The following is a 229426-nucleotide window of genomic DNA, read 5'->3' as shown; positions in this document are numbered from 1 at the left end:
GGGCCAGCCTGAGCTGCCCGTATCCCTGGCCGCCCAGCTCGGGACCGAGGTGGCAGGCCCACAGCCCCTGCGCCTTCACCTGCTCCTTCAGCGGGTCCACGATCTTGCGGAGCCGGTCGTCCAGCCGCTGGTAGGCGCGGCCGGGGAAGGCCAGGTCGAGCGGCTCCACCTCGTCGCGGATGAACGCGTCCATCCAGTCCAGCTTGGCCTGGAACTCCGGTTCTACTGAGAAATCCATGTCTGCGCCCTTGCGAAGAGGTCCAGCGTGGTCTGGTGGAGCAGATCGCCGATGTCCTTGGGCGCCTTGCCCGCGCAGGCGCGCGCGTGGCTGCCCTCCAGGATGATGCCGAGCTTGAAGCAGGCCAGCACCGCGTACCAGTCGACGGCCGACAGGTCCCGGTCGGACAGTTCGGCGTAGTAGGCCACCAGCTCCTCGGGGGAGGGCAGCCCGGGCACGTGCCCGTTGTTCGACGGCCAGGTGGCCAGCAGCCAGCCGAGGTCGAGCAGCGGGTCGCCGATCGTGCACATCTCCCAGTCGACGATCGCCGCCACCCTAGGCCCGTCGTGGGCGAACATCAGGTTGGCGAAGTGGTAGTCGCCGTGCATGATCCCCGGCGTGAAGCCGGCCGGGCGGTTGGCCTCCAGCCAGGCGGCGGTCCCGTCCAGGTGCGGGATGTCGGGACCCGGGTATCCGTCGAGCCTGCCGTACGAGTCCAGCTCGCCCAGCCAGCGCGGGACCTGCCGCTCCAGGAAACCCTCGGGGTGCCCGAAGCCCGGCAGCCTGCCGGGATCGACGCGTCCGAGCTCGGCCAGCGCGGCGGCCGCCTCCAGGCCCATCCGGTGCCTGATCGCCGGGTCGCCCGCGTGCAGGGCGGGCAGCCCCGTCGAGGGGTTGAAGCCGTCGACCGGCTCCATCAGGTAGAAGACCGGCTCCTGCGCGGTCTGCGCCGCGATCAGCCGCGGCGCGGGCACCCGCGTGTCACGCAGCACGCCGAGCAGGCGTGCCTCCCGCCGCAGCACCTCGTTGCTCTTCTGCCGCGCGTGCAGCGGCGGCCTGCGCAGGATGTACGGCCTGCCGCCCCGCTCGAAGCGCACCATGACGTTCTGCGTGCCGCCGAGCACCGGCGCGACCTCGGTGATCGGCCCGCCGGGCAGGCCCTGCCCGTCCATCCAGCCGCCCAGCGCCGCGAAGTCGATGGCGCCGACGTCGATGTGGGTGGAGGTCATGGCCGCCCTTCAACCGAATCTTATTCTGGAGGCGAATCTATCAAAGGAGTCACCCCAGGGCCACCATGAACGGCGTGAACAGCCGGCTCCTGTCGCCGGGCAGCCTGCCGCCGCGGACCATGAGCGCGTTGGGGAAGCCCTGGTCGACGCCGTTGGCCCTGGCCCAGGCGGTGAGCTCCTCCTGCCGGGTGTCGAGGTCGAGCCTGACGGGCACGCCCCAGCCGGTGGCCAGGTCGCCGATCAGCGCCCTGGCCTGGTCGACGTCCTGGGCCACGACGGGGCCGATGACCAGGTAGTCGCCGTTGCGCCAGGCCCCGCCGTACCCGGCGATGCGGCCGTCACGCTCCAGGACGCGCAGGCGCTCATGGAAGGCGGGCATGCGGCGCAGCAGCGGCGCACGGTCGGTCTGGAAGACCTCGGCGTCGAGCTCGACGATCGGGTCGAGGTCGGCGTCGGTGGCGGCGCGGGTGGCGCCGGACGGCTCGCCGCGGAACAGGCCGCGGCAGGAGTCGACCCGGCCGACGGTCTCGAAGCCCAGCCGCTCGTAGAGGGGCCGGCCCAGGGCGGTGGCGTGCAGCGAGACGATCCGGTCGCCGGCCTGGTCGAGGACGTGGCGCATGACGCGGCCGGCCAGGCCCTGGCGCTCGTAGCGGCGGGCGGTGAGCACCATGCTCGCCACGGCGGAGTCCAGCCCGTAGCGGACCAGGACGGTGGTGGAGGCCAGTCCGTCGCCGTCGGGCGCGTCCAGGCCGTAGACCTCGCCGACGGCGAACAGCAGGCGCCACTTGTGCTCCTCGGCGCCCCAGTCGCGGCTGATCGCCAGGTCGGTGCAGGCGGGCAGGTCATCGAGGCTCAGGCGGCGTACGTCCACGCCGCACATGATGGTGCGGGCCGCTCCAGTCCCGCAAAGGATTATCGGGGAGTATGGGGCGTCATGGACTGTGTGGTGGCGATCGACGTGGGTGGCACCTCCATGAAGGGCGGGCTCGTGGCCCGCGACGGCACGATCCTGCACGAGCAGCGCCGCCCCACGCCGCGCGCCGAGGGCCCGGAGCGGGTGATCGCGACGATCCGCGCCTTCGTCGCCGAGCTCGCCGCGGCCGGGGAACCCCTGGCGGTGGGGCTCGCGGTGCCCGGGCTGGTGACGCCCGAGCGGGCGGTGTTCGCCGCGGCGTTCGGGTGGCGGGACGTGCCCGCCGCGGCGTTCGCCGACGTGGACCTGCCCGTGGCGCTCGGGCACGACGTGCGCTCGGCGGGCGAGGCCGAACTGGCGCACGGCGCCGGCCACGACGGCGGCCACGTGCTGTTCCTGCCCATCGGCACGGGCATCGCGGGCGCGGCGGTCCTGTCCGGCACCCTGTACGGCGGGGCCGCCGGGTGGGCCGGGCAGATCGGCCACATCCCCGTGTGGCCCGACGGGCGGGCGTGCGGGTGCGGCCAGCGCGGCTGCCTCGGCCAGTACGCCTCCGCCTCGGCGATCGCCGCCCGGTGCGGCGAGACCTCCGCAGCCGACGTGGTGCGCCGCATGCAGTCGGGCGACCCCGAGGCCGTCCTGGTGTGGGCCGAGGCCGTGGAGGCGCTGGCCATCGCGCTGGCCACCTACACGCTGATTGCGGACCCCGCCGTGATCGTGATCGGCGGCGGCCTGTCGTTGGCGGGCGAGGCGCTCCTCACGCCGCTGCGCGGCCGCCTCGCCGCCCGCCTCGCCTTCCGTGCCGCGCCCGAACTCCGCGTGTCACGCCTCGGCACCCGCGCGGGGATGCTCGGCGCCGCACTCCTCGGCTGGCAGGCGGTCGATCGTTGACCATAGCTAATCGGGAAGCTCGGATCTTCCTGCCAGGTGCCGTGGAACATCGGCCGTCGCCGCCCTGAGTTCTTCGCCGAGGGCTTTGGCCTGCGGGTCGAGGCGCGGGCTCGCGGCGACGCCCCTGCCCAGGAGGCCGTGGATCACGAAGTTCAGCGCGTGCAGGTTGGGTAGCTCGTACCGGTCGACCGCGAAGGGATCCAGGTGGGGGAGGAGCTCCTTGAGCCGGTCCACCGTGAGGTAGCCGGCCAGCCAGGCGTACGCCTCGGCCCCTGCCACCCACACGCCCAGGTTGGCGTTGCCACCCTTGTCACCCGAGCGGGCACCGGCGACGCGGCCCATGGGAAGGCGGGTGGTGGGGTGCTCGCCGTACGGGGGCGCCGGGGGCCGCGGTACCTCTGCTCGCCGGTCCGGTGCCGAAGGAGTCTCCTCGTAGGGGATGCGAACGCCGTCCAGGTGGACCTCGGGATCCACCTCGCGGGCCGGGACCAGGACGGGCCAGTAGACGCCGTACGGCGAGGCGTTGCCCGGGGGAGTGAGGCCGTAGAAGCCCGGATAGCTGGCCAGGCCCGTCTCCACCACGGCCGAGGAGAAGCGGCGCCCTGCCACCTCCTGCTGCGGCGACATCACGGTGATCCGCAGCAGCGGCGGGTCGAAGGAGACGTCCACCTGGTCGAAGGAGTCGCGCGGGACGCGCGCCCAGATCGCCTCCTCCGCGACGCGGGCCTTGTCCGCCACGTCCAGGCCCGTCAGCACCAGCGTCATCGTGTTGCGGTAGCCGCCCAGGTAGTTGACCGCCACCTTGAGCGTGTCCGGCGGCGCCTCGCCCCGCACCCCGGAGATCCGCACCCGGTCGGGACCCTCGTCCGACAGCGCGATCGTGTCGAAGCGGGCCACCACGTCGGGACCGAGGTAGCGCGGCGAGCCGATCTCGTACAGCAGTTGGGCCGTGACCGTGCCGATCGACACCAGCCCCCCGGTGCCCGGATGCTTGGTGATCACCGCGGACCCGTCGGCCTCCAGCTCGGCGATCGGGAACCCGCAGTGCGCCAGGTCGGGAACCTCCTGGAAGAAGGCGTAGTTGCCGCCCGTGGCCTGGCAGCCGCACTCGATGACGTGGCCGGCGACCACCGAACCGGCCAGCGCGTCCAGGTCGTCAGGGCGCCAGCCGTACCGCCAGATGCCCGGGCCCGTCACCAGGGCGGCGTCCGTGACGCGGCCCGTCACGACCACGTCGGCGCCGGCCGACAGCGCGGCGGCGATCGGGCGGCCGCCCAGGTAGGCGTTGGCCGTCAGCGGCGTGGCCTCGAGCTTCTCGCCGGTGTCGGCGTTGACCAGGTCCAGCTCGCGGCCGGTCAGGTCGTCGCCGGTGACGTGGGCGACCCTGGGCGACAGGCCGAGCCGCGCGGCCAGTTCGTGCACGGCCGCCGCGCATCCGGCCGGGTCCAGCCCGCCGGCGTTAGTCACGATCTTTATGCCCCTGTCGAGGCAGGTCCCGAGCACGTCCTCCAGTTGGCGCAGGAACGTGGGCGCGTAGCCGGGGCGGCCCTTGAGCCGGTTGCCCGCCAGGATGAGCATGGTCAGCTCGGCCAGCCAGTCGCCGGTCAGCACGTCGATCGGCCCGCCCTCGACCTGCTCGCGGGCCGCCGAGAGCCGGTCGCCGTAGAAGCCGCTGCAGTTGGCGATGCGCAGCGTCACGACAGCCGCTCCTTGAGCACCGACTTCTGGATCTTGCCCGCGGGAGTCAGCGGCAGGTCGTCCACGATCTCCAGCCGTTTGGGCACCTTGTAGTCGGCCATCCGGGCGGCGCAGTACTCCAGCAGCTCCTGCGCCGTCGCCGAGGCGCCGGGCCGCAGCACCACCGAGTAGTGGCCGATCTCGCCCAGCCACGGATCCGGCAGCCCGACCCCTGCCGCCATCGCCACCGCGGGATGGGTGACCAGCACGTTCTCCACCTCGACCGGGTAGACGTTGTAGCCGCCCTGGATGTACATCTCCTTCTTGCGGCCCTTGAGCGAGATCCGCCCGTCGCCGTCCATCGAGCCCAGGTCGCCGGTCGCCAGCCAGCCGCCGGACAGGAATGTGTCGGGCGCGTCCTGGCCCCAGTATCCGGCCGCCACGCACGCGCCCCTGACCTGCAGCTCGCCGATCCCGTCCACGGCGTCCTCGATCCTGGCCTCGAAGTCGCCGACCACCACGCCGATCGACGACGACACCGCCGCCACGTCGTCGTCAGGACGTGACAGCACGCAGGCGCCGGAACTCTCCGACAGCCCGTACAGGTTCAGCACGCGGCCCTTCGGGAAGCCCGCCATGATCCGCTCGCACAGGGCGGGCTCCACGTTCGAGCCTCCGGCGATGCACATGCGGAGCGACTCCACGTCGTAGGTGGAGAAGCCGGGGTGGTTGAGCATCATGACGTACATCGTGGGGACGCCGCCGAAGATCGTCGCCCGGTGCCGCGAGATGGCCGACAGTGCCGCCTCCGCGCTGAACGCGGGCAGCAGCACCACCGCGCTCCCGGTCAGCAGGGCGGTGGCGATCGTGCAGGTCAGCCCGCCCACGTGGTTGAAGGGCATGTTGCCGACGATCACCTCGGTGCCGTAGCCGAAGTGCGTGGCCTGCGCGGCGGCCGAAGCCAGGATGCTGCGGTTGGTCAGCACCGCCCCCTTCGGGCGGCCCGTGGTGCCCGAGGTGTACAGGATCACGGCGGGATCGTCGGGTCCGGCCTCGGCGTCGGGCACGGCGGCCGTGCCGTACGGGAGCTCGGTGCAGACCTCGACGCCCATGTCCCGGTAGTGGACGCCCGTCTCGGCGTCGGTCACCGCGAGCGCGGTGCCGGAGTGGCCGAGCATGTACCGCAGCTCGGCCTCGCGATAGCGGGGATTCAGCGTGACCACGATCGCGCCCAGCTTCATCGCGCCGAAGAACAGCTCCAGCCACGCGGGCCCGTTCGGCAGCGCGACCGAGACGCGGTCGCCCTTGCCCACGCCCCGCTCGGCCAGCCCGGCGGCGACCCGGTCGCTGCGCTCGTCGAGCTCGCCGAAGCTGATCGTATCCTCACCGCAATACAGGAACGGCGCCGTGCGCGGCGCCATCCGCAAGGCCGCAGCGATCGTGGACACGGGATCCTCCTTACATGTCGGGAACCCACTTCGGGGGACGTTTCTCCATGAAGGCCGCGATGCCCTCCTGCCCCTCGGCGGAGGTGAAGCGCTGGGCCGACAGGGCGGTCATGCGCCGCAGGCCCTCCTCGAAAGACACCTCGGGGATCTCCCTGACCAGCCGCTTGGTGATCGCCAGCGCCTCGGGGCCGCCCTTGATCAGCATCTCGGCGTAACGAGCCACGGTCGCGTCCAGTTCCTGCGCCGGTACGGCCCGCGTCACCAGGCCGATCTGCTCGGCCTTGGCCGCGTCGAAGACCTCGCCGGTCAGGAAGTACTCGGCGGCCGCCCGCGCCTCCAGCCTGCGCAGCACGGGCACGGAGATCATGGCCGGCACGACGCCCAGCCGTACCTCGGTGAAGGCGAACGACGCCGACAGCGGCGCGATCGCGAAGTCGCAGGCCGCGACCAGGCCGAGGCCGCCCGCGCGGGCGGTGCCGTTCAGCCGGCAGATGACCGGCTTGGGGCTCTCCCAGATCAGCGAGAGGATCTCGGGGAAGGAGGCCGTCACCGGCGCGTCGCCCGCGCCCTGGGCGGGCTCCACCCGCTGCTCCTTCAGGTCGGCGCCCGAGCAGAACACCGGACCCGTGCCGGTCAGCACGATCACCCGGACCTCCGGCTCGCCGAGCGCCCAGTTCAGCCGGTCCTCCAGATCGCCGAGCAGCCGCACCGACAGTGCGTTGCGGTTCGGCGGCGAGTCCAGCGTGATCGTGGCGATGCCGCCGGCGAGCTCCTTGTGGACCAGCCGCGTCATGCGTCCCCCTCCTGGTTGATGATCACCAGTACCGTCCCCGCCTCGACCTGCGTGCCCTTCTCGACGCGCACGTCGGAGACCACACCGCGGGCGGGCGCGACGATCCGATGCTCCATCTTCATCGCTTCCAGCACCAGCACCTCCTGGCCGCCGGACACGATCTCGCCCGGCTCGACGGCCACGCGCAGCACGGTACCGGGCATGGGCGCGGTCAGTGAGCCCGGGGCGACACGTTCGACGGGTTCGGGCAGGCGGGGGATGGGGGTGAGCCTGACCTGGCCGTGCGCGGAGTTCACGTAGACCCTGCCGTCGTGCTCGGCGACGTCGAAGCGATGCTGCAGGCCGTGCCGCTCCAGAACCACCTCGCCCGGTGTCGCGCTGACCAGCGTGTATCCGTCGGGGAGCGGGTCGTAGGCGGTCTCCGCCTCCTCGAAGCGGGCGAGTGAGGGCTGGGAGCGGACGTTGCGCCAGCCTCCCGGGATCGTGGACAGGACCGTGGCCTCGGCCCTGTTGCGGGCGGCGATGGCCAGTGCCGCCGCCAGCGCCGCGGTTTCCAGGTCGGTGGGCTGGTGGGTGAGGTCGTGCTCGTCCAGGAAGGCCGTGTGCGTGTCACCGGCCCGGAAGTCCGGATTCTTCAGGATGTTGACTAGAAGATCGCGATTTGTCGTGATGCCGTGGAGCTTGGCGCGGGTCAGCGCGTCGGTGAGCTTCCTGACGGCCTCGGTACGGCTCCCGCCGTACGCGATGACCTTGGCCAGCATCGGGTCGTAGTAGGGGGAGACGTGTGAACCGGACTCCACGCCCGAGTCCACCCTGACCTGGCCGCCGATCTCGAAGTGGTGGATCACGCCAGACTGCGGGAGATGCCGGTGGTCCTCGGCGTAGAGCCGGACCTCGATCGCGTGCCCGCCGGGCGGCGGGGCCTCGCCGAGCCGGGCTCCCTCGGCGATCTCCAGTTGGAGGCGGACCAGGTCGACGCCGTGGACCAGCTCGGTGACCGGGTGCTCGACCTGCAGCCGGGTGTTCATCTCCAGGAACGCCACCGTGTCGCCCTTGACCAGGAACTCGACCGTGCCCGCGCCCTCGTAGCCGATCTTCCTGGCGGCCCTGGCCGCCGCGTCGAGCAGGATCCGCCTGGTCTGCTCGGAGATCCCGGGGGAGGGGCACTCCTCGACGACCTTCTGGTGTCTGCGCTGGATGCTGCACTCGCGCTCGCCCAGCGTCCACACGGTGCCGTGCTGGTCGGCCACGACCTGGACCTCGACGTGCCGTGCCCGCTCGAGCAGCGGCTCCACGAAGACGGTGCCGTCGCCGAAGGCGGCCTCGGCCTCGCGCCTGGCGGCCTCCACCTCGCGGTCGAAGTCCCGCGCCGCGCGGACCACGCGCATGCCGCGACCGCCGCCGCCCGCGGCGGCCTTCACCAGCGCGGGGTAGCCCTGTTCTTCCGTCCACGACGGCAGCACCGGGACTCCGGCCTCGGCCATCAGGCGCTTGGCCTCGATCTTCCAGCCCATCGCCGCGATCGCCTCCGGTGACGGGCCGACCCAGGTGAGCCCGGCCTCGATCACGGCCCTGGCGAAGTCCGCGTTCTCCGACAGGAAGCCGTATCCGGGGTGCACGGCGTCGGCGCCGGCCACCGTACAGGCCTGGAGGATCCGCGCGATGTCCAGGTAGGTCTCGCCGGAGCGCACCCCGCTCAGCCGTACGGCGAGATCCGCCTCCGCCACGTGCGGCGAGGAGGCGTCGGCGTCGGAGAAGACCGCGACCGTCGAGATGCCGAGCTCGCGGCAGGTGCGGAAGATCCGCCGGGCGATCTCCCCGCGGTTGGCGACCAGCAGGCGCGTGATCATGGCCGGAACACCCCGAACCTGCCCTCGGCCGGCTCCGCGGCGCTGTTGACGGCCGACAGGCAGATGCCGAGCACCGTCCTGGTGTCGCGCGGATCGATCACCCCGTCGTCGTAGAGCCGGCCGGACAGGAAGAACGGCAGCGACTCCGCCTCGATCTGCGCCTCCACCATCGCCCGCATCGCCGCGTCGCCCTCCTCGTCGTACACCTGGCCGCGCGCCTGCGCGGCCGCCCTGCCCACGATCGACAGCACCCCGGCCAGCTGCGCGGGACCCATCACCGCCGACTTCGCGCTCGGCCAGGTGAACAGGAACCTGGGGTCGTAGGCACGCCCGCACATGCCGTAGTTGCCCGCCCCGTACGAGGCGCCCATCGTGACGGTCAGGTGCGGCACCGTCGAGTTCGACACCGCGTTGATCATCATGGCGCCGTGCTTGATGATGCCGCCCTGCTCGTAGTCCTTGCCGACCATGTAACCGGTCGTGTTCTGCAGGAACAGCAGCGGCGTGCGCGACTGGTTGGCCAGCTGGATGAACTGGGTGGCCTTCTGCGACTCCTCGCTGAACAGCACGCCGCGCGCGTTGGCCAGGATCCCGATCGGGTATCCGTGCAGCCGCGCCCACCCCGTGACCAGGGAGGAGCCGTAGAGGGGCTTGAACTCCTCGAACTCGCTGGCGTCCACGATCCGCGCGATCACCTCACGCGGGTCGAAGGGCACCTTCAGGTCCTCCGGGATGATCCCCAGCAGCTCGTCGGCCGGATAGCGCGGCTCCCGCACGGCGAGCGGCGCGTTGCCCAGCTTCCGCCACCGCAGCGACCTCACGATGCTCCTGCCCAGGCGGAGGGCGTCGTGCTCGTCCTCGGCCAGGTAGTCGGCCAGCCCGCTGGTCCTGGCGTGCATCTCGGCCCCGCCCAGCGACTCGTCGTCCGACTCCTCCCCGGTGGCCATCTTCACCAGCGGCGGCCCGCCCAGGAACACCTTCGCCCGTTCCCGCACCATCACCACGTAGTCGCTCATCCCGGGCACGTAGGCACCGCCGGCCGTCGAGTTGCCGAAGACCAGCGCGATCGTCGGGATCCCCGCGGCTGACAGCCGCGTCAGGTCGCGGAAGATGCGGCCGCCGGGGATGAAGATCTCCTTCTGCGTCGGCAGGTCGGCGCCGCCGGACTCGACCAGGTTGACGTACGGCAGGCGGTTCTTGAGCGCGATGTCGGCGGCGCGCAGCGTCTTGCGCAGGGTCCACGGGTTCGACGAGCCGCCGCGCACGGTCGGGTCGTTCGCGGTGATCACGCACTCGACGCCCTCGATCACGCCGATCCCGGTCACGACGCTCGCGCCCACGGGGAACTCGCTGCCCCACGCGGCCAGCGGTGACAGCTCCAGGAACGGCGAGTCGGGGTCGATCAGCAGCTCGATCCGCTCGCGGGCGAGCAGCTTGCCGCGCTTCCTGTGCCGCTCGACGTACTTCTCCCCGCCGCCCGCCACGGCCTTGGCGTGCTCGTCCGCCAGCTCTTCCAGCTTGGCCAGCATCGACTCGCGCCGCCGCAGGTACTCCTCGCCGACGGTGTCCATCACCCCACCTCTTCCCGCTCTGTTGACGTGGGTGTCAATCCGATGGCCCGGGCCCAGAGCTTGGTGAGGAGAGCGACGGCCGTCTCCTCGTCCGCTTGCTCGCCCAGATCCAGCCAGACGTGGGCGAAGTGCTCCACCATCCCGCCCAGCATGATGGCCGTCAGCCTGGGATCCAGCGCGGGATCGGCCAGCCCCTGCTCCTGCAGCCGCCGCAGCCCGTCGGCGCCCCGCCGGACGAAGACCTCCCGCAGCTCAAGCAGCAGCCGCCCGAACCGGTCGTCGTCGGAGGCGGCGTGCTCCAGCATCCGCACCAGCCGCGAGTTCGCCGCCCAGGCCCGCAGGTAGAGCCGGTTGGCCGCCTCGATGCGCGCGTACGGCTCGTCCGGCGCGGGCCCGACCACGGAGGCGGCGAACATCGCTCCCACCACGGCCCCCGCCACCTCGCCGAACAGCGCCTCCTTGGAGTCGAAGTAGGTGTAGAACGTCCCGTGAGACACCCCGGCCCGCGCGCACACGTCGTCGATCCGCACGGCGTCGTACCCCTGCGTCTCGAACGCCTCCCGGCCGGCCTCGACCAGCGCGGCCCGTGTCCTACGGCCACGCCCGGTCAGCACCTCAGACCTGACGATCACGTCAACTACGTTAACCCGTCGATCTCCGCTCCGGAAGGGGCAAACGGCTGGTGACCGTCCTGTAACCGGGTGATAATGACGATCACCACGAAGGGGGGTGCCGGTGGCGGGTCCCGACGTGCCATGGCTTGCCCGGTTACTCGATGCCGAGGGCTTCGTGACGGGGCTGGGCTTCCTCATCAGCGACCAGATGGTGCTGACCTGCACCCACATCGTGGCCGGCGCCGCCGGCACGCGGAGCACCGCCGAGCGTCCCGCCGGCAGCGTGCGGGTCCAGTTCCCCGCTCTGGACACGGAACGGCAGGCGGAGGTGCTGGCGGGCGGCTGGGTCCCGGCCGGATCCGGCAGCGGGGACCTGGCCGTGCTCACCCTGCTCGGCCCCGCCATCCGCTGCGACCCGCTGCCCAGGCTCGGGCGCGGCGCCGCTCCCGGGATGAGAGTGACAAGCCCGCCCGTACTCCCTGTGGTGTCGGTGCTGGACGCCCCGCAGGGCGGGGAGGACTGGGAATGGCTCCGGATGCCTGCCACCTCGGACTTCCCCGGAAGGATCGGCGGGCCCGTGATCGACACCGCCACCGGAGCGGTGGTCGGGATGATCACCGCGCGCGGGCTGTCGGAAGCGTGGATGCTTCCCGTCGAGCGCATGGCCGAATACTGGCCGCCGCTGCTCGACCACCTCGAAGAACGGCCCGCGGCCGAGCCGGGCCGGGCGCGGGAACTGGGCAGGCTGGTCGACGCGCTGCTCGAGCTGCCCGACATCCGCTCGCCCGAGGTGAGATCCCTGTACGTGCGGCTGCTCGGCGAGGCGATCGGCACGCCGCCGCTGATCGCCCGGCACGCCAGTCCCCGGGCGGACCTCTGGTCGCTGGTGACGTGGTGCAGGAGCCAACCGGGCGGGCTGCACGAGCTGCTCGACGTGGCCAGGTTCATGGTCGCCGACAGCGTGGACGTCGAGGCGCTGGCCGCCCGCGTCGAGCAGCTCGAGGCGCCGCCGCTGCTCACCGTCAGTGAACGGCGCGAGCTGCTCGCCCTGCTCGCGCCCGTGCCGCAGGCCGAACTCCGCAAGGCCTACGAGCAGGCATCCGGACGTCCGGCCCCGTCGGACGGCGGGCCGCGGGCGCTCGTGGCCGCGCTCGAGGAGCTCGTGGCCGATCCCGGCACGGCCCCGCCGCTGGCCGCCTTCGCCGGGCCGCTCGCCGCCCGCGACGACCGGCTGCGTGCCTGGCAGGACGCCTTCACCTCGCGGCTGGCCGTACCTGCCGTGCCGGAAGAGCCGCGGCGGCGGGTGGCGCGGCCTTCGCACCTGACGATCCAGGTGGACGGCGATCTGCTGGACCCCGGTCTGTTCCGGGTGTCGGCGTGGCTGAGCGGCGAGGAGGCGGAGCCGGTGGTCACCCTCGTGCGTGGCGACGATGCGCTGCCGCTCGAGGGGGTAGCCGAGGCGGCCGGACGGCTGGTCGAAGAGGTTCACGCGGAGGGTGAGCTGGTGATCGAGTTCATCGTGCCGAGGCGGTTGCTGACCTGGCACGTCGAGGAGCTGAGCACCCCGGACGGGGAGAGGCTGGGGCACAGGTATCCGGTCGTCAGGCGCAGCGGCCGAGGCTGGACGGACCGCCGGTCGGCAACGGCTTCCCCCGAGGTGCGGCTCGTGGAGGGGGACGAGACGGAACTGCGTCGGGCCGTCTCCTCGGGAGTCCCCGTCGTGGTCTGGGCCCGTGAGGCCGACCAGGATGTCCGGGACCTGGTGGCGCATACGGACCCGGCCGAGCTGCCGCGCGCCGTACGGGACCTGCGCAGGTCCTCGCCGCCGGACAGGCGGATCGCGGTGCTGTGGGACGACCCGGAGCGCCCGCCCGTCCAACCGCCGCTGCTGATGGCGCCCGACTCGCAGGAGGCAACGCCATGACGTCGATCTACCGGGGCACGGGCGTACCGCACGACGGGATCGAGAAACTGCCCCCGCCGCCGCCCTGGCGCACGTTCGGCGAACCGGCGGAGGCGGCGGCCGCGCCCGCGGAGCTGGATCCGGTCGACAGGCGCCGGGCGATCGCCTACCGTCCCAGCCCTCAGGCGGTCAGCATGGTCAACGCCGCGCTCATGCTGCGGCGTCCGCTGCTGGTGACCGGGCCGCCCGGCAGCGGGAAGTCGACGCTGGCCCACCACGTGGCGTATGAGCTGAACCTCGGCCCGGTGCTCCACTGGCCGGTCAACCGGAGCACGACGCTGGGTGACGGCCTCTTCCAGCCCGACGGCTTCTACGAGACCGATGAGCTCGGCCTTGGTCCGCTTGGGACCGCGCTGCTTCCCACAGCGCGGCCTCGCGTCCTGCTGATCGACGATCTCGACAACGGTGACGTGGATCTGCCCAACGATCTGCTGCACGTGATCGAGACGGGCTCCTTCACGATCTCGAGATCACGGGCTATGGAGAGGAGCTACCTCCACACATCGGAGGGGCGACAAACGGTGGTGTCCTTCGGGCGGGTCCTCTGCGCGGCGTTCCCGTTGATGGTGATCACCAGCAACGGTGAGCGCGAGTTCCCCGCCCGGTTCCGGCGCCGGTGCCTGCCGCTGGACATCACGCCGCCGAGCACCGGCGAGCTGGTGTCGATCCTCCAGGCGCACCTGGGCGCCGTCGACGGGCGGCTGGTCGAGGAGTTCCTGGACGCGGGGCGCGACGGCGGTCCGGCCGTGGACCAGCTGCTGAACGCCGTGTTCCTGGCCGCGGCCTGGGCCGACCAGCCGGTGCCCGAAGCCCGGCAGGTGATCGACACGCTGATGCGGCGGGTGGAGGCGGACGACTACCTATGATCCGCAGGCTGATCGGGGCGTTGGGCGAGCTCGGCGTGAATCTCACCGCCGAGGAGCTCGCCGACGCCCTGTGGCTCACGGATCGCCTCTCCGCCGCCGACATTCCCGCTGTACGGCGTGCCCCCACCGAGCCGTTCGAGGCCACGGCGGGCCCGCTGCCCGGCTCGGCCGCGGTGGCGGGCGCGCTGCGTCCCCTGCGTAAGTCCGGTCACCTGGCGAGCGTGGACCTGGCGCTCGTGGTCGACACCGGCGGCTCGATGGACGTGTGGCGGCCGAGGGTGCGGCAGGCGCGGGCGACGTTCGAGCGCCTGGGGGTCTTCCGGTCGGTGCGGACCTGGCGGCTGGACACCGACCAGCCGGTCGTGACGATCAGGTCTGGTGACGGCGGCCCCGCACGCCATCCGCGCGAGGTGGTGGAGCCCGCGCGCGGCCAGCTGATCCTGGTGATCTCCGACTGCGTGGGACAGGCGTGGCGGTCAGGAGCCGTGCGGCCGCTGCTGTCGGCCTGGGGCCGCCGGCAACCGGTCGCCATCCTCCAGGTGCTGCCCCAGCGGCTGTGGCCGCACACCGGGCTCCGGCTGACGCCCGTCCGCTGGCGCTGCGAGCCCCAGGCCTGCACGCCCAACTCGCGGCTCGGCTGGCGGCCACGCGACGAGGAGGCGCCGCGGCCCCGTCGTGGCGTCGTGCCCGTGCCGGTGCTCGAGCTGGACGCGCGCTGGCTGACCGCCTGGAGCCAGGTCGTGTCCGGGGCGGGCAGCGGCTGGGTGAACGGCGTCGCCTACCTGGGCGAGCAGGTGGGGGAGCTGCCCGCGCCCGAGCCGATGACGGCGATCGAGCGGGTCATGCGCTTCAACGCCCTGGCCTCCCGGAACGCGATGCGCCTTGCGGGCTACCTCGCCGCGGTGCCGCTGTCGCTGACCGTCATGTCGCTGGTGCAGGGGGAGATGCTGCCCCAGTCGGAGCCCGTCCACCTGGCCGAGGTCTACCTGGGCGGACTGCTGCGGCGATCCGGCGCCGAGCGGTACGACTTCCATCCGGGAGTCAGGGAAGTGCTGCTGTCGCGGATCACCCGGAGCGAGGCCGCGCACGTGCTGGGCTTCACCGCCGAGCTGGCGCAGCGGCTGCCGTTCGAGGACGGCGACGAGCCGGCCGTGATCGCCGGGGTGCGGGAGCAGGTGCTGCTGCCGCCGCTCGGCGGCACGGCCTCCCCGCGCCCAGAGTCCCCTGGCGAACGGCCGCCGGAACCCGAGCCCTCAGCGGAACCTTCGACCGGACCGGAGGCTCCGGCTGAGCTCGAGAAGCCGCCGGAGGCGGTGTGGGGGGACATCCCCGCCAGGAACCCGCGCTTCACCGGCAGGCAGGACATCCTGGCCGGCCTGCGCGCCAGGCTCGAGAACGGCGAACCCGCGCTGCTCACGTGCACGCTCCACGGCATGGGCGGCGTCGGCAAGTCCCAGATCGCCATCGAGTACGCCCACCGCTACCGGTCCTGCTACGACCTGGTCTGGTGGGTGCCCGCCCAGCAACCGGCCACGATCCGCACCTCGCTCACGGAGCTGGCAGACCGCCTCGACCTGCCCGGCGCGGCCGGCGGTCAGCCCTGGTCCCGGGCGCTGCAGGCGTTGCGGGACGGCCGGCCGTACGGCAACTGGCTGGTGATCTATGACAACGCGGTGCCGACGGCGGACATCGCGCAGCTGCTCCCCGACGGCCGCGGGCACCTCCTGCTCACCTCGCGCGACCCGTTCTGGGGGCCGGACAAGAGCGTCGTCGACGTGGGCGTTCTCCCCGTCGAGGACAGCATCGAGCTGCTCAACCGGCACCTCCCGGCCAGGCAGCGCCTCTCGCGCGGGGACGCGGAGCTGATGGTGGAGCGGTCGGGCGGCCTGCCCATCGCGCTCGTGCTGGCGGCCGAATGGCAGGCCTCCAGCGGGATGAGCGTGGAGGAGCACCTGCAGTGGTTCGACGAGGTGCTGCAGGACCAGCTGCGCAGGGACATGCCGCTGGGCTACCCGGCCCCCGTCATGGCCTCCTGGCAGCTGGCCATCGACCGGCTGCGCGAGGCCAACCCGGCGGCCGTGGAGCTGCTCGAGCTGTGCTCGATGTTCGCGCCGGAACCGCTTCCGCGCGCCTTCCTGGCCCCGGTCGACGACGACGTGGCGCAGGGAGAGCTGGCGGCTCTGCTGGGCGAGCCGGTCCAGCTGATGCGCGCCGTGCGCGACCTGAGGAAGTTCGCGCTGCTCGACATGGACGTCGGCCGGCGGACCATCCAGCTGCACCGGCTCATCCAGCTGGCCGTACGCCGCAAGGCCGCCATGCCGGAGGCGCGCCGGGTCCGGCTCGGGCACGTGGCGCACTGCCTGCTGCTGCGGGCCAGGGGCCGCGATCCGCGTGACAGGGCCGGCTGGGGCAGGTACGCCGACATCCAGCGGCACCTGCTGGCCTGCGACGCGCTGGGCTGCGAGCTGCCCGAGATGCGCGGGCTGGTGCTCGACCAGCTGGAGTACCTCACCGCCGTGGGCGACCTCAGCGGGGCGTCGGAGCTGGCCACCCGCGCCGTCGTCCGGTGGGGCGTCATGCTGGGCGGCGACGACCGCGACGTGCGGGCCGCCCGCCGCTATGTCATGGAGGTCGCCAAGTGACGGGCATGGGCAAGCAGGACCTCGAGGACTTCGCCGCCGAGCTGCGCAGGCTGCGCGACCTGGCGGGCAGCCCGGCGTACAAGGAGCTGGAGCGGCTCTCAGCGACCAGTGGCCCGGTACGGCTGGCCGAGATCACCGTGAGCGAAAAGCTCGCCGGGCAGTCCGCACCGTCGTGGGAGTTCGTGGTCGCCTTCCTGGAGGCCTGCGGCGCCTTCGCCAGGGAGCACGGGATCCCCTTCGAGGACGAGCTGGCCGACCTGGACCGCTGGCGCGCACGCCACGAAGCCCTGCTGGCAGACCTGTCCGAGCAGCCCTCGGCCCCGTTGGGCTCGCGGTCGGTCGAAGCCGCCCCGCCGGTCGAGTCCAGCGCGATCCCGGTCGAGTCCAGCGCGATCCCGGTCGAGGGGCCGGCCGGGACGGAACGTGACGTGGTCGCCCCCACTCGCGATGTCGTCGAGCGGGCCTACGGGACGCTCGAACCTCTCGCCGCCACGCTCCTGCGCAGGCTGGCGGTCGCCGAGGAGGTCGACCTGCCCAGGGCGCTGATGAGCGCGCTGATCGAGGACGCGTCGGAGGCGGAGCTCGGCGCGGCGGCGAACCACCTCGTGGCCGCGTCTCTGGCCGACGCCTCCGCCGACGGGCTGCGGCTGCCCGATGTGGTCCGCGGGTTCGCGAGGGAGCAGGCCGAGCGGGAGGATTCCGCGGAGGCGATCGCGCTGGCCCGAGATCGGGCCCGCCGGTACTTCCTCCTGGCCAGGGGGCACCGGCCGCGCCCGGAGCCGATGATCACCAGCGACTACTGGACGCTGCGCGACCGGCTCGACCACGCGCACTACGCGGACGCGATCGCGCAGTTCATCCGGCACCGCCAGACGCGCCCGCCGCTCACGATCGGGCTGAAGGCGCCCTGGGGCGCGGGCAAGACCTCGCTCATGCGGATGATCCAGAACAACCTGGACCCGCAGGACGACGACCGGCCCCCATGTCCCATCCGCCTGGACGACGACCCCGTGGACAAGGACCGCCGGCGCAGATTCCGCGACCGGGTGACCAACCTGGAGATCCTGCACCAGGCCGATGCCCAGGACGCCTCTCCCGGCAGGCTGCGGGCCGTGCTGGCGGAGGGGGCGCCCATCCTGGCCGACGACTGGCGCCCCACGGTGTGGTTCAACCCGTGGATGTACCAGAGCGGCGAGCAGGTCTGGGCCGGGCTCGCCCACGAGATCATCACCCAGGTCACCGACAGGCTCGTCCTCGCCGACAGGGAGCTGTTCTGGCTGCGGCTCAACCTGGCCAGGATCGACCGCAGCGCGCTGCGCCGCCGCTGGTACCGCCTGCTGGCCGAGCGGCTGCTGCCCGTCCTTGCGGTGTGGGCGGTGGCGGTCCTGATCACGCTCGCCGTACAGGCCTTCGCGCCGCTGCGTGAGGCGCTGTCGGGGGTCCTCACCGCGATCTTCGGTGGCGGGACCCTGGCGACGCTGGCCGTCCTCGCCGGGCAGGCCTGGTCCTTCCTGGCGAGGACCGCGACAGGCCCGCTCGCCGCGCTGGTCCGCAAGCCCGACATCCTCGGCGGCAGCCGCAATCTGCTGGCCGATCAGGCCAAGGCGGGATTCGACCAGATCCTCCCCGATCCCGGATACGCGAGCAGGCTGGGCTTCCTGCACCTGGTGCAGACCGACATGAAGCGGGTGCTCGAGCTCATCGCCACCAAGCGGCGGCCGCTCGTCGTCTTCGTCGACGACCTCGACAGATGCTCGCCCGGTACGGTCACCCAGGTCATCGAGGCGGTCAACCTGTTCCTTGCGGGGGAGTTCCACAACTGCGTCTTCGTGCTCGGGATGGAGCCCGGCGCGGTCGCGGCGCACGTGGAGGTCGCCTACGACAAGCTGGTGCAGGCCCAGAAGCCCGTCGGCGAGGGCTCCTCGCTGGGGTGGCGCTTCATGGAGAAGCTGATCCAGCTCCCCGTGACCATCCCCGCGCCGCGCCACGACCTCGCCGACTACCTGAGCTCGCTGGTCGAGCAGGCGACCCCGGGCACCTCCCTGGCGACTCCAGCGCCCTCGGGCGGCGCCGCTCCAGCGAGCCCGGGCCCGTCGCGGGATCCGGCGGTCACAGGCGGTACGGCCACGCCGTCCGGGCAGGGACGGCCCTCACCCGAGGAGGTCGCGGCCATCGAGCAGGAGATCAGAGACAGGCACCCCACCCCCGACACGCTCCGCGAGGTGGCCCTGGAGGTCCAGCTGGAACGGCTCGGCCTGCCCGCACCCCTGCGGCCCGTCACGCTGGCCGCCGCTGACCGGGTCGTCTCCGACCTCTACAGCGACCTCGACGCCCTCGCCACGCTGAAGCAGACGATGCCCATGCTCTCCTCGCGCAACCCGCGCGAGGTCAAGCGCCTGGTGAACCTCTACCGCTTCTACACCTTCATCGCCGAGCGGCAGCGCCTCATCGGCGAGGAGTCACCGGACCCGGCGCAGATCGCCAAGCTCGCCATCCTGGCCATCCGGTGGCCGCACCTGACGGGCACCCTCGCCCCGGCCGACGGCGAGCACCCTCTGGCGCGGCTGGAACGCTGCGCCAGGGAGAACAGGCAGGACGACTGGCCGCGGGCGTTCCAGGCCGATACCATGGCGCCGCCCCGGTGCGGGGGCGAGCTGTGGCAGTTCCTCCGCGAGGGCGCCGAACTCGGCGCCTGCGCGTCGTGGCTCGCCTGAACCCGCAGGTCAGGTGCAGTGGGACCAGCCGGAGGTCCAGCTGAGGTTGCTCCAGGAGCCGCCCCACTGGACGCACTTCTTGACCGCGGCCAGGCGGATCGGGCCCGCGTAGGCGGTGAAGCTGCCGGGGTTGCCGCCGCTGCCGCCGTTCTGGACCTTCAGGGTGGCGTTCATCGACACCTTGTTGGGGTAGACGAAGCGCGACATCGTCACCACGCAGTTCTTGCCGTTGCCGTACAGCAGGTAGATGGTGGCGCTGCTGCCCAGCGCGTGCGAGTCGATGACCTTGAAACCGGCGCCGCACACCTGGGTGGCGGAGTACGGGTTCGGCTTGGGGGCGGTCGTCGGCTTCGTCGTCGGCTTGACGGTGGTGGTTGGCTTGACCGTGGGCCTGGTGGTCGGCCTCTTGGTCGGGCTGGTGGGCTGGGGGGCGTCGGTGACCGTCGGCGGGGTCTCCGTGTTGGGGTCGGTCGAGTCGGTGTTCTTCGGCTTCTGACTCGGCTTGTGCGTGGGCTTGTGCGTCGGCTTCGCCGTCGTGGGAGCCGTCGTCGGCGGGGCCGTGGTCGGAACCGGGGCCTGGGTGACGGTGACCTGGATCGGCGGCTGCTTGAGGTGCTTTTCCTTGGTCTTGGTGGGGTCCGGCTGCTCGATCGTCAGCGTCGGCACCGGCTGCGGGTCGCCCGTGGGCACGGTGGTGGGCTGATCGACGGGCGGGTCCGCGGGCTGGCCGGCGCCCGAGCCGTCCGTGGGGGTCGCCTGCGAGGCGTCGCCCACGGCCACGACCTGGGTGGGGCGGGAGTTGGCGTTCACCACCACGGCGCCAGCCACGACCAGCAGGGCGGCCGCCGCGGCGCCGGACAGCGCCAGGGTGAGGACGCGGCGCTGCTTGACCGCCGCGCCGTCCGCCGGCGGCTTCGGCTGCTGGGGCGGGACTCCTGAGCCGGGCTGGAACAGGTTCGGCCCGCCACCCGGCTGCCCGGGCGCACCGGCGTACGGGGGCTGACCCGCACCCTTCGCCTGCGGTCCCTGCGGGTTCGCGCCCTGGGCGTTCGGTCCCGGGGTGTTGGGGCCGGGAGCGTTCGGAGATTGGCCGGGACCGGTCGGGGCTCCGGGGGCATGCGCGCCGGGGCCCGAGGCGTTCGGAGCCTGGCCTGCGGGGGCGTTCGCGGGCCGGCCAGGGGACGCGGCGGCAGCGGCGGCGGGCATGCCCAGAGGGCCGGTGACCGGCGGCTGACCGTGCCACGGCCCCGGTGCGGCCTGGGGACCGGGCTGAGGGCCGCCGAAGGCCGGCTGCGGGCCGGAAGCGCCCTGCGGAGCCGGGGTGGTCCGGGGGCCGGGAGCGGGCTGGGGGATGGGGTTGGGGCCCGAGATGGTGGGGGCCGGCTGGCCGGTCAGGTGGAGGATGAGTTCGTCGGCCGTGGGGCGCTGGGCGGGGTCCTTCGACAGGCAGGCCGCCACCAGGTCGCTCAGCACGCCGTCCATGCCGCCGAGCTGCGGCTCCTCGTGGAGGATGCGGTTCATCACCACGGGGATCGAGTCGGCGCCGAACGCGGGCTTGCCCGTGGCCGCGAAGACCATCGTGACGCCCCAGGCGAACACGTCGGCCGCCTCCGTCACCGGGTCCCCGCTGAGCTGCTCGGGAGCCAGGTAGGACGGGGTGCCCATGGCCATCCCCGTGGCCGTGGCGCCGGGCGCGTCCAGGGCGCGCGCGATACCGAAGTCGATCACGACGGGACCCTCGGGCCCCATCAGCACGTTCGCGGGCTTGAAGTCGCGGTGCAGGATGCCGGCCCGGTGGATGGCCGCCAGCGCGGTAGCCGTACTGATCGCGATCCGCTCGAGCGCGGCGCCGCGGCGCGGACCCTCCTTGACCACCAGCTCGCGCAGCGACGGCCCGGGGACGAACTCGCTGACGATGTACGGCCGGCTGCCCTCGAGGTCGGCGTGGAGCACCGGGGCGGTGCTGAACCTGGCCACCCGCTGGGCGACGGCGACCTCGCGCAGGAACCTGCTCCTGGCCTCGGCGTCGGCCACCAGCGCCTGGTGCAGCAGCTTGATCGCGACCTGGTCCCCTGTCTCGCCGCGGCCCAGGTAAACGACGCCCTGACCACCCTCGCCGAGCCGGGCGACGATGTCGTAGGCGCCCAGCCGCCGCGGGTCGTCCGCCGCCAGCGGCTGGTTCTGATCCACGTCTGACTCCCCTTTGTCATGAACAAGCGGGGCAAAACGCTACCAGTGTGGCCATTGTTACGTCTTCCGGACCTGACAGATCTTTCATGTTCTGGACAAACCGGTCACGTGACATCGCAGGTCAGGAGCCAGGTCACGTCTTGGTCAACCGAGTCCCTCAGATCGCCTTTCCGGGGTTGAGGATGCCCAGCGGATCGAAAACGGCCTTGATCCCGTGCTCGATCTCCTGGACGACCGGACCCGACTCCAGCGCCAGCCAGCGCTTCTTGAGCAGGCCCACCCCGTGCTCGCCCGTCAGGGTGCCGCCGAGCTCCAGCGCGTGGCGGAACACCTCGTCCGCGGCGGCCCAGACCTCGGCCGGGGGCTCGACCGTGCCGTGGTCGAAGATGAACACGGGATGCAGGTTGCCGTCGCCGGCGTGGGCCACTGTGCAGATCTTGACCGAGTGCCTGCGGGCGGCCTCCTCGACCGCGGTGATCATCTCGGGCAGCTTGGAGCGCGGCACGCAGACGTCCTCGACCAGGCAGGCGCCCAGGCGCTCCTTGGCCTGGTAGGCCATCCGCCGGATGCCGATCAGCTCCTCCGTCTCCTGCGGCGAGGAGGACACCGCGACGAAGCTCGCTCCGTTGGCCTCGCACAGCTCCTGCATGCGCTGTGCCACCTCGGGCGCGTCGGAGGCGTCGGATTGGCCGATCAGCATCGCCATGGTGTCCGGCTCGAGCCCGATGTTGCGCCAGTCGTCGATGGCCTCGAGCGTGGCGCGATCGAGCAGCTCCATCAGCGAGGGCTGGCAGCCGGCGGCCATGATGGCGGCCACGGCGGCGCCCGCGTCGCGCAGCGAGCCGAACTCGGCCGCGAACGTGGCGGGCTCCACGGCGGGCACGCGGCGCAGCCGTACCGTCGCCGACGTGATCACCCCGAGCGTGCCCTCGGACCCGATGAACAGCCCGGTCAGGTCGTAACCCGTCACGCCCTTGACCGTGCGCCGCCCGGTCTGCAGCACGCGGCCGTCGGCCAGCACGACCTCCAGGCCCAGCGCCGAGTCGCGGGTCACGCCGTACTTCACGCAGCGCAGCCCGCCCGCGTTGGTGGCCAGGTTGCCGCCGATCGTGGAGATCTCGTAGGAGGACGGGTCCGGCGCGTACATCAGGCCGTACTCGCGGGCCGCCTTGTCCAGGTCGGCGTTGATGACGCCGGGCTCGACCACGGCGAGCTCGTCGTCGGGGGAGATCTCCTTGATCGCCGTCATCTTGGCCAGCGACAGGATGATCGCCCCGTCGCTCGCGGTGGCGGCGCCGGCCAGGCCGGTGCCCGCGCCGCGCGGCACGACGGGCACCCGGTGCTCGCTGGCCCACTTCAGCGTCGTCACGACATCGTCTCGGCTGGTCGCGAGCACGACGCCGAGCGGTTTGCCGGGCTCGAGAAAGGTCCTGTCACGGGCGTAGGAGTCGATGACGTCGGGGTCGGTCACGACGCGGCCTTCAGGCAAGGCGTTCACCAAGGCATCAATCACAGGTAAACACTACGGTTTGCACCGCTTGTTACTTAAGGCCAGACTGCCTAAGTGGATGTGACGTGCCCGGTCTGTAAGCAAGATGACCAGGTTGCCTCTGTGCCGGGAGTTGTCGCAGCGGGGACCACGTACCGCATCGGACGCGTCAGGCCTCCCGGCGAGCGCGAGATCGCCGACCTGCCGACGTCCCTGTCGCTCGGCGGAGCCACCAAACAGGTGATGCACCGCACGCAGCTGGCGGTGTGGTTGTCGTTCCCCTCCCGCCACTACGCGGCCTCGACCAGGAACGCCGGGTACCTGATGCTGTTAGGCGCCGCCCTGGTACACCTGGTGTCGTCGCTGGTCATCGCGATGGGCAAGCAGACGACCTGGACGGAGGTGCTGCTCGCGCCGCTGTGCCTGACGGGCCTGTTCTGGGGGCTCGGCCTGCTGTTCGTGCTCAGCTCGTACGGCGCCCGCAAGCGTGACGCGGCCGAGGGCCCCGCCAGGGACAAGGCGCTACTGGTCTGGGAAGGCCTGTACTACTGCACCCGCGACAACCAAGTTTTCGAGCCCGGCATCGGCATGGCTTTCCCGCCGGCGGAAATGCGCGAGTACATCTTCGGCTTCAGACCCCACTGACAACTTTCTGCTGTACGGCAGGCCGCCGCCACCCGCCGCCCGCCGCACTTCGGCTCAGGGCCCGCGACCGGCGCTTGCGGCGAGTCGGTGCCGCTTGCCCGCCGTCACGCCGCTTCGGGACGCGGGCACCACGGTCTCCCTGGCCCGCCGTACCTGCGCCGGACAACCGCCGTCCCACGACTCGCCGACCCCGGCGCGGGAAAGCGCCGGGGAGGGCGTCGTGGGTTGGGGACCCGTCCAGGCGGGTTCCGTGCGTCGTAACGGCGGCCAGCCCCGCATCGCCGGAGGATCGTCCCCCTGGACAGGGCCCGGCCGGAGTGCGGCGGGTGGCGATGGGGCGGCCTCGCCGTACCTAAGAAAGCTCTTCTGCGACGACCCGAACACAGGTGATGAGGCCGCGGATGGCCTGCTCGAGCTCCTCGAGGTCCGGGTAGGTGGGCGCCAGGCGGATCGTGCGGTCGGCCGGGTCGTCGCCGTAGGGGTGGGTGGCGCCGGCCGGGGTGACCGCGATGCCCGCGGCCTTGGCCTTGGCCACCACCTCGCGGGCGTTCGGCACCTCCAGGCTGATGAAGTAGCCGCCGCGCGGGCTCGTCCAGGTGGCCAGGTCGCCCAGCTCCTTGGTCAGCAGCCGGTCCACGGTCTCGAACTTGGGCCAGATCAGCTCGGCGTGCCTGCGCATGTGCGCGGCCACGCCGTCGGCGTCGCGCAGGAACTCCACGTGCCGCAGCTGGTTGATCTTGTCGGGCCCGATCGACTGCTTGGCGGTGTTGGCCAGGAACCACTCGACGTTGGCCGGCGAGGAGCCGAAGAACGACACGCCGCTGCCCGCCATCGTGACCTTCGAGGTCGAGCCGTAGACGAACGTCCGGTCGGCGTTGCCGTACTGCTCGCACAGGGCCAGCAGGTCGGCGAGCTGGTCGGGCGTGTCGGTCAGGTGGTGCACCGCGTAGGCGTTGTCCCAGAAGATCCGGAAGTCGGGGGCGGCGGCCGGCATCGAGGCCAGGCGGCGGACGACCTCGTCGCTGTAGGAGACGCCGGACGGGTTGCTGTACTTCGGCACGGACCAGATGCCCTTGACCGAGGCGTCCTCGGCGACGAGCCGCTCGACGACGTCCATGTCGGGCCCGTCGGCCCCCATCGGCACGGGCACCATCTTGATCCCGAACCGCTCGCAGATCGTGAAATGCCGGTCATAGCCGGGCACCGGGCACAGGAACGTCACGTCCTGCTCCACCCAGCGCCGCTCGGCCCCCGGCACCTTGGTCAGCAGCGCGTGCACGATCGTGTCGTGCATCATCGCCAGCGAGGAGTTTCCCCCCACCACCAGCTGCCCGGCCGGCACCTGCAGCAGCGGCCCGAACAGCTCCCGCAGCTCGGCCAGTCCCTGCAGGTTTCCGTAGTTGCGCCCATCGGTGCCGTCGGAGCAGGTGTAAGACGCCGGAAGTTTGAGCATGTCATTGGAGAGGTCGAGCTGGCGTGACGAAGGCTTGCCCCGAGTCAGGTCAAGCTTGAGTCCCTGCTGGACGAGGGCGGCGTAGTCACGCTGAGCACTCACGAAATCTCCTCCGATCGGTGAAACACCGAGGATAGGAGACGGGGGTGGCCGCCCGGGCCGATGTCCACCATGTGGACAAGGGAGATTTTCCGTTATACGGCTTCACGTAGGGCGATCGGAGCTGTGCAATGGTGGGATCGAGGCACGCAACACTCCGGGGTGGAGGGGAGCAGCCGTGACGACCGTTCGCGAGACGTCGTTCGAGCAGGTCAGGCGCCGCAGGACCGGCACCATCATCGTGTCCTGGATGTCGACGACCGACCACAAGGTCATCGGATACCTGTACCTGATCACTTCGTTCGTGTTCTTCCTGATCGCGGGCGTCATGGCCATGGTCATCCGGGCCGAACTAGCCCAGCCGGGGCTGCAGCTGGTCTCCCAGCAGGAGTACAACCAGCTGTTCACCATCCACGGCACCGTGATGCTGCTGCTGTTCGCCACGCCGCTGTTCGCCGGGTTCGCCAACGTCGTCATGCCGCTGCAGATCGGCGCGCCCGACGTGGCCTTCCCGCGGCTGAACGCGGTGGCGTACTGGCTGTTCCTGTTCGGCGGGATGATCGTGCTGTTCGGGTTCGCCACGCCGGGCGGCGCCGCCGACTTCGGCTGGTTCGCCTACGCGCCGCTGAACTCGCCCGTCTACAGCCCGGGCATCGGCGGCGATCTGTGGATCATGGGGCTGGCGCTGTCAGGTCTCGGCACGATCCTGGGCTCGGTGAACTTCATCACCACGATCATCTGCATGCGCTGCCCCGGCATGACGATGTTCCGGATGCCGCTGTTCACCTGGAACACGCTGCTGACCAGCATGCTCGTGCTGATGGCCTTCCCGGTGCTCGCGGCGGCGCTGCTGGTGCTGGAGATCGACCGCAAGCTGGGCACGCAGGTGTTCGAGTCGACCAACGGCGGGGCGATGCTCTGGCAGCACCTGTTCTGGTTCTTCGGCCATCCCGAGGTCTACATCATCGCGTTGCCGTTCTTCGGGATCATCACCGAGGTGATCCCGGTCTTCAGCCGCAAGCCCATCTTCGGCTACATGGGGCTGGTCGGCGCGACGATCTCCATCGCGGGGCTGTCGATGACCGTGTGGGCGCACCACATGTTCGCCACCGGTCAGGTGCTGCTGCCGTTCTTCTCGTTCATGACGTTCCTGATCGCGGTGCCGACCGGGGTGAAGTTCTTCAACTGGGTCGGCACGATGTGGCGCGGCCACCTCAGCTTCGAGACGCCGATGCTGTTCGCGATCGGGTTCCTGATCACCTTCCTGCTCGGCGGGCTCACCGGCGTCATCCTGGCCTCGCCGCCGCTGGACTTCCACATCAGCGACAGCTACTTCGTGGTGGCGCACTTCCACTACGTGGTGTTCGGCACCGTGGTGTTCGCCATGTTCTCCGGGTTCTACTTCTGGTGGCCCAAGATGACCGGGCGGATGCTCGACGACCGGCTGGGCAAGCTGCACTTCTGGACGCTGTTCATCGGCTTCCACACCACGTTCCTGGTGCAGCACTGGCTGGGGATGCTGGGCATGCCCCGGCGGTACGCCGACTACAGCCCGGCCGACGGGTTCACCTCGCTGAACGAGCTCTCCTCCGCGGGGGCGTTCCTGCTCGGCCTGTCCACGCTGCCGTTCCTCTACAACGTCTGGAAGACCGCCCGCAAGGCGCCCAAGGTCACGCTCGACGACCCCTGGGGATACTGCAACTCGCTGGAGTGGGCGACCTCCTGCCCGCCGCCGCGGCACAACTTCCTGACCATCCCGCCCATCCGCTCCGAACGGCCGGCCTTCGACCTGCACTACCCGCGTGAGGTGCCGGCGATCGAGGAGCCGGAGGAGGCGCAGAAGTCCGACTGAGCCCGCCTGCGCGAGGCGCCGTGCTCCTTCGTACACTGAGGGTTGGTAAGTATTCACTCACCCTTGGGAGGGGCCATGAAGCTCTCCGTTCTGGGCGCCAGCGGCGGCATCGGCAGGCACGTCGTCACCCTCGCGCTGGCCGACGGGCACCAGGTCACCGCGGCCGTGCGGGATCCGGCGCGGCTGGCCGTACGGCATGACAACCTGACGGTCGTGCGGGCGGACGCGCTGGACGCCGTCTCGGTCAAGGAGGTCATCGCGGGCAGCCAGGCCGTGCTGTCGGGGATCGGGGCCGCGGGGCGCAAGGATCCGCTCAGGCCCGCCTCCACCTCCGCCAGGGCCGCGCTCGAGGCGATGGCGTCGACGGGCGTGCGGCGCATCCTGACGGTGAGCGCGGGCCCCCTCAACAGGACCGGCGCGGGACAGCCGTTCGCCTCGCGGAGCGTCTTCGGGCCGCTGCTGTGGGCGGTGCTCAGGGACGTCTACACCGATCTGGCGCGGATGGAGCGGATCCTGCGCGACAGCGACGTGGACTGGACCGTGGTGCGCCCGCCGCGGCTGCTGAACTCTCCCGGCACGGGCACCTACCGCCACCTGGTCGAGGCGGGGCCGGTGGGCGCGTCCATCACCAGGGCGGATGCGGCGCGGGCGATGCTGGACTTCGTGACGATGCCGGAGACCTTCCGCCACGCGGTCGGCATCAGCGCGTAAAGCCATGGTCATGGAAGCTCTTCCGTGATTACCAGTGCGGTACGGTCTGACCCCCTTTTCAGAGGTGGCCTCCGGTGCTTGTGTGGAAATGGCGTTCGCCTATCTAAGGAGATCGGCGATGACAGGCACCAAGACGCAGTTCGATCCCGAGACGGCCCCCTGCGGGAAGAAGTCCGGCGGACATCGCCTCGTCGATGACGACGGCTACGGCCTGGTGATCCGTGACCAGTTCTTCGACTGTGGCTGCCGCAGGATCCGGCACGAGTACCACGACGGGAGCATCCATCTGTCCGCCATCCGCCACGACGGGAAACGGGTGAAGGACAGGTCCCAGGCTGATCACGGGAGCTGATGCGCATGATCGACGTGCTCATCGTCGGCGGAGGCGGCGCGGGTCTCCGCGCCGCGATCGCCGTGGTGGAGACCGACCCCGCGCTCGAGGTGGCCGTCGTGTCGAAGGTCTACCCGATGCGCAGCCACACCGTCTCCGCCGAGGGCGGCGCCGCGGGGGTGATAGCCGACGGCGACACGCTCGACGAGCACTGCTACGACACGATCTCGGGCGGCGACTGGCTGTGCGACCAGGACGCGGTCGAGGCGTTCGTGGCCGAGGCGCCCAGGGAGCTGATCCAGCTCGAACACTGGGGCTGCCCGTGGAGCCGCGAACCCGACGGCAATGTCGCCGTCCGCCCGTTCGGCGGCATGAAACGGGAACGCACCTGGTACGCCGCCGACAAGACCGGCTTCCACCTCCTGCACACCCTGTTCCAGACCACCCTGAAATATCAGGAGATCAAGCGGTACGACGAGTGGTACGTCACCAAGCTCCTCGTCGACGACGGCCGCGTTCACGGCGTCGTGGCGGTCGAGATCCGCACCGGCCGCATCGAGACGATCGCCGCCAGGACCGTCATCCTGGCCACCGGCGGCTGCGGCCGCGTCTTCCCCTTCACCACCAACGCCGCGATCAAGACCGGCGACGGCATGGCGCTGGCCTACCGGGCCGGCGCGCCGCTGAAGGACATGGAGTTCGTCCAGTACCACCCGACCGGCCTGCCCTTCACCGGCATCCTCATCACCGAGGCCGCCAGGGCGGAGGGCGGCTGGCTCATCAACAAGGACGGCTACCGCTACCTGCAGGACTACGACCTCGGCAAGCCCACCCCCACGCCGAAGCTGCGCAGCATGGAGCTGGGCCCGCGCGACCGGGTCTCGCAGGCCTTCGTGCACGAGCAGGAGAAGGGCCGCACGGTCGACACCCCCTACGGGCCGGTCGTCTACCTGGACCTGCGCCACCTGGGCGAGGCGAAGATCGACGCCAGGATCCCGTTCGTGCGCGAGCTGTGCCGCAGCTACCAGAACCTCGACCCGGCGACCGACCTGATCCCGGTGCGCCCGGTCGTGCACTACATGATGGGCGGCGTCCACACCGACCTCGACGGCGCCACGCCCATCGCCGGCCTGTACGCGGCGGGGGAGACGGCCTGCGTGAGCATCAACGGCGCCAACCGGCTGGGGTCGAACTCGCTGCCGGAGATCCTGGTCTTCGGCCGCCGGGCGGGCCTGGCCGCCGCCGAGTTCGCCCGCGGGCACCGGCAGTCCGAGCCGCCCGCCGTGAGCACGCAGGGGGCCGACGAACAGCGGCGGCTCGAGCGCGTGCGGGGCGGCAACCCCAACGGCGAGCGGATCGCCGACCTGCGCGAGCAGATGCAGCACACGCTCGAGAGCGCCGCCGGCATCTACCGGACGGGCGCCGAACTGGCCAAGGCCGTCGACACGCTCGCCGAGCTCAACCACCGGGCCCAGGACGCCAGGCTCGACGACACCAGCACCGCTTTCAACACCGAGCTGATCAACCTGCAGGAGCTGCAGTCCATGCTCGACATCGCGCAGACGATCGCCGCCTGCGCGTTCAACCGTCGCGAGTCGCGCGGTGCCCACCAGCGCACCGACCATCCGGCCCGCGACGACGAGACCTACCTCGCGCACTCGCTCGTGCACCGCGCGCCCGACGGCTCGCCCTCCGTCGGGCTCCTGCCCGTCACGATCACCCGCTGGCCACCGGGGGAAAGGGTTTACGGCCGTGACTGAAGCCAAGCAGCAGGTACGGCAGGCAGTACGGACCATCACGCTGGAGGTCGCGCGCTACCGGCCCGGGCAGGACGCCGAGCCGGTCGTCGAGAGCTACGACGTGCCCAGGATGGAGGACTGGGCGGTGCTCGACGGGCTCACCTACATCAAGGACCAGCTCGACGGGTCGCTGTCGTTCCGCTGGTCGTGCCGGATGGGGATCTGCGGCTCGTGCGGCATGACCGTCAACGGCGAGCCCAGGCTCACCTGCGGCACGTTCTTCACCGAGTACGGCGACGGGCCGATCAGGATCGAGCCGCTGAAGGGGTTCCCGGTGATCAGGGACCTGGTGGTGGACATCGACGACTTCCTGGCCAAGCTGTCGTCGGTGCGCCCCTGGCTGGTCCGCGAGGGCGAGGAACTGCCGCTGACCAGCGAGTACGCGCAGACGCCCGAGCAGCTCGAGGCGTTCAAGCAGTACAGCATGTGCATCAACTGCATGCTGTGCTACTCGGCCTGCCCGGTCTACGTGCTCAACCCGGACTTCCTGGGGCCCGCGGCGATCGCGCTGGCGCAGCGCTACAACCTGGACTCGCGGGACATGGGCGACCGCTTCGACGTGCTCAACCTGGACGAGGCGGTGTGGGGCTGCACGTTCGTGGGCGAGTGCACCAGGGTCTGCCCCAAGCACGTGGATCCGGCCGAGGCCATCCAGCGCTACAAGGTGACCGCCGCGCTACGGTCGGTGCTGCCCTTCTCCGCGAGGAGGAGCAAGCGATGACGACCTACCGCGCGCCGCGCGACTTCGCCTGGTTCCTGCGCAGGCGCACCTACACGGTGTTCGTGCTGCGGGAGCTGACCAGCGTCTTCGTGGCCTGGACCGTGGTGTTCCTGCTGCTGCTCGCCGACGCGGTCCTCGGCGGGACGCTCGCGGACTTCGCGGCCTTCGCCCGGCAGCCGTGGGTGATCGCGCTGAACCTCGTCGCCCTGGTCGCCACCGCCTTCCACTCGGTCACCTTCCTCAACCTGGCGCCCAAGGCCACCGTCGTCCGGCTCGACGGCTACCGGCTGCCCTCCTGGATGATCCAGGGCGGCAACCACACGGCCTGGCTGGTCATCTCCGCGATCATCGCCTTCTTCGTGCTGCGGGGGTTCCGATGAGACGCACGCTCGAGCCCTACCTCTGGCTGCTGTTCAGCGGCGGGGGAGTGGTGGCCGCGCTCGTGCTGCCCGTGCTGGTGCTTCTGTTCGGGGTGCTCATGCCGCTCGGCGTGCTCGACTGGCCCTCCGCCGGGCACCTGCAGGCCCTGCTCGGCAACGTCGTCGTACGGCTGGCGCTGCTCGTGGTCGTCGTGCTCTGCCTGTTTCACGCAGCGCATCGGATCCGATTCACCAGCGAGGAAGTGCTCGGGATCGCCAGGTTCGACCTGGTCATCGCGATCCTCTGTTACGGCGCCGCGATTTTCGGCACGGTGGCGGCCGTCCTCGTCCTGTTCTGAAAATGGGGCAGCACGTCACATTTCAACAACGTTCTTTACTGTTACTTTACCTAACGTCTAACGTCCGGGTTTGTGCCCAAAAGACTGCGAATGTTAGCGGCGTTACCCGCAGCCGCACTCCTCGCCGCCGCACTGACGGCGCCCACCCCCGCCTCGGCCTCCGGCTACCAGCCCGGCCCCGCCGACTACTACATCAACTTCGCCCCGCCGCGGGTCGACAACGACCCGGCGGAACCCGGCCTTCCGGGGCAGGCCGCCCGGTCTCTGACGCCGGCGCAGAAGGCCGACAGGAAGTTCGTCAGCGGCAACCCGGCTGCCGCCCGGGTGCTCGCGGCCCGCGAGAACGAGGCCATCAGGACGGGACTCAACCCCGCCGACTTCATCTTCAAGAAGGCCAAGCAGACCAAGACCGCCAAGCTGCTCACCCTCCTCGTCGAATTCAACGACCAGGCGAATGACGATTTTTCGGGCTATAAGCGGTTGCGTACCACGAACAGCGCCCCCAACGACTGCGTGACCGAGCCGGCGGGCACGATCAAGAACGGCCCGCTGCACAACAAGCTCCCCGACCCGGCGGCCCTGCCGCACAAGGACAACAACACCTTCTGGGTCAAGGACTTCAGCACGCAGCACTTCAACACGATGCTCTACACCGACAAGGGCATCACCGAGCGCGTCCGCACCGACCTGAAGGACCCCCGCGACGGCAAGCCCGGCATCGACATCTCCGGCTACACGATGAAGAAGATGTACGAGGAGATGTCCAAGGGCGCCTACTCCGTCACCGGCTCGGCCGTCGGCTGGGTCAAGGCGCCGCACTCCGAGGCCTGGTACGGCGCGGCCGCCTGCGGCGGCGTTCCGCAGGACATGAGCGGCCACCCCGACAACCCGCGCGGCGCGGGGCAGCTGGCCATCGACGCGGTCGACGCGCTGGCCAAGGCGCAGCCGAACTTCCCCTGGGCCGACTACGACCAGGAGGACGTCTCCGACTTCGACGGCGACGGCAACTACGCCGAGCCCGACGGCGTCATCGACCACCTGGTGCTGATCCACGCGGGCAAGGACAAGTCCGCCGACGGCGGCGCCGAGGGCACGTACGCCATCTGGGCGCACTCCAGCGCGGTCGCCGGCGGCTACAAGATCCCCGGCGCCGACAAGAAGATCTCCAACTACATCGTGCAGCCCGAGGACGCCGGCGTCGGCGTGTTCGCCCACGAGTACGGCCACGACCTGGGCCTGCCCGATCTCTACGACACCTCGGGCGCGGCCAGTTCCGACGTGGACTTCTGGGACCTGATGTCCAGCGGCTCCCACTCCGGGCCGATCTACCAGTCGATGCCCTCCCACATGGGCCTGTGGGACAAGTGGGTGCTGGGCTGGGCCAACCCGAAGGTGTTCAACCCGGGCGACTCCGCCCGCGTGGTCACCGTCGGGCAGTCCTCGCGCACGCCCCGCTTCACCGCTGACGGCGTCCGCGTCAACCTGGCCAGCACGCCGCAGAAGATGCTCGACCCGCACAGCGGCGCCAAGGCCTGGTGGACGGGCCAGGACCAGGAGTGGGCCGACGTCAAGCTGGCCCGCGACGTCCAGGTGCCCGCCGGGACCGACCTGAAGTTCTGGATGTGGAACAACTACGAGACCGAGCAGGACTGGGACTACGGCTTCGTCGAGGCCTCCGCCGACGGCGGCAACTCCTGGACCCAGCTCAAGGTCCGTGACGAGGCCGGCAACGAGGTCTCCACCCCGGACGACTACCCGGACCCGAACAAGAACCTTCAGGCGTTCGGCGGCAAGAAGCACGGCCTGACAGGCGCGACCAACGGCTGGCGGCACGACTACGTCGACCTGACGCCGTACGCGGGCAAGACGATCAAACTGCGCCTGGACTACGACACCGACGCCGCCACCACGCTGCGCGGCTGGCACGCCGACGACTTCCAGCTCACCAACGGCGGCGCCGCCGTGTGGAGCGACGACGTGGAGGGCGGCGACAACGGCTGGAAGGCCACCGGCGGCTCGTTCACCAACACCAGCGGCCAGGGCTGGACGCAGAACGACGGATCCCGCGAGATCTCCCGCTTCTACCTGGCCGAGTGGCGCAACTTCGACGGCTTCGACAAGGGCCTGCAGTACGCCTACGACACCTCCTACTCACGCGACGGCTCGTGGAAGGTGGAGAAGGTCAAGTACGACGCTCCCGGCCTCCTGGTCTGGTACCGCGACTCGACCTACACCAACAACGTGCTGCTGCCGAACCTGGAGAACCCGCCGAGCGTGGGCACCAAGGGCACCCTGCTGATCGTGGACTCGCACTACGAGCCGCTGCGCCGTACCGGCACCGCGGCCGACAAGGACCCGACGCTGCGCAAGAACATGGAGTCGCGCACGCAGTCCTCCAACGCGGCCTTCACCTTCGGCAAGACCTATCCGCTCAAGGAGTGCCTGGAGGCGCCGAACGAGCCGTTCAGCGAGTACTGCACGGACGTCGCCGCGCTGAAGGGCGTCTCCGCCTTCACCGACGCCAAGACCTGGTACCCCGGCATGGAGGTGCGCGACGGCGCGCTCGGCTACCGCGACTTCGACGCCTCGATGGTCGTGCCGTCCAAGGGCGACCAGTCCTACAGCACACGCGTCGTGCACGCCGACGGCACCCCCGCCACCGAGCTGTACGGCCAGCAGTTGCCCAACGGCTCGGTCCTGGGCACCGGCAACCCGGGTGACGAGGGCAAGGCGCTGGGCGTGCAGTTCAAGCTGATCGCTCCGCTTCCGGGGAATCTGGGGGCACTCGTGAAGGTCGTTCCACCTCTACGATGAAGGGTCATGAGTGACCTGCGGAGCAAGGCCGACCACACCGCGGCCATCCGGCGCGACCGCCGGATGGCCGTGGTGGTCAACACGCGCTCGCGCCGCGGCCGCCGGCACTACTTCGAGGCGCTCGACCTGATCCACCAGCAGGGGTTCGAGCCGCTCGGGGAGTTCTCCGTGGTCAACCCCAAGCGGCTGCGCGACCACCTCGACAAGGCCCTGGCGCTGGAGCCGGACGTGCTGGTGGTCGGCGGCGGCGACGGCACGCTGTCGTCGGCGGTACGCCACATCGCCCACAGGGACGTGGCGCTGGGCGTGCTGCCGCTCGGCACCACCAACAACTTCGCCCGCAGCCTGGGCCTGCCGCTGGACCTGCCGGGCGCCATCCGGGTGTTCTCCGAGGGCAAGGTCGCCGACATCGACCTGGGTATGGCCGACGACCGGCCCTTCGCCAACCTGGCCAGCTTCGGCGTCTCCGTCGAGGTGGCCGGCACCGTCAAGCCGTGGCTCAAGCGCCTGCTCGGCCGCCCTGCCTACCCGCTGACCGCGCTGCGGGTCCTGCCGGGGCACCAGCCGTTCCGCGCCTACATCACCGTCGACGGCAGGCGGCACGAGCTGCTCACCCACCAGCTCAACATCGCCAACGGCCGCTTCCACGGCGGCTGGCAGGTGGCCAAGGACATCAGCATCGACAACGGGCAGCTGGTGGCCTACCAGCTCGGCTCGGGCAAAAGGCTGCGGCTGCTGCTCGAGACCCTGGCCAGGGCCACCACCGGCCGCTGGCGCAGCCTGGCGGGCGGCCCGTTCGTGGTGGGGCGCGAGATGCTGCTCGAGACCGACCCGCCGATGGCCGCCGACGTCGACGGCGAGGTACGGCTGCGCACCCCGATCCGGCTGCGCGTCGTGCCCAACGGCGTGCGCGTGATGGTGCCCGAGGACTTCGTCGACACCTAGAGCCTGGCGATGATCTCCGCCGCCAGCTCCTGAGGCGACCGCCCGTCGGTGGTGACCTCCAGGTCCGCGTCCCCCTTCTGCGCCTGCTCGGCGGCTCGCTCGGCCACCCGCGTCTGCTCCGCAGGCGACAGGCCTCTCAGCCCGTCGCCCGGGATGGCGGGCCCGCGCCCCGCCGCACGGTCCTTGATCCGTACGGCGAGCGTCCCCGGCTCGGCGCCGAGCCTGCACACGGTCAGCCGGGCACCGGGGATCGGGGTGGGCCTGTCCCCCGAGACGACCAGGCGTTCCGCACCGTGCGCCCGGTGCACCGCCAGGAGGGCGGCCAGGTTCCCGGCCTCGAAGGCGGGGCTCGGCGCGGGGCGGACCGCGGTGATCTGCTTGGTGTCGATGTAGGAGGTGCGGGTGCCCGAGCGGAACAGGCGGGTGAAGACCTCGTAGCCGACGGTCGACTTCCCGACCGCCGTCGCCCCCGAGATCCACAACACCGGGAAGCCGTCCGCGTGCCCGTCGTGGGCGTGCGCCCCGGCCGCCGCGGTGGTCCGTCCCGCGGGCGCCCGGCGGCGGACCTCACGGGCCACCTCCTGGACCGTCAGCCCGGTGGTGTCGAGCGTCAGGTCGGCGAAGCCGCTGCGGTCCAGGTCCCTGGCGTTGGCCACGGCCTCGGCCGCCAGCTCGGGGCGCCGGCCGCGGGCCTTGAACCGGGCTTCGAGCTCTGCGGGATCCGCGCGCAGGCGGCAGACCGTCATCGACGCGTCCGGCAGCAGCCTGCCGTACTCGGCGATCTCCTCGGCGCTGTCGACGAAGCCGGACATGACCATGCAGCGCACGCCCTCGGCACGGAAACTCGGCCACAGCGCGGCCAGCGCCCGAGCCCTGAGGCGGTGGGTCTCCTCGGCCGGAAAGGGGTACATCAGGCTGATCTGGTCGGTGTCGAGAAAGCCCGTCCTGACGCCGTCGCGGCCGAGTTGGGTGAACAGCTCCCAGCCCGCCGACGACTTCCCGACCCCCGAAGGGCCGCACAGCCACAGCAGTCTCATCGTCGCGACGCTAGCGGGCGGCCTCGCGGCCCGGCCATCGAATATCCGGTTGGCAGGGCGGCGTCCCAGGCCCTAGCGTGCGGTGCTGTGCTGGAAGCTGACGTGCACGCCTATCTCAGGTCGGTGGCAGGGCCGCGCGCCCACCGGGTGGGGCCGTTCGTGATCCGGTTCGACGATCACGACGACGCTCTTCCCTTCAACTACGCCATCCCCGACGACGATGCCGCGCCCACGGCGGACGACATCGGCGAGCTGGTCGCGGCGTTCCGCTCGCGGGCACGGACGCCGCGGCTCGAGTACGTCCCCAGCGCCGCCCCGAAGGTGGAGCAGGCGCTGGCCGGGTTCACCCCCGAGGGTCGCTTCCCGCTCATGGTGTGCGGGCCCGGCGAGGTGACGGACGCCCCCGTCGCCGGCGTGGAGGTCTCCCTCGTGACCGCGGACGCCGACCTGTGGCAGGTCGCCCGGGTGATGAACGCGGCCTTCGACGCGCCCGCCGCCACCGAGCACGACGTCGCCCGGATGCGCCGCGTCCTGGACGGCGGCGGCCTCGTCGCGCGCGCCACCGACACCGCGACGGGCGAGCCGGCCGGGGCCGGACAGCTCGGCAGCCCGCACCAGGGGGTCGCGGAGGTGGCCGGGATCGCGGTCCTCCCCTCGTTCCGCAGGCGCGGCATCGCCGGCGCCGTCACGGCCCTGCTCACCCGCGCGGGCGGGGCAGCCGGGATCACCACGCCCTTCCTCACACCCGGCAGCGACGAGGCCGGCCGGGTCTACGCCCGGGTGGGCTACCGCAAGGTGGGCGAGATGCTGCACACCTCCCTCCGCTAGCCGAGGCCCGAGTTCCCTCTCAGGTATGACATGGTTCGGCTCCTGGGGTGATGAAAGCGCGGGCGCGGGCGGGCACCCTTGATCGCATGAGACCGACAGGGTGGATGGGCGGGGCCGTACTGGTCCTGGCGGGCGCACTGGTCGTGACGTCGTGCGGGCAGCAGGGGGCGCAGCACGGTCATCAGGCGGCCGCTCCCGCCGCGACGACTCAGCAGGCTCATGCGGGACACGGGATGAAGGCCGAGGCGCCGCCGCCGGCCGCGCCGTTACGGGCGGGGGAGCGGTTCGTCACGCTGAAGCTGCCCCAGCCCTACACCCCGGCCGCCCCCGCGGGCGCGACCGACGAGTACCGGTGCTTCCTGCTCGACCCTAATCTCCAGAGCGCGGCCTACCTGACCGGCAACCAGTTCCTGCCGCAGAACACCGACCTGGTCCACCACGCGATCGTCTACGCCGTCGACCAGGCCGCCGCCGGCAAGGCGCAGGCGCTGGACGTGAGCACCCCCGGCGAGGGCTGGACCTGCTTCGGCGACGCGGGGATCGAAGGCGGCAACTGGATCGGCCACTGGGCGCCCGGCGCCAACGAGACGCTGCTCACCCAGCGCGTCGGCCACCCCGTCGCCGCGGGCAGCCGGCTGATCCTGCAGATCCACTACAACCTGCTCGCCAGCGAGGGCAAGCCCGCCGGCAGCGACCAGTCCGGCATCCGGCTCAGGTTCGCCGACGGGGCGCAGAAGCTCACGCCGCTCCAGACGACCACGCTGCCCGCTCCTGTCGAGCTGCCCTGCACCAAGCAGGAGTCCGGGCCGCTGTGCGTGCGCACCGCCGCCGTCAACGACCTGGCGCACCGCTTCGGCGAGCAGGCACGCGAGACCGCGAACTTCCTCGACAAGGCCTGCGGCCGGGGCAAGGCGCTCACGCCCGGCGACACGCAGAGCTGCACCAGGAAGCTGCCGGTCGCCGGCACCGTCTACGCCACCGCCGGGCACATGCACCTGCTCGGCCGCTCGATCAAGCTCGAGCTCAACCCCGGCAAGCCCGGGGCGCGGACGCTGCTCGACATCCCTGAGTACAACTTCGACGACCAGGCCATCCGGCCGCTGCCCCAGCCGGTCGCGGTCAAGAAGGGCGACACCGTCCGCGTCACCTGCACCCACGACGCGGGCCTGCGCAAGCTGCTGCCCGCGCTGAGCAGCCAGCCCGCCCGCTACGTCGTCTGGGGCGAGGGCACCAGCGACGAGATGTGCCTCGGCCTCCTCATCTGGTCCCCCGGCCACTGAGCTACGGCCCCCCGCCCACCCCCAGGCACCCCCTCGACCCCTCGCCCAGGGGGTGCCGTTGGCGGGCACCCGCGTCCGGGCGGCAGCGTCCGGGCGGCAGCGTCCGGGCACCCGAGTCCGGGCGTCAGCATCGGCACCTGCGTTCGGGCACTCGTGTCCGGGCACGTGCGTTCGGGTGTCCGCGTTTGGGTGTTCGGGCACGGGCTTTGCGGGTTCGGGGGTCTTGGGCGGGTGCTCAAGAGCGTGCGGGGTGGTGTGGTCAGGGGAGGCGGTTCAGGGAGCGGGCGAGGATTGTGGCGGTTTGGGCGATGGTCTTCTCGTCGGGGGCGGCGGTGGGGGAGCGGCGGGTGGTGTAGATCGTCATGATGATGGGCGCCGCCTTCTTGGCAGGCCAGATGACGGCGATGTCGTTGGCCCCGCCGTACACGCCCGCGGTGCCGGTCTTGTCGCCCACGGTCCAGGTCTTGGGGAGCCCGGCCCGGATGCGGGCGTCGCCGGTCTTGGTGGCCACCAGCCAGCCGATCAGGCGGGTCCTGTCCTTGGGCGTGAGCGCCGACCCGGTGGTGAGGGCGCGCAGGTCGGCGGCGACCGCGGCGGGCGTGGTGGTGTCGCGGCGCTCGCCCGGCTTCCAGTCGTTGAGCTCGGTCTCCCAACGGTCAAGGCGCGAGACCGGGTCGCCGAGCGAGCGCAGGTAGCGGGTCAGGCCGGCGGGACCCCCGACCTGCTTGAGCAGCAGGTTGCCCGCGGTGTTGTCGCTCAGCGTGATGGCCGCCTCGCAGAGCTGCGCCACGGTGAGCCCGTCCGCGACGTGCTGGGACGTGGTCGGCGAGTTGGGCTTCAGGTCGGCTGAGGTCCAGTGCAGGACCCGGTCCATCAGCCCGGGATCGGAGGTGCGGGCCTTGTGCAGCACCGCGGCCGCCACCAGCGCCTTGAACGTGGACAGGAGCGGGAAGCTCTCCGCCGCCCGGTAGCCGACCGTCTTCCCTGTGGCCGTGTCCAGCGCGAACGCTCCGATCCTGCCGTGGAAGGACGCCTCGAGGGCGCGCAGTTCCTCGCGCACGCCCGTGGCCCGCGCGGGCGAGGTGGCACCCGCCAGGATAGTGATCGTCAACGTGGCCAGCGCGAGGGCGCGGCGGTTTCGCATGTGGAGATCCTTGCTGTCGTCCGTCGGTGGGCAGGAGCAAAGCAGACGCGATCACGGGATGTCTAATATCGATATCGCTCCGGCATCCATGGCGATATGGATATATGGGCAGGTCGGCGCCGCACTGTTGACGTTGGGGAGAGGGTGGACGTATACCTTCTGGAAAACGCTTACCGGCCGTTCGCAGGGGAGTTTCTTCGGATGGAGTTATCCAGGCATGGGTACGCGGACGCTCCGGTAGGGGAGGCCGTGCCGTACTCGTCGAGTGCCGAGCAGGACGCGCTGGTGTTCACCGTGAACGGGCGCGAGGAGAGGCTGCGGGTTGATCCGCGCGTCACGCTGCTGGACGCGCTGCGGGAGCGGCTCGGGCTGACCGGGACCAAGAAGGGGTGCGACCGCGGGCAGTGCGGCGCCTGTACGGTGCACGTGGACGGGCGGCGGGTGCTGGCGTGCCTGACGCTGGCCGTGGCGGTGCGCGGCAGGAGCGTCACCACGATCGAGGGCGTCTCCGGGCATCCGGCGCAGCGGGCGTTCGTGGAGTGTGACGGGTTCCAGTGCGGGTTCTGTACGCCTGGGCAGATCATGTCGGCCGTGGCGGTGATCGAGGACGGTCGGGCCAGGACGGACGAAGAGATTCGCGAGGCCATGTCGGGAAATATCTGCCGCTGCGGCGCATACCCCAACATCGTGGATGCAGTGCAGACCGCCATGAACCAGGACGAGCGCGCGGCCTCCACGGGCGACGAGGTGGTGCGCGATGCGGTCGTTTGAGTATGTCGCGCCCGTGAGCACGCACGAGGCTCTTGAGCTGCGGGGCACGTATCTGGCGGGCGGCACGACGCTCGTGGACCTGATGAAGCTCGAGGTGATGACGCCCGGCCACGTGGTGGACATCACCCGGCTGCCGTTGCGCGGCATCCGCCCGGGGCCCGAGGGTCTGCGCATCGGGGCGCTCGAGCTCATGGAGGACGTCGCCCACCATGACGCGATCTATCCGGTCATCCGGCAGGCCCTGCTCCAGAGCGCCTCACCCCAGCTGCGCAACATGGCCACGATCGGCGGCAACCTGCTGCAACGCACCCGCTGCGGCTTCTTCCGCGACGTCGCCACCCCGTGCAACAAGCGCACCCCCGGCACGGGCTGCCCCGCCCAGGAGGGCGGCAACCGCTCCCACGCCGTCCTCGGCACGTCCTCCTCCTGCGTCGCCACCCATCCGAGCGATCTGGCCGTGGCGCTGGTCGCCCTGGACGCATCCGTACGGCTGGCCACCCCCACCGGCGAGCGCACCGTCGACCTGGCCGATCTGTACGCCCTGCCGGGCGACACCCCGCACCTCGAGCACCAGATGAGGCCCGGCGAGCTCATCACCGAGGTGATCGTCCCGCCGCTGCCCTGGGCCCGCAGGTCCGGGTACGTGAAGGTACGCGACCGCCGGTCGTACGAGTTCGCCCTCACCTCGGCCGCAGTGGCGCTCGACCTGGCCGGCGGCACGGTCCGAGACGCCAGGATCGCCGCAGGCGGCGTGGGCACGGTGCCGTGGCGGCTGCCCGAGGTCGAGGCGGCACTGCGCGGCGCCCCCGCGACGGTCGAGGCGTTCGAGGCGGCCGCCGAGCTGTCCGCGCGCGGCGCCCGTCCGCTCACGGACAACGCCTTCAAGATCCCGCTGCTGCAACGTACGATCGTGCGAGCCCTTGTGGAGGCCACCCGATGACCGACAGGGAAGACGGGCACCTCAAGGTCACCGGCGCCGCCCGCTACGCCGCCGACCAGCACCTCGACGGCCTCGCCTACGGCTACCTGATCACCGCCACGGTCGCGAAGGGCACGATCCGCCGCATGGACGTCCCTGACGCGCCCGGCGTGCTGGCCGTCTACACGCCGTTCAACCCGCTCGAGCTGCACCCGTTCGCCAAGGAGGACAACGCCGAGCTGACGCCGCCGATCCAGAGCCCAGCCGTCCGCTACTACGGCCAGGCCATCGGACTGGTCGTGGCCGAGACGTTCGAGCAGGCCAGGGACGCCGCCGCGCTGGTCCGCTGCGAGTACGACGCCGAGCCGCCGCAGGCCTCCTTCGCCGACGGGACCCCGGTGACCGAGGGGACGAGCCAGGTGCTCGCCCCCGGCGTGGGCTCCATCGACGAGGCCCTGGCCTCCGCCGCGGTGCGGATCACCGCCATGTACACCAGCCCGGCCGAGACCCACGCCGCGATGGAGCCGCACCCCACCGTCGCCGAGTGGGACGGTGACCACGTCACGGTCTACACCGCCACGCAGGGTGTACTGCTGGCCGTGGAGCGGCTGTCGGAGGCGCTGGGCATCGACCCCGCCAAGATCCGGGTGATCAACCCCTACATCGGCGGCGGTTTCGGCAACAAGTGGGACACCTGGGCCCACACGCCCCTCACCGTGGCCGCCGCACGCGCCCTGGGCAGGCCGGTCAAGACCGTGCTGACCCGCGAGCAGGTCTTCACCGTCGTCGGCCACCGCCCGCCGACCAGGCAGACCGTCACGCTCGGCGCCGACCAGGACGGCACGCTCGTCGCGATCAAGAACGACGGCGTCTCGGCCAAGGCGGTCTCCAACGGCTTCTTCGAGTCCGCCGCCAACCTGTCCATGGTCATGTACGGCGCGCGGAACCTGTACGTGAGCCGGTCCTACGTGCCGCTCGACACCCCGGTCACCACGATCATGCGGGCTCCGGGGGAGTCCAACGGGTCGTTCGCGCTGGAGAGCGCCCTCGACGAGCTGGCCGAGGCGCTGGGGATGGACCCCCTTGACCTGCGCCGCAGGAACGACTCCCCGGTCAACCCGGCCAACGGGCTGCCCTGGTCGAGCAAGCACCTCGCGGAGTGCTACGACCTGGGCGCCGAGCGGTTCGGCTGGTCGCAGCGGGCCAAGGAGCCGGGCACCGTGGCGGACGGCGACTGGCTGGTCGGGATGGGCATGGCCACGGCCACCTACGGCGCGTTCAGGGGCCAGGCGTCGATCAAGGTGCGGCTGCTGTCCGACGGGCGTGCCACGGTCTCAGGGACCGCGGCCGACCTGGGTACCGGGCAGTCGACCGTGTTCGCGCTGCTCGCGGCCGAGGGGCTGGGCATCCCGGTCGGGCGGGTCGTGCCGGAGCTGGGCGACTCCAGCGCGCCCCCGGCGGCGAGCGCGGGCGGGTCGGGATCCACGTCCACGAACGGGCCCGCCGTACAGCTGGCGACGTCCGCGGCGATCGAGGCGCTGCTCGAGCTCGCGACCGGGAACCCCGGCTCGCCCTTCCACGGCGCGCAGGCCCGCTTCGAGAAGGGCGAGGTGGTGGCCGACGGGCTGGCGATGCCGTTCGGCGAGTTGCTGAGCGCGCTGGACCTGCCCGCGGTCGAGGCCACCGCCACCTCGCCGCGCAACCGGGTCAAGGACCACGCCTTCCGGTCCTTCGGCGCGCACTTCTGCGAGGTGCGGGTGAACCGGTGGACGATGGAGACGCGGGTCACGCGGTGGGTGTGCGTCGCCGACGCGGGCACGATCGTCAACGAGAAGACCGCGCGGAGCCAGGTCATCGGCGGCATCGTGATGGGGATCGGGCAGGCGCTGCTGGAGGACCTGCGGCTCGACGCCGCGACCGGCCGCTTCACCAACGCCAACCTCGGCGACTACCTCGTCCCGGTCAACGCCGACATCCCACACATGGACATCCACTTCCTGGACTATCCGGATACCTTGCTGAGCCCGCTGGGGGCGCGCGGGATCGGCGAGTTCGGCATCGTCGGCGCGGCGGCCGCGATCGCCAACGCGGTCCACAACGCGACGGGCCACCGCATCCGCGACCTCCCGCTCACGCCGGAGAAGCTGCTCGCCTGACGATCACTCCCTGCCAGCCGCTGGGCTGTCGGCCAGGTCGAGGAACCCGGCCAGGACCCGCCGCCCTGCCCGTGGCACGCCAGGGGCGGCGGGACCTCACTGGAACCACGTTTCCAGCGCCTGGTCCAGGGCCTTGTCCTGATCGTTGCCTGCCCAGGCGACCACACCGTCGGGTCTGATGAGCATCGCCAGGAAGCCGGGGTCCTTGGCGGGCTCGGCCTTGAGCAGGGGGACGCGGGGGTCGGCGGGCAGGGAGAGGCCGAGGTCCAGCAGGAGGCCCTGACCTGCGTGCAGGTGGTCGCCCACCCGGGTGCCGTCGGCCAGCTCCAGGTCGGGAGCGCTGCGCCCGATGAGCGGGTGGTCGCCGGGCAGGTCGTAACGCTGCCACACGCCGGAGATCTTCTTGACGAAGTAGGTCGTACCCGTGACGGTGTCCACCAGGTCGGAGACGATCGCGCGCATGGCCCTGGCCTTCGGATCCGGGCGCATGAGCAGCACCTGGGCCCGCGTCCAGTCGAGCACCCAGGCGCCGATCGGGTGGCGTTCGGCGGTGTAGGTGTCGAGCAGCGACTCGGGGGCGCTGCCCTTGACCACGCGGGCCAGCTTCCACCCCAGGTTGACGGCGTCGCCGATGCCGAGGTTGAGTCCCTGGCCGCCGAACGGCGAGTGGACGTGGGCGGCGTCCCCGGCCAGCAGGACGCGGCCCAGGCGGTAGGTCGTCGCCTGGCGGGCGTTGTCGGTGAATCGGGTCGCCGACCGCACACCGGTGATCGTGACGTCGACCCCGGAGGCCTTGCGCAGGCTGGCCTGGAGCTCCTCGGCCGTGACGGGCGCCTCGCGGTACTCCGGCGGGCCGTCGAACTCCACGGTGAGGATGCGCCCGGGAACGGGCCCGTTGACGTAGATGCCGGTGTCGGTGTGGTTCCAGCCCAACCCGAGCTCCTCGCCGCCCTCCATCGTCACCAGCGCCTGGTGGCCGGTGATCTCCGGCGGCGTGCCGGGGAAGTCGAACCCGGCGATCCGCCGGACCGCGCTGCGCCCGCCGTCGCAGCCCACCAGCCACGCCGACCGCAGCACCCGATCGCCGGCCTCGACCGTCACCCCGTCCGCCGAGGTCTCGAAACCGGTCAGTTCGGCGCCGCGCAGCACGTCCACGCCGAGCTCGGCCGCCCTCGCCCCCAGCACGTGCTCGATGTCCTGCTGCCTGACCCCGGTCAGGAGCGCGGCGGGACCGCGGTCGGCGAAGTCGGGGTCGTCCTCGTCCACCAGCTCCCCGAGCAGCCACAGCGCCGCGAAGTGCCCGGCGAAGCTCTTCCCCTTGGGCGGAGGGGTGCTGCCCTTGCCCGCCATGAAGGCGCGGAACTGCGCCATCGTCCGTTCCTGCGCCTCGGCCAGCCGCCCGTGCAGCCCCCGGCGGTAGAACGCCTCCGCCGTGGGCGTGTTGATCGCGCCCGCCTTGATCGTCTCGTCCACCTCGTTGAGCCGTTCGAGCACGGCCACCCGCACCCCGTGCATCCCCAGCTCGCATGCGAGCATCAGCCCCACGGGCCCGCCACCGGCAATGATCACGTCGTAGTCCATATCAAAACCATACCCGACTCAACTTTGAGTGCGATAAACTTTTCTCATGAGTCTGCGCGAACGCAAGAAGGCCGAGACGAGGCAGCGCATCTCCGATCACGGCTCGATGCTGTTCTACGAGCGCGGCTTCGACAACGTGACCATCAGCGAGATCGCCGAGGCGGCGGACGTGTCCAAGGTGACCGTCTTCAACTACTTCCCGCGCAAGGAGGACATCTTCCTCGACCGCATCCCTGAGCTGATCGACATCCTGACCAGCACGGTCACGGACAGGCCGGCGGGCGAGACGGTCTTGGGCGCGCTGCGCCGGATGATCCTCGACCACGTCGCCACCGGCCACCCCCTGGCCGGGATCGAGGACCGATTTCGCCACTTCTGGCGCGTGGTGCTCGACTCGCCCGCGCTGCGCGCCCGAGCCAGGGAGGTGGCCGAGGAGGTGGAGGCGGTGCTGACCCGCCTGTTCACCGAGTCAGGCGAGGCGCACGACCCCCACCTGATGGCCGCCTTCGTCGTCGCGGCCTTCCGCACCACCTACCAGACCACCGCCGCCCGCATCCTCGCCGGCGAAACCACCGCCGCCGTCCACGACGACCACGTAACCGCCGTCAACAACGCCTTCGACACCCTGGAACGCGCCTTCCCCTAGCCCCCGGTACGGCCGGCCACGTCCTGCGGCGGGCGTAAGGGTCCGCGCATGAAACCGCGAGGCGCGCCAAGCCGCGGCGTTGAGGCGCCCGCGCGATGCCGGGAGGTGGGCGCGCGATGCCGCGGGACGCGGGACGGCGAGGCGCAGGGCGCGGGGCGCGGGACGGCGGGGCGCGGGGCTGCGAGGCGCGGGGCGCGGGGCTGCGAGGCGGTGGGACGCGGGACGGCGAGGCGCAGGGCGCAGGGTGTGAGGAGCCCCCGAATCGCCACGAGACATAAGGGCGTCGGCGGACGGTGACGGGTGGAGGTGCCGGGTCGGTGAGGAGTGGGGGCGGTGGTGGGCGGCGCCCTTGTGCGGCGGGGGTGGTGGGCGGCGCCTTTGTACGGCGGGTGCGGGGGCGGGGGAAGGCGGTGCCTGGGGCACGGGCGCCGTGACGGTGGGTACGTGGCGCCGACTCGCCAGAAGCGCCGGTCAGGGGTCCTCAGCCGAAGTGCGGTGGGCGGCCGGTGGCGGTGGCTTGCCGTACAAGAAATGTGCCGTACAAGAAGCGTGCGAGGCAAGAAGCGTGCGGGGCAGAACCGCTGTCAGGAGTCGGGGAGTTGGTTGTAGGCGGGGTCGGGGAGTTGGTTGTAGGCGGGGCGGAGGGGGTGGGTGAGGTTCTGGGGTGGGGGGAAGAGGCGGAGGAGGAGGTCGGGGGCGGCCGGAGTGGGGCGGCGTTCCCGGCGGTGGAGGGTGGCGCCGGGGGTGAAGAAGTCGGTGAGGCGGTCGGCGAAGGGGACGTCGTCCACGGTCAGGGCGCTCTCCGCCGAGGGAGCCTCGAGGGAGCCGAGGAGCTGGTCGCGGGTGCGGCCGCGCCAGGCGAGCACGAGGAAGGGGTCGTCGTCGAAGGACTCCGCGAGCAGGTACAGGACGGCCGACAGGTGTTTGCACGGCCAGCCCCAGTCGGGGCACGAGCACTCCATGTCCAGCGACCGCGGGAACAGGTCGAGGCCCAGCGAGGAGAAGACCTCCTCGATCTCCGGCGGCATCTCCCCGGCCAGCAGCTTGGCCTTGTGGACGGCCTGTGCGGCGATGGCCTCCTCGATCGCCGCCCACTGCGCATCGCCGTACGCGGCGATCTCGATGGTGATCTCGTAGGGCGCGGGACGTGAACCCTGGACGGCGGCCTGGACGAGGCCGGCGGACAGATCGATGGACAGGACCTGGCCCTTGCGGGCGTAGGTGCGGCCGCGCGAGAGGCGGCCGCTGTCGCAGATCCGCTCCAGGATGTCGATGAAGCGCCGCGACCACCACGACGACCCGATCGAGCCGCGCTGGTTGCGCGCCCTGATGCCGCCCTCGACCTTGATGGGCGCGCCCTTGTCGAAGAACGGCATCACGCCACCGCCTCGGCGGTGAGCCGGAAGACCTCGCGCAGCTCATCGGTCGACAGGTCGCTCAGCCAGTCTTCCCCGGTGCCGACGACGCGCTCGGCCAGCGCCTTCTTGCGCTCGATCATCTCGTCGATGCGCTCCTCCAGGGTGCCGGCGCAGATGAGCTTGCGCACCTGCACGTTCTTGCGCTGCCCGATGCGGAAGGCACGGTCGGTGGCCTGGTCCTCGACGGCCGGGTTCCACCAGCGGTCGATGTGGACGACGTGGTTGGCGGCGGTCAGGTTGAGCCCGACCCCGGCCGCCTTGAGCGACAGCAGGAACACCATCGGCTCGTCCTCCTGCTGGAACCGGTCGACCAGCCGGTCGCGCGCCTTCTTCGGCAGCCCGCCGTGCAGCCACAGCACCGGCCGGTCGAGGCGCTGGGCCAGGTAGGGCTGGAGCATGGTGCCGAACTCGGAATACTGCGTGAAGAACAGCGCCTTCTCGCCCTCGGCCGTGATCTCCTCGGCCAGCTCCTCCAGCCGGGCGAGCTTGCCCGATCTGCCCGACAGCAGCGAGCCGTCCTTGAGCAGGTGGGCGGGGTGGTTGCAGACCTGCTTGAGCTTGGCCATGGCGGCCAGCACCATGCCGCGCCGTTCGATGCCCTCGCTGTCGTCGATCTTGCCGATCATGTCGTCGACGACCGCCTGGTAGAGCGAGGCCTGCTCGGGGGTGAGCGTGCACCACTCCTTGACCTCCAGCTTCTCCGGCAGGTCGGAGATGATGGACTTGTCGGTCTTGACACGGCGCAGCACGAACGGCCCGGTGGCCCGCTTCAGCGCGCGGGCGGCCTGCTCGTCGCCGCGCGCCTCGATCGGCTCCTGGAAGCGGGTCTTGAACCGGGAGCGCGAGCCGAGCAGCCCGGGGTTGCAGAACTCCATGATCGACCAGAGCTCGGCCAGATGGTTCTCGACGGGAGTGCCGGTGAGGGCCAGCCGGGTGCGCGTCGGGATCGCACGCACCGCCTGGGACTGCAGCGTGCCGCTGTTCTTGATCGCCTGTGCCTCGTCGCACACCACGCGCCGCCACTCGACCTCGCGCAGGGCCTCGAGGTCGCGCTGGGCCGTGCCGTACGTGGTGATCACCAGGTCGGCGGCGGAGATGTTCGCGGCGTCTCGGCCGGCGCCGTGGTGCACGTAGACCCGCAGCGACGGGGCGAACCTGGCGGCCTCGCGCTGCCAGTTGCCGACCAGCGACATCGGGCACACCAGCAGCGTCGGCAGCTCGGCCCGCTCGTGCAGCAGCAGCGACAGCGTCTGGATCGTCTTGCCCAGCCCCATGTCGTCGGCCAGCACGCCGCCGAGCCCCAGCTCGGACAGGAAGCTCAGCCAGGCCAGCCCGCGCTCCTGGTAGGGCCGCAGCCGGGCGTCGAGCCCGGCGGGCGTGACCAGCGGCACGAGGCGGTGCTCGGCCTGCCCGGACAGCAGATCGCCAAGGACGCCGTCGGCGTCGATCTCGAGCAGCGGCAGCTCGTCTTCGTCCTGGATCACCGTGCGTAGCAGGTCGGCGGCGGGCAGCTCGCCGGAGCGGGCGCCCTCGACGGCCCGCAGCGCGGCCTTGAGCTGGCGGTCGTCGAGCTCCACCCACTGGCCGCGGACCCGCACCAGCGGCACCTTGAGCCGCGCCAGCTCGGCCAGCTCCGCCTCGCTGATCGTCTGGTCGCCGACGGCCAGGTCGATGCGGAAGTCGACCAGCTGCGCCAGCCCGAACCCCTGGCTGGTGGCCGCGCTCTGCGGCTTGGCGCGGGTGGTCAGCTTCAGCCCCAGCCGCGTACGGCCGGCCCAGCGGGGCAGCTGGACCCCGAACCCGGCCGCCTGGAGCAGCGGCGCCGCCTGCCGCAGGAACCCGAACGCGCCCGCCGTGTCGAGATCGAGCTCGGCCGGCTCGGCGACCCGCAGCGCCCTGTGGAGCTCGGGATAGAGCCGTACGGCACGGCCGAGCCCGGCGAGCAGCTCCCGCTCCGGCCGGGCGGGAAGCCCGACGACGGGCTCGCCGCTCCACACCCGCCGGGCGGGCACGTACAGGCTGGGGTCGTCGGCGGCCTGCAGCGCAAGCTCCACCCGCCAAGGGTCGTCGGTCTCGGGCGGCTCGACGAGGCGGAAACAGACCCGGGCGGCGCCGTCGCCCGCCGAGACCGCGGCATGCCAGCCGGCCAGGTCTTCGCGCAGCTCGGGCAGGTCGACGCAGGCGGGATCGGGCCCGCTGAGCGCGGCCAGCCAGCGGTCGAGCAGGGTCTTGGGCCTGGCCACCAGGGGCTCGGTGAGCCGCTCGCGGACCAGCGCGTCGGTGAAGGCGTCGAGCGCCTCCCGCAGCACCTCCGCCGAGGGGCGCTCCACGCGGGAAGTGCGGCAGGCGGGCGGCATGGCCAGCGCCAGCTGCCTGAAGCAGGCCGCGTCAGGCCCGGTCAGCACCGGCCGCCACACCGCGACCGCGTTGTCCTGCGGGATCGACCACATGTCGGCCTCGGCGGGCGCGCCGAGCGAGACGAGGCCGGGCACGACGCGGCCCCGCCGGACCAGATCGCGGGCCAGGTCGGCGACGGCGGCCCAGTGGCGGACAGTGGCGCTGCCCGGGTGGTCATCGAGCAGGCGCAGGGCGACGGCGACCGGCGGCACGGCGGCGGGCACCCGCCACAGCCGCAGCCGAGGCCGGATGATCCGCGTCATCCGCCCGGTCTCGGGCGAGGGCAGCGGCTCCCGCGCGGACCCGGGCAGCAGCAGCTCCAGCTCGCGACGCGGGAAGTCGTCACCGGGGAACGGCGCCGCGGCGAACGGGTGCGCCCCGTCGTCGGCGGGGGCGGCCACGGAGTCCTCCGACCAGAAGGCGAGGGCGTCTCCCGCCCAGACTCCGTGTACGACCAGCACCCCGGAAGGCTACCGCCAGGCACCGACAGGTCGGCTCGGGTCTGCTAGCCTGCTCGGCAATTTGGCCTCAGACAGGAAGGACACCATGGGATTCGCGCCCGGAGAGAGCGGCTGGCGGAGCCTGCTCGGCAACCTGCGCAACGTCGTCCGCCAGGAGCTCGTCACCCGGCAGCTCGCGCGGCACCTGCCCGAGGAGTCGGTCCGCGTGCTCGACGCCGGCTGCGGCCAGGGCACCCAGGCCCTGCGCCTGGCAGCGCGCGGACACCGCGTCACCGCGCTCGACTCCTCGGCCGACCTGCTCGGCCTGCTGCGCCGGGAGATCGAGCCGGGCATGGACGTGCGGGTCGTCCACGCCGACCTCGATCGGATGGGCGAGCTGTTCGAACCGGGCTCCTTCGACGTGGTGCTGTGCCACGGCGTGCTGATGTACTTCGACGACCCGGATCCCCTGATCGCCGCCCTGGCCAGGGTGCTCGCGCCCGGCGGGATGCTGTCGCTGCTCGTGCGCAACGGCGACGCGCTCGCCATGCGGCCGGGACTGCTCGGCGACTGGGCCGCGGCAGGCCAGGCGTTCGGGGCCGGCGGGTACACCAACAGGATCGGCGTGCGGGCCCGCGCCGACCGCCTGGAGGAGCTGGTGGGGCGGCTCGCCGTACACGATCTGCGCGTGGAGGAGTGGTACGGCGTGCGGGTGTTCACCGACGCGGCGGCCAACGACGCCCCCGTGCCCGGGGACCTGGAGGCGCTGCTGGAGTGCGAGGAGCAGGCCGGTCGGACAGACCCCTACAGAAGGGTCGCCGCTCTCACGCATCTGGTCGTACGCTGAAGGCATGAATCCTCCCGGATCGTGGTGCGAGCGGCCCAAGCCGCCGGCTCCTTCGTGCGAGCTGCCCTCCCCGTGGAGCAAGCCGGAGAAGCCGGACAACTGGTGCGAGGTCGAGTCCCCTCTCGGCGACATGGTGGGCCTGCTGCTGCGTCTCGCCAGGCGCTGACGGAGGCTTTGCCTGCCCTTGCCATCCCTCCCCGACCTGGAAGGCGACAATCGGGTCAAAGGGGGCTGAGCCATGACTGACCATGACCCTGGCTACGGCTACGTCGACGAGCACGCGGGCGACGTGGGATCGCGGCGCGCCACGATCGGAACCCCGACCGACGAGGGGTCCATCAACATGCCGCAGGTGAGGCCGGGAGCCACGGAGAACGCCGAGGAGTGGGAGAAGTCCCACGAGCGGCACGATGTGTTCGTTCCCGCCACCCACGTCACGGGCGGCGACGTCCTGGACACGACTGGCGAGGCGGAGTCCGAGGCGGTACGCCTGGAAGAGGAACGCGAGAATCCGTTGATCGCGGCCAGGGACGCGATGGAGGCCGATCTGGAAGGCCGGTGAGAAAGCCTTTCCGCTGGGTAGTCGTATGTGCGCCTGCCGCAATCGTGGAAGGAGCTTTGCCGGTGCTTGCCGCAGTACACGTGCTGATCGGTAAGAACCAGGTGAGGCGGGCGGCAGCGCTCGAAGGGGGAGACCGAGGAGGATCACGTGGCCAAGAAGACCGACACCCAGGTGAAGGGCAAGGCCGATGTCGTCAAGGCCAAGGCGGCCGAGGTCGCCGACAAGATGCCCGACCAGGTCAAGGACGCCGCCGACAAGGTGACCACGGAGGCCAGGAAGCGCCCCGTGCTGCTCATCGTGGGCGTGGGAATCGTCCTCGCGCTCATCGCGCGCAGACTCATGAAGCGCGGCAAGACCAAGTAAGCGCCCCGGCATCGGGGCCCGATACGCTGCCGGAGTGATGCGTCGTACGGCACTGGGAGCCCTGCTCGCCCTGCTCGTCGCGGGGTGCGGCGCGGGCTCCGCGGTGAACAACCTCGGCACGGTGGTCAAGGGCGCCAAGGGCGCGACCACCCAGGTCTCCGCCACGGGCGGCGAGCGCTTCTCGCTGGCCGTCGCCGACAATCCCTCGGTCGGCGACTCGTGGACGCTGGTCGCCGTGCCCGACGCGAACGTGGCCTCCTTCATCAGCAAGGAGCGCCGCACCGAAGGCGACGGCCCAGGCGCGGGCGGCACCAGCTACTTCGTCTTCAACGCCAAGCACCCCGGCGCCACCGAGATCAAGCTCTACAACTGCTGGCGCTGCGGCCAGAGCAAGACGCCCACCACCGAGGAGAGCAAGCAGCAGTCCGGCGAGGCGATCTTCGAGCTGACCGTCAAGTGAGGACGGCGCGGCACAGCGTGTCGATCGTGACCGCGGTGACCACCTCGGCGTCCGCGCCCGCAGCGATCTGACGCTGCCCCTCGCCCAGGATGCTCCACCCCAGGTGGGCCACGAGATCGGGATGGTCGTGCCCCGCCTGCGCCGCGATGGCGCGCATCGGCTCGATCATCGTCTCGTGCAGCTGGCCGAGCCGCGCCTGGCACTCGGCGGGCAGGTCGATCGCGGCGAAGGTGGGCAGCAGCACGTAGTCGCGGCTGTGCACGAACGTCAGCGTGGCCGCGCCGTACCCGCGCAGCCGCTCGCGCAGGTCGCCAGACCCGTCGGCCGCCGCGGCGAGCACCCCGGCCCAGCGCGGGATGGCGTCCTCGACCAGCTGGGCCAGGATGTCGGCGGTGGAGGAGAAGTACCGGTAGACGCTGGAGCGAGCCAGGCCGACCCGGGCGCCCACCGCGGCGGGGGTCAGCGCGGCCGCGCCCTCACCGGCCAGGATCTCCAGCGCGGCCTCGAGCAGCGCGGCGTGCTGGCTGGCCCGATGATCGGCCACCGTCGCCGCGGTGATCCTGGGCACGGCTCACTCCTCCTCGCGTCGTCTCCCCCCAGTATCGGGCAGCAGCAGTGCCGCGCCGACCCCGGCGAGCAGCACCGCGCCGGTGACGAGCGACACCCGCCGGGTGGCCTCCGCCGAGGCCTCGACGGCGGCCGCGCGGGTGGCGGGCTCGCGGATGCCGGCGATCGCCGCGCCTGCGGAATCCCTGACGGCGCGGGCCAGGTCCGGCCGGTCCGGCAGGTGGCGTTCCATCGCCCCGCCGAGCCCGGTGACCAGCACCCCGCCCAGCGCGGCCACGCCGATGGCGGCCCCGACCTGGCGCATCGTGCTCTGCAGCCCGGAGGCCTGGCCCGACTGGCGCGACGGCACCTGGGCCAGCATCACGCTGGTCAGCTGCGCGGAGGCGAAGCCGACGCCGAGGCCGTAGAGCGCCAGCCACGGCACGAACGTCCACGGCCCGAGGCCAGGGGAGACCACCAGGCCGATCGCGGCAGCGCCGGCCGCCTCGCACAGGAGGCCGAGCTGGACGATCCGGCGCGCCGGCATCAGCTTGGCCAGCCGCGGCACGATCCCGCCCGACAGGAACGCCCCCGCGGCCAGCGAGGCGATGATGAGCCCGGTCTGGAAGGCGGTGAACCCGATGGCCGTCTGCAGGAACAGCGGCAGCACCAGGATCATGCCGAACTCGCCGAGCGCGACCACGGTCGCGGCGGCCCCGCCGTACCGGAACGAACTGATCGAGAACAGCGACAGGTCGAGCATCACCGGGCGGCCCCGGCGCGCGCGGGAACGCTCGACCAGCACCAGCCCCGTCAGTGCCAGTACGGCCAGCGCGAACGCGTAAGGCACGGGGGAGGAGCCGCCCCAGCCGTAGCGCTGGCTCTCGATCAGGCTGAACACCAGCGACGACGTGCCCACCGTGGACAGCAGCACGCCGGGCACGTCGTGGCCGCCGGCCGACGGGTCGCGCGTCTCGGGCACCCGGGTCGCGCCGGCCAGCACGAGCAGGCCGATCGGCAGGTTCACCCAGAACGCCCACCGCCAGCCGTGGTCGGTCACCAGCCAGCCGCCGAGCAGCGGCCCGACCGCCGCCATGCCGCCGATCACCGAACCCCACACCGCGAAGGCGATCACCCGCCGCGAGCCGGTGTAGACCGCGTTGATCGTGGCCAGCGTCATCGGCACGACCATGGCCGCGCCGACGCCCTGGATCACGCGGGCGCCGATCAGCATCGGCCCGCTCACCGACGCGGCCGCCAGCGCGCTTGCGGCCAGGAAGACCACCAGGCCGAGCACGAACATCCGCCGCCTGCCCCGCACGTCGCCGGTGCGGCCCAGCGGGATGAGCAGGGCGGCGAACATCAGCGAGTAGATCGAGTTGATCCACTCCACGTCCGTGGCCGACAACCGCAGGTCGGCCAGGATCGCGGGGACGGCCACGTTCACGATGGTGGCGTCGATGATGATCATCGACATGCCGACGGCGAGTACGAAGAGGGGGAGCCAGCCCTGACGGGTTCGCTCAGTTAGCGACACCATGTCGCCAAGGATAGCAACACAGTGTCGAGAAAAATATGGGAGGCTTCCGGCCATGGACTTCATTCGCGTGCGCGCGTCGGCCGACGGCGCGGAGACGATCTCGTGGTGGACCGGCGACGTCTACGGCTGGCAGGACGACGACGGCCCGCACCACCTGTTCGGCTTCGAGGGGATCAACGTGGCCAGGGCCGTCGAGACCGACGAGGGGTGGCAGCTGCTGACCCGCGAGGCCGCCGCCTACCTCGATCCGCGCAGCCGCGAGATCCTCTCCGACTGGGAGAACCCGATCACCGGCAAGACCGTCGAGGTCCAGCACGTCTTCAACGACCCGGTCAACCAGCGCCTGGGCAACTACCCGGTCCCCACGACCGCGCTGGGCGACCAGGTGGTCTTCAACGTGGACATCCGGCTCGCCTACCCCTCGCCCCTTCCGGTCGCGAAGTTCCCGGAGAACTCGGCCAACGACACCTACCGGGCTCTCGAGCTCTTCCAGTTCTTCGTGGCCGAGTCCGATCTGAAGTCGGACATGCCGGATGTGCCGGCGGTGTTCTCGTGGTGCCGCGTCTCGCCCTGGCTGCCGTGGATGGCCATGGGGCAGCGCGGCGGCGGCCTGGTCTACCACTGCCGGGGCGCCAAGGTCGCCACGGTTCCCGAACGGCTGAGGTCCTTCGCCGGCGAGCGCTTCCTGCACGCCCCCACCGAGTTCGGCGGGAGGAACATGACGAGCTGGACGGCTTTCGCGGATAAAGTCGGGCGGTGAGCACCGACCTGTTCTGCGAGATCATCGCGGGAGAGCGGCCTGCCTTCGTCGTCCACTCCGACGAGGTGGCCGTCTCCTTCCTCGACGCGCGCCCGGTCTTCAAGGGCCACGTGCTGGTCGTGCCGCGGATCCACGTCGAGACGCTCACGGACCTGGCCGACGTCGGCCCCTTCTTCGAGCGGGTGAAGCTCGTCACGGGCGCGGTCGAGGAGGCGCTGGAGGCGGCGGGCACGTTCGTGGCCCTCAACAACCGCGTCAGCCAGAGCGTGCCGCACCTGCACGTGCACGTGGTGCCGCGCAACCGCAAGGACGGGCTGCGCGGCTTCTTCTGGCCGCGCACCAAGTACGAGTCGGACGAGGAGGCCAGGTCCTACGCCGACCGCATCACCAAGGCCATCGGCGGCCGGCCGGTCTCCTGAGGGTCAGGAGCGCGGCGCGGCGGGTTCGACCGTCACGACCGCGTTGAAGTCGGGGATGCCGGCCTGCGGCGAGTGCTTCGTGCGGTCGATCAGCACCTCGCCTTCTGGCCAGTGCACCTGCAGGTTGCCGGGCGCGACCGGCGCGCGGGAGACGCGGCACGACAGTTCGCCGCGTGCGCTCCTGAGCGTGACCCGGTCGCCGTCGGACAGGCCGAGCCGGTCGGCGTCGAGCGGGTTCATCAGGACGGCCTCGCGGGTGGCGCCGGTCAGGGAGTCCCGCTGCTCGTGGACCATCGAGTTGAACTGCTTGCCCCTGCGGGTGGACACCACGAACGTCCCGTCGGGACGGTCCATGGCGGGCACCTCGACCAGGGAGAAGTGGGCCTTGCCGTCCGGGGTGGGGAAGTTCCAGCCACGGCAGAGCAGCGGCCCGCCGTACTGGAGGTTGTCGCCCTTGGCCGTGAGTGTCTCGATGCCCTGGTAGGCGGGGACGGCGCGGGCGATGTCCTCGCGGATCTGCGGTGTGCCGGTGTAGCGGACCAGCGCCGCGATCTCGGGCCTGGCGCGGGCGGCCAGCTCGGTGGTGATCTTCCACTCGGGCCAGGCCTCGGGCACGCGCGGGCCGGGGATCTCCGGGGAGAAGATGATGCGGCGCTCGGTCGAGGTGGCGGTGACGCCGCCGATCATCTCGTAGCGGGTCTGCGCGGGCAGCAGCAGGACCGTCTCGCCCGGTTCGACCAGCATCTGGCTGGACAGGCAGATGTCGATGTGCACCCGCAGCGGGATGCGGGCCAGGCGTTCCCTGCTGTGTGCCGGGTCCGGCAGCACCTCCAGGAAGTTGCCGCCGCTGGAGATCAGCACGTCCAGGTCGCCGTCGAGCATCTGCGGCGCCGTCAGGCCCGGCTCGGCGGGCACCTCGAATCCCCACAGGTCACGGAACTTCGCGGCGTTCTCCGGCGTGACCGCGAGGCCGCCGGGCAGCGCCGTGCTGTAGGCGCCCATCTCGGCGCCGCCCTGCACGCCGCTGTGGCCGCGGATCGGCATAAGTCCGGATTTTTCGTGACCTACGAAGCCCTTGCTCAGGCCGAGGTTGACGATCGCCCGGACGTTGTCCTCGCCGAACTCGTGCTGCGTGACCCCCATCGACCACACCAGCACTGCCGTGCGCGCCTCGCCGAGCATCCTGGCCAGCTCGAGCATGTCCTGGCTCGAGGCGCCCGAGACCGCGGCGAGCTCCTCGAACGAGCGCTCGGCCAGAGCGGCCTCGAGCTCGGGGAACCCGACGGTGTGCGCGTCGACGAAGTCCCTGTCCACCCACTTGTTGTCGATCATGTGCTTGAGCGCGCCACTCAGGAACGCGATGTCGCCACCCACGTTGACCAGGAAGAACCGGTCGGTGATCTGGGTGCCGAAGACGGCGGACTCCAGGTTGGACGGCACCCAGTACCGGTCCATGCCCGGCTCGCGGTAGGTGTTGACGACCGCGACCTTCGTGCCCTTCTTCTTGGCGTGGTACAGGTACTTCATCGCGACGGGCTGGTTGTTGGCCACGTTCGAGCCGATGAAGACGATCAGGTCGCTGCCGATCCAGTCGGTATAGGAGCACGTGGTCGCCGCCACACCGAGCGCGCCCTTGAGCGCGAACGTGGACGGCGAGTGGCACACGCGCGCGGCGTTGTCGATGGAGTTGCCGCCGAGCGCGCGCACCGCCTTCTGTGCGGCGAAGTAGTTCTCGTTGGGCTCGCCCCGGCTCGTCATGTACATGCCGAACCTGTCGGACCCGGCCCGCCGCAGCCTGTCGGCCGCCAGGTCGAGCGCCTCGTCCCAGCCGATCCTGGTGAAGCCGGGCTCTCCCGCGCGCCTGATCATCGGGTACGGCAGGCGTCCCAGATCCCGCAGCTCCGCGCTCGACTTACCGGAAATCTCCGAAACATCGGCCAGAAGGCGGATGTCGAGCGCCGGCATCGTGTTCAGCCGCAACAGCCTGAGCCGGACGTTGCACAGGTGGATCTCGTCCATCGTCCAGTCGTGCATGCCGCTCGTGCCGAGCGCGCAGCCGTCGCACGCGCCGTCGCGCAGGATCCGCCAGGCGAAGCGGCGTTGACCTCGGTTCTCGCGGAAAGCCTTCCAGATCTCGAGGTAGTTGTTGGGCTTCTGCTCGCCGAGCCCGAACGGCTTCAGGCTGGCCCAGTTCCTCATGACATCGCTCCTTGCCCCCTACTCGGAACGTAGAACCGGGCAGGGAAAGGCGTCAAGGTAGGCTCCGCCCGTGGAGTACCTGGTCGGCGTCGTGGTCGTGGCGGTGCTCGTGGGCGTGCCCGCGATCGTGCTGTGGCGGGTCGTACGGGGCAGAAGGGACCTGGGCACCAGCCCGGCCGAGCGGGCCACGTTCGAGACGCTGCACACCGCGTCGCTGGCCGCGCCGCCGCTGCGGGCGGGGCTGACGGCGGAGGGCGCCCTGAAGGCCTCCCGTCACCTGCGCGAACTGCTCGGCTCGCCCGCGCTGGCGATCACGGACGGCGAGCAACTGCTGGTCTACGACGGCGCCGGCGAGCACCACGCCCGCGAGGCGTTCGAGCACGCCGCCGCCACCCTGCGCGACGGCCGCACCCAGGTGCTGGCCATCGAGTGCGAGCTGCTCGAATGCCCGATCAGGCACGCGGTCGTGGTCCCGCTCACCACCGACGACCGGGTGATCGGCTCGCTGGCCGCCTACGGGCCGCACTCCTCGGCCGGGCTGGTGCGGGCCGCGCAGGAGGTGGCCGGGTGGGTGGACTCCCAGCTGGAGCTGGCCGAGCTGGACCGCTCGCGGACGATGCTGATGGAGGCCGAGGTGCGGGCGCTGCGGGCGCAGATCTCGCCGCACTTCATCTACAACTCGCTGACCACGATCGCCTCGTTCGTCCGCACCGATCCCGAGCGGGCCCGCGAGCTGCTGCTCGAGTTCGCCGACTTCACCCGCTACAGCTTCCGCCGCCACGGCGAGTTCACCACGCTGGCCGAGGAGCTGCGCTCGATCGACCGCTACCTGATACTCGAACGCGCCCGCTTCGGCGACCAGCTGCAGGTCACGCTGCGCATCGCGCCCGAGGTGCTGCCGGTGGCCGTGCCGTTCCTGTGCCTGCAGCCGCTGGTGGAGAACGCGGTACGGCACGGCCTCGAGAGCAAGGACGGGGTCGGGCGCATCACGATCATCGCCGAGGACGCCGGGGCGGAGTGCCGCATCAGCGTCGAGGACGACGGACTGGGCATGGCGCCGGAACGCCTGCGCCGCGTGCTGGCGGGAGCCGAGGGCAACGGGGTCGGGCTGGCCAACGTCGACGAACGCCTGCGCCAGGTCTACGGCGACGAGTACGGGCTCGTCGTCGAGACCGAGGAGGGCGCTGGCACCAAGGTGAACATCCGCCTGCCCAAGTACCGCCCGGGCGTCTCGGTCCGCTAGGCGAGCAGGTCCGACAGGCGCAGCCGCTTGAGCTCGGGATCGTCGCGGGCCGGCAGCCGGGCGACGAGCCGTTCGGTGGGCACGACGCCCAGGGGCCTGGCCGTGTCGATCTCGTCGTGGATGAGCTTGGCGACCCGGCGGGCGTCCTTGGGCACCAGGTCGGCACAGTTCCACGCCTTGATGACGGCCTCCTTTCTGAGTGCGTCCATGGACTCCACCTCGCCGCGCAGCCCGGCCTCGATGGCCCGGCGCATCAGCTGCGCCAGCTCGGGCGTGATGGGGGAGTCGTGCTCGGCCCTGGTCTCCAGCCGGATCACCAGGTAGTCCAGCTCGACCGGCCTGCCTCCCGCGCGCAGCCTCCCGTCGACGATCTCCAGCGGCCCCGGCGGCTCCGGCGCGTCCAGCACCACCACGTGGCCCGCCTGCACCGGGCGGCCCGCGCCGCCCGGCGCCACCATGCTCCAGTGCACGCCCAGCGTGGGCTGGTCGCCGGTGGCCTCGAGCACGGTGTCCATGCCTTCCGACATCTTCTCCGCGATCGTGGCGGCCGTGGACAGCGGCGGCCCGACCAGCGCCGCGAGCTTGCCGAGGACCTGCACCGCCGCGGCCAGCGGGCCGCGCTGCGACACCTGGAACAGGCCCGCCTCGACGCTGACCACGCCGCCGTTGTACGGCAGCAGCGGCGAGATCGGCAGGTCCAGGTGGACGCCAGGGGTCGACCAGGCGGGCGTCGTCACGGCGGTGAAGGCGCTGGGCTGCGCGCCCAGGAAGGTCAGCGTGACGCCGCCGTGCAGGGCGGGGTAGTGGTCGTTTCCCCAGGTCCTGCGCTGCGCCAGGTACCCCTCGACGAGCCAGGCCCGCAGGTAGCCCTCGCGGGGCAGCAGCGGCCTCGAGCCGGGCTCCGGCAGGAACGCCAGATGCGTGTGCTCTGCCCGCGCGCTGAACCACTGGGAAATACGGCTCATCGAGCCTCCTTGCTTTCCGTCGGGAGGAACAGGATCACATCGCACATCGCCCGGACATCGCCCCCGGCCTCGGCGACGATCTCGCGCAGCCGCCGCTGCAGCTTGAGCATCCGGCGCCCGTCGACCACCTCCTGCCTGGCGATCCTCCAGGTCGCACAGATCTCCACGGCCTTGCTCGCGGCCTGGTCGGGCAACGGCGGGGTGATCAGTACGGCCGGCGTCCCCGCGCGGCAGAGCGCCCGCGCGAAGGCCAGGAACCCGTCGCGCTCCTTCTCGTCGAACGGCCGGGGCGGCCCGTCCACGGGCTCCGCCTGGAGGACGTAGAGCCTGGCCAGGCCCTCCGGAGCCCGGAGCCGTTCGCGCCTGGCGGACACGACCGTGGGCTCGACGTCGATCATGACGCGCAGCCGTATGCCGTCCCTGGTGTCGACCGGAGTGCCGATCAGATGCGTCCGCCGGCCGCGAAGCTTGACGCCCTGGAACCGCGGCACATGGTCGGGCCCCTGGTAGTCGTAGCCGTTGTCCGCCTCGAGCCGGGCCGCGGAGTGCATCGACCGGAACACGGCGGGCAGGTCGGGGAGGTGCCCCAAGACCCGGTGCTCAACCGGGGCGGTATGCAGGTCCACGTCGGCATGGATCAGGACTGCATGGGCCAGACGGCTCACCTTGGAACCTGCAGCACGGGGGCGCGGCGGGGAGATGCCGAACCCGAACCTGCGCCAGGCCGGGCCGCCCCAACGCGCGTAGGTGTGTCTGGTGAGCGAGACTGCACCGTCCGGGTGCACCGCGGCGGTCATGCCGCGTGCCAGCAGGTTGGACCGCCACACGGCGACCCCGGTGCCGATGGCCAGCACGGCGATGGGTGGGCCCAGGTAGAAGGCGTAGATCGGCAACATGTCCACATCGCCCCGGCCCCAAATGGGGGGGAACGCGAAGAACATGGCCACGAGCAGAGCGACCGCCGCCACCGCGGAGCCGATCGTCCATCCGGCCACGATGATCCAGCCCGGCACCCGCTGCTGAGGCGGCTTCCACCCGGAAAGCTGTCCCGGGCTCTCCTGCGGGAGGTCTGGGTATGTCGGGCGGGGCTCCGCGTCGGGAGGCGGGAGCTCGTGCATCTGCTGGTCGCCGACCTCGGCGGCGTTCGCCAGCCGGATGGCCTGCCTCCCGAGTTCCGTCTTGACGCCGAGGTCCTCGGCCGCCTGGTGGAGCAGTTCGGCGGCCCTGCCGGGGAGGTGGAGGGCGAGCACCTCGGCGTACTCCAGGGTGCGCAGCCCGCGCAGCCACCGGAAGCGGGTGGCGGCGAACGGCAGCGGCGGTTCCAGGCGGGACGATGGCGCCAAGCCCTGGTCGACCTCGTGCTCCAACCGCGCCTGCCGGGTCCAGGCGGGCGGGATGCCGTCCTCGTCCTCGATCATGTAGCCGGGCCAGAGGTTCAGCCCGCACCGCCAGGCGGCGTAGACCGAGCCGGTCTCGATGTTGTCCTCGGGCCGCTGGCCCGTCACGAGGGTGAGCGTGATCCAGGCCTCCGACCGGCACACCGGTGAGCCGGTGCGGGCCAGCTCCCTGACGGCCGGGTAGTGGTCGAGCGAGCGGGCCCGCCGGCACACCATGAGCAGCCCGAGCTGGCAGGCCTCGACCGTGTCAGGGTCGTCGCCCGCGGTCAGCGCCTCCTCGAGCCGTTCCCGCAGCAGTTCGGCCGCCCTGGCGTGCTCGCCGATGGACACGTACGCCTCGGCCAGCGCGACGACGAAGGGCTTGACCTGCCGCGCCGCCCACGAGGTCACCGGCCCGGGAAGGTAGCGGTCGACCCGGGCGAAGGAGTCGAGCAGCTGGCGGGACGCCTTCCAGGACAGCAGTTCCAGCGCGCGCAGGCGATCGGCCTCGGGAGACCCGGCCTCGCTCATCCTGGGCCGCTCCTCCTGCCTGTCGCCGATGGCCAGCCGCCGCACCAGCTCCACCCTGGCCCACGCGTCCCCTGCCGGAGGATGGTCGGCGGCCACCGGGTATCCCACGACGTCCAGCGCGATCAGGCGCGCTTCCTCCGCCAGGTCGAGCGCCGTGAACTCGGCGTCGGCCATCAAGGCGAGCGCCGCCGCCTGGTCCAGCGCGAACGAGCGTGTCGCAGGATCGTCCGTCAACGCCGTCACCGCCCGGAGCTCCGCCCACGGAGCGGTACTACCATCCGCCATCCACCCGTCCACGGCCGCCACGATCGACGCGGCGGGAGCCGTACCGTGCGAGACGATCCTGCGCAGCTCGGCAGGGAAGTCGATCCCCTCGATGTCGCCCGCGGCCACCCGGCCGAGCAGCGCGCGGTCGCGCTGCCCGGGGGAGCCGATCCGCTCGACGTGCCGCCACAGCGGCGCGACCCCGCCGGCGCCGGTGTGAATGCGGCAGGCGGCCTGGGTCGACAGCACGGCCGCCAGGACCGTTCCCGAGCAGGCGGCGGCCGCGCGGGCGGCGACCTGCTCGGCCCACCCCCACGCGCCCTCGGCCACGACCCGGTCCTCGACGCGCTGCCACAGCGCGACCGCCTCCCGCTCGGCGAGGAACCGTACGGCCGGCAGCACGGTCCCCGTGGTCACCTCCGCCACCGACGGCGCCGCGTCGATGGCGTGCGCGGCGGCCGAGCCCAGCACGGTCTCGTGCACGGGGAACCGGCCGGGATCGGTCGCGGTCTCGGCCCGCAGCCGCTCGCACAGGTTCGGCTCCAGCTCGACCAGCGCGGGCCGCCCGTCGGCGGTGTAGGCGCGGACCCTGGCCCACTCCTGCGCGGCCAGCTCGGCCAGCACCGCCTCCGCCTCGACGCCCAGCTCGCCGAAGACCTCGCCGACCAGGGACCGGTCGATCGTGCCCAGCTCGGCGGCCACGCCCAGGCAGCGCGCCACGGCCGGGTCCTTGATGCGGCCGATGATCCGCTGCCTGACGTACGGGTCGCCCGGCGCGGACAGCAGCTCCCGCGCGTCCAGGTCCGGCTCGGCGAGCAGCCAGTCGGCGTAGGCGGCCAGGTCGAACGGGTTGTACTCGTCGCCGGACCTGGCACGTGCCAGCACCACGTCGGCGTCGCGGACCTCGCGGGCCGCCAGGTAACGCTCGGCCTCGGCCGGCGAGAACCCGCCGACCTGGATCACCCGCAGGTACGGCCGCGGCCGCAGCCGCGGACCGGCGGGCGCGTCGCCGGAGGCCGGCGGCACCAGCCAGCGCCGGCCCGCCAGCAGCACCTTCAGCGACGGCAACTGCTCGTGCAGCAGCTCGAGCAGCTCGAAGGTGACGTCGATGCCGGGCGCGGGCTCACCGAGCGGGTACAGCTTGGCCAGCTCCTCGCAGGTGTCCAGGACGAGCACCACATCCTCAGGGATGAAACGCAGGAACGTCGCGAACGCCCTGACCATCTCCTCCCTCAGCTCCCCAACGCGCGCCTCGACGCGGGTGGTGGCGTCCAACTCCTCGTGCAGGTCGTTCACGGCGTCAAGAAAACGGGTGTACCGCCTGTCGCTCAGCCGATCGCCCACCCAGCCGAGCAGGTCGACCGCGAGCGCCAGGAACATCTCACCTGGCCGGTTCTCCGGGTAGCGCGGGTCAAGGTGGTCGAAGTCCACCCGCGCCGTCCGCAGCCCCAGGTGCCTGATGAGCATGGTCTTGCCGGAACCGCCCGGCCCGAGCAGGTGGACGGCCCAGGAATCGGCTCCGTTGACCGCGGCCTCGATCTCCTCGCGCGGCTGGTAGTGCCGTAGATAGTGCGCGTCCTCCGCCTCCCTGGCGGCCCTGGCCAGCCGCCACTCGGCGCGCCGCGCGGAACCGACCCGGTATCCGCCGACGACCTCCGCGACCGCCTTGGCGGTGGCCACCAGCCGCGCCGCCTCGGGCACCGCGCCGCCTTCGACCAGCCGCTCCACCTCGAACAGCAGCCGCAGTCCCGACGGGTCGTCCTCGAGTGCCAGGAGCGAGTGACGCAGCTTCGGGATCAGCCCGCTGAGAGCCTCGGCCGTCTCCACCGCCATGCGCAGCACCTCGGGAACCATGGCACGCAAGTAGGCGCCCAGCTCGGGACGGACGCTCTCGCGGATCCAGAACACCCGCTCCTCGGAGCCGTCCTCGCGCAGCACGGTGGTGCTCTCCACCAGCTCCGAGTCGGGCATGGGCGCCAGGCCGGCCACCTCGGCGAGCTCGTCGTCCCACAGCGGGATCAACGCCAGCAAGGCCAGGTGGTGGGACGGGTAGCCGGCGAAGCGGCGCTGTCGCAGCCGCTCCTCCAGGGTCTGCTCCGGCATGCTCATGGCGCCAGCCGGTTCAGCTCGGCGTACACGCGCCAGGCCGCCTCGTCGTCGTGGGCGACGAAGTGCTTCCACTCGGCCAGCACGTCGACCAGGAAGTACAGCGTGTCGGCCACCCCGGCAGGGTGCCCGCGCAGGTGCCTGCTGAAGGTGGCCCGCAACGCCTCCCTGTCGTGCCCGGGCGCCGCCACCCACACCTTCCTGTAGCGGTCGTCGGGATGCCAGGCCTGCAGCAGGACCCACTGGTAGCCGAGCATCGCCTCGTCGTCGGGCAGCGCGGTGAGCGGCTCGAAGCGGTAGGCGCCCATCCCGGGTCGCTGTGCCTTGAAGGTGCTCAACGGCACGCACTGGTCCAGCGCCGCCGTGGCCACCACCGGCACGGGGCTGGCCGCGCCGCCCAGCCCGTTCGGCGTGACCAGGTCGAGCAGGCCAGGCGGCTCCGACTCGATCCACCCCAGCGCGCCCAGCCACAGGTGCAGCCCTTCCGCCAGCACCACGACCCGCGTGTGGTCACCGTACGGCAGGCCGAGCCGTTCCCCGGCGACCGCGGCCAGCGCGGCGAGGTCGGCGGCCAGCGCCTCCCCGACGACGTCGAGGTCGAGCGCGCCGGGAGCGTCGCGGAAGGCGACCACCCCGCGCCGCGGGCTGCCCGGCGGGCTCGCCGCGCCGGGCGGGAGACCCACGGCGACGGTGCCGAGGGGAGGGGCGGGCAGGCCGAGCCGGTCGCAGGCGTCCAGCGCCGCCTTCAGCACGGCGGCCACGGCCTGCCGTAACGTCCTGGGCGCGGTGTGCTGCGTGTGCGGGGCCAGCAGCAGCGGGACGTGACCCGCGTGCAGCAGCCGGAAGCCGATCTCGCGCAGCAGCCGGGTCGCGCCCAGCTTGGCGAACCCGCCCTCGGTGTAGGCCACCAGAAGCCCCGGCCCGGCAGGCAGCAGCCGGTCCACCTGGTCGAAGATGGCGCGCCGCCCGATGTAGACCGGTTGCTGCGCCAGGTCGAGCTGCCTGGCCTGCTCCAGCACCCGGCGCGCGGGCGCCGGGTCGACCGGGCGGAAGGAGGCGGGCAGCGACGCCGCCGTGTAGACGGTCGGCCTGGCCCAGTCGTCGCGGGTGCCGGGGTCCGGCTCGCCCACCAGCGCCGCGCGGCGGCCGTGCGCGGCGGCCTCGGCCACGCCGTCGCCGTTCAGCAGCGCTCTGACCAGGCGTTTGGAGAACAGGCGGCAGGCGGGCTCGGCCACCTCGCCGTCCATCGCGACCACGATCGGCACGCCCGCGCCGATCAGCTTCGCCGCCAGCGAGGCCGGGCTCAGCCGCGCCGTGTGGCAGACGCTCAGCACCACGGCGAGCGGCCTGCGCGCGCCCGGCAGCAGCGCGGCCACCAGCTGGTCGGCGGTGACGGGCGTGCCGGACAGTTCGACGAGCAGCTCGCCGTCCTCGTCCAGCCTGCCGTGCGCCACCAGGTGGATCAGATCAGGACGGAACGCCTCACACCGGGCGGCCAGCCTGTCGGCGTCGAGGTCGTCCGCCACCCGGGCCAGTGCCAGGCCGTCCGACTCGCACTCGCGCAGCAGTCCCAGGAACATCGCGCCCGGCAGGATCACCGGCTCGGTCAGCTTGGCCCCCGACGCGAACAGCACCCGCGGCGCGCCCGCCACCGGGCCGGGCAGCGGCGCGTCCGAGTCCACCCGCCGGGTGATCGCCACCAGCAGGCCCGGGTTGGCGCCCAACGGCCGATCGCCGTCGTGCATCGCCTCCCACGGATGCCCCTGGAGCGACATCGGCAGCTCCAGCGCCAGCTCCACGCCCCGGCTCGCGCGCACCTCCGGCAGCCCCAGTATCCGCTCCCACAGCTCGGGCCCGAGCAGCGCGTCGAAGAGCTGCTGCCCGTCCACCTGGCCGGGTGGTGGAAGCTGCCGGAGCAGCTGTCCTCCGGCAGGGGTGATCACGATGCGGGGAAGGCTCATCGCAGCACCCGCCTCGTCAGGCGGTCGGCCAGGGCGCGGACGTCGCCCGCGGGCGGCGCCGAGCCCATCGTCCCCGGCGGTCCGCACTTCGGCAGGTAGGTCAGGAGATTGCGCCGTACGGCAGGCCCGGGCGGCGCGGCCACCCCGGCGGCGATCATCGCCCGGGCGGCGTCCCGCGACCGGACCTTGGTGATCGTCGGATCGTCGGAGGCCAGCGCCGACGTCCAGGCCGTCACCAGGCGCCCGTCCAGGGCCCCCGCCAGCGACGCCAGCCGATGCCCGTCCACCGTCAGCTCCAGCATCGCCGAGGCCAGCGGATCGGACAGCCCGATGATCGCCAGCCGCCGGTCGAGCGGCGGGTAGTACAGGCCGTCCACCGGCAGCCCGTGCATGAGCTCGTCCACCAGCCAGGCCGCCGCCGGGCCCACCATCAGCGCCGAGTACACGTCGGCGAACACCTCGTCCGCCCAGTCGCCCGCCGCCGCCGTGGCCTCGTAGGCCAGGTCCAGGTCGTGCATGACCAGGTGACCCGTCTCGTGCGCGGCCACGACCAGCCACCAGGGTTCGCGCACGGCCCAGGCGGGCAGCGAGATCACCGGGATCAGTTTGTCGGCCAGCTCGGCCACCAGCGCGTCGTCGGGAGCCCGCAGCGCCCTGGGCACCTCGCGGCGCGGCGTGGTGAACGCGTCGAACAGCGGATCCAGGTACGGGAGCGGTCCAGGGGGAGGCCGCCTGCCCAGCACGTCGAACGGCTGCCACCAGCAGCTGCGCACGATCTCGTCGGCCGCCGCCAGCACGGGGCCGCGCACCGGGTCGAGCCGCTGGTCGTACTTGGGCGCGTACCAGTCGAACAGCCGCTTGACCGTCAGCAGGCTCCGGTCGAGCTCGTGGCATCGGGCGTAGGCGGCGCCGGAGTCGGTCCCGGTCACGGCCGTGAGCCCGGCGCGGATCCCGGACAGCATGCTGTACATGACCGTCTCGATGACCTCGAAGTGGTGGCCGAAGCGGGCGAATCCGGGATCGGGGGCGCGGGCAGCGAGCCAGGCGGCGAGCTCCCCGCGCAGCAGATCGGCGGCAGCGACAGAGCGTTCCACCCTCGCCTGGACACGCACGTACTGGACGATACAGCGGGAAGGTGGCACATGCCGTAGCTGTGATCGGGCTGTGACGGCCATGACGTCTCATGTCTGTTTTCATGTGTGTGTATGGGACTGCGTGTTCTCGCCGTGGACGACGAGCTTCCCGCGCTGGAAGACCTCGCCTACCTGTTGCGCGCCGACCCGCGCATCGGCGAGATCGTCACGGCCAGGGACGGCGCGGCCGCGCTGCGGCTGCTGGACCGCGCCATCGCCGACGGCCGCCCCATCGACGCGGTCTTCCTCGACATCCGCATGCGCGGCCTGGACGGGGTCGTGCTCGGGCGGCTGCTGTCGCAGTTCGCCAACCCGCCACGGGTCGTGTTCGTCACCGCCTACGAGGAGCACGCGGTCGACGCCTTCGAGATCAAGGCCGAGGACTACCTGCTCAAGCCGGTCCGCCCAGAACGGCTGGCCGAGGCGATCCGCCGGGTGGCCGTCTCGGCCGACGTGCCCGTGGAGGGCGACGAGACCACCACGATCCCCGTCGAGCTGGGCGGCGTGACCCGCTTCGTGTCCACGGCCGACGTGGTGTACGTCGAGGCGCACGGCGACTACGCCCGCCTGCACACCGCCGCGGGCAGCCACCTGGTCCGCATCCCGCTGGCGACGCTGGAGGAACGCTGGGCCTCGGCCGGGTTCGTCCGCGTGCACCGCAGCCACCTGGTCGCGGTCAAGCACATCGACGAGTTGCACATCGATTCGGGCAGGTGCACGGTCAGGGTGGGCGACACCGAGATCCCCGTCAGCCGCAGGCACACCCGCGAGCTGCGCGACCTGCTGGTCAGGCGGGCGCGCAAGGGGAGAACAGAATGAGCGCCGAGCCCCGTCCATCCCGCCGCGTGCCGTACCCGCGCGCCGAGACGCCCCGCCGCGTCGCCGTCACCAGCCCGCGCACCGCCGCCGCGCGCCGCCCCCGCTACCCGGCCACCCGCGAGATCGACGAGCAGACCCACCTCGGCGAGGTGTACATGCGCTCGCTGCTGCGCACCCAGTTCCGCCTCGCGCTGTTCATCTGCACGGTGCTGGCCTGCGTGGTCGGCGGGTTACCGCTGCTGTTCCTGCTCATCCCGCACCTGCGCGACATCGACCTGCTCGGCGTGCCGCTGCCGTGGGCGATACTCGCCGGGCTGATCTACCCGCTGTTCATCACCGGCGCCTGGCTCTACGTACGGCAGGCCGAACGCAACGAGCGCCACTTCGCCGACCTGGTCGACCGCCGATGAGCCTCGCCGCCGTGGTCGTCGTCGTGGTGGCGGCCGTGCTGATCGGGGCGTTCGGGATCCGCTTCTCGCGCACCACCTCCGACTTCTACGTGGCCTCCCGCACGGTCAGCCCGCTGTGGAACGCCTCCGCGATCGGCGGGGAGTACCTGTCGGCCGCCTCCTTCCTCGGCGTGGCCGGGCTGGTGCTGTCGTTCGGCGCCGACATGCTGTGGCTGCCCGTCGGATGGACCGGCGGCTACCTGGTGCTGCTGGTGCTGGTGTCCGCGCCGCTGCGCCGCTCCGGCGCCTACACGCTGCCCGACTTCGCCGAGGCGCGTCTGGAGTCGATGACCGTGCGGCGCACCGCCAGCGTGCTCGTCGTGCTCATCGGCTGGCTCTACCTGATGCCGCAGTTCCAGAGCGCCGGGCTGGTGCTGCGCACCGTCACGGGGGCGCCGGTCTGGGCGGGCGGGCTGCTGGTGGCCGTGGTCGTGGCGGTCAACGTGCTGTCGGGCGGGATGCGGTCGATCACGTTCGTGCAGGCCTTCCAGTACTGGCTGAAGCTGACCGCGCTGGCCGTGCCGCTGGTCTTCCTGCTGATGGCGTGGAAGGCCGACGGGTCGCCCGCGCTGAGCCCCGACGACACCGCCATCTGGCAGGTGCCGCTGGGCGGCGGCAAGGAGTACGGGCTGTACTCCACCTACTCGCTGATCCTGGCCACGTTCCTGGGCACGATGGGGCTGCCCCACGTGCTCGTGCGCTTCTACACCAACCCCGACGGGCGGGCGGCCCGCCGTACCACCCTCGTGGTGCTGTCGCTGCTCGGGGCCTTCTACCTGCTGCCGCCGCTGTACGGCTGGCTGGGCCGGCTGTACGCGCCCGACCTGGTGCGGACCGACGCGGTGGTGCTGACGCTGCCCGAGCGGATGATCGGCGGGACGCTCGGCGACGTGCTGACCGCGCTGGTCACGGCGGGGGCGTTCGCGGCGTTCCTGTCGACCTCGTCGGGGCTGACCGTGTCGGTGGCGGGCGTCATCGCGCAGGACCTGATGAAGGGCGGCGTGGGCGCGTTCAGGAAGGCCACGCTGCTGGCCGTCGCGGTGCCGCTGGCGCTGGCGCTGTGGGCGCGGGAGCTGCCGGTGGCCGACGTGGTGGGGCTGGCGTTCGCGGTGGCCGCCTCCTCCTTCTGCCCGCTGCTCGTGCTCGGCATCTGGTGGCGGCGGCTCAGCACCACGGGCGCGCTGGCCGGGCTGTTCGTCGGCGGCGGGCTGGCCTGCGCCGCGGTGCTGCTGACGATCACCGGCGGGCCCTACGACGGGCCGGCGGGCGCGCTGCTGGCCCAGCCCGCGGCCTGGACGGTGCCGATCGCGTTCACCGTGATGGTGTCGGTGTCGTTCCTGACGCCGCACCGGGTGCCGGCCGGGGTCGCCAGGACCATGGTGCGCCTGCACACGCCGGAGAACCTCGACCTCGACCGCGGCGACTGGCGTCCCAGGTCATCCTGAAGTTCACCCGCCGGATCGTGCGGCGTAAGGCGTACCTGCCCTGGTCATCACTGGTGGCGCGGACCGTGGCGAGCATGATGCGTACCACCACCCTGGCCGTTCTCGGCGCGCTCGCGCTGGCCGGCTGCTCCTCCGCCAGTGGCGGCACCGGCAGCGGCGACACGCTGCGCTTCGCCGCCATCCCCGCCGAGCAGAACATCGACCCCACCGCCGAGTACAAGGACGTCATCGCGCTGCTGGAGAAGAACACCGGCAAGAAGGTGGAGTTCGTCCGCTCCACCGACTACAACGCCGTCATCGAGGGCATGGTGTCGGGAAAGATCGACCTGGCCGAGTTCGGCCCGCTGTCCTACGTGCTCGCCAGGAGCAACGGCGCCAAGATCACCCCCATCGCGTCGATGGTGGAGAAGGGCGGCAAGCCCACCTACCAGAGCTACGGATTCGTCCCCGCAGGCAGCCCGATCACCGGCATCGAAGGCTTCAAGGGCAAGAAGGTGTGCTTCGTCGACCCGGGCTCCACCTCTGGCTACCTCTTCCCCAGCCAGGGCCTGATGGCCGCGGGGATCGACCCGAAGACCGGCGTCAACCCGGTCATGGCGGGCGGTCACGACAACTCGGTCCTGTCGGTCGCCGGCGGCAAGTGCGACGCCGGGTTCGCCGAGAACGCGATGGTCGACACCATCCTCATCGACAAGGGCAAGCTCAAGCCTGGCCAGGTCAAGGTGGTGTGGAAGTCCGACGGCATCCCGATGTCGCCGGTCGCGATGCGCGACGACCTGCCCGCCGACCTCAAGGCCAAGATCACCCAGACCTACGTCAAGGACGCCAACAAGGACCGCATGGTGCAGCTCGGCATCTGCAAGGACGCCGGCGCCTGCAAGGTCACCGCCGACGCCACCATCTGGGGCTTCGTCCCCGTCACCGACGCCGCCTTCGACCCGGTGCGCAAGGTGTGCGCGGCCACGCACAACGCGAAGTGCGCCAAGGCATGATCATTGAGGTGCGCGGCCTGGTGAAGGCGTTCGGCACGGTGTCGGCGCTGGCCGGGGTCGACCTGGCCGTGCGGCAGGGCGAGACCGTGGCGCTGCTCGGGCCGTCGGGGTCGGGCAAGTCCACGCTGCTGCGCCACCTCAACGGGCTGACGCGCCCCGACGGCGGCTCGGTCCGGGTGCTCGGCGTGGACGTGGCCGCCGCCAGGGGAGGCGACCTGCGGTCCCTGCGGCGGCGCATCGGGGTGGTGTTCCAGCAGTTCAACCTGATCGGGCGGCTGACCGTGCTGGAGAACGTGCTCAGCGGGGCGCTCGGCCGCGTCCGCGGGCCCCGGTACGGCATCCTCACCTGGCCGCGCGCCATCCGCCGCGAGGCGCTCGAGCACCTGGACCGGGTCGGGCTGGCCGAACGCGCCTACACGCGCGCCGACGGGCTGTCGGGCGGGCAGCAGCAGCGGGTGGCCATCGCCAGGATGCTGCTGCAGCGGCCCGAGCTGGTGCTCGCCGATGAGCCGGTGGCCTCGCTCGACCCCGAGACGGCGGCCTCCGTGATGGACCTGCTCGTGCGGGTCTGCCGCGAGGACGGGCTGACCATGGTGTGCACCCTGCACCAGGTCGAGCTCGCCCTGCGCTGGACGGAACGGGTCGTCGGCCTGCGCGAGGGCAGGGTCCGCCTCGACGAGGCGACCAGCCTGCTCGACGAGGTACGGCTGCGCGGCCTCTACACCGCCGCCCAGGTGACGGTCGGCGCCCGCACCGCGACCGGCCCGTCATGACCACCACCGACCTGCTCCGCCCGCCCAGGACCGCCCGCCGTACCGCTGCCTGGGCCTTTCCCCTGGTCTTCGGGCTCCTCGGGGTGGCGGCGCTCAGCGTGCTGGGGGTGAACCTGGCAGGGTTCGGCGAGGTGGGCGGGCTGCTGGCACGCGCGTGGCCGCCCACGCTGTCCGACCCCGCCACCACGTTCGCCCACGTCCTGGACACGCTCTGGATGGCGATCGCCGGCACCGCGCTGGCCGCCCTGCTGGCGGCGGTGCTGGCCGTGTGCGTCGGCACCAGGGCCAGACCGGTGGCGCTCGCGGTGATCGTGGCCTGCCGGGCCGTGCCCGACATCGTGTTCGCCGTGTTCTTCGTGGCCGCGCTGGGCATCGGGCCGCTGCCCGGGGTGCTCGCGCTCGGCCTGCACTCGGTCGGCATGCTGGGCAAGCTGTTCGCCGAGGCCGTGGAGCGGGCCGACACCGGCGTCCGCGAGGCCGTCGCGGGCACCGGGGCGAGCCCGCTGCAGCGGCTCACCGCGGGCGTGCTCCCGCAGGTCGCGCCCGCCTGGGTGGCCGCCGTGCTCTACCGGCTCGACATCAACTTCCGCGGCTCCGTCCTGCTCGGCGCCGTCGGCGCGGGCGGCATCGGGCTCGACCTGAAGACCGCGTTCGGCTTCACCGACTACCCAGAGGCCACCGGCATCGCCCTGGTCACCGTCGCCGTCGTGCTGCTGGTCGAGGCCGTGTCCGTCGGGCTGCGCGGCCAGCTCCTCGGTGCGGGCCGCGCCGTCGCCGCGCCGTCGTTCACCGGCACCCGGGTGCCGTGGACGCGCGCCAGGACCATCGTGCACCTCGCGGGGTGGGGCGGCCTGCTGCTGGCCGCCGCGGCGTTGTGGCAGGTCGGGTTCTCGCCCGCGCAGCTCCTGCGCTCCGTCACCGCGATCGGCGAGTTCCTGCCGCCCGACTTCGGCCCCATCCTCGGCCTGCTCGGCCCCGGCCTGGCCGAGACCTGCGCGATCGCGCTGGGCGCCACCTTCCTCGGCGTGCTGTCCGGGGTCCCGCTCGGGCTGCTCGCCGCCCGCGCCGTCGCCCCCCATCCAGTGGTACGGCTGGCCGCCCGCGCCGCCCTGGTCGGCCTGCGCTCGATCCCCGACCTGCTGCTCGTGCTGATCTTCGTGGCCGCGTTCGGGCTGATGCAGGGCGCGGTGGCCGGGACGCTGGCGCTGGCCGTCTTCACCGCCGCGCTGGTGGCCAAGCTCGTCGCCGACGAGGCGGAGGAACTGCGGCGCGGCCCGCGCGAGGCGCTGCTGTCGGCCGGGGCAGGACCCGCGCAGGAGCTGACCGTCTCGCTGTTCGGGCAGCTCACGCCCCGCCTGGTGGCCACCACGCTGTACGCGCTCGACGTCAACCTGCGGGCCTTCTTCGTGCTGGGCATCGTGGGCGCGGGCGGGCTGGGGTTCGCGCTCAGCCAGCACATCAGGGCGCTCGACTACGACGTGGTGACCGCCATCGTGCTGCCCGTCTTCGCGATCGTGCTGTTCGTTGAGGGGATATCGACGGTTTTGCGGAGTTTGTTGCGTTGATGGGGTATTCGCTCGTGCGGCGTCGCCCGCCGTTCACCGGCGGGACACCTGCGCTGGCGATGGTGCTTGTCATGACAAGTACGCAGCGCTATCTGGAGATGGCCGACGTGCTGGAGGCGGAACTGCTGCACGTGCCCGTGGGCGCGCAGGTGCCCAGCGAGCACGTGCTGGCCGACCGCTTCCGGGTCAGCAGGCCCGCCGCGCGCGCCGCCCTGCAGGAACTCGAACGCCGGCTGCTGGTGCGGCGGGTCCAGGGAGTCGGCACGTTCCGCAGGGGACGGGTCGAGTACGTGGTCTCCGCCTCCGTGCCGCCCTCCTTCAGCGACACCGTGCGCATGGCGGGCGCCGAGCCCGGCTCCCGGCTGCTGTCGTGCGGCGTGCGCCGCGCCGTCGAGCAGGAGCGCGCCCGGCTCTGCCTGCCCACCGGCGCCGCCGTCTGGTCGGTCGAGCGCGTCTTCTCCGTCAACGGCGAGGTCGCCGCCTACGCCACCAGCGTGCTGCCCCGCAAGCCCCTGCTGAACCTCGACAGGGAGCTCGGCGACGAGGTGTCGCTGCACCGGGTGCTCCGCCGCCGCTACGGCCTGACCGTCACCCGCTCCCGATACCGCATCAGCCTCGACGTGCCGCCGCCCGGCATCGCCGACCACCTCACCGGCGGCAACCGCTCGGCCCTGTGGCTGGCAGAGAGCGTCAACCGCACGGCCGGCGGCCCGCCCGTCGAGTACGCCCGCACCTACCTCCGCCCCGACGTCCTCGACGTCGCCTTCGAGATCGCCGAGGACCCCTCGTGACCGCCGTGCTGTCGCGTGCCATGCGGACGGAGCTGCTGGCCGCCGCCACGTCCGACGAACTGCTTCCCCTGGCCGAGCGGCTGATCGACGAGGTCGGCGAACCGTCGGTCGTGCACCCGCCCGAGGTCGGCATGGTCATGCTCACCGTCAGGGAGCCCGTCGCCGAGGACCGTTTCCACCTGGGCGAGGTGCTCGTGACCCGGTGCACGGTCGAGCTCGCCGGCGCCACCGGCTGGTCCATGCGCGGCGGCGACGACCGCGTGGCCGCGCTGGCCGCCGCGATCCTGGACGCCGCGGCCGCCGCGGACCTGCCCGCCGCCGCCGAGGTCGAGGCCCTGTGCCGGGCGGTGGCCGAGCGCCGCGCCCGCGAGGACGCCGCCGAATGGGCCGAGGTCGCCACCACCCGCGTCGCCTTCGAGGAGCTCTCATGATCGCTGCGGCCGGCCGTACCGCGGATCAGGCCCAGGCCGACTTCAGGGCCCTCATCAACGCGCTGGCCAGGCCCGGCACGCTCGAACGGATCGCGCCCTGCGCGGGCCCGCCCGCGCTGGCCGTGGCGGGAGGGCTGGCCGACGTCGAGGTGCCCACGGCCGTGCTGGGGGAGGAGCACCTGGCCCGCGCCCTGCACCTGGCCACGTCCGCGCCCGTCGCCACGCTCGGCACGGCCCGCATGGTCGTCGCCCTGCGCCCGCCCACCCCGGAGGAGATCGCCGCGATGCCCCGCGGCGACGCGCTCCACCCCGAGCTCGGGACCCGCCTCATCCTCGCCGTCGCCACGCTGTCCGAGTCTTCGGCGACGGTACGGCTGTCGCTCAGCGGCCCCGGCGTCCCCGGGAGCCGGAGCCTCGGCGTCACCGGCATGCCTACCGAAGTCTTCACCGCGCTGGCCACGGCCAACGGGGACTTTCCCGCGGGGATCGACACCTTCCTCGTCGCCGCCGACGGGACCGTCGCCGGACTGCCCAGAAGCATCCAGATCGGAGTCCACTGAATGGGGTACTCAGGAGCCAGCGGCGGCCACGAGGCCATCCTCGCCGCCGAGGAGCTGGTCAGGCGCCACCGCTACGGCGGTGACAGCGCCCGGCTCGGCATCGACCAGATCACCGGCCGCCTCCGGCTCGCCGTCGACCGGGTCATGGGCGAGGGCGGCCTCTGGGCTCCCGACCTGGCCGCCCGCGCGCTGCGGCAGGCCGAGGGCGACGTTCAGGAGGCCGCCCAGCTCATCAGGGCCCACCGCTCCACCCTGCCGAGGCTGGCCTACTCCGAACCCGTCCACGCCGACGAGCTCCGCGTCGTCCGCCGCATCTCTCCCGCCTTCCGCAACCCGCCGGGCGACCAGCTCCTCGGCCGCACCCTCGACTACGTCGGCCGCCTCCTCGACCTGCTCCCCGACGACCAGCCCCCTGTCCCCGCGGACCCCGCCCCCGCGGACCCGCCCCCCACAGACGGCGAGCACGATCCGCGACGGCCGCCGCGGCTGCTCGGGCTGCTCCGCGAGATGGGCATGGTGGTGGAGCGCCGCGGGGAAGGCGACGCGGAGCCGTACGACATCACGCGGCAGCCGATCCGCCCGGGAGTGCCGCGGTCGGCGCGGCTGACCGCGATGGCGCGCGCCGAGACGGGCGCGCTCGTGCATCTGTGGTACTCGCACACGTTCCGCCCGGGCAGGCACAACCACGAATTCCCAGGCGAGGTTCGCCACGGCCGCCTGCCGGTGCGGGTGCGGCATCCGCTGACCGGAGAGCCCGTGACGGTGGCCGAGGTGCGGGTGACGGAGGTGGAGACCATCGACGACCTCGACCGGCCCGAGGAGGACAGGACCATGCTGGACCTCGGCTACGGCATGTGCTTCGGGCACAACGAGCGCAAGGCCATCGCCATGGCCGGCCTCGACCTGCTCGTCCACCGCGACGACGGCCGCACCGAGCTGGAGCAGGAGGTGCTGCTGACCCTCGACGGCATCGAGGCGGGCGGCTTCCTCGAGCATCTCAAGCTGCCGCACTACGTCGACTTCCGCTCGGTGCTCGACCGCAAGCGCGCCGTCCGCGAGGCGGTGGCGGCCCGATGAGGCTCCAGGCCCTCGCCGGCGACGGCGGCCCCCGCGGCATCTTCGACGAGCTGTCCAAACGAGAGGTACGGCGGGCCGCGCTGACCGCCGTGGCCGTGCCCGGCTACCAGGTCCCGTTCGGGTCCAGGGAGATGCCGGTGGCACGCGGCTGGGGCTCGGGCGGGCTCCAGGTGACGCTCGCCCTGGTCGGGCCCGAGGACCGGCTGAAGGTGATCGACCAGGGCGAGGACGGCGGGGTCAACGCCGCCAACCTGCGCCGCCTGATCACCGGTCACGTCGGCTGCGCCGAGGTGACCGACACGGGCAAGGCCAGCGTGATCCAGTCGCGGCACCGCATCCCCGAGACCAGGCTGCGCGCCGACCAGGTGCTGGTGCTGCAGGTGCCGGTGCCCGAGCCGCTGCGCGCGGTCGAGCACGACGCGCGCGAGCAGCGGCGCATGCACGCCGAGGCCGACTACTCGCGGATGTGGGTGGGCCTTTACGAGGACCTGGTCCGCAACGGCGTGGTCACCAGGTCGGCGGGCTACCCCTGCCTGGTCGACGGCAGGTACCTGATCTCGCCCACGCCGATTCCCCGCTTCGACGTGCCCAAGCTGGACATGGCCGACCACCTGACCCTGTTCGGCGCCGGGCGGGAGAAGCGGATCTACGCGGTGCCGCCGCACACCAGAGTGGAGCCGCTGGTCTTCGAGGACGTCCCGTTCCAGGTGGAGCACACGCCCGGGGCCGCGTGCCGCCACTGCGGCTCGGCCGGGTCGTACCTGGTCGAGGTGCCCAGGACCGACGGGTCCGTCGAGTGGGTGTGCAGCGACACCGACCACTGCGCGCGCAGCCGTACGGAGGAGACATGAACGCGGCACTCACCGTCGAGGGGCTCGGCCGCATCTACGGGCCCACCGGCGACACAGCCGGAACGGGGCCGGAGTTCGGGACCTCGGTGTCGCCGGCGACCGGCGCGGTGGTGGCGGCCTGGGACGTCAGCTTCGACGTGGCCCGCGGCGAGGCCCTGGGCATCGTCGGCGAGTCGGGATCAGGCAAGTCCACCGTCATGCGCTGCGTCGCCGGCGACGAACGGCCCACCGCGGGCAGCGCCCACCTGGACGGCGTCGACGTCTTCCTGCTCGACGACGCGGCCAGGCGCAGGCTCAGGATCGACCGGATCGCCGTCGTCTACCAGGACCCGGCCGCCGGGCTCGACCTCGACATCTCCGCGGGCGGCAACGTGGCCGAGCGCCTGACCGCCGCGGGAGCGCGCAACTTCCGCCGCATCCGCGACCGCGCCGCCGAACTGCTCGAACTGACCGAGGTCCCGCTCAACCGCATGGACGACCCGGTCAGGACGTTCTCCGGCGGCATGCGCCAGCGCGTCCAGATCGCCAAGGCGCTGGCCAACGACCCGCCCGTGCTGCTGCTCGACGAGCCCACCACCGGCCTGGACGCCTCCGTCGCCGCCGGGGTGCTCGACCTGCTGCGCGGGCTGCTCGAACGGCTCGGGGTGGCCGCCGTGGTCGTCTCCCACGACTTCGGCGTCATCGAGATGCTGACCAGAAGGGTGATGGTGATGCAGCACGGCAGGGTCGTCGAGACCGGCCTCACCGACCAGCTCCTCGAGGACCCCCAGCACCCCTACAGCCAGCGGCTCGTCGCGGCGGCCCGCGGATGAACGTCCTCAGCGTCAGGAACCTGACCAAGTCCTTCACCCTGCACACCATCGACGGACGGACCGTCGGCGCCCTGCACGGCGTCGACCTGGACGTGGCCGCCGGCGAGCACGTCGCCCTCGCCGGAGCCTCCGGCGCGGGCAAGTCCTCCCTGCTGCGCTGCGTCTACCGCACCTACCTGCCCTCGTCGGGGCACATCTGGCTCGACACCGCAGAAGGGCGCCTCGACCTCGCGACGCTGCCCGACGCCGACGTGGCCCACCTGCGCGGCCGCGAGCTCGGCTACGTCTCCCAGTTCCTGCGCGCGGAACCCCGCCGGTCCGTGCTGGACGTCGTCGCCAGATCAGGTACGGCCCGCGGCATGGATCCCGCCGAGGCGCGCGAGGCGGCGGCCGTCGCGCTGCGCAGGCTCGGGATCGACGAACGGCTGTGGGCCATGCACGCCACCGTGCTGTCCGGCGGCCAGAAGCAGCGCGTCAACCTGGCCGCGGGCACCATCTCCCCGCCCCGGCTGCTCCTGCTCGACGAACCGGTATCCGCGCTCGACCCGGTCAACAGGGAGGCCGTGCTCGCGATGATCGCCGAGCTCACCTCGCTGGGCGTGGCCGTGCTCTCCGTTTTCCACGATTTCGAGGCGATCGAGCGCCTGGCCACCCGGGTGGTCGTGCTCGACGCGGGGCGGGTGGCCGCCGACGGCGACCCCGCCAAGGTGCTCTCCCTGGAGGTGGCTCGTTGACGGTGTACGCGCACGCCATGGCGGTCCTGCCGGACCGCGTCGTCGAGGACGCGCTCGTGGCGGTCGAGGACGGACTCATCACCCACGTGGGCGAGGCGGCGGGAGCCGTCCCGGCCGGGGCGGTCGACCTGCGCGGCGCGCTGCTGCTGCCCGGCGTCGTGGACACCCACAGCGACGGGCTGGAGAACGAGCGGCGGCCCCGCCCGGGAGCGGAGTTCGACACGGCCTTCGCCGTGGCCAGCTTCGAGGGGCGGGTACGGGCGGCCGGGGTGACCACGGTCTTCCACGGGGTGGCCTTCGAGTCGCACAACCGCAAGGGGCGCACCGTGGACCGCGCCCGCGAGCTCGACACGGCCATCAGGGAACGCGGCCTGTCCGGGCACGCGCTGGTCGACCACCGGGTGCTCTACCGGCTCGACGCCCGCGACCCCGACGGGCTGGCCGCGCTGGAGGAGTGCCTGGAGGCGCCGGGGTCGCTGGTGTCCTTCGAGGACCACACGCCCGGCCAGGGGCAGTACCGCGACACGGCCTACTACCGGCGCTGGCTCGAGGGCACCGAGGGCCTGTCCGCCGAGGAGGCGCAGGTCAGGACGGAGAACCTGGTCACCGAGCGCGACACGCGCAGGTGGCACCGCCAGGTCGCGCTCGCCCGGCTGGCCTCCTGGGCCGCCGAAGGCAGGGCCCGGCTGCTGGCGCACGACCCGGTGACCGCCGACGAGATCGACGTGGCGGCTGCCAACGGGGTGTCGGTCGCCGAGTTCCCCACCACGGTCGAGGCCGCACGCGCCGCCAGGTCCCGCGGGCTCAGGATCGTGGCGGGCGCGCCGAACGTGCTGCGCGGCGGATCCCATTCGGGGAACGTGGCCGCCGCGGAACTCGTCTCGCTCGGCCTGGTGGACGGGCTGTCCAGCGACTACCTGCCCTCCACCCCGCTGGCGGCGGTCCTGCTGCTCGCCTCCCAGGGAGTGGTTTCCCTGCCCGCGGCGATCTCGCTCGTCACCTTGGGACCTGCCGCCGTCGCCGGGCTGACCGACCGTGGCGCGCTCGTCCCCGGGCTCCGCGCCGACCTGGCCGTGGCCACCGTCGACCGCGGCTGGCCCACCGTCCGCCACACCATCACCGCCGACTCGGCCCACCTGGCAGGAGTAGCACGATGACCGCACACCCCGAGCTCTTCCCGCACGCCCAGGTGTTCCTGCCGCCCGGCGTCCACCCGGCGCCCCCCGGGGACGCCCATCCCGCGCTGCTCGCCGCCGCCCGGGCGGCGCTCGACGCCTACGCCGGAGCCGGGCACGACAGGGACGCGCTGTCGGCCATCGTCGCCGACGGCGCCGACGGGACGCCGACCATGCGCATCGACGAGCTCGTCGAGGACGCCGTGCTGGCCGCCCTGCCCGCCGAGGCCAACGTGCTCACCGAGGAGACCGGCTGGGTCGACCGCGGCTCCGCGCTGACCCTGGTCATGGACCCCGTCGACGGCTCCGCCAACGCCGCCGCCGGGGTGCCGCTGGCCGCCTTCTCCGCCGCGCTGGCCGAGGACGGGGAGTTCACCGAGGCGCTCACCGTCTGGCTCGACACCGGCCGCAGCTGGTGGGCCCGCCGTACCACGCGCGGGCTGCGCACCACGGGACGCCGCGAGCTCGACGGGGCCGCGGTGTCGCTGCTGCGCCCGCACCCGCGCAACCCGGGCGCGCTGGCGGCGTGGATGGCGGTGGCCGAGCGGGCCGCGCGGGTGCGGATCCTGTCGTCAAGCTGCCTGGAGGCCGCGCTGGTCGCCCAGGGCGCGACCGACGCGTTCGCCGACGCCGCCTCCGACACGCACCGCCTGGTCGACATCGCCGCCGCCGTGGTGCTCGCCGAGTCGGCCGGGGGAGCGGTCCGCGACGTCTTCGGCCGCCCGATCGAGCTGGACACCGACCTCACCCGCCGCTGGAGCGGCGTCGTCGCCGCCACCCCCGACCTGGCCCACGATCTCGCCGAAGTCCTCCGCGCCGCCGCCACCCGCCCCCGCTGACCGGTACCGCCGGACCGCCGTCGGTCAGCGCTGTTCTCCCGAACCGCGGACGATCAGTTCGACGGGGACCCGGACGCGGCGGGGCGTGTCGGAGGGGGTGAGCAGCAGGTCGACGGCGGAGCGGGCCAGGCGGGCCGTGTCGTAGCGGACCACCGTCACGCCCGGATTGAAGACGTCCGCCAGGGCGAAGTCGTCGAAACCCACGAACGCGGGCCGCTCGGTACGGTCGCGCAGCGCATGCAGGATGCCGATCGCGGCCCGGTTGTTGGTGGCGAAGAACGCCGTCGGCGGGTCGGCCAGGTCGAGCAGGCGCCCCACCTCGTGCGACACCCGCCACGGATCGAACACCCCGCTCACCACCAGAGACTCGTCCACCTCGCCCAGCGCCTCCCGGTAACCGAGCGCCCTGTTGTGCACCGAGCTCAGCCCGCTGTCGTCGGAGATCAGCGCGATCCTGCGGTGCCCGTGCGCCATCAGGTGCTCGGTGGCCATCCGCCCGCCCGTCACGTCGTCGAGCTGCACCACGTCCGCCGCGGGCAGCCCCTCGGGAACCCGGTCCACGAACACCGCCCGCGGCCCCTCGGCCAGCCACCCGTGGTCCCCCGCGGACGGGACGACGATCAGCGAGTCGACGCCCCTGGCGTACATGGACTCGACCAGCATCCGCTCGCGCTCGGGCCGCTCCTCGTAGGAGCCGAACACCACCAGCGCGTCGTGCTCGGCCGCCGCGGCCTCCACCGCCTTGGCCAGCCGGGCGTAGAACTCGTTGGAGATGTTCTCCATGATCAGGCCGATCGTGAGCATGGTCGCGCCCCTGGCCAGCCGCGCCGCGGCCTCGTTGCGGCGGAAGCCCAGCGCCGAGATCGCGTCCAGCACCCGCCGCTGCACGTCGGAGCTGACGTGCGGCTCCTGGTTGACGACCCGCGAGACGGTCTTCAGGCTCACCCCCGCATGCCGCGCCACGTCCGCCATCGTCGGCTTACGCTCCATCACCCCAGCCTCCCCACCGGTACGGCACGCCCCACGACCACCCGCTCCCTCGCTCCAGGAGGCGACCCCGCGGTGATCACCGCAGGGACCCTATCCCGCCCCGGCACCCGGCCAGCACCACCCCGCCCGGAAAGACGGCGTCCGCCGCGCACGGAACGCCGGTCCCTGCTTCCCAAGCGGCGTCTCGGCGAGCAACCGTCCCACCCATGCGTGCCGTCGGGCACGGCCGGAAAGCTGGGTCGGCGGTGCGCGGTGGGCGGGGCTTTGCCGTACAGGACCATGAAGCTCTTCAGGACGAGAAGGCCGTACAGGACCAGGAAGGCCGAAAAAGAAATCCTCACGATATGGTCCACGGCATGGATGATGACTGGATTTGTGGGCGTCTCGGCGAGGACGAGCCCTGGCTGTTGGGGGCGGTCCATCCGCCGATCTTCGAGAACTCGATCTTCACCTTCGAGACCGTCGGCGACCTGGCCGAGGCGATCAAGGACGAGGACGAGAAATTCGTCTACTGGCGGGGCACCAACCCCACCGTCGACCTGGCCCAGCGCAAGCTGGCCGCGCTGGAGCGGGCCGAGCGGGCCAAGTGCTTCGCCTCCGGCATGGGCGCGATCTCCGCGACGATCTCGTCGCTGGTCTCGGCCGGTGACCACGTGCTCGTGCTGGGCGCCGTCTACGGCCCGACGACGCAGTTCCTGCGTTACCTGGAGAAGTACGGCGTCACGCATACGCACATCAGCGATCTCGCGGCGGGTGACAGCGCTATCAACGCATCCACGCGCCTACTGTACTTCGAGTCCCCGTCCTACATGCGCTACGAGTTGTTCGACATCCCCCAGGTGACCGCGTGGGCGCGCGAGCACGGACTGGTCACCGTGATGGACAACACCTGGTCGACCCCGATCTTCCAGAAGCCGATCACCATGGGCGTGGACCTGGTGCTGCACTCGCTGTCGAAGTACATCGGCGGCCACAGCGACCTGGTCGGCGGCGTGGTCTGCGGCTCGGCCGAGCTGATCAGGCCGCTGGCCAGGACCGAGTACATGCTGTACGGCGCGGCCATGTCGCCGCACGACGCCGGCAAGGTCGTCAAGGGCCTGCGCACCCTCCCGGTCCGGATGGCGGCACACCAGGAGCGCGGCCTGGCTATGGCCCGCTTCCTGGAGTCCCACCCGGCGGTCAGGGCGGTCAATCACCCCGGCCTGGAGTCCCACCCGGGTCACGAGCTCGCCAAACGGCAGATGTCGGGATTCTCTGGGCTGCTGTCTCTTGAGCTCGACACGGACTCCCGTCCGCAAGTCGCGAAATTTCTGGACACGCTGCGGCACTTTCGGATCGGGGTGTCGTGGGGCGGGTTCGAGAGCCTGGCCAGCGCCCCCGCGCTCACCATTGAGGAGAGCGTCAGGGAGACGATGGGGGTCCCCGTCGGGCTGGTCAGGTTGTCGGTGGGCCTGGAGTCGGCGGAAGCGCTCATCGAGGACCTCGGCCAGGCACTCGAGACGATCTGAGGTCTAGCGCGGAGAGGGGTCGGTGGCCTAGCCTGCTGACAGCGCTGTCATAACGGGGCTGTCCTAAGGGAGTACCGATGAGATCACCTGTCCTCGCGGCGGTCACCGCCCTGACCCTCACGCTCGCTGCCTGCGGCTCCGGCTCGTCGGACGGCAAGGTCAAGCTCCGCATGATCGAGAGCCTGACCAGCCCCGAGCGGACCAAGCTGATCAAGAGCCTGATCGCGGACTTCGAGAAGGCGAACCCGAAGATCGACGTGGAGCTCATCTCCCCGCCCCTCGAGAGCGCCGACCAGAAGATCACCCAGATCCTGCAGACCAAGAAGGACCTGGACGTGCTCGAGGTCCGCGACCTGACCGCCAAGTCCTTCTCCAACAACGGCTGGCTCGGCGAACTGCCCACCACCGACTGGGCCGGCTGGGACGACCTCACGGCGCTCACCCAGAAGAAGGCCGCGGAGGTGGGCGGCAAGCCGTACCTGATCCCGTACGGCTTCTACATGAAGACCATGTTCTACCGCACCGACCTGGGCGTCACGACCCCGCCGAAGACCTGGCCCGAGCTGTACGAGGCGGCCAGGAAGATGACCACGGGCGGCAAGTTCGGCTACTCCTTCCGCGGCGGCAAGGGCGGCGCGGGCTACGCCGTGCTCATGATCAGCGCCTACAACGGCGACAAGGTCAACCCGGACAAGTCCTTCTTCCTCAAGGACAAGCGGACCATCTTCTCCACACCCGAGGCCGCCCAGGCGCTCGACCTGTACGTCAAGCTGTTCAAGGACGTCTCCCCGCCCGACTCGGTCGCCTGGAGCTACCCGGAGATGGTCCAGGGCTTCACCTCGGGTGTCACCGGCATCCTCATCCAGGACCCCGAGGTGATCAAGACGGTCACGGAGAGCGGGCTGAAGAACTGGACCACCGCCCCCATCCCCAAGGGCCCCAGCGGCTACGCGCTGCAGAACGTGGGCTACGCCGGCTGGGGCATCACCTCCTTCACCCAGCACAAGGCGGAGGCGGTCAAGCTGGTGCAGTTCCTGTCGGAGGCCAAGCAGAGCACCGCCTTCGCCAAGGGCAACTCGCTGATGCCGATCTCCAAGCAGGCGCAGAGCGACCCGCAGTTCTCGCAGGGCGCCTGGAAGGCCTACATCGAGGCCCAGCAGGACCCCAACCAGGTGATCACGATCAGCCCGACGGACTACCCCGGCTACAGCCAGTTCCAGGTGGACGCCGACCGTGACATCCAGGCGCTGATCACCGGCAAGAAGACCGCGGCCGACGTGCTGAAGTCCTGGGACGCCTTCTGGGCCGACCAGGCGAAGAAAGTCTCGTGACCGCGGTCGGCGGGCGGGGCAAACCCGCATTCACCGGGCGGCGGGCCGCCTTCATCGGCCTGTGCCTGCTGCCCGGCGTGGTCTTCGTGCTGGTGTTCACCTACTGGCCGATGGTGCGCGGCAGCGTGATGGCCTTCCAGCGCTACAACCTGTTCGACCTGACCGAGACGCCGTTCGTGGGCCTGGAGAACTTCAGGGGCGTGCTGGCCGAGGACCGGTTCTGGACGGCGCTCCGCAACACGGGCACCTGGGTGTTCGTGTCACTGGTCTTCCAGTTCTTCCTCGGCTTCGGGCTGGCCCTGCTGCTGCGCAGGCACTTCCGCGGCCGGGGGCTGTACCAGGCGTGGGTGTTCTTCCCGTGGGCCATGTCGGGCTTCCTGATCGGGCTGCTGTGGCGGTGGATGTTCAACGGCCAGTTCGGCGTGATCAACGACCTGCTGCTCAAGGTGGGGATCATCGACCGGCCCATCGCCTTCCTCGGCACCCCCGGGTGGGCGATGACCTCGGTGATCGTGGCCAACGTCTGGTACGGCGTGACGTTCTTCGCCATCATGATCATGGCCGCGCTGCAGTCGGTGCCCAAGGAGCTGTACGAGGCGGCCTCCGTGGACGGCGCCTCGCGCCTAGGCCAGTTCTGGAACGTCACCGTGCCGCACATCAGGCCGACCCTGGCGCTGATCGTGCTGCTGCGGATCATCTGGATCCTGAACTTCCCCGACCTGATCTACTCGATGACCGGGGGAGGCCCGGCAGGCTCCACCGACATCATCACCACGTTCCTGATCCAGCAGGTGATAGGCGGCGACTACGGCAGGGCGGGCGCGGTCGGCCTGCTCGCTCTGGCGCTGCTGCTGGCCTTCAGCATCTTCTATCTCAACGTGACGAGGTCCGATGAGACGGCTCGCTAAGTCGGTGGTGCTCGGCGCCTGGCTGCTGATCACCATCTTCCCGCTCTACTGGATCCTCATCACCTCGCTCAAACCCAAGTCCGAGATCTTCCAGGTCCCGCTGCGCTACTGGCCCGCCGACCTCACCTTCGAGCACTACCAGGACCTGTTCTCCTTCGCCGAGTTCGGCACCTACCTGCTGAACAGCTTCTTCGTCTCGATGATCTCCGCCGCGGTGGTCACCGTGATCGGCATCCTCGGCGGCTACACGCTGGCCCGCTTCAGCTTCACCGGGCGCGGGCCGCTGATGCTGGCGTTCCTGGTCACCCAGATGGTGCCGCTGTTCATCGCGCTGGGCCCGCTCTACCTGCTGATGTCGGACCTGGACCTGCTCAACCACCTGGCCGGGCTGATGCTGGTGTACGTGGCGATGCTGGTGCCCTTCTCCACGATCATCATGCGCGGCTTCTACGATCGGATCCCCGTTGCGCTGGAGGAGGCCGCGCAGGTCGACGGCGCCTCCCGGATCACCGCGATGGTGCGGGTGGTGATCCCGGTCATGCTGCCGGGCATCGCCGCCACCTTCATCTTCGCGTTCGTGCAGTGCTGGAACGAGCTGTTCCTGGCGATCACCTTCATCGACAGCGAGGACGCCAAGACCATCCCCGTCGCGATGAACTCCTTCATCACCCAGTACGACATCGACTGGGGCTCGATGGCCGCCGCGACCGTGGTGTCGGTGATCCCGACGCTCGTGCTGTTCGCCGTGATCCGCCGCTACATCGTCGAGGGCCTGACCGCCGGGGCCGTCAAGGGTTGACGCATCATTTAACGTCCCGGCGTCGACGGGAGGCGGGGCCAGGGGTATGGCCTGATGCATGATCGCCGCCCGCCGCCTCGCCGTGGCTGCCCTGCCGGCGTGCGCGCTGGCCGTGGCGGCCTGCGGGTCAGGCGGCGAGAGCGGCGTGCCGGTGATCAACCTGTACAACTCCCCGCAGGAGCACATCCAGGCCATCGCCGACCGGTGCAACAAGCTGGCCGGCGGGCGCTACAAGATCGTCGTGAACATCCTGCCGCGCGACGCCGACGGCCAGCGTGAGCAGCTCGTGCGCCGCCTGGCCGCCGCCGACACCGGCCTCGATGTGCTGGCGCTTGACGTCACCTGGACGGCCGAGCTGGCCGAGGCAGGCTGGATCAGGGAGTGGACCGGCCGCGACGCCGCCCAGGCCCGGCAGGGCACGCTGGCCAAGCCGCTCGACACCGCGATCTGGCACGGCAAGCTGTACGCCGCGCCGTACACCACCAACGTGCAGCTGCTCTGGTACCGGTCCGACCTGGTGCGGCGGCCGCCGGCCACCTGGCGGGCCATCATGGCCGAGGCCGCCCGGCTGGCCGCCGAGGGCAACCCGCACTACGGCGAGGTGACCGGGGCCCAGTACGAGGGGCTGGTCGTCTGGTTCAACAGCGTGGTCGCCTCGGCCGGCGGCAGGATCCTGACGCCCGGCGGCAACGCCGTCGCTCTCGGCCCGCCCGCGCTCAAGGCGCTGCAGGTGATGCGGGCCTACGCCACCTCGCAGGCGGCCGACCCGTCGCTGTCCAACACCCACGAGGACGAGGCCCGCCTGGCGGTCGAGGCGGGCAGTGCCGCTTTCGAGGTCAACTGGCCGTACGTGTACGCGGCGATGGCCGCCAACCAGCCCAGCATGCTGCCCCACTTCAAGTGGGCGCCCTACCCCGGCATCGACGGGCCAGGCACCTCGCCGCTGGGCGGGGCCAACTTCGCCGTCAGTGCCTACTCGCCGCATCCGGAGGCGTCCTTCCAGGCCGCGCTGTGCCTGCGCGACGCGCAGAGCCAGAAGACCGCCGCCACGCTCGACGGCCTGCCGCCCACGATCGAGGCGGTCTACCACGATCCCGCCATGGCCAGGCCGTACCCGATGCGGCAGGCCATCCTGGACGCGCTCGAGACCGCGGCGCCGCGCCCCAAGACGCCCGTCTACCAGAACGTCTCCACGGTCACCTCCGCCATCCTGTCGCCGCCGGCCGCGATCGACCCGCCCGCGACCCTGGCGCGGTTGCGCGAGCAGATCGGCGACGCGCTGCAGAGCAAGGGAGTGCTGCCGTGAGCGGGCGGCAGCTCACCGAAGGGCAGCGGGCCGAGCGGAGGCTGGCGCTGTGGCTGTGCGCGCCCGCCACGATCATCATGCTGGCCGTGACCGGCTGGCCCATCCTCTACTCGGTGCTGCTGTCGCTGCAGCGGGCCGACCTGCGCTTCCCGCAGGACCAGGAGTGGATCGGGCTGGAGAACTACGCCACCGTGCTCGGCAGCCCCTACTGGTGGACCGCGTTCTGGGTGACCCTGCTGATCACCGTGGTCAGCGTCGCCTTCGAGCTGGTGCTCGGCATGCTGCTCGCGCTGGCCATGTACCGCACGCTGGTCGGCAGGGGAGTGGTCCGCACGGTCGCGCTGATCCCGTACGGCATCGTCACGGTCGTGGCCGCCTACGGCTGGAAGTACGCCTGGACGCCGGGCACCGGCTGGCTGGCCAACTTCCTGCCCGAGGGCTCGGCGCCGCTCACCCAGCAGTGGCCGGCCATCGCGATCATCATCCTGGCCGAGGTGTGGAAGACCACGCCGTTCATGGCGCTGCTGCTGATGGCGGGGCTGGCCGTCGTGCCCGAGGAACTGCTGCGGGCCGCCTCGGTCGACGGCGCCACGACCTGGCAGCGCTTCACCCGCGTCACGCTGCCGCTGATCAAGCCGGCGATCCTGGTGGCGCTGCTGTTCAGGACGCTGGACGCCTTCCGCATCTTCGACAACATCTACGTGCTGACCAACGGCGCGCAGAACACCTCCTCGGTGTCGATCATCGCCTACCACAACCTGATCGGCGGGCTGAACCTCGGCATCGGCTCGACCATGTCCGTGCTGATCCTGATCACCGTGGCGATCATCGCGTTCGTGTTCGTCAGGCTCTTCGGAGCCTCCGCACCCGGCGGCGGAGCCGGGTGAAGGCCAAATGGGCGGGCGTCGACGTGCTCGTGTTGGTGTACGCGCTGATCCCGGTGGTGTGGATCGCCTCGCTGTCGTTCAAGGACCCCAGCACGATCGCCGACGGCTCGTTCATCCCGCGGAAGTGGACGCTGGAGAACTACCGCGGCATCTTCCAGAACGACGACTTCGTCCGCGGGCTGGTGAACTCGATCGGGATCGGGCTGATCTCCACGTTCGTGGCGCTCGTGTTCGGGACCATGGCCGCCTACGCCATCGCGCGCCTGACCTTCCCCGGCAAGCGGCTGCTGGTCGGCTTCTCGCTGCTGATCGCCATGTTCCCGCAGATCTCGCTGGTCACGCCGCTGTTCCAGATCGAGCGGGCGCTCGGGCTGTTCAACACCTGGATGGGGCTGATCCTGCCGTACATCACCTTCGCGCTGCCGCTGACCATCTACACCCTGTCGGCCTTCTTCAGGGAGATCCCGTGGGAGCTGGAGAAGGCGGCCAAGATGGACGGCGCAACCCCGTTCCAGGCGTTCTGGCGGGTGATCGCGCCGCTGGCGGCGCCGGGCATGGTCACGACGGCCATCCTGGCGTTCATCCTGTGCTGGAACGACTTCCTGTTCGCCATCTCGCTCACCTCCTCCGACGCCGCCCGCACCGCGCCCGCCACGATCTCGTTCTTCACCGGCAGCTCCCAGTTCGAGGACCCGACGGGCTCGATCTGCGCGGCGGCCGTGGTCATCACGATCCCCATCGTGATCTTCGTGCTGTTCTTCCAGCGCCGCATCGTGGCGGGCCTGACCTCGGGAGCGGTGAAGGGGTGAACGATGGCTGAGATCGTGCTCGACGGGGTGACCAAGAAGTACGCCGACGGAACGCTCGCGGTGGACCATCTCGACCTGGACATCAAGGACCACGAGTTCGTCATCCTGGTGGGGCCCTCCGGGTGCGGGAAGTCGACCACGCTGAACATGATCGCCGGGCTCGAGGACATCACCGAGGGCGAGCTGCGCATCGACGGGCAGCGCATGAACGACAAGGCGCCCCGCGACAGGGACATCGCCATGGTCTTCCAGTCCTACGCGCTCTATCCGCACATGACCGTCAGGGAGAACATCGCCTTCCCGCTGAAGCTGGCCAAGGTGGACAAGGCCGAGACCGGCAGGAAGGTGGAAGAGGCGGCCGAGCTGCTCGACCTGACCCCGTACCTGGACCGCAAGCCCGCCAACCTGTCGGGCGGGCAGCGGCAGCGGGTGGCGATGGGCCGGGCCATCGTGCGCAACCCCAAGGCCTTCCTCATGGACGAGCCGTTGTCCAACCTGGACGCCAAGCTCCGGGTCCAGATGCGGACCACGATCGCGCGCCTGCAGAAGAACCTGGGCACCACCACGGTCTACGTCACCCACGACCAGACCGAGGCCATGACGCTGGGCGACAGGATCGTGCTCATGCGGGCCGGTCTGGTGCAGCAGGTGGACTCGCCGCAGGAGATGTACGACCACCCGCACAACCTGTTCGTGGCCGGGTTCATCGGCTCGCCGTCGATGAACTTCCTGCCCGCCGAGGTCCTGCCGGACGGCCTGCGCACCGTGATCGGCACGATCCCGTCCGGCCCCCGGCTGCGCCGCGCGCTGGCCGAGCGGAGGGTACCCAAGCAGGTCATCGTCGGCATCAGGCCGGAGTCCTTCCAGGACGCCGCGCTCGTGCACGAGCGGCACCACGGCGGCACGTTCACCGGCGCGGTCGACATCCTGGAGTCGATGGGCTCGGAGAAGCTGGCCTACTTCACGCTCGAGGCGGGCGCCGTCGAATCCGAGCACCTGGCCGACACCCTCGCCTTCGAGGCCGGCGGCGTCGCTCAGCTCGTCGCCCGGCTCGACCCCAGGACCACCGCCCAGGAGGGGCAGCCGCTCGAGCTCTGGTACGACGCCGAGGCCATCCACCTCTTCGATCCCAAGAGCGGCATCAACCTCACCGAGGCATGAAATCTCAGTGTCAATCCGCCGTTTATGCCACTCGCCGACGATCGTGCCGTTCATCTGCGGCGAACAGGTCCAGGAACCGCTTATCGCGCTGAAAGGACCTTTCACCGCATGCCCCATCCAACTAAGCGCCGGGCGGCGGCGGCTCGCCGAACAGCCCCTCCGACCCCCTCCACGAGGGGTAGGTTGCGCTCTTACCTTGTGCGTGATCCGCATCACAGTGGAGGTCTCGTGACGACTAAAGAACATGACGCATCGGTCTACGAACAGGTGCAGGCAAGCAGTGACTTCCAGGAGCTGAAGCGGCGCTTCCGCCGGTGGACGTTCCCGATGACCGCGGCGTTCCTGGCGTGGTACCTGCTCTACGTGGTGCTGTCGGGGTGGGCGCGCCCGTTCATGAGCACCAAGGTGTTCGGCGACATCAACGTCGGGCTCATCTTCGGCTTGCTGCAGTTCGTGTCCACCTTCCTGATCGCCTGGGCCTACGCCCGCCACGCGGGCAGGAAGCTCGACCCGCTCGCCGAGAAGCTTCGCCACCAGGTCGAGGACACTCAGGAGGTCGCCAAGTGAGCTCCCACAACCTCGCGACGATCCTCTTCCTCACCTTCGTCGCCGCCACGCTCGGCATCACGTTCTGGGCCAGCCGCCAGACGAAGACCGCCGCCGACTACTACGCCGGCGGCCGTTCCTTCAGCGGCCTGCAGAACGGCCTGGCCATCGGCGGCGACTACATGTCGGCCGCCTCCTTCCTCGGCATCGCCGGCCTCATCGCGCTGTCAGGCTACGACGGCTTCCTGTACTCCATCGGCTTCCTGGTGGCCTGGCTCGTCGCGCTGCTGCTCGTCGCCGAGCTCATGCGCAACTCCGGCAAGTTCACCATGGCCGACGTGCTCGCTTTCCGGATGAGCCCGCGCCCGGTGCGCACCGCCGCAGGCGTCTCCACGATCATCGTCAGCATCTTCTACCTGCTGGCCCAGATGGTCGGCGCGGGCGCGCTGGTCGGCCTGCTGCTCGGCATCACCAGCGACTCGGGCAAGGCCTGGACGATCGTGGGCGTCGGCGCCCTCATGGTCATCTACGTGGTGTTCGGCGGCATGAAGGGCACCACCTGGGTCCAGATCGTCAAGGCGGTCCTGCTCATGGGCGGCGCCGCGCTGATCACGGTCCTGGTGCTGGCCAAGTACAACTTCAACCTCTCCACCCTGCTCGGCGCGGCCCAGGAGGCCAGCGGCAAGCCGGGCCTGCTCGGCCCCGGCCTCAAGTACGGCACCGCGGCGCAGGGCGTCATGGGCAAGATCGACCTGATCAGCCTCGGCCTGGCCCTCGTCCTCGGTACGGCGGGCCTGCCGCACATCCTGATCCGCTTCTACACCGTCCCCACCGCCAGGGACGCCCGCAAGTCCGTGCTCTGGGGCATCGGCATCATCGGCGTCTTCTACCTGTTCACCCTGGTGATCGGCTTCGGCGCCGCCGCCCTGGTGAAGATCCCGCCGACCGACACCTCGGGCAACACCGCGGCCCCGCAGTTGGCCAACGCCATCGGGGCGAACTTCTTCGGCGAGACGGGCGGCACGATCCTGCTGTCCCTGATCGGCGCGGTCGCCTTCGCCACGATCCTGGCCGTGGTGGCCGGGCTCACGCTCGCCTCCTCCTCCAGCTTCGCCCACGACCTGTACGCCCACGTGTTCAGGCGCGGCCAGGCCAGCGAGCGGCAGGAGGTCGTGGTGGCCCGCATCTCCGCCCTGGTCATCGGCGCGATCGCGATCGCGCTCGGCATCCTGGCCCAGGGGCAGAACGTCGCCTTCCTGGTGGCGCTCGCCTTCGCCCTGGCCGCCTCCGGCAACCTGCCCGCGATCCTCTACAGCCTGTTCTGGAAGAGGTTCAACACCACGGGCGCGGTCTGCGCCATCTACGGCGGCCTGATCTCAGCCCTGATCATCGTGTTCTTCTCACCGGTCGTCTCCGGCGCCAAGACCGCGCTGTTCAAGAACTCCGACTGGCACCTGCACTCCCTGTCGAACCCGGGCATCATCTCCATCCCGCTCGGCTTCCTGCTCGGCTGGCTCGGCACCGTGCTCAGCAAGGAGTACAACGCCGCCAAGTACTCCGAGATGGAGGTCCGCTCCCTCACCGGCGTCGGCGCGGAACAGGCCGTCAAGCACTAGTCGTGGCACGGCGGGCGCCCTGGAGCAGGTAGATCAGGGCGCCCACCACCAGCGAGGCCAGCGCGATCCCGCCCACCAGCCAGAACCAGGTGCCGTAGGAGATCTCGGCGCCGAACAGTCTGACCTTCCCCGCGTCGTTGGAGATCAGCGGCGTCCACGACCCCGACAGCGTGGAGATCACGCCCACCAGCGAGGCCAGCGCCCCGACGATCGAGGCCACCCAGAACACCGCAGGATGGGCGAGCTTGCGCGCCTCGAACTGCTCGCGGTAGCGCCGCAGGATGATCAGGACGTCGACGAACAGCACCACGATCGACAGGCACCAGATGACCGTGACGGCCGCCTGCAGCACGTTGTAGACCTCGGTCTGTGCGTCGGCCGGCTTGGCCGAGGCGAACGGCACCACGACGAACGCGAGCAGCGTGAACACGCCCGCCAGCACGGTCTGGATCCACACCGCCACGTCCGGCACCTTGTGCGCGTTGACGTGGCTGACCACCTTGGGCAGCTTCCTGTCCAGCCCGGAGACGAAGATCAGCCGGGCGAAGGAGTAGTTGTAGACCACGGTGATGATGAAGAACATCGCCGCCAGCACCAGCGCCACCAGCTTGCCCGCCCAGTCGCCGATGCCGAGGCTCACCGCCGCGGCCACCCCGGTGATCGTGGCGGCGTCCTTGGCCGGCACCGTCACCATCACGCCCCAGGTCGCGATCAGGTAGGCGACCATGACCGCGAGCGAGCCCCACAGCAGGTAGCGGGTGACCGCCTTCTCCTCGCGGATCTCCACGCCCATGTTCAGCGGCACCTCGACGCCCAGCAGCGCCAGCACGGCCAGGCCGAAGAAGCTCCAGTTGGCGAAGTTGATCCCGTGCTCGGCCGACGGGCTCCAGGCCGCGAAGTCCCACGGGTTGGTCGCCGACGCGTTGCCCTCGAGCAGGTGCACCACTCCGGCCACAAACATGGCCAGGATGGCCAGGCCGTACGCGACGAAGACGACGTTGACCACGTTCTGCGTCAGCCGGAAGCGCAGCACGGCCAGCAGCGCGGCGACCACCAGGATCACCACGATCAGCCCGCCCTGGGCCTGCACGGGCAGCGCGCCGACCGGCGGGAAGACGAACCCGAGGAACGAGATGGTCAGCGTGCCGGTGGCGACCATGACCAGCACGCCCGGCCACCACGCGCAGAATCCGGCGAAGAAGCCCCAGAAGGGGCCGAACGCCTTACTCGTCCACAGGTAGATCGAGCCCTCGCCGGGGAACATCACGCCCAGCTGCCCGGTCACGATCGCGCACGGGATGAGGAACAACGCGAACGCGATGATCCACCAGCCGAACGCGGCCGGGCCCGCGCTCTGGATGACGGCCGCGTTCGTGATGAACAGGACGATCGCCACGAAGATGGCGACCATGTCGAACGTGGTGAGCACGCGTGGCAGGATTCCGCCGGCCACCCTCTCGGAAAGCAGCTGAGGCTCGCTCATACTCCTGACGATGCGCCTCGCCGATCACGCTCGTCAAGAAACTGGTTGCGCGCGCAATTTCATCGAGTGCTCAACCAGCGTGACCAGCACTTCCCTGCTCGAATCCCGCTTGCGCGCGTCGCACATGATGATCGGGATCGACGGGTTCAGCTGGAGCGCCAGCCGTACCTCCGCCAGCTCGAACGACGGCGAGCCCTCGAAGCAGTTGACCGCCACCACGAACGGCGTGCCGCGCCGCTCGAAGTAGTCCACCGAGGGGAAGCAGTCGGCCAGGCGCCGGGTGTCGGCCAGGATGACCGCGCCGAGCGAGCCCTCGGCCAGCTCGTCCCAGACGAACCAGAACCGCTCCTGGCCCGGCGTGCCGAACAGGTACAGCACGTAGTCCGAGCCGAGAGTGATGCGGCCGAAGTCCATGGCGACCGTGGTGGTCTTCTTCTGCGTCACATCGGAGAGATCGTCGATGCCGACGCTGCGATCGGTGAGGACCTCCTCGGTGCGCAGCGGCCTGGTCTCCGAGACCGCGCCGACCATGGTGGTCTTGCCCGCGCCGAAGCCGCCGGCGACCAGAATCTTGATCGCGGTCGGCAGACGCCGCTCAGAGCGAGCGAAGACCATCGAGCACCGCCTTGTACATCCTCATGTCATGCATGTCCACCTCGGATTGCGGTTCTTGGGCCTCGACGAGTTGCCGGTCGAACAGGTCGCCGAGCAGCACCCGGATCGTGCCCGCGGGCAGGTTCAGGTGCGCGGCGATCTCGGCGACGGACTTGGGTTCCCTGCACAGCCGCAGGATCGCCAGGTGCTCGGGATCGAGCCCGGCATCGGGACCTGGGGTGGGTCCCACGGCCAGGGCCATGGAGATCAGGTCGAACCTGCCGTGCGCCGGCTGGGTCCTGCCCCTGGTCACCACATACGGCCGGATGATCTCCGGGTCGATCCAGCGATCGTCCTCGGTCACCGGTCGCTCCCCACCCGCGGGCCCGAGGTCAGATACTGGCCGACGCGGGCCACGAGCATGGCCATCTCATAGGCGATCAGGCCGATGTCGGCGTTCTGCGCGCACAGCACGGCCAGGCAGGCCCGCTCGCCCGCCACGGTGACGATGAGGAACTGCGACTTCCACTCCACCACCGTCTGGCGTACCGCACCGCCCTTGACGTGCTCTGACACACCCTTGGCCAGGCTCTGCAGGCCGGATGCGACCGCCGACAGGTGCTCGCCGTCGGTACGCTCCAATCCCGCCGACGAGGCCATCAGCAGGCCGTCGGAGGACAGCACGATCGCGTGCTGCGCCTCCTGCACACGCCCCACCAGGTCGTCGAGCAGCCAGTTCAGATCCGTGCCGCTCACTGCTGGTCCTCCAGGAGTTTGGCGGCTTCCGACCTACCCAGTCGGGTGCCTGACTGCAGGGATCCCATCATCGCGCGGATCTCCTCCGGCGAACGCTCGTCATCATCCTCCTCGGTCGCGGGTGGCGGCTCCTCGCGCAGCGCGGGAGCCAGGTTGGCCTGCGGTACGCGCATCGGCAGGCCTCCCGGGGTCAGTTCGGTCTCGGCCTGTGCCACTGGGGTCTCCGGGCTCGCGGGCTGTTCCTCTGCGGACACCGGACTGACGGGGAACTCGTCCGTGTCGTCGGGACGGCCCGCCGTACCGGCAGACATGGGGATGTCACGCGGCCTGGCCGAGCGCAGCGTGCGCACGTTCTCGCGGGCGGCGGTGGCCACGGGGGACTTCCTGCGCGGCAGGATCGTCTCCGGCTGGCCGCCGTCGGCCGGCCGCGGGGCGTCGCCCAGCTCCACCAGCTCCTGCGGCAGCAGCACCACGACGGTCGTGCCCCCGTACGGCGAGGCCTTCAGCACCACCTGGATCCCATGCCGATCGGCCAGGCGGCTGACGACGTACAGGCCCAGGCGCGCGGTGCCGGAGATGCGGAACTCGGGCGGGTCGGCGATGCGCTCGTTGGCCGCCTCCAGGTCCTCCGGCTTCATGCCGAGCCCGCGGTCCTCGATCTCCACGACGTACCCGTTGGCCACGAGCTGGCCGCTGACCTGCACGTTGGTGTAGGGCGGGGAGAAGGAGACGGCGTTCTCGATCACCTCGGCCAGCAGGTGGATGACGTCACCCACAGCCCGGCCGACGAGCACCACCTCGCCCATCGGCATCAGCGTGACGCGGGTGTAGTCCTCCACCTCGGCCAGCGCGCCGCGGACCACGTCCACCATGGGCACCGAGCGGCGCCAGGTACGCGCGGGGGAGGAGCCGGACAGCACGATCAGGTTCTCGGCGTTGCGCCGCATCCGGATCGCCAGGTGGTCCAGCCGGAACAGCTCCTTCAGCTCCTCCGGATCGGTCTCGCGCCGCTCCATCACGTCCAGCACGGTCAGCTGCCTGTGCACCAGACCCTGGGTGCGGCGGGCCAGGCTCAGCAGGATGTCGCGGATGCCACGGCGCAGCTCGGCCTGCTCGGCGGCCACGGCCACGGCGGTGCGCTGCACGGTGTTGAACGCCTGGCCCACCTGGCCGATCTCGTCGTCACCGAACTCCAGCTCGGGCACCTCCCGCGCCAGATCCACCTCTTCCCCACGCCCGATCCGCTCAACCACCCCAGGCAGCCGCTCATCCGACAACTCATGCGCCGCGTCCCGCAGCTTCTTCAGCTGGGCGACGATGGCGCGGGCCGTGGTGACGGACAGGATGATCGAGGAGATGACGGCGATCAGGCCGAGGCCTCCGGCCAGGACGAGCCGGATGACGACGCCGATGGCAACGGGCGCGGCCCGGCCGACGACGCGGTCGCCGGCGCCGAGCACCAGGTTGCTGAGCTGGCTGAGCGACTGGTCGATGGTGGGGCGCCACTCTTCGGCGGTGAAGGGGATGCCGACGACGTTGTCGCGCTCGGCCAGTTGCTTCTCCAGGTTGTCCAGCCGGACGAACGCCGGTCCGGACAGCAGCTTGTCGTAGGCGGTCTTGTCCGTGTCGGGCAGGTCGACGGCGGCCTGGTCAGCGAGGGTGCGCCAGGCGCCGACGGTCTCGATGAACTGGCCGCGCTCGGCCGTGGTCATGCGTCCCTCGGCCAGCGCGCCGGACAGCAGCGCGTCCTCCTTCGACAGGATCTCGCGTGCCCGGTTCATGGCGATGAGGGTGCGGGCATCCTTGGCGACGGACTTGTCGTCAAGAGTGGCGAGCGAGCCGTACAGGCCGAAGAAGGAGTCGATGATCTCGCTGTAGGCCTCGGTGGCCGGGATGCGGCCAAGGCGACCGCCGTCGATGGACTGGCGCAGGGGCTTGAGGTTGTCCAGGCCCTTGAATGTGGTGGCCAGGCGGCGCTGGCCTTCGTCGTCGGTCGCCCAGCTGACCAGCGAGTTCGTCGCCGATTCGCGGAAGTCGGCCAGTAACCGGTCGGTGCGCTGGCGCTGCGACTGCAGGTTCCTGCGGGCCAGGGCGGAGTCGTCGCTCAGGCGGACCATGGACAGCCGGCGCTCCTGCTGGAGCTCGATGAGCAGCGGCTCACTCGGCGACACCACGCTGCTGTCGAGCTGGGACACCCAGAGCAGGTTGACCCCTTCGCGGAGGGTGACCCAGGCCGCGAACACCCACAAGGCCGCCAGGGAGACAATCAGAGCCGTAACCTTGGTCCGCAGCCGTGTGTTGCGGAGTCGCATCATACCTACCTGGGATGTGAAGTTTTGGGGTGGCTGGAGGCCCGCTCGAACAGCCTCCGCACCCTAGCAAGGGTAACGATCTTCACTCAAGCAACATGCACATTTTGCGATCAGTAATGCCGACTTGTCAGCCATTTCGGCAAACAGTGGTGGGCATCGATAAGATCATCCGGTGAACGAGCCCGGGTACTTCGACATCCGTAACGAGCTCGCCGACACTCTGCTGGCCGGATCGCACCAGCTCGCCGGGGTGCCGGAGCGGGATCGGGGCAAGGTGTTGCGGGCGGCGGTGGAGGCGGTGCCGAAGGCGGCCGAGATGTTGCGGTCCTATCCCGCCCTTTACGCCGACGGGACGGGCTCGGCGAGCAGGCTGGCTTTCAGCTGCCTGTCGGCCGCGGCGACCTTTCCCGACGGCACCCGCGACGAGATCGCCGATCTGGGGGCGTTGACGGTGATCCTGTTCGGCGTGGACGACATCGCCGACAGCGTCGTCGGGCGGCGTTCCGCGGCGGACTTCGCGGACCTGTTCGGGGCGCTCGTCTCCATCCTCCGGGGAGAAGAGGGACAGGAGTCAGGCGAGCAGGTCGTACGCGCCTGGGCACAGTGGTGCGAGCGCCTGCGCGCCCGCCCCGGCGCGCCCGTGCACGTGCCGGCCATGGCCGACCAACTCGCCCTGGCAGGGGAGGCCATGGCACGGGAGCGGGCCTGGGCCTCCGGCGCCGACCCCTGGCCCTCCTACGACGACTACGTCGCCAACGGCATGCTCACGATCCTCTACCACACCTGGTGGGCGGCGGCTCTGGCCATCCTCGGCCCCCTGCCCGCCGGCGCCGGGCACTGGGCGGCCATCGAGGAGGCCACCCATCTGGGCGCCACCTGCCTGCGGCTGGCCAACGACATCAGAAGCTTCGAGCGCGAGCGGGCCGAGGGCAAGCCCAACTCCATCGCCATCCTCCAACGCCAGGGACTCGCCGTTCATGAGGCGGTCCGCCGCGTCTCGGCGCACATCGACGTGCTGGACGCCCGCTTCACCGAGCGGCTCGCCGAACTGCCTGCCGAGCTGAAGCCGGTGGCGGTCGGGCAGCGCAGGAGCGTGGCCTTCAACGGCCGCTGGTACCTGGCCAGGGACACGCACGACTACACCGTCGACGACCTCGAGAGCGACCTGCGCTCACTGCAGGGCGAGGTGTGAGGAGGAGATGATGGCCGCGCGGACCACCGCCAGCGGGGTGTAGAGGTCCTTGTCGTGCCACAGCGGCGGGTGGTCGCTCGCCTGCACCAGGTGGACCAGGCCGCGCGCGACCGCCTGCGCCCGCCTGGGCTCATCCCCGCCGCGGACCAGCCGCAACACCATCACCGCGTAGGCGGTCTCCTCGGCGGTGCCGCCCCAGCGGCCCCACGAGCCGTCGGCGCGCTGGGTCGACAGCACCCACTCCACCGCCGCGTCCACCGCAGGGGCGGACTCCGGCCCGCCGTACTCGTCGAGCGCCAGCGCGCAGGCGACCGTCGCGTAGTAGCCGGAGGCGTGCCAGCGGTCGCTCCACGAGCCGTCGGGCTGCTGCCTGGCGCGGATCCAGGCCGACAGATCCCGTATGGCCTGGCCATAGCGGGCCGCGGCGGCCGGCCGCTGGGCGACGTAGGCGCCGAACGCGTCGAGCACGTGCGCGTTGACGCTGACCGACGCGCCGTCCTCGCCGAGCCAGGTGGAGAAGTGCGTCCCGGCGTGGAAGGCCCACAGGCACTCGGGGTCGTACGGCGTCCCGAGCAGCGCCAGCGCGTACAGCGCCACGGAAGTGGTGTCGGCGTCGGCCGGCAGCCCGGCGCCCGCCGACGTGCCCGCGGGGCCGATCGCGGCCCGCAGGTCGGCCACCATCTCCGGCGGCACGTCCACCGGCACGCCCGCGCGCATCAACCAGCTCAGCACCCAGCCCCGCTCGAACACCGTGATCGGCACCCCGACGGGCATCGGCCCGCCGTGGCGGCGGGCCAGCGCCTCCAGGTGGCCGCGGGCGTTGCTGAACGATCCCGGCTCGGCGTCGTCCCCGAGCCAGGCGGCGGTGGCCGCGGGGGAGGCCCCGACCGTCCCGATCGGCGTCGGCCGTACGGCGGGCGCGCCGCTGGCCGCGGGCCCGGCGATCTCCAGCGCGTGCAGCAACTTCACCGGCACGTCGGCACCGGTCTCGATCCACGAGCGCACCAGGTGCAGCCGCTCGTAGCTCATCCCGGCGGGCAGCGGGAGCGGGTCCGGCAGATGGCCGTTGATCTGGGCGAGCATCGCGGGCACCAGGTACTCGATCGCCGGCGTGTCCGGCAGCGAGCCGGCCTCGGCCAGCAGGCTGTCCAGCACCCGCAGCCCCCGGTCGGCGGCCGGACGCAGCCGGGACTCGGCCGGGTGGGTGTCGCCGCGGACCTGCACGCGCAGCAGAGCCTCCGTCGCGCTCAGCGTGGGCACCAGTCCGTAACCGCCCGGCGCGCCCCACGATCCGTCGCTCCGCTGGGCATCCAGCAGATAGTCGATCCGCTCGCGGTGACCCTCCAGCCAGGGGGCCAGTGTCACCAGCCTGCCGGTCTCGTACACCGAGGCGGACACCTGGCCCCACGGCATGAGCATGAGGCCGTTCACCAGCTCCTCGGCGGCCTTGCCGATCTCCACGGTACGGCTACCGCGTCTGGTGGATCGGGCGCAGCGTCAGCAGGATCTGCTCCTTGGGCCGCACGGAGGCTCCCGGAGCCGGGGTCAGCGGCTGCGGGTTTGCCACCTCCGTGTGGTACCTGCTGAGGATGTTCGCGATCACGAGCGGTGCCTCCATGTAGAACAGGTGCTGGCCCAGGCAGACGTGCGGGCCGCCGCCGAAGGGGAAGTAGGCGTAGCGGTGCCGGCGCTCGGCCTTGTCCGGATCCCATCGGCCCGGGTCGAAGTCCAGCGGACGCTCCCAGAACTCCTCCAGCCGATGGGTGGTGTAGGGGCTGATGAGCAGCTGGGATCCGCTCCCGATGCGCACGCCGCCGAGCTCCGTGTCCTGCTTGACCTGCCGGGGGACCAGCCAGGCGGCCGGGTACACGCGCAACAGCTCCTGCAGCACCGTATGCAGGTAGGTGAGCCGGGGAATGTGCTCCGGCTGCACGGGTCCGGCGCCGACCACCTCGTCGATCTCGGCGCGCAGCCTGGTCATCACCTGAGGGTGGTCGTGCAGAACGCTCCAGAGCCAGGTCAGCGACATCGCGGTGGTCTCGGAGGCGGTGCCGTAGATGCTGACCACGTCGTCGCGCAGTTGCCTGCGCAGGTCGGCGCCGAGGCCGCCGGCCGTACGCGCGCGCAGCACGTGCGAGAGCACGTCGTCGCCCTCGACGGAGCTCTCGCGCATGGCGGCGTCGATCAGCGGATAGATGATGTCGTCGATCTGCTTCAGTGCCCTCAGGAATGCGCGGTCGCCGGGGATCCTGACCGAGTAGGGGACGGTCGGCAGCAGCAGGCGGAAGGCGATCGAGCTCGCGCAGGTGGTGAACTCCGGGGCCAGCCGCTCGCCCAACTCGGCGGGGATCCGCCCGCCGAACAGGACCTGGATGATGACCCGGTTGACGATCCTGTTCATGTGGAGCGCGCTGTCGACCGGCTGCCCGGCGCGGGCGGGCTCGTCCAGTTCGGCGACGCCGGCGGCGATGACGTCGGCCATCTGGCGGCCGAGCGAGGCGATGTAGCGCGTGGTGAACAGCGGCTGCAGGATGCGCCTGCTGGTCTCCCAGTCCAGGCCCTCGCCGACGATGCCCCGGCCGGTCACGCGCCAGACGGGCCTCCAGAACATGCCTGCTCTGACGAAGTTCTCCCAGTCGGTCTTGATCACCTTCTGGACGTCGTCGGGGTGGGACACCAGGTAAGGGCGGAACGGTCCCACATTGAGGCGGACGATGCGGCCGTCGTTCTCGCAGCCCATCTTCGCCAGCTCGGTCACCGGATCCTTGAGCAGGCGGGGTACGACCCGGTGGAAGGGTAACTCTCGTGAGGTCCTGGTCTCGATGGGTTCGATGTCAAGAGACAAGGTCGCGATCTCCCCACCCTGTGCGGCCTCGGCAGCGCAAAGTCCCGGTCTCATATGCCGGATATTTCAGGACAAAAGTAGTTTCTCTGGGTAAGTATCACATGATCGTCTGTGGTATCTCAAGATCGGACAAGGTAGGAGCACCCGATGGATCCTGGGCACTCGCGTACATCTTGGTCCGGGGAGGACGAACTGCTGAGGGTGCGGCGGCTGGCCGAGCCCGCGCTGCGGGAGGCGATCGCTGGGCTGCATCCGTGGGGGGAGCGGATGGCCTCGTTCACGTTGGGGTGGGCTGACGTGGACGGACGGCCGTATGAGGGGGACGGGGGGAAGAGTCTGCGGCCGGCGATCGCGATGCTGGCGGCCGAGGCTGTGGGCGCGACGGCGGAGGCGGCGTTGCCGGGGGCCGTGGCGGTGGAGTTGGTGCACGCGTTCTCGCTGGTGCACGACGACATCATCGACCGGGACGAGCGGCGCCGGCACCGGCCGGCGCTGTGGAAGGCCTACGGGGTGGGGCCGGCGATCCTGGCGGGCGACGCGCTGCTGGCGCTGGCGATCGGGCGGCTGGCGCGGGAGGGGGATCCGCTGGCGGGGCGGTACCTGTCCAGCGCGCTGATCGACCTGGTGCACGGGCAGACGCTGGACATGGCCTTCGAGGACCGGCCTTGGATCGGTCCCGAGGCGGTGACGGTGGCCGAGTACACCGAGATGGCGGCGGGCAAGACCGGTTCGCTGCTGGCGGCCGCCGCGTCGTTGGGCGTGATCCTGGGCGGGGCGCCGTCGCTGGCGGAGCCGATGTGGCAGATGGGGCGCGACCTGGGTGTCGCGTTCCAGATCGCCGACGACCTGCTGGGCATCTGGGGCGATCCCTCGCAGACGGGCAAACCTGTCTACAGCGATCTACGGCGTGCCAAGAAGACCCTTCCCGTGCTGGCCGCTCTGCCGGTGAGCCCGGAGCTGGCCGCCCTGCTCGGTGTGGAGACCTCGGACGAGGATCACCGCGAAGCGGCCGAGCTCATCGAGCGCGCCGGCGGGCGCGCCACGGCCCTGGACCTGGCCGAGTCCCACCTGACCGCCGCGCTCACCACCCTGCGCGACACGCTGCCCGAGGCCGACTCCCTGCACGCCTTGTGCGCGGCCCTGGTCCACCGCACCCACTAGCCCTCAAGGCCGACACCGAACCACCGGCCCTACCCGACGACGCCCGCGCTGCGGCCGTTCGTCCTGCTCGACAACGCCCGCGCTCGGACCGTCGGCCCTCTGCGGGAACGCCCGCGCTGCGGCCGCTCGTCCTGCTCGATAGTGCCCGCGCTGCGGCCGTTCGTCCTGCTGGACAACATCCACGCTCAGTCGACCCTCCGCGGGAACGCCCGCGCTCCGGCTCGGGGGTCTCCTGGAATGGTGCCCCCGGGATCCACGCCCAGAAGGCGTCGTAGCGGCGGGTAAGTGGCCTCGACTCGCCGGAAGCGCCGGGCGCGGGTCCTGAGCCGAAGTGCGGCGGGCGGCCGGTGGTGCGGCTCGCCGTACAAGAAAGAAGGCTCGCTGCAAAAGAAGAAGGAGGCTCGCTGCAAGAGAAGAGGTGGTGGTCAGTGGGGGAGGTGGTCGCGCCAGGAGTGGGCGGGGGTGAAGCCGAGCGACTCGCGGGCCCTGGCGATCGACAGCAGTGTGCCGTACTCGGGAAGGTCGCCCCTGATCGGCACGCCGGGATAGACCTCGGCCATGAGGTCGGCCGACGGCCGGTTCATGATCGTGTCGGCGGCGGCGATGATGAAGCTGCTCGCGCCGGTGAGCGGCGCCTCCAGCGCGAGCCGGCACGAGGTCGCCACGTCCCTGTGGTCGATGTACCCCCACAGGTTCCAGCGCCGCGAGCGCGCGTCGGACCAGAAGGCGGGCACGTGGACGTAGTCGTCCTCGGTGAAGATGTTGGAGAAGCGCAGCCCCACGAACGGGATCCCGGACCACTCGGCGACGTGCGCGGCCGTGGTCTCGCCGACGACCTTGGACAGGGCGTAGGTCGAGGTCGGGTACGGGTAGTGGTCCTCGTCCACGGGCGCGTAGCGGGGCGGGGTGTCGAACGGCAGGCCGAGCGTCGTCTCGCTGGAGGCCCACACCACCCGGCTCAGCCCGAGCTGCGCGGCCGCCAGGAACACGTTGGCGTTCATCGTGGTGTTGTCGGCGTAGGTGGTGGCCGGGGTGCGCAGCCCGGGGGCGGGGATGTTGGCCATGTGGACCACGGCGTCCACCCCCGTCAGGACCTCGACCGCCGCGCCGTACTGGGTGAGGTCGGCCTGCATGACGTCCTCGCCGCCCGCGGTCCTCAGGTCCGTGGCGACGACCTCGTGGCCGTGGGCCAGCAGGTCGAGGACGATGGCGCGGCCCGCCGTTCCCGCGGCGCCGGTCACGCAGACTCTGGACATTCGCCCTCCTCGCCGCCGAGACTTCCCTGCGAACCGTAGCAACCTACGGGCGAGGACTGGGAGACAGCAGGCAGAGATTGATCAGCGAGGTCCTGCGCAGCGCCAGCCCGCACTCACCGGAAGGCGTCGGGCTAGGAGTCAACGACGGCGTCGGCGTCGGCGTCGGTACCACCCTGGCGGCAGGCGGAACCGTCCCCGGCGGTACGGCAGGCGGACTCGCACCGCACCGCCACCCCGCCCCCGCGGACCCCGGCACGCAGTAGACCGCGGGCCCCGGCGGCCCGGGCGGCCCGGCGGGTCCGGGGGACCCCGAAGGTCCTGGCGACCCGGTGGGCCCGGGCGATCCGGCCGGTCCAGGTGAGCCGGGTGAGCCGGGCAACCCCTGAGGCCCGGCCGGACCCTGGAACCCGCGCAATCCGGGCAGGCCGGGAAGCCCCCGGCTGCCCCGCTCGCCCACCTTGGGGACGCCGCCGAGCTGCCGCACCTGCTGGAAGAGGATCTCGCGGTCATGCTGCGCGGCCTGCAACTGCGCGCCGAGCTCGCGGATGGCGGCCGACACCCACAGGGCCAGGGCCATCAGGATGGCGATGGTCACGAAGAGCGCCAGGTCGCGGCGCGTCAGGCGGAACCTGCTGGTACTCACGCGGTGCCCTTCGCGGTCAGCCAGATCTGGACCAACAGGGACACCAGCAGCAGCGCCGCCGGGATCACCCCGGCGTAGACGCTCTGCCGCCAGTTGGCGCCGCGGTCGCGTTCGCGCGCCTCCAGGCGCGCCAGCAGCGACTTGATCTCGCCACCGAGGCGATCCTCGAGGTCCTCGAGGTCGCGCTCGACGGTGGTGAAGCGGCGCTCGACAGCTCGCTGCTCGGCCACGAATAACTCCTGAGACATCAGCCTCGGGAGCGCGCGCTGGAGGTCGGCCAGGCGGCGCGCGAGCTCGCCCGTCGATGGCTCTTCGGCCATGGTGGACTCCGGGACAGGGGGAACGGCCAGGATCGCTAATAGTAATCCATCGGTAACGTTCCGCAACTACACTATGTCGAGGCCGTGTCCAGGAGCGCGAGTTCGTCCCGGCCGAGCGTGACCGTGGTGGCGGCGAGCAGCGCCTGGAGCTGGGTGACGTTCCTGGCGCTCGCGATGGGCGCGGTGACCGTCGGCTGGGCGGCCAGCCACGCCAGGGCGACGGCCGCAGGCTCGGTGCCGCGCTCGGCGGCCACCTTGGCCAGCGTGTCGAGCACCTTCGGGCCGCGCTCGGTCCGCAGGTACTCAGAGGCCTGCCCGGCCCGCGGGCTGTCCACGGGCACGCCCGGCGCGTACTTGCCCGTCAGGAAGCCGCGGGCCAGCCCGAAGTACGGCGTGCTCGACAGGCCCTCGCGGGAGGCCACCTCGCGCAGCGCGCCCTCGTAGCCGCGCTCGACCAGGTTGTAGGGCTGCTGGAGCGCCACGTACCTGGCCAGGCCCTCCTCGTCGGAGATCCGCAGCGCCTCGGCCAGGCGGACGGCGTCGTAGTTGGAGGCGCCGATGTAACGGACCTTGCCCTCGCGGATCAGCGCGTCGAAGGCGGCCAGCGACTCGGCCAGCGGCGTGTCGCGGTCGTCGACGTGCGCCCAGTACAGGTCGATGCGGTCGGTGCGCAGGCGCCGCAGCGAGTTCTCCACCGCGGTGCGGATCGTCCTGGGCGCCAGCCCCTGCAGGCCCTGGAGCATGCCCACCTTCGTGGCCAGCACGATCTTGTCGCGGTTGCCGCGCTTGACCATCCACTCGCCGATGATCGTCTCGGACGTGGACTCGCCCGTGGCCCAGGCCGGGTAGACGTCGGCGGTGTCGATGAAGTTGCCGCCGCCGGCCACGTAGGCGTCCAGGACGGCGAAGGCGGCCTCCTTGTCCGCGGTCCAGCCGAAGACGTTGGTGCCGAGGCATATCGGAAAAACGGACAGAGCCGTGGTGCCAATCGATCTCATCCCGCTATTATCCGCGCATCCAACAGGGAGGCTCGATGGAGCCCCGGTCTCGTGGCTGCCTCATCGGCGTGATAGCGGCCGTCGCCGCGCTCGGCCTCGCCGTCGCGGGTCTGCTCGCCCGCCGTACGGGTCCGGAAACATCCCCCAAGCCTGTGCCGTCGAAGGCGGTCGTGGTGGACGAGCAGCGGCCCGATGGGCGCCGTATGGAGCTCACGATCCGGTCGGAGGCGCTCGGGACCACCACGAAAGTGCGCCTCCTGCTGCCGGACCGCTGGGAGTCCCGCCGCGACTGGCCGGTGCTGTGGCTGCTGCACGGCGGGCTCGACGATTACGCCACCTGGACCGCCAAGACAGACGTCGACCGCCTGACAAGGGGGCTGGGCGTGATGGTCGTGATGCCCGACGGCGGCAGGTGCGGCAGCTACTCCGACTGGTGGAACCGCGGCCGCGGCGGCCCGCCGCGCTGGGCCGACTATCACCTGCGGGAACTGCTGCCCCTGCTGGAGTCCCGCTATCGGGCGGGCCAGCGGCGGGCCGTGGCCGGATACTCGATGGGCGGCCAGGGCGCCATGCTCTACGCCGCCCGCGGCTACTTCAAGGCCGCCGCCTCCTTCAGCGGCGCCGTCGACATCCTGCAGCCCGGCGTCCCGCAGGCCGTCATGGCGGGCACCACGCTCGGCTGCCTCGGCACGGACTGGAAGCGCATCTGGGGCGACCCGGACGAGCAGCGCGCGATCTGGCGCGCCCACAACCCCTACGACCAGGCGGCGAAGCTGCGCGGCGTGCGCCTCTACGTCGCCGCCGGCCGGGGAGACCTCGTCGAGGACCTCGCCAACCGCGCCGCCCGCGCCTTCACCGCCCGCCTGCGGACCCTGCACATCCCCGTCGAGACCCACTTCTCCAGCGGCGGCCACAACCACACCACGTGGCAGGCAGAACTCCACCGCGCCCTGCCCACGCTCCTCGCCGCCATCGGCGTCCCCCCGCGGCCGTGACGGATGTACGGCTACCGCCGCCCGCCGACGCCCCGTCCCGCCGCACCCAGCGGCACGCATGCATCCGCCGGGTTGCTCGCCGCCACGACCCGAGGAAGCCGTCCAAGCGGGAACCCGAGCCACGACCGGTCAGTGGTGCGAGGACGACAGATCCAGATCCCGGGGCGTGAGCAGCCAGACCGCGACCGCCGCCACCAGCACGAGCCCGGCACCTGCCGCACACGTCACCGCGAGCGACTCCGTGAAGGCCTGCCGAGCCAGAGCCGCGAGCCCGGACCCCGCCTGGGAGGCGACGGACAGGGCGCCGCCGATCGACTCCCTGACCGTCGAGACCGCCGCCCCCGTGACGCCCTGGGCCGCGAGCGCGTCCACCGGCAGCCCGGACCGGTACACGGCGGCCGCGATGCTGCCGAGGACCGCGACGCCGAGCGCCCCGCCCACCTCGTAGCTGGTCTCCTCGATGGCCGCCGCGCTGCCCGCCTTCTCCGGCGGCGCCCCGGCCATGATGACCGCCGACGCGATCGCCAGCGACCCCATCCCGAGCCCGATGAACACCAGCGACACCGCGACCGCCGGGTAGCCGAGCGGGCCGAGGGCCACCACGGCGAGCCCGAGCCCGACGATCACGAGCCCGCCCGCCAGCACCACCCTGGCCCCCACCCGCGTGGCGATCGAGGGTGCCAGCGGCGAGACGACCAGCGCGGCCAGCGCGGCGGGCAGCAGCCGCACCCCGGTCTCCAGCGGCGAGTATCCCTGCACCAGCTGCATCCACTGGGCCAGCAGCAGCATCATCCCGGCCATCGCGATCTCGGTGGTCAGCGCCGTGATGGTGCCCGCGCTGAAGGAGGGGCGCCGGAACAGCCGGATCTCCAGCAGCGGATCGGGCCGCCGCAGGCACCGGGCGACGAACCAGCTGAGTCCCGCCACGGCCACCGCGGCCGAGACGAGCGAGATCGTGTCGGCCAGGCCGTACTCGCTGATGCGTTTGATCGCGTAGACCAGCGCGACCATGCCGGCCATCGACAGCAGCGTGCCGAGGGCGTCCCAGCGGCCGGGCCGCGGGTTGCGCGACTCGGGCAGCAGGAACACGCCCGCGACGATCGCCACGACCATGACGGGCACGTTGACCAGGAACGCCGCCTGCCAGCTGAAGTGCTCGAGCAGCAGCCCGCCCAGGATCGGCCCGAGCGCGCTGCCGACGGCGGCCATGGCCGCCCAGACGCCGAGCGCGGTGGCCCGTTCGCGGGCGTCGGTGAACAGGGTCCTGATCATCGACAGCGTCGACGGCATGATCATCGCGCCGCCCACGCCGAGCAGCGCCCTGACCGCGATCACCGCGCCCGGGCTGTGCGCCCACAGGATCGCCGTCGAGGCCGCGCCGAACACGGCGAACCCGGTGATCAGCATTTTCTTGCGACCCCACCGGTCGCCGAGCGCGCTGACGGTGACCAGCAGCCCGGCCACCACCAGCGCGTAGACGTCGACCATCCACAGCAGCGCGACGGCGCCGGGCCGCAGGTCCGCGGAGATCGCGGGCAGCGCCACGTTCAGCAGCGTGATGTCGATGACGACCAGTAACAGGCTCGCGGACAGTACGGCGAGCCCGGCCCACCGCCGCCGGACGGGCGTGGCGACGACGGTCATGAGGTCCCTCGCAGGAAGGTGTCGATGAGCAGCCGTGGCACGTCCCGCCTGGCGACGTCGCCGCGGCGCAGGCTCTCGCGCACGGCCACGAGCAGGCCGTAGACGGTGTTGCTGACCCAGCGCGGCGGCAGGTCGGCCCTGATCACCCCGGCCCGCTGGGCGGCGACGTAGAAGGCGATCTCCCGTTCCTCCAGCTCGTCGGAACGGCGCAGCAGCTCTGGGTCGGTGCCCATGGCGTGGTCGGTGAGCCCGAAGCCGTACTCGTCCGCGCAGCCGATCAGGCCGAGCAGCAGGGCACGCAGCGCGGCTTCCGGATCGGCGGCGTCGGTGATGCAGGCCTCGTCCTGCACGCGTTCCCAGTGGTCGAGCGCGCAGTGGCCGAGCGCGATCATCAGCTCCTCCCGGCTGCTGAAGTGCCGGTGGAGCGTGGCGCGGCTGACCCCGACCGCCTCGGCCAGCTCGGCCATCGAGGCCGTGGGGTCCTTGTTGAGATGCTGGATCGCCGCGCTCATGATCTGTTCACGGCTCGCCGTCATCACACAGCCCCGTCTCGTTTGCGACAATTTCGTCTCAGACGATACATCACTGCCATCTCGCCCGCGCGGGATGGTCCTGGTGGGGCCGGGGGCGTTATGGTTCGGCTGTGGTCATCGGTGACGCGCGCACGCGCATCCTGGACGCCGCCGAGGAGCTGTTCGCCGGCGGTGGTTACGAGGCCACGCCCACCGCCGTCATCGCCAAGCTCGCCCGGGTGCCCAAGGGCCTGGTCTTCCACTACTTCCCGAAGAAGATCGACGTGCTGGTGGCGCTCATCGACGAGCGGACGCTGGTCGAGGAGAGCAGGGAGGTCGACGCCGTGCCCGGCGACCCGGCGGGCACGCTGTCCAAGCTGGCGCGCAAGCTTCCGCTGCGCGCCTCACCGGCGATGCGGCGCATCCTGTTCCGCGAGGCCGACACGCACGGCTCGGTCAAGGAGCGGCTCGGCCGGCTCAACGGCGAGCTGATCAGACGGGCCCGCTTCGCCCTGGAACTGGCGCTGCCCGGCAGCAGGGGCGACGCGGCGCGGCTGGAGGTGGCCGCGGCCACGTTCGCCGCCGTCCTGCTCTACCAGGAGAACCTCTGCCTGCTAACGGGCCACCAGATCGACCCCGACGCGGTCGCCGAGCTCATCGCCCACTCGCTCGTCTAGCAGCTCGTCCAGCGCCTTGCGCAGGAACCCGATCAGGCTCCACACGTCGTCGACCCGTTCGGGGCAGGCCACGATGCCGAAGTCGAGCATGCCGTCGTAGGAGAAGCAGGTGATGTTGATCCCGCCGCTCAGGTCGGTCAGCACCGACATCGGGTAGTACGACAGCACCCGCCCGCCGCACAGGTAGAGCGGGAACTGCGGTCCAGGCACGTTGCTGATGATCAGGTTGATCGGCGGGAACGCCACCGAGGCCAGCCGGAACACCGCCGGGGTGGCCATGGAGGTGACCGGGGCGGGCAGGATCGAGCACAGCTCGCCGAGCCAGTCCGCCGGGGCCTGCGCGAAGCGGCGCTTGGCCGCGCGCATCGTGGCGCCCATCGTGCGCAGCCGCTCGTGCGGATCGGCGATGTCGGTGGCCATGGGCGCGGCCATGGCGGAGATCTGGTTGCCGACCACGTCGCGGGCGCCGGCCGTACGGACCGCGACCGGGACGGCGGCCAGCAGCGGCTCCTCCGGCAGCGCGTCGCGCTCCTGCAGCCAGGCCCGCAGCGCGGCCGCGCAGAGCGTCATCACCACGTCGTTGACGCTCAGCCCGTGCGCCCTGGCCACGGCCTTGACGTCCTTGAGCGGCACCGAGCCGAACGACAACTCGCGCCGCCCGCTGATCGGGCCGTTGAGCGGGGTGCGCGGCGCGGTCAGGCGGGGAAGTTCGGCGCGGGGCTTGCGGTCGCCGGTGAGCAGGCGCGCGGTCCGGGCGATCAGCCGGGCGCCGGGCAGCGTGCCGGCCAGCGGGATCGCGTCCAGGTCGCCGGCCGCCCGGGCGAGCGAGCCCAGCGCCCGCACGGGGTACGTGGCGCCGCGCACGGCCGCGCCGGTCAGCATGCCGAGCAGGTCGGGCGCGCCCTCCTGGTCCTCCTCCACCGGCTCGACCGCGCGGCACTCCGGCGACAGGTCGAGCAGCGTGGCCAGGGTCTCGGCGCCGGAGACGCCGTCGATGGCGGCGTGGTGCACCTTGGTGTAGACGGCGACGCGGCCGCCTGCCAGGCCGTGGATCAGGTGCATCTCCCACAGCGGGTGCGCCCGGTCCAGCCTGCGGGCGTGGATCGCGGCCACCTCGGCGGCCAGCGCCCGTTCGTCGCCCGGCGCGGGCAGCCACGTCTCGAACAGGTGGTTGGACAGGTCGAAGCCGGGATCGGCGGTCCAGTAGGGGCGGTCGAGGCCGAGCGGCACCTCGGCCAGGCGCAGGCTGAGCGCGGGGGACAGGTGGACCCGTTCGGACAGCAGGCGGGCCAGCGCCTCGCGGTCGACCGCCCCGTCGGCCGGGTCGAGCACGGCCAGTCCCGCCACGTGGGCGGCGGTCGTCTCGGACTCGGCGTTCAGGAACTGCGCGTCGAGCGCGGTCAACTGGCGCATCTCATCACCCTTACACGGCTGCGTTTCTGAAAGGTTTCCGCGCGAGTCTTACAGATGAATTCAGCAGCTCCGGACACGCGTTCGGCGAAAACGCAGCTCAGCCCCGATCGGTGACAATTGTCTATCCCCGAACAACCTGAATGGGGTGTTGCACGACAGCGTCGAAGTGATAGCCGAACGGGTGGTGCGGCGTGACCGGCGGCTGGGTGTGTCCCGACTCGTCGGTGGCCCTGGCCATCAGCAGGTGCGGCCCCACGTGGCGCGGCGCCCAGCTGATGTGCCACGGCAGCCAGGCTCCGACCAGGTGCTTTCCATGGTGCTCCGCCCTGCGCCAGGTCTGGCCACCGTCCACGCTGACCTCGACCCGGGTGATGCGGCCATTGCCCGACCAGGATCTGCCGTGCAGGATGTGCGCCCTGCCCGCTTCCAGTCTGGCGTCCCACGGCAGTTCGAATGCGCTCTTCACCGGCATCGTGGTGACGTCGGGATAAAATTCGGTGTTCCATGGGGAGAACAGTTCACGGGTGGCGACTTCTATATCTCCGAGCCATTTGATGGACGCGATTCCCACCCATCCTGGCACCACCAGGCGCACCGGGAATCCGTGGTCGGGCGGCAGCGGCCCGCCGTTCATCTCATAGGCCACCAGCACGTCGTCCATGGCTTTGGCGACCGGCAGCGGCCTGCGCACGTGGCCGTGGTGCTCGTAGGGCGCGTCCAGTCCCTGGGGGAGGAGGTCCACCGCGTCGGAGCGGATGCCGGCCTGCTGCAGCACGTAGCGCAGGGGCACGCCGCGCCAGCGCGCCACGCCGATCGCGCCCAGGCCCCACTGCATGCCGGGCGCGTGGATCCCCTGCTGCGTGCGGTAGAAGCGGCGGCCGTTGCCCGTGCACTCGATCGCGACGTCCATCGTCCTGGACGGCATCGCGCGCACCTGGTCGTAGCCGAACTCGCACGGATATCGCAGCCCGGGGCCGTGCAGGCGCAGGCGCCAGGTCGCGGCGTCGATGAGCGGGGTATGGGTGTGGTTGCGGACGAAGAAGCGGTCGACGGGAGTGTGGTAGCCCTGCCCGGCCATCGCCTCCCAGCGCATCTCGGCGCTGAGGTCGCGCCGGATGAACAGGTGCTCGGGCAGTGGTTTGACGATCGTCGCCAGGGCCTGCGTCATGGGGCCGCACCTCCTCTTACAATAATTCCCTACCAGGAAACCATTTAATCCTGCGTGAGGCACTCCGTGGCTGAATCTCGCGGCTTACGGTCGCGCTTCCTCGTGGTTGCCCGGGTCCTGCTCCCTGGCCCAGGCGGCCCAGTCGGCCAGGGCCTGGTAGAGGCGGACGCCCGCCTCGATCGCGAGGCGCGCGGACTTGGTGTGCGGGGCGTCGCCGAACTCGCCGCGGTCCTTGGCCGCCGCGTACTCCCGGTAGGCGGCCGCCGTCGCGGAGAAGAACTCCTCCTCCCTGGCCAGGTGGGCGTCCAGGTCCTCGGGCGGCATCAGCCAGAAGAAGAACGAGCGCAGCACCGGCTCCAGGCGCAGTGTGTGGTCCACGTCCCCGTCCGACAGCCACCGGCGCACCTCCGCCAGCCCCGCCTCGGTGATCCGGTAGGCCTTGCGCCCGCGCGGCCCCCTGCTGTCGACCTCGATGAGCCCGTCATCGGTCAGCCGCGCCAGCTCGGCGTAGATCTTCGGGTGCTGCGCGGGCCACACGGGTCCGAGCATCCGCAGGAAGTTCCCGGCCAGGTCGTAGCCGCTGGCCGGCCCCTCGGCCAGCATTCCGAGCAGTGCGTGGCGCAGTGACACCCGCCCCTCCCTTCGACATGACCATCTTGACACGCCGACGGTGTCCCTCTAGACATGTCCCTTAGTACATGTCCTTCGATCCATGTGAGGTTCAGGCATGAGCGCGCTGCTTCTCACCGGCGCCTCGGGCGGAGTCGGTACGGCTACCGCCCGAGAGCTGCTGGCACGCGGCTACACCGTGTACGCGGGAGTCCGCGACCCCGCACGTGCACCCGACGGGACCCGCCCGGTGGTCCTGGAGGTCACCGATCCCGCCTCCGTCGAGGCCGCCGCGGCTGAGATCGCCGAGACGGAGAACGCCCTGCACGCCGTGATCAACAACGCCGGAGTGATCGTCGACGGGCCGCTGGAGGAGGTGCCCGACGAGGAACTGCGCCGCCAGTTCGCGGTCAACGTCTTCGGCCCGGCGGCCGTCACCAGGGCCTTCCTGCCGCTGCTGCGCCGGGGCGGCGGCCGGGTGGTGAACGTGAGCGCGGCCAGCGCCAGGACGGCCCTGCCGTACATGGCGCCCATCTCGGCCAGCAAGGCCGCCCTCGAGTCGCTGTCGGACGCGCTGCGCGTGGAGCTCGCGGCCTGGCGGATCCCGGTGGTCGTGGTCGAGCCGGGGGCGCTCGACACGCCCATCTTCGCCAAGGCGGCCCAGGCCCGCCGCGGCTATCCGGCGGGGCTCTACCGCGACCAGCTGGCCAAGTTCGACGCGGCCATGGCCAAGCAGACCTACGCCCCGACCGAGCGCGTCGCCCGGGTCATCGCCACCGCCGTCACCGCGCGCCGCCCGCGGCCCCGCTACGTCACCGGCCGCGACGCCCGGCTGGCCGCGATCCTGTCCCACCTGCCCATCGGACTACGCGACCGGCTGCTCGTCGGCGCCCTCGGACTGTGAGGATCAGCATGGACCTGGCACTACACGGCAGAACCGCCCTGATCACCGGGGCGTCCAAGGGCATCGGCGCCGCCATCGCCACCACGCTCGCCGCCGAAGGCTGCGACCTGCACCTGGTGGCCCGCGACCGCGCCTCCCTGGAGAAGGTGGCCGCCTCACTCCCGACGCGGACCACCGTGCACGCCCTCGACCTGCGCGACCCCGCCGCGCGCGCCGCACTCGCGGAGCACGAGGTGGACGTCCTGGTCAACAACGCCGGTGACATCCCCGCCGGGCGGCTCGACCAGATCGACGACGAGACCTGGCGGCACGCCTGGGACCTCAAGGTCCACGGCTACATCGACCTGACCCGCCACTTCTACACTCGCATGAAGGCCCGCGGGAGCGGCGTCATCGTCAACGTCATCGGCGCCGCCGGCGAACGCCCCACCGCCGACTACATCTGCGGCGCCACGGCCAACGCCGCCCTCATGGCCTTCACCAAGGCGCTGGGCGGCCAGAGCCTGTACGACGGCGTCCGCGTGGTCGGCGTCAACCCCGGCCCCGTGCAGACCGAACGCATCGACAAGCTCATCGCGACCAGCGAACGCTTCCGCGCGGCCGCCGCAGCCTTCCCGCTCGGCCGCCCCGCGACCCCCGGCGAGATCGCCGACCTGGTCGCCTACCTGGCCTCCGACCGCTCCGCCTACACCACCGGCACGATCGTCACCGTCGACGGCGGCGCCTCAACGGCCTAGCGACCTGAGCAGCCCGTCTCTCCCGCCGTTGGCCACCAGCCACTGGTTCGTACGGCAGGCCGCCTTGGCGTACACCTGCCGGTCCGCCGACGCGGCCCGCAGCCACCCGTCGAGCCGGTCCGGCAGCGGCCCCGCCGTACGGACCAGACACCGATCACGCGAGCCCTGCGCGGTGAGCCCGCTCGGGTCGGCGGGATCGGGCGCGGCCAGATACCGCCGATCATCGGAGACCACGACAGCCAGCCCCTCGTCGAACCACTGCGGCACCTTCCCGCCACGCGCGTGCAACTCGACATGAGACATCTCATGAGAGGCGATGACGGGATCGATCCCACGCGGCGACAGCATCACCGCCTGGTTCATCACCGCGATACCCCGCTCACCCCCGCCCCCGATCCGCCGATAACACGCGTCGGTCACACACACCAGCAACCGAGGAGAACTCACCAACGACCCGTAGAACCCCCGAACCCGCTCCCTGGCGACTCTGGCCACCTCGACCGCTCGCGCCCCGTCCTGCCCCTCCTCGACATACACACCCGGAGCCGCCTCGGCCAGGTCATAGCAACCAGGACACGCCGTCGCCGCCACCGACGGATACGCCTGCACAGCGACCACAACCCCGGCCGCCACCAGCACACCCACGCCGGCCAACACCCTCGCCCAGATCTTCACGCCCCTGATTCTCCGAGCCCACCCACCCGCAACACATCAACCCAGGGTCGGACATGCGGGTATGTTCCGGAAACGGTGGATCTAGCCTCCTGTCCGCCCAGCAGAAGCCACAGACCTGCAGCAACCGCCCCGGCGGGATCTGCTCGTCGGGGCGGTGATCGGACAGTCCCGGACATGCTGCCCGAGTCTGGACGAGCAATCGTGGCCCTCCGGCGCCGGGCTCCTGGGCCAAGCCCTGTGTCTTGCCTGAGCCAGGCGCGGATCCGACGGAAGTTTCAGTTCTCGACGGGTGTCAGGAACAGGCGCGCCAATCGTGGTAGGCGCGTGTGCATTTCCGAGGCGTCATCGAAGTCGAAGTCCTCGCCCATGTCTGTCGGTTCGAGGTCCGGCCGCGCGGAGCGGAACTTGGCGTAGTCGTCATTGAAGGTGCAGTCGGCCTCGTCGCCGTTGATCCGCTTATAGGCGTACGCGGCCACGTAGTTGACCAGTTCGTTGAACAGTGCCATGTCGTGACCCTGGGCTGCGGCACTGATGACGTCGGGATGATCGGCGAGGGTGTCCGGCGACGCGGCTGCCCTCTCGTACCAGTCACGGCCCTGTGCGATCAGGCCGGCGCGGAAGTCCATGAAGGAGTCGTCCGAACAGCCTCCCCCGATCAGGTAGGCAGCAGCCCAGATGTCCCATCGGTAGAGAGCCCTGTGAAGCTGGTCGAAGATGTCCTCATACTCGAAGATCGTCTGCTTCGAGGTGGCGGCCAGCCGGTCCACCAGGGCCAGGGCGATGGCATCCTCCCGGTTGGAGGACGACTGGGCCGCCTCCGCGCGGGCCGCGTCGATGAGCTGCCAGAAGTCGGTGATGTTCACGGACGCACTCTGCCATCCGGTTCCGACATATTGCGGTGATGTGGCGTCCTGCGACGGGCGTTCATCAAGGCGGCTGGAGTCTTGGCGCGATCCACCTGGTTGTGGTTCTTCACGCCGCAGGGGTGCAAGGAAGCTGGAGCGTTGTGTCGTTGACGTCGTGCCGGTCGGTCAGGTGCCTGTGAGGTGTCCTTTCGGGCAAGGGGGTTTGGGGGAGCTCGGCTCCCCCATGAGGACAGCCCGCGGCTGATCGCGCGAAAGCGCTGACAAAAGCAAGGGCCGTTGAGCGCTTCCAGAAGACGAGGTCAGGGGCGGATGTAGGCCAGGAGCTTTTCGAGGGGCCAGGTGTTGATGACGTCGTCGGGGGTGAGCCAGGCGCGTTGGGCGATGCCGATGCCGAAGCGCTGGTGGGCCAGGTGGGGGATGGCGTGGGAGTCGCTGTCGATGGAGAACTTGACGCCGTGGTGCTTGGCCAGCCGTACCAGGTCCGCGGGAAGGTCGGAGCGGTCGGGGAAGGAGTCGATCTCCATGACCGTGCCGGTGCGGGCGGCGGCGCGGAAGACGGCGTCCCAGTCGGCGTCGACCTGGGGGCGCTTGCCGATCTTGCGGGTGGTGGGGTGGCCGATGATGTCCACGTAGGGGTTCTCGCAGGCGGCGATGAAGCGGCGGGTCATCTCCTCGCGCGACTGGGTGAAGTGCGAGTGCACCGAGGCGACGCAGATGTCGAAGTCCCGCAGCACGTCGGCGGGCCAGTCGACGGAGCCGTCGGGGGCGATGTTGAGCTCGGTGCCGTGCAGGATCCGCATGTCCGGGTACTTGTCCTGCAGCACGGCGATCTGGCCGCGCTGTTCGAGCGCCTTGTCCAGCGTCATCCGCTGCATGACCAGGTCTGGCGCGTGGTCGGTGACGGCGTAGTAGGAGTAGCCGCGGGCGTGGCCGGCGGCGACCATGTCCTCCAGGGAGGCGATGCCGTCGGTCAGGTCGGTGTGCGTGTGCAGGTCTCCGCGCAGGTCCTTCAGCTCGACGAGCACGGGCAGCTCGCCGTGCAGCGCGGCGCGCACCTCGCCGCCGTCCTCGCGCAGCGTCGGCGGGACGTACTGCATGCCGAGCGCGGCGTAGATCTCCTCCTCCGTCTCCGAGGCGATCACCCGCTCGCCCTCGAACAGGCCGTACTCGGAGAGCTTCCACCCCTTCTTCACGGCGATCTCCCTGATCGCCACGTTGTGCTCCTTGGAGCCGGTGAAGTACTGCATCGCGGCGCCCCACGACTCGGCGGGCACCACCCGCAGGTCGACCTGGATGCCCGAGGTGGTGCGCACCGAGGTCTTCTTGTCGCCCGCCGCGATGACCTCGGCCACGTACGGCTGGCCGCGGAACGACTCCATGATCGACTCGGGCGCCACGGCCAGGATGTCGATGTCGCCGATCGTGTCCTTCATGCGGCGCAGCGACCCGGCGTAGGCCATCCTGTCGGCTTCCAGCGAGGCCATCACCTGCTCGGCCAGCGCGGTGGCGACGCCGATGTGGACCCGGCGGCCCGACTGCTCCAGCTGCTCGATGCCCTTGAGCAGGTTGGCCAGGGTCTTGGGGCCGAGCCCCTTGACCCCCTCGAGCCGGCCGTCGCCGATCGCCTCGGACAGCGCGGCGGGGGAGTCGATGCCGAACTCCTCGTAGAGCATGATCGCGGTCTTCGGCCCGAGCGAGGGCACCCTGGTCAGCCGCCGCACCCCGTCGGGCACCCGCCCGCGCAGGTCGTCGAGCTGGCGGAAGCTCCCGCGCTGCAGGAACTCCTCCATCTTCTTGGCGATCGCCTCGCCGACCCCGGGCACCCCGCGCACGTCGACCTCCGAGATGTCCTCGGGGAAGCCGGCGATCGCCTTGGCGGCCTTCTGGTAGCTGCGCACCCGGAACGCGTCGCCCCCGGTCAGCGCGAACAGCTCCGCGTATTCCTGCAGCGCCGCGGCCGCTTCATCGTTTGCCCGTGCCATGCCCCAACCTTAGAGGTTGGGGCCGACAGATCCCCAAGGCCGACGGTTGAGGATCACCGATCTTCGTGACAGGCTCGATCATGCGAAAGAGCATCCTCCTTCCTCTGTTATCCGTGCTGCTCCTCTCGCCCGGTACGGCTACCGCCGCACCCACGCCGACGCCCTCGCCCGCCGTACGCGACTTCGGGAACGGCCCGGACCGCAACGACGAGGCGGCGCTCATCCCCGAGCAGGCCGCGACCCTCGCGGCCAGGACGGCCGGGACGCCGGTCCCCGCCTTCGACCACACCCGCGGCTATCCGCGCCACAACCAGCTCCCGATCCCACCCGAGAACCCGAACGACGCCTCGATCAAGCTCGGCCTGATCCCGCACCACGCGATCGCCGCCAGGCTGAACGACCTGCAGGCCAGGAGCGACCGCGTCAGCGCCGAGATCATCGGCAGGTCGGCCGGCGGCCGCGACCTCTACCTGGTCACCGTGACCGCCCCGGAGACCGCAGCCCAGGCCCGCGAGCAGGACAGCCTCCGCCGCCGCATCGGATCGGGCCACCAGATCTCCAAGGACCGGTACAAGGCGCCGATCTACATCAACGCCAACATCCACGGCAACGAGTGGGAGGGCACCGACGCGGCCCTGCGCGTGATCGAGGAGCTCGCCACCGACCCCGCGGCCGGGGACCTGCTCAGGACCACCCGCCTGTACTTCAACATCACCGCCAACCCCGACGGCAGGGTCGGCAACAAGCGCGCCAACGACAACGGCTTCGACCTGAACCGCGACTTCGTGACCGCCTCGCAGCCCGAGGACCGCGCCATGCGGCAGATCATGATCGACACCCAGCCGGTCACGATGATCGACCTGCACGGCTACGTCAATGGCACGCTGGTCGAGCCGACCACGCCGCCGCACGGCGCCAACTACGAGTACGACCTGTTCATCCGCAACGCCTACCCCAACGGGCTCGGCATCGAGGCGGCGATCAACGGGCTCGGCTACACGCCGGAGAAGGACGGCGTCTTCCCCGTCCAGATCCCCTTCCGCGACTCCGACGAAGGCTGGGACGACTGGCCGCCGATCTTCACCCCGCAGTACGCGCCCTTCCACGGCACGGTCGCGGCGCACACGATCGAGTTCCCGATGCAGGTCAACAACGCCGCCTACAACACGCTCCCAGTGGAGGAACTGCGCAGGCGCGCCCAGATCAACGTGAACATCGCCTCCGCCGCGATCCGGGCCACGTACTCCTTCGTCACGGCCAACCACGACAGGCTGGTCGGCGACCAGACCGAGGTGTTCCGCCGCGGCGCCGCCGGCGAGCCGTCCAGGGTCGTCCCGCTCGGGACCGTGCCCGGGTTCGGCCCCGAGGACCAGTGGAACACCACGTTCCCGCGCGCCTACGCCATCACCGCGGGCAGCCCGGCGGCCGCCAGGCTCGTCGACCACCTGATCGCCAACGACGTCGCGGTCGGGCGCGCGGTCCTGCCCTTCCGATCGGGCGGCAGGACGTACCCGGCGGGCACCTACGTCGTCGACATGCACCAGCCCAAGCGCGGCCTGGCCAACGTCATGCTGGAGCCCGGCCAGGACATCAGCCCGCGCGTCAACGCCATGTACGACATCTCCGGCTGGAGCCACGCCCTGCTGTGGGGAGCCACGGTCCAGCCGCTGCCGGACTACCGGCTGGTCGCCGAGCCGGTGCGCGCCGCGGCTCCCACGGGCTTCGTCCCGCCGGGCCACGGGCCGCTCGCGCTGCAGCTCACCGACGAGAAGGACGTGATCGCGCTCAACGCGCTGCTCGGGCGCGGCGTCCAGGTCACCTGGACCGCCGACGGCCGTGCCGTCGTGCCCGACAGCGCCCGCCCCGCCGCCCGCGAGGTGGCCGACCGGTACGGCGTGCGCTTCGCCAGATCCGGTACGGCGAGCGGCGCCACCCTGGCGCCCGTCCGCATCACGGCGGCGGCCTCGGCCGACGACCTGTTCACGCTGCGCGAGATGGGCTTCACGGTCACGCCGGTGTCGACGGCCGTGCTCAACGCGGGCTACGACTGGAGCTCTACTGACGTGCTGTTCGTCTCGTCAGGCCTGAACTACGGCGCGCTCAACCCGACGGCCAAGGCGGCGCTCGACGCGTACCTGACCAGCGGTGGCGTCGTCACCCGTGGCGCCACCGGCGCGGCCTTCAACGCGGCCACCGCCCTGCTGCCTGTCAAGGCGGTCGCGGGCCGCTCGGACGCCAACGGCGTCGTCCGGCTCACGTCCGGTGACTACAGCTTCGTCTACTCCCCGCGCTGGTTCACCGGCCTGGGCGCCGGGGTGCGGGCCGACCAGACCTACGACTCGTTCGTCTCGGGGCACTGGCGTCCCGACGACGACGGGACGGGCGGTCAGGACGCCGCCAAGGGCCAGGCGGCCGTCGTCTCGGGCCGCTCGGCCCGTGGCGCCGCCGCGGTCCTGTTCGGCACGGAGCCCATGTTCCGCAACCACCCCAAGGCCCTGTTCCCCCAGGTGGCCAGGGCTCTCTACTGGACCGCCACCGCCTCGGACGCCGCCCGCTAGCCGAGACCCCTGGCCGGGGTCCCGGGCGCCGTTGCGGCGGGGAGTGTCATCGACTCGCCGGCGGCGCCGGGCGCGGATCATCAGCCGGAGTACGGCGGGCGGCGGGTTCCCGCGGCCCGCCGTACAGAACCCTAGAAACGCACCTCGCGCGGAGAGTACGGCTCGGCGAGGAAGGCCAGTTCCTTGTCCGACAGCGAGACGCCGACGGCGGCGACGGCGTCGTCCACGTGGCGGTCCTTCGTGGCGCCGACGATGGGGGCCGTGACCGCGGGCTGGTGCAGCAGCCAGGCCAGCGCCACCTGCGCCGCGGGCAGGTCGCGCTCGCGGGCCACCTGCGCGACCCGCTCGAGGATGCGCTGGTCGTTGTCCGGCTCGTAGAGGAAGTCGATGCGGCCGTCCGAGCCCTGCCGCGTCGTCGACTCGGCCGAGCCGGCGCGCGCCAGGACGCCGCGGGCCAGCGGGCTCCACGGGACGACGCCCACGCCCTGGTCCGCGCAGAGCGGGAGCATCTCGCGCTCCTCCTCCCTGTAGAGCAGGTTGTAGTGGTTCTGCATCGACACGAACCTGGTCCATCCGTTGACGTCCGCCACGTGCTGCGCCTTGGCGAACTGCCACGCCCACATCGACGACGCGCCGATGTAGCGGGCCTTGCCCGCCTTGACCACGTCGTGCAGCGCCTGCATCGTCTCCTCGATCGGCGTCTCGTCGTCCCAGCGGTGGATCTGGTACAGGTCCACGTAGTCCGTGCCGAGGCGCTGCAACGAGGCGTCGATGGCGGCGTGGATGTGCTTGGCCGACAGTCCCTTGTCATTGGCGCCGCGGCCCATCGGGAAGTAGACCTTGGTGGCCAGCACGTAGTCCTCGCGCCTGGGGAAGATGCGGCGCAGCACGCTGCCCGTCACGACCTCACTGGCGCCGGCGCTGTAGACGTCCGCGGTGTCGAAGAACGTCACGCCCGCGTCGGCCGCCCGCCGGACGATCGGCTCCGTCTGGTCCTCGTCCAGGGCCCAATCCTGCTTGGCCGGGTCACCGTAGCTCATCATGCCGAGGCAGATGCGGGAAACCTTCAGGCCGGTGTTACCAAGTCGTGTGTACTCCATAACCCAATAATATGGCCTGTAATGTGCGAAACTCCCAATAGCGGGTAGTGCAGGTCATCGTGGGGATAGGGACGTGAGTCAAATGCTGAAATAGAACCCGATTCGGGGGTTGTTGTGGGTCCAGCGGCACGTGATTTAACGGCCGTATTCCGGTCGTCCCCATTGTGTCTTGGCTTTTCCGCTCTGATAGCCGGAATGCTGGCATTGGCCGCCGTCGTGTTCTCCGGTCTTCACGACACGCCGCACGTGTGGCCCGCGGTGCTGGCGCTGGCGGTCCTCCTGGCGATCCACCTCCAGTACCTGCTCGGGGCGCTGACCGGATTCCGGGGAGCCTGGTGGACCATCGCGGTCGCGGCCTGGCTGACCTATCTCCCACTGGCCCTCCTCGGCCCGGCGTGGACTCCCCTGTGCGCGCCGTTGACCGGCTCGCTGCTGCTGGCCGCCGCCAGGATCAGGTCGCCGGTTCTGGTCGCCGCGGCCCTGGCCTGCGGTCCCGTGCTGCTGCTCGCGCCCAGGCCGGCGCTGGTCCAGCAGGAGTGGGCGATCGCGAGCCCGATCGCGGGCCTGGTGGAGTACGCGCTGGTCGTTCTCGCCTCCCGCGCGCACCGGCTGGCCGTGGCGCGCACCGACCTGATCCACAGGGCGGTGGCGCAGGAGCGCCGGCGCTTCACCCGCGACCTGCACGACCTCGTCGGACACCGCCTGACCGTGCTCGTGCTGAAGGCCGAGCTGATCCAGCGCCTGGTCGAGACCGGCGACGTCAAGGCCGCGGGCGAGGTCGGCGAGACGCTTGTGCTGGTGCGCGCCCTGGCGGGAGACGTACGGGCGGTCGCGCACGGCGGCGCCCGCTTCTCGCTGGAGGACGAACTGGCCGCGGCCCGGGCCCTGCTCGAGTCCGTCGGCGTGCGCTGCCAGATCGACGTGTCGTGCAGGGACCTGCCGGGCGGCATCGCGCAGGCCCTCACCTACGTCCTGCGCGAGGCGATCTCCAACGTGCTCAGGCATGCCGCCGCGCGGGAGTGCGCCATCAGGCTCGTGGAGCGGGGCGAGTTGGTGGAGCTGTCGGTCTGGAACGACGGCGTGCGCCCGTCGCGGGCGCACGAGGGCGGGATCGGCCTGGCCAATCTCACCGAGCGGGTGACGGAGCTGGGCGGCTGGGCGACGGTCGGCGACGCGTGCAACGGGCAGTTCGCGTTCACGGTGCATCTACCACGCTGATGGGTTCCCGGCCATTTGTGAAGAATTCACTAGAGTGCAGGAATTAGTCACGCATCAATAATGCGGTATGTTACTGGACGAAAAAGAGGTGGTTGGTAAAGATTTCGAGTCATGGACCAGTACGAGGCGTTCTGTCTGGCCGACGCCACCTTTTACGACACCCTGGAGCGCCAGGATGTCGTTTTCCCGGCGGCCCGCAGGCAGATACCCCAGGGATGGGCCCACGAGCAGAACGACACCTGGTTCTACTACGCCCCGGTGGACGGGCCGCCGCTGCCCCGGCAGGGATGGAAGATCCACGTCTCGGCCCGCCTGGACGACGCCGAGCGGGCGATCGCCGCGGTCTGGGACTACTGCGTGCCCCGCGGGATCGCCTTCAAGTTCCTGCGCGGCCCGTCCGTGCTCGTCATGGTCAACTCCAAGGCCGCCTCCCGCGCATCGAGCGGCAAACTCGTCACGATCTACCCACGGGACGAGACCCACCTCGAGCTCGCGCTCAAGGAACTGGATGAGCTGCTGCGCGGCGTGCGCGGGCCGTACATCCTCAGCGACCTGCGCTACGGCGAGGGCCCGCTGTTCGTGCGCTACGGCGGGTTCGCCGAGCGGCACTGCCTGTCGGCGGGGGAGCGCGTGCTCGCCGTCGCCGACGGCGACGGGAACCTCGTGCCCGACCGGCGGGGCTCCACGTTCTCCGTGCCGCCGTGGACGACGCTGCCGGCGTTCCTGAAGCCCCATCTGGTGGCCAGGAACGCGGTGACCACGTCCGGCCTGCCGTACCGGATCGAGAGCGTGCTGCACTTCTCCAACGGCGGCGGCGTCTACCTGGCGCGCGACGAGCGCGACGGCGAGCGGGTGGTGCTGAAGGAGGCCAGGCCGCACGCCGGGCTGGACGCCGCGGGGCGCGACGCGGTGACCAGGCTCGGGCACGAGCGCGACATCCTCCGTCGGCTGGCCGGGCTGAACGCCGTGCCGCGGCTGCTTGACCACTTCTCGTTGGGCGAGCACGACTTCCTGGTCCAGGAGTTCGTCGACGGCGTGACGTTGCAGCGCAGGCTGGTGCGCCGCTACCCGTTCACGCGGGCCACCTGCACGCGGGCGGACGTCGAGGAGTACACCGATTGGGCGCTGGCGACGCTGGACCAGGTGGCCGAGGCCCTCGCCGAGTTGCACGGGCGCGGGGTCGTCTTCGGCGACCTGCACCCCGACAACATCCTGCTCTGCGAGGACGGGCGCGTGGTGCTCATCGACTACGAGGTGGCCACGCTCGCCGAGGACCGGGCGCGGGCCGCGCTCGGGCATCCCGCCTACACCGCTCCGCCGGAGCGGCGCGGTGTCGAGGTGGACGACTACGCGCTGGCCTGCCTGCGGATCGGGCTGTTCGCCCCGCAGTGCACGATCATGCTGCCGCTGCACCGGCCGAAGATCGCCCAGCTCGGCGAGCTGGTCGCCGAGACCTTCCCGGTGGATGACCTCACACCCGTGATCGACGTCATCGGCGGCACGGACGGCAGGATCGACCCGCCGATGCCGGGGCGAGCCCCGTGGCAGGAGCTGCGCAGGGCGATGCACCGCGCCATCCTCGCCAGTGCCACCCCGGACCGGGACGACAGGCTCTTCCCCGGCGACATCGCGCAGTTCAAGCCCGGCGGCGGCGTCAACCTCGCGCACGGTGCCGCCGGCGTGCTCCTCGCGCTGGCCGCCACCGGGGCGGACCCCGGCGTCCTCGCCCCGCACCTCGCGTGGTTACGCGACAGGGCCCGCCGGCCCGTCCAGGGCAGCGGGCTGGGCCTGTACGACGGCCTTGCCGGGATCGCCTACGCGCTCGACAGGCTCGGCCACCGGCAGGACGCCCTCGAAGTCCTGGACATCTGCCTGCGCGAGCGCTGGCAGGACGTGGAGCCCGCCCTGTACTCGGGGCTGGCGGGCATCGGGCTCGCGCTCCTCCACTTCGACCGGCAGGACCTGGCCATGCGGGCGGCTGACGCCTGCGCGCGGCACCTGGAAGGACCCGTGCCCGACATCAGCGGCGGCGACCACCCCAGGGCCGGGCTCATGTACGGCTCGTCCGGCCCGGCGCTGCTGTTCCTGCACGCCTACGAACGCACCGGCGACCCGGGCCTGCTCGACCTGTCCGAGCTCGCGCTGCGCCAGGACCTGCGCAGATGCCGCCACGCCGAGGACGGCTCGCTCCAGGTGAACCAGGGCTGGCGGCTGCTGCCGTACCTGGACGAGGGGTCGGCCGGCATCGCCGCCGTCCTGGCGCGCCACCTGGTCCACCGGCCCGATCCCGAGCTCGCCGTCGCCCTCGCCGAGCTGCGGCTGGTCGAACGCTCCGGCTACTTCGTCCAGCCCGGCCTGTTCACCGGGCGCGCCGGCGTCATGGCGGCCTTCGGCTGCCGGGAACAGGCCGAGGGCCTGCGCTGGCACGCGCTGCCGTACGAGGGCGGCCTGGCCTTCCCCGGCGATCAGCTGCTGCGCCTGTCGATGGACCTGGCCACCGGTACGGCGGGCGTCCTGCTCGCCCTGGGCGCCACCGAGGGCGCCTGCCACCTGCCTTTCCTGGAACCCATTACCAGCCAATTCAGGGAAGGAGGTGTCATCCATGGTTCTTCTCGACCTTCAGGGGCTCGAGGCTCCCACCGGTAGCGACGTCGCGAGCGGCGGCAGCACTCTTACGGCGCTCACGTGCCACTCCGGTCACCCGAGCAACCTCAGCGTGGCCCTGTGCCACTGAGCACCAACACCGAGCCTCCGCGCCGCCGGCGCGGAGGCTCGCCGACCTCAGGAGGAGCGGACGTGCTCGTCACCCGGACGGTATGGCGCGGCGGCCCGTGGCCGTGGGTGCTGGCCGCCACCGTGCTGCTCGGCGCGGCGGGTGAGCTGGCACTGCCGTACATGATCGGGCGGGCCGTCGACCGGCCGAGCGTGGCGCTGGTGGCGCTGTGCGCCGGGGTGGCGGCGTGCGTGGCCGGGTGCGAGAGCGTCGGCGTGTGGGCGCGCGGGGCGAGCTGCGCTCGTGCGGCGGCGCGGCTGCGCGTGGGCCTGCTGCGGCACGCGCTGGCCGTGGGACCGGCGATGACCAGGCGCTTCCCCGCCGGGGAGCTCGTGACGCGGGCCGGGCTGAACGCCGAAGAAGTGGGCAGGGCGCCGGACGCGGTGACCGGGACCCTCGCGCTGCTGGTACCGACCGTGGGAGCGGTGATCGCGCTCGCGCTGATCGACGTGACGCTGGCGGTCACCCTGCTGGCGGGCCTGGCGCTGATCGTGCTCGTCCTGCGCCGGTTCCTGCGGACCACGACCGTGCTGGCCGCCGGCTACCAGGAGGCGCAGGGCGAGATCGCGGCCCGCCTGGTCGACGCCATGGACGGCGCCCGCACCATCGCCGCCGCCGGGACGGCCGAGCGGGAGACGCGCAGGGTGCTTGCCCCGCTGGCGCGGCTGCGCGAGCACGGCCTGCGCCTGTGGCGCGCCAACGCCGACGCCGGCGTGCGCGCCGGGCTCACCGTGCCGCTGCTGGAGGTGGCGGTGCTGGCGGTGGGCGGTTTCCGGCTCGCGGCCGGGGACCTGACGCTCGGCGAGCTGTACGCGGCCGCCAGGTACGCGGTGCTGGGCGCGTCGCTGAGCACCGCGCTCGGCCATCTGGGCGGCCTGGCCAGGGCGCGGGCCGCCGCCGCCAGGGTGGCGGAGGTCCTGGCGGTGGCGGCCCCCCGCCATGGCGTCAGGACCCTGGCCCCGGGGTCCGGCGAGCTCGAGTTCCGCGGTGTGGCCGCCGACGGGCTGGTTGTGGGCGACCTCGTGCTGCCGGGCGGGAGCGTGACCGCCGTCGTCGGCAGGTCCGGCTCGGGCAAGTCGCTGCTCGCCGCGCTGGCCTCCCGGATGGCCGACCCCACCAGCGGCCAGGTGCTGCTTGACGGCGTGCCGCTGCCAGAGCTCGAGCGGGCCTCGCTCAGGCGGGCCGTGGGCTGTGCCTATGAGCGGCCGGTGCTGCTCGGCGACACTCCGGCCGAGGTCATCGGGGGCGAGGCGGTGGCGGCCGCGCGGATGGCGCGCGCCGACGCCTTCGTCCGCAGGCTCCCGCGGGGCTACGACACCCCGCTCGACGAGGCGCCGATGTCCGGAGGCGAACGGCAGCGGCTCGGCCTGGCCAGGGCGTTCGCGCAGGCGGAGCGCGTCCTGGTGCTGGACGACGCCACCTCCGGCCTGGACACCGTCACTGAGCACCAGATCTCCGAGGCGCTCACCGAGGCGGGGAGGACCCGGTTGATCGTCGCGCACCGCGTGGCCACCGCCGCGCGGGCCGACCAGGTCCTCTGGCTGGACGGCGGCGCCGTACGGGCCCGCGGGCCGCACCGCGAACTGTGGCAGGACCCCGGTTACCGGGAGGTCTTCATGACGGAGGCGCGATGAGGCGGGCGGTGCTGCGTGCCCTGCTGCGGCGGCCGTCGGCGCTGGCGCAGATCGGGGCCTGGTCGGTGCTGGAGGCGGCGCCGGCGTTCCTGGTCGGCCACGCGGTGGCCCGGGCGCTGGAGGACGGGTTCGCCGCGGGACGACCTGGCGTGGGCCTGGGCTGGCTGGCCGCGCTCGGCGGGGCGTGGCTGGTGAGCGCGCTGGGCGCCCGGCAGGTGGTGCTCGGCGTGGCCGCGGTCGTCGAGCCGTTCCGCGACGACCTGCTGGCCGAGGTGGTCGGGGGAGCGCTCGGGCGAGGCACGGACCGGGGGACCGTCGCCAGGGCCGGGCTCCAGGTCGAGCTGGCCAGGGACGCGCTGGCCGCGCTGGTCACCACGGTGCGCGGGTTCGCGTTCACGTTGATCAGCGTGACGCTCGGCCTGCTGACACTGGCCCCGCGGACCGTGCTGCTGGTGCTGCCGCCCTACGTCGTCGGGGTAGCGCTCTTCCTGGCGTCGCTGCGGCTGCTCGCCCGGCGGCAGCGTGCCTTCCTGGTGGCCGACGAGCGCCTCGCCGGCACGATGACCGAGCTGGCGGGCGGGCTGCGCGACATCACCGCCTGGGGCGCTGAGGACCGCGCGGCCGGCCGGGCGGAACGCGCCGTCGAGGAGCAGGCGGGCGCCGCCCGTGCGCTGGCCAGGGTGACGTCCGCGCGCACCGCCGCGCTGGCCGTGGGCGGGTGGCTGCCCGTCGTGCTGCTGCTGGCCGGGACACCGTGGCTGCTGCGGACCGGCTCGAGTCCCGCCGTCGTGGTCGGCGCCCTGACCTACGTCACCCAGTCGCTCGGGCCCGCGCTCGGCGGCCTGATCCAGGGGCTCGGCGTGAGCGGCGTCCGGCTGGCCGCCGTGCTCGACCGGATCCTGCTTCCGCGGCCCGCCGCCGCGCCGCCGTACCTCCGAACTTCCGGCTGGGCCCTGGAACTGCGAGGGGTCGGCTTCGCGTACGGCGAGCACGCCGAACCCGTCGTGGACGGCCTGGACCTGACCCTGCGAGAGGGAGAGCACCTGGCCGTCGTCGGCCCGAGCGGGTCGGGCAAGTCCACCCTGGCGGCGCTGATGAGCGGCCTGCTGACCCCGGACGCGGGCACGGTCACGATCGGCGGGGCGCCCGCCGGCCGGGTCGACCCGGCGGCCCGGGTGCTCATCCCGCAGGAGGCCTACGTCTTCCGCGGCACCCTGCGGGAGAACCTCGCCTACTACGGCGACGCCTCCCCGGAGCGGATGGAGGCGGCGATGCGGGAGCTGGGGCTGGAGCACGACGCGCCCGACATCGACCCGGCGGCGCTGTCACCAGGGCAGCGGCAGCTCGTCGCCCTCGTCCGCGCCTATCTCGCCCCCGCCCGGCTGGTCATCCTGGACGAGGCCACCTGCCATCTCGACCCCGCCGCCGAGGCCCGGGTCGAGGAAGCGTTCGCCCGGAGGGGCGGGACGCTCGTGGTGGTGGCGCACCGCCTCAGCTCGGCCGCCCGGGCGGACCGGGTGCTCTTCACCGGCGACCGCTGGAGGATCGGCACCCACGATGAGCTCGTACGGACCGAGCCCGGTTACGCGGAACTCTTCGGGTACTGGCACCCGGAGCCCGTGTCATGACATATCCCTTCATGGAGCGAGAGCCCGTCGTCGACGTCCTCCATGGGCGCCGCGTCGAGGACCCCTACCGCCGGTTGGAAGACCCCGGCGACCCCGGCACCCTGGCCTGGCTGGCCTGCCAGGAGGAGCTGTGGCGGCGGCACGCGGCGCGGCTGCCGCTGCGGGAGCACTTCCTGCGCAGGCTGGCCGACCTGGCCTCCGTCGGCATGACCACGCCGCCGATCTGGCGCGGCGGCCACCGCTTCCACCTGAGCAGGTCACCGGGCCAGGAACACCCGGTGCTCCACCGCGACGGCAGTCCCGTGCTCGACCCGATGGAGCTGGACCACTCCGGCCTGACCACGCTCGACGAGTGGCAGCCGTCCCCGGACGGGCGGCTGCTGGCCTACCAGATCTCCCGGCGCGGCACCGAGCAGGGCGAGCTGTACGTGCTCGACCTGGAGACCGGCGCGGTGATCGACGGGCCGATCGGCGGCTGCCGCTACTCGCCCGTGGCCTGGCTGCCCGGCGCCTTCCACTATGTCCGCTTCCACGACGGCGTTTACCTGCACCGCCTGGGCACCCCCCGGCAGGCCGACACCCCGATCCTGACGAGGGGCGCCCTGTCGTACGGGCTGGAGGCCGACGCCGCGGGCCGTGCTTTGGTGATCTCCGCGGGCACCCGGACGGGCAACGCCCTCTGGCTGGCCGACCTGTCCGCCGACCCCGTGCTGCGCCCGATCCAGGCCGAGGCGTGCGCCCGCAGCGCCGCCGCCGTCGGCCCCGACGGCCGCCTGTACATCCTCACCGACCGCGACGCGCCCCGGCACAGGATCTGCGTGGCCGATCCCGCCGAGCCACAGCGCTGGACGGAGCTCGTCCCCGAGGACCCCGAGGCGACGCTGGGCTCGTTCACCCTGGTCGAGGGCCCGCGCCTGCTGGTGTCAGCCGTACGGCACGCGGTCGGGGAGATCGGGATCCACGATCCGCGCAGCGGGAAGCGGCTCGGAACCGTACCCCTCCCCGGGAGCGGCACGGTCGCCTCGCTGACCTCCCGGCCGGGCGGTGCCGAGGCCTGGTTCACCTACACCGACGCCGTCACCCCGCCCGTGGTGTGGCGCTACGACGCGCGCACCGAGACCGCCGCTCCGTGGGCCACGCCGCCGGGCCTGCGCCCGCCGCCCGAGGCGGTGAGCCGGCGCCTCACCTACCGCAGCGCCGACGGGACCACCGTGCGCATGGTCGTGGTCGCTCCGCCCGGCGACGGCCCGCGCCCCGCCATCCTGACCGGCTACGGCGGGTTCGGCGTGGCGCTCACCCCGGTCTACGCCGCCGACTCGCTGGCCTGGGTCGAGGCCGGCGGGCTGCTCGCGGTGGCGAACCTGCGCGGCGGCGGCGAGGAGGGCGAGCAGTGGCACCGCGACGGCATGCTGGAGCGCAAGCAGAACGTCTTCGACGACTACATCGCCGCCGCCGAGCATCTCGTGGCCACGGGGCTGACGACGCCGGACCGGTTGGCCGCCTGGGGCGAGTCCAACGGCGGGCTGCTCGTCGGGGCGGCGCTCACGCAGCGGCCCGACCTGTTCGCCGCCGCCGTCTGCGCGGCGCCGCTGCTCGACATGGCCCGCTACGAGCGGACCGGCCTCGGCCCCTCATGGACGGCGGAGTACGGCACCGCCGCCGACCCGGGCCAGCTGGACCGGCTGCTCGCCTACTCGCCCTATCACGCCGTCCGCCAGGGAGTTCGCTACCCGGCCACCCTGTTCGCCGTCTCCGCCGCCGACACGCGGGTGGACCCCATGCATGCTCGCAAGATGTGCGCGGCGCTGCAGTGGGCCACCGCGGGGACGCGCCCGATCCTGCTGAGGCACGAACCCGACGTAGGTCATGGCGCCCGTGCCGTCAGCCGTTCGATCGCGCTGGCCGCCGACGCCCTGGCCTTCCTCGTCGAACAGACGGGGCTGCGGCTCTAGAGCCAGCCGGACTCCTTGGCGATGCGGATGGCGTCGATCCTGCTGCGCGCTCCGAGCTTCGCCGCGCCCCGCGTCAGATAGTTGCGCACCGTCCCCTCGGCCAGGAACAGCGTCCGCGCGATCTCCGTGATCGACGCGCCGTCCGCCGCGGCGCCGAGCGCCTCCAGCTCCCGCTGGGTCAGGGGTGCATCCTCCGGGCTGAGCGCGGCGATCGCCAGCTCGGAGTCGATGACCCGCTCCCCGGCGGCCACGCTGCGGATCGCCTCGGCCAGCCGGGCCGGAGGGGCGTCCTTGGCCATGAAACCGCGCACGTTGCAGTCCAGAGCCCGCCGCAGCAACCCCGGCGTCCCGACCCCGGTGAGGATCAGCACCCCGCACTCCGGTAATTCGGTGCGCAGCTCATGGGCGGCCTCCAGGCCGTCCTTGCCGGGCATGGCGATGTCGATGACGGCGACGTCCGGCCGGGCCGAGGTCGCGGCTGCCAGAATCCCATCGCCCCTGTCGACCTCGGCGACGATCTCGATGTCCTCCTCATACGCCAGCAGGGCCACGATCGCCCCGCGCACCAGGTGCATGTCTTCAGCGAGCAAAGTTCGGATCACGCGATCCTCGCCCCTCGGCCGACAACGTCAGGACCCATATCTTGACCCATCCACCCTGGGGAGGAAAGCACGCCAGCCTCAGCGCAGCGTGAGCCCGCCGTCCACGGCCAGGACCTGACCCGTCACGTAGGAGGCCTCGTCGGAGAGCAGGAAGCACGTCACGTTCGCCACCTCCCAGGCGGTGCCCTGCCGCCCGAGCGGCACCCGGATCTGGTCGCGGTGCTTCCAGTGGCGGGAGGCGTCCCGTCCGAGCGGCGTGTCGATCAGGCCCGGCGCCACCAGGTTGGCCCGCACTCCCTGCGGTGCCCCCTCCAGGGCGACGTTCCTGGCCAGCCCGATCAGCCCCGCCTTGGAGGCCTCGTAGGCCGGGATGCGGCTGCCCGCCCGCAGGCCCGCCACGGACCCCACGAACACGAAGGCCCCGCCGTGCATGTGCGGCAGAAACGCCCGACTAATCAGGAAATGTGCGCGTAAGTTCACCGCGAACACCCGGTCCCAGTCGTCCGCGGACGTCCCTGCCAGGGTGAATCCGGCCCCGATGCCCGCGTTCAGCACCACCCCGTCCACCGGCCCCAGCCGCTCGGGAAGCGTCTCGCACGCCCTGGTGTCGGCGAGATCGACGGCGACGACGCCCGCCGTACCGCCCTCCTGCTTGATCCAGTCGGCGGTCTCGGCTGCCGCCGCGGTGTCCACGTCGGCGCAGATGACGTGCGCACCCTGCCGCGCCGCTGTCACCGCAATCGCCCGCCCGTTGCCCACCGGCGGATCAGGCTCGGCCGACGGCCTCGTGCCGGCGCCGACCACGAGAATCCGGCGTCCGGCTAAACGCTCGTTCATATGCGGGATGCTAGTGACCATGGAACCCCGAGTGCAGCCCCTGCCGCCCGCCGAGTGGGACGACTTCCAGCGGGCCAACCCCTACAACGTGTTCACCACGCTCGCCCGGCACCCCAGGGTCTACCGCGGCTGGCTCCGCTTCGGCGGCGCGCTGCTCGACGGCACGCTCCCCGCCCGCGACCGCGAACTGGCCATCCTCCGCACCGCACACCACCGCGGCAGCGACTACGAGTGGTCCGCGCACGCCCGCATCGCCCTGGACTCCCTCACGGAGCAGGAGATCCAGGCCGTACGGCAGGCCGACGCGACCTGGCACGGCGTCGACGCGCTCGTCCTGCGCGTGGCCGACGAACTGCACGAGGCCGGCGACCTGACGGACGAGACGTGGGCCGCCGTCTGCAAGCACTACGACGAGGTAGGCAGGATCGAGCTCGTCATGCTCATCGCCCACTACGACATGCTGGCCGTGGTGCTCAAGACCCTCCGCGTCCAGGTCGACGACCCGTCAGGAATGAAGAAGCCGACCGGTATCCCCGGCTCGTAGCCTTGACCTCATGAGCAAGGGAATCAAGACGATCATCTACCCGGTCAGCGACTTCGACAAGGCGAAGACCCTGTTCAGCGCCCTCGCCGGCCGCGCGCCCGACTACGACCAGCCCTACTACGCCGGCTGGAACATCGAGGGCCAGGACCTCGGCCTCGACCCGAACGGCCACAAGCAGGGTATGACGGGTCCCGTCGGCTACTGGGAGGTCGACGACATCAAGGCCAGCCTCCAGGCGCTGCTCGAGGCGGGCGCCGAGACCGTCCAGGAGGTCAGGGACGTCGGCGGCGGCAAGCTCATCGCCACGGTCAAGGACGCCGACGGCAACGTCGTCGGACTGTCGCAGACGCCCGCATGATCTTCGAAGCCGTCGTCACACCGCGGGGCAACGCCCTCTGCGTCGAGGTCCCCGCCGAGGTGCTCGAGGCGTTCGGCGCGGGGAGTCGCCCCGAGGTGGCGATCACGATCAACGGCCACACCTGGCGCAGCCGGGTCGCGGCCATGTCCGGCACCACCCTCATCGGCATCAGCGCCGCCAACCGCGACGCCAGCCGGATCGCCGCGGGCGACCTGGTGGAGGTCGACCTGCGCCACGACACGGAGCCCCGCATCGTCGAGCTCCCCGCCGACCTCGCCGAGGCCCTCGCGGCGGCCCCCGGCACCCGCGAGGCCTTCGAACGCCTCGGCTACGGCCTCCGCCGCAAGCACGTCCGCGACATCGAAGCCTCCAAGTCCCCGGAAACCCGCACCCGCCGCATCGCCCGGCTGGTGGAGGCCCTCGGCTGAGCCGTCTTGCAACCCACGCTTTCACGGCGACTCAGGCTTACTCACGCTTTCACGGTGACTCAGGCTTTGGCGGCTGTACGGCAAGCCACGGCCACCGGCCGCCCGCCGTACTTCGGCTGATGACCCGCGCCCGGCGCCTCCGGCGAGTCGAGGCGGGTAACTCGCCGCCACGCCATCGGGACCCCGGTCGCGCCGCCCCCCAACGTGAAGATCCCCCGCCACGGACGCCTTCCGGGCGGGGGATCTGTTTTCCGGCCTACGTCAGATCAGCTTCTCCGCGATCTTGTAGAGCAGCCTGCCCTGCTCCTTCTGGGTCGACATGAGTTCGGCGAGCATTGCCGAGTGCTCGTCCTGTGTGGACTTGAGTTCCGCGAGCATGGCCGAGTGCTCTTTGAGGGTCGCCGAGTGCTCGTTCAGGATTACCGTGTGCTCGTTCAGTATCGATGTGTGCTCGGCCAGGGTCGCTGAGTGCTCGGCCAGGGTCGTGGAGTGTTCCGACAGGGTGGTCTTGATGTCCCGGACCTCGTCGAAGAGGGGGCGGAAGCCTGGCTGGCCGGGCGGGATGTCGGGGGTGCCAATGAGCGTCCTGATCTCACCAAGCTCGTCGCTCAGCAGCGACGAGACCTCCTCCCGTATCAGCTTTCGGGTGTAGTACGCGAGGCCCTGGTCGGTCGGCAGGTCTTCAAGCACGGTCATGATGACTCCTCTACTTCGGGTGATGAGAGCCTTGGACGGTGAATCCAGGCCCCATGGCGCCCTCAAGCTAGCGAGATCGCCGACTCGGGGAGTCAACCTCAGATGACGAGCGGTGAAGCTTCTTGAGCCTACAGGTGAGGTTCTTTCTACCGCGGCTGAACTGCGTCGATACGGCCTTGGGCGCCGGCCCCTGTCCCGCGCGCGAAATCAACGCATGCGGCAGGCGCGTCGTGAGGCGGCGACGCCCCCCGAAGGGTCAGGGGCGGATGATGGTGACGCCGGGGACCGTGCCGATGGCTGCCAGGGCCTTGCCGGCCTCCGTCAGGTCGATGGTGCGGGTGATGAGCTGGTCGGGGTGGAGGGTGCCTGAGCGGATGAGTTCGAGCATCGCCGGGTAGGTGTGGGCGGCCATGCCATGGCTGCCCAGCAGGCGGAGTTCGTAGGCGATGACCCGGTTCATCGGGACCAGGGAGCCTTCCGGCAGGAGGCCTACCTGCACGTGGCGGCCGTGTCTGCGCAGGCCCAGGACCGAGGCGGCGCAGGTCTGCGGGCTGCCGAGGGCGTCGATGGAGACGTGGGCGCCGCCCCGGGTGAGTTCGCGCACCTGGTCGGCGGCGTCGCCGTGGGAGCCGTTGACGAAGTGGGTGGCGCCCGCCCGTTCCGCCAGATGGAGCGCCTGCGAGCTGACGTCGACGGCCACCACGCGGGCGCCGGAGGCGGCGGCGATCATGACGGCCGACAGGCCGACCCCGCCGCACCCGTGCACCGCCACCCATTCGCCGGGCCGTACCCCGCCCACCTGGACGACGGCGCGGAAGGCGGTGGCGAAGCGGCAGCCGAGCCCGGCGGCCGTGGCGAACGGCATCTCCTCCGGCAGTTCGATCAGGTTGACGTCGGCGTGGGAGACGGCGACGTAGTCGGCGAACGACCCCCAGTGGGTGAAGCCGGGCTGGGTCTGTCGCTCGCAGACCTGCTGTTGCCCGGCGGCGCAGGCCGTACAGGATCCGCAGGCGCACACGAACGGGACGGTCACCCGCGCGCCGGGCCGCCAGCCGCGCACGTCGGAGCCGACGGCTTCGACGACGCCGGCCAGCTCGTGGCCGGGAACGTGGGGGAAGGAGGTGATGTCGGGGTCGTGGCCCTGCCAGCCGTGCCAGTCGCTGCGGCACAGGCCGGTCGCCTCGACCCGGATCACCGCTCCGTGCGGGGCAGGCGCGGGGTCGGGAACCTCACGGAGGTCCAGCTCACCACCGAAGACGTCAAAGGCAACAGCGCGCATCTCATGAGCTTATGGTCACCCCCTGTGACCTGCGCAAGAGGCTGTTAGGGGGTTCTGGCCGCGGGAGTCGAGGTCAGCCGCCGCAGCTCGCGCATGGCCTGGTGCGAGGGCGACCCCGGCTCGGTGGTGTAGAGGACGAGCCGCAGGTCGTCGCGGTCGGGAACGGGCAGGACCTGGCAGATCGCGTGGATCGTGCCGGCCTCGGGATGGACGATCGTCTTGCGCTGTTCCCTGCGGATCTCGACGTCGTGCTGCTCCCACAGCCGCGCGAACTCGGGGCTGCACGCCAGCATCTCCGCCACCAGCGCCTGGATGTCGGGGTCGTCCGGATACCGGCCGGCGGCGATGCGCAGGTCCGCCACGGAGGTCCTGGCGAAGCGGCCCTTCTCCTCGTACGACAGGTGCTCGGCCACGTCTGGGGAGCCGAAGACCCAGCGGATCACGTTCAGGTTGTCGGCGGGCAGGGAGTCGAGGTCGCCCATCAGCACACTGGCCATCGGGTTCCAGGCGAGGATGTCGTACTTGGCGTCGATCACGTAGGCGGGCACCTCCTCCAGGAAGGCGATGAGGTGAAGCATCCCGTCCGGTACGTCCCTGCGCAGCCGGGGTGGGTCGAGCCGCTGCCCGCCCAGCTCGAACAGGTGGGTCCGCTCGTCCTGGCTGAGCATGAGCGCCCTGGCCATCGCGCTGAGCACCTGGCGCGACGGGTTCGGACCCCTGCCCTGCTCGAGCCTGATGTAGTAGTCGATCGACATGCCCGCCAGCTGCGCCACCTCCTGCCGGCGCAGGCCGGGCGTGCGGCGGGTGCCGCCCGCGGGCAGGCCCACCTCCAGCGGCGTGACTCGGGAACGTCGGGTGCGCAGGAACTCCGCCAGGGCTGAACGGTTCACGTCACTAATTCTCCGGTATGTCGCCGGAACGTGGGTGGTATCAAAAATCCCAGCCTCGGCAGGTCTCTCCCGGTCCGCGACGTCCCGGACCAGGCTGACGGCCATGACAACAGCACTCATCACCGGCGCCAACAAGGGAATCGGCTTCGAGATCGCCCGCCTGCTGGGCGAGCAGGGCATCACCGCCATCGTGGGCGCGCGCGACGAACAGCGGGGCAAGGAGGCCGCGGCCAGCCTCGGCCAGCCGTATGTGCGGCTCGACGTGACGGACGCCGACAGCGTGCGGGCCGCCGCGAAGTGGATCGAGCAGGAGTACGGCGCGCTGGACATCCTGGTCAACAACGCGGGGATCACCGGCGGATACCGGGATCCGGTGCCGAGCGCGACCCCGGTGGAGGCCTTCCGTGAGGTGTTCGAGACGAACGTGTTCGGCGTCGTCGCCGTGACCCAGGCGATGCTGCCCCTGCTGCGCCGCTCGGCCGCGGGCAGGATCGTCAACATGACCAGCGAGCTCGGCTCGCTCGGCATGGCGGTCGACCCGGACAGCCCGTTCAAGCACGCCAACTTCGTCGCCTACAACTCCTCCAAGTCGGCGCTCAACATGGTGACCGTGTCCTTCGCCAAGGAGCTGGCGGACACCCCGATCAAGGTCAACGCGGCCAATCCCGGCTACTGCGCCACGGACCTCAACGATCACACCGGATTCCGCACCGCCGAGCAGGGCGCCGCGATAGCCGTACGGCTGGCGACGCTGGACGAGGACGGACCCACCGGGGCCTACCTGGAGGACGCGGGCCCCGTCCCCTGGTGAGGTGTGGAGCCCTCCTTATCGGACAGGTAGGGAGGTATGGGACGGGATCTGGACAAGGAGCGCTTCTCCGAGGCGGAGTTCACCCGCTTCGGGGAACGCCTCGAAGAGCAGCTCGTCGTGCTGCGCGAGCTGCTCGGCGAGCCGGGATTCGGTCAGGGGCCCGCGACGATCGGGGCTGAGCTTGAGCTGTTCCTGGTCGACGCGGCGGGGCGGCCGCTGCCGCGCAACAGCGAGATCCGTGACGAGCTCGGCGACCCGCGGGTCGTGCTGGAACTCGGCCGCTTCAACCTGGAGGTCAACCTCACGCCGCAGCCGCTGGCCGGGCGGCCGTTCGAGGCGCTCGGCGCCGAGATCCAGGAGACGATCACCCGCATCGACCAGGCCGTCGAGCACGGGGGAGTGGTACCGATCGGCATCCTGCCCACGCTCGGCACCGGCGACTTCACCCGGCAGGCCATCAGTGACGAGAACCGCTACCGGGCCCTGAGCAGGGGCGTCAGGCGGCTGCGCCTGGAGCCCTTCATCGTCAAGATCGAGGACCTGGAGCTCACCGTCGAGGACGTCATCCTGGAGGCCGCCAACACCTCCTGGCAGGTGCACCTGCGTACCCCGCCCGACCGCTTCGCCCGGCTGTTCAACGCCGCCCAGCTCGCGGTCGGCCCGGTGCTGGCGGCCTGCGGCAACTCGCCGTTCTTCCTGGGCCGTCAGCTGTGGGAGGAGACCAGGATCGCGCTGATGGAGGAAGCTGTCGACGACCGCGACGTGGCGCGGCGCTTCCGGCGCGACGGGCGGGTCACGCTCGGCTCCGACTGGGTGCACGAGGGGGCCTACGAGCTGTTCGAGCGCTACGTGCGCGACTACGAGCCGGTGGTGCCCGAGCTCTCCGACAGCGACGACAAGAGCGAACTGGCCGAGCTCCGCCTCCACCAGGGCACCGTCTGGCAGTGGAACCGCCCCGTCTACGACCCGGCCGACGGCGGCCACCTGCGCATCGAGATGCGTGCCCTGCCCGCGGGCCCGTCCTGTGCGGACATGGCCGCCAACACGGCCTTCCTCCTGGGCCTCACGCTGTCGCAGGCCCAGCGGGACCTGACCGGCTACCGCTTCGCCGAGGCCTACCGGAACTTCTACCGCGCCGCCATGCACGGCCTGGGGGCCAAGCTGTCCTGGCCCGGTTTCAAGGGCGAGTTCCGCGCCGACGACCTGATCCTCGACCTGCTGCCCGAGTCCAGGGCCGCGCTGCTGGCCGCCGGCGTGATCCCCTCCGACGCCGACGCCGCGCTGGAGGTCATCAGGCAGCGCGTACGGCTGGGCCGTACCGGAGCGGTGTGGCAGAAAGAGAACTTCTCCGGAGACTGGGAGCAACTGGTGCGTCGCTATCGGGAAAGGGCGCTGTCCGGACTCCCGGTACACATGTGGTGAATCTCGCAACTTTGGTCGCCCACTGTCCGTCAAACTGACCACAACTGACGGCAAAGCGAGGACACATGGTTCCGACGGACAAGGCCCCGTTCACTCTGCGGCGGGCGACGGGCACACTGGCCGAGGGGGCGGCCAAACTGGCCAAGGACATCGGCGGCACCTCCGTGGAAGCGGTGCTGGCGCAGGGCAACCGCACGGCGATCCGCCGGGGCGCGGCCGCGGCGCTGGGCAAGATGAACCCGAAGCCGGTGGAGTGGTACGCCTTCGACATCAAGGACGAGGACACCCCCGACTGGTACCCGCAGGGCCTGACCTGCGGCGAGGACTCCGGGCAGTCCGGCGTGCCGGTGTTCGTGGCCAGCTGGTACTTCAAGCCGGAGCCGCCGGTCGTCGAGCGCGGGATCAGGGCGACGTTCCTGAGCCCGTCGACGTTCAAGTACCAGCACGCGCTGTTCGTCGAGGCCACCCCGGACGGGAACTACAAGGCGATCAACATCCACGCCGGCGGCATCGCCTGGCACGGCGACCTCATCTACGTCGCCGACACCAGCCACGGCCTGCGCGTCTTCGACACCAACCACCTGCTCGACCTGCGCACGGCGCAGAACGACCTGGGCGACCCCACACTGCTCGGCCGCCACGACGGCAAGTTCCACGCCTTCGGCTACCGCTACCTGCTGCCCCAGGTCGACTCCTGGCAGCTTGTCACGAAGGGCGCGATCTTCTCGTTCGTGTCCATCGACCGCTCGACCACCCCGCACACGCTCATCTCCGGTGAATACCTGGAGACCGACCCCAACGGCCGCGTCGCCCGCTGGGACCTGGACATGACGGGCGTGCCCAGGGACTGCTACGTCATGGGCCAGAAGAAGATCCAGGGCGCGCTGTCCTCCGGCGGCACCTGGTACCTCAGCCAGGCCGCCGACTCCCACACCAACGGCAAGCTCCTGGTCTGGAAGAACAACACGCTCACCGCCCGCCCGTTCCCGATCGGCAACGAGGACCTGACCCTCCAGGGCGGGCGGCTCTGGTCCGTCACCGAGTTCAGGAACATGCGGATCGTCTACGGGGTCAATCTCTGAGGTGCTCCAGGAGCGTGGTCCGGTAGGCGCGGTCGAACCCGTCGTAGATCCGGCGTAGCTCGGCTCCCGGCCAGTCGGCCGGCAGCAGCTCCGGCGGCAGCAGGGGGTCCTTCAGCAGGTGGCGCAGCACCGCCGCCGACACCAGGAAGCCCTCGGCCAGCCCGTCGGCGCGCTCCAGCTCCCGCTCCAGCCGGCGCGCCTCGGCCGCCCAGCCGTCCAGGTCCCACAGCAGGGGGGTGGGGTCGTCGTGCGGGCGGCCGTCGATGAGCGTGCACTGCGCGCGCACGCTGTCAGGCCAGGACCTGATCAGGTTGGCCGGGCGCAGCCACGTGCCCTCGCGCAGCTCCGCCATCCGCAGCGCGCCCATGACGTGCCGGAACGCCGCCCTGTCCGCCGGAGCCCGGCGCTCGGCGGTGACGACCGCGATCTCCCAGGTGCCGTCCCACGGCCTGGTGTGCGGGTCGCGGCTCTCGTCCTGCCTGGCCTGGCGCTCGACCAGCCGCTCCGACAGCGTGTAGCGGCCGTTGACCTGGATCAGGTCGCCCGCGGCCACCATCCGCGACAGCGCGACCCGCACCGTGCCCTCCGCGATGCCGAACAGTCCGCCGATGCGGACCAGGTGGCGCGCGGCCAGCTCCGGCGGGTGGCTGCCGAGCAGCGCGCTGAGCACCGCCGACCGCGCGCTCAGAGTTCCATTACGCTCTTCCATCGCGTGTCGAGTATATGTAACACTCCGAGACATGGGCCGCTATCTCATCGAGCCGTTCGACGGCAGTGACCGCTACGCGACCGAGCGCTACCAGGGCGCCGTGGGCCGCGACTGGTGGGCCATCGACCCCACCCTGCAACTGCTCATGCGGCATCACCTCGGCGACGGGTACGGCTGGGCCGCGCCGTACCTGGAGGAGCTGGGCAAGGTGGCCGGAGGGGTGGTCGCCGAGTGCGCGGAGGAGACCGACCGCAACCCGCCGCGGCTGGAGAAGTACGACCGCTGGGGCAGGGACGTCAGCCAGGTCGTCATGCCGCCTTCCTTCCACACCGCCCGCGAGGCGATGATGGAGCACAACTTCCTCGCGCCCGCCTTCGTCCGGCAGGCCCTCGACCACGGCGCGAACCCGGCCGCTCTGGGAGCGGCCTGGACGTACCTGCTCGACCAGGCCGACATCGGGATGGGGTGCGCGCTCGGCACGGGCGGCGACATGGTGGTCTCGCTCGCCGAGAAGTACGCGCCCGCGGACGTGCTCGCCCGGGTGCGGGAGATCTTCGCCAACGGGTTCTACTCCGGCGAGGCCGCTCAGATGTTCACCGAGCGCACCGGCGGCTCCGACCTGGCGGCACTCGAGGCCTCGGCGACGCCTTCGGGTGAGGCGTGGCAGCTGAGCGGCTTCAAGTGGTTCGCCTCCAACGCCAACGGGTCGGCCTTCGTGGTGCTTGCCCGGCTTCCCTCGCAGGAGGTCAAGCCGTTCCTGGTGCTGTGGGAGCGGCGCGACGGCTCGCGCAACGGGGTGCGGATCAGGCGGCTGAAGGACAAGCTGGGCACCCGGTCGGTCGCCTCGGCCGAGGTCGAGTTCACCGGCGCCGAGGCGTTCCTGCTGGGCAGCCCCGAGGGCTCAGAAGGCTCCGGGCTCGGCACGATGATGAAGCTCACCAACGCCTCGCGGCTCGGCGTCGCCATGATGGGCGTCGGCGTGGCCCGCCGCGCGCTGGTCGAGGCGATCTGCTACGCCCGCGCCCGCGAGGCCTTCGGCAAGCCGCTCATCGAGCAGCCGCTCATGCGCCGCAAGCTGGCCGAGCTGATCGTCGAGGTCGAGGCCGCCCAGGCCCTGGTCTTCGACGGCCTGATCAACCGGCAGCGCCTCACGCCGGCCGTGATCAAGCTGCGCACGGCCAGGCTCGGCGTCACGGCCGCCACCGACGCCATCGAGGTCCACGGCGGCAACGGCTACATCGAGCAGTGGCCCGTAGCCCGCCTCCTGCGCGACGCCCAGGTCAACCCCATCTGGGAGGGCGGCGACAACATCCTCTGCCTCGACGTCCGCCGCGCCATGCTCCGCGAGCAGGCGCACCTGCCGTTCCTGGACCGGCTGCGGAAGGTCGCGACCTCGGAGCTGGTGCGGGAGCGGATCGAAGACCTGGACAAGGTGATCTCCTCGTGGCTCGAGGCGCCCGACGAGTTCAGGCTGTTCGGGCTCGCGCAGTTCATGGCGGACGTCTACGCGGCCGCGCTGCTGGAGGAGCAGGCCACCTGGGGGATCGACGACACGCGCAAGGCCCTGGTGGCGCGGCTCTACGCCGAGGCGCACCTGGCCGACCGCGGGCCGATGCGCGGGCTGGACCTGGCCTGGACCGATCACCTGGACGCCCTGCTGGCAGGGGCCATCGCGTGATCCGTACGGAGACCGCCGACGGGGTCCGGTCGATCGTCTTCGACCGGGCCTCGGAGTACAACACGATCACGCCGGCCTTCCGTGACGCGCTGTCCGCGGCGATCACCGAGGCCGACGCCGATCCCGAGGTCCGGGTGATGCTGCTGCGGGCCGAGGGGCCCGCCTTCTGCGCCGGGTACGGGCTCGACTGGTCGACCGAGTCGCAGGCCGGCGAGGACGACTGGGACTCCGCCCAGGACTACCGGCTGCTCAAGACGTTCGTCGACGTCTACATGCAGCTCTGGTACGCGGCCAAGCCCACCGTCGCCGCGGTCAACGGGTGGTGCGTCGCCGGGGGCACCGACCTGGTGCTGTGCACCGACATCATCGTGGCAGGGGAGGGAGCCAGCTTCGGCTACCCGCCCGCCCGGGTGTGGGGAATCCCGACCACCGCGATGTGGGTCTACCGGATGGGGTTCGAGCAGGCCAAGCGGTACCTGCTCACCGGCGACGAGATCACCGCCGGGCGGGCGCACGAGATCGGGATGATCGCCGAGGTGGTGCCCGACGACGAGCTCCAGGAGCACGCCATGGCGCTGGCCAGGCGGATGGCCCGGCTGCCCGGCAACCAGTTGGAGATGCTCAAGCTGCTGTGCAACCAGACCGCGGAGAACATGGGGCTGACGGCCGGCCGTACCCTCGGGACGCTGCTCGACGGCGTGGCGCGGCACACGCGCGAGGGGCGCGCGTTCGTCGCGCGCGCCGCCGAGGCCGGCTTCCGCCAGGCGGTACGCGAGCGCGACGATCCCTTCGGCGACTACGGGTCCCGTTGACACCCAGGCTCCATGGGGCAGGCTTTGACATGGAGCGTTGGGAGATGCCATGAGTGTCAGGATCGAGCGCGACGGTCCCGTCTTCACCGTCGTGCTCAGCAGGCCCGAAGTGCGCAACGCGGTCGACCGCAAGACCGCCGACGCGCTGGCCGACGCCTTCCGCGAGTTCGAGGCCGGTGACGCGGCGGTGGCCGTGCTGTGGGGCGAGGGCGGCACGTTCTGCTCGGGCGCGGACCTGAGGAGCCTGGACAACCACGTAGGCGAGGACGGCGACGGCCCGATGGGCCCGACCCGGATGCGCCTGTCGAAGCCCGTCATCGCCGCGATCTCGGGGCACGCGGTCGCGGGCGGCCTGGAGCTGGCCCTCTGGTGCGACCTGCGCGTCGCCGAGGAGGACGCGGTCTTCGGCGTCTTCTGTCGCCGCTGGGGCGTCCCCCTCATCGACGGCGGCACGGTACGGCTGCCGCGCCTCATCGGCCTGTCGCGCGCCCTCGACCTGATCCTCACGGGACGCCCGGTCTCGGCCCAGGAGGCGCACGCCATGGGCCTGGCCAACCGGGTGGTCCCCAACGGCCAGGCCCGCCGGCAGGCGGAGGCCCTGGCCAGGGAGATCGCCGCGTTCCCGCAGCTGTGCCTGCGTGGCGACCGCCTGTCGGCCCTCGAGCAGGCGCCCCTGCCGGAGGAGGAGGCCATACGCAACGAGCTGCGCCACGGCCTGGTCTCCCTCCCCGACGCCGTCGACGGCGCCGCCCGCTTCACCTCCGGCGAGGGGCGCCACGGCGCCTTCTAGGCGTGGGGGGCCGTCCAGGCGGGGTCGCGGCCGAGGAGGGCGAGGATCCGGTCCAGGGTCGTGCCGCCGGTCCAGGGGACCTCGGGGGCGAAGGCCGCGCCGGGGGCCTCGCGGTAGGCGCCGGTGGGGACCGCCTGGGCGATGGGCAGCGCCGCGTCCAGGACGTCCTGGGTGAAGCTCAACGGGAGGTCGAGGGTTCTGGCGACGTCCCAGGAGTGGACCACGTAGTCGATGAAGTGGAAGCCGATCGCCTGCCGGGCAGGGAAGATCTGGGCGGCGGTGAACTCCGGCAGCGGGAAGTCGCGGGTCAGCACGCCGTCCCCGGCGAAGGCCGCCAGGACGTGCTCCGCCGAGGCGCGGTAGGCCCCGACCGGGTCGTCGCCGAGCGGGCGCAGCTTCCACAACGCCAGGTCCGACTCGCCGCGGGAGGCGGCGGCGAAGCCGTAATGCTGCGTGGCCATGTGCGCCAGCAGTCCGTGCAAGGTCCACCCGACGCAGGGCGTGGGACGCGCCAGATCTGCGGGCTTGGCATGGGTCGCGAGCTCGACGCTCGTGCGGACCGCGACGGCGTCCAGGGCGACGATGTTCAAGTTAGTGTGCATGGGCTTATGATGTGCAGAAGCTTATTATCTGTCAAGGAGTACGCTTCCGGGGGTGACGGATCACGAGGGCGAGCGGCGCGATCTCGCGGCGATGTTGCAGCCGCTGGTCCGCAACCTGATCGCGGCCGAGCTGCCGGTGCTGGCGGCGCACGGGGTGTCCATGTGGGGATATGCCGTGCTCAACGCCCTGGACGGCGAGCCGATGCGGACCCAGGCGGCGCTTGCCCAGTCCATCGGCGCCGACAAGACCCGCATCATCGGCACGCTGGACGAGCTGCAGGAGGCGGGCCTCATCGAGCGCACCCCGGACCCGGACGACCGCCGCGTCCGGCTGCTGGCCATCACCGCCAAGGGACGCCGGGTCCGCCGCGCCGTTCAGAGCGCGATCTGGGCCAACGAGGACCGCCTCCTCGCGGCCATCCCCGAGCCCGACCGTGCCGCCTTCCTACGCGTCACGCGCACGCTGTCGGCCCTGCCGCGCGAGGAGATCGTGGGGAGCCACGAGCCGAAGGCGTAGCGGAGCATGCCCTGTCCAGCGCTCCTCGCCCCGCCCGGCGGCGGGCCGATCCGGTAGCCGCGGCTGTCCAGCCCGCAGCCCGGGTCGAGCACGACGGCGTCCGGAGGCCGGTCGATGTGGCACCTACTGGGTTTGGGCGTTCAGCTGGGTGATGGGCGGCTCGGCGAAGGGGACGCCGGTGAGCTGGAGGACGTCCAGGCCCTTCAGTATGTCGTTGGAGTAGATGTAGCCGTGGTAGAAGTACGCCGACCAGGAGCCGCCGAACTCGGCGGGGGAGTGGCCGCGCTCGAAGTAGGCGATCTCGCGGGCGTGCTCGGGGTCGGTGAAGTCGATGACCGACACGCCGCCCTCGTACCAGCCCTGCACCATGATGTCGCGGCCGGCCACCGGGATCAGTGAGCCGTTGTGCGCGCTACAGGTCTCCGGCTCCAGCTCGGGACGGGGGATCTTGAAGTAGCCGCGCAGCTTCAGCTTCCCGCCGGAGATGTCGTAGATCCCGTTGCCGCCGTAATCCGGCCCGGTCTTGGGGTCGCAGACGATCGACAGGCCGCCGCCGAACTCGTCGGAGAAGACCACCCTGGTCCCGGCGGCGTTGAAGACGGCCGAGTGCCAGTAGCCGAAGTGCTGGGGATCCTGGATCCGGTCGAGCACCTGGGGATGCTCGGGATCGGCGATGTCGAGCAGGAGCCCGTCACCGATGCAGGCCGCGGCGGCGAGCTTGCGCGCGGTGAAGACCGTGATGTCGTGGCAGCCGCCGTAGCTGAGCCGCTGCAACGGCGTGCCGCCGTCGGGCAGCACGACCGGCTCGCCCACCAGCGCGGCCTTGGCCGGGTCGCGCACCGGGACCTTGACCACGCCTATCTTGCCCTTGTGCGCCTCGCACGCCGGTGTCACGCCCTGGTGGGTGGGCACGGAGGAGACGTACAGGTAGACGGCCTCCGGGGTGGGGCCGGGGACCAGGGTGGCCGTGTGCGAGCCGCACGGGACCGCGACCGCGCCCACGTAGCGCGGGCTGCGCTTGTCGGCCAGGTCGAAGATCCGGATGCCCTCCCAGCCGGCGTCGAGCGCCGCCGAGCTGCGGCAGCTCGGGCCCGTCATCGGCTGGTCGACCGACAGGAAGAGCAGGTCGCCGCTGACCGTCACGTCGTTCTGCGGCCCCGGGCAGTAGACCTGGCTGACGATCGAGGTCCGCTCGGGGTGGCTGATGTCGTAGACGATGAAGCCCTCGAAGTTGCCGGCGATGGCGTAGTTCCCCGTGAAGGCCAGGTCGGAGCCGATGGCGGCGTCGGTGTCGAACGGCGCGCGCCGCGCCACGCCGGCCACGGGCCGCAGGTTGCCGCTGTGCGTGGCTGTTCTGTCGTAGGCGGCGAGGTCTTCCGGCTTGATCGTGGCGTGCGGCTCGCTGGGCGCGGCCGCCACCGCGGCGGTGGTGGCGGGGCTCGAGGGAGGCGGTGCAGGCGGCTGCGCCGTACAAGCGGCCAGAGATAACACGAAAAATCCGGCTAAGACACCCCGTCGCATAGCGGCACCGTTCGTCGTAGATTCTCCCCAGGATGAACCGTAACGCCTGGTTTGCCGCGTTAATAGTCATCGGCGGGTGTACGGCACAGCAGCCCGCGCACGGCGTGGTGCCCACAGGCGGGCCGCCCGTCATCCTTCCCGGCGAGCCGGGCCGCGAGGCCGTCACGGCCACACCCGGACAGACCCTGGCACCGCCGCTCGAACCCGACGCCGCGGACGTGCGCTTCGCCGAGGCCATGGTCGACCACCACCGGCAGGCGCTGGAGATGGCGGCGCTGGTGCCCGGGCACACCGGCACCGAGGCCGTCAGGGCGGTCGCGAGCCGGGTCAGGGCCTCGCAGGAGGCGGAGATCACCTGGCTCACGACGTGGCTGGCCAAGCTGGGCCGCAGCCCCCGCCACGGTCCCGGCCACGACCTGTCGGCGCTGGAGGCGGCCCACGGCGCCGCCTTCGACCGGCTCTTCCTCGAGCAGATGATCAAGCACCACGAGGTCGCCCTCCAGCTGGCGGGCACCGTCCTGCGCCAGGGCCGCGACCCCGGCATCCGCCGCCTGGCCACCGACATCGACCGCTCCCAGTCCGCCGAGATCGACCGCATGCGAACGCTCCTGGGCTGACGGCTCGGGGGCGCTCGGCTTCACCGTGGAGTTCGCGGAAGGGCGTCGCGGGCGCTAGTCCAGGATGCCGGGGCGGAGGTTGCTGCCGGTCAGGATCGCGGCCAGGCGGTGACCCGGCAGGTCGTGCGTGGTGATCGCGGCCAGCCCCGCCGCCCCGGCGGGCTCCACCAGCAGGCCGAGCGTGTCCCTGGCCAGCCGGGCCGCGGCCAGGATCGCCTCGTCGTCCACCAGCACGAAGTCGTCGACCAGGTGCCGCATCCGCTCGACGGACTCCGGCACGGGGTTGTCGATGTTGATGCCCTCGGCCACCGTGTTCTGCCCCCTGCGCACGACGTGACCCGCGCGCCAGCTCTCGGCCAGCGACGGCGCGCCGGCCGCGCACACGCCGACGACGCGCGTGCCGGGCGCGTGCTCCTTGACCCACAGGCCGACGCCGTTGATCAGCGCGCCGTCGCCCACCTGCACGACCACCGTGTCGAAAGGGCCGGACTCGAGCAGCTCCAGGCCGATCGTCCCGGCGCCCTCGGCCACGGCCGCCTCCTTGCCGTCGGCGATGAAGACCCGGTCGGCATGCCTGTCGACGTGCTCGTGGGCGGCCGACAGCGGATCGTCGCCCACCTCGATCACCTCCGCGCCGAAGGCCGCCATCCGCGCCCTCTTGGCCGGGTTGATGTCGGACCGGACGAACACCTCGACGGGGACGCCGTGGGCGCGGCCGGTGTAGGCCATGGCCTGGCCGAAGTTGCCGGAGGACACGCAGACCGTGCGGGTGCCCGGCGTGATGCCGGCCATCAGGAAGTCGGCGCCGCGGCCCTTGAAGGAGCGCAGCGGGTTGGCGGTCTCCACCTTGACCAGGACCTCGCGGCCGAGCCGGGCCGAGAGCTGCTCGTCGACGTACTGCGGCGTGTTCAGGAACACCGGGTCGATCGTCTTGGCCGCCTGCGCGATGCGGCTCACGTCCAGATCCATCTCCATGCGGCGACCATAACCGCGGGGCCGGAGGCGCCGATTGAAACTTTTCCCGCCCCCGCGCAACATTGTTGCGTGACCGACCTGGATCCGATCGACCGCCACCTGCTCGACCTGCTGCAGCGTGACGCCGGCCGTACGCTCAGGCAGCTCGGCGAGGAGGTCGGGCTGTCGCCGAGCGCGGTGCAGCGGCGCATCGGCCGCTATCAGCGGGCGGGCATCGTCGACCGGCAGGTGGCGGTGCTCGCGCCCGACGCGGTCGGCGGGGCGCTGCTCGCGGTGGTGCTCGTGACGCTGGAGCGCGAGTCGAGCGAGCACCACGCGCGCTTCGCCGGGCGCATGCTGGCCACGCCCGAGGTGCAGCAGTGCTACGCGGTGGCGGGGGAGTGGGACTACGTGGTCGTGCTCGCCGCCAGGGACATGCCGCACTGCAGAGAGCTGGGCGAGCACCTGTTCAAGAACGACGACAACATCAGGCGCTACAACACGCTGCCCGTCTTCGACCGCGTCAAGGCCGGCCTGGAGATCCCCGTCAGTCAAGCACGGGGAAGTTCGCCCTGATGACGCCGCGCGGGTCCCTGGCCCGCTTGATGTCGCGCAGCCTGGCCAGGTCCGCGCCGGAGAACGCCGCCGTCGCGCTCTCGCCCGCCGCCAGCAGCGTGTACGGCTTGCGCCCCGTCGTGTACGGCACGAGCCACTCGCGGAACCCGTCGATCCGCTCGGCAGTGCCCGTCGAAGGATGCCCGAACAGGTACAGCCCGTACGGCTCGGCCACCCTGCCCGCCAGCGCCCCGCCGAGGTGGCGGACCTGGACGCTGATCAGCGGGTCGATCGGCGTGCCGAGCAGGATCCCGGCCACCGCGTCGTCCAGCCCCGTCAGCAGCTCCGCCCTGGCCATGCCGGGGCCGGGATCGGTGGGTTCGGCCGAGATCGAGCCCAGGTCGGCGACCGCCAGCGATCCCCGGGAGTCGGAGATCGCTCCGTCGATCTTGTCGAAGGGGCGCAGCAGGGCGCCGGGGTGCTCGCCCAGATAGGTACAGTCGATCGCGACGTAGCCGGGCGCGCCGGGGAACTTCAGCAGGTCGAACCAGACCGTCAGCTCGGCCGGCGCGTCCGCGGTGACCTCGCGGAAGGCCTCGAGCACCTCCGGCGCCCGCTCCACCGGCCACATGATCCGCCCGCCGTACAGGTGCGGAGCGGGGTGCAGGTCGAACTCGACGGCGGTGACCAGCGCGAAGTCGCCACCGCCGCCACGCAGCGCCCAGAACAGGTCGGGGTCGGACTCGGCCGTCACCCTGACCTTCGCGCCGCCGGCGTCGACGGCGTCGAAGGCGCGCACGCTGTCGGCCGCCCAGCCGTACCTGCGGCCGAACCAGCTCAACCCGCCGCCGAGGGTGTAACCGACCACGGGCACGGCGGGCGAGCTGCCCGCCAGCCCGGTCAGCCCGAGCGGGCTCGCCGCGTCGAGCACCTGCTGCCACTTCACGCCCGCGCCCACGCGCGCCACGCCGTCGCGGATCGTCACGCCGCCGAGCCGGTGGGTGCGCAGCAGGATCGCGCCGTCGGTCGCGCCCGAGGCGCCGTGCCCCGAGGCCTGCGCGGTCACCGCGAGCCCGTTCAGCCGGGCGTAGCCGACCGTGGCGGCCACGTCGTCGGCGTCGGCGGCCTCGACCACCGCGCGCACGGGCTGATCCACCGCCAGGTTCCACGGGGTGCGGGCCGCGTCGAAGCCGTCGTCGCCGGGGAGCAGCACCCTGCCGTTGATCATGTTCTTCAGTTCGTTCATGTCCCCTAGCGTGCGTTTTCACCTTTGAGCGGGACTTGGGGTTGACTTGAGGTCGATGGAGATCAGACTGTTCGGGCCGCTTGAGGTCGACGACGCCGACGGCAACCGGCTCGACCTCGGCACGCGCAAGCAGCGCGCGGTCGTCGCGATGCTGGCGCTGTCGCCGGGGCGCGTCGTCCCGCTCGACAGGCTGATCGAGGAGCTGTGGGCGGGCGAGGCGCCCGCCAAGGCGACCGCGACCCTGCAGGCCTACATTTCCCACCTGCGGCGGGTGCTCGAGCCGGGACGCAGACCGCGCACGCCGCCCAAGGTGCTGCTCACCCGCGAGCCCGGCTACCTGCTCGACGTCACGCCGGGGCAGGTGGACCTGGCGCGCTTCGCCGCCTGGGCCGAGGACGGGCGTCGGCTGCTGCGCGGCGAGCGGCCGGCCGACGCCGTCCAGCGGCTGGAGCAGGCCCTGGAGCTGTGGCGCGGCGAGCCGCTTGCCGAGTTCCCCGATCTCGCGCCCGACTGGCCGGGCGAGGTTCGGCTGGGCGCGCTGGAGGACCTGCTCGCGGCCCGGATCGCGCTCGGGCGGGCCAGCGTCCCCGAGGCGGAGTCGCTGGTGTCCGCCAATCCCTACAGGGAGCGGGCGTGGGGGCTGCTGGTGCGCGCCCTCTACCAGGCAGGACGGCAGGCCGACGCGCTGTCGGCGCTGCGCGAGGTGCGGGCGCTGCTGTCGGACGAGCTCGGGATCGAGCCGGGGCCCGAGCTCAAACGCCTGGAACAGGCCGTCTTCGACCAGTCTCCCGAGCTGGACGCGTCCGACCCGGCCCCCGTCCGCCTCGCCGAGCCCGCCCCCGCGCCGTCGAGCCGGGCGCTCGTGGCCAGGGAAGAGCAGGTGCGGCTGGTCGAGGAGCGGCTGGCCGCCGCCAGGGCGGGCAGGGGCGGGCTGCTGCTGGTCACCGGCGAGGCCGGCATCGGCAAGACGAGCCTGGCCCGCGCCGCCGCCGACGAGGCTTCCGCGCGCGGCTTCCGGGTGGCCTGGGGCCGCTGCCTGGAGGACGGCACGGCGCCCGCGTTCTGGCCGTGGATCAAGGCCGGGCTCATCCCCGCCGAGGTGCCGGGCGAGCTGTTCGACCTCTACGACCAGGTGGTGGCCGAGCTGCGCCGCGGCCCGCTGCTGCTCGTCCTGGACGACCTGCACTGGGCCGACGCCTCCTCGCTGAAGCTGCTCGAGTACGTGGCGGGCGAGCTCGCCCGCACCCCCGCGCTGGTGGTGGCCACGCTCAGGCCCGAGACGCCGCCCGGCGCCCTGTCCAGGGAGGCCGTGCGCCTGCCGCTCCCGCCGTTCGGCCAGGCCGAGATCGGCGACTACCTGCGCCGCCACGCCGTCGACGCCGACCCGGGCGAGCTGCTCGAACGCTCGGGCGGCAACCCGTTCTACCTCACCGAGCTGCTCCGCCTGCCCGCCGCCGAACGGCACCTGGTCCCGCCCGGCGCCCGCGACGTCATCGACTGGCGGGTCGCCAGGCTGCCCGACGCGACGGCCGCCGCGCTGCGCGCCGCCGCCGTCGCCGGGCGCGAGTTCCGGCTCGACCTGCTGGCCGCCATGCTGGAGGTGCCCTTCGAGGAGGCGCTGTCGCGCCTCGAGCCCGCGCTCGCCGCCGGGCTGCTGGCCGAGGGCGCCGACTTCCGCTTCTCCCACGCCCTGGTACGGCAGGCTCTCGACACCGGGCTCGGCCGGCTCGAGCGGGCCCGGCTGCACCTGCGGGCCGGCGAATACCTGGAGAGCCTGCCCGGCTCCGACCCCGCGGCGCTGGCCGGGCACTTCGCGGCCGCCTCCGTGGCGGGCGGCGGGCCCAGGGCGGTGCGGTACGCCGGTCTGGCGGCCGAGGAGGCGGGGCGGCGCCACGGCTACGCCGAGGCGGTGGCGCTGTGGGAGCTGGCGCTGGCGAACCTGCCGCCTGGCGACTCGGCCGGGCGCAGCCGCCTGCTCACGGCGCTGGCCCAGGCCCGCCGTACCGTGGGAGACGCCGAGGGCGCGGCGCGGGCCGCCGCCGAGGCCCTGGCCATGGCGCAGCGGGTGGACGACAGGGACGCGCAGGTCGCCGCCGCGTCGGCCACCGGCGGCCTGTCGGTGTGGATGTGGCGCCCCTACGGCACGGTCGACGAGGCGATGGTCGCCACCCTGGAATCCCTGCTCACCGGCACCGGCGAGGCGGAGCGGGCGACGCTGCTCGGGACGCTCGGGGTCGAGCTGCACTACGGGCCGCGGCGCGCCGAGGGGGAGCGGCACGCGATGGAGGCCGTGGCGATCGCGCGCCGGCTCGGCCGGCCCGAGCTGCTGGCCAGGACACTGAGCAACTACCTGCTGGCCAGCTTCGTGCCCGGCAGGAACACCGAGCGCAGGCGCGCGGCCGAGGAGATGGCGACGATCCCCGGGCTGGCCAGGGAGGCGCGGCTGGTGGCCGCGGTGACGCGGATGTCGTGCCTGCTGCGGGCGGGCGAGCTGGCGGAGTGGGAGCGCGAGCTGGCCGCGTGCGACCGGCTGCTGGCCGAGGTCCGCAGGCCCGAGCTGGAGGCGATGGTCAGGGTCTGCGAGTGCGCCAGGCACACCCTGCGCGCCGAGTGGGATCAGGCGGAGGCGCTGCTGGCCCGCTTCCCTTCGCTGACGTTCGGCTCGACGCTGTGGGGCTCGCAGGCGCGGCGGCTCGGCCTCGTCTACACCTGCCGCCGCGGACAGGGCCGGGTGGGGGAGATCCTCGACGAGCTGGTCGCCGCGGCCGACCGGCCGGGCCCGAGCCCGCTGCGGCCGATGGCGATCCTGGCCGCGCTGGACACCGGCGACGAGGCGCTGGCCGGGCGGCTGCTCGGCCGCTGGGGTGCCGAGCTGCGCGAGGACTGGACGGCCGACTTCGTCTGGCCGGTGTGGGGCCTGATCGCCGCCCGGCTCGGCACCCCCGACCCGGCCGCCCTGTACGACCGGCTGCTGCCCATCGCCGATCAGCTCATGGTCCTCGGCGTCGGCAGCACCGCGTGGGGCTCGGTCCACGACGTGCTCGCCCGCCTGGCCACCCGCCTCGACCGCCCCGGCGCGGCGGCACGCCACGCCGCCCGAGCCGTGGAAACCCACCGCGCCCTCGGCCTCACCTACTGGGAGGCTTGAGCGCGGAAGATCGTCAGACCCGGCGCGTATCTTGGCGGTATGCCTGACATCGAGGTCGCAGGGCGCGAAGTGCGCATCACCAACCCCGACAAGGTCGTCTTTCCCGCCACGGGACACACCAAGCTCGACCTGATCCGCTTCTACCAGGCTGTCGGGGAGGGGGCCCTGCGCGGCGTGTCGGGGCGGCCGATGATCCTCAAGCGGTACGTGCACGGCATCGACCAGGAGGCCTTCTTCCAGAAGCGGGCGCCCGCCAAGCGGCCCGACTGGATCGAGGTGGCCGAGCTGCGCTACCGCTCGGGGCTCGGCGCGGAGGAGGTCGTGGTCACCGACCTGGCCCAGCTGCTGTGGGTGATCAACCTGGGCTGCGTCGACCTCAACCCGCACCCGGTGCGCGCCACCGACCTGGCGCACCCCGACGAGCTGCGCATCGACCTCGACCCGGTGCCCGGCGTCGACTGGGCCGACGTGCTGCGCACCGCGCAGGTGGCCAGAGAGGTGCTGGCCGACCATGGGCTGACCGCCTGGCCGAAGACGTCGGGCTCGCGCGGTTTCCACGTCTACGCCAGGATCGAGCCGCGCTGGCCGTTCGCCCAGGTGCGCAAGGCGGCCGAGACCGTGGCGCGCGAGGTCGAGCGGCGCGCCCCGGAGATCGCGACCAGCCGCTGGTGGAAGGAGGAGCGGCACGGGGTTTTCGTCGACTTCAACCAGAACGCCTACGACCGCACCGTGGCCTCGGCCTACTCCGTCCGCGCCGTCCAGGACGCCCGCGTGTCCACCCCGCTGACCTGGGACGAGGTGCCCGGCTGCGACCCGGCCCGCTTCACCGTCGACACCGTGCCCAAGCGCCTGGCCGAGATCGGCGACCCGTGGGAGGACATGGACCTCTACCCCGGCTCCCTCGACGGGCTGCTGCGGCTGGCCGAGGAGCTCGGGCCCGCGCCCAAGCCGCCCAAGGGCGAGGGCCGCCGCCAGCAGACCATGCCGGTCATCGAGATCGCCAAGGCCCAGCACAAGCACGAGGCCATGGAGGGCTTCGAACGCTGGAAGGCCCGCCACCCCGGCGTCGCCGCCCGACTCGAGCCCGCGGACGTGTTGGTCGACGGCATGCGGGGAAGATCGAGCGTGTGGTACCGCATCAGGGTCAACCTGCAGCACGTGCCCGAGGAGGAGCGGCCGCCGCAGGAGCCGCTCGAGGTCGACTGGGACCCCTGGAGCGGCGCGGCCGAGTGATCGACCACACCGCGCACTTCCGCCGCGAGGTCCTGGCGTTCGAGCGCGCCGTGCGGCCGGTCGGGGAGGCGCCCGCGGTGCCCTCGTGTCCCGGCTGGACCGTCACCGACCTGATCATGCACCTGGGATGGGTACACCGCTACGTCGCCAGGATCGTCGAGGAACGGCTGGCCGGACCACCCGGCACGGCGGAGCGCGACTTCCTCGGCCTGCCCGCCGAGAGCGCGGCGTGGCCGGATCCGATGAAGGCGCCCAACCCGGGACCGGTGCCGGAGGGGCTGGTGAGCTGGTTCGCCGACGGGGCGGAGAGGCTGGCCTCGCTGCTCGACGTGGACGCCCGGGTGTGGACGTGGTCACGCGAGCAGAGCGTCGGCTTCTGGGCGAGGATGCAGACCATCGAGGCGGCGTTGCACCGCTGGGACGCTCAGCTCGCCACCGGCGTCCCCGAGCCCGTGGACGCCGAGCTGGCCGCCGACGCGGTGGCGCAGACGTTCGAGGTGATGGCCCCGGCCCGCCGGAGCTGGAAGCAGGCGCCGCCCGGAGAGGGGGAGCGGTACCTGTTCCGGCGGACCGACGGGCCGGACGCGTGGACGGTCACCTTCGACGGCGACGAGATCACGATGAATACCGAAAAATCGGCCGATGTCGAGGTGAGTGGGTCGGCGTCGGATCTGATGCTGTTCCTGTGGCAGCGGATCCCCGCCGACCGGCTCACGATCAACGGTGATGAAACGCGGATCGAGCGTTACTTCGAGCTCGTGCCGCCGGTCTGAACCGTCACGTAGGTCTTGCGCATCGGCGTGTGCACCTCCCAGGTACCGCGCCATCCGTCGGGCAGCACCACGGTCGAGCCCGGCCCGAGCTCCACGACCTGCCCGTCCTCGCCGGTCAGCGTGGCGGTGCCGGACAGGATCTGGCAGATCTCGTGGAAGCCGTCGCGCACGGTGGTGAAGCGGCCGGCGTCGCACTCCCAGATGCCGGCTTCGGCGCCGCCGTCGGTCCACAGCTCCAGCGTCGCCTCCCGCTGCCCGGTCAGGCTGGTGGGCTTGGGCTGCGCGGGGGGCAGTTCGGCGGCAAGCGCGTTCGGCAGATACGTCATGGCAGTCCTCCTAGCGGCCGCTGATCAGGTTGCCCAGCCGGGCGTAGAGCGAGGTGTTCGTGCCGCGGTCGTTCTCGTGCCGGTCGGCCGCCCTGAACAGGGCGTAGATGACCTGCACCCCGGCCCAGCGCAGCGGCTCGGGCTCCCACTGGCGGACCTGGCGGCCCACCCACGGCAGCGCCGTCAGCTCGGTGTCGCGCCGCAGCACCAGGTCGCGCAGCGTACGGCCGGCCAGGTTCGTGGTCGTGACACCGCTGCCGACATACCCGCCGGCCCAGCCGAGGCCGGTGGCGTGGTCGAGGTGGACGGTCGAGCACCAGTCGCGCGGCACGCCCAGCACCCCGCACCAGGAGTGCTGGATGCGCGCGTCGGCCGTGGCGGGGAACAGCTTGACCAGCATCCGCCACAGCAGCGCCACGGTGTAGGCCTGGGTGGCGCCCCGCACGTCGGTACGCGAGCCGTACCGGTAGGGCACGCCGCGCCCGCCGATGGCGATCCTGTCGTCGGCGGTGCGCTGGGCGTAGATGTAGGCGTGCGCCTGGTCGCCCAGCAGCTCGCGGCCCTCCCAGCCGATGTGCTTCCACACGTCGGCGGGCAGCGGCTCGGTCACGATCATCGAGCTGTTCATCGGCAGCCACTGCCGGTGCTGGCCCTCGATCGAGGCGGTGAACCCCTCGGTGGCCCGGATGACGTAGTCGGCCGAGACCACGCCGTGCGAGGTCACCGCGGAGGCCTTGCCGCCGGCCACGCGCGGCCGGATCTCGGTCACGGTGGTGCCCTCGAAGATGTCCACGCCCAGCTCGGCCACGACGCGGGCCAGGCCGACGGCCAGCTTGGCCGGCTGGATGCGGGCGCAGTGCGGGGAGTAGGCGGCCTCAAGCGTGCCGGCCACCTGGATCCGCTCGCGCTGCTCGTCGCGGCCCATCAGCCTGAGGTCCTGCTCGCCGTACCCCCAGGTGCGCAGCTCCTTCAGTTCCTCGCGCAGGCGGCGCCGCTGTGCCGGGTTGGTGGCGACGTGCACCAGGCCGCCCTTGTGGATGTCGGCGTCGATGCCCTCCTCGCGGGTCACGTCGATGACCTCGTCGACCGCGCGGAACATGGCGTGCTGCAGGTCGATCATCGCCTGCTTGCCGCGCGCCTTGGCGTGCCGCTTGCGCGAGCCGGCGAACTCCGCCGACAGCCACCCGCCGTTGCGCCCGGAGGCGCCGAACCCGGCGAACTCCTTCTCCAGGATCGCGATGCGCAGGTCGGGCTGCGCCTTCTTCAGGTAGTACGCGGTCCACAGCCCGGTGTAGCCGCCGCCGACGATCGCCACGTCGTACTCGCGGGAGCCGGGCAGCGCCGCACGGCGGTCCGGCACACCGATCTGCCGGTACCAGAACGAGACACCGCCGTTGGCGAAGTCTCCTGTCAGCGGAATGCCCTTCACGTTGTTACATCCTCCACATCGGGCGAATCAGGTAGAAGTACGGCGTCGGCGAAGCGCCACGTCAGCGTCACCTCGTCGCCTGGCCGGGCTTCGCTGAGGCTACCGACCTGCTCCCGCACCAGCGCGGGCGACCCGTCGGCGAGCCTCAACTCCAGTTTGCGACTGCTGACCAGGTAGATCTCGCCGGTGACGGTCGCGGGCAGCGCCCGGGCAGGTGGGTCAGGCGGGCGTGGGCGGGGCGATGATCCAGAGGACCTCGGCGGTCTCCTCGCCGTCGTTGACGACGCGGTGGGGGACCGAGGTGCGGTATTCCACGCTGTCGCCCGGCGTGAGGACGTGCGGGGCGTCGGAGAGCCAGAGGGTGACCTGGCCGCGCACGACGAGGAAGATCTCCTGCGAGTCGCCATGGGTGTACGGCTCGGCGCCGGTGGACGCGCCGGGGTCGAACTCCCCGGCGTAGACCTCCAGATCCTGCAGCGGCCGCTGGGAGATGAGGAACTTGCGGGTTCCCGGCGCCGTGTGCAGTTCAGGCCGTTCCGAGCGCTTGACGACCCGGTGGCCGACCTCGTCCTCCTCGTTGAACAGGTCCGCCACCGTGAGGCCGAGCGCTCCGGCGATCCGCCGGAGCATTCCGATGCTGGCGCTGGTCTGCCCGCGCTCCAACTGGCTGATGAAACTGGGGCTGGCCTTGGCCTCTCCGGCGAGACCGCGCACGGTCATGCGCCGCATCGTCCGGTAGGCGCGGATGCGCGCTCCCAGGCGTGCGGTCTCGGATTCAGTCATCGAACCTCTCGGATGGCTGTACTGAACAAGTTGTTAAGTGGCAATGGATGGACCGTACATAGACCTGAGAAAGGCCAGCAAGGGGCGCAGGGTAACGAAAGCGCAAACAGTCGCTCACGGGCCGCACGGAAGATCGGTCACGTCAGTGCGGCGCAGGCCGCGCGGGACCCGGTCGAGGTAGTGGACGCGGGCCCTGGTGTAGAGGGTCAGGTTCTGGCCGCAGAAGCGCTGCCCGTCGAGGGTGACCTCTACCGGATAGCTCACGAACCTGCCGTCGGCGCAGTCGGGGTCGCAGGTGTTCACCCTCGCCACGCCCGCGGCCCTGGCCGTCGGGCCGCCCCACGCCGACCAGGTCAGCCTCTCCAGCACGTAGTTGGCGTCCGCGCAGGTCAGGACGATGCTGGCCGGGCGTTCGACGGTCGAGACACAGTTCACCAAGCCCGCCTGGCGGACCACGGTGGTGCCGCTCGACAGGACCGCGCCCGTGCGCGGGTCCACCGACAGCTCCTCGTCCCCGCGCGTCACCGTGACCCTTCCTGGCGTGCGCTCGGTGACGGTGATGCCGGGCTGCGCGGCGATCACCCGGTACAGGGCCGCCCGCAGGTCCCCGGGCAGCGCCGGGGCCACCAGCAGCCTCCTCGCGGCGTCGAACCGGTCGCGGCCCAGGCGCGCCTGCAGGAGTCCCGGGTCCCTGGGCAGGGCGAGCATCGCCTGGTAGTCCAGTTGGGTGTCGCCCACCTGGTAGACGGCCGGACCCTCGGTGGCGCCGGGCACGCTCACGCCGGGCAGCCGCGGCCCGCCCTTCTCCCGCCAGGCCCTCTCCTGTCCCTGGTCGTCGAACCGGGGCGCGCCCATGGTGGTCTTGACCCTGGCCACCCCGTCGGGGGACACCCATGTCTCCACGGTCCGCTCGACCGTGTACCGGTAGCCTCCGGCGTCGTAGGCGGTCGTCTCGGTTGTCCGCTGGTAGGCCTGCCGTTCGTCGGGGATCCGCTGGTACGTCGTCTCGGCCGACGTCACGGCCCGGGCGGCGTTCTCCATCACCTCGGCCGCCGCAGGCCGCGGGTCCCGCCACGACCCCACGACCGCGCCCACGGCGATCACCGCCACCAGCGCGGCGGCCGCGGCGGCCAGGACCCACGCCCGGCGCCTTGCGCCCCGGGCCGGGGTGGACAGGATGCCTTCGGTGATCGCGGCCTGGCGCTCCTCGGAGAGCGAGGGGCGCGGAGCGGGGTTGGCGGCGCGCAGGGCGTCCAGGGTCTCGTGCTCGTTCATCGCGTGACCTCCTCGAGCGCCTGGGCCAGCCGCCTGCGCGCCCGGTGCAGCCGCAACCGCGCCCCCGCGGCGGTGCCGCCGACCACCTGGGCGATCTGCGCCGCCGAGAGGTCCTCCCACGCGTGCAGCATGAGGACCTCCCGGTCGCGCTCTGCCAGCAGCCGCAGCGCCGCGATCACCTCGCCGTCCCGCGCGGGCGCCGGGTCGTGACGGTCGGGTACGGCGTGCGCCACGACCCGTTCCCGCAGCGCCTCCCGCCGGACCGCGCTCCTGCGCTGGTTGTTGAGCACGTTGCGTGCCACGCCGATCAGCCACGGCAGCGGATCGTCGGCCGGGACCGCGTCGAGCCTGCGCCAGACCACCAGGAACGTCTCCGACAGCGCGTCCTCCGCGTCGTGCTCGTCGGCCCGCCGCAGCAGGTAGCCGAGCACGGCCCGGTGGTGGTCGGCGAACACGCGAGTGAACCGCTCACGCGCCCGATCGGCCACGGGACCGCTACCGCCTCTCGTATACCTTGCCGTTGACGATGATCTTGGTGAAGCGCTTGCCGTCGCCGCGCAGCGTCACCTTGACCCGGTGGGTCTCATAGTGTCCCGCGGCGCAGTTCGGGTCGCAGGTGTTGACGCTCTCCACGCCGGTCGCGTGGGCCGTCCGCCTGCCCCACGAGGTCCACTTCAGCTTGTGCACGACGTCGCCCCCGTCCGCGCAGGCCAGGATGATCGCCTTGGGCTTCACCTGTGGCTTGCCCACGCAGTCGGCCAGCGTCGGGCGCGTGGCGGCGCTCGCGGCGGGGGACAGCATTCCGGCGGCCAGGACGGCTCCGGCGAGCACGCTGATCAATCGCATCTACAGCTCCTCATCGGTCGGTTCACCTCAGAGCTGTCCGGCTCGGCGCCGGGCGTTTCACCCCTCGCCCAGATTTCTCGATCGGGCGCGCGAGGACATGGCCGCCCGCCACGACGGCGAAGTAGGGCGGGCGGCCGCCACACGAGAAATGGATCCCGTATGACCAACAGTATATAACGGACAGCGCTTGTTCGCCTACATAGGGTTACCGACGGCTTTCGCGATCCCCGCGGCCGCATGCAGCAGCGGGTCCACCAGCCGGGGCAACTCCCTGGCCCGCCGGGACGCCAGGACGATGCCGAGGGCCGCCACCGGGCGCCCGTCCACCAGCACCGGCGCGGCGGCCGAGCAGGAGCCGAGGGTCATCTCCTCATACGTCAGCGCGTACCCCTGGGCCCGGACCGTGGCCAGCTCGCGGGCCAGCCGCCCCGGCTCGGTGATCGTGTGCGAGGTCGGCCGCTCCAGGCTGCGCCGCAGGTAGGCCTCCACGAACCAGTCCGGCTCGAAGGCCAGCAGCGCCTTGCCGACCCCCGTCGGGTGCATCGGCAGCCGGCTGCCCACCCGCGACACGATGGGCACGGCCCGCCTGCCGTACACCTTGTCGACGTAGAGCACCTCCAGGCCGTCGCGGACGGCCAGATGCACGTTCTCGCCCGTGCCGGCGAACAGGTCCTGCAGCCAGGGATGGGCCACGTCCTGCAGCCGGCTGGGGGCGAGCTGGCCCAGCTCCCACAGCCGCAACCCGATGCGCAGCCGGCCGTCGGGCGCGCGGCTGAGCGCATGTCCCTCCTCCAGCTCGGCCGCCAGCCGGTGCACCGTGCTCAGCGCCAGGCCGCTGCGCCTGGCCAGGTCGGACAGGCTCAGCAGCGGATGCTCGGCGTCGAACGCGCCGAGGATGGCCAGGACGCGCGAGGTCACCGTCCTGCCCGGTTCACGGGATCCGCCTGCCATGGGGCAATTCTTCCACTGAGCGGAAGTACCCCCTGGGTTCGCCCCCTCCGCGCGCTGCATGCTCTCCTCATGCGAACTCAGGTCGGGATCATCGGGGCGGGCCCCGCGGGTCTGCTCCTCTCCCACCTCCTCCACCTGCGCGGCATCTCCTCCGTCGTGCTGGAGCGGCGCAGCCGCGACTACGTGGAGCGGCGGGTCAGGGCAGGGGTGCTCGAACAGGGCACCGTGGACACGCTGGTCGAGGCGGGCGTCGGGGACCGGATGATGCGCGAGGGGCTCGTGCATCACGGCATCGAGCTGCGTTACGGCGGCTCGGGGCACAGGATCCCGTTCGAGAAGCTGGTGCCCGGCCGCTCCATCACGGTGTACGGCCAGCAGGAGGTGGTCAAGGACCTGATCGCCGCCCGGCTCGAGGCGGGCGGCGACGTCCGGTTCGAGGTCGAGGACGTGGCCGTGCACTCGCTGGAGGCCGAGCCGTACCTGACCTTCGGCGGCGAGCGGCTGGACTGCGACGTGATCGCCGGGTGCGACGGCTTCCACGGCATCTCGCGGCCCTCGATCCCCGAGGGGGAGCTGACGTTCTTCGAACGGGAGTATCCCTTCGCCTGGCTGGGGATCCTGGCCCGCGTCGCGCCCTCGTCCGAGGAGCTGATCTACACCAGGACCGAGCGCGGCTTCGCCCTGCACAGCATGCGCTCGCCCACGATCAGCCGCTTCTACCTGCAGGTCCCGCCGGACGCCTCGCTCGACGACTGGCCGGACGAGCGCATCTGGGCCGAGCTGAGAACCCGCCTGGAGTCGGTGCCCGGCTTCACGCTGTCGACGGGCGAGATCGTGGAGAAGGGCGTCACGCCCATGCGCAGCTTCGTCGCCGAGCCGATGCAGTACGGCCGGCTGTACCTGGCCGGGGACGCCGCCCACATCGTGCCGCCCACCGGCGCCAAGGGGCTCAACCTGGCCGTGGCCGACGTCCGGGTGCTGACCGACGCGCTCGACCTGTTCTTCGGCACCGGCTCGACCGAACTGCTCGACGGCTATTCGGCGGCGTGCCTGAAGCGGGTCTGGCGGGCGCAGCACTTCTCGTGGTGGATGACCACGCTGTTGCACACCTTCGAGTCCGACGACGCCTACGGGCGGCGGCTGCAGCTTTCCTACCTTGACTACGTGACCTCCTCGGAGGCCGCGGCCACGACACTGGCGGAGAACTATGTGGGGATGCCGTTGTGAACAAGCTCGTTGAGTCGGCCGCGGCGGCCGTCTCGGTGATCGGCGAGGGTTCTTCCATCGCGGTGGGCGGGTTCGGGCTCGCCGGGGTGCCGTCCGTGCTGCTCCGCGCGCTGCTGGCCGGCGGGGTCGGCGGGCTGCACGTGGTGTCCAACAACTGCGGCACCGACGGGCGCGGGCTCGGCGAGCTGCTTGCCGCCGGGCAGATCGCCCGCGTCACCGGGTCCTACGTGGGGGAGAACAAGGAGTTCGCCCGGCAGTACCTGGCCGGCGAGGTCGAGGTCGAGCTGATCCCGCAGGGGACGCTGGCCGAGCGGCTGCGCGCCGGGGGCAGCGGGATCCCTGCCTTCTACACGCCGGCCGGGGTGGGGACCCTGGTCGAGTCGGGCGGGATCCCGTGGCGCTACCACCCCGACGGGACCGTGGCCGTGGCCTCGCCTCCTCGCGAGGTGCGCGTCTTCGACGGCGTGCCGTACCTGCTCGAAAGGTCGATCGTCACGGACTTCGCGCTGGTGCGGGCCCTGAAAGGCGACATTTACGGAAATCTCGTGTTTTCGAAGGCCGCGCGGAACTTCAACCCGCTGGCCGCCATGGCGGGGCGGGTCACGATCGCCGAGGTCGAGGAGCTGTGCGAGCTGGACCCGGCCGAGGTGCACCTGCCGGGGATCTTCGTGCGGCACGTGGTGGCCCTGACCCCCGAGCAGGCCGCGGACAAGCCCATCGAGAAGAAGGTCGTGCGTTCCTGATGCCCTGGAGCAGAGATGAGATCGCGGCCAGGGCGGCGGCCGAGCTGCCCGACGGCTGCTACGTCAACCTCGGCGTCGGCCTGCCCACGCTGATCCCCGGCCACCTCGGCGACCGTACCGTGGTGATCCACTCGGAGAACGGCATCCTCGGCGTCGGCCCCTACCCTCTTGCCGAAGAGGTGGATCCCGACCTGATCAACGCGGGGAAGGAGAGCGTCACGGTCACCGCCGGGGCCTCCTACTTCGACTCGTCGCTGTCGTTCGGCATGATCCGCGGCGGGCACGTGGACGTGGCGGTGCTCGGCGCCATGCAGGTCTCTGCCCGCGGTGACCTGGCCAACTGGGCCGTCCCCGGCAAGATGATCAAGGGCATGGGCGGGGCGATGGACCTCGTGCACGGCGCCCGCCGCGTGCTCGTGGTGATGGAGCACACCGCCCGCGACGGCAGCCCCAAGCTGCTGCCCGAATGCACGCTGCCCCTGACCGGCAAGGGGTGCGTGAACCGGATCATCACCGACCTCGCCGTCATCGACGTCACCCCTTCCGGCCTCCGCCTCGTGGAGACGGCGCCCGGCGTGCGCCCGGACGAGGTGCGCGCCGCGACAGGAACGGAGCTGCTCCCGTGACCCACCCTCCCTACCTGAGCCCCGCCTACCGCAGCACCGCGCTGCGGGCGCCGTCGCAGAAGCCCGTGCCGTTCACGGCCGACCCGGACGCGATCGAGCTGACCAGCCCGGTCTTCGGCCACGAGGAGGTCGGCGAGCTTGACCACGACCTGACCCGCCAGCACACCGGCGAGCCCATCGGCGAGCGGATCATCGTCACCGGGCGCGTCCTCGACTCAGGCGGGCGGCCCGTGCCCGGCACCCTGGTCGAACTCTGGCAGGCCAACGCCGCCGGCCGCTACGCCCACCCCGTCGACCAGCACCCGGCGCCGCTCGACCCCAACTTCACCGGCGCGGGACGCTGCCTGACCGACTCGCTGGGCAACTACCGCTTCGTCACGATCAAGCCCGGCGCGTACCCGTGGCGCAACCACCCCAACGCCTGGCGGCCCGCGCACCTTCACTTCTCGGTCTTCGGGCGGGCGTTCACGCAGCGGCTGGTCACCCAGATGTACTTCCCCGGCGACCCGCTGTTCCCCTTCGACCCGATCTTCCAGTCCATCCCCGACGAGGCCGCCAGACAGCGGCTCATCTCCACGTTCGAGCTGGAGGTGACCGAGCCGGAGTGGGCCCTCGGGTACCGCTTCGACATCGTGCTCGGGCGCACCCCCATGGAGGCGTGATGACCACCCCGTCGCAGACCGTGGGCCCCTTCTTCGGCCACGCCCTGCCGTACCCCGGCGACTGGGAGCTGACTCCTCCCGGGCACCCCGGTGCGATCACCTTGACCGGGCGGGTGCTCGACGGCGCGGGTGAACCGCTGCCCGACGCGCTGCTCGAACTCTGGACCGGCACTCCCGGGCCGGGGGGCGCGCTCGTGCGCACTCCCGGGGCCGTGTCCGGGTTCGGGCGGTGCGCCACGGCTGCCGATGGTTCGTTCAGATTCCGTACGGCGCGCCCCCGCGGGCCGTACCTCTCCCTCCAGGTCTTCGCCCGCGGGCTGCTGCGGTCGCTGCTGACCCGGGTCTACCTGGCGGACGTGCCGGACCCGCTGCTCGACTCGCTGGAACCCGCGCGGCGTGCCACGCTCATCGCCTCCTCTGAGGGAGACTCGTACCGCTTCGACGTGCGGTTGCAGGGGGCGGGGGAGACGGTATTCCTTGAGTTCTGACCTGCTCGCGCCCGTGGTCGCGGGGACCAGGGCGGCGGGCCTCACCTCGGACTCGGCCTGGGTGCGCGCCATGCTGGAGTGCGAGGCCGCGCTGGCGCGCGCCCAGGCCCGCCTGGGCCTCATCCCCACGACGGCCGCCGAGACGATCACCCGGGTCGCCTCCACCCTCACCCCCGACCCCGCTACCCTCGCCCTCCACTCCCGCACCTCCGCCACCCCCGTCCTCCCCCTCCTCACCACCCTCCGCGCCGCCCTCCATGAGGCAACCACCACCCCACCTCCCAGCGGCCCACCCCTCGGCCCCGCCGCAGGCCCACCCTCTCCCACCGCCCCAGATGTCCGACCTCCCGTGGGTCCTACCGGTGACGCGCCGTCCCCGGACGTCCCTGACGGCACCTCAGGTCCTTCACCCGGGCCCGCATCTCCTGGTAACCCACCCGCCCACCTTTCCGGCGGCGACGCCTCCTCACACCTCGGAGCCGATCCCTCCCCGGCCTCCGAGGCTCCTGGCGGCGCTGCGTCCCCCCAGCTTCCCGGGGACGCGGGTTCCTGGGGTCCCGATGGTTTGGCGGCGGAGTTTGTGCATCTGGGGGTGACGAGTCAGGACATCGTGGATAGTGCGGCGATGCTGGTGGCGTCGCGGGTGGTCGGGGTGATCCTGGAGGACCTGGGGACCGTCATGCGGACCCTGGCCGAGCTGGCCGACACCCACCGCGCGACCGTGATGGCCGCACGCACGCTGGGGCAGCACGCCGTACCCACCACGTTCGGGCTCAAGGCCGCAGGCTGGCTCGCAGGCCTGATCCGGGCCCGCGACGCCCTGACCGCACTCCGCTTCCCGGCCCAACTCGGCGGCGCCGCCGGGACACTCGCCGCCATGACCGAACGCGGCTGGGACCCACTGGCCCTGTCAGACCTCTACGCCGCCGAACTCGGCCTGGCCGCCCCCGCCCACCCGTGGCACACGGAGCGCTCCGTCGTCTCCTCGCTGGGCGCCGCTCTGGCCGGTACGGCGAGCGCCCTCGGCAAGCTGGCCACCGACGTGATCCTCCTGGCCCAGACCGAGGTGGGAGAGGTGGCCGAGTCAACCGAGGGCGCTTCGTCGGCCATGCCGCACAAGCGCAATCCCGCCCTGTCGATCCTGATCCGCTCGGCCTCGCTCCAGGTGCCCGCGTACGCCCAGGTGCTCTACGCGGTGGGCGAGCACGAGCGCTCGGCCGGGGCGTGGCAGGCCTCGTGGCTTCCACTGCGGGACTGCCTGCGGCTCACCGGGGGAGCCACGGCCACGGCGGTTGAGCTGGTCGCCGGTCTCCAGATATTTCCGGACAAGATGCGAGCCAACGCCGCGCTCACAGGGCCCGGCCTCGTCTCCGAACGGCTCGCCGTACATCCCGATGCCGACCAGGACCCACGCGGCTACCTCGGCGCGGCGTCGGAACTGATCGACAGAATCCTGGGAGAGCTGTGAAGCTGCACCACCGCATCGACGGCCCGTCCGGAGCACCGCTCCTGGTCCTCGGCCCCTCACTGGGCACCACCCTGGACGTCTGGCGCCCCCTGCTTTCCCGCCTCACCCGCTCCTACCGAGTCCTCCGCTACGACCTCCCCGGCCACGGGCTCTCCCCTTCCCCCACCGCCCTGCCCACAGGCAACCCCGCCCCTCTCACGAAGGACCCCGCCCTTCCAACAGCGAAGCCAGCTCATCCCCACGAGACGACCCACCCCAACCCGAGACCGTCGACGACCTCCCCGAACACATCCGACCTCCCTGAGCCGGGCACAGGCATTTCCCCCACGGAGACCGACCAACGCCCTGCGCAGACCGACCAACGCCCTGCGGAGGCCGCGGGGCTGTCGGTGGAGGAGATCGCGGGAGCCGTACTGGAGCTCGTGGAGGACGAGCGCTTCGTCGTGGGAGGGATCTCGCTGGGCGGCGCGGTGGCCGCGGCGATCGCGGCCCGAGTGCCGGAGCGGGTGACCGGGCTGGTGCTGTGCTGTACGTCGGCATGGTTCGGCGAGCCGGGGCCGTGGCTCGACCGGGCGGCGCTGGTGCGCAGGGAAGGGGTACGGGTGCTGGCACCGGCGCTGGCCGAGCGCTGGTTCACCAACGGCTTCGACAGCGGCTGGGTGCTGGACATGCTCGACCAGGTCGACCCCGAGGGCTACGCGGCCTGCTGCGAGGCCCTCGCGGCCTTCGACCTGCGCGACCGCCTCCCCACGATCAAAGCGCCCACCCTGGTCATCGCCGGCTCCGACGACCCCGCCACCCCCCTCGACCACTCCCTCACCCTCACCAAGGCCATCCCCAACGCCACCCTCACAGTTCTCCCAGGCTCCGCCCACCTGGCCCCCGTCCAACACCCGGAGGAAGCCACCCGAGCCATCCTCACCTTCCTCCAGTACGACCAGCCCTCCATAATCCCCACCCCTCCCACGCACACCACGGACGCAGATGCCCCGCGCTCCGGGGATGCCGTGTCTTCCGTGAGTGCCGGGGATGACCCGCGCTCGCTGGGTGTCGGGGATGAGCGGTGGGTTGCGGGGATGCGGACTCGGCGGGAGGTGTTGGGGGACGAGCACGTGGATCGGGCCGTGGCCGCTACGACGCCGTTCACCGCTGACTTCCAGGAGATGATCACTCGATACGCCTGGGACGGCATCTGGAACCGTCCGGGCCTCGACCGCCGGACCCGCAGTTGCGTCACGATCACCGCCCTCGTCGCCCGGGGCCATCTGGAGGAGCTCGCCATGCACGTACGGTCCGCCCTCCGCAACGGCCTCACGCCTGACGAGATCAAGGAGGTCCTGCTCCAGACCGCGGTGTACTGCGGCGTCCCGGCCGCCAACTCCGCCTTCGCCATAGCCCAGCGCGTCCTGGCCGAGTATGCGGCCGACAAGCCGAACCCTGCCTAACCTGATCGATCGGGCAGCAGCGGCCGGGTGCACGGCTGCCGGACGAAAAGGCGTGCGACCTGACGCGACGCGTGGCCGCGCGCCTTGTGTCCGAACCTACGATTGGTCGTCGTAATATGGTGACCTGAGTCCGGAGTTTCGATCTAGGCGAGGGGGAGTATGGGCAGTTCAGTCCGTATCCCCTTTGGAGGCTTGCTCCTGTTCGTCCTACTCGTAGCGGGGGTGTGTGGAATGCACACCTTCGGTCATGTCACCCCGTCCCCGGGGATGGCGATGCCCGCATACGAGCACATCCAGGACGCGTCCTCGACGGCCTCGAACGATCACCGGATGCCTGACCCGAGCTCCGTCTGCCTCGCCGTACTCGTGCCACTCCTGGTGCTGATGCTGATCGCGGCGGCGGGGCGGGCATGCCGTACCCGAGAAGAACCCTCCTGCGGCGGGATCGTGACCCTCCCCGTGGTCAGACCGCCACCGCAGCCCACGCTGACCCTCCTGTCGGTGCTGCGCATCTAGGCCGGCTGTCGCGCGACAGACGACCTTTCACCGCATCACCGAAGGAGAACCATGACCAACCGCATCATGCTCACCGCCCTGGCAGCCGGGACACTCGCTGTGCTTACGGCGTGCGGCACGACTTCCCACGACATGGCCGCCATGCCGACAGCCACTGCCTCGGCGGCGACTTCGCATGACATGTCCGCCATGTCCTCGCCGTCGGGCTCCGCCGTGGGCTACAGCGACGTGGACGTGATGTTCGCGCAGATGATGATCCCGCACCACGAACAGGCCGTGGAGATGGCCGACCTGGCCGCCACCCGCGCGCAGAACAAGGAGATCAAGGACCTGGCCGCCAAGATCAAGGCCGCCCAGGACCCGGAGATCCAGACCATGCGCGGCTGGCTGGAGGCCTGGGGCAAGCCCGCCCCGTCCGGCGGGATGAGTCATGACATGCCCGGCATCATGTCGAAGGCGGACATGAAGAAGCTCGAGTCGGCCAAGGGCGCCGCCTTCGACCGGCTCTTCGCCCGCCTCATGATCGCCCACCACAACGGTGCGATCGACATGGCCCGCACCGAGCAGGCCCAAGGCTCGAACGACCAGGCCAAGTCCCTGGCCAAAACCATCGAGTCCGCCCAGCAGGCAGAGGTAACCCAGATGCAGTCCCTCCTCACCCGCCTCTAACCACCCGGGCCGCGGCCCCAACCGCGGCCCCTACCTGGCCGTACGGCGAGCGCCCGCTCTCGGCACCACGCCGCACCGCGCGCCACGTCGTCCGGTGAGTGCCCCTCGTGTGGCGATCCCCGAACCCGATACCGCCTACGACGAGATCAGGGGTCGCGCCGCCTGACAGATCCCCTGTGGTGGCGCGGTACGAAGGGCGCCACGGCAGATGCGCGGTGCCGTAACGAAGCAGGGCACCGCGTCGGCGTGGTGATGTACGGCGAAGCCCCGGGCGCGGCAGGCTCTGGCGCGATGCTTGGGCGGGTGCCCGGGGGTCGGCTGGCCGATTCAGGGCGCCGAATCTCGCGGTAGGCCCCAGGCGCCGGGTCGATGGGGGCCCGGCGTCCCTGGGTGGGGTTAGAGGGAGTGGAGGAAGGCGAGGCTGTCGGCGGGGGTCAGGGCGTAGATGGTCAGTTGGTCCATGGCTACGCGGTATGCCTGGACCTCGTCGGGCTTGTCCAGGTAGAGGGCGCCTGTGAGGTGTTCCAGGTAGATGACGTCGGGAAGGTCGCGTTCGGCGAAGCGGAGGAGGGTGAAGCCGGGGCACGTGACGTGGCTGGCCTTGGAATACGGCAGTACCTGGATGGTGATGTGAGGGTAGGTCTCCGCTGTTTGGATGAGGTGGTCGATCTGGGCTCGCATGACCTCCTCGCCGCCGATGGGGCGGCGTAGAGCCGCCTCGTCGATCACCGCCCACAGCTGAGGGCCGTCGGGCTGGTCGAGGAGCTGGCGGCGGCGGGCGCGCAGGGAGACTCGCTGGGACGTTTCCGCGTCGGACGAGTCGGGATGCTGGAGCGCCAGGAGGTTGCGCGCGTAGTCGTCGGTCTGCAGCAGCGGGGGAAGGAACTGGATCTCGAAGGCGCGGATGATGCTCGCCGCCTCCTCCAGCGCCACGTACGCCTCGCCCCAGGTCGGCAGCACCGGGCTGTAGTGCTGCCACCAGCCGGGCGCGTTGGCCTCGCGGGTCATCTCCAGCAGGGACGCGCGTTCCTCCTCGCTCACGCCGTACAAGGTCAGCAGGTCGCGGACGTCGCGCTCCTTGAAACCGACCCGGCCGAGCTCCAGCCTGCACATCTTGGATTCGGACGCCCGGATCACATGCCCGGCCGCGTCTCGGGTGAGGCCGCGTGCCTCGCGCAGGCGCCGCAGGTGGCCGCCGAGGAGGATGCGGACCACCGTGGGTCCGCCATTGGCTTCGTTCATCCGGTGCGCCGGCGCTGTACTCACGCAGACCATTGTGCTAGGTCGGCGCCCCAAGTCGCGGTAATTATGGCGCAATGGGTCGCTCTGCAATTGCATCTGCACTTGAACATGCAATGGCCGCAAGGCAGGATATGAGTAGGTCGAACGCCTCGTGGGGGGCGGATAACATCTGCGCCGTTATCCGGTCCTTCGACCTCGATGCCCCCCGGGCCCGGGCGGTGGCCCTCGCCGACGCGTGCGCATCGGACCCCACCGCCCGGGATTTTTCATGCCCCCTGCTCAAGCCGTACGGCAGGCCGCAACGCAACCCGGCCGGGCGCCCTGACCGCCCCACGGCACTCCACGCCCCGGTCCGGTAAGACGTGGTCGAGATGAGCGGCGGCCTGAAGGAACTACCTGAAGGAACTATGGGACGCGGGCGAGGCCGCCGAGGAGCCCGGGAAGGGTGAAGTCAGGCTGGATGTCGTGCCAGTCCGGGCGCCACGCCTGCACGGGCACGATCCCGGGCGACTCGAGTTCGAGCCCGTCGAAGAGCGAGCCGACCTGCTCCCGCCCGCGGGGCGTGATCGAGCCGGGCGTGGCCGCGCGGTAGACCGACTGACCGCGCTGGATCGTGTCCTGGGTGAGGCTGCCCGCGTAGCTGTGCGAGACGGCCACGTAGCTCCCAGGGACGAGCGGTTCCCGCAGCGCGGTGACGATCGAGGCGGCCTCCTCCTGGTCGGGCACGAAGTGCAGGATCGCGAAGAGCAGCAGGGCGACGGGCCGGCTGAAGTCGATGTGCGAGCGCAGCACGGGATGCTGGACGATGCCCTTCGGATCGTGCATGTCGGCGTTGACGACGATCGTCTGGGGATTGTCCGTCAGCAGCGCCCGGGCGTGGACGAGCACGATCGGGTCGTTGTCCACGTAGACGATCCGGGCGCCGGGCGCCGCGTCGAGCGCCACCTGGTGCACGTTCTGCTGCGTCGGCAGCCCGGTGCCGATGTCGACGAACTGCCGGATCCCGTTCGCGGCCAGGGTGCGGACGACGCGGATCAGGAACTCCCTGTTGTCCTTGGCGATGTCCTTGATGCTCGGGACCAGCTCGATGATCTTCTCGGCCGCTTCCCGGTCTGAGGCGAAGTTGTCCTTCCCGCCGAGGTAGTAGTCGTACATGCGGGCCACGCTCGGCACGGTGGGGTCGATCCCCGCCGGAGCGCGCTCGTCCTCGGCCATCACGCCGCCTTTCCGGTTGTCTGAAGGAATCCTACGGACTTCCTGTGAGTCCGCGCGATCTTTCTTCAGGAACGAGGGACCTGGCCAAGTAGCCGCGCCGACTTGACTTTGTCCGCGCGCGACCCCGGCGGGCGCTTCTCGGGCAGATCGCGCGCTCCTAGCGTCGGAGTCCACGCCGGCTGTGACGGAGGTATGCGGTGATCCATCAACTCATCTTCGCGGCACCGAGGCCGGGAATGACCGAGCGGGAATTCCAGCAGTACTGGCTGAACGTGCACGCCATCAAGTACGCGAGCAAGATTCCGCAGATCAGGAGATACCTCATCGACACCAGGATCCCGTTCTTCGAGGACGAGGGCGAGCCTCTGTGGAGCGGCGTGGCCGAGATCTGGCTGCGCAACGAGCAGGAGCAGCTGGAGTCCCTGCAGACGCCGGAGTTCCTGGAGGGCGCGCGCCGCGACGAGCCGACGTGGGCGGCGTTCTGGCGCACGGTGGTGCTCGACACCGACGCCCACGAGCTGGTCCAGGGCCCCGAGGACGCCGAGGGCGTGAAGCTGATCGTGCTGGTCAAGCGGAAGGAGGGATTGCCGCTCGAGGACTTCCGCGCCCGTGCGCTCGACACGCACGCCGAGCTCGTCAGAAAGGTGCCGGGCCTGCGTCGCTACCTGCAGTGCCACACCCGCGACGGCTTCTACGGCATCGGCGAGGCGGTCCTCGACGCCGCCTTCCAGCTCTGGTTCGACGACCGTGAGGCGCTGACGGCGGCGCTGGCCTCGGCCGAGTTCGCCAAGGCGCAGGAGGACCTGCACGCTTTCGTCGAGCCCCGCTACATCCACCGGATGGTCGTGACCGAGAACTGGGTCATCGGACCGGAGGCCCGCTGATGGCAGGCTACGACTACGTGGTCGTCGGCTCCGGCGCGGCGGGCGCCGTGGTGGCCGCCAGGCTGATCGAACGCACCCAGGCCACGGTGCTGCTGCTCGAGGCGGGCGGCCCCGCCGACAGGGAGGCCATCAGGCGCACCGACATCCCGTCCATGATCTCCCTGTGGGGCGACGCGGACGTCACCTGGACGCACATGACCGAGCCGCAGCCCGGGCTGGACGGCCGGTCCATCGCGCTGCCGCAGGGCCGCGTGCTGGGCGGCGGCACGTCGGTCAACGCGATGCTGTACGTGCGGGGCAACCGGCGCGACTACGACCACTGGGCCGAACTGGGCAACGAGGGCTGGTCGTACGACGAGGTGCTGCCGTGCTTCAAGCGCGCCGAGGACTACGAGGAAGGCGCCGACCACTTCCGCGGCGCCGGCGGACCGGTCAAGGTCTCGCGCGTGACGAGCCCGTCGGCGGTGTCGAAGGCGTTCATCCAGGCGGCGCTCGAGCTCGGCTTCCCCGGCGGGGACGACTGGGACTACAACGGCTACCGGCAGGAGGGCGCGTTCTTCTACCAGTCGACCAGGACCAAGGACAACGAGCGGTCGAGCAGCTCGGTCGCCTACCTGGAGCCGCTCATCGGCCATCCCCGGCTGACCGTGGAGACGGGCGCCCGCGCCACCCGGGTGCTGCTCGCCGGCTCGACGGCCACGGGCGTGGAGTACGTCAGGAACGGCAGGCTGCACCGCGCCGAGGCGAGCGCCGAGGTGATCCTGTCCGGCGGCGCGCTGGCCACGCCGAAGCTGCTCATGCTGTCGGGCATCGGCCCGGAGGAGCACCTGCGCGACCTGGGCATCGAGGTCGCCGACGACCTGCCGGGGGTGGGCGCGAACCTGCACGACCATCTGATCCTCGGCGTGGCCTACGCGGCCTCGGTCGACCTGCCGCAGCCCGAGCTGCTGGCCGAGGCGGGCCTGTTCCCGCCCGCCGACCCCGACCTGCAGCTGCTGTTCGGACCCGTGCAGTTCGTCGAGGACGCCTACCGCGTCGACGGTCCCGTCTTCACCTTCGCCCCCGTCCTGGTACGGCCGCGCAGCAGGGGAACCCTCACGCTGAGATCCACCGATCCCGCCGACCTGCCGCGCGTCGATCCCCGCTACCTGGAGAACGAGGCCGACCTGGAGACGCTCGTGCGCGGGATCGACCTGTCGAGGGAACTGGCGCACACCGCCGCGCTGTCGCCGTTCCGCGACCGTGAGAGCGCGCCCGGACGCAGCGCGGACCTGCGCGCGTACGTGCGGGCCACCGCGACCACGGTCTGGCACCCGGTGGGCACCTGCCGGATGGGCCGCGACCTCATGGCGGTCGTCGACCCCGAGCTGCGCGTGCACGGCATCGAACGGCTGCGCGTGGCCGACGCCTCGATCATGCCGACCATCCCCGCAGGCAACACCGCCGCCGCCACCATGATGATCGGGGAGCGCGCGGCGGACCTGATCGCGTGAAGGAGCAGGCCGTGGCCGACACCTACCGCTACATCGTCATCGGGGCGGGCGCCGCTGGCTCCGTGCTGGCCGCCCGGCTCAGCCAGGACCCCGACGCCACCGTGCTCCTGCTCGAGGCGGGCGACGCCAAGGTCACCGACGCGGTCAGGACGCCGCACCGGTGGAACGAGGTGCTGCTCACCGAGCTGGACTGGGCCTACATGAGCGAGCCGCAGCCCGGACTGGGCGGCACCCAGGTCTACTCGGCGGCCGGCCGCGGCCTGGGCGGCACCTCGAACGTCTACCACATGATGCACACCTGGGGCCGCCCCCAGGACTACGACGACTGGGCCTACCACGGCTGCCCGGGATGGGCCTTCCGTGACGTCCTGCCGTACCTGCAGAGGCTGGAGGACCAGCAGGACGGGCACAACCCGCTCGGCGGCAAGGGCGGCCCGCTGACCGTCGCCGACGCGGCCGACACGGGCAACCCGGTGTCGCGGACGTTCATCGACGCCTGCGTGGAGCTCGGCCATCCGCGGCTGGACGACTTCAACGCCGGGCTGTTCGGCGCCGGGTGGCACCACGTCAACATCAAGGACGGGCTGCGACACGGCGCCCGCGAGGCCTACCTCGACCCCGCCCTGGTGCGGCCCAACCTCACCGCGCTCGACGGGGCGCCCGCGACGCGGCTGCTGTTCGAGGGCGACCGGTGCGTGGGCGTGGAGTACCGCAAGGACGGCCAGACGCGCACGGCACGGGCCGAGGGCGAGGTCGTCGTGTGCGCGGGCGCGATCCAGTCGCCCAAGCTGCTGCTGCTGTCCGGGCTCGGGCCGCCGGAGCAACTGGCCGAGTTCGGCATCGGCGTGCGGGCCGACCTGCCGGGCGTGGGCGCCAACTTCCACGACCATCCGCTGGTCATCGGGCCGATCGGCTATCTCGACCGGCCGGGCGAGGATCCGCGCGGCAACGTCACCGAGGTCGCGCTGTTCTGCGGCTCCGAACCCGGCCTGCCCGTGCCCGACCTGGAGATCTGCCTGGTGCACCGGGCGCCGTTCGGCGAGAAGTTCTTCGCCAACGTGATCCGCCGCGTCCAGACGGGCCAGCCGGTCGCCGACGTCACCGAACTGGTCGACCCGCACGTGATCCTCAGCCTGACGGGCCTCGTCCGCCCCGTCTCACGAGGATCGGTACGGCTGGCGAGCGCGGACCCGGGAGCCTACCCGCGCATCAACGCCGGCTACTTCGACGATCCCGTCGACCTGGAACGCACGGTCACGGCCGTGGAGATCGCCAGGGACATCTACCGCACCAGGTCCTTCGCCGAGGAGTGGAAGCTCGCCGAGGTCGCGCCGGGCCCCGAGGTGGCCACCAGGGACGACCTGCGGGCCTGGGTCAAGGCCAACACCGGCTCCTACTACCACTTCGCGGGCTCCTGCCGGATGGGCACCGACGCGCACGCCGTCGTCGACCCGGAGCTGCGCGTGCGCGGCGTGGACGGGCTGCGCGTGGCCGACGGCTCGATCATGCCGTCGCTGGTCAGCGCGCACCCGCACACCACGATCGTGATGATCGCCGAAAGGGCCGCTGAGTTAATCACCGGATGAATCGAATAAGCGGCAGCCGCCCCCCGGGTATTCGGAGGGCGGCTGCTGCTCGCTGCCTGTTCACCTGGATGTCATAGATAGAAGTGGCGGTGCCACGATAAACGCCTCCTGTTACTCGCCCCGGGTATTCGAATAATTAGAAATTGGATATTTCCGGATATATAGGGGCGGCGTTATGGCGATTCTCGCGGACTTGTATGCTGACGGAACCTGGCTCACTCCTCTCTGCGAAGACCTGTTCGCCTCCTTCCTCCGCTCGGACCAGCGCCGATGGGGCGAGGTATACGTCCAGGGCCTGGTCTCGGTACCGGGCCGCAAGTCCATCCGCCGCATCTCCGACCACGTCGTCGGGCGGCCCGTCGACCAGTGCCTGCAGCAGTTCGTCAACCAGAGTCCGTGGGACTGGGGCCCGGTACGCCAACGCCTCGCCCAGCTCCTCGTCCAGGCCATCCGGCCCAAGGCCTGGGTGCTGGAGGAGGTGGTCTTCCCCAAGAACGGCTCCAAGTCCGTCGGGGTCGAGCGGCAGTTCGTCCACTCCGCGGGCCGGGTCATCAACTGCCAGCTCGGGCTGGCCGTGGTCCTGGTCGGCGAGGACGGGGGATGCCCGGTCAACTGGCGGCTCATGCTGCCGCGCTCCTGGGACGACGACGACGGCCTGCGCAGCAGGACCCGCGTCCCGGCGCAGGAACGCTGCAGGCCGCGCTGGAGACACCTGCTCGACGCCATCGACGAGATGGTGATCGACTGGGGCCTGCCGCCCGCGCCCATCGTGGTGGACGCCCGCTCGACGCCCGGGGTCGAGCCCCTCATCGCGGGCCTGGCCGAGCGCGGCCTGCCGTACCTGGTGCGGGTCGCGCAGAACGCGCTGCCGGCGATGGCGCCAGGCCTGCCCGCGCGCCCGCTGCTCGAGCCGATCAGGCCCCGCCTCTACGCGATCCAGGGCCGCGGCCTGCGCCCGGCGCTGAGAGGCGCCTACGGCCCGGGTACGGCCCGGCCGCACGACGCCGTGGCGCGGGGCGCGGGACGCCAGGGCCTGCCCCGCACCCCCGAGCACGGCGCGGCACGGCCCACCCGCACGCCCGAGCGGCACGCGGCCGACGGGGCGGCGCGCTCGCGCGAGCACCGGCAGCAGGGCGCCGTCAGGACCGGCACCCGGCCCATCTGGCTGACCGACGTGGGCCGCAACCGGGTGCCCGACCTGGCCGGACTGGTGGGCCTGCGCAACAGGGCGCTGGCCGAGCTGGGCGCGGCGGGCGAGTCGGGTCTGCAGCACTTCGAGGGACGTTCCTTCCAAGGCTGGCATCACCATGTCACGCTCGTGTCCGTGGCGCATGCCTACCGCCTGCTGCGCAGGCTCGAGGGAGAGAGCGCGGAGGACCTGTGTCTGTTGCCCCATGGGTGAACGACCGGCTTCGCGGGATGGAGCTGTTCGCCGAACTGACACCTGAACAGCTCGGCTGGCTCGCCGGCGCCGGCACCCTGCGGGAGCTGGGCGACGGCGAGCCGCTGTTCCGCGAGGGTGAGCAGGCCGACGGCTTCTTCGTGCTCTTCCGCGGCGAGATCGTGATCACCAAGCTGCTCGACGGGCGCCAGGAGGTGCTGGCCAGGCACGGGGGGCAGCGGCTCGAGCACAGCTTCACCGGCGAGCTGCCGCTGCTGACCGGCGGCGAGTACCTGGCCACCGCGCTGGCCGTCGGATCCGCGCAGGTCATGTGCTACGACCGGGCGGCCTTCTTCGACATGCTGGAACGCTGCCCGCAGGTGAGCAGGGTGCTGCTGCCCGTGCTGGCCGAGCGCATCAACGCGATGGAACGGCAGGCCGGGCGCAGCCGCATGCTCCAGGGGCTCGGCCGGGTGGCGGCCGGGCTGGCGCACGAGCTCAACAACCCGGCCGCCGCGGCGCTGCGGGCGGCCGGCGACCTGCGGGCGGGCGTCCCAGGGCTGGCCGCCGCCGCACGGGACTGGGGCCGCCTGGCCACCGACGCCGAGCTCCAGGTGCTCGACGGGATCCAGGACCGGCTGTGCACCAGGCGCCGCCTGGATCCCCTCGCCGCCGCCGAGGCCGTGGACGAGGTGGCCGACTGGCTCGCCGACCACGACCTCGACGAGGGACCGCCGGACGACCTGGACGAGGTGCTGGCCGAGCGGGGCGCCGGCAAGGCCCTGCTCGACGAGCTGGCCGCGGGCGTGCGGCCCGAGGCCCTGACTGCCGCCCTGACACACCTGGCGTACGCGCTGCGGACCGGGGCGCTGGCCGAGGAGTCCGCCGAGGCCGGGCAGCGCGTCGTCGAGCTGGTGCGCCGCATCGCCACCTACACCAATCTTGACCGCGCCCCCGAACAGGACGTCGACCTGCGCGAGGGGCTGGAGGCCACGCTGGCGCTGATGGCGCCGCGGCTGCGCGACGTGCGGGTGCACCGGGACTTCGGTGGCCTGCCGTACCTGAAGGTGTTCCCCGGCGAGCTCCACCAGGTCTGGACGAACCTCATCGACAACGCGGTGGACGCCATGGGCGGCCGCGGCGAGCTGACGATCAGCACCCGGCTGGAGGGCGACCACGCGGTGGTGGAGTTCCTCGACAGCGGGCCCGGCATTCCCGACGACGTGCTGCCGCTGGTGTTCCAGCCGTTCTTCAGCACCAAGGACGTCGGCAAGGGCACCGGGCTCGGGCTGCACGTCAGCAGGGACATCGTCGCGCAGCGGCACGGCGGCACCATCGAGGTCACCTCGGGACCCGAGGGCGCCAGATTCACCGTACGGCTGCCGGTGGACCGGCACGACGTCGGACATGACTGAATTCTGACATGGTATTCGACTCGTTCTGTCAGTCACCTGACGAAGTGCCGCGGACAATTATCGACTTGACGCAATGGCCCCGCCGGCCTTGTCGTTGAATACGGCACCTTGTTTGAATTCTTTTCATGCCACGCACCATTCTTATTGTTCTCTCCGAGTACGGATATTGGGGAGAAGAGCTGGTCGGGCCGCTCGCGGCCTTCGACAAGCGGGACTACCGGAGCGTGTTCGCCACCCCGACGGGCAAGCGACCGCATGCCCTGCCGCCGAGCCTGGATCCCGGCTACGTCGATCCTCCGCTCGGCCGTTCCGTGACCACACCTGAGGTCGCGGTGGCCGCAAGGCGGCTGGACGAGTCGAGCAGGCTGGACAATCCGATCAGCCTGGCCGAGTGGATTCCCGAGCGTCCCTACAACAGCGCCGACGGATATCTGAGAAAGGTCGAGGCCTACTACCGCGAGGTCGAGCACCTGGACATCGCCGAATACGACGCGCTGGTCATCGTGGGCGGCAGCGGTCCGATCGTCGACCTGGCCAACAACGGCCGCGTGCACGACCTGATCCTGGCCTTCCTGCGGGAGGACAAGCCCATCCTGGCCGAGTGCTACGGCATCGCCTGCCTGGCCTTCGCCCGTGACTGGGAGGACCGCAAGAGCATCCTGTGGGGCAAGCACGTCACAGGGCACTGCAAGGAGTACGACTACAAGGACGGCACCGGCTTCCTGGGCGTCGACTTCAACATGGGCCCGCCGCCGTACCCGCTGGAGTACATCCTGCGCGACGCCACCGGCCCCGACGGGCGCTACCACGGCAACGTGGGCAAGGAGACCTCAGTGATCGTGGACTATCCGTTCGTCACCGGCCGCTCCACCCCCGACTCCTACCTGTCGGGCGAGAAGCTGGCCGAGGTCCTCGAGTCCGGCCTGCGCCGTTACGGCTGGTGACCATGGCCGCCCGCCCCGCCAAGAACGCGATCTTCGAGCAGTTCGCCGCCGACGGCATCACCCTCATGTTCGGCAACCCGGGAACCGTCGAGCAGGGCTTCCTGGACGTCCTGGAGGACATGCCGGACATGGGGTACGTGCTGGCGCTGCAGGAGTCCGTCGCGGTCGGCATCGCCGACGGCTACGCCCGCGCCACCGCGGGACCCGCGCTGGTCCAGCTGCACAGCGGCGTCGGGCTCGGCAACGGCATCGGCATGCTCTACCAGGCCAAGCGCGGCCACTCGCCGCTCGTGGTGATCGCCGGCGAGGCCGGCGTGCGCTACGAGGCGATGGACGGGCAGATGGCCGCCGACCTGGTCGCGATGGCGCGGCCGGTGACCAAGTACGCCACCAGGGTCACCCACCCGGGATCGGTGCTGCGGGTGCTGCGCCGCGCGGTCAAGACGGCGATGACGCCGCCGCGCGGCCCGGTCTTCGTGGCGCTGCCGATGGACGTCCTCGACGAGCTGACCGACGAGCCTGCCGTGCCCAGCACCATCCCGCGGCGGTCGGCGGTGCCCGTCGCGGAGGACCTGGACCGCGCGGCGGCGGTGCTGGCGGCGGCCGAGCACCCCGTCATCCTCATGGGCGACGGGGTGTCGGTCTCCGGCGCGCAGGACGAGCTGACCCGGGTGGCCGAGGCGCTGGGCGCGCCGGTGTGGGGGGTCGACAACTCCGAGGTCAACATCGACGCCACCCACCCGCTCTACCAAGGGCAGCTGGGCCACATGTTCGGCGAGCACAGCGCGGAGATGATCAAGGACGCGGACGCCGTGCTGATCGTCGGCACCTACGTCTTCCCCGAGGTCTTCCCGCTGCTGACCAGCCCGTTCAGGCCAGGGGCCAAGCTGGTCCACATCGACCTGGACGACTACGAGATCGCCAAGAACTTCCCCGTCGACGTCGCGCTGGTGGCCGACCCCAAGCCCACCCTGGCCGCGCTGGCCGCGCGGTTGAAGCCCTCGGGCAGGCCTGCGGTGGTACGGCCGGCGGAGATCTACGCCGAGACGATGATGGACCTGTTCTGCGCCGAGCTGGCGCGCCGGGCCCCCGACGGGCTGGTGGTCTTCGACGAGGCGCTGACCGCCTCGCCGGCGCTGACCAGGCACCTGCCCGGCCGTACCCCCGGCGGCTACTTCGCCACCAGGGGCGGCTCGCTCGGCGTCGGCATCCCCGGCGGCATCGGCGTCAAGCTGGCCCGCCCCGAGTCCGAGGTCGTCGCCTTCACCGGTGACGGCGGCAGCATGTACACCATCCAGGCGCTGTGGACCGCCGTCAGGTACGGCGTGGCAGCCCGGTTCGTGATCTGCGACAACCGCCGCTACCAGCTGCTCGACGACAACCTGGAGCAGTACTGGCGGGAGCGGAACGTCGACACGCACCCGCACCCCGAGGGCTTCGACCTGTCCCATCCCGAGATCGACTTCGTCCGGCTGGCCAGGAGCCTCGGGGTTCCCGCCGTCAAGGTCGACAAGCCCGCCAAGGTTGAGTCGGCCGTCGGGCGCATGCTGGCCGAGCCCGGGCCGTTCCTCGTCGATCTCGTGACGACGTGAGAGGTGTCATCGTGAGTGACCAGCGACTGGCGGGCCGCACGATCGCGATCCTGATGGAAAGTGACTTCGTCGAGCCCGAACTGCACTACTACCAGCGCCGCTTCACCGAGGAGGGCGCCCGGGTGGAGTTCGTCACCCGGCTGTGGGGCCAGAGCTCCCTGACCTTCCACGGGCACGAATACCGGCAGCCGTTCACCGTGGCGGGCGACCTGGAGAGCGTGGACCTGGACAGGATCGACGCGCTGATCGTCCCCTCGGGCATGGTCTCCGACCGGCTGCGCTACACCGAGGACGTCAACCAGCTCCCGCCCGCGGTGCGGCTGCTGAAGGACGCCTTCGCCGACCCGCGCATCCTCAAGGGCGTCATCTGCCACGGGCTCTGGCTCGTCTCGCCGATCCCGGAGGTCGTCGAGGGGCGCCGACTGACCTGCCACAACAACCTCGTCGGCGACGTGCGCAACATGGGCGCGCTCTACACCGACCAGGACGTCGTCGTGGACCGCGACCTGGTCACCGCCCGCACCGCCGACCACTGCCACGTGTTCGCCCGCATGATCATCGACCTGCTCGCGGCCGAGCGCAGCACCCTGCTGACCGGGTACCGGCCCGACTTCACCTTCTCCGACCTGGTCGCCGGCTACGTCACCGCCTTCGACGGCCAGACGATCGACCTGCGCACCAACGACGACAGGAAGGTGCAGGTACGGCTGACGCCCACCATGTCGGCCGAGTTCGTGCGCAACCTGGCCGAGCCCTACATCGACGCCTCGGGACACCTGGACCAGCTGCTCACCCCGGGCAGCTACCTGTTCGCGCACGGCATCTTCTATCCCGAGCACGACGAGTACACCATCGAGGCCAAGGCGCTCACCTTCCTGGGCCGGCACCCGGGCGAGTACGCCTTCGAGCAGCCCGACTGGTGGGTCAAGCAGATCCACGAGCTGGGCAAGTTCTACCGCAGGGCCCAGTTCGGCCCTGACGGGCCGATCGACTACGCCGCCTACCGGACGATGCTGCGCCTGGGCGGCGAGAAGATCGACCAGTTCACCCAGGAGACCGACACGATCTCCCGGCTGATCTACGGCATGTCCAGCGCCTACATGCTCACAGGCGACGAGGACTTCCTCGAGGTGGCCGAGCAGGGCACCGCCTACCTGCGCGCGCACATGCGCTTCGTGGACCGCGACGAGGACGTCGTGTACTGGTACCACGGCATCGACATCCGCGACGGCATCGAGCACAAGCTGTTCACCTCGGAGTTCGGCGACGACTACGACGCCATCCCGATGTACGAGCAGATCTACGCGCTGGCCGGGCCCACCCAGCTGTACCGCCTGACCGGCGACCCGCGCATCGCCTCCGACATCGACGGCACGCTGCGGCTGTTCCAGAAGTTCTTCCGCGACCCGGACAAGGGCGGCTACTACAGCCACATCGACCCGATCCTGCTCGACCCCAACCACGAGTCGCTCGGCCCCAACCAGTCGAGGAAGAACTGGAACTCCGTCGGCGACCACGCCCCGGCCTACCTGATCAACCTCTACCTGGCCACCGGCGAGGAGCGCCACGCCGACATGCTCGAGGAGACGTTCGACCTGATCGTCAAGCACATGCCGCGCGGCGACAGCCCCTACGTCCAGGAGCGCTTCCACGCCGACTGGACCCCGGACACCAGCTGGCACTGGCAGCAGGACCGCGCGGTCGTGGGCCACAACCTGAAGATCGCCTGGAACCTGATGCGGATGATGTCGATCAGGCCCAAGGACCGCTACCGCGAGCTGGCCGCCCAGATCGGGCAGAAGATGCCCGCCTTCGGCAGCGACCCGCAGCGCGGCGGCTGGTACGACGTGGTCGAGCGCAAACTCGCCCCCGGCCAGCGCATCCACCGCTTCACCTGGCACGACCGCAAGGCCTGGTGGCAGCAGGAGCAGGCGATCCTGGCCTACCAGATCCTGGCCGGCAACACCGGCGACCCGGCCTTCCTGCGCAGGGCCAGGGAGTCGGCGGCCTTCTACAACGCCTTCTTCCTCGACCATGACGAGGGCGGCGTCTACTTCAACGTGCTCGCCGACGGCCACCCCTACCTGCTCGGCACCGAGCGCTTCAAGGGCAGCCACTCGATGAGCATGTGCCACGCCGCCGAGCTGTGCTTCCTGGCCACCGTCTACCAGCGGCTGCTGCTGGACAGGAAGCCGCTGACGCTGCACTTCAAACCGCGGCCCGACGGGTTCACCGACCGGGTCCTGCGGGTCGCGCCCGACGCGCTGCCGCCGGGGCGGGTGCGGCTGGAGTGGGTGGAGGTCGACGGCCAGCCGTACCAGCTGTTCGACGCGGCCGCGATGACGGTCAAGCTGCCCGACTCCACGGCGCCCGTGACGGTGCGGGCGCACCTGGCGCCGGTCGAGGAGTGAGTGGACATGGACGTACGCAAGCAGCTGCGCGGTGACATCACCGTCATCACGATGGACGGGCGGCTGGACAGCGAGACCGCGCCGCGCGTCCAGCAGGAGCTGCAGGCGCTGTTCCCCGATGAGGGCGTGGTCGTGCTCGACCTGAGCCGCACGAGCTACATGTCCAGCGCGGGGCTGCGGGTGCTGCTGCTGATCTACCGGCAGGCGCAGCACAGCGCCGCCCGGCTGGCGCTGACCGGGCTGCCGCCCGACGTGCGCGAGATCATGGACGCCACCGGGTTCCTCGGCTTCTTCACCGTGGTGGGGTCGATCGAGGAAGGCGTGGAGGCGTTGTCCGTATGACGGTGCTCGAGCCGATAGACGCCTACCCGACGCAGCGGATCGCCGGGTTCCCCGTCCGCGCCGGACGGTCACTGCCGTTCGGCGCGACGCGGGTGCCCACCAACGGAAACAACACAGGCATCAACTTCTCCGTGTTCTCCAACCACGCCACCGCCATGACGCTCGTGCTCTACAAGGACGGCGCGGACGAGCCGATGGCCGAGCTGCCCTTCCCCGAGTCGTTCAAGATCGGCGGCGTGTGGTCGATGACCGTCTTCGGCCTCGACCCCGAGAGCCTCGAGTACGGCTACCGCGCCGACGGCCCCGGGCCGCCCTTCCACCCGGCCAACGTGCTCGCCGACCCCTACGCCAGGCTGACCACCGGATGCGGCGAGCACCGCCACCGCTCCCGGGTGCCGCTGGACGACTTCGACTGGGAGGACGACCGGCCGCCCCGCATCCGGCACGAGGACCTGGTGATCTACGAGCTGCACGTGCGCGGCTTCACCGCCGGGGCGGACGTGTCGGCGCCGGGCACCTACGCGGGCCTGGTGGAGAAGATCCCCTACCTGGTCGAGCTCGGCGTCAACTGCGTCGAGCTCATGCCGGTGTTCGAGTTCGACGAGACCGACAACATCAACACCGGGCAGAACTACTGGGGCTACAGCCCGCTCGGCTTCTTCTCGCCCAAGGCCTCCTACGCGGCCACCGGGCGCCACCACATGCAGGTCGACGAGTTCAAGCACCTGGTCAAGGAGCTGCACAAGGCCGGCATCGAGGTGCTGCTCGACGTGGTGTTCAACCACACAGGCGAGGGCGACGAGCGCGGCCCGTCGATCAGCTTCAAGGGCCTGGACAACTCCACCTACTACATGCTCACGCCCGACGGGCACCACTACAACTTCAGCGGCACCGGCAACACGCTCAACTGCAACCACCCGGTGGTGCGCGGCTTCGTGCTCGACTGCCTGCGCTACTGGGCATCGGAGTTCCACGTCGACGGGTTCCGCTTCGACCTGGCCGCCATCCTGGGCCGGGGCCGGGGCGGGGAACTGCTGCACAACCCGCCGTTGCTGGAGTCGCTGGCCTACGACCCGGTGCTGCGCGACTGCAAGCTCATCGCCGAGGCCTGGGACGCGGCCGGCCTCTACCAGGTGGGCGCCTTCCCCGACTACTGCCGCTGGTCGGAGTGGAACGGCCGTTACCGCGACACCGTCCGCCGCTTCGTCAAGGGCGACCTCGGCGTCACCGGCGAACTGGCCACCCGCATGCTCGGCTCACCCGACATGTACGCCCGCCGCGGCACCTCGGCCACCGTCAACTTCGTCACCTGCCACGACGGCTTCACGCTGCGCGACCTGGTCTCCTACGACCACAAGCACAACGAGGCCAACGGCGAGCACAACCGCGACGGCGACAGCGACAACCACTCGTGGAACTGCGGCCACGAGGGCGAGACCGACGACCCCGCCGTGCTGGCCACCCGCGCCCGCCAGGTGCGCAACGCCCTGCTCATCCTGCTGTCCAGCTGGGGCGTCCCGATGATCCTCGCCGGCGACGAGGCGGGACGCACCCAGCACGGCAACAACAACGCCTATTGCCACGACGGCCCGCTGACCTGGTTCGACTGGGACCTGGCCGCCGCCAACGCCCCCCTGATCCGCTTCGTACGGCGGGCCATCGCCTTCCGCCGCGCCCACCCGGTCCTGCGCCGCGGCGCGCCCGGCGGCGTCAGCTGGCACGGCGTGCACGCCTGGGCCCCCGACTGGTCCCCGCACTGCCGCCTGCTCGCCGTGATGTTCGACGGCGGCGGGGACGACTGCGTCTACTTCGCCGCCAACACCCACTGGGAAGAGCACACGCTCGACCTGCCCGCACCACCCCGCGGCCTGGCCTGGCACCTGTTCGCCGACACCGGGGCCGCGCCGCCGATGGACGCGCACGAGCCCGGCGCCGAGCCGCCCCTGGCCGACCAGGGCCGGGTCGAGATCGGCCCGCGCAGCGTGCTCGTCCTGGTCACGCACGAAAGGGAACAGTCATGAGCTTCAACGTGAAGATGAACGTCGAGGGGGACACCGCCACGCTCCGCCTGATCGGCGAGCTCGACGGACGCTCGGCCCCCGAACTCAACGACCTGGTCGTCCAGGCCGTCGGCCAGCAGGTGGCCAAGCTGGTGCTGCTGCTCGACGAGCTGACCTACATGTCGTCGGCGGGGGTGCGCTGCCTGATCTTCGCCCATCAGAAGCTCCCGCGCGACTCGGAGATCACTCTGGTGGGCACCTCAGAGGAGGTCGCGGAGACCATCCGCATGACGGGTTTCGATCGCAGCATCGTGATGCAGTGATGCTCGCCTGCCGGCTCAGGGTTGACGGCGCGAACACCTCCCTGCCCGGGGTGGTGGCCGACTTCGTGGCGGCGCTGGCGGACGAGGCCGGGCTCACCTCCCGGCAGGCCTACTGGCTGCGGCTGGCCACCGACGAGATCACCACGAACATCGCGCACCACGGCTACGGCGGCCGCGGGGGAGTGGTGGACATCGCCGCCGAGATCGAACAGGACCGGCTCAGGGTCTGGATCGAGGACGACGCCCCGCCGTTCGATCCGACCCGGTACGACCCGGCTCCGCGGCTGGCCGTACCTCCCATGCACAGGGAGGAAGGCGGCTACGGGCTGATGCTGGCGATCGCCAAGGTCGACGAGTTCGGCTACGAGTTCGTCGGAGGGCGCAACAGGAACACGCTGATCATGCGGCGGGGAGGAACGGATGCCGAACGCCCTGGTGGTGGCTGAGCACGGAACCGAGAGGTCCGAGGCGCTAACGGAGCTGGACAGGGCGCTGCGCGAGGAGGGATTCGAGGTCCTGCACGCCACCCCGCTCGATCTCCCGCTGCGGCTGCGGCCCGACCTGCTCATGGTCTCGGCCTCCCTCGGGTTGCACCGGATGGCGCTGGTCAGCCAGCGCTTCCTGGCCGACGGCGCGGCGCCGACGGTCGTGGCCTTCCCCGAGGGCGACCTGGCCGAGCTGGAGGAGTGCGTGCGCGGCGGGTTCGACTACGTCACCAGGCCGTTCCTGCCGAGCCTGCTGCGCGGCCGGCTGAACTCCTGCTGGGAGCGCTGGCAGCTGAGCACGACCGTGGAGGAGATGGCCGAGCTGGCCAGCCTGCGCGAGTACGAGCGGGAGCTGAGCATCGCCCGCGAGATCCAGGCAGGATTCCTGCCCGAGTCGATGCCGTCGATGGACGGCTGGGAGATCGGCGCCCGCTTCCGCCCCGCCCGGCAGGTGGGCGGCGACTTCTACGACATCTTCACCATCGTCAACGGGCGGCGGCTGGCGTTCGTGGTGGCCGACGTGTGCGACAAGGGGGTCGGCGCGGCGCTGTTCATGGCGCTGATCAGGACCCTGCTGCGGCACACGGCCGAGCACACGGGGCTGGGGCAGATGGTCAGCGACGACCTGGCCGTCGCCGTCAACAACGGCTCCTCGAGCGAGGTGGTGCTGCCGCTGCTGTCGCTGGGGGCGGGCCCGCTCATCCAGGCGGTCGTAGGGACCAACCAGTACATGGCCCGCAACCACCTCAAGCAGGGCTACTTCGCCACCATGTTCTTCGGGGTGCTGGATCCGCAGTCCGGCGACCTGCTCTACATCAACGGGGGCCACAACCCGCCCGTGGTGCTGCGCGCCGACGGCGGCCAGTCGCTGCTGCCGCCCACGGGCCCGGCGGTCGGCATCCTGTCCGACAGCTCCTACACCCTCGGCCACGTCCACCTCGCCCCCGGCGACGCCCTGTTCACCTACACCGACGGCGTCGTGGAGGCCCGCAACACCGACCACGGCCTGTACGGCATGCCAAGACTGCGCGCCCTGCTGGACGGCCCGCCGCCGCACACCGAGACCCTCCTGGACTCGGTGGACGGATCGGTCCGCCACTTCGCGGGAACCGCCGAGCAGTCGGACGACATCACGACCCTCGCGCTCCGCCGCACCCCGAACCCGGCCCACCTGACCTTGTGACGGCAGGCCGGCGGTTGGCCGGCCTGCCGTACATCAGGAAGGTCAAGCGGCCAGAACGGAGACCACCTCCCAGCCGGAGGCCGGCTCGGCGGCGTGGAAGTTGGCGGCGAGCAGGGTCGCCTCGGAGGAGCGGCCCGCCAGCAGCAGCGCGTCGATCAGGCAGGCCGTCAGATGCGGAGAAAGCCACGGCGGGCCCGCCTCCATGCCGCCGCTGACCAGGGCCAGCGCCCGCCGCAGGTGGAAGACCGCGCGCTCGGAGCGCAGGCGCAGCTCCGCCATCGCCTGCGCCGCGTGCACGAACAGCGCCGTCTCGCGGTCGTCGCGGTCGACCGTGGCGGGCTCGGCCGTGCCCAGCCCGGTCAGCGCCATGATCCAGGACCGGTAGGCCAGGTAGAGCGGCTGCGGCCGGGTGACGCCGCCGGCCAGCGCGGCCCGCAGCAGGAAGTCGGCCGCGGCCTGCGGCTTGCCCAGCCCGCTCGCCAGCGCGAGCGCCCGCGCCAGCGCCAGGTGTGGCGTGGTCTCCACCGCTCCGGTGCCCAGGGAGTCCAGGAAGCGCAGGCACTCCAGCGGCCGCCCGCGCAGCAGGAGCAGGTGCGCCATCGGCACCGCGACCAGCTGCTCCTCCCCGCACCACGCGGCCGCCTTGCACAGCTCGAAGGCCCGGTCGAAGGCGCGGCCCCGCCAGGCGACCCAGGTCGCCTCCACCAGATGGCGCGTGCCCTGCCTGTGCGGCCTGGCCCGCCAGCGGGGCACCTGGCGCAGCTCCCAGCCGCCCGCGCCGCGCGTCAGCCGGTCCACCAGCCCGCGCCCCACCAGCAGGTCGTGCAGCAGGGCAGCGTTCCCCCTGGAGGCCGAGTGCAGCGCGGCCGCCGTGGCCTGCTTGACGTGGCCGCCGGCGATCTCCGACAGCAGCGCGGCCACCTCCTCCACCGTCAGCGGCTGCAGCACCAGCGTGCGCGCGCCCGGCTCGAAGCGCAGGCAGTCGGTCGGGTCGGGCCGCCGGTCGGGCGTGCCCGCCAGCGTCGTGGCCACGATCGCCGCGCCCCGGCGCCGGGCCAGTTCGCGCAGCGCCAGCAGGCTCGCGTGGTCGCACAGATGGGCGTCGTCCACCACGAGCAGCGCGTCGGGCCCGTCGCCCGCCCGGGCGGCGATGTCGGCCGCGGTGTCGGAGGAGTGAATACGGACGACCTGGTAGTGGGCCGCCTCAGGAGATTCGATCAGGCGTTCGACCAGGGAGGTTCGGCCGCTGCCTCGCTCCCCGGCGATCACGAACGGGCCGGTGACGGAGTCGCGGAGCGCGCGTCGAATCGTTTCGAGTAACTGGGTTCTGCCCACGAAATGCCACTCCACGGTGCCTCCAGCCGATTGTCCGTCGTTATGGAAGGGCGAATACATACTTTGGGACGCACGGCCACCGGTCAATGCGGATGTGACGCAATCGGTAATCGGAGGAAAATTCTGTGTTTCCGAGGGTTCCCCGGACCGTCAATGGACCTAGAATCAGGGCGGACTTGAACGGTACTTGTGCGTGCAGTTGGAGGTTAAGCGGGGGAGTCGGTGCCAGGCGACGAGTGGAGTCGACAGGAACTCGCGAGGTTCCTGAAGAGCAGGAGGGCCAGAGTGCGGCCCGACCAGGTGGGTTTCCCCGCCGGGTCGCGGCGTCGTACCCAGGGGTTACGGCGCGAGGAGGTGGCCGTCCTGGCGGGCCTGAGCCCGACCTGGTACACCTACCTCGAGCAGGGGCGCGACATCCACCCCTCGGTGCAGGTGCTCGACAGCCTGGCCCGCGTGCTCGACCTGACCGAGGACGAGCGCCGCTACATGCACACCCTGGCGCACGGCCAGGTCGCCAACCCGCAGCCGCTGGACGAGGTCGATCCGCCCGTGGGCATGATGTCGCGCCTGGTGTCGCTGATGGACGAGACCGACTATCCCGTCTACGCCACCGACGTCTACTGCGACCTGATCGCCTGGAACAACGCCAGCGCGGAATGGTATGACGACTGGAGCGCCTGGCCGCAGGAACAGCGCAACATGCTGCGCTGGATGCTGGTCTCGCCGGTGGCCAGGGAACGCCTGCCCGACTGGGAGAACGACACCCGCGACATCGTCGCCCGCTGGCGCTCGGAGGTCGCCAAATGGCCGCGCGACGAGCGCATGAAAGCGAAGATCGCGGAGTTCTCGAAAATCAGCCCGGTCTTCTCCAGGCTCTGGCGCGAGCATGACGTGCAGGAACACCGCACCCGCGTGCGCCGCTTCCACCATCCGACGCTCGGCATGCAGACGCTGCGCCTGGCGATGATGCTGTCGCCCGACGAACCCACGGTCGCCCTGGTGATCCATTATCCGAAATAATTCGGTAACACGGAAATTCCGGCGACCGGCATTCCGTCATCTGCTAATTGACAGCCTCTGCCGCTCACTGGATTTTGGTTTCTGTCACCAACCATCAATTGCAGCGCGCGAATTCGGCGCGAGGATGGGAATGGAACCATGACCTTCAACCAAGGCCGGGACCCCGTCGCCGTCGTCGGCGCCGCATGCCGCCTGCCGGGCGCGAGCAGCATCACCGAGTTATGGGACGTGCTGCGTGAGGGCCGCGACGTGGTCGGCACGATCCCCGCGGACAGGTTCGCGGACGAGTCCGAGCGCGGTCGCACGCCGGGCGTCCTGCGCGGCGCCGGCGGCTACCTGGACGACATCACCGGGTTCGACTCCCGGTACTTCGGGGTGTCCCCGTTCGAGGCGCTCAGGATGGACCCGCAGCAGCGCATCCTGATGGAGGCCGTCTGGGAGGCGCTGGCCGACGCCGGCATCCCCGCCGAGAGCCTGGCTGGCACCAGGACCGGCGTGTACACCAGCCTGCTGCCGTCCGGCTACTGGGACCTGCTGCGCCGCGCGGGGATGTACGACATGCACGCCGCGCTGGGCGCCGCCATCCCCGGCATCTTCCCCGGGCGCGTCTCGACCCGGCTGGACCTGCGCGGCCCCAGCATGGGCGTGGAGGCCGCGTGCGCCACCTCGCTGCTGGCCGTGCACGTGGCCTGCCGGGCGCTGTGGAACGGCGAGGCCGACCTGGCCATCGTGGGCGGCGCCAACCTGCAGATCGTGCCCGACCTCTACTTCGCGCTGGCCGACGCCGGCGTCCTGTCCAGCACCGGCCAGTGCCGCTTCGGCGACGTCTCCGGCGACGGCTACGTCCGCAGCGAGGGCGTGGCCGCGGTCATACTCAAGCCGCTGTCCAGGGCGCTGGCCGACGGCGACACCCCCTACGCGGTGATCCTCGGCAGCTCGGCCACCCACGACGGCCGCACCGGCGGCTCGATGGTGGCGCCCGGGCTGGAGGGCCACGAGGAGATGCTGCGCAGCGCCTACCTCGACGCCGGGGTCGCGCCGTGCGACGTGGACTACATCGAGGCGCACGGCCCCGGCACCCGCGCCGGCGACCCCACCGAGCTGACCGCGCTGGACATCGTGCTGCGCGAGGGCCGGCCCGAGGACCGGCGCTGCCTGGTCGGCTCGGTCAAGTCCAACCTGGGCCACACCGAGTTCAACGCAGGGCTGGCCGGGCTGCTCAAGACGTGCCTGGCCATCCGGCACCGGACCATCCCGGCGACGCTGCACGTGGACCAGCCCCACGAGATCCTCCGCCAGCCGTACACCGCGGTCGAGCTGGCGATGCTCACCCAGCCCTGGCCGCAGGACGAGCGGCCGGCGATCGCGGGCATCAGCTCCTTCGGCATGTCCGGCGCCAACATCCACCTGGTCCTGTCGGAGGCCCCGCGACCGGAGCCGCGCCTGCCCGCGCCCGCCAGGCCCTGCTACGTGCTGCCGGTGTCGGCGCGCGACCAGCGCGCGCTGCGCGAGCTGGCCGGCTCCTACGCCGACCTGCTCGACACCGGACCCGACCTGGAGGACCTCTGCCACACCGCCGGCGTCAGGACCACCAGGCACGAGCTCGGGATCGCCGCCGTGGGCGCCGACGCCGCCGAGCTGGCCGCCGCCCTGCGCCAGGCGGGCGAGGGCGGCTACGCCCGCAGGGAGCCCAAGGTCGTGTTCGTCTTCCCCGGCCAGGGCGCCCAGTGGACCGGCATGGGCCGCGACCTGCTCGACCGCCTGCCCGCCTTCGGTCAGCACCTCGAGAGCTGCGCGCGGGCCGTGCGGGCCGAGCTCGGCTGGTCGCCCGCCGAGCTGCTGCGCCAGGAGCGGCCGCTGGAGCACGTCGACCAGATCCAGCCGACGATCTGGGCGATGCAGGTCGCCCTGGCCGCCGTGTGGCGCGAGTGGGGTGTCGAACCCGACCTGCTCATCGGCCACAGCATGGGCGAGATCGCCGCCGCGGTCATCTCGGGCGCGCTCAGCGTCGCCGACGGCGCGGCCGTGGTCTGCCGCCGCAGCAGGGTGCTGCGCGAGTCGCACGCCCGCGGTGCCATGTGGGCGATCGGCCTCGGCGAGGAGGCCGCCCGCGAGGCGATCGGCGACCACGCGGACCTGGTCTGCGTCGGCGTCATCAACAGCTCCCACTCCACCGTGCTCAGCGGGGATGCCGCCGCCCTCGACGAGATCGTCGCGCCGCTGCTGGCCAGGGGCGTGTTCGGCAAACGGGTGCAGGTCGACTACGCCTCGCACGCGCCCCAGGTCGACCCGATGCGCGAGCCGCTGCTGCGGGAGCTGCGGGACCTGCGGCCCGAGGCGGGCACCGTCCCCATCCACTCCACGGCCTGGGACGCCCCGGTCAAGGGCGAGGAGATGGACGCCGGGTACTGGTTCGAGAACCTGCGGCTGCCTGTCCGGTTCGCCGCCGCGGCGAGGGCGGCGCTGACCCAGGAGCGGCCGACGGTGTTCGTCGAGATCAGCCCCCATCCGCTGCTGCGGCCCGCGCTGGAGGACGAGATCGAGGCCTCGGGCGCCCGCGGCGCGGTCGTGGCGTCGCTGGAGCGCGGGCGGCCCGAGACCGACGCGCTGCACGCCGCCCTGGGCCGCGCCTACGAGCTGGGCTGCCGACCCGACTGGGAACGCCTCTACCCGCAGGGCGGGCACCTCCCGCTGCCCGCCTACCCGTGGCAGCGCCGCCGCTTCTGGCCCGACCAGGCAGGGACCGTGCTGCCCCCCGAGCCGGCCGCCCCCGAGCAGCCTGCCAGGACCTACGACCTGGCGGGCATGCAGGACACCGAGGTCGCGGGCGTCGTGGCAGGGCTGGCGGCGCAGGTGCTCGCCGTTCCCGGGCACGACATCGGCGTGGACGTCCCGCTCACGCTGCTCGGGCTCGACTCGGTGCTGGCCACCCGCTTCAAGGATCGCCTCCATCGCGACCTGGGCGTCGAGGTGCCCGTCCGGCTGCTGCTCGGGCCGAGCACGCTGCTTGAGCTGGCCGCCCGGCTGCGCGCCGGCTAGAGCCGCACCTGGCTGGAATCGGGAGTGCCAGCATCAACCGTTTCTGGGGCGGAACCGGAGCGTGCCTCACCATGGAGCGCATGGTGACTGCCCTGCTCGGCGGTTTGCTCCTGGTCGCGGCATGGGTGAGCATGCTGCTCACCGTGTTCACCCCCAGGGGCAGGCCGTCGCGGCTGATCCGCGGCACCCTGCGCGCGTACGCCTCCACCATCGTCGCGCTGGCCGGCCGGCTGCCGCGCAGGATCCGCGAGCCGCTGCTCGACCTCAACGCGCCGCTGGCCATCTTCACCGTCGGCGCGCTGTGGCTGGGCGCCAGCCGTACCGGCTTCGCGCTGCTGTCGGAGACGCCGCTGCAGCGGATCGAGTGGCTGTCCACCGGGCTGCTGCTGGTGGCCATCGCCACCTACCTGCTGCGCTTCATGGAGGCGTACGGCAGGCGGGAGCGCCTGGTGGCCCGCCTGGCGGGCAGCGTGTGCCGGCCCCGCGACGCCGACGCGCTGCTGGCCGCCTTCCTCAGGACGGGTACCCGCGACCACCTCGACACGCTGTTCTCGGAGTGGACGGGCTGGATGACCGAGGTGGAGAGCACCCACGTCGCCCACCCCACGCTCACCTTCCGCCGGCCCTCGGGCGAGCTCGACTGGCTCAAGGCCGCCGTCATCGTGCTCGACGTGGCCGCCCTCACCGAGTCGCTCGCCCCCGCCTGGGCGCCCTTCCACACCCGGCCCCTGCTGGACACGGGCACGCGCTGCCTGCAGCGCCTGGCGCGGGAGCTGTGCATCAGGCTGCCGCCGATCACGGTCAGCCTGCAGGGCCGCGAGGAGCGCGACTTCTCCGACACCGTACGGCTGGCCGGCGAGGCGGGCCTGCCGACCGAACGCGACGCGCGCGCGGCCTGGGCCGTCTTCCAGGAACTGCGCACCGGCTACGCCCCGCACGCCTACGCCATCGAGTCCCGCCTGCACTACGACGTCGGGGAGGAAGACTGACGGTTCAGCTCGTGAGCCGGGCGCCCGCGGGCACCCCCGCGCCCACGGGCACGCTCAACCCCGGGTAGACCGTGACACCGGTCAGGCGCGCGCCCTCGTCGACCCGCACCTCGTGGCCGAGCGCGGTGAACCCGTCGATCACGGTGGGCCGCCGCAGCGAGGAGTCCACCTGCGCCATCATGCCCACGTGCGCGTCGCTGATCCGCGCCCCCGGCCCGATGATGGCCCCGTCCAGGCAGGCCACCCGCCGCAGCCGGCACCACGGATGCAGGTCCGCCTCGTCGCCGACGTAGCAGTCCTCGAGCACCACGCCGGGCCCGACCTCGACGTCCCGCCCGATCCACACGTTCGCCCCCACCTGGACCAGCCCGCCGGCCAGCTTGGCCGCCAGCGTCATCCCGCTGACCGCGTCGCGGCGCACCAGCGACGACTCGTGGATCACCGGCTTGCCGGGCAGGCCCAGGCTGGGGTAGCCGCCGCCCATCGCTTCTGCCATGGTCAGCAGGTAGTCGCGCGGGTTGCCCAGATCGCCGATCTTGCCGATGGGGGAGCTACGTACCTTGTGCCCCTGGGCCAGCAGCCAGGGCAGCAGGTCGCCGCCCCAGTCGAGCTGCCGCCTGGCCAGCGCCGCCAGCTCGGCCGTCGCGCCCAGCTCGCGCAGCCTGGCGCAGTCGATCAGGTAGAGCCCCGCGTTGATCGGCACGTTGGCAGGATCGACCGGCATGGCGGCCAGCGCGTCGGCCGGCGGCTTCTCCACGAACGCCCTGATCCAGCCCCCGCCGTCGATCTCCATCGTGCCGTAGGTGCCTGCCACCTGCTCGGCGCTCCTGGTGACGGTGGCCACCGTGACGACCGCCCCGCCGGTCAGGTGGTCGCGCACCAGCTCGGCCAGGTCGAACTCGAACAGCGAATCGGTGGGGAAGACCAGCGCGTGGCCGCGCAGGTCGTACTCCTCCAGGATGGCCAGCGTCGCCTGCCCCGAGCCGGTGTTGTGCCGGTCGGAACGCGGGCGCGAGTAGCGGATCGAGACGCCCAGCCGCTCGCCGTACCCGAGCGCCTCCTTGACCTGGTAGCGGTTCTCACGGCCGTTGGCCGCCACGTAGAACCGGGAGATCCCCTGATCGCGGAACGCGGCGATCTGCCATTCGATGAGCGGTCTGCCGAGAAAGGAGACGGCCGCCTTGCTGCGGATGTGACCCGGGCCTTCCAGCGTCAGCGGCCGGGCGCGAACCCCGCGACCGCCCGCCAGCGCGATGGCGACGAGAGCCTGCATGATTCCTTGGTATCAGCGCCGTCCCTGGCGCGGCGGAATCCGGCCCGCTCTCAGGCGGATTGCGTCAGGTCGGCTCGTCCCAGGTCCAGTGCGGCACCTCGCGCAGCGGGTGCAGCTCGTCGTCGGTGGTGGCCAGCGAGTTCTGCATCGCCACGTGCGAGCCGAACTCCACGTGCGAGCGCACCGCCTCGCGGAAGGCCTCGTCGCCGGGGAGCCCCGCCTCGTCGAAGGCCTCCAGGTACAGCTCGACGAAGCGTTGCCGCTGCTCGTCGGTGATCCGCAGGCCGCGGTGGGCGTTGATCAGGTAGGCGAAGCCGAGCCGCTCGGTGAACCGGCCGGGCCCGCCGAAGGACTCGGCGGTGAACCAGGTCAGGTGTTCGACGTGGTGCGGCCGCCGCTCGGGGAACAGCGGCTTGAGCAGCGGGTCGGCGAGGACCTTGGCGTAGAAGCCCTCTTCGACCCTGTGCAGCGCTTCGTCGCCACCGGCGTGCTCGTAGAGACTGACCATGTAATTGAGATTACAGATTTGTTGGCGGCCCTGCTGCGTTAAGTGCGGGTCCCCTCGCCGCTCAGGCCGTACTTATCGTGGCATCCCCCGGCGAAGGAGGAGACCGTGCGAGCAGCCGTGATCACACGACTGAACTCACCGTGGGAGTTCCAGCAGGTGGCCGACCCCGTAGCCGGACCTGGCCAGGTGGTCGTCCGCATCCACGCCTGCGGCATGTGCTTCAGCGACGTGCTGGTGCACCGCGGCCACTGGCCCGTCCAGCTGCCCATCGTCGCCGGCCACGAGCCGGTGGGCGAGGTCGTGCAGCTAGGCCCGGGCGTGACAACGCTGCGCGTCGGCGACAGGGTCGGCGTGTCGTGGATGCAGCGCGGCGAGGGGCGCTGCTTGCAGTGCCAGAGCGGGCGACCCGTCAGGTGCGAGCACACCCAGACCTGGATGGACCTCGGCGGCGGGTACGCCGACCTGATGCTGGCCTGGGAGACCGGTTGCACGCTGCTGCCGGAGGGCCTGTCCTACACCGACGCGGCCGTGGCCTTCTGCGCCGGCTTCACCTCCATGAGCGGGCTGCGCAACGCCGACCCCAAGCCGGGCGAGCGCGTGTGCGTGCTCGGCGTCGGCGGGCTCGGCCACATGGCCGTGCAGCTGGCCACCGCGATCGGCCTGGAGGTGGTGGTGCTCACCACCTCGCCCGACAAGGCCGACTACGCCAAGCAGCTGGGCGCCGTCGAGGGCATCGTGGCCGGCGACGACCCGGGCAAGGCTCTGGCGGAGGCGGGCGGCGCCGACATCATCCTGGCCACCACGACCTCGGCGGACCTGGTCGCCAAGGTGCTGTCAGGCCTGCGCTACGCCGGCCGGCTGGTCACCATGGGCGTCACGGGACCACTGAAGATCGACGACATGATGACGCTGCTGTTCAAGCAGTGCTCCATCAAGGGCAGCACCCACAACAACCGCTCCGACCTGGTCGAGGTGCTGACGCTGATGGCCTCGGGCAAGGTCAGGCCGGTCGTCGAGTCCTACGCGATGGACGAGGTCAACGAGGTGCTCAAACGCGTCGAGGCCGGACAGGTGCGCTACCGCGCTGTGCTGCAGAACGGCTGACCCATGGGCGAACCCGGAATCGTGGTCTCGAACAGGGAGCACCTGTGGTTCCTGCTCACCGAGGCCTCCCAGCTTGAGCACATGATCCTGTGCCAGTACCTGTTCGCCGAGTTCAGCCTCAAGGACGGCACCGCGGAGGGCCTGACCCAGGAGCAGGCGGACGCCGTCGGCCGCTGGCGGCAGGTGCTGCACGGCATCGCCGTGGAGGAGATGCTGCACATGGCGCTGGTCGCCAACCTCATGGCGGCCATCGGCGCGGCGCCCACCTTCGGCCGGCCCAACTTCCCGCAGCTGTCCGGCTACTTCCCCGCCGGCTTCCAGCTCGACCTGCTGCCCTTCGGCGAGCAGGCGCTGCGGCACTTCCTGTACCTGGAGCGGCCCGAGGGCATGCAGCTGCAGGACGCCGCCACGTTCGTGCCCGGCGCCCCGCCGCGCGAGCGGCTGGACCCCGGCGAGCTGATGCCCAGGGGCCAGGAGTACGCCACGATCGGCCATCTCTACCGCGGGCTCGAGGAGGGGATGAAGGACCTGACCTCCCGGCTGGGGGAGCGGGCCGTCTTCCTCGGATCGCCGCGCGCCCAGGCCACCCCCGAGCTGTTCCGCTGGCCCCAGCTGATCGCCGTGACCGGGCTGGACTCTGCGCTCGCCGCGATCGACACGATCATCGAGCAGGGCGAGGGCTCGCGCGGCGACTGGCGGACGGCACACTACGGCCGTTTCCTGGCGATGTGGGAGGAGTACGGCGAGCTACGCCGCCGTGACCCGTCCTTCGAACCCGCCCGCCCCGCTCTGGCCGCCTACCTCAGCCAGCCGTTCGACCTCGCCGAGCCCAGGCCGCTGCTCACCGACCCGGTCGCGCGCCGGGTGGCCGAGCTGGCGACGGTCGCCTACGAGCTGGTGCTGCACACCCTGACCCGCTTCTTCACCCACACCGACGAGACAACCGAGCAGCTCGGCCTGCTGGTCGGGATCGCGATCGGGCTGATGGCCGCCGCGGTCAGGCCGCTGGGCACCGCGCTGACCACACTCCCGGCCGGTCCCGGGCACGCGGGCCGTACTGCCGGATTCGCCTTCGAGATGTACTACGCGATGAGCAACTTCGTGCCGTGGCGCGAGCCGTCGTGGGCGCTGCTGCACGAGCGGATGCAGGTCCTGGCCCAGCGGTGCGCCGAGGCGGAGCGGGCCGGCGGCGCGCCCGCGGCCGTCACGGCCGCCGGGCAGGTCGCAACCCGCTTCGCCGAGCAACTGCGGGCGCACGTGCCACCGGCGCTGCTCCCCCTTTCGTAAGGAGTCATGATGAGTGTCGGAACAGCCGGCCCGGCGACCAGCGCGGACTTCACGCTGGAGGACCTGGACGGCCGATGGCGCAGCCCGGAACCCGCCGAGGTCTTCCCCGGCATCTACGGGATCGACGATTTCTGGCTGCACAGCCCGTTCTGGGCCATCCACTTCAACAGCTACAAGGACGCGGACTGCACCCAGCGGCTGTTCGAGCTGATCATCACCGGGTTCTGGGAGCTGCTCGCCCCCAGCACTGCCACCCAGGGAGCCCGCGACGCGAACTTCTCCCGGACCAAGGTGTGCCTGCGGCTGTTCGACGCCGACGTGATCGCCTCGGCCCCCGGCACCTGGACGCCGGGGGAGTGGAAGGACGTCTCGCACGGCGGCTGCCCGTCGATCGACCTGCCCGGCGTGGACGACTGCCCGCTGGAGTACGACCTGCTCGGCATGTCCGGCGACCGGCTCTACTTCGGGCAGCGCCACCACGACGAGCAGGGCTCGATCTGGACCCGCCGCGCACCCGGCCTGCTCAGCTACTACGTCACCCCCTTCGACGGCTCGGGGCCCGGCGCCGGACACGGCGCCGAGTGGGGCCCGGCCGAGTGGACCCACATCACCAGCACCTACGCACTCAGCCCACGCCCCGAAGGGAGCCAGCCGTGACCACCACCACCCAGGCCGCGGTCGTCGAATCACCGGGAGCGCCCTTCACGCTCCAGGACGTCGAGCTCGACTCGCCCCGCCAGGGCGAGATCCTCGTCCGCATGCAGGCCGCAGGCATCTGCCACACCGACCTGACCGTTGCCGCGGGCCTCATCCCGTTCCCGCTGCCCGGCGTGCTCGGCCACGAGGGCGCCGGCATCGTCGAGGAGGTCGGCCCCGGGGTCACCAAGGTCAAGCCGGGTGACCACGTGGTCCTCACCTTCACCTCCTGCGGCGACTGCCCCTCGTGCCGGGTCGGGCACCCGGCCTACTGCACGACGTGGATCCCGACCAACCTCATCGGCGGCAAGCGCGCCGACGGCAGCTCGCCGATCAGCCAGAACGGCAAGCAGCTCGGCGGCAGGTTCTTCGGCCAGTCGTCCTTCGCCCGCCACTCCATCGCCGACCAGCGCAGCGTGGTCAAGGTCCCCGACGACCTGCCCTTCGAGCTGCTGGCCCCGCTGGCCTGCAGCGTGCAGACCGGCACCGGCGCCGTCTGGAACACGCTGCGGCCCGAGCCCGGCACCTCGATCGCCGTCATCGGCACCGGCGCCGTCGGCCTGGCCGCGATCATGGGGGCGGCGCTCACCCCGGTCAGCGAGATCATCGCCGTCGGCCGCAACCCCGCCCAGCTGGAGCTGGCCGCCAAGCTCGGCGCCACCCACACCGTCGACACCACCCAGGGCGACCTGGCCACGGCGCTGCGCGAGATCACCGGTGGCGCCGGGGTCGACCACGTCGTCGAGGCCGTGGGCAACCCCGACGTGCTGCGGGCCGGGATCGAGGCGCTGGCGCCGCGCGGGTCCGTCGCGGTCGTCGGGGCACCGCCGTACGGGGTGGAGGTCTCCATCGACGTGCACCGGCTGCTGCCGGGGCGCCGGATCCTGGGCGTGTGCGAGGGCGACAGCGACCCCGACAGGCTGATCGCGCTGCTCGCCCGGCTCATCCGCGCGGGGCGGCTGTCGATGGAGCCGCTCATCAAGGAGTACCCCTTCGCCGACATCCAGGCCGCCGCCGAGGACTTCAGGGCCGGCCGGAACATCAAGACGATCCTGCGTTTCGAATCGGAGAGCCAGGCATGAACTTCTTCGAGCTAGGCGACTTCCAGCTCACCTCGGGCGCCACGCTTCCCGCCGCCCGTCTCGCCTACCAGAGCTTCGGCGAGCTGAACGCGGCCAGGGACAACGCCGTGGTGTTCCCCACCTTCCTCGGCGCGCCGCCCGAGGTGCTCAACGGCTGGATCGGCGAGGGCCGCGCCCTCGACCCGCGCAAGTACCTGATCGTGCTGCCCGGCCACTTCGGGCTCGCGCCCTCCTCCGCCCCCAGCAACAGCGGCGGCGCCGGCTTCCCCGCCGTGTCCATCGCCGACGACGTGATCGCGCAGCGGCGGCTGATGTCGGAGGTCTTCGGCGTCGACCAGATCCACCTGGTGCTCGGCTGGTCGATCGGCGCCATCCAGGTCTACGAGTGGGCGCTGCGCTTCGGCGACACGGTGCGGCGCATCGCGCCGATCGCCGGCGCGCCGACCCCGCCGCCGTGGACCAAGCTCTGGCTGCGGACGGTGATCGAGGAGCCGCTCGAGTCCGACCCCGAGTACAAGGACGGCCGGTACGGCGACGCCGCAGCGGTCGCCGGCGGCCTCAAGCGCGTGGCCCACGGCTCGGCGCTGACCGCGCCGCCGCGCACGTTCTTCCACGAGGGCGCCGAGGTGTGGCCCACGCTCGGTTTCGACAGCGTGGACGCCTTCGTCGCCGGGTTCTGGGAGGGCTTCTGGCTCCCGCAGGACCCCAACGACGTGCTCGTGCAGGCGCGCAAGGCGCGGGCCTCCTGGCCGGGCGCGGCGGGCGAGTCGCTGGAGACGGTGCTCGGGCGCGTCACCGCCAAGACGACGGTGGCCGCGCTCACCGGCGACAACCTCTTCCCGCCCGCGGAGTCCAGGCGCTTCGCCGAGATGATCCCCGGGGCCGAGTTCCGCCAGATCGACAGCGTCTTCGGCCACCTGGCCACGTTCGGGCTCAGCGCCGACGACGTCAAGGCCATCGACGACGTGATCACGCACGCCCTGGAGAGCTAGCGTGTCCGAGACGGAGTTCGTGAGGTTCCTGCGGGAGGTCGGCTCGAGCCCGCCGCGGCTCGACGATTACGCCGCGATGAGCCTGCCCCGGCTGCTCTTCCACGCCCGCAACGAGGGTTACGACTTCACCGCCGAGGAGGCCGCCCGGGTGATCGGGCGGCTGGAGGTGGCCGTCGTCACCGAGCAGGACAACGAGCCCTTCGACGGCAGCAGCACCCTGTGGCAGGCGATGTGGGGCAGCCGCTACCTCGACTACCTGGTCAAGGACGTCGCCTCCCGGTTCACCGACGAGGAGCTGGTCTCATGAGCGCGCTCGGGTACCTGCGATTTCTGGCCACCCAGCCGGAGCTGGTGGACAAGCTCAAGGACAGGTCCAAGGACGAGGTGATCGCCGCCGCGGCCCAGGCCGGGCACCCGTTCACCGCCGAGGAGTTCAACACGGTCGTCTGGGACATGGAGGACCGGCTGGCCCGCCACCGCGGCGAGCCGTTCGACGAGGTGTTCCCGCTCTGGCAGCTGCTGTGGGGCCGCTACTACCTCGAGTTCCTGGTGTTCGACCTCGTGCCCAGCCTCGAAGAGACAGGACTGCTGGAGAGACCATGACGAGAAACGCCTTGTACATCGGGCGCGAATGGAGCGTCGACCACAACAGGCGCGCCAAGGTGAGCGACGCCGAGCTCAGGTACGCCGTGCTCGGCGAGGGCGAGCCGATCCTGTGCATCCACGGCACCAGCATCGCCGACAGCCTGATCACGCCGCTGAAGTTCTACCCGCCGCTGCTCGAGGGCTACCAGCTCATCAGCTACTACCGGGCCGGCTACAACGGCAGCACGCTGGACAAGGACGCCCTCAGCATCGAGGAGGGCGCCGAGCACGTCCGCGAGCTGCTCGACCACCTCGGCCTGGAGAAGGCGCACATCATGGCCTTCTCCTTCGGCGGGGTGATCGCCTTCCAGTTCCTGCTGTCTCACCCCGAGCGGGCGCACAGCGCGATCCTGCTCGAGCCGTACCTGCCGCGCGAGGACCCCAACGCGGTCCAGGCCAACATCGACGCCTTCATGGGCGCGATGAAGGTCTACGAGACAGGCGACAAGCTGGGCGCCGCGCAGCGCTACATGGAGTCGGTCTGCGGCCCCAGCTTCCTGCCGGCCGTGGAGATGACGGGCCCGCTTGACGTGTGGGACCGGGTCGAGGCCTGCGTCGACACGACGTTCACCGTCGACTTCCCGGCCATCTCGCAGTGGGGCTTCAAGATGTCGGAGGCCGACAGGTTCGGTCCCAAGCCCACCATGCCGCTCCTGGCGGTCATGGGCCTGGACAGCGAGTCGGCGATGCCCGGCTTCCGCGAGACGCAGCGCTTCCTCATGGACTGGCTGCCGCAGGCCGAGCGGTGCGGCATCCCCAACGCCACGCACGGGCTGCAGAGCATGAACCCGGTGGCGGTCGGAGAGGCGGCGCTCAGCTTCCTGCGCCGCCACCCGATGGACGGCTGAAAACCCCGCTCACAAGAAAGGGGGCCCCGCCCGGGGCCCCCTTTCCCTTGCGGTCACGGCAGCGCGATCGACTGCTGGTGACGGAAGACGTTGCGCGGGTCGTAGGCCGCCTTGACCCGCTGGAGCCTGGGGTAGTTGTCCTTGTAGTACAGCGTGTACCAGGGCACGCCCGACCTGTTGAACGCCGGGTCGGTGATGTCGGGGTCCGGGTTGTTGATGTAGCAGCCGTCGGCCTGGTCGCCGGGCACGGGATAGCCGCCGGTCGCCGACCACACCGAGCCGTACAGGTCGCGCAGCCAGCCGATGTTGGCCGCGTCCGCCGCCGGATCCTGCCACTGCGTCTCGAACAGCGTCCAGTAGGAGCACGACCGGTGCGCCAGCGCCGTCTGGGTGGAGGAGACCGCGTTGATCGTCCCGCCGCTGAAGCCCGCCAGCGTGACCGCGCCGGCCGGGTTGCTGAAGTCCGTGCGGTTCAGCGCGTCGTACATCGCCCCCGCCTGCGCGGCCGTGTACGGCTTGCGCATGTAGGCCGACTTGGACGAGCCGCGCAGCGTCGGGTTGATGAACGAGGGGATGCTGGCCGCGATCAGCTTGACCGCGTGCAGCCACGGCAGCTTGACCGCCGGCTGCGCGGCCACGATCGCGTCCACGCCGAGACCTTCGGTGAGCGCGCCCAGGTAGCCCGACAGCAGTTGCTGCGCGCCTGAGGCGGTGGCGTCGACCTGGGTGAGCAGGAAGACGTTCTGCGCCGACCTGTGCGCCAGCGAGGCGACGCCCGACAGCGCCCTGGCCGGGTCCGCGGGCGCGGCGTGCTGCTCGTACCAGGACCCCCAGTTGGCCACCAGGGCGGTGAACTTGGTCCTGTCCAGCGCGCTCCACGGGATGCCGACGGCGCTGAGCAGCACGTCCTTGGGCGGGCTGACCAGCTGCTTGCCGCCGAGGCCCGCCGTACGGAACCAGAACCTGGTGACGATGCCGAAGTTGCCCCCGCCTCCGCCCGCGCACGCCCACCACAGCTCGTGGTTCGGGTCGGCCGGGTCGCGGCTCGCGACGACGGCGCGCGCGGTGCCCGTGCGGTCGACCACGACGACCTCGACCGCGTCCAGGTGGTCGATCACGGCGCCGAGCTGCCGCGACAGGAAGCCGTAGCCGCCGCCGGTGGCGTGCCCGCCGATGCCGACCGTGGGGCACATCCCGCCGGGGATCGTCACGCCCCACTTCTTGTACAGCGCGTCGTAGGCGGCCGACAGGCGGCAGCCGCCCTCGACGGCGTAGGCGTTGCGCAGCGGGTCGAAGTAGACGTTGTTCAGCCCCGACAGGTCGATGACGACCTTGACGTCGGGGTTGAACACGAACGGCGCCAGGCAGTGGCCGCCGGACACCACCGAGATCCGCTTACCGGCGGTCACCGCCTCCTGGACGGCCCGCACCACCTGGTCGGTGGAGCTCACCAGCCGCACGTAGTCGGGCGCGCCCACCCAGCGCTGGTTGTATCCGACGGTCAGCTCCTGGTAGCGGGGATCGGCGGGGTAGACGGTCACGGGACCGGTCGTGGGGCAGGCGGCCGTCTCGGCCGCGGCCGGGCCCGAGTTCACGGCCGCCTGCACCGCGGACTGGATCGCCGCGGCGCCCGCGGTGGCCGCCACCCCGCCCAATAACCCTCGCCTCGAAACCTCGCTCATGAGGCGCTCCTCTCCTGCTGGAGTCTGGGAATTCCATGATTTCCAACCCGCCCGTGGAAGGCCTGGCCCAGCTAACGGAGTCTGCGACCAGTCCGTTTGTGAAATCGATTCCCCATTTCTGGCACAAACGGGACGTGAGCCTCACGAGCAACTCACGCTCTTCCTTGACCAGGACGCCTCTCGGCTCCACAATGTGGAGAAATCGTTTTCTCGGACGGAGGTGCCGGGACAATGAAGACCACCCCTCTCCTGTTAGCAGCCCTGCTCGTGGCCGTGGCCGGTGTGCTGCCCGCCCAGGCCACGACCGCGCGGTCGCCCGCCGTCGTGGTGGCCAAGATGAGCGGCCCCGACTCGGTCAGCGCGACCGACGCGAACTGGAAGATCAACGCCGCCGACCTGGGCATCATGTGGGACAACGGCGCCGGCGAGGTCCTGACCGCGTTCGGCGACACCTTCGGTGACGGCTGGAGCCCGCCGGGCGCCAACGGCGGCGACTGGCGCAGCCAGACCCTGCTGCGCAGCGACGACCACGACCTCACCGACGGCATGTCGTTCACCAGCGCGGCCACCGACGCGCCCGGCCATGCCAAGCAGCTCATCCCCAGCCAGAAGGTCGACGGCGTGGAGATCACCGTCATCCCGACCGCCGGGGTCTCGGTGGGTTCGCGGCAGTACCTGGCCTACATGTCGGTGCGTCACTGGGGGCCGCCGGGCCAGTGGGACACCAACTACGCCGGCATCACCTACTCCGACGGCAACGGCCAGAACTGGACCACCGCCGGCGGGCCGCGCTGGGACAACCCCGCCGGCGACGACCACTTCCAGATGGCCGCGCTGGTGCGCCGCGGCGGCTACGTCTACCTGTACGGCACGCCCAACGGCCGCAACGGCGCCGCCTACCTGGCCAGGGTCCCCGAGGGCTCGGTGCTGGACAAGAACGCCTACAGCTACTGGACGGGCAGCTCCTGGCAGGCAGGCGCCGACACGCTGGCCGCACCCGTGGTCGCGGCGCCGGTGGCGGAGCTGTCGGTGCAGTACAACGCCTACACCGGCAGGTGGCTGATGACCTACCTGCAGGGCAGCGACATCATCCTGCGCTCGGCGCCCGCGCCCACCGGCCCGTGGAGCTCGCCCGGTGTGGTCGCCAGTTCCGCGGACTATCCGGGGCTGTACGGCGGCTTCATGCATCCCTGGTCGTCCGGCTCGTCGCTGTACCTGGCGATGTCGGAGTGGACGCCGTACAACGTCTACCTGATCCGGATCACCCTGAACCGCGACGCCACCATCGCCAACCCCAACCTGGTGCAGGACCCCAGCTTCGAACGCCAGACGGCAGGCACGGTGTCGCCGCCGTGGGGCTGCTACGGCAACTGCGGGATCGACCACGCCACCTGGGCCTTCACCGCCGACCGCAACGGCTTCGTCCGGTACAACAGCGGCTGGCACGACCTGCACCAGGTGGTCCAGGTCGCGCAGAACACCGACTACAGGCTGACCGGCTGGCTGCGGACCTCGGGCAACAACGACAACGGCTTCTTCGGCGTGCGCAACCCAGGCGGCCTGCCGTTCAACGAGGTCAACTTCCACGCGGTGGGCCGCTGGACCCGCTTCACCGTGGACTTCAACAGCGGGAACCGGAGCTCTGTCGAGGTGTTCGCGGGGATCTGGACCGACAACGGAGACATGTGGCTGCAGGCCGACGACTTCGCCGTCGTACGGCGCTGAGAGCCGAAGACGATTCGGTAACGCCCCCTTGACCCTGCCCCGGGTCAGGAGTAGGACGTCAGCAATCGATTTCTCGCTATCGCAGCATGGAGGGAAACATCGTGACCTACGGTCAGTTCGGCAGCAGCCTCAGGGATCTGCCGCGGCTCCGCACCCACCGCCGCCGGCGCGAATCGAGCTGGGACCGCTCCGGGGGCAACGACGACCGGATCACCGTCGAGCCCGGCCAGACGGTCACGCTGGCGGACCTGCGCGGGGCGGGATCGGTCAACCACATCTGGATGACGGTCGCGCCCCGCGACCCCGGCACGCCGGAGACGGCCGACCGGGACTTCCTGCGCAAGCTGGTGTTGCGGGTGTACTGGGACGGCGCGGAGCACCCCAGCGTGCTGGTGCCGCTCGGGGACTTCTTCGGCGTCGGGCACGCCCGCACCGCCAACACGGTCTCCGCGCCGTTGCAGATGAGCCCGCAGGACGGCAAGGCGTTCAACTGCTGGTTCCACATGCCGTTCGCCACCGGGGCGCGGTTCGAGCTGACCAGCGAGTGCGAGTCGGAGGTGCTCTGGTTCTACTACTACATCGACTACGACCAGTTCGACGAGCTGGGCGAGGGGCTTGGCCGCTTCCACGCCCAGTGGCGGCGCGAGTGCCCCACCGACGGCCTCGAGCAGGGGGAGCTGACCAACTCCGAGTTCCTGTTCGACGGCGAGAACCTCGACGGTGACGGCAACTACGTGATCCTGGACGCCGAGGGCCGCGGCCACTACGTGGGCTGCGTGCTCAACGTGACGAACCTGCGCCGCACCGCCGACTGGAACTGGTACGGCGAGGGCGACGACATGATCTTCATCGACGGAGAGGCGTTCCCGCCCAGCCTGCACGGCACCGGCACCGAGGACTACTTCAACACCGCCTGGTGCCCCTCGCAGACCTACCACGCGCCCTACCACGGCATCACGATCCCCGGCGGCGACAACTGGAGCGGCCAGATCTCCATGTACCGCTTCCACATCGAGGACCCGGTGCCGTTCACCCGCTCGATCAGGGTCACGATCGAGCACGGGCATGCCAACCGGCGCAGCGACGACCTGTCGTCGGTGGCGTTCTGGTACCAGGAGCTGCCCCACAAGCCCTTCGACCTGCCGCCGGTGACGGACCGGCTGCCGATCTGGTGAAGCGGGTGCTCGCCGTGCTCGTCCTGGTCCTCCTCAGCGGGGGCGCCGGGTGCGGCGGCCCGCGAGGAGGCGGCATGCAGTGTGTCACGCCGGGCGGCCTGACCAAGCTCGCCCAGGTCACCGGGCCCGGCCTCACGGACGGGTACGCCGTGCACGGCACCGACCTGGGCTCGGTCTTCACCATGGGCGAGCGTACGTATCTGGTCTTCGGCGACACCTTCGGCGAGGACAAGAGCTTCTGGCGCTCCAACGTCATGGGCTACACCACCGACCGCGACCTGTCGGACGGGCTGCGGCTGGACGGGATGGTCACCGACGAGGTGGGGCTGGCCAAGGAGCTCCTGCCGTCGAAGAAGGTCGACGGCGCCGAGATGACGGTCATCCCGACCTACGGCTTCGCGGTCGGGCAGAGCATGTACCTGCACTACATGTCGGTACGCCACTGGGGCGCGCCGGGCCACTGGGAGGTCAACCGCTCAGGCCTGGCCCGCTCCGACGACCAGGGCGGCACGTGGCGGGTCCTTGACGCCCCGACCTGGCCGGGAGACTCGGGGTTCGCCCAGGTCAGCGTGGCCCGCGACGGCGACGACCTGTACTTCTGGGGCGTCCCGGCCGGCCGTTTCGGAGGAGTACGGCTGGCCACGGTGCCCGCCGACAGAGTGGAGGACCCCTCGGCGTACGAGTACCACCCGGGGCTGGTCGTGGACGACACCGTCGGCGAGCTGTCGGTGGTGCGCAACGACTACGCCGGCGCCTGGATCATGATGTACCTCAAGGAGGGCACCGGGGTCGTCATGCGCCAGAGCGCCGAGCCCTGGGGCCCGTGGAGCGAGCCGAAGCTCGTCGTCGACGCCGCCGAGTATCCGGGGCTGTACGCCCCCTTCATGTACCCGGGCTCGGGCAGCCGGGTGTATTTCAACCTCTCGCTGTGGGAGCCGTACAACGTCTTCCTCTTCAGCGTCGATCTCCGGAAGGAGAAGCAGTCGTGCGCAAGTTCGTCGTCTTAGCGACCGCGCTGGTGCTGGTCGCCGGGTGCGGCAGCGGTACCCCCAACCAGGGCAGGACCGAGCTCACGCTCTGGCAGCAGAAGTTCACCGACCAGGAGGACGCCTGGTACAAGAAGGCCGTGGCGGCCTACAACGCCGCGCAGAAGAAGGTCGTCGTCAAGCTGGTGACCGTACCCGCCGACGCGTGGGACCAGAAGATGAAGGCGGCGCAGGCGGCCGGCAAGACGCCGGACGTGTTCACCCTCAACTACAACAAGGTGCCCGGCTTCGCCCGCACCGGCCAGATCAAGGCGCTCGAGCCGCTGATCCCGGCCGACAAGTGGGCGGGGTTGAAAGAGTCGGTCGTCTCCTCCATCCAGTACAAGAACCAGAAGTACGCCTACCCCATGCTGGTCGAGCCGTCGGCCGTGCTCTACTACCGCAAGGACCTGTTCGCCAAGGCCGGGCTCGACCCGAACAAGCCGCCGGCCACCTGGGACGAGCTCATCGCCGACGGCAAGAAGCTGACCACCAAGGACGTCTCGGGCGTGGTCACGGCCGGCGCCGCGATCGACATGGCCTGGTCGACGTGGGGCCTGCAGTGGAACGCCGCGGGACACCTGCCCATCAGCGACGACTGGTCCACGCCCAGGGCGAGCGACCCCAAGTACAAGCAGCTGCTGCAGGTCTACCAGACGCTCTACCAGCAGGGGATCATGCCCAAGCAGCCGCTGGCGCCCTACGCCGACGCCAACCCCATGGGGCAGGGCAAGACGGCCATGATGGTGTGCGGCTCCTGGGCGGCCAGCGTCCTGCTGTCGGACTACCCGAAGATGGTGGCCAACATCGGCGCGGCGCCGCTGCCCTCCTTCGATGGCGACGCCACCAAGCCCACCGCCACGCTGGGCGGCTGGACGCTGGTGGTCGACGGCAAGTCCAAGCAGCCGCAGGCGGCGGCCGACTTCGTCTCCTGGCTGCTGGCCGGTGACACCACGCTGCTCGTGGACTACTTCAAGACCACGAAGTTCTCCAAGTACTCGCCGCGCGCCGCCGTGGCCGACGCGGTCAAGAACGACCCGGCCGCCGCCGAGAACATCTGGGCCAAGACCATCGAGGACCAGATCGTGGCGCACGCCAAGCCCGAGCCGGCCTACGACTTCGCCGTCAGCCTGGCCTTCGGCAAGGCGATCGAGAAGGCGCTGCAGGGCAAGGACATCGACGGCGCCCTGCGGGACGCCGACGCCGAGATCAAGGACGTCATCGCCAAGAACAACCTGGCCGGGCAGGGCATCACGTCATGAACCCGTGGTGGCCCCTGCCCGGGGCCACCATGTCAGGAAGGAGGAGACACCCGTGGCCGTGACGTTCGCGAAGGACGCGACGGTGGTCAGCGTGCCGCGCACCCCGCGCCCGGCGCGCAGGCGCGACACCAAGGTCGCGATGGTCATGCTGGCGCCGCTGCTGATCCTGCTGGGGATCTTCGTCATCTGGCCGCTCGTCCACGCCGTCTACATCAGCTTCTTCACCTGGAGCTTCTACGAGGCGCCCGTGTTCGTGGGGCTGCGGAACTACCTCAACGTGCTCACCGACGCCGACTTCGTCAAGGCGGTGCTCAGGGGCCTGGCCTTCGCGGCCATGGTGGTGCCCGCGCAACTGGTCATCGCCTTCCTGTTCGCCAGTCTGGTGAAGTCGTGCAGCCGGCGGATGGCCGCGGTGCTCAAGGTGACGATCTACATTCCCGCCGTGGTGTCCGAGGTGATCGCCGCGATCGTGTTCGCGCTCGCCTACACCTACCGCGGCGGCATACTCAACTGGTTCCTCGGCCTGTTCGGGCACGAGGACACCGCCTGGCTGGGGGAGACCGGCACCGCGCTGTGGGCGACGGCGGTGCCCGCGATCTGGCTGGGCACCGGCGTGGCCTCGCTGATCATGCTGGCCGGGATGCTGGACATCCCGCAGGTCTACTACGAGTGCGCCGCCCTCGACGGCGCCGGGGCGTGGACCAGGGCGACCAGGATCACGCTGCCGCTGATGAAGAACATCATCCTGTACCTGATGGTCACCGGGTTCGCGCTGACGCTGCAGTTCCTGGTCGTGCCGCTGGTGATGACCAACGGCGGGCCGCTGGACTCCACCACGCTGCCCAACCTGTTCATCTTCCGGCACTTCACCAACGACCTCTACGTCGGCTACTCGATCGCCGCCGCCCTGCTGCTGTTCGTGGTGCTCGGCGCGGTGTCGGCGGTCATCTTCAGGCTCGTCAAGTCGGAAAGGGCGGTGGACGGCTGATGAGGTTCGCCAGGTACCCGCTGGCCGCGCTGTTCGTCCTCGCCGCGCTGTTCCCGCTCGCCTGGATGGCGGTGGCAGGCTTCAAGGCCAAGACCGAGGTCGTGGCCACGCCGTTCCAGTTCTTCCCCGAGGTCTGGCACTGGGAGAACTACACCAGGATGCTGGGCGACGAGGCGTTCCTGCGCTCGCTGGGCGTGACGTTCGCCGGGGCCGTGCTGTTCGCGGCGCTCAGCCTGGCGGTCAACTCGCTCGGCGCGTACGCGTTCGCGCGGCTGGAGTTCGCCTTCAAGCGGACGCTGTGGGTGATCGTGATCACCACGATGTTCATCCCGGCCATCGCGATCATGCTGACCTCGTTCATCGTGGTCACCCAGCTCGGCATGCTCGACACGCTGGCCGTCCTGGTGATCCCCGGCGCGGCCTCCGGGCTGCAGGTGTTCTTCCTGCGGCAGTACTACCTGGCCGTGCCGCGCGCGCTGGAGGAGGCGGCGCAGCTCGACGGCGCGGGGCCGTGGCGGATCTTCAGCCGCATCTTCATCCCGCTGTCGAAGGGCGCGCTGGTCGTGGTGGGCGCCACCTCGTTCCTGGCGTTCTGGAACGCCTACATCTGGCCGGTGCTCACCATCACCGACCCGGACCTGTTCCAGGTGCAGCAGTACCTGGCCACGTTCCGCTCCGACCGGACCTCCGAGCTGGGGCTGCTGATGGCGGGATCGACGCTGGCGGCGCTGCCTGTCATCGTCCTGTTCCTGATCTTCCAGAGGCAGATCATCGCCGGGGTCCGCATCTCGGGGCTGAAATGAGGTTCGTCGCGATGCCGCTGGGCGGCATCGGCACAGGGAACCTGGCGGTCTGCGCCGATGGAGGGCTGCGGCAGTGGCAGCTGCAGAACGCCGGCAACCACCGCGGCGACCTGCCGTACACGTTCTTCGCGCTGCGCGTCAGCCGGGTGGAGCCGCCGCTGAACACCACGCTGGTGCTGCAGGCCCCTGCCGAGCCCGGCCCCGCCACGCCGCTGGTGACCGACGATCACGTGCCCGCGTGGCAGCGCGACCTGCCCGGCGTGTCCAGTACGAGCTTCCGCGCCACGTATCCCGTCGCGAACGTGGACTTCCACGACGAGCGGTGGCCGGTGGAGGTGGGATTGGAGGCGTTCAACCCGCTGGTGCCGCTGGACGTGGAGCGCAGCTCCCTGCCTGCGGCCCTGTTCACGTTCACGATCACGAACACCGGTCCGCTGCCCGTCCACGTGTGGCTGGCGGCAGCCGTACAGAACCCTGTCGGGCACGACGGGAAGACGGCCGTCGACGGGGTGCGGGCGCGCGGGTACGGCGGGAACGTCAACCGGGTGCGGCGCGAGCGGGGCTGGACGTCGCTGGTGATGGACAACCCGTCGGTCGATCCGGTCGCCGCGGGGGCCGGGCAGGCCGTGCTGGCGGCGGACTCCGACAGGGCGGCCGTGCTGCCGGACTGGCAGCATCCGGCGGAGTTCCTGCGATTCCTGGAGTCCAGGGCCGTCCACACCTGGCTGCCCGACCCGCCCTCCTCCGGGCCCAGCGGCCCGGGGCGGACCTGGAACGGCGGGCTGGTCGTGCCCGCGGCGCTCGAGCCGGGCGAATCGGCGCGGGTGCGGCTCTGCCTGGCCTGGTACTTCCCCAACCGGTACGCCGACTTCAACCAGTTCGGCCCGCCGAACCCGCAGTGGGGGCCGACCAGGTTCTGGCTGGGCAACGCCTACGCCACCCGCTTCGCCGACGCGCTGGACGTCGCCGCCCGCGTGCGCGAGGAGTGGGCCTCGCTGCGGGAGGACACGCTGGCCTGGGTGGAGACGATCGCCGGAAGCAGCCTGTCGCCCGTCGCGGTCGAGCACCTGGCCGCGCAGGCAGCGATCCTGCGCAGCCCGTCCTGCTTCCAGAGCGCCGACGGCGCCTTCTTCGGCTTCGAGGGCGTGCTCGGCGCCTCGACCGCGATGTGGTCGGGCGACGTCGGCGGGTCGTGCCCGCTCAACTGCACCCACGTCTGGAACTACGCCCAGGCCGTGGCCAGGCTCTTCCCCTCGCTGGAGCGCGGCATGCGGGCCACCGAGTTCGACGTGACGCAGGCGCCCGAGGGCTACCTGCCGCACCGGGTGATCGCGCCGATCTACCTGCGCCAGCTCTGGGACGTCCCCATCGGCGGCCCGGTCGAGCCGGCCCTGGACGGCATGCTGGGCGCCGTCCTCAAGACCTACCGCGAGGTACGGCACGGCGGCACGGACCGCCACTGGCCCGCGATCCACCGCATGCTCACGTATATCCGGAAAAAGTGGGATCCGGAGGGGAGCGGGGTGTTGCGCGGCATCCAGCCGTCCACGCATGACATCGACCTGTACGGGGTCAACCCGTTCATGGGCACGCTCTGGCTGGCGGCGCTGCGGGCCGCCGAGGAGCTGTCGCCCGACCCCGGCTACACGCGCGAGCTGCGCGAGCTGTTCGAGCGGGGGAGCACGGCCTACGACCAGGCCCTGTTCAACGGCGAGTACTACGAGCAGGAGGAGACGGGCCGCGACTTCCAGTGGGGCCGCGGCTGCCTGTCCGACCAGCTCATCGGGCAGTGGTGGGCGCACCAGCTCGACCTCGGCCACGTGCTGCCGCGCGAGCACGTCGTCTCGGCCCTGCGCGCGGTCGTCGGCCACAACCTGCGCAAGGGCTTCAGTGACTTCGACCACCCCTACCGGGTCTTCGCCGACGAGGACGACACCGGGCTGCTGATGTGCACCTGGCCGCGCGGCGGCCGCCCGGCCGTGCCCACCCGCTACTGCGACGAGGTGTGGACGGGCAGCGAGTACCAGGTGGCCGCGCACTGCCTGTGGGAGGGTCTGGACACCGAGGCGTGGGCGATCCTCGACGGGCTGTGGGCCCGCTACGACGGCCGCCGCCGCAACCCCTACAACGAGATCGAGTGTGGCGACCACTACGTCCGGGCCATGGCCGGCTGGTCGGTCCTCGACGCCGTGTCCGGCATCTCCTGGGACGAGCGCACCGGCCACCTGACGACCCGCTCGCCCGGCCGCTGGCCGCTGCTCCTGCCGTCGGGCTGGGGTCACCTGACCCGCGATCCCGCCGGGGTCGAGATCGTCTGCACGGCGGGCAGCATGACGATCCGCGCCCTGGACGGGACCGTGTTCGACCACGGTCCCGTCACGGTCACGCCGGGTCACCCGTTCACCGCTCGCTCAGGGTGAGCATCTCCCGTCGCGTGTCCTCGTCGGGCTCGACGCCCGCGGCCTGCCGTACCCGGTCCATGAGCCGGCCGGGGACGGCGGGCCAGGCGGCGAGGGTGGCCACGGCCTGGCGGCGGACGCGGATGACGCGGTTGCGCAGGGCCGTCTCGATGAGCGTCACGCCGAGCCCGGGGACGGAGCCGAGGCCGCCCACGACGGACTCGAGCGACCGGTCGGGATCGCAGTCCTGGCCGAAGCCGTGGTGCAGCTCGGGCCCCCGCGCCAGCTCGGCGAGCGGCAGGAGGCGTTCCGCCATCCCCGCGAAGCGGGCGGGATCCTGCTCGACGGCCTTCGACCAGGCGTAGTCGTCGGTGGGCTCGCGCTCGAGCCGCGCCGCCAGCTCGGTGGCCGTCGGCAGGTCCAGCCTGTCCGCCAGCCACAGCGCGTGGTGGAAGTCGGGGTGTCCTGGATCGGCCAGGCTCGCCATGACCCGCTCCCGCCACCGCGGCTCGGCCGCCAGCGCGTCGTAGCGTCCGCGCAGGGGGTCGTCCTTCAGGTGGTGCCTGATCGTGAGCAGGTTCGCCAGGCGGTCCAGCGTGGCCGGCCGAACTCTCAGCAGGTCGGCCAGGCGGCTCATGGCCGGGCGGCCGTCGGCGTAGTCGCTCATGTCCTCGGCGGGGCCGCCCTCGGCGAGCGCCGCCAGGATGGCGGCGGCGCCGTCGAGCAGGGCGTTGTCCACCTCGGGTTCGAGCAGCGCCTCGTACAGGCCGCCGGTCGTGGCGGCCAGGTGAGCCAGGTACTCGTTCATCACGCCGTTGCGGAAACCGTCGCGCAGCAGCCACGCCTTGATCTCCGGATCGTCGCAGCCCTTCAGCCGCTCGACCGCGTGGACGCGTCCCCAGCAGGTCACCCGCCGGGCCAGCTCGTAGGCGGCGCGCTGCCTGTCGGGCTGCGTGCGGACCAGCGCCACCACGGCGTACAGGGTGAACTCCTCCAGCGTGCCGAGCAGGAGCAGCAGCTCCCTGTCCGGCTCGCCGCCGGTGGCGCCGACCAGCGCGAGCCCGACCTTGACCGCCTCGCGCGCGGTGCCGTACTCGGCCAGGTGGCGGCCGATCCGGTGGACCCGCTCGCGCGGCGGCCTGACGCGGGCCAGGTGCTCGAGCACCTCGTCCACGATGGCCAGCGCCGAGACCGTCTCGAGCCGCGCGTGCAGCCTGCGCAGGTCACCCGGGTCAGGGACGCCGGCCGTGGCGAGCGCGCAGATCGTCTCCGCGACCTCGGCGACGGCCTCGGGGTCGGGTCTGGGACTGAAGTGGTGGGTCTCGACGCCGTCCCTGGAGACGCTGGGCAGGTACGGCGCGCCACCGGGTGGCCGGGGCGGTTCGTCGTGCAGTTCCTGGGCCTCGTCCGGCCAGGGCCCGGGGCCGTGGCGCAGGGACATCGCGAGCGCGTGTGCGAGGAAGGTGGGCCGGTCGTCGAGGGGACCGTCATCCAGCTTCCACGTGCCGGGCTTCACCGGCTGGGGCGGTGGCCGCCCTTCCCGTAGATCATGCCCACCATGCTGCCCCACTCGCGCACCCGCCCGCAACCTCAGCTCGCGCTGTACGGCAGGCGTTTGATGCCGTTGATGAAGTTGGAGATCAGGTAGTCGGGCTTGCCCGCGGTCTTGATTCCCGGCATCCGGGTGAACAGTTCGCGGAACATCACAGTCATCTCCCGCCGGGCCAGGTGCGCTCCCAGGCAGTAGTGCGGGCCCGGGCCGCCGTAGCCGATCTGCGGGTTGGGGTCGCGGGTGATGTCGAAGCGGTCGGGGTCGTCGAACACGGCCTCGTCGCGGTTGGCGGAGATGTAGTACATCACCACCTTCTCGCCCTTGCGGTAGTGCATGCCGTTCATCTCGTGATCGCGGGTGAGCGTCCGGCGGAACTGCATGACGGGGCTGGACAGGCGGACGATCTCCTCCAGCGCGCCCGCGATGTGCTTGTCGAAGTCCCCGAGCAGCAGCTCGCGCTGCTCGGGGTGGTCGGTGAACAGCTTCAGCCCGTGCGAGATCGCGTTGCGGGTGGTCTCGCTGCCCGCCACGACCAGCAGGATGAAGAACGAGCCGAGCTCCTGTGGCGTCAGGCTCTCCTCGCCGTTGACCAGCAGGCTGGTCAGGTCCTCTGTCGGCTCGGCCCGCCGCTGCTCGGCCATCCTGGCGCCCAGCCGGTTGAGCTGGTGGCCCGCGCGGACCAGCTTGGTCAGCGCGGAGGCGACCTTCCAGCGCGACAGCGCCGTGTCGACGCCGGTGTACTCGGCGTCGGTGTAGCCGAGGATGATGTTCGTCCGGTGGAGCACGTAGTCGTGCCAGATGGCCGGGATGCCCATCATGTCGCAGATGACGCGGACGGGCAGCCGGGCCGCGACCACGTCCACGAAGTCGCCGGACCCGGCGGCGGCCGCCCGGTCGACGATCTCCACGGCGGCCTTGGCCAGGTCCTCCTCCATCTTGCCGATGATGCGCGGGGTGAAGGCCCGGGAGACGATCCTGCGCAGCCGCGCGTGCCGCGGATTGTCCATGTTGATCATCGAGCCGAAGTAGACGGCCAGCCAGTTGGGCAGGTCCATGACGCTGTTGGCGCACGGCTCGCTGCTGAAGACCTCGGCGTTGCGGCTGGCCTCGACCACGTCGGCATGCCGTACCAGGGCGTGGAAGCCGGGGCCCTTGCCGACCCAGGGGATCTTCGGCTCCTCGAAGTACACGGGCTTGTCGAGCTGGCGGAGCCGGCGGAAGGCGTCGAGCCGGCGCGCCTGCGGCAGCGTCCAGAAGGGGAGCTCCGACAGCCCTAGGTCAACGCTCATGATGGTCACTCCTGTCCCAGATGAACTGTCCGATGCCGGCCGGGCGCGGCGCCAGCCACACCCCGTACGGCCCGAGCCCGGCATGTGCGCCGGCGGTCGCCGAGCCGACGACGGTGCGCACGGCGTCGACCTGGATCCCGGTGATCGTCCGCGGCCACTCCGCGGGGTCGCCGAGCAGCCGGCTCAGATCCCGCCTGAACCGCTCCGACGAGACCCCGATCGCGTAGCCCCTGTGCACCAGGACGTACGGCGGGCTCTCCTGCGGGCCCCTGCCGTGCACGTACAGCCGTTCGAGTACGGCCGAGTCCCCCGGCTGCACGGCGGTGGCCAGGTAGGACTGCACCTCCGCCGCGTCGGCCAGGAAGTCGCGGACGCCGGCGGGCTCCGCGGTGTGCACGTCGTCTTCCAGCACCTGCATGCTCGCCCGCGGGCGCGACCACCTGCCGGTCCCCGGATCCACCGCGAGGCCGCGCATGTCAGGGCCCTCCAGGCGGAACATCTCGTACCTGGCCCGGGTCATCGCCAGATACAGCAGCCTGGCCTCGGTCGCCGGGTCGCCGGGCGGCACGGGACCAGGATCGGCGACCAGGACCCGGTCGAACTCCAGGCCCTTGGCCCGGCGGAACGACGACACCATGATCTGGGCGGGCTCCTGCGCGGTGAGCTCGTCGGGCAGCCGCCCGGCCGCGATCCCGTCAAGCAGCCGGGCCAGTTCCAGCGTGAGATCGGCCGGGTCGCCCCCGGCCGTACGCTGCAGCAGGGCCCACAGCCGCCCGTCCGTCAGCTCGAGCGTTACGGCCGGCGTCGCGGCGAGCTCCTCGAAGCGCGGCCTGCTCAGCAGGGCGCCCTGGCACATCCCGATCAGCGACCCCAGCCACGGCGGCGCCACCTGGTCGCCCGACGCCCTGCGCAGCCGGTGCGGCACGCCGATCCGCTGCAGGTCGGCCGAGACGATCATGGCCTCCGCGCTGGTCCTGCACAGCACGCCCGTGGTGCCCTTGTAGCGGGTCAGCGCCTCGCCGGCGAAGCCCTGGCCCAGGCGGCCCACGTCCACCCGCTCGCCCAGGGCGGCCCGCAGGTCGGCGTAATGGTCGCTCTCCTTGAGCGTGCTCAGCCTGGCCGTGTGCGACAGCGCGGAGGCTGCCTCCCAGGTGCGGTTCCTGAAGTTCTGCGTGAGCCGGGCCTCGGCCAGGTCCCCGCCGAAGGCCTCGCGCAGCCAGCCGAGGAAGCCCGGGCCGTCGGCGCCGACCGCCTGCTCGGGATCGCCGGCGATGGTGAAACCGCAGTCGACCCGCTCCAGCAGCAGCTCCACCATCTCCCTGGTACGGCCGGCCAGGTCCTGCGCCTCGTCGATGACCACGTGCAGCAGGTCGTCGTACAGCTCGTCGACCAGGCCGGTGCTCAGGTGCTGCAGCGCGGCGTCGAGGCGCGACTCCAGGGGGATGCCCGACCAGTTCGCGGACGGGTCGATCCTGGTCAGCAGGTCCAGCGCCCAGGTGTCGAAGGCGGCCGCCTGGACTCGCTCGCCGTGGGCGGCCAGCCGTACCTGCAGCTCGTAGACCACGGCCCTGGAGAAGGTGAGGACCAGGATCGTCCCGTCCCGCGGGGCCGCGGCCAGCAGTTCGACCCGGCGGGTCAGCGTGTGCGTCTTGCCGGTGCCCGCGTCGGCGACCAGCAGGAGCAGCGCGTCGGGCGGCTGGGCCACGATGGCCTGCTGTTCGCGGGTGAGGGGCGGGGGGTCGCTGTCTTGGTCGATCATGATGGGCTCAGCACTGCTCACTGCGCGGTCAACTCCTCAATGAAGAAGGAGTTTTGCGAATTGCCGAGCAGGGGGTTCTGAGCGGCATGAATTACCCCTTACTTGGATAATTACTGTTAGTTCCGCCGCCCAGGCAGACGCCATAGTGGCACATGTGGCGATTATCACTCAAGTCGCTTCTGTGACCCCAGGTCGCATCTCTCTCCCCTCTTGTCCCGATATTTCCGGATTACTCCGCAACGGGTTAGGTGATGCGGGCCAGCTTGAGGGTGTTGTTCGTGCGGTGGAGCTGCCGGCCGTCCTGGGCCGTGTGAATCTGCTCGTACTCCTCGCTGACCAGCACCTTCCACTGGGCGTCCGGCAGGTCGAGCGACCGCAGCACCTCGCCGGGCGTGGGCAGCGCCAGGTCCGCGTGCCCGGCCCCGCTGTGCTCGTGACGCTCACCCTGCTCGTCCTGCCAGTGCGCGGCGCCGTGGCCGACGATGAGCAGCGTGCCGCCCGGCGCGACGGCCTCGGCCGCCCTGCGCAGGATCCGCTCGCGCGGCAGGTCCGTGGGAGAGTGCAGGAACGCGGCCGTGACCAGGTCGAACTCGCCGGCGGGGAAGTCGTGGCCGAGGTCGTGTAGCTCCCAGTCGATCAGGTCGGCCACTCCCGTCTCGGCGGCGCGGCGGGCCGCCCGCTCCAGTGCCACCTGGGAGATGTCCACCGCGGTCACCCGCCAGCCGCGCCCGGCCAGCCAGATCGCGTCACCGCCCTCGCCGCATCCCAGGTCCAGGGCCCGCCCGGGCACCAGGTCCGACACCTCCCGCACGAGGGAGGCGTTCGGCTCACCGGTCCAGTACTGGTCCCGCTCGGAGTACAGGGTGTCCCAGAACTCCGCGGGCATCACGTCGTCATGCATGCGCCAGAGGATGCGGCAGAGCGCCGTCCGGACGCAAACCTTGTTGCCGACCCGGCAAACAGCTGCGGTTGATGCCCATCGGTCATTCGGTTGATGTCGCGGGCCGCGCATCGCGGTGATCCTCGAGCCATGACAGTCATCGAGATCGACGGCCTGGTCAAGACCTACCGCGGCGCAACGGCGGTGGACGGGCTCTGCCTGCGGGTGGAGCACGGCGAGATCTTCGGGATCGCCGGCCCCAACGGCGCGGGCAAGACGACGCTGGTGGAGTGCGCGTCGGGGCTGCGCAGGCGTGACGGCGGCACGCTGCGGGTGCTCGGGCTGGACCCCGAGACCGACCGGCGCGCGCTGCTGCCCCGCATCGGCGTCCAGCTGCAGGAGGCGGCGCTGCCCGACGCGATCACGGTGGGGGAGTCGCTGCGGATGTACGCCTCCTTCTATGACAGGCCCGCCGACTGGCGGCAGGTCATGGACGAGTGGGGGCTGACCGACCGGCGGCGCACCAGGTTCGCGAGCCTGTCGGGCGGGTGGAAGCAGCGCCTGTTCATCGCGCTGGCCCTCGTCGGCGATCCGGAGGTGGTCTTCCTCGACGAGCTGACCACCGGGCTCGACCCGTCGGCCCGCCGTACGACCTGGGGGCTGATCAGGGCCGTCCGCGAGCGCGGCGTGACCGTCGTGCTGGTCACGCACTTCATGGACGAGGCCGAGGCGCTGTGCGACCGCATCGCGGTCGTCGACGCCGGCCGGGTGATCGCCGAGGGGAGTCCGCACGAGCTCATCGCGAGGACGAGGACACATTCGCTGGACGACGCGTACGTCACGCTGACCGGAGAGGACCAGTCATGAAAGGCATCGTCAACGTCATCGCGGTCGAGCTCAAGCTGGCCGTGCGGGAGCCGATGTCGGCGTTCTTCGCGCTGGCCTTCCCAGTGATCATGCTCTGGGTCAAGCTGCGGGGCGGCGACAAGCCGCTGCCGGGCGGCGTGCGGCTGGTCGACGCCACAGTGCCGATGCTGATCGTCTTCGTGGTCGGGCTGGCCGCGCTGGTCGTGCTGCCCGCCACGCTGGCGCAGTACCGCGAGCGGCGGGTGCTCAAGCGGCTGCGGGCCACGCCGGCCTCGCCCGCGATGCTGTACGGCGCGCAGTGGGTGGCGCACATGCTGCTCGCGGTGCTCGGCAGCGCGCTGCTCGTAGGCCTCGGGCTGGCCTTCTACGGGCTCGCCGGGCCCGCGGACGTGGCGGGCGTGCTGCTGGCGTGGCTGCTCGGCGGGCTCAGCCTGGGCGCCATCGGGCTGCTGGTCGGCGCGCTGGCGCCCAGCGGGCGGGCGGCGACCGTGATCGGGCTGAGCCTGTTCTTCCCGATGGTCTTCCTGTCGGGTGCGGTGATCCCGCGCGAGACCATGGGCGGGGCGATGCGCGCGATCGGCGACCTGATGCCGATGGCGCCCGCGGTGGACGCACTTCGCGATGGATGGGTGGGAAACGCGGTCTCCGCGTCTAATGTGGGGATCATGGCCGCCATAGCCCTCGTCGCCGGTGCGATCGCCGTGCGGGCGTTCCGGTGGTGAATCCGCGGGTCTGGTCGGCCCTGCCGTACCTGTTCATCCTGCTGCCGGCGGTCTTCTCCCTGGTCCGGCAGTGGCGGCCCGAGGTGCTGGCGCTGGTGCTGGCGGCCGTGGGGTGGCAGTGGTTCATGGCGGGGCGGACCGAGCGGCTCGCGGGCGCGATCGCCTACCTCGCGGTGCTGCTCGGGCTGGTGGCGGTGCTGATCAGGATCGACTCGCTGTTCATGGTGATCTGCCTGGGCGCCTTCATCCAGGCCTTCCTGCTGCTGCCCGGTTGGTGGGCCTACGCCGGGGTGGCGGCCACCGCCGCCGTCCTGGTGAGCACCAGGCCCTGGGCCCAGATCCCGTTCTCCTTCCTGGTGGCCACGCTGGTGGCCTCCGCGGCGGGCCTGGCGGGCCAGGTGATCCGGTCGCAGAACGAGTCGCGCAAGCGGATGATCGCCAAGCTGGCGGCGCTCGCGGAGGAGAACGCCGACCTGCAGGCCCGGCTGGTGACCGGCGCCCGCGAGGCCGGGGTGTTGCAGGAACGCCAGCGGCTCGCCAGGGAGATCCATGACACCATCGCCCAAGGGCTGACCGGCATCCTGACCCAGATCGAGGCCATCGACGACCCGGCCGGGGCGGGGCCCCGGCTGGACACCGTGCGCGAGCTGGCCAGGGAGAGCCTGGCCGAGGCGCGCAGGTCGGTGCAGGCGCTGCGGCCCGCCCCGCTCGAGCAGGCCCAGCTCGCCGCCGCCCTGGAAGAGGTCGCCGAGAAGTGGTCGCGGGCCTGCGCGGTGCCCGCGACCGTGTCGGTCACCGGCGACGCCCGCCCCCTGCATGCCGACGTGGAGGCCACGCTCCTGCGGGTGGCGCAGGAGGCGCTGGCCAACGTGGCCAAGCACGCCGCCGCCGGCCGCGTCGGCATCACCCTTTCCTACATGGAGGACGTCGTGGTCCTGGACGTGCGCGACGACGGTTCCGGCTTCAGCGGATCCGGTACGGCAGGCGGCTTCGGGCTGGTGGCGATGCGCCAGCGCGTCACCCGCCTGGCCGGCCGCTTCGAGGTCGAGACGGCGCCAGGCCAGGGCACCGGCATCTCCGCGACCGTGCCCGCGCTGGGGCGTGAGGCATGACGGTCCGGCTGATCATCGTCGACGACCACCCGGTGGTGCGTGACGGGCTGCGCGGCATCTTCTCCGGCGACGAGGCCTTCGAGGTGGTGGGCGAGGCGGCGGACGGGCCTGAGGCGCTCGTCGTGGCCGGCCGTACCTCTCCCGATGTCGTGCTGCTCGACCTGCGGATGCCCGGGATGAGCGGCGCGGAGGTCATCCGCCTGCTGCGCGAGCGGCAGCCCGGCGTGCACGTGCTGGTGCTGACCACCTTCGGCGACGACGCCGACGTGGTGCCCGCCATCGAGCAGGGCGCCACCGGCTACCTGCTCAAGGACACGCCCCGCGCCGAGCTGCGCCGCGCCGTCCAGGCTGCGGCCCGCGGCGAGACGGTGCTGTCGCCGTCGGTCGCCGGGGTGCTGACGCACCGGCTGCGCGCGCCCGAGCCGCAGACGCTGAGCAGGCGCGAGCTCGAGGTGCTCGGCCTCGTCGCGCGCGGCGCGACCAACCGCGACATCGCAGGGAAGCTGTTCATCACCGAGGCCACGGTGAAGACGCACCTGCTGCACATCTTCGCCAAGCTCAAGGTCAACGACCGCGCGGCGGCCGTCGCCGCCGCCTACGACGCCGGCCTGCTCAAGCCCGGCGGCTGAGCCACGCGCTGATCTAGAATTCCAGCACGATGGGCAGACCGGCGAAGTTCTCCGCGGATCAGATCCTCGACGCGGCGCTGGAGCTGCTGGTCGAGCAGGGGCCCGCCGGGCCCACCACGGTCGCGCTCGGCGAGCGGCTCGGCGCGCCCGCCGGCTCGCTCTACCACCGGTTCCGCTCGCGCGACCTGCTGCTTGCGACGCTGTGGGTGCGCACGGTCGAACGCTTCCAGCAGGGTTTCGTCGCCGCGCTCGACGCCGACGACGTCGAGGCCGCCGCCCTGCACACCCCGCGCTGGTGCCGCCTGCACCCCGACGAGGCGGGCGTGCTGCTGCTCTACCGGCGCACCGACCTGGTCGCCGCCTGGCCGGCCGAACTGGGCGAGGAGCTGCGGCGGATCGAGCGGGTCCCGGCCGCCGCGCTGGAGGGCTACCTCGCCCGCCATCCCGGCCTCGACGCGACGACGCTGGCCTTCGCGGTCGTCGACGTCCCCTACGGCGCGGTCCGCCGCCATCTCGGCTCCGGCGACCCACCGCCTCCGCAGATCGACGACCTGATCGTCACCACCTGCCGAGCCCTGCTTTAGCACCGCGCTCGCCTGGTCAACTGGAAGGCCCATGCCTCCGGGTTATAGAGAGATCCCTACGGCTGCCCTGGTGTAACGTGTGACTGGTTGACCAGATTTCCAATCCAGTCAACCAGTCAAACGGAGGAGCATGCGATGGACCACAGCCGGGCGGACCGGATTCTCGACGCGGCGGCCGAGCTGCTGCTGCGCCTGGGCTACCGCAAGGTCACGGTGGAGGACATCGCTCAGCGTGCCGGGATCGGCAAGGGTACGGTCTACCTGCACTGGCGCACCAAGCAGCGGCTCTTCCAGGCGCTGATCATGCGCGAGGGCGTCGGTTACCTCGAGGAACTGCTCACCGGGCTAGGCAAGGATCCGGCCGCTGTGCTGCCGCACCGGCTGATGGCCGCCTCGTTCCTGGCCGTGCAAGGCAGGCCGGTGCTGCGCGCCATCATCACCGGCGAGGCCAGGGAGCTACGCGACCTCATGGCCGAGAGCCCCAGGCGCGGCGAGGACCTGCTGGCCATCTCCCGCTTCATGGACGTGCTGGCCAAGCACGGGCTCCTCCGCGACGACGTGCGGGACCTGGCCTACGCCTTCACGGCCGTGCACGTCGGCTTCCATCTCCTCGACAACCTCGACCCGGCGGCCGCCGAGATGGAGCTGCGGGCCAAGGCGGACGCCCTGGCCCATGTGGTCGAGACCGCCTTCGAACCGGCGAACCCCTCACCCGAGGGCGTCACCGCGGCGGCCGCGGAGATCACAGCCGTCTTCGAGCAGGTGATCCCGGCCACTCGCGAATGGATCTACCAGCTGTAGAAAGGACGCCGCCATGGGCATCACCCTGCCCGAATTCACCCCGCTGGAGAACAGCCTCTGGCTGACGCTGTGCGGCAAGGCACTCGACAGTCGCTTCGACAACTCCATCCTGTCCGACACGATGGCCGACGAGATCGTCAGGAAGCTCGACTACGACTGCGACAAGTTCCACATGAGCACCAACCCCATCCTGCTGATCGCGCAGCGCGCCAAGAAGCTCGACGAGGTCGCGGCCGGATTCATCGCCCGTAACCCGGACGCGATCGGCCTCGACCTGGGCGCCGGGCTGGACACCCGGGTGTTCCGCCTGGACCCGCCGCCCGGCGTCGACTGGTACGACGTCGACTTCCCCGACGTGATCACCGCCCGGCAGCGGGTGCTGCCCGAGCGTCCCGGAGCCCACGGCATCGGCACCGACCTGACCGACCTGCACTGGCTGGACGCCGTGCCCACCGGGCGACCGGCCGTGATCGTCGCCGACGGGCTGCTGGCCTTCCTCACGCCCGACGACATGATCGCTCTGATGAACCGGCTCATCGACCACTTCCCGCACGGTGAGATCGCCTTCAACGGCTACTCCCGCTTCGCCATCTGGGCCGCCAAGCGCTACCGCGGCACGCAGTCGGTCGCCGACCTGCTCAAGTCACCCGGGTTCGACGACCCGCGCGAGCCCGAGAGCTGGAACCCCCGCATAAAGCTGGTGAGGGAGATCCTGCTGACCCGCGAGCCCGAGGTCGCCCAGTTCCCGCTGGCGCTGCGCCTGTTCACGCAGCTGGCCTCGCTGAGCGCCTGGTGGTCCCGCCACGGCACGACCGTGCTCCACTACCGGTTCTAGGTCGACTCGAGCGCGGCCCTGACGGCTTCGGGGGAGCGGGCGACGACGGCGGTCGTCTCGTCCACGGTGATGATCGGCCGCTGGATGAGGATCGGGTGCGCGGCGAGCGCCGCGATCCACCGGTCCCGGCTCTCCCCGGTCCTGGGCCAGGACTCCATGCCGAGGTCGGCGGCGACGGGTTCGCCGAGCCGGGTGATGTCCCACGGCTCCAGGCGCAGGCGGCCGAGGACCTCGCCCAGCTCGGCCTCGGTCGGCGGGTCCTCCAGGTAGTGGCGCACGGTGTAGCCGGCCTGCTCGGCGTCCAGCAGTTCCAGGGCCGCCCGGCACTTCGAGCAGGCGGGATTGATCCAGATCTCCACCAATCATGGATATCACGCCTGAGCTGCGGTGATGTCCGCATCCGCGGGCGTGCGGCGGAGGCGGGGTCTTGCGCGCGGGATGAGGGCAACCTAATCTACCCCTTGGTAGTTAGGAATCTTTCTTAACTATCGAGGTTCCTGTCACCCCCAGCCTCTGCAGGAGCACCGATGCTACGCATCTCCCTGGCGGCCGCCGTCGCCGCGCTCGCGCTCGCCGCGCAGCCGGCGATGGCCGCGCCGCCCGCCCACTCCGCCGTCACCGCCGCCGAAACCCTGCTGTCGCAGGGCAAACCGGCCACCTCCTCTTCGACCGAGTCCTCCAGCTACGCGGCGGCAAAGGCCGTGGACGGCAACACCGGCACCCGTTGGGCCTCCCAGGAGGGCCACGACCCCGAGTGGATCAGGGTCGACCTCGGCTCCACCGCCACGATCTCCAGGGTCAAGCTGATCTGGGAGGCCGCCTACGCCAAGTCGTACAAGATCCAGACCTCGCCCGACGGCACCACGTGGACCGACGTCTCCTCCACCACCTCCGGCGACGGCGGCACGGACGACCTGACCGTCTCCGGCAGCGGCCGCTACGTCCGGATGTACGGCACGGCCAGGGGCACCTCCTACGGCTACTCCCTGTGGGAGTTCCAGGTGTACGGCACCTCGGGCGGCTCCAGTGACACGACCCCGCCCACCGCGCCAGGGAACCCGCAGGCGACCGGCACCACGTCGAGCAGCGTCTCGCTGGCCTGGACCGCCTCCACCGACGACGTGGGCGTGACCGGCTACGAGATCTACCGGGGCGCCACCCTGGCGGGCACCGCGACGGGCACGTCGTTCACCGACACCGGCCTGGCCGCCTCGACGGCCTACACCTACACGGTCAAGGCGGTGGATGCCGCCGGCAACCGTTCGCCCGCGAGCGACGCCGTCACCGCCACCACGCAGTCCGGCGGCGGAGGCGTGGCCGTGCCGTTCGGCAGCCACTCGATCCCGTACACCCCGGGCACCCTGCGCCCGAGCGGCGACCAGGCGGCCATCGACCAGAAGGTGATCGACTACTACAAGAAGTGGAAGTCCGCCTTCGTCCGCCAGAACTGCGGCAACGGCTGGTACCAGGTCATCTCCCCCGACGCCGACCACCCTTACGTCGCCGAGGCCCAGGGGTACGGCATGGCCATCGTGGCCACGATGGCAGGCGCGGACCCGGACGCCAAGAAGATCTTCGACGGCATGGTCAAGTGGATGATCGACCACCCCTCGGTCAACAACCACGACCTGCTGGCCGCCGAGCAGGACAGCGCGTGCAAGAGCGTCGACGGCTCCGACAGCGCGACCGACGGCGACCTCGACGTGGCCTACGGGCTGCTCCTGGCCGACCGGCAGTGGGGGAGCGCGGGCACGTACAACTACAAGCAGCTCGCCACCAGGCACATCGCCGCCATCAAGAAGGACGAGGTCAACCCCTCCACGAACCTGGTCAAGATGGGCGACTGGTCCAGCTCCGGCGACGCGTCCTACTACATCACCCGCGCCTCCGACTGGATGATCGACCACTTCCGCGCGTTCCGCACCGCCTCCGGTGACGCCGCCTGGGACACCATCCGCACGGCGCACCAGAACCTGATCGCGTCCATGCAGTCGACCTACGCGTCCAGCACCGGGCTGCTGCCGGACTTCATCGTCAACACCAACACCACGGCCAAGCCCGCGCCCGGCAAGGTCCTCGAGGACGTCAACGACGGCAACTACTGGTGGAACTCCTGCCGCACGCCGTGGCGGATCGCCGACGACGCGGTCACCAGCGGCGACGCCAAGTCCCTGGCGGCGGCGCGCAAGCTCAACAGCTGGATCAAGGCCAAGACCGGCGGCGACCCCGCCAAGATCGGCGTCGGCTACAAGCTGAACGGCACGCAGATCTCCAGCGGCAGCGAGGCCGCCTTCTTCGCGCCGTTCGCGGTCGCGGCGCTGACCGACCCCGGCAGCCAGGCCTGGCTGGACGCCCTGTGGAACAAGATGCTCGCCACGCCGATCGACACCACCGGCTACTACTCGGCCAGCATCCAGCTCCAAACCATGATCACCGTCTCCGGCAACCACTGGGTGCCTTGATGCTCGGTTCCGCAGTCATGGTCGCGGGCCGAGTCATCAAGATCACCTCGGCGTCGCAGCCCAAGGTCTCCAACACGGTGACCAGCATCCCGATCACCCTGTAGCGACCCGTGTACGCCGTCCGGCCTTCGATCATCCCCGGCCGGACGGCGTCCTCGTTGACTACCTGCCGGTTGATGGCGTCGCCTCATCGGGGCGGGGCTGACCGGCATCCGGGATCATCGACGACCCGGGCCCGGCTGGACACCGTGCGCGAGATGGCCACCGAAAACCAGGCCGTCGCTCTCGTCGGCCGAGCCACGCCGCCTGCCGTACGCGGGGAGATTGCGACGAGCAACCGTTGCCGAACTTCTTGAGCAGGTACGTCCTCAGCACGGACGATCAAAAGGCCGGTTCTTCTGGTGAAGGAACCGGCCTGTGAATCTGGTGGACGATACTGGGATTGAACCAGTGACCTCTTCCGTGTCAGGGAAGCGCTCTCCCGCTGAGCTAATCGTCCGGGATGATCAATATTGAGTTGACCTCAGAGCGGAAGACGGGATTCGAACCCGCGACCCTCACCTTGGCAAGGTGATGCTCTACCACTGAGCCACTTCCGCATGGCGCTCACTTACTTTAGCGGATCCCGCGGGGTCCGCCGACCGCACCGAGGTGGAGACGGGATTTGAACCCGTGTAGACGGCTTTGCAGGCCGCTGCCTCGCCTCTCGGCCACTCCACCAGGAGTTGTACTCCGAGCGGAAGACGGGATTCGAACCCGCGACCCTCACCTTGGCAAGGTGATGCTCTACCACTGAGCCACTTCCGCGCGTTTCCGGCGATTGCCGGTCACGGGAAAACCATATCGTCTCTGCGGAGTGCCCGTGCGCACACGCGCCCGAAACCGTGGGTTTTCCTGCCCCAACGCCATCCCCGCACCGATGCCTCGTGTCGTCGGCACGCCGTACCGGGGGCGCTCCTTCCCGTCGGGACGCCTTGTGCGGTTGGCACGCTGTGCCGGGGCGCTCCTTCCCGTCGGGACGCCTTGTGGGGTCGGCACGCTGTGCCGGGGGCGCTCCTTCCCGTCCGGGTGCTTGTGCGGTTGGCACGCCGTACCGGATCTGTCTGTGTCAGCGGAGGACGCGGACGTCGTTGGTCTTGACGAACATGACGCGGTGGCCGAGCTGGATCTGGTAATACCGGAGCTTCCCGTGGACCGTGACGTGCCTGGCGGGGTTGAAGGTCTTGGCCGACTGGTAGGAGCTCGGGATCGTGAGGCCGAGCGAGTAGCGCTGGCCGGTGCGGAGGCGGTACTGGAGCGGCACCTGCGGCTGGTACTTGACGCCCGTCCTGCGATAGGCGGCTCTCTCGGGATACGCCCTGCCGTACACCTTGACCTTGTCGTGGCGTGGCACGACCAGCGGGCCGGTGGCGGGGATGGCGGTGGGCCGGTCGGGCGGGTTGCGGAACCAGGCCTTCTGGCCGAGGTACCAGATGGCCGTCCAGTCGCCCGACGTGCCCGCGAGGGCGTAGCGCTGGCCGGTGGAGGCGCGGGCGCTGTGGTCGTAGACGCTGTAGGTCGAGTTCCTGCCGAGCGTCTTGCCGATGTCGTCCACGAGCACGGCGTTGTCGCGCGGCGCCTTGCGGAGCCAGATCGTCGAGGAGCCGCGAGGCGGGCAGGGCTTCTTGCGCTTCGCGCAGCCCGTGAGAGTGGGCCGGTTCTGGTCGAAGTCGGGGCGGATGATGACCGAGGAACCCTTCCCGGCCGGTTCGAAGGGGGCGCCGAGCAGTTCGAAGTAGTGGGCCCAATCCCAGTAAGGTCCGGGATCCTCGTGCATGCCGGACACCATCTTCGGCGTCGTGCCCGGGACGTTGTCGTGGCCGAGGATGTGGGCCCGGTCGAGCGGGATGTCGAACCTGCCCGCCAGATATCTCACCAGGCGGGCGGAGGACCGGTAGAGGGCCTCGGTGTACCAGGTGCCCTTGGCGAGGTATCCCTCATGCTCGATCCCGATGGAGCGGGAATTGACATCCCAATTCCCCGCATGCCAGGCGATGTCCCTGGTCAGCACATGTTGGGCGACATGTCCGTCACGGGAGCGGATCGTGTAGTGCCAGCTCACATACTGCGGATCATGCACCATCGACGCAACCCCGCCATAGGTGCCCTCGGTGTCGTGGATCACGATGTAGTCGATCCGCCGGGAGCCGCGCATCCGATCGTGGTTGCCGTAGTCCTTTTTCCCGAAGCGCTTGTAGGCGGCGGGCATCCACTCGCATCCCAGTTCCGCCGGACATTCCGTCCTGCTCGCCATCCGCATCGGGGTGGGGTGTCGCAGGCCCTCCGTCGGGGCCAGCCGTACGTAAGCCCCTTCATCGGTACGGCGGGCCGCGCCGGAACGCATCACCTCGAACACCTCGTCGGCGAAGGCCCGCGCGGCGATCGGGTCGTCGGAGCCCGAGTACCTGGCGACCGCGTCGTACCAGGCGTTGGGGTCCTGGCTCGGCTCGCGCTGATAGGACGCCAGGAGAGCGGCACCGGCCCGGATGTTGACGGCCGGGTCCGTGCGCACCTGCGCAGGATCGGCGCCGATCAGCCGAGCGGCGATCCGCAACGTCTCCTCAGGCGCCTCACCCGCCGTGGACACCTCGGGCACCACCGCCCTCCCCATCGGCCGCGAGCCGTCCCCCCGCCCATCGTCCATCTCGGAATCCACCGCCTGCCCCACCACACCCTCATGAATCCGCCCGACCGCCACCTCGCGGGTCCGTCCGGCCAGCCCGTCGCGGGTCCGCCCGGAGAGCGTCTCGCGGGTCCGTTGTCCGGCTGGGAAGGAGCCGGGCGCGGCGACACGGGCGGGCTGGGCGCCACGGGCGGGCAGGTGGGCATGCCCGGAGGAGGGCTGCGAGAGCGCGGTGCTGCGGGTGTAGGCGGGCAGAGAAGCGGTGCCGCGGGTGTAGGGCGGCTGCGAGTAGGCGGCTGAGACGGAGCCGCGGTGCGAAGAGGCGGCGACGGAGGAAACGCCGGTTTCGGTGACGCCGTGGTGGCGGGCGACGGCAGACGAAGCGAAGGAGCCCCGGAGGCGGGCAGCGCTTAGCTGGTGGACCGTGGCGGGCTGCGAGATGGCGACGCCGCGGGTGTAGGCGGGGTGCGAGAGGGCGGCGGTGTGGGCGTAGGTGGGCTGCGAGAAGGCGGTGCTGCGGGTGTAGGCGAGTTGGAAGGAGGCGGCGGCGTGGGTGGGGGAGGTGCTGGAGGCGATGGCGCTGTGGGCGGTGGGTGGCGTGGCGCTGAGCTGGGTTGTGGTGCTTGCCGGGTGGCTCGCGGTGCTCTGCGGTGCGGTCAGGTGGGTGCGGGGTGCGGTGGCGTCGCTGTGAGCGCGGATGGCGGCTGGTGGGGCGGGGAGGGGGTTGACGGTGC

General features: G+C 71.3%; 204 protein-coding genes, 4 tRNA genes and 1 pseudogene (1 of these 209 cut by a window edge). 130 read left to right on the top strand and 79 right to left on the bottom strand.

Translation table 11 applies throughout. The features are described from left to right. The 3 genes in view from KIK09_RS15215 to KIK09_RS59140 are tightly spaced (at most 49 nt apart) and all read right to left on the bottom strand, a layout consistent with a single transcriptional unit that may run on beyond the window. Positions 1-238 carry the beginning of an acyl-CoA dehydrogenase family protein gene (locus KIK09_RS15215; protein ID WP_214319853.1) on the bottom strand. It extends 1028 nt beyond the left edge of the window, so 238 of the gene's 1266 nt are visible here — the first part of the coding sequence; the start codon lies at positions 236-238; its stop codon lies off the left edge, out of view. Continuing rightward, the gene (locus KIK09_RS15210) at positions 223-1227 is read right to left on the bottom strand and encodes a phosphotransferase family protein (RefSeq protein ID WP_214319852.1); all 1005 of its coding nucleotides are present in this window, start codon (positions 1225-1227) and stop codon (positions 223-225) included. Before KIK09_RS15210 ends, KIK09_RS15215 begins: the two co-directional genes overlap by 16 nt. 49 nt (positions 1228-1276) lie before the next feature. Then, entirely contained in the window at positions 1277-2098 is an 822-nt protein-coding gene (locus KIK09_RS59140) for a GNAT family N-acetyltransferase (RefSeq protein ID WP_214319851.1), read from the bottom strand. 63 nt (positions 2099-2161) lie between these two features. Between KIK09_RS59140 and KIK09_RS15200 the strand changes: the two genes are divergently transcribed. Beyond that, a complete protein-coding gene (locus KIK09_RS15200; RefSeq protein WP_214319850.1) occupies positions 2162-3031 on the top strand; it encodes an ROK family protein in 870 nt (289 codons plus the stop codon). Between the two features lie 6 nt (positions 3032-3037). Here the strand turns inward: KIK09_RS15200 and KIK09_RS15195 are convergent, their stop codons facing one another. From KIK09_RS15195 to KIK09_RS15170, 6 genes are read right to left on the bottom strand one after another with little or no spacing between them, the layout of a single operon-like run. Beyond that, positions 3038-4729, bottom strand: coding sequence for an acyclic terpene utilization AtuA family protein (locus KIK09_RS15195; protein WP_214319849.1), 1692 nt, complete (start codon positions 4727-4729; stop codon positions 3038-3040). Then, positions 4726-6156, bottom strand: a complete 1431-nt coding sequence (locus KIK09_RS15190) for a class I adenylate-forming enzyme family protein (protein WP_214319848.1) — start codon at positions 6154-6156, stop codon at positions 4726-4728. The genes KIK09_RS15195 and KIK09_RS15190 overlap by 4 nt, the downstream gene beginning before the upstream one ends. A gap of 10 nt (positions 6157-6166) precedes the next feature. Continuing rightward, entirely contained in the window at positions 6167-6949 is a 783-nt protein-coding gene (locus KIK09_RS15185) for an enoyl-CoA hydratase-related protein (protein WP_214319847.1), read from the bottom strand. Continuing rightward, positions 6946-8799: an ATP-binding protein gene (locus KIK09_RS15180; protein ID WP_214319846.1), complete on the bottom strand. Its 1854-nt coding sequence runs from the start codon at positions 8797-8799 to the stop codon at positions 6946-6948. The genes KIK09_RS15185 and KIK09_RS15180 overlap by 4 nt, the downstream gene beginning before the upstream one ends. After that, positions 8796-10370: an acyl-CoA carboxylase subunit beta gene (locus KIK09_RS15175; protein ID WP_214319845.1), complete on the bottom strand. Its 1575-nt coding sequence runs from the start codon at positions 10368-10370 to the stop codon at positions 8796-8798. The genes KIK09_RS15180 and KIK09_RS15175 overlap by 4 nt, the downstream gene beginning before the upstream one ends. Beyond that, positions 10370-11002 (bottom strand): TetR/AcrR family transcriptional regulator, encoded by a 633-nt coding sequence (locus KIK09_RS15170; RefSeq protein WP_214319844.1) that lies wholly within the window; start codon positions 11000-11002, stop codon positions 10370-10372. Before KIK09_RS15170 ends, KIK09_RS15175 begins: the two co-directional genes overlap by 1 nt. Before the next feature lie 103 nt (positions 11003-11105). On the opposite strand from KIK09_RS15170, the gene KIK09_RS15165 reads away from it, so the two are divergent. Genes KIK09_RS15165 through KIK09_RS15150 form a run of 4 tightly spaced genes read left to right on the top strand, consistent with a single transcriptional unit; the run spans position 11106 to position 19169 of the window. Continuing rightward, entirely contained in the window at positions 11106-12908 is a 1803-nt protein-coding gene (locus KIK09_RS15165) for a VMAP-C domain-containing protein (RefSeq protein ID WP_214319843.1), read from the top strand. Beyond that, a complete protein-coding gene (locus KIK09_RS15160; RefSeq protein ID WP_214319842.1) occupies positions 12905-13813 on the top strand; it encodes an AAA family ATPase in 909 nt (302 codons plus the stop codon). The genes KIK09_RS15165 and KIK09_RS15160 overlap by 4 nt, the downstream gene beginning before the upstream one ends. Further along, positions 13810-16455: an FxSxx-COOH system tetratricopeptide repeat protein gene (fxsT, locus tag KIK09_RS15155; RefSeq protein ID WP_214319841.1), complete on the top strand. Its 2646-nt coding sequence runs from the start codon at positions 13810-13812 to the stop codon at positions 16453-16455. The genes KIK09_RS15160 and fxsT overlap by 4 nt, the downstream gene beginning before the upstream one ends. A 5-nt stretch (positions 16456-16460) precedes the next feature. Further along, positions 16461-19169 carry a P-loop NTPase fold protein gene (locus KIK09_RS15150; RefSeq protein WP_214319840.1) on the top strand — a complete coding sequence of 903 codons (2709 nt, stop codon included), beginning with the start codon at positions 16461-16463 and terminating at the stop codon, positions 19167-19169. Between the two features lie 9 nt (positions 19170-19178). Here KIK09_RS15150 and KIK09_RS59135 read toward each other — a convergent pair whose 3' ends face one another. Then, the gene (locus tag KIK09_RS59135) at positions 19179-21359 is read right to left on the bottom strand and encodes a serine/threonine protein kinase (protein ID WP_308164104.1); all 2181 of its coding nucleotides are present in this window, start codon (positions 21357-21359) and stop codon (positions 19179-19181) included. Positions 21360-21516: 157 nt separating this feature from the next. Next, entirely contained in the window at positions 21517-22872 is a 1356-nt protein-coding gene (locus tag KIK09_RS15140) for an FAD-binding oxidoreductase (RefSeq protein WP_308164103.1), read from the bottom strand. A gap of 99 nt (positions 22873-22971) precedes the next feature. On the opposite strand from KIK09_RS15140, the gene KIK09_RS15135 reads away from it, so the two are divergent. Continuing rightward, a complete protein-coding gene (locus KIK09_RS15135) occupies positions 22972-23493 on the top strand; it encodes a hypothetical protein (protein ID WP_214319839.1) in 522 nt (173 codons plus the stop codon). 352 nt (positions 23494-23845) lie between these two features. On the opposite strand, the gene KIK09_RS15130 is transcribed toward KIK09_RS15135, so the two are convergent. Continuing rightward, the gene (locus tag KIK09_RS15130; RefSeq protein WP_214319838.1) at positions 23846-25048 is read right to left on the bottom strand and encodes an aspartate aminotransferase type Ic; all 1203 of its coding nucleotides are present in this window, start codon (positions 25046-25048) and stop codon (positions 23846-23848) included. Positions 25049-25223: 175 nt separating this feature from the next. On the opposite strand from KIK09_RS15130, the gene ctaD reads away from it, so the two are divergent. The 9 genes from ctaD to KIK09_RS15085 all read left to right on the top strand — a co-directional run bounded on the left by ctaD (position 25224) and on the right by KIK09_RS15085 (position 34936). Further along, on the top strand, positions 25224-26897 hold the full coding sequence (gene ctaD, locus KIK09_RS15125) for an aa3-type cytochrome oxidase subunit I (protein ID WP_308164102.1): 1674 nt from the start codon (positions 25224-25226) through the stop codon (positions 26895-26897). 75 nt (positions 26898-26972) lie between these two features. Beyond that, positions 26973-27608, top strand: a complete 636-nt coding sequence (locus KIK09_RS15120) for an NAD(P)-dependent oxidoreductase (RefSeq protein ID WP_214319837.1) — start codon at positions 26973-26975, stop codon at positions 27606-27608. 118 nt (positions 27609-27726) lie between these two features. Further along, positions 27727-27960, top strand: a complete 234-nt coding sequence (locus tag KIK09_RS15115) for a hypothetical protein (RefSeq protein ID WP_214319836.1) — start codon at positions 27727-27729, stop codon at positions 27958-27960. Between the two features lie 5 nt (positions 27961-27965). Then, on the top strand, positions 27966-29699 hold the full coding sequence (gene frdA / locus KIK09_RS15110; RefSeq protein ID WP_214319835.1) for a fumarate reductase (quinol) flavoprotein subunit: 1734 nt from the start codon (positions 27966-27968) through the stop codon (positions 29697-29699). Next, positions 29692-30459 carry a succinate dehydrogenase iron-sulfur subunit gene (sdhB, locus tag KIK09_RS15105; protein WP_214319834.1) on the top strand — a complete coding sequence of 256 codons (768 nt, stop codon included), beginning with the start codon at positions 29692-29694 and terminating at the stop codon, positions 30457-30459. Before frdA ends, sdhB begins: the two co-directional genes overlap by 8 nt. Continuing rightward, the gene (locus tag KIK09_RS15100; protein WP_214319833.1) at positions 30456-30839 is read left to right on the top strand and encodes a succinate dehydrogenase/fumarate reductase transmembrane subunit; all 384 of its coding nucleotides are present in this window, start codon (positions 30456-30458) and stop codon (positions 30837-30839) included. The genes sdhB and KIK09_RS15100 overlap by 4 nt, the downstream gene beginning before the upstream one ends. Next, the gene (gene frdD, locus KIK09_RS15095) at positions 30836-31177 is read left to right on the top strand and encodes a fumarate reductase subunit FrdD (RefSeq protein WP_214319832.1); all 342 of its coding nucleotides are present in this window, start codon (positions 30836-30838) and stop codon (positions 31175-31177) included. Before KIK09_RS15100 ends, frdD begins: the two co-directional genes overlap by 4 nt. A gap of 90 nt (positions 31178-31267) precedes the next feature. Further along, positions 31268-33991 carry an immune inhibitor A domain-containing protein gene (locus tag KIK09_RS15090; protein ID WP_214319831.1) on the top strand — a complete coding sequence of 908 codons (2724 nt, stop codon included), beginning with the start codon at positions 31268-31270 and terminating at the stop codon, positions 33989-33991. Positions 33992-33997: 6 nt separating this feature from the next. Beyond that, positions 33998-34936 carry a diacylglycerol/lipid kinase family protein gene (locus tag KIK09_RS15085; RefSeq protein WP_214319830.1) on the top strand — a complete coding sequence of 313 codons (939 nt, stop codon included), beginning with the start codon at positions 33998-34000 and terminating at the stop codon, positions 34934-34936. Here KIK09_RS15085 and KIK09_RS15080 read toward each other — a convergent pair. Then, on the bottom strand, positions 34933-35973 hold the full coding sequence (locus tag KIK09_RS15080) for an AAA family ATPase (RefSeq protein ID WP_214319829.1): 1041 nt from the start codon (positions 35971-35973) through the stop codon (positions 34933-34935). The genes KIK09_RS15085 and KIK09_RS15080 overlap by 4 nt on opposite strands. 87 nt (positions 35974-36060) lie before the next feature. Here KIK09_RS15080 and KIK09_RS15075 point away from each other — a divergent pair, with 87 nt between their 5' ends. After that, positions 36061-36801, top strand: a complete 741-nt coding sequence (locus tag KIK09_RS15075; RefSeq protein WP_214319828.1) for a GNAT family N-acetyltransferase — start codon at positions 36061-36063, stop codon at positions 36799-36801. Between the two features lie 86 nt (positions 36802-36887). Further along, positions 36888-38081 carry a monooxygenase gene (locus KIK09_RS15070; protein ID WP_250573187.1) on the top strand — a complete coding sequence of 398 codons (1194 nt, stop codon included), beginning with the start codon at positions 36888-36890 and terminating at the stop codon, positions 38079-38081. A 259-nt stretch (positions 38082-38340) separates the two neighbouring features. Here KIK09_RS15070 and bla read toward each other — a convergent pair whose 3' ends face one another. Then, complete coding sequence (gene bla / locus KIK09_RS15065; RefSeq protein ID WP_214319827.1) at positions 38341-39225, bottom strand: class A beta-lactamase; 885 nt, start codon at positions 39223-39225, stop codon at positions 38341-38343. Between the two features lie 201 nt (positions 39226-39426). Here bla and KIK09_RS15060 point away from each other — a divergent pair, with 201 nt between their 5' ends. From KIK09_RS15060 to KIK09_RS15050, 3 genes are read left to right on the top strand one after another with little or no spacing between them, the layout of a single operon-like run. Beyond that, a complete protein-coding gene (locus KIK09_RS15060; RefSeq protein WP_214319826.1) occupies positions 39427-39996 on the top strand; it encodes a (2Fe-2S)-binding protein in 570 nt (189 codons plus the stop codon). Beyond that, entirely contained in the window at positions 39983-40936 is a 954-nt protein-coding gene (locus KIK09_RS15055) for an FAD binding domain-containing protein (RefSeq protein WP_214319825.1), read from the top strand. Before KIK09_RS15060 ends, KIK09_RS15055 begins: the two co-directional genes overlap by 14 nt. Further along, complete coding sequence (locus KIK09_RS15050) at positions 40933-43071, top strand: xanthine dehydrogenase family protein molybdopterin-binding subunit (protein WP_214319824.1); 2139 nt, start codon at positions 40933-40935, stop codon at positions 43069-43071. Before KIK09_RS15055 ends, KIK09_RS15050 begins: the two co-directional genes overlap by 4 nt. A 96-nt stretch (positions 43072-43167) precedes the next feature. On the opposite strand, the gene KIK09_RS15045 is transcribed toward KIK09_RS15050, so the two are convergent. After that, a complete protein-coding gene (locus KIK09_RS15045) occupies positions 43168-44652 on the bottom strand; it encodes an FAD-dependent monooxygenase (RefSeq protein WP_214319823.1) in 1485 nt (494 codons plus the stop codon). 46 nt (positions 44653-44698) lie between these two features. On the opposite strand from KIK09_RS15045, the gene KIK09_RS15040 reads away from it, so the two are divergent. Then, positions 44699-45298, top strand: a complete 600-nt coding sequence (locus KIK09_RS15040) for a TetR/AcrR family transcriptional regulator (RefSeq protein ID WP_214319822.1) — start codon at positions 44699-44701, stop codon at positions 45296-45298. 584 nt (positions 45299-45882) lie between these two features. On the opposite strand, the gene KIK09_RS15035 is transcribed toward KIK09_RS15040, so the two are convergent. Beyond that, positions 45883-46674, bottom strand: a complete 792-nt coding sequence (locus KIK09_RS15035; protein ID WP_214319821.1) for an SWIM zinc finger family protein — start codon at positions 46672-46674, stop codon at positions 45883-45885. Then, positions 46674-49574 carry a DEAD/DEAH box helicase gene (locus KIK09_RS15030; protein WP_214319820.1) on the bottom strand — a complete coding sequence of 967 codons (2901 nt, stop codon included), beginning with the start codon at positions 49572-49574 and terminating at the stop codon, positions 46674-46676. The genes KIK09_RS15035 and KIK09_RS15030 overlap by 1 nt, the downstream gene beginning before the upstream one ends. A gap of 85 nt (positions 49575-49659) precedes the next feature. Between KIK09_RS15030 and KIK09_RS15025 the strand changes: the two genes are divergently transcribed. The 5 genes from KIK09_RS15025 to KIK09_RS15005 all read left to right on the top strand — a co-directional run bounded on the left by KIK09_RS15025 (position 49660) and on the right by KIK09_RS15005 (position 51785). After that, on the top strand, positions 49660-50400 hold the full coding sequence (locus KIK09_RS15025; RefSeq protein ID WP_214319819.1) for a class I SAM-dependent methyltransferase: 741 nt from the start codon (positions 49660-49662) through the stop codon (positions 50398-50400). A gap of 4 nt (positions 50401-50404) precedes the next feature. Next, positions 50405-50566: a hypothetical protein gene (locus KIK09_RS15020; protein ID WP_214319818.1), complete on the top strand. Its 162-nt coding sequence runs from the start codon at positions 50405-50407 to the stop codon at positions 50564-50566. 72 nt (positions 50567-50638) lie between these two features. Further along, complete coding sequence (locus KIK09_RS15015) at positions 50639-50962, top strand: hypothetical protein (protein ID WP_214319817.1); 324 nt, start codon at positions 50639-50641, stop codon at positions 50960-50962. 147 nt (positions 50963-51109) lie between these two features. Beyond that, positions 51110-51325, top strand: a complete 216-nt coding sequence (locus tag KIK09_RS15010; protein ID WP_214319816.1) for a hypothetical protein — start codon at positions 51110-51112, stop codon at positions 51323-51325. Between the two features lie 37 nt (positions 51326-51362). Then, positions 51363-51785, top strand: a complete 423-nt coding sequence (locus KIK09_RS15005; RefSeq protein WP_214320683.1) for a protease inhibitor I42 family protein — start codon at positions 51363-51365, stop codon at positions 51783-51785. Here KIK09_RS15005 and KIK09_RS15000 read toward each other — a convergent pair. Further along, positions 51778-52353, bottom strand: coding sequence for a TetR/AcrR family transcriptional regulator (locus KIK09_RS15000; RefSeq protein ID WP_214319815.1), 576 nt, complete (start codon positions 52351-52353; stop codon positions 51778-51780). The two genes, KIK09_RS15005 and KIK09_RS15000, sit on opposite strands and share 8 nt — an antisense overlap. A 3-nt stretch (positions 52354-52356) precedes the next feature. After that, complete coding sequence (locus KIK09_RS14995) at positions 52357-53871, bottom strand: MFS transporter (protein WP_214319814.1); 1515 nt, start codon at positions 53869-53871, stop codon at positions 52357-52359. Between the two features lie 52 nt (positions 53872-53923). On the opposite strand from KIK09_RS14995, the gene KIK09_RS14990 reads away from it, so the two are divergent. Next, a complete protein-coding gene (locus KIK09_RS14990; RefSeq protein ID WP_214319813.1) occupies positions 53924-54631 on the top strand; it encodes a DUF1838 family protein in 708 nt (235 codons plus the stop codon). Further along, on the top strand, positions 54628-55050 hold the full coding sequence (locus tag KIK09_RS14985) for an HIT family protein (protein WP_214319812.1): 423 nt from the start codon (positions 54628-54630) through the stop codon (positions 55048-55050). Before KIK09_RS14990 ends, KIK09_RS14985 begins: the two co-directional genes overlap by 4 nt. A 3-nt stretch (positions 55051-55053) precedes the next feature. On the opposite strand, the gene KIK09_RS14980 is transcribed toward KIK09_RS14985, so the two are convergent. Then, positions 55054-57249, bottom strand: coding sequence for an FdhF/YdeP family oxidoreductase (locus KIK09_RS14980; protein ID WP_214319811.1), 2196 nt, complete (start codon positions 57247-57249; stop codon positions 55054-55056). Positions 57250-57319: 70 nt separating this feature from the next. On the opposite strand from KIK09_RS14980, the gene KIK09_RS14975 reads away from it, so the two are divergent. Beyond that, positions 57320-58492 (top strand): sensor histidine kinase, encoded by a 1173-nt coding sequence (locus KIK09_RS14975; protein WP_214319810.1) that lies wholly within the window; start codon positions 57320-57322, stop codon positions 58490-58492. On the opposite strand, the gene KIK09_RS14970 is transcribed toward KIK09_RS14975, so the two are convergent. From KIK09_RS14970 to KIK09_RS14955, 4 genes are read right to left on the bottom strand one after another with little or no spacing between them, the layout of a single operon-like run. Next, positions 58489-59457, bottom strand: coding sequence for a hypothetical protein (locus KIK09_RS14970; protein ID WP_214319809.1), 969 nt, complete (start codon positions 59455-59457; stop codon positions 58489-58491). The genes KIK09_RS14975 and KIK09_RS14970 overlap by 4 nt on opposite strands. Then, the gene (locus KIK09_RS14965; protein WP_214319808.1) at positions 59454-63737 is read right to left on the bottom strand and encodes an ATP-binding protein; all 4284 of its coding nucleotides are present in this window, start codon (positions 63735-63737) and stop codon (positions 59454-59456) included. Before KIK09_RS14965 ends, KIK09_RS14970 begins: the two co-directional genes overlap by 4 nt. Beyond that, positions 63734-65695, bottom strand: coding sequence for a CHAT domain-containing protein (locus KIK09_RS14960; protein ID WP_214319807.1), 1962 nt, complete (start codon positions 65693-65695; stop codon positions 63734-63736). The genes KIK09_RS14965 and KIK09_RS14960 overlap by 4 nt, the downstream gene beginning before the upstream one ends. Continuing rightward, positions 65692-66807: a hypothetical protein gene (locus KIK09_RS14955; RefSeq protein ID WP_214319806.1), complete on the bottom strand. Its 1116-nt coding sequence runs from the start codon at positions 66805-66807 to the stop codon at positions 65692-65694. The genes KIK09_RS14960 and KIK09_RS14955 overlap by 4 nt, the downstream gene beginning before the upstream one ends. Positions 66808-66900: 93 nt before the next feature. On the opposite strand from KIK09_RS14955, the gene KIK09_RS14950 reads away from it, so the two are divergent. The 15 genes from KIK09_RS14950 to KIK09_RS14880 all read left to right on the top strand — a co-directional run bounded on the left by KIK09_RS14950 (position 66901) and on the right by KIK09_RS14880 (position 80141). Then, complete coding sequence (locus tag KIK09_RS14950; RefSeq protein ID WP_214319805.1) at positions 66901-67647, top strand: LytR/AlgR family response regulator transcription factor; 747 nt, start codon at positions 66901-66903, stop codon at positions 67645-67647. Next, complete coding sequence (locus KIK09_RS14945) at positions 67644-68057, top strand: hypothetical protein (RefSeq protein ID WP_214319804.1); 414 nt, start codon at positions 67644-67646, stop codon at positions 68055-68057. Before KIK09_RS14950 ends, KIK09_RS14945 begins: the two co-directional genes overlap by 4 nt. Beyond that, positions 68054-69541, top strand: coding sequence for a sodium/solute symporter (locus KIK09_RS14940; RefSeq protein WP_214319803.1), 1488 nt, complete (start codon positions 68054-68056; stop codon positions 69539-69541). The genes KIK09_RS14945 and KIK09_RS14940 overlap by 4 nt, the downstream gene beginning before the upstream one ends. Before the next feature lie 74 nt (positions 69542-69615). Then, entirely contained in the window at positions 69616-70533 is a 918-nt protein-coding gene (locus KIK09_RS14935; protein ID WP_214319802.1) for a phosphate/phosphite/phosphonate ABC transporter substrate-binding protein, read from the top strand. Next, positions 70530-71306 (top strand): phosphonate ABC transporter ATP-binding protein, encoded by a 777-nt coding sequence (gene phnC / locus KIK09_RS14930; RefSeq protein WP_214319801.1) that lies wholly within the window; start codon positions 70530-70532, stop codon positions 71304-71306. Before KIK09_RS14935 ends, phnC begins: the two co-directional genes overlap by 4 nt. Further along, on the top strand, positions 71303-72871 hold the full coding sequence (locus tag KIK09_RS14925) for a PhnE/PtxC family ABC transporter permease (RefSeq protein ID WP_214319800.1): 1569 nt from the start codon (positions 71303-71305) through the stop codon (positions 72869-72871). The genes phnC and KIK09_RS14925 overlap by 4 nt, the downstream gene beginning before the upstream one ends. Positions 72872-72942: 71 nt before the next feature. Continuing rightward, positions 72943-73662, top strand: a complete 720-nt coding sequence (locus KIK09_RS14920) for a GntR family transcriptional regulator (protein ID WP_214319799.1) — start codon at positions 72943-72945, stop codon at positions 73660-73662. Then, complete coding sequence (phnG, locus tag KIK09_RS14915) at positions 73659-74093, top strand: phosphonate C-P lyase system protein PhnG (RefSeq protein WP_214319798.1); 435 nt, start codon at positions 73659-73661, stop codon at positions 74091-74093. Before KIK09_RS14920 ends, phnG begins: the two co-directional genes overlap by 4 nt. Further along, entirely contained in the window at positions 74090-74653 is a 564-nt protein-coding gene (gene phnH / locus KIK09_RS14910) for a phosphonate C-P lyase system protein PhnH (RefSeq protein ID WP_214319797.1), read from the top strand. Before phnG ends, phnH begins: the two co-directional genes overlap by 4 nt. Beyond that, on the top strand, positions 74654-75730 hold the full coding sequence (locus tag KIK09_RS14905) for a carbon-phosphorus lyase complex subunit PhnI (protein WP_214319796.1): 1077 nt from the start codon (positions 74654-74656) through the stop codon (positions 75728-75730). Then, positions 75727-76581 (top strand): alpha-D-ribose 1-methylphosphonate 5-phosphate C-P-lyase PhnJ, encoded by an 855-nt coding sequence (locus tag KIK09_RS14900; protein ID WP_214319795.1) that lies wholly within the window; start codon positions 75727-75729, stop codon positions 76579-76581. The genes KIK09_RS14905 and KIK09_RS14900 overlap by 4 nt, the downstream gene beginning before the upstream one ends. Continuing rightward, positions 76578-77393 (top strand): ATP-binding cassette domain-containing protein, encoded by an 816-nt coding sequence (locus tag KIK09_RS14895; RefSeq protein ID WP_214319794.1) that lies wholly within the window; start codon positions 76578-76580, stop codon positions 77391-77393. The genes KIK09_RS14900 and KIK09_RS14895 overlap by 4 nt, the downstream gene beginning before the upstream one ends. Beyond that, positions 77390-78127, top strand: coding sequence for a phosphonate C-P lyase system protein PhnL (locus KIK09_RS14890; RefSeq protein ID WP_214319793.1), 738 nt, complete (start codon positions 77390-77392; stop codon positions 78125-78127). Before KIK09_RS14895 ends, KIK09_RS14890 begins: the two co-directional genes overlap by 4 nt. A gap of 2 nt (positions 78128-78129) precedes the next feature. Further along, positions 78130-79284 (top strand): alpha-D-ribose 1-methylphosphonate 5-triphosphate diphosphatase, encoded by a 1155-nt coding sequence (locus KIK09_RS14885; RefSeq protein ID WP_308164196.1) that lies wholly within the window; start codon positions 78130-78132, stop codon positions 79282-79284. Then, positions 79281-80141 (top strand): inositol monophosphatase family protein, encoded by an 861-nt coding sequence (locus tag KIK09_RS14880; RefSeq protein ID WP_214319791.1) that lies wholly within the window; start codon positions 79281-79283, stop codon positions 80139-80141. The genes KIK09_RS14885 and KIK09_RS14880 overlap by 4 nt, the downstream gene beginning before the upstream one ends. A gap of 24 nt (positions 80142-80165) precedes the next feature. On the opposite strand, the gene KIK09_RS14875 is transcribed toward KIK09_RS14880, so the two are convergent. After that, entirely contained in the window at positions 80166-81131 is a 966-nt protein-coding gene (locus tag KIK09_RS14875; protein WP_250573296.1) for a LacI family DNA-binding transcriptional regulator, read from the bottom strand. A gap of 356 nt (positions 81132-81487) precedes the next feature. Between KIK09_RS14875 and KIK09_RS14870 the strand changes: the two genes are divergently transcribed. The 10 genes from KIK09_RS14870 (at position 81488) to KIK09_RS14825 (ending at position 92002) form a co-directional block, all read left to right on the top strand. Beyond that, a complete protein-coding gene (locus KIK09_RS14870) occupies positions 81488-82639 on the top strand; it encodes a trans-sulfuration enzyme family protein (RefSeq protein ID WP_214319789.1) in 1152 nt (383 codons plus the stop codon). 77 nt (positions 82640-82716) lie between these two features. Then, the gene (locus tag KIK09_RS14865; protein WP_214319788.1) at positions 82717-83970 is read left to right on the top strand and encodes an ABC transporter substrate-binding protein; all 1254 of its coding nucleotides are present in this window, start codon (positions 82717-82719) and stop codon (positions 83968-83970) included. Continuing rightward, the gene (locus KIK09_RS14860) at positions 83967-84878 is read left to right on the top strand and encodes a carbohydrate ABC transporter permease (RefSeq protein ID WP_214319787.1); all 912 of its coding nucleotides are present in this window, start codon (positions 83967-83969) and stop codon (positions 84876-84878) included. The genes KIK09_RS14865 and KIK09_RS14860 overlap by 4 nt, the downstream gene beginning before the upstream one ends. Then, positions 84862-85677, top strand: a complete 816-nt coding sequence (locus KIK09_RS14855; protein ID WP_214319786.1) for a carbohydrate ABC transporter permease — start codon at positions 84862-84864, stop codon at positions 85675-85677. The genes KIK09_RS14860 and KIK09_RS14855 overlap by 17 nt, the downstream gene beginning before the upstream one ends. Positions 85678-85735: 58 nt before the next feature. Next, positions 85736-86983, top strand: a complete 1248-nt coding sequence (locus KIK09_RS14850; RefSeq protein WP_214319785.1) for an ABC transporter substrate-binding protein — start codon at positions 85736-85738, stop codon at positions 86981-86983. After that, on the top strand, positions 86980-87870 hold the full coding sequence (locus KIK09_RS14845; RefSeq protein ID WP_214319784.1) for a carbohydrate ABC transporter permease: 891 nt from the start codon (positions 86980-86982) through the stop codon (positions 87868-87870). Before KIK09_RS14850 ends, KIK09_RS14845 begins: the two co-directional genes overlap by 4 nt. Next, positions 87867-88679 (top strand): carbohydrate ABC transporter permease, encoded by an 813-nt coding sequence (locus KIK09_RS14840; protein WP_214319783.1) that lies wholly within the window; start codon positions 87867-87869, stop codon positions 88677-88679. The genes KIK09_RS14845 and KIK09_RS14840 overlap by 4 nt, the downstream gene beginning before the upstream one ends. A gap of 3 nt (positions 88680-88682) precedes the next feature. Next, positions 88683-89840 carry an ABC transporter ATP-binding protein gene (locus tag KIK09_RS14835; protein WP_214319782.1) on the top strand — a complete coding sequence of 386 codons (1158 nt, stop codon included), beginning with the start codon at positions 88683-88685 and terminating at the stop codon, positions 89838-89840. A 228-nt stretch (positions 89841-90068) separates the two neighbouring features. Beyond that, positions 90069-90407 carry a DUF485 domain-containing protein gene (locus tag KIK09_RS14830; RefSeq protein ID WP_308164099.1) on the top strand — a complete coding sequence of 113 codons (339 nt, stop codon included), beginning with the start codon at positions 90069-90071 and terminating at the stop codon, positions 90405-90407. Next, complete coding sequence (locus tag KIK09_RS14825; RefSeq protein ID WP_214319781.1) at positions 90404-92002, top strand: monocarboxylic acid transporter; 1599 nt, start codon at positions 90404-90406, stop codon at positions 92000-92002. The genes KIK09_RS14830 and KIK09_RS14825 overlap by 4 nt, the downstream gene beginning before the upstream one ends. Here KIK09_RS14825 and KIK09_RS14820 read toward each other — a convergent pair. From KIK09_RS14820 to KIK09_RS14800, 5 genes are read right to left on the bottom strand one after another with little or no spacing between them, the layout of a single operon-like run. After that, positions 91992-93485, bottom strand: coding sequence for an APC family permease (locus tag KIK09_RS14820; protein ID WP_214319780.1), 1494 nt, complete (start codon positions 93483-93485; stop codon positions 91992-91994). The genes KIK09_RS14825 and KIK09_RS14820 overlap by 11 nt on opposite strands. Positions 93486-93518: 33 nt before the next feature. After that, positions 93519-94100 carry a GTP-binding protein gene (locus KIK09_RS14815; RefSeq protein ID WP_214319779.1) on the bottom strand — a complete coding sequence of 194 codons (582 nt, stop codon included), beginning with the start codon at positions 94098-94100 and terminating at the stop codon, positions 93519-93521. After that, the gene (locus KIK09_RS14810; protein WP_214319778.1) at positions 94081-94443 is read right to left on the bottom strand and encodes a DUF742 domain-containing protein; all 363 of its coding nucleotides are present in this window, start codon (positions 94441-94443) and stop codon (positions 94081-94083) included. The genes KIK09_RS14815 and KIK09_RS14810 overlap by 20 nt, the downstream gene beginning before the upstream one ends. Further along, positions 94440-94835, bottom strand: a complete 396-nt coding sequence (locus tag KIK09_RS14805) for a roadblock/LC7 domain-containing protein (protein WP_214319777.1) — start codon at positions 94833-94835, stop codon at positions 94440-94442. The genes KIK09_RS14810 and KIK09_RS14805 overlap by 4 nt, the downstream gene beginning before the upstream one ends. Further along, a complete protein-coding gene (locus tag KIK09_RS14800; protein WP_214319776.1) occupies positions 94832-97147 on the bottom strand; it encodes a sensor histidine kinase in 2316 nt (771 codons plus the stop codon). Before KIK09_RS14800 ends, KIK09_RS14805 begins: the two co-directional genes overlap by 4 nt. Positions 97148-97319: 172 nt before the next feature. Here KIK09_RS14800 and KIK09_RS14795 point away from each other — a divergent pair, with 172 nt between their 5' ends. Then, entirely contained in the window at positions 97320-98339 is a 1020-nt protein-coding gene (locus KIK09_RS14795) for a terpene synthase family protein (RefSeq protein WP_214319775.1), read from the top strand. Here the strand turns inward: KIK09_RS14795 and KIK09_RS14790 are convergent. Next, entirely contained in the window at positions 98319-99800 is a 1482-nt protein-coding gene (locus tag KIK09_RS14790; RefSeq protein WP_308164098.1) for a prenyltransferase/squalene oxidase repeat-containing protein, read from the bottom strand. The genes KIK09_RS14795 and KIK09_RS14790 overlap by 21 nt on opposite strands. A gap of 7 nt (positions 99801-99807) precedes the next feature. Beyond that, entirely contained in the window at positions 99808-101184 is a 1377-nt protein-coding gene (locus KIK09_RS14785) for a cytochrome P450 (protein ID WP_214319774.1), read from the bottom strand. A gap of 147 nt (positions 101185-101331) precedes the next feature. Between KIK09_RS14785 and KIK09_RS14780 the strand changes: the two genes are divergently transcribed. Beyond that, positions 101332-102345, top strand: a complete 1014-nt coding sequence (locus KIK09_RS14780; RefSeq protein ID WP_214319773.1) for a polyprenyl synthetase family protein — start codon at positions 101332-101334, stop codon at positions 102343-102345. Between the two features lie 425 nt (positions 102346-102770). Here the strand turns inward: KIK09_RS14780 and KIK09_RS14775 are convergent, their stop codons facing one another. The 4 genes from KIK09_RS14775 to KIK09_RS14760 form a co-directional block, all read right to left on the bottom strand. Continuing rightward, entirely contained in the window at positions 102771-103601 is an 831-nt protein-coding gene (locus tag KIK09_RS14775) for an NAD-dependent epimerase/dehydratase family protein (RefSeq protein WP_214319772.1), read from the bottom strand. A 43-nt stretch (positions 103602-103644) separates the two neighbouring features. Beyond that, on the bottom strand, positions 103645-104244 hold the full coding sequence (locus KIK09_RS14770; RefSeq protein WP_214319771.1) for a collagen-like protein: 600 nt from the start codon (positions 104242-104244) through the stop codon (positions 103645-103647). After that, positions 104241-104564 carry a hypothetical protein gene (locus KIK09_RS14765; protein ID WP_214319770.1) on the bottom strand — a complete coding sequence of 108 codons (324 nt, stop codon included), beginning with the start codon at positions 104562-104564 and terminating at the stop codon, positions 104241-104243. Before KIK09_RS14765 ends, KIK09_RS14770 begins: the two co-directional genes overlap by 4 nt. A gap of 71 nt (positions 104565-104635) precedes the next feature. Next, complete coding sequence (locus tag KIK09_RS14760) at positions 104636-105562, bottom strand: aldo/keto reductase (RefSeq protein WP_214319769.1); 927 nt, start codon at positions 105560-105562, stop codon at positions 104636-104638. 35 nt (positions 105563-105597) lie between these two features. On the opposite strand from KIK09_RS14760, the gene KIK09_RS14755 reads away from it, so the two are divergent. Then, on the top strand, positions 105598-106557 hold the full coding sequence (locus KIK09_RS14755; protein ID WP_214319768.1) for an alpha/beta hydrolase: 960 nt from the start codon (positions 105598-105600) through the stop codon (positions 106555-106557). A 129-nt stretch (positions 106558-106686) separates the two neighbouring features. Here the strand turns inward: KIK09_RS14755 and KIK09_RS14750 are convergent, their stop codons facing one another. Then, on the bottom strand, positions 106687-108201 hold the full coding sequence (locus KIK09_RS14750) for an MFS transporter (protein WP_214319767.1): 1515 nt from the start codon (positions 108199-108201) through the stop codon (positions 106687-106689). Then, positions 108198-108713, bottom strand: coding sequence for a TetR/AcrR family transcriptional regulator (locus KIK09_RS14745; protein WP_250573186.1), 516 nt, complete (start codon positions 108711-108713; stop codon positions 108198-108200). The genes KIK09_RS14750 and KIK09_RS14745 overlap by 4 nt, the downstream gene beginning before the upstream one ends. A 131-nt stretch (positions 108714-108844) precedes the next feature. Between KIK09_RS14745 and KIK09_RS14740 the strand changes: the two genes are divergently transcribed. After that, positions 108845-109390 carry a TetR/AcrR family transcriptional regulator gene (locus KIK09_RS14740; protein ID WP_214319765.1) on the top strand — a complete coding sequence of 182 codons (546 nt, stop codon included), beginning with the start codon at positions 108845-108847 and terminating at the stop codon, positions 109388-109390. On the opposite strand, the gene KIK09_RS14735 is transcribed toward KIK09_RS14740, so the two are convergent. From KIK09_RS14735 to KIK09_RS14725, 3 genes are all read right to left on the bottom strand, one after another. Next, the gene (locus KIK09_RS14735; protein WP_214319764.1) at positions 109328-110803 is read right to left on the bottom strand and encodes a WS/DGAT/MGAT family O-acyltransferase; all 1476 of its coding nucleotides are present in this window, start codon (positions 110801-110803) and stop codon (positions 109328-109330) included. The two genes, KIK09_RS14740 and KIK09_RS14735, sit on opposite strands and share 63 nt — an antisense overlap. A 121-nt stretch (positions 110804-110924) precedes the next feature. Continuing rightward, positions 110925-111971: a sulfite oxidase gene (locus KIK09_RS14730; protein WP_214319763.1), complete on the bottom strand. Its 1047-nt coding sequence runs from the start codon at positions 111969-111971 to the stop codon at positions 110925-110927. Between the two features lie 84 nt (positions 111972-112055). Continuing rightward, positions 112056-112601, bottom strand: coding sequence for a PadR family transcriptional regulator (locus KIK09_RS14725; protein WP_214319762.1), 546 nt, complete (start codon positions 112599-112601; stop codon positions 112056-112058). Between the two features lie 97 nt (positions 112602-112698). On the opposite strand from KIK09_RS14725, the gene KIK09_RS14720 reads away from it, so the two are divergent. Then, the gene (locus KIK09_RS14720; protein WP_214319761.1) at positions 112699-113484 is read left to right on the top strand and encodes an SDR family NAD(P)-dependent oxidoreductase; all 786 of its coding nucleotides are present in this window, start codon (positions 112699-112701) and stop codon (positions 113482-113484) included. 8 nt (positions 113485-113492) lie between these two features. Continuing rightward, a complete protein-coding gene (locus tag KIK09_RS14715) occupies positions 113493-114221 on the top strand; it encodes a short-chain dehydrogenase/reductase (protein ID WP_214319760.1) in 729 nt (242 codons plus the stop codon). Here KIK09_RS14715 and KIK09_RS14710 read toward each other — a convergent pair. The 3 genes from KIK09_RS14710 to polX form a co-directional block, all read right to left on the bottom strand. Beyond that, positions 114210-114896, bottom strand: a complete 687-nt coding sequence (locus tag KIK09_RS14710) for a hypothetical protein (protein WP_214319759.1) — start codon at positions 114894-114896, stop codon at positions 114210-114212. The two genes, KIK09_RS14715 and KIK09_RS14710, sit on opposite strands and share 12 nt — an antisense overlap. A gap of 275 nt (positions 114897-115171) precedes the next feature. After that, complete coding sequence (locus KIK09_RS14705; RefSeq protein ID WP_214319758.1) at positions 115172-115759, bottom strand: DUF4240 domain-containing protein; 588 nt, start codon at positions 115757-115759, stop codon at positions 115172-115174. Between the two features lie 302 nt (positions 115760-116061). Then, positions 116062-117744 carry a DNA polymerase/3'-5' exonuclease PolX gene (gene polX, locus KIK09_RS14700; protein WP_214319757.1) on the bottom strand — a complete coding sequence of 561 codons (1683 nt, stop codon included), beginning with the start codon at positions 117742-117744 and terminating at the stop codon, positions 116062-116064. Positions 117745-117857: 113 nt separating this feature from the next. Here polX and KIK09_RS14695 point away from each other — a divergent pair, with 113 nt between their 5' ends. Further along, a complete protein-coding gene (locus tag KIK09_RS14695; protein WP_308164097.1) occupies positions 117858-120302 on the top strand; it encodes a M14 family zinc carboxypeptidase in 2445 nt (814 codons plus the stop codon). 131 nt (positions 120303-120433) lie between these two features. Here the strand turns inward: KIK09_RS14695 and KIK09_RS14690 are convergent, their stop codons facing one another. Further along, a complete protein-coding gene (locus KIK09_RS14690; RefSeq protein WP_214319755.1) occupies positions 120434-121402 on the bottom strand; it encodes an aldo/keto reductase in 969 nt (322 codons plus the stop codon). 195 nt (positions 121403-121597) lie between these two features. Here KIK09_RS14690 and KIK09_RS14685 point away from each other — a divergent pair, with 195 nt between their 5' ends. From KIK09_RS14685 to KIK09_RS14660, 6 genes are all read left to right on the top strand, one after another. Next, positions 121598-122620 carry a sensor histidine kinase gene (locus tag KIK09_RS14685; RefSeq protein WP_214319754.1) on the top strand — a complete coding sequence of 341 codons (1023 nt, stop codon included), beginning with the start codon at positions 121598-121600 and terminating at the stop codon, positions 122618-122620. A 111-nt stretch (positions 122621-122731) separates the two neighbouring features. Continuing rightward, the gene (gene lanKC / locus KIK09_RS14680) at positions 122732-125266 is read left to right on the top strand and encodes a class III lanthionine synthetase LanKC (RefSeq protein ID WP_214319753.1); all 2535 of its coding nucleotides are present in this window, start codon (positions 122732-122734) and stop codon (positions 125264-125266) included. Continuing rightward, on the top strand, positions 125223-125354 hold the full coding sequence (locus KIK09_RS14675) for a SapB/AmfS family lanthipeptide (RefSeq protein ID WP_214319752.1): 132 nt from the start codon (positions 125223-125225) through the stop codon (positions 125352-125354). The genes lanKC and KIK09_RS14675 overlap by 44 nt, the downstream gene beginning before the upstream one ends. 62 nt (positions 125355-125416) lie before the next feature. Continuing rightward, positions 125417-127027: an ABC transporter ATP-binding protein gene (locus KIK09_RS14670; protein WP_308164095.1), complete on the top strand. Its 1611-nt coding sequence runs from the start codon at positions 125417-125419 to the stop codon at positions 127025-127027. Further along, a complete protein-coding gene (locus KIK09_RS14665; RefSeq protein ID WP_214319751.1) occupies positions 127024-128655 on the top strand; it encodes an ABC transporter ATP-binding protein in 1632 nt (543 codons plus the stop codon). The genes KIK09_RS14670 and KIK09_RS14665 overlap by 4 nt, the downstream gene beginning before the upstream one ends. An 11-nt stretch (positions 128656-128666) precedes the next feature. Beyond that, positions 128667-130607: a prolyl oligopeptidase family serine peptidase gene (locus KIK09_RS14660; RefSeq protein WP_250573185.1), complete on the top strand. Its 1941-nt coding sequence runs from the start codon at positions 128667-128669 to the stop codon at positions 130605-130607. On the opposite strand, the gene KIK09_RS14655 is transcribed toward KIK09_RS14660, so the two are convergent. Together KIK09_RS14655 and KIK09_RS14650 are read right to left on the bottom strand one after the other, a co-directional pair. Further along, entirely contained in the window at positions 130604-131209 is a 606-nt protein-coding gene (locus KIK09_RS14655) for a response regulator transcription factor (RefSeq protein ID WP_214319749.1), read from the bottom strand. The two genes, KIK09_RS14660 and KIK09_RS14655, sit on opposite strands and share 4 nt — an antisense overlap. Positions 131210-131287: 78 nt before the next feature. Beyond that, positions 131288-132046 carry an SDR family NAD(P)-dependent oxidoreductase gene (locus KIK09_RS14650; RefSeq protein ID WP_214319748.1) on the bottom strand — a complete coding sequence of 253 codons (759 nt, stop codon included), beginning with the start codon at positions 132044-132046 and terminating at the stop codon, positions 131288-131290. A gap of 19 nt (positions 132047-132065) precedes the next feature. Here KIK09_RS14650 and KIK09_RS14645 point away from each other — a divergent pair, with 19 nt between their 5' ends. The 3 genes from KIK09_RS14645 to KIK09_RS14635 are packed head-to-tail and all read left to right on the top strand — an operon-like array spanning position 132066 to position 133376. Then, positions 132066-132590, top strand: coding sequence for a carboxymuconolactone decarboxylase family protein (locus tag KIK09_RS14645; RefSeq protein ID WP_214319747.1), 525 nt, complete (start codon positions 132066-132068; stop codon positions 132588-132590). Positions 132591-132600: 10 nt separating this feature from the next. After that, complete coding sequence (locus KIK09_RS14640) at positions 132601-132948, top strand: VOC family protein (RefSeq protein ID WP_214319746.1); 348 nt, start codon at positions 132601-132603, stop codon at positions 132946-132948. Then, positions 132945-133376: a YdeI/OmpD-associated family protein gene (locus KIK09_RS14635; RefSeq protein ID WP_214319745.1), complete on the top strand. Its 432-nt coding sequence runs from the start codon at positions 132945-132947 to the stop codon at positions 133374-133376. Before KIK09_RS14640 ends, KIK09_RS14635 begins: the two co-directional genes overlap by 4 nt. 261 nt (positions 133377-133637) lie before the next feature. Here the strand turns inward: KIK09_RS14635 and KIK09_RS14630 are convergent, their stop codons facing one another. The 3 genes from KIK09_RS14630 to KIK09_RS14620 form a co-directional block, all read right to left on the bottom strand. After that, entirely contained in the window at positions 133638-134072 is a 435-nt protein-coding gene (locus KIK09_RS14630) for a hypothetical protein (protein WP_214319744.1), read from the bottom strand. A gap of 256 nt (positions 134073-134328) precedes the next feature. Beyond that, complete coding sequence (locus KIK09_RS14625) at positions 134329-135351, bottom strand: zinc-dependent alcohol dehydrogenase family protein (protein WP_214319743.1); 1023 nt, start codon at positions 135349-135351, stop codon at positions 134329-134331. A 44-nt stretch (positions 135352-135395) separates the two neighbouring features. Next, positions 135396-136241, bottom strand: coding sequence for a helix-turn-helix transcriptional regulator (locus tag KIK09_RS14620; protein WP_214319742.1), 846 nt, complete (start codon positions 136239-136241; stop codon positions 135396-135398). Between the two features lie 103 nt (positions 136242-136344). Here KIK09_RS14620 and KIK09_RS14615 point away from each other — a divergent pair, with 103 nt between their 5' ends. From KIK09_RS14615 to KIK09_RS14605, 3 genes are all read left to right on the top strand, one after another. Continuing rightward, the gene (locus KIK09_RS14615; RefSeq protein ID WP_214319741.1) at positions 136345-137052 is read left to right on the top strand and encodes an SDR family oxidoreductase; all 708 of its coding nucleotides are present in this window, start codon (positions 136345-136347) and stop codon (positions 137050-137052) included. Between the two features lie 36 nt (positions 137053-137088). Continuing rightward, positions 137089-138474 carry a glutamate-cysteine ligase family protein gene (locus KIK09_RS14610; protein ID WP_214319740.1) on the top strand — a complete coding sequence of 462 codons (1386 nt, stop codon included), beginning with the start codon at positions 137089-137091 and terminating at the stop codon, positions 138472-138474. A gap of 65 nt (positions 138475-138539) precedes the next feature. After that, a complete protein-coding gene (locus KIK09_RS14605; protein ID WP_214319739.1) occupies positions 138540-139556 on the top strand; it encodes a hypothetical protein in 1017 nt (338 codons plus the stop codon). Here the strand turns inward: KIK09_RS14605 and KIK09_RS14600 are convergent. Then, complete coding sequence (locus KIK09_RS14600) at positions 139546-140265, bottom strand: PaaX family transcriptional regulator C-terminal domain-containing protein (protein ID WP_214319738.1); 720 nt, start codon at positions 140263-140265, stop codon at positions 139546-139548. The genes KIK09_RS14605 and KIK09_RS14600 overlap by 11 nt on opposite strands. 31 nt (positions 140266-140296) lie before the next feature. On the opposite strand from KIK09_RS14600, the gene KIK09_RS14595 reads away from it, so the two are divergent. The 3 genes from KIK09_RS14595 to KIK09_RS14585 are packed head-to-tail and all read left to right on the top strand — an operon-like array spanning position 140297 to position 143545. Then, entirely contained in the window at positions 140297-141943 is a 1647-nt protein-coding gene (locus KIK09_RS14595) for an acyl-CoA dehydrogenase family protein (RefSeq protein WP_214319737.1), read from the top strand. Then, positions 141940-142755, top strand: coding sequence for a crotonase/enoyl-CoA hydratase family protein (locus tag KIK09_RS14590; RefSeq protein WP_214319736.1), 816 nt, complete (start codon positions 141940-141942; stop codon positions 142753-142755). Before KIK09_RS14595 ends, KIK09_RS14590 begins: the two co-directional genes overlap by 4 nt. A 49-nt stretch (positions 142756-142804) precedes the next feature. Continuing rightward, a complete protein-coding gene (locus KIK09_RS14585; protein ID WP_214319735.1) occupies positions 142805-143545 on the top strand; it encodes a crotonase/enoyl-CoA hydratase family protein in 741 nt (246 codons plus the stop codon). Here the strand turns inward: KIK09_RS14585 and KIK09_RS14580 are convergent. Continuing rightward, on the bottom strand, positions 143542-144147 hold the full coding sequence (locus KIK09_RS14580) for a TIGR03086 family metal-binding protein (protein ID WP_250573184.1): 606 nt from the start codon (positions 144145-144147) through the stop codon (positions 143542-143544). The genes KIK09_RS14585 and KIK09_RS14580 overlap by 4 nt on opposite strands. Before the next feature lie 52 nt (positions 144148-144199). Here KIK09_RS14580 and KIK09_RS14575 point away from each other — a divergent pair, with 52 nt between their 5' ends. Continuing rightward, the gene (locus KIK09_RS14575; protein ID WP_308164094.1) at positions 144200-144664 is read left to right on the top strand and encodes a MarR family winged helix-turn-helix transcriptional regulator; all 465 of its coding nucleotides are present in this window, start codon (positions 144200-144202) and stop codon (positions 144662-144664) included. A 123-nt stretch (positions 144665-144787) separates the two neighbouring features. On the opposite strand, the gene KIK09_RS14570 is transcribed toward KIK09_RS14575, so the two are convergent. Beyond that, positions 144788-146083 carry an LVIVD repeat-containing protein gene (locus KIK09_RS14570; protein WP_308164093.1) on the bottom strand — a complete coding sequence of 432 codons (1296 nt, stop codon included), beginning with the start codon at positions 146081-146083 and terminating at the stop codon, positions 144788-144790. Between the two features lie 134 nt (positions 146084-146217). Between KIK09_RS14570 and KIK09_RS14565 the strand changes: the two genes are divergently transcribed. Then, positions 146218-146802: a DUF305 domain-containing protein gene (locus tag KIK09_RS14565; RefSeq protein WP_214319733.1), complete on the top strand. Its 585-nt coding sequence runs from the start codon at positions 146218-146220 to the stop codon at positions 146800-146802. Positions 146803-146856: 54 nt separating this feature from the next. Here KIK09_RS14565 and KIK09_RS14560 read toward each other — a convergent pair whose 3' ends face one another. After that, positions 146857-147777, bottom strand: a complete 921-nt coding sequence (locus KIK09_RS14560) for a threonine ammonia-lyase (RefSeq protein WP_250573183.1) — start codon at positions 147775-147777, stop codon at positions 146857-146859. Positions 147778-147846: 69 nt separating this feature from the next. On the opposite strand from KIK09_RS14560, the gene KIK09_RS14555 reads away from it, so the two are divergent. Beyond that, the gene (locus KIK09_RS14555; protein WP_214319732.1) at positions 147847-148332 is read left to right on the top strand and encodes an Lrp/AsnC family transcriptional regulator; all 486 of its coding nucleotides are present in this window, start codon (positions 147847-147849) and stop codon (positions 148330-148332) included. Here KIK09_RS14555 and KIK09_RS14550 read toward each other — a convergent pair. Continuing rightward, the gene (locus tag KIK09_RS14550) at positions 148304-149557 is read right to left on the bottom strand and encodes an FAD-binding oxidoreductase (protein WP_214319731.1); all 1254 of its coding nucleotides are present in this window, start codon (positions 149555-149557) and stop codon (positions 148304-148306) included. The genes KIK09_RS14555 and KIK09_RS14550 overlap by 29 nt on opposite strands. A gap of 55 nt (positions 149558-149612) precedes the next feature. Between KIK09_RS14550 and KIK09_RS14545 the strand changes: the two genes are divergently transcribed. The 3 genes from KIK09_RS14545 to KIK09_RS14535 are packed head-to-tail and all read left to right on the top strand — an operon-like array spanning position 149613 to position 154711. Continuing rightward, positions 149613-152705, top strand: a complete 3093-nt coding sequence (locus KIK09_RS14545; RefSeq protein ID WP_214319730.1) for an ATP-binding protein — start codon at positions 149613-149615, stop codon at positions 152703-152705. Between the two features lie 39 nt (positions 152706-152744). Further along, positions 152745-153938 carry a non-homologous end-joining DNA ligase gene (gene ligD / locus KIK09_RS14540; protein WP_214319729.1) on the top strand — a complete coding sequence of 398 codons (1194 nt, stop codon included), beginning with the start codon at positions 152745-152747 and terminating at the stop codon, positions 153936-153938. After that, positions 153935-154711 carry a maleylpyruvate isomerase family mycothiol-dependent enzyme gene (locus tag KIK09_RS14535; RefSeq protein ID WP_214319728.1) on the top strand — a complete coding sequence of 259 codons (777 nt, stop codon included), beginning with the start codon at positions 153935-153937 and terminating at the stop codon, positions 154709-154711. Before ligD ends, KIK09_RS14535 begins: the two co-directional genes overlap by 4 nt. Here KIK09_RS14535 and KIK09_RS14530 read toward each other — a convergent pair. From KIK09_RS14530 to KIK09_RS14500, 8 genes and pseudogenes are all read right to left on the bottom strand, one after another. After that, on the bottom strand, positions 154684-155037 hold the full coding sequence (locus tag KIK09_RS14530; RefSeq protein WP_214319727.1) for a cupin domain-containing protein: 354 nt from the start codon (positions 155035-155037) through the stop codon (positions 154684-154686). The genes KIK09_RS14535 and KIK09_RS14530 overlap by 28 nt on opposite strands. A 10-nt stretch (positions 155038-155047) precedes the next feature. Continuing rightward, a complete protein-coding gene (locus KIK09_RS14525) occupies positions 155048-156466 on the bottom strand; it encodes an NAD(P)/FAD-dependent oxidoreductase (protein WP_214319726.1) in 1419 nt (472 codons plus the stop codon). Next, positions 156463-156672: pseudogene (locus KIK09_RS60595) on the bottom strand (TOBE domain-containing protein); the annotation flags it as partial. The gene KIK09_RS14525 and the pseudogene KIK09_RS60595, both read right to left, overlap by 4 nt. Positions 156673-156685: 13 nt before the next feature. Next, entirely contained in the window at positions 156686-157249 is a 564-nt protein-coding gene (locus tag KIK09_RS14520) for a helix-turn-helix domain-containing protein (RefSeq protein ID WP_214319725.1), read from the bottom strand. Positions 157250-157363: 114 nt separating this feature from the next. Beyond that, complete coding sequence (locus tag KIK09_RS14515) at positions 157364-158524, bottom strand: hypothetical protein (protein WP_214319724.1); 1161 nt, start codon at positions 158522-158524, stop codon at positions 157364-157366. Beyond that, positions 158521-159012, bottom strand: coding sequence for an RNA polymerase sigma factor (locus KIK09_RS14510; RefSeq protein WP_214319723.1), 492 nt, complete (start codon positions 159010-159012; stop codon positions 158521-158523). Before KIK09_RS14510 ends, KIK09_RS14515 begins: the two co-directional genes overlap by 4 nt. 7 nt (positions 159013-159019) lie before the next feature. Continuing rightward, positions 159020-159370 (bottom strand): hypothetical protein, encoded by a 351-nt coding sequence (locus KIK09_RS14505; RefSeq protein WP_214319722.1) that lies wholly within the window; start codon positions 159368-159370, stop codon positions 159020-159022. Positions 159371-159565: 195 nt separating this feature from the next. Beyond that, positions 159566-160321, bottom strand: a complete 756-nt coding sequence (locus KIK09_RS14500; protein WP_214319721.1) for an IclR family transcriptional regulator — start codon at positions 160319-160321, stop codon at positions 159566-159568. A gap of 69 nt (positions 160322-160390) precedes the next feature. On the opposite strand from KIK09_RS14500, the gene KIK09_RS14495 reads away from it, so the two are divergent. From KIK09_RS14495 to KIK09_RS14455, 9 genes are all read left to right on the top strand, one after another. Beyond that, the gene (locus tag KIK09_RS14495) at positions 160391-161548 is read left to right on the top strand and encodes a 4-hydroxybenzoate 3-monooxygenase (RefSeq protein ID WP_214319720.1); all 1158 of its coding nucleotides are present in this window, start codon (positions 160391-160393) and stop codon (positions 161546-161548) included. Continuing rightward, on the top strand, positions 161545-162291 hold the full coding sequence (locus tag KIK09_RS14490; protein ID WP_214319719.1) for a CoA transferase subunit A: 747 nt from the start codon (positions 161545-161547) through the stop codon (positions 162289-162291). The genes KIK09_RS14495 and KIK09_RS14490 overlap by 4 nt, the downstream gene beginning before the upstream one ends. Further along, a complete protein-coding gene (locus KIK09_RS14485; protein ID WP_214319718.1) occupies positions 162291-162917 on the top strand; it encodes a 3-oxoacid CoA-transferase subunit B in 627 nt (208 codons plus the stop codon). Before KIK09_RS14490 ends, KIK09_RS14485 begins: the two co-directional genes overlap by 1 nt. Beyond that, entirely contained in the window at positions 162914-163579 is a 666-nt protein-coding gene (gene pcaH, locus KIK09_RS14480; protein ID WP_214319717.1) for a protocatechuate 3,4-dioxygenase subunit beta, read from the top strand. Before KIK09_RS14485 ends, pcaH begins: the two co-directional genes overlap by 4 nt. Beyond that, a complete protein-coding gene (locus KIK09_RS14475; protein ID WP_214319716.1) occupies positions 163579-164067 on the top strand; it encodes a dioxygenase family protein in 489 nt (162 codons plus the stop codon). Before pcaH ends, KIK09_RS14475 begins: the two co-directional genes overlap by 1 nt. Continuing rightward, positions 164057-165535: a lyase family protein gene (locus tag KIK09_RS14470; protein ID WP_250573182.1), complete on the top strand. Its 1479-nt coding sequence runs from the start codon at positions 164057-164059 to the stop codon at positions 165533-165535. Before KIK09_RS14475 ends, KIK09_RS14470 begins: the two co-directional genes overlap by 11 nt. After that, on the top strand, positions 165532-166980 hold the full coding sequence (gene pcaDC / locus KIK09_RS14465) for a bifunctional 3-oxoadipate enol-lactonase/4-carboxymuconolactone decarboxylase PcaDC (protein WP_214319715.1): 1449 nt from the start codon (positions 165532-165534) through the stop codon (positions 166978-166980). Before KIK09_RS14470 ends, pcaDC begins: the two co-directional genes overlap by 4 nt. A gap of 330 nt (positions 166981-167310) precedes the next feature. Continuing rightward, positions 167311-167496: a hypothetical protein gene (locus tag KIK09_RS14460; RefSeq protein ID WP_214319714.1), complete on the top strand. Its 186-nt coding sequence runs from the start codon at positions 167311-167313 to the stop codon at positions 167494-167496. Positions 167497-167547: 51 nt separating this feature from the next. Further along, the gene (locus tag KIK09_RS14455) at positions 167548-168165 is read left to right on the top strand and encodes a DUF305 domain-containing protein (protein WP_214319713.1); all 618 of its coding nucleotides are present in this window, start codon (positions 167548-167550) and stop codon (positions 168163-168165) included. Positions 168166-168561: 396 nt separating this feature from the next. Here the strand turns inward: KIK09_RS14455 and KIK09_RS14450 are convergent, their stop codons facing one another. Both KIK09_RS14450 and KIK09_RS14445 read right to left on the bottom strand, forming a co-directional pair. Next, complete coding sequence (locus tag KIK09_RS14450) at positions 168562-169431, bottom strand: Sco1979 family transcriptional regulator (RefSeq protein WP_308164090.1); 870 nt, start codon at positions 169429-169431, stop codon at positions 168562-168564. 381 nt (positions 169432-169812) lie between these two features. Continuing rightward, positions 169813-170622, bottom strand: coding sequence for an SAM-dependent methyltransferase (locus KIK09_RS14445; RefSeq protein WP_214319712.1), 810 nt, complete (start codon positions 170620-170622; stop codon positions 169813-169815). Positions 170623-170858: 236 nt separating this feature from the next. Between KIK09_RS14445 and KIK09_RS14440 the strand changes: the two genes are divergently transcribed. The 13 genes from KIK09_RS14440 to KIK09_RS14380 all read left to right on the top strand — a co-directional run bounded on the left by KIK09_RS14440 (position 170859) and on the right by KIK09_RS14380 (position 186661). Then, the gene (locus KIK09_RS14440; protein WP_214319711.1) at positions 170859-171506 is read left to right on the top strand and encodes an EthD domain-containing protein; all 648 of its coding nucleotides are present in this window, start codon (positions 170859-170861) and stop codon (positions 171504-171506) included. Further along, a complete protein-coding gene (locus tag KIK09_RS14435; RefSeq protein ID WP_214319710.1) occupies positions 171506-172999 on the top strand; it encodes a GMC family oxidoreductase in 1494 nt (497 codons plus the stop codon). Before KIK09_RS14440 ends, KIK09_RS14435 begins: the two co-directional genes overlap by 1 nt. A gap of 11 nt (positions 173000-173010) precedes the next feature. Further along, a complete protein-coding gene (locus tag KIK09_RS60005) occupies positions 173011-174585 on the top strand; it encodes a GMC family oxidoreductase (protein WP_214319709.1) in 1575 nt (524 codons plus the stop codon). Positions 174586-174760: 175 nt separating this feature from the next. Further along, positions 174761-175987, top strand: coding sequence for an IS701 family transposase (locus KIK09_RS14425; protein ID WP_443678879.1), 1227 nt, complete (start codon positions 174761-174763; stop codon positions 175985-175987). Continuing rightward, positions 175966-177381, top strand: coding sequence for a sensor histidine kinase (locus tag KIK09_RS14420; RefSeq protein ID WP_214319707.1), 1416 nt, complete (start codon positions 175966-175968; stop codon positions 177379-177381). The genes KIK09_RS14425 and KIK09_RS14420 overlap by 22 nt, the downstream gene beginning before the upstream one ends. 125 nt (positions 177382-177506) lie before the next feature. Then, on the top strand, positions 177507-178325 hold the full coding sequence (locus tag KIK09_RS14415; protein WP_214319706.1) for a type 1 glutamine amidotransferase domain-containing protein: 819 nt from the start codon (positions 177507-177509) through the stop codon (positions 178323-178325). A gap of 2 nt (positions 178326-178327) precedes the next feature. Beyond that, positions 178328-179917 carry a thiamine pyrophosphate-binding protein gene (locus tag KIK09_RS14410; protein ID WP_214319705.1) on the top strand — a complete coding sequence of 530 codons (1590 nt, stop codon included), beginning with the start codon at positions 178328-178330 and terminating at the stop codon, positions 179915-179917. 11 nt (positions 179918-179928) lie between these two features. After that, positions 179929-182328, top strand: a complete 2400-nt coding sequence (locus tag KIK09_RS14405) for an AGE family epimerase/isomerase (RefSeq protein WP_214319704.1) — start codon at positions 179929-179931, stop codon at positions 182326-182328. Between the two features lie 6 nt (positions 182329-182334). After that, positions 182335-182670, top strand: a complete 336-nt coding sequence (locus KIK09_RS14400; protein WP_214319703.1) for an STAS domain-containing protein — start codon at positions 182335-182337, stop codon at positions 182668-182670. Beyond that, entirely contained in the window at positions 182667-184691 is a 2025-nt protein-coding gene (locus KIK09_RS14395; protein WP_214319702.1) for a glycogen debranching protein, read from the top strand. Before KIK09_RS14400 ends, KIK09_RS14395 begins: the two co-directional genes overlap by 4 nt. Continuing rightward, positions 184688-184993, top strand: coding sequence for an anti-sigma factor antagonist (locus KIK09_RS14390; RefSeq protein ID WP_214319701.1), 306 nt, complete (start codon positions 184688-184690; stop codon positions 184991-184993). The genes KIK09_RS14395 and KIK09_RS14390 overlap by 4 nt, the downstream gene beginning before the upstream one ends. Beyond that, a complete protein-coding gene (locus KIK09_RS14385; RefSeq protein WP_250573274.1) occupies positions 184993-185439 on the top strand; it encodes an ATP-binding protein in 447 nt (148 codons plus the stop codon). Before KIK09_RS14390 ends, KIK09_RS14385 begins: the two co-directional genes overlap by 1 nt. Next, positions 185414-186661, top strand: a complete 1248-nt coding sequence (locus KIK09_RS14380) for a PP2C family protein-serine/threonine phosphatase (protein ID WP_214319699.1) — start codon at positions 185414-185416, stop codon at positions 186659-186661. The genes KIK09_RS14385 and KIK09_RS14380 overlap by 26 nt, the downstream gene beginning before the upstream one ends. A gap of 42 nt (positions 186662-186703) precedes the next feature. On the opposite strand, the gene KIK09_RS14375 is transcribed toward KIK09_RS14380, so the two are convergent. Next, entirely contained in the window at positions 186704-187996 is a 1293-nt protein-coding gene (locus KIK09_RS14375; protein ID WP_214319698.1) for an ATP-binding protein, read from the bottom strand. 222 nt (positions 187997-188218) lie between these two features. Here KIK09_RS14375 and KIK09_RS60000 point away from each other — a divergent pair, with 222 nt between their 5' ends. The 3 genes from KIK09_RS60000 (at position 188219) to KIK09_RS14360 (ending at position 193044) form a co-directional block, all read left to right on the top strand. Continuing rightward, positions 188219-189016 carry a helix-turn-helix transcriptional regulator gene (locus KIK09_RS60000; RefSeq protein ID WP_308164088.1) on the top strand — a complete coding sequence of 266 codons (798 nt, stop codon included), beginning with the start codon at positions 188219-188221 and terminating at the stop codon, positions 189014-189016. Positions 189017-189154: 138 nt separating this feature from the next. Then, positions 189155-192055 carry a type I polyketide synthase gene (locus KIK09_RS14365; protein ID WP_214319696.1) on the top strand — a complete coding sequence of 967 codons (2901 nt, stop codon included), beginning with the start codon at positions 189155-189157 and terminating at the stop codon, positions 192053-192055. 80 nt (positions 192056-192135) lie between these two features. Further along, positions 192136-193044 carry a hypothetical protein gene (locus KIK09_RS14360; protein ID WP_214319695.1) on the top strand — a complete coding sequence of 303 codons (909 nt, stop codon included), beginning with the start codon at positions 192136-192138 and terminating at the stop codon, positions 193042-193044. A 4-nt stretch (positions 193045-193048) separates the two neighbouring features. Here the strand turns inward: KIK09_RS14360 and KIK09_RS14355 are convergent, their stop codons facing one another. Both KIK09_RS14355 and KIK09_RS14350 read right to left on the bottom strand, forming a co-directional pair. Beyond that, positions 193049-194317 (bottom strand): nucleotidyltransferase family protein, encoded by a 1269-nt coding sequence (locus KIK09_RS14355; RefSeq protein WP_214319694.1) that lies wholly within the window; start codon positions 194315-194317, stop codon positions 193049-193051. Positions 194318-194381: 64 nt separating this feature from the next. Beyond that, positions 194382-194825 carry a group II truncated hemoglobin gene (locus KIK09_RS14350; RefSeq protein WP_214319693.1) on the bottom strand — a complete coding sequence of 148 codons (444 nt, stop codon included), beginning with the start codon at positions 194823-194825 and terminating at the stop codon, positions 194382-194384. A gap of 105 nt (positions 194826-194930) precedes the next feature. Between KIK09_RS14350 and KIK09_RS14345 the strand changes: the two genes are divergently transcribed. From KIK09_RS14345 to KIK09_RS14310, 8 genes are read left to right on the top strand one after another with little or no spacing between them, the layout of a single operon-like run. Next, positions 194931-195929 (top strand): alcohol dehydrogenase catalytic domain-containing protein, encoded by a 999-nt coding sequence (locus KIK09_RS14345; RefSeq protein ID WP_214319692.1) that lies wholly within the window; start codon positions 194931-194933, stop codon positions 195927-195929. A 3-nt stretch (positions 195930-195932) separates the two neighbouring features. Further along, positions 195933-197216 (top strand): ferritin-like domain-containing protein, encoded by a 1284-nt coding sequence (locus tag KIK09_RS14340; RefSeq protein WP_214319691.1) that lies wholly within the window; start codon positions 195933-195935, stop codon positions 197214-197216. A gap of 9 nt (positions 197217-197225) precedes the next feature. Further along, positions 197226-197873: a hypothetical protein gene (locus KIK09_RS14335; RefSeq protein WP_214319690.1), complete on the top strand. Its 648-nt coding sequence runs from the start codon at positions 197226-197228 to the stop codon at positions 197871-197873. Next, positions 197870-198994 carry an NAD(P)-dependent alcohol dehydrogenase gene (locus tag KIK09_RS59995; RefSeq protein WP_214319689.1) on the top strand — a complete coding sequence of 375 codons (1125 nt, stop codon included), beginning with the start codon at positions 197870-197872 and terminating at the stop codon, positions 198992-198994. Before KIK09_RS14335 ends, KIK09_RS59995 begins: the two co-directional genes overlap by 4 nt. Further along, positions 198991-199986 carry an alpha/beta fold hydrolase gene (locus KIK09_RS14325; protein WP_214319688.1) on the top strand — a complete coding sequence of 332 codons (996 nt, stop codon included), beginning with the start codon at positions 198991-198993 and terminating at the stop codon, positions 199984-199986. The genes KIK09_RS59995 and KIK09_RS14325 overlap by 4 nt, the downstream gene beginning before the upstream one ends. A 1-nt stretch (position 199987) precedes the next feature. Next, positions 199988-200293 carry a Nif11-like leader peptide family natural product precursor gene (locus KIK09_RS14320; RefSeq protein ID WP_214319687.1) on the top strand — a complete coding sequence of 102 codons (306 nt, stop codon included), beginning with the start codon at positions 199988-199990 and terminating at the stop codon, positions 200291-200293. Continuing rightward, the gene (locus tag KIK09_RS14315) at positions 200290-200589 is read left to right on the top strand and encodes a Nif11-like leader peptide family natural product precursor (RefSeq protein ID WP_214319686.1); all 300 of its coding nucleotides are present in this window, start codon (positions 200290-200292) and stop codon (positions 200587-200589) included. Before KIK09_RS14320 ends, KIK09_RS14315 begins: the two co-directional genes overlap by 4 nt. Beyond that, complete coding sequence (locus KIK09_RS14310) at positions 200586-201479, top strand: alpha/beta fold hydrolase (protein ID WP_214319685.1); 894 nt, start codon at positions 200586-200588, stop codon at positions 201477-201479. Before KIK09_RS14315 ends, KIK09_RS14310 begins: the two co-directional genes overlap by 4 nt. Before the next feature lie 53 nt (positions 201480-201532). On the opposite strand, the gene KIK09_RS14305 is transcribed toward KIK09_RS14310, so the two are convergent. Next, positions 201533-203161, bottom strand: a complete 1629-nt coding sequence (locus KIK09_RS14305; protein WP_214319684.1) for an FAD-binding oxidoreductase — start codon at positions 203159-203161, stop codon at positions 201533-201535. 231 nt (positions 203162-203392) lie between these two features. On the opposite strand from KIK09_RS14305, the gene KIK09_RS14300 reads away from it, so the two are divergent. The 7 genes from KIK09_RS14300 (at position 203393) to KIK09_RS14270 (ending at position 212559) form a co-directional block, all read left to right on the top strand. After that, the gene (locus KIK09_RS14300) at positions 203393-204886 is read left to right on the top strand and encodes a glycoside hydrolase family 183 protein (protein ID WP_214319683.1); all 1494 of its coding nucleotides are present in this window, start codon (positions 203393-203395) and stop codon (positions 204884-204886) included. 101 nt (positions 204887-204987) lie between these two features. Beyond that, complete coding sequence (locus KIK09_RS14295) at positions 204988-206061, top strand: glycoside hydrolase family 172 protein (protein ID WP_214319682.1); 1074 nt, start codon at positions 204988-204990, stop codon at positions 206059-206061. Continuing rightward, positions 206058-207068: a glycoside hydrolase family 183 protein gene (locus KIK09_RS14290; RefSeq protein WP_214319681.1), complete on the top strand. Its 1011-nt coding sequence runs from the start codon at positions 206058-206060 to the stop codon at positions 207066-207068. The genes KIK09_RS14295 and KIK09_RS14290 overlap by 4 nt, the downstream gene beginning before the upstream one ends. Then, positions 207047-208348: an ABC transporter substrate-binding protein gene (locus KIK09_RS14285; protein WP_214319680.1), complete on the top strand. Its 1302-nt coding sequence runs from the start codon at positions 207047-207049 to the stop codon at positions 208346-208348. The genes KIK09_RS14290 and KIK09_RS14285 overlap by 22 nt, the downstream gene beginning before the upstream one ends. Positions 208349-208400: 52 nt before the next feature. Further along, positions 208401-209336, top strand: a complete 936-nt coding sequence (locus tag KIK09_RS14280; protein ID WP_214319679.1) for a carbohydrate ABC transporter permease — start codon at positions 208401-208403, stop codon at positions 209334-209336. After that, complete coding sequence (locus KIK09_RS14275; RefSeq protein WP_214319678.1) at positions 209336-210139, top strand: carbohydrate ABC transporter permease; 804 nt, start codon at positions 209336-209338, stop codon at positions 210137-210139. Before KIK09_RS14280 ends, KIK09_RS14275 begins: the two co-directional genes overlap by 1 nt. Beyond that, a complete protein-coding gene (locus KIK09_RS14270; RefSeq protein WP_214319677.1) occupies positions 210136-212559 on the top strand; it encodes a GH116 family glycosyl-hydrolase in 2424 nt (807 codons plus the stop codon). The genes KIK09_RS14275 and KIK09_RS14270 overlap by 4 nt, the downstream gene beginning before the upstream one ends. On the opposite strand, the gene KIK09_RS14265 is transcribed toward KIK09_RS14270, so the two are convergent. From KIK09_RS14265 to KIK09_RS14250, 4 genes are all read right to left on the bottom strand, one after another. Then, positions 212540-214054 (bottom strand): hypothetical protein, encoded by a 1515-nt coding sequence (locus KIK09_RS14265; RefSeq protein WP_214319676.1) that lies wholly within the window; start codon positions 214052-214054, stop codon positions 212540-212542. The two genes, KIK09_RS14270 and KIK09_RS14265, sit on opposite strands and share 20 nt — an antisense overlap. A gap of 74 nt (positions 214055-214128) precedes the next feature. Beyond that, positions 214129-215379 carry a cytochrome P450 gene (locus KIK09_RS14260; RefSeq protein ID WP_214319675.1) on the bottom strand — a complete coding sequence of 417 codons (1251 nt, stop codon included), beginning with the start codon at positions 215377-215379 and terminating at the stop codon, positions 214129-214131. Next, complete coding sequence (locus KIK09_RS14255; protein WP_214319674.1) at positions 215369-217138, bottom strand: UvrD-helicase domain-containing protein; 1770 nt, start codon at positions 217136-217138, stop codon at positions 215369-215371. Before KIK09_RS14255 ends, KIK09_RS14260 begins: the two co-directional genes overlap by 11 nt. A 244-nt stretch (positions 217139-217382) precedes the next feature. Then, a complete protein-coding gene (locus KIK09_RS14250; RefSeq protein WP_250573181.1) occupies positions 217383-218039 on the bottom strand; it encodes an SAM-dependent methyltransferase in 657 nt (218 codons plus the stop codon). A gap of 129 nt (positions 218040-218168) precedes the next feature. On the opposite strand from KIK09_RS14250, the gene KIK09_RS14245 reads away from it, so the two are divergent. The 7 genes from KIK09_RS14245 (at position 218169) to KIK09_RS14215 (ending at position 223568) form a co-directional block, all read left to right on the top strand. Then, positions 218169-218885, top strand: coding sequence for an ABC transporter ATP-binding protein (locus KIK09_RS14245; RefSeq protein ID WP_214319673.1), 717 nt, complete (start codon positions 218169-218171; stop codon positions 218883-218885). Further along, entirely contained in the window at positions 218882-219607 is a 726-nt protein-coding gene (locus tag KIK09_RS14240) for an ABC transporter permease (protein WP_214319672.1), read from the top strand. The genes KIK09_RS14245 and KIK09_RS14240 overlap by 4 nt, the downstream gene beginning before the upstream one ends. After that, on the top strand, positions 219604-220719 hold the full coding sequence (locus KIK09_RS59990) for a sensor histidine kinase (protein ID WP_214319671.1): 1116 nt from the start codon (positions 219604-219606) through the stop codon (positions 220717-220719). The genes KIK09_RS14240 and KIK09_RS59990 overlap by 4 nt, the downstream gene beginning before the upstream one ends. Then, a complete protein-coding gene (locus tag KIK09_RS14230; RefSeq protein ID WP_214319670.1) occupies positions 220716-221348 on the top strand; it encodes a response regulator in 633 nt (210 codons plus the stop codon). The genes KIK09_RS59990 and KIK09_RS14230 overlap by 4 nt, the downstream gene beginning before the upstream one ends. A 29-nt stretch (positions 221349-221377) precedes the next feature. Next, entirely contained in the window at positions 221378-221932 is a 555-nt protein-coding gene (locus tag KIK09_RS14225) for a TetR/AcrR family transcriptional regulator (RefSeq protein ID WP_214319669.1), read from the top strand. Positions 221933-222067: 135 nt separating this feature from the next. After that, a complete protein-coding gene (locus KIK09_RS14220; protein ID WP_214319668.1) occupies positions 222068-222733 on the top strand; it encodes a TetR/AcrR family transcriptional regulator in 666 nt (221 codons plus the stop codon). 13 nt (positions 222734-222746) lie between these two features. Further along, positions 222747-223568 (top strand): class I SAM-dependent methyltransferase, encoded by an 822-nt coding sequence (locus KIK09_RS14215; protein ID WP_214319667.1) that lies wholly within the window; start codon positions 222747-222749, stop codon positions 223566-223568. On the opposite strand, the gene KIK09_RS14210 is transcribed toward KIK09_RS14215, so the two are convergent. Next, a complete protein-coding gene (locus KIK09_RS14210) occupies positions 223565-223927 on the bottom strand; it encodes an ArsC/Spx/MgsR family protein (RefSeq protein ID WP_214319666.1) in 363 nt (120 codons plus the stop codon). The two genes, KIK09_RS14215 and KIK09_RS14210, sit on opposite strands and share 4 nt — an antisense overlap. Positions 223928-224095: 168 nt before the next feature. On the opposite strand from KIK09_RS14210, the gene KIK09_RS14205 reads away from it, so the two are divergent. Then, a complete protein-coding gene (locus KIK09_RS14205) occupies positions 224096-226030 on the top strand; it encodes a glycosyl hydrolase family 8 (RefSeq protein WP_214319665.1) in 1935 nt (644 codons plus the stop codon). Positions 226031-226454: 424 nt separating this feature from the next. Here KIK09_RS14205 and KIK09_RS14200 read toward each other — a convergent pair. The 5 genes from KIK09_RS14200 to KIK09_RS59100 all read right to left on the bottom strand — a co-directional run. Next, positions 226455-226529: transfer RNA gene (locus tag KIK09_RS14200), tRNA-Val, on the bottom strand. 28 nt (positions 226530-226557) lie between these two features. Then, a tRNA-Gly gene (locus KIK09_RS14195) sits at positions 226558-226629 on the bottom strand. A gap of 50 nt (positions 226630-226679) precedes the next feature. Further along, positions 226680-226750, bottom strand: a tRNA-Cys gene (locus tag KIK09_RS14190). Positions 226751-226765: 15 nt separating this feature from the next. After that, a tRNA-Gly gene (locus tag KIK09_RS14185) sits at positions 226766-226837 on the bottom strand. Positions 226838-227138: 301 nt separating this feature from the next. Beyond that, the coding region (locus KIK09_RS59100; RefSeq protein ID WP_308164085.1) for an N-acetylmuramoyl-L-alanine amidase at positions 227139-229426 on the bottom strand (2288 nt) is incomplete at its 5' end.

The organism is Nonomuraea sediminis, assembly GCF_018531495.1.
Classification (GTDB): Bacteria; Actinomycetota; Actinomycetes; order Streptosporangiales; family Streptosporangiaceae; genus Nonomuraea; species Nonomuraea sediminis.
The sequence above is the reverse complement of the archived record's forward strand: the minus strand, read 5'-3'. Positions and strand labels throughout refer to the sequence as shown.

Coding starts and splice junctions, on each gene's coding strand:
- KIK09_RS14625 (WP_214319743.1), bottom strand. CDS start 135,351: ATGCGCGCTGTTGCCTTTGACGTCTTCGGTGGTGAGCTGGACCTCCGT.
- KIK09_RS14260 (WP_214319675.1), bottom strand. CDS start 215,379: ATGAGCGTTGACCTAGGGCTGTCGGAGCTCCCCTTCTGGACGCTGCCG.
- KIK09_RS14460 (WP_214319714.1), top strand. CDS start 167,311: ATGCCTGACCCGAGCTCCGTCTGCCTCGCCGTACTCGTGCCACTCCTG.
- KIK09_RS14530 (WP_214319727.1), bottom strand. CDS start 155,037: ATGACGTATCTGCCGAACGCGCTTGCCGCCGAACTGCCCCCCGCGCAG.
- KIK09_RS14650 (WP_214319748.1), bottom strand. CDS start 132,046: ATGAACGAGCGTTTAGCCGGACGCCGGATTCTCGTGGTCGGCGCCGGC.
- KIK09_RS14595 (WP_214319737.1), top strand. CDS start 140,297: ATGGGCCGCTATCTCATCGAGCCGTTCGACGGCAGTGACCGCTACGCG.
- KIK09_RS14990 (WP_214319813.1), top strand. CDS start 53,924: ATGGACTTCATTCGCGTGCGCGCGTCGGCCGACGGCGCGGAGACGATC.
- KIK09_RS15150 (WP_214319840.1), top strand. CDS start 16,461: ATGGGCAAGCAGGACCTCGAGGACTTCGCCGCCGAGCTGCGCAGGCTG.
- KIK09_RS14760 (WP_214319769.1), bottom strand. CDS start 105,562: ATGAGATCGATTGGCACCACGGCTCTGTCCGTTTTTCCGATATGCCTC.
- KIK09_RS15120 (WP_214319837.1), top strand. CDS start 26,973: ATGAAGCTCTCCGTTCTGGGCGCCAGCGGCGGCATCGGCAGGCACGTC.
- KIK09_RS15045 (WP_214319823.1), bottom strand. CDS start 44,652: ATGGACTACGACGTGATCATTGCCGGTGGCGGGCCCGTGGGGCTGATG.
- KIK09_RS14835 (WP_214319782.1), top strand. CDS start 88,683: ATGGCTGAGATCGTGCTCGACGGGGTGACCAAGAAGTACGCCGACGGA.
- KIK09_RS14850 (WP_214319785.1), top strand. CDS start 85,736: ATGATCGCCGCCCGCCGCCTCGCCGTGGCTGCCCTGCCGGCGTGCGCG.
- KIK09_RS15185 (WP_214319847.1), bottom strand. CDS start 6,949: ATGACGCGGCTGGTCCACAAGGAGCTCGCCGGCGGCATCGCCACGATC.
- KIK09_RS15115 (WP_214319836.1), top strand. CDS start 27,727: ATGACAGGCACCAAGACGCAGTTCGATCCCGAGACGGCCCCCTGCGGG.
- KIK09_RS14385 (WP_250573274.1), top strand. CDS start 184,993: ATGCTCGCCTGCCGGCTCAGGGTTGACGGCGCGAACACCTCCCTGCCC.
- frdA (WP_214319835.1), top strand. CDS start 27,966: ATGATCGACGTGCTCATCGTCGGCGGAGGCGGCGCGGGTCTCCGCGCC.
- KIK09_RS14440 (WP_214319711.1), top strand. CDS start 170,859: ATGACCGAGCGGGAATTCCAGCAGTACTGGCTGAACGTGCACGCCATC.
- KIK09_RS14475 (WP_214319716.1), top strand. CDS start 163,579: ATGACCACCCCGTCGCAGACCGTGGGCCCCTTCTTCGGCCACGCCCTG.
- KIK09_RS14550 (WP_214319731.1), bottom strand. CDS start 149,557: ATGAACGAACTGAAGAACATGATCAACGGCAGGGTGCTGCTCCCCGGC.
- KIK09_RS14720 (WP_214319761.1), top strand. CDS start 112,699: ATGAGCGCGCTGCTTCTCACCGGCGCCTCGGGCGGAGTCGGTACGGCT.
- KIK09_RS14505 (WP_214319722.1), bottom strand. CDS start 159,370: ATGCGATTGATCAGCGTGCTCGCCGGAGCCGTCCTGGCCGCCGGAATG.
- KIK09_RS14900 (WP_214319795.1), top strand. CDS start 75,727: ATGAGGCTCCAGGCCCTCGCCGGCGACGGCGGCCCCCGCGGCATCTTC.
- KIK09_RS14400 (WP_214319703.1), top strand. CDS start 182,335: ATGGACGTACGCAAGCAGCTGCGCGGTGACATCACCGTCATCACGATG.
- KIK09_RS14270 (WP_214319677.1), top strand. CDS start 210,136: ATGAGGTTCGTCGCGATGCCGCTGGGCGGCATCGGCACAGGGAACCTG.
- KIK09_RS14765 (WP_214319770.1), bottom strand. CDS start 104,564: ATGGCCGAAGAGCCATCGACGGGCGAGCTCGCGCGCCGCCTGGCCGAC.
- KIK09_RS14380 (WP_214319699.1), top strand. CDS start 185,414: ATGCCGAACGCCCTGGTGGTGGCTGAGCACGGAACCGAGAGGTCCGAG.
- KIK09_RS14325 (WP_214319688.1), top strand. CDS start 198,991: ATGAACTTCTTCGAGCTAGGCGACTTCCAGCTCACCTCGGGCGCCACG.
- bla (WP_214319827.1), bottom strand. CDS start 39,225: ATGCGAAACCGCCGCGCCCTCGCGCTGGCCACGTTGACGATCACTATC.
- KIK09_RS14690 (WP_214319755.1), bottom strand. CDS start 121,402: ATGGAGTACACACGACTTGGTAACACCGGCCTGAAGGTTTCCCGCATC.
- KIK09_RS14665 (WP_214319751.1), top strand. CDS start 127,024: ATGAGGCGGGCGGTGCTGCGTGCCCTGCTGCGGCGGCCGTCGGCGCTG.
- KIK09_RS14660 (WP_250573185.1), top strand. CDS start 128,667: ATGGAGCGAGAGCCCGTCGTCGACGTCCTCCATGGGCGCCGCGTCGAG.
- KIK09_RS14970 (WP_214319809.1), bottom strand. CDS start 59,457: ATGAGCCGTATTTCCCAGTGGTTCAGCGCGCGGGCAGAGCACACGCAT.
- KIK09_RS14340 (WP_214319691.1), top strand. CDS start 195,933: ATGGGCGAACCCGGAATCGTGGTCTCGAACAGGGAGCACCTGTGGTTC.
- KIK09_RS14580 (WP_250573184.1), bottom strand. CDS start 144,147: ATGCACACTAACTTGAACATCGTCGCCCTGGACGCCGTCGCGGTCCGC.
- KIK09_RS14755 (WP_214319768.1), top strand. CDS start 105,598: ATGGAGCCCCGGTCTCGTGGCTGCCTCATCGGCGTGATAGCGGCCGTC.
- KIK09_RS14455 (WP_214319713.1), top strand. CDS start 167,548: ATGACCAACCGCATCATGCTCACCGCCCTGGCAGCCGGGACACTCGCT.
- KIK09_RS15200 (WP_214319850.1), top strand. CDS start 2,162: ATGGACTGTGTGGTGGCGATCGACGTGGGTGGCACCTCCATGAAGGGC.
- KIK09_RS15175 (WP_214319845.1), bottom strand. CDS start 10,370: ATGGACACCGTCGGCGAGGAGTACCTGCGGCGGCGCGAGTCGATGCTG.
- KIK09_RS14305 (WP_214319684.1), bottom strand. CDS start 203,161: ATGAGCGAGGTTTCGAGGCGAGGGTTATTGGGCGGGGTGGCGGCCACC.
- KIK09_RS14855 (WP_214319786.1), top strand. CDS start 84,862: ATGAGACGGCTCGCTAAGTCGGTGGTGCTCGGCGCCTGGCTGCTGATC.
- frdD (WP_214319832.1), top strand. CDS start 30,836: ATGAGACGCACGCTCGAGCCCTACCTCTGGCTGCTGTTCAGCGGCGGG.
- KIK09_RS14240 (WP_214319672.1), top strand. CDS start 218,882: ATGAAAGGCATCGTCAACGTCATCGCGGTCGAGCTCAAGCTGGCCGTG.
- KIK09_RS14960 (WP_214319807.1), bottom strand. CDS start 65,695: ATGAGCCTTCCCCGCATCGTGATCACCCCTGCCGGAGGACAGCTGCTC.
- KIK09_RS14950 (WP_214319805.1), top strand. CDS start 66,901: ATGGGACTGCGTGTTCTCGCCGTGGACGACGAGCTTCCCGCGCTGGAA.
- KIK09_RS14545 (WP_214319730.1), top strand. CDS start 149,613: ATGGAGATCAGACTGTTCGGGCCGCTTGAGGTCGACGACGCCGACGGC.
- KIK09_RS14495 (WP_214319720.1), top strand. CDS start 160,391: ATGCGAACTCAGGTCGGGATCATCGGGGCGGGCCCCGCGGGTCTGCTC.
- KIK09_RS14630 (WP_214319744.1), bottom strand. CDS start 134,072: ATGACCGTGCTTGAAGACCTGCCGACCGACCAGGGCCTCGCGTACTAC.
- KIK09_RS14205 (WP_214319665.1), top strand. CDS start 224,096: ATGCTACGCATCTCCCTGGCGGCCGCCGTCGCCGCGCTCGCGCTCGCC.
- KIK09_RS14255 (WP_214319674.1), bottom strand. CDS start 217,138: ATGATCGACCAAGACAGCGACCCCCCGCCCCTCACCCGCGAACAGCAG.
- KIK09_RS14685 (WP_214319754.1), top strand. CDS start 121,598: ATGCTGGCATTGGCCGCCGTCGTGTTCTCCGGTCTTCACGACACGCCG.
- KIK09_RS14565 (WP_214319733.1), top strand. CDS start 146,218: ATGAACCGTAACGCCTGGTTTGCCGCGTTAATAGTCATCGGCGGGTGT.
- KIK09_RS14250 (WP_250573181.1), bottom strand. CDS start 218,039: ATGCATGACGACGTGATGCCCGCGGAGTTCTGGGACACCCTGTACTCC.
- KIK09_RS15020 (WP_214319818.1), top strand. CDS start 50,405: ATGAATCCTCCCGGATCGTGGTGCGAGCGGCCCAAGCCGCCGGCTCCT.
- KIK09_RS14520 (WP_214319725.1), bottom strand. CDS start 157,249: ATGACTGAATCCGAGACCGCACGCCTGGGAGCGCGCATCCGCGCCTAC.
- KIK09_RS14435 (WP_214319710.1), top strand. CDS start 171,506: ATGGCAGGCTACGACTACGTGGTCGTCGGCTCCGGCGCGGCGGGCGCC.
- KIK09_RS14315 (WP_214319686.1), top strand. CDS start 200,290: ATGAGCGCGCTCGGGTACCTGCGATTTCTGGCCACCCAGCCGGAGCTG.
- KIK09_RS14745 (WP_250573186.1), bottom strand. CDS start 108,713: ATGAGCGCGGCGATCCAGCATCTCAACAAGGACCCCACGGCCTCGATG.
- KIK09_RS15085 (WP_214319830.1), top strand. CDS start 33,998: ATGAGTGACCTGCGGAGCAAGGCCGACCACACCGCGGCCATCCGGCGC.
- KIK09_RS14310 (WP_214319685.1), top strand. CDS start 200,586: ATGACGAGAAACGCCTTGTACATCGGGCGCGAATGGAGCGTCGACCAC.
- KIK09_RS14675 (WP_214319752.1), top strand. CDS start 125,223: ATGGTTCTTCTCGACCTTCAGGGGCTCGAGGCTCCCACCGGTAGCGAC.
- KIK09_RS14350 (WP_214319693.1), bottom strand. CDS start 194,825: ATGGTCAGTCTCTACGAGCACGCCGGTGGCGACGAAGCGCTGCACAGG.
- KIK09_RS14605 (WP_214319739.1), top strand. CDS start 138,540: ATGGTTCCGACGGACAAGGCCCCGTTCACTCTGCGGCGGGCGACGGGC.
- KIK09_RS14775 (WP_214319772.1), bottom strand. CDS start 103,601: ATGTCCAGAGTCTGCGTGACCGGCGCCGCGGGAACGGCGGGCCGCGCC.
- KIK09_RS14820 (WP_214319780.1), bottom strand. CDS start 93,485: ATGAGCGAGCCTCAGCTGCTTTCCGAGAGGGTGGCCGGCGGAATCCTG.
- KIK09_RS14275 (WP_214319678.1), top strand. CDS start 209,336: ATGAGGTTCGCCAGGTACCCGCTGGCCGCGCTGTTCGTCCTCGCCGCG.
- lanKC (WP_214319753.1), top strand. CDS start 122,732: ATGGACCAGTACGAGGCGTTCTGTCTGGCCGACGCCACCTTTTACGAC.
- KIK09_RS15040 (WP_214319822.1), top strand. CDS start 44,699: ATGAGTCTGCGCGAACGCAAGAAGGCCGAGACGAGGCAGCGCATCTCC.
- KIK09_RS14515 (WP_214319724.1), bottom strand. CDS start 158,524: ATGAACGAGCACGAGACCCTGGACGCCCTGCGCGCCGCCAACCCCGCT.
- KIK09_RS14395 (WP_214319702.1), top strand. CDS start 182,667: ATGACGGTGCTCGAGCCGATAGACGCCTACCCGACGCAGCGGATCGCC.
- KIK09_RS15080 (WP_214319829.1), bottom strand. CDS start 35,973: ATGAGACTGCTGTGGCTGTGCGGCCCTTCGGGGGTCGGGAAGTCGTCG.
- KIK09_RS14640 (WP_214319746.1), top strand. CDS start 132,601: ATGAGCAAGGGAATCAAGACGATCATCTACCCGGTCAGCGACTTCGAC.
- KIK09_RS14940 (WP_214319803.1), top strand. CDS start 68,054: ATGAGCCTCGCCGCCGTGGTCGTCGTCGTGGTGGCGGCCGTGCTGATC.
- KIK09_RS14715 (WP_214319760.1), top strand. CDS start 113,493: ATGGACCTGGCACTACACGGCAGAACCGCCCTGATCACCGGGGCGTCC.
- KIK09_RS14870 (WP_214319789.1), top strand. CDS start 81,488: ATGGATGATGACTGGATTTGTGGGCGTCTCGGCGAGGACGAGCCCTGG.
- KIK09_RS14865 (WP_214319788.1), top strand. CDS start 82,717: ATGAGATCACCTGTCCTCGCGGCGGTCACCGCCCTGACCCTCACGCTC.
- KIK09_RS14560 (WP_250573183.1), bottom strand. CDS start 147,777: ATGGAGATGGATCTGGACGTGAGCCGCATCGCGCAGGCGGCCAAGACG.
- phnH (WP_214319797.1), top strand. CDS start 74,090: ATGATCGCTGCGGCCGGCCGTACCGCGGATCAGGCCCAGGCCGACTTC.
- KIK09_RS14635 (WP_214319745.1), top strand. CDS start 132,945: ATGATCTTCGAAGCCGTCGTCACACCGCGGGGCAACGCCCTCTGCGTC.
- fxsT (WP_214319841.1), top strand. CDS start 13,810: ATGATCCGCAGGCTGATCGGGGCGTTGGGCGAGCTCGGCGTGAATCTC.
- KIK09_RS14445 (WP_214319712.1), bottom strand. CDS start 170,622: ATGGCCGAGGACGAGCGCGCTCCGGCGGGGATCGACCCCACCGTGCCG.
- KIK09_RS15090 (WP_214319831.1), top strand. CDS start 31,268: ATGTTAGCGGCGTTACCCGCAGCCGCACTCCTCGCCGCCGCACTGACG.
- KIK09_RS14225 (WP_214319669.1), top strand. CDS start 221,378: ATGGGCAGACCGGCGAAGTTCTCCGCGGATCAGATCCTCGACGCGGCG.
- KIK09_RS15005 (WP_214320683.1), top strand. CDS start 51,363: ATGCGTCGTACGGCACTGGGAGCCCTGCTCGCCCTGCTCGTCGCGGGG.
- phnC (WP_214319801.1), top strand. CDS start 70,530: ATGATCATTGAGGTGCGCGGCCTGGTGAAGGCGTTCGGCACGGTGTCG.
- KIK09_RS14300 (WP_214319683.1), top strand. CDS start 203,393: ATGAAGACCACCCCTCTCCTGTTAGCAGCCCTGCTCGTGGCCGTGGCC.
- KIK09_RS14645 (WP_214319747.1), top strand. CDS start 132,066: ATGGAACCCCGAGTGCAGCCCCTGCCGCCCGCCGAGTGGGACGACTTC.
- KIK09_RS14875 (WP_250573296.1), bottom strand. CDS start 81,131: ATGGAGCGTAAGCCGACGATGGCGGACGTGGCGCGGCATGCGGGGGTG.
- KIK09_RS14585 (WP_214319735.1), top strand. CDS start 142,805: ATGAGTGTCAGGATCGAGCGCGACGGTCCCGTCTTCACCGTCGTGCTC.
- KIK09_RS14880 (WP_214319791.1), top strand. CDS start 79,281: ATGACCGCACACCCCGAGCTCTTCCCGCACGCCCAGGTGTTCCTGCCG.
- KIK09_RS14815 (WP_214319779.1), bottom strand. CDS start 94,100: ATGGTCTTCGCTCGCTCTGAGCGGCGTCTGCCGACCGCGATCAAGATT.
- KIK09_RS14905 (WP_214319796.1), top strand. CDS start 74,654: ATGGGGTACTCAGGAGCCAGCGGCGGCCACGAGGCCATCCTCGCCGCC.
- KIK09_RS14215 (WP_214319667.1), top strand. CDS start 222,747: ATGGGCATCACCCTGCCCGAATTCACCCCGCTGGAGAACAGCCTCTGG.
- KIK09_RS14425 (WP_443678879.1), top strand. CDS start 174,761: ATGGCGATTCTCGCGGACTTGTATGCTGACGGAACCTGGCTCACTCCT.
- polX (WP_214319757.1), bottom strand. CDS start 117,744: ATGGCACGGGCAAACGATGAAGCGGCCGCGGCGCTGCAGGAATACGCG.
- KIK09_RS15025 (WP_214319819.1), top strand. CDS start 49,660: ATGGGATTCGCGCCCGGAGAGAGCGGCTGGCGGAGCCTGCTCGGCAAC.
- KIK09_RS14945 (WP_214319804.1), top strand. CDS start 67,644: ATGAGCGCCGAGCCCCGTCCATCCCGCCGCGTGCCGTACCCGCGCGCC.
- KIK09_RS14600 (WP_214319738.1), bottom strand. CDS start 140,265: ATGGAAGAGCGTAATGGAACTCTGAGCGCGCGGTCGGCGGTGCTCAGC.
- KIK09_RS15015 (WP_214319817.1), top strand. CDS start 50,639: ATGACTGACCATGACCCTGGCTACGGCTACGTCGACGAGCACGCGGGC.
- KIK09_RS14355 (WP_214319694.1), bottom strand. CDS start 194,317: ATGCAGGCTCTCGTCGCCATCGCGCTGGCGGGCGGTCGCGGGGTTCGC.
- KIK09_RS14390 (WP_214319701.1), top strand. CDS start 184,688: ATGAGCTTCAACGTGAAGATGAACGTCGAGGGGGACACCGCCACGCTC.
- KIK09_RS15070 (WP_250573187.1), top strand. CDS start 36,888: ATGAGACCGACAGGGTGGATGGGCGGGGCCGTACTGGTCCTGGCGGGC.
- KIK09_RS14800 (WP_214319776.1), bottom strand. CDS start 97,147: ATGCGACTCCGCAACACACGGCTGCGGACCAAGGTTACGGCTCTGATT.
- KIK09_RS14750 (WP_214319767.1), bottom strand. CDS start 108,201: ATGACCGTCGTCGCCACGCCCGTCCGGCGGCGGTGGGCCGGGCTCGCC.
- ligD (WP_214319729.1), top strand. CDS start 152,745: ATGCCTGACATCGAGGTCGCAGGGCGCGAAGTGCGCATCACCAACCCC.
- KIK09_RS14485 (WP_214319718.1), top strand. CDS start 162,291: ATGCCCTGGAGCAGAGATGAGATCGCGGCCAGGGCGGCGGCCGAGCTG.
- KIK09_RS15210 (WP_214319852.1), bottom strand. CDS start 1,227: ATGACCTCCACCCACATCGACGTCGGCGCCATCGACTTCGCGGCGCTG.
- KIK09_RS14730 (WP_214319763.1), bottom strand. CDS start 111,971: ATGACGCAGGCCCTGGCGACGATCGTCAAACCACTGCCCGAGCACCTG.
- KIK09_RS14780 (WP_214319773.1), top strand. CDS start 101,332: ATGGATCCTGGGCACTCGCGTACATCTTGGTCCGGGGAGGACGAACTG.
- KIK09_RS14245 (WP_214319673.1), top strand. CDS start 218,169: ATGACAGTCATCGAGATCGACGGCCTGGTCAAGACCTACCGCGGCGCA.
- KIK09_RS14410 (WP_214319705.1), top strand. CDS start 178,328: ATGGCCGCCCGCCCCGCCAAGAACGCGATCTTCGAGCAGTTCGCCGCC.
- KIK09_RS15050 (WP_214319824.1), top strand. CDS start 40,933: ATGACCGACAGGGAAGACGGGCACCTCAAGGTCACCGGCGCCGCCCGC.
- KIK09_RS14935 (WP_214319802.1), top strand. CDS start 69,616: ATGATGCGTACCACCACCCTGGCCGTTCTCGGCGCGCTCGCGCTGGCC.
- KIK09_RS14925 (WP_214319800.1), top strand. CDS start 71,303: ATGACCACCACCGACCTGCTCCGCCCGCCCAGGACCGCCCGCCGTACC.
- KIK09_RS15035 (WP_214319821.1), bottom strand. CDS start 46,674: ATGCCGTTCTTCGACAAGGGCGCGCCCATCAAGGTCGAGGGCGGCATC.
- KIK09_RS15060 (WP_214319826.1), top strand. CDS start 39,427: ATGGAGTTATCCAGGCATGGGTACGCGGACGCTCCGGTAGGGGAGGCC.
- KIK09_RS14615 (WP_214319741.1), top strand. CDS start 136,345: ATGACAACAGCACTCATCACCGGCGCCAACAAGGGAATCGGCTTCGAG.
- KIK09_RS15180 (WP_214319846.1), bottom strand. CDS start 8,799: ATGATCACGCGCCTGCTGGTCGCCAACCGCGGGGAGATCGCCCGGCGG.
- KIK09_RS14415 (WP_214319706.1), top strand. CDS start 177,507: ATGCCACGCACCATTCTTATTGTTCTCTCCGAGTACGGATATTGGGGA.
- KIK09_RS14895 (WP_214319794.1), top strand. CDS start 76,578: ATGAACGCGGCACTCACCGTCGAGGGGCTCGGCCGCATCTACGGGCCC.
- KIK09_RS14335 (WP_214319690.1), top strand. CDS start 197,226: ATGAGTGTCGGAACAGCCGGCCCGGCGACCAGCGCGGACTTCACGCTG.
- KIK09_RS14610 (WP_214319740.1), top strand. CDS start 137,089: ATGGGACGGGATCTGGACAAGGAGCGCTTCTCCGAGGCGGAGTTCACC.
- KIK09_RS14995 (WP_214319814.1), bottom strand. CDS start 53,871: ATGGTGTCGCTAACTGAGCGAACCCGTCAGGGCTGGCTCCCCCTCTTC.
- KIK09_RS14220 (WP_214319668.1), top strand. CDS start 222,068: ATGGACCACAGCCGGGCGGACCGGATTCTCGACGCGGCGGCCGAGCTG.
- KIK09_RS14965 (WP_214319808.1), bottom strand. CDS start 63,737: ATGAGCATGCCGGAGCAGACCCTGGAGGAGCGGCTGCGACAGCGCCGC.
- KIK09_RS15100 (WP_214319833.1), top strand. CDS start 30,456: ATGACGACCTACCGCGCGCCGCGCGACTTCGCCTGGTTCCTGCGCAGG.
- KIK09_RS14500 (WP_214319721.1), bottom strand. CDS start 160,321: ATGGCAGGCGGATCCCGTGAACCGGGCAGGACGGTGACCTCGCGCGTC.
- KIK09_RS14890 (WP_214319793.1), top strand. CDS start 77,390: ATGAACGTCCTCAGCGTCAGGAACCTGACCAAGTCCTTCACCCTGCAC.
- KIK09_RS14980 (WP_214319811.1), bottom strand. CDS start 57,249: ATGAGGAACTGGGCCAGCCTGAAGCCGTTCGGGCTCGGCGAGCAGAAG.
- KIK09_RS14735 (WP_214319764.1), bottom strand. CDS start 110,803: ATGCGCCAGTTGACCGCGCTCGACGCGCAGTTCCTGAACGCCGAGTCC.
- KIK09_RS14360 (WP_214319695.1), top strand. CDS start 192,136: ATGGTGACTGCCCTGCTCGGCGGTTTGCTCCTGGTCGCGGCATGGGTG.
- KIK09_RS14920 (WP_214319799.1), top strand. CDS start 72,943: ATGACAAGTACGCAGCGCTATCTGGAGATGGCCGACGTGCTGGAGGCG.
- KIK09_RS15055 (WP_214319825.1), top strand. CDS start 39,983: ATGCGGTCGTTTGAGTATGTCGCGCCCGTGAGCACGCACGAGGCTCTT.
- KIK09_RS14365 (WP_214319696.1), top strand. CDS start 189,155: ATGACCTTCAACCAAGGCCGGGACCCCGTCGCCGTCGTCGGCGCCGCA.
- KIK09_RS14230 (WP_214319670.1), top strand. CDS start 220,716: ATGACGGTCCGGCTGATCATCGTCGACGACCACCCGGTGGTGCGTGAC.
- KIK09_RS15160 (WP_214319842.1), top strand. CDS start 12,905: ATGACGTCGATCTACCGGGGCACGGGCGTACCGCACGACGGGATCGAG.